191 protein-coding genes, 4 tRNA genes and 3 pseudogenes (1 of these 198 cut by a window edge) are annotated in these 230686 nt (G+C 73.2%); 110 read left to right on the top strand and 88 right to left on the bottom strand.

Annotation, left to right across the window (positions count from 1 at the left end):
* Together tig and IG94_RS0123225 are read right to left on the bottom strand one after the other, a co-directional pair.
* Positions 1–1427: the 5' portion of a trigger factor gene (gene tig / locus IG94_RS0123230; RefSeq protein WP_031040342.1), read on the bottom strand. The gene continues 1 nt to the left of window position 1, outside the view; 1427 of the gene's 1428 nt are visible here — the first part of the coding sequence; the start codon lies at positions 1425–1427; the stop codon is cut by the window's left edge — 2 of its three bases fall inside, at positions 1–2.
* Positions 1428–1654: 227 nt separating this feature from the next.
* Positions 1655–1731: transfer RNA gene (locus tag IG94_RS0123225), tRNA-Pro, on the bottom strand.
* A 163-nt stretch (positions 1732–1894) separates the two neighbouring features.
* Here IG94_RS0123225 and IG94_RS0123220 point away from each other — a divergent pair.
* Both IG94_RS0123220 and IG94_RS39975 read left to right on the top strand, forming a co-directional pair.
* A tRNA-Gly gene (locus tag IG94_RS0123220) sits at positions 1895–1968 on the top strand.
* Positions 1969–2122: 154 nt separating this feature from the next.
* The gene (locus tag IG94_RS39975) at positions 2123–2398 is read left to right on the top strand and encodes a hypothetical protein (RefSeq protein ID WP_037767078.1); all 276 of its coding nucleotides are present in this window, start codon (positions 2123–2125) and stop codon (positions 2396–2398) included.
* 68 nt (positions 2399–2466) lie between these two features.
* On the opposite strand, the gene IG94_RS0123210 is transcribed toward IG94_RS39975, so the two are convergent.
* Complete coding sequence (locus IG94_RS0123210; RefSeq protein ID WP_031040337.1) at positions 2467–2661, bottom strand: hypothetical protein; 195 nt, start codon at positions 2659–2661, stop codon at positions 2467–2469.
* 723 nt (positions 2662–3384) lie between these two features.
* Here IG94_RS0123210 and IG94_RS0123205 point away from each other — a divergent pair.
* On the top strand, positions 3385–4626 hold the full coding sequence (locus IG94_RS0123205; RefSeq protein ID WP_063763403.1) for an acyltransferase family protein: 1242 nt from the start codon (positions 3385–3387) through the stop codon (positions 4624–4626).
* 13 nt (positions 4627–4639) lie between these two features.
* Here IG94_RS0123205 and IG94_RS0123200 read toward each other — a convergent pair whose 3' ends face one another.
* Both IG94_RS0123200 and IG94_RS0123195 read right to left on the bottom strand, forming a co-directional pair.
* On the bottom strand, positions 4640–5131 hold the full coding sequence (locus tag IG94_RS0123200) for an HD domain-containing protein (RefSeq protein WP_031040330.1): 492 nt from the start codon (positions 5129–5131) through the stop codon (positions 4640–4642).
* A 36-nt stretch (positions 5132–5167) separates the two neighbouring features.
* The gene (locus IG94_RS0123195) at positions 5168–6355 is read right to left on the bottom strand and encodes a PP2C family protein-serine/threonine phosphatase (RefSeq protein WP_031040327.1); all 1188 of its coding nucleotides are present in this window, start codon (positions 6353–6355) and stop codon (positions 5168–5170) included.
* Between the two features lie 163 nt (positions 6356–6518).
* Here IG94_RS0123195 and IG94_RS0123190 point away from each other — a divergent pair, with 163 nt between their 5' ends.
* Complete coding sequence (locus tag IG94_RS0123190) at positions 6519–7781, top strand: GNAT family N-acetyltransferase (protein ID WP_031040325.1); 1263 nt, start codon at positions 6519–6521, stop codon at positions 7779–7781.
* Between the two features lie 29 nt (positions 7782–7810).
* Here IG94_RS0123190 and IG94_RS0123185 read toward each other — a convergent pair whose 3' ends face one another.
* Both IG94_RS0123185 and IG94_RS0123180 read right to left on the bottom strand, forming a co-directional pair.
* Entirely contained in the window at positions 7811–8635 is an 825-nt protein-coding gene (locus IG94_RS0123185; RefSeq protein ID WP_031040322.1) for an Fpg/Nei family DNA glycosylase, read from the bottom strand.
* A gap of 638 nt (positions 8636–9273) precedes the next feature.
* A complete protein-coding gene (locus IG94_RS0123180; RefSeq protein WP_031040318.1) occupies positions 9274–9759 on the bottom strand; it encodes a ribose-5-phosphate isomerase in 486 nt (161 codons plus the stop codon).
* A gap of 204 nt (positions 9760–9963) precedes the next feature.
* Here IG94_RS0123180 and IG94_RS0123175 point away from each other — a divergent pair, with 204 nt between their 5' ends.
* Positions 9964–11406, top strand: coding sequence for an amino acid permease (locus tag IG94_RS0123175; RefSeq protein ID WP_031040316.1), 1443 nt, complete (start codon positions 9964–9966; stop codon positions 11404–11406).
* An 87-nt stretch (positions 11407–11493) separates the two neighbouring features.
* Here the strand turns inward: IG94_RS0123175 and IG94_RS0123170 are convergent, their stop codons facing one another.
* Positions 11494–12078, bottom strand: a complete 585-nt coding sequence (locus IG94_RS0123170; protein ID WP_031040313.1) for a biotin transporter BioY — start codon at positions 12076–12078, stop codon at positions 11494–11496.
* A 413-nt stretch (positions 12079–12491) separates the two neighbouring features.
* Between IG94_RS0123170 and IG94_RS0123165 the strand changes: the two genes are divergently transcribed.
* On the top strand, positions 12492–13892 hold the full coding sequence (locus tag IG94_RS0123165) for an amino acid permease (RefSeq protein ID WP_031040310.1): 1401 nt from the start codon (positions 12492–12494) through the stop codon (positions 13890–13892).
* Between the two features lie 399 nt (positions 13893–14291).
* On the opposite strand, the gene IG94_RS0123160 is transcribed toward IG94_RS0123165, so the two are convergent.
* Complete coding sequence (locus IG94_RS0123160) at positions 14292–15077, bottom strand: SAM-dependent methyltransferase (RefSeq protein ID WP_031040307.1); 786 nt, start codon at positions 15075–15077, stop codon at positions 14292–14294.
* Positions 15078–15207: 130 nt separating this feature from the next.
* On the opposite strand from IG94_RS0123160, the gene IG94_RS0123155 reads away from it, so the two are divergent.
* A complete protein-coding gene (locus IG94_RS0123155; protein ID WP_031040304.1) occupies positions 15208–15429 on the top strand; it encodes a hypothetical protein in 222 nt (73 codons plus the stop codon).
* 24 nt (positions 15430–15453) lie between these two features.
* Here the strand turns inward: IG94_RS0123155 and IG94_RS0123150 are convergent, their stop codons facing one another.
* Entirely contained in the window at positions 15454–16092 is a 639-nt protein-coding gene (locus tag IG94_RS0123150) for a mycothiol-dependent nitroreductase Rv2466c family protein (protein ID WP_031040301.1), read from the bottom strand.
* Positions 16093–16261: 169 nt separating this feature from the next.
* Here IG94_RS0123150 and pepN (IG94_RS0123145) point away from each other — a divergent pair, with 169 nt between their 5' ends.
* The 4 genes from pepN (IG94_RS0123145) to IG94_RS0123130 all read left to right on the top strand — a co-directional run bounded on the left by pepN (IG94_RS0123145) (position 16262) and on the right by IG94_RS0123130 (position 25419).
* Positions 16262–18868: an aminopeptidase N gene (gene pepN, locus IG94_RS0123145; RefSeq protein WP_031040299.1), complete on the top strand. Its 2607-nt coding sequence runs from the start codon at positions 16262–16264 to the stop codon at positions 18866–18868.
* A gap of 293 nt (positions 18869–19161) precedes the next feature.
* Positions 19162–20235 carry a hypothetical protein gene (locus IG94_RS0123140; RefSeq protein WP_031040296.1) on the top strand — a complete coding sequence of 358 codons (1074 nt, stop codon included), beginning with the start codon at positions 19162–19164 and terminating at the stop codon, positions 20233–20235.
* A gap of 501 nt (positions 20236–20736) precedes the next feature.
* On the top strand, positions 20737–24036 hold the full coding sequence (locus IG94_RS0123135; RefSeq protein WP_031040293.1) for a S8 family serine peptidase: 3300 nt from the start codon (positions 20737–20739) through the stop codon (positions 24034–24036).
* Positions 24037–24402: 366 nt separating this feature from the next.
* On the top strand, positions 24403–25419 hold the full coding sequence (locus tag IG94_RS0123130; protein WP_031040291.1) for an aspartate-semialdehyde dehydrogenase: 1017 nt from the start codon (positions 24403–24405) through the stop codon (positions 25417–25419).
* 7 nt (positions 25420–25426) lie between these two features.
* Here IG94_RS0123130 and IG94_RS0123125 read toward each other — a convergent pair whose 3' ends face one another.
* On the bottom strand, positions 25427–25903 hold the full coding sequence (locus tag IG94_RS0123125; RefSeq protein ID WP_031040289.1) for a DUF1203 domain-containing protein: 477 nt from the start codon (positions 25901–25903) through the stop codon (positions 25427–25429).
* A gap of 112 nt (positions 25904–26015) precedes the next feature.
* Here IG94_RS0123125 and pepN (IG94_RS0123120) point away from each other — a divergent pair, with 112 nt between their 5' ends.
* The gene (gene pepN / locus IG94_RS0123120; protein ID WP_031040287.1) at positions 26016–28589 is read left to right on the top strand and encodes an aminopeptidase N; all 2574 of its coding nucleotides are present in this window, start codon (positions 26016–26018) and stop codon (positions 28587–28589) included.
* 116 nt (positions 28590–28705) lie between these two features.
* The gene (locus tag IG94_RS0123115; protein ID WP_031040285.1) at positions 28706–29239 is read left to right on the top strand and encodes a MarR family winged helix-turn-helix transcriptional regulator; all 534 of its coding nucleotides are present in this window, start codon (positions 28706–28708) and stop codon (positions 29237–29239) included.
* 114 nt (positions 29240–29353) lie between these two features.
* Here the strand turns inward: IG94_RS0123115 and IG94_RS0123110 are convergent, their stop codons facing one another.
* The 4 genes from IG94_RS0123110 to IG94_RS0123095 all read right to left on the bottom strand — a co-directional run bounded on the left by IG94_RS0123110 (position 29354) and on the right by IG94_RS0123095 (position 34985).
* Positions 29354–29644, bottom strand: a complete 291-nt coding sequence (locus IG94_RS0123110) for a hypothetical protein (protein ID WP_031040283.1) — start codon at positions 29642–29644, stop codon at positions 29354–29356.
* Positions 29645–29717: 73 nt separating this feature from the next.
* Positions 29718–31856 carry a 4-alpha-glucanotransferase gene (gene malQ / locus IG94_RS0123105; protein WP_031040279.1) on the bottom strand — a complete coding sequence of 713 codons (2139 nt, stop codon included), beginning with the start codon at positions 31854–31856 and terminating at the stop codon, positions 29718–29720.
* A 9-nt stretch (positions 31857–31865) separates the two neighbouring features.
* Positions 31866–32171 carry a hypothetical protein gene (locus tag IG94_RS0123100; RefSeq protein ID WP_031040278.1) on the bottom strand — a complete coding sequence of 102 codons (306 nt, stop codon included), beginning with the start codon at positions 32169–32171 and terminating at the stop codon, positions 31866–31868.
* A 252-nt stretch (positions 32172–32423) separates the two neighbouring features.
* The gene (locus IG94_RS0123095; RefSeq protein ID WP_157852300.1) at positions 32424–34985 is read right to left on the bottom strand and encodes a carbohydrate-binding protein; all 2562 of its coding nucleotides are present in this window, start codon (positions 34983–34985) and stop codon (positions 32424–32426) included.
* Between the two features lie 363 nt (positions 34986–35348).
* Here IG94_RS0123095 and IG94_RS0123090 point away from each other — a divergent pair, with 363 nt between their 5' ends.
* Complete coding sequence (locus IG94_RS0123090; protein WP_078892394.1) at positions 35349–36068, top strand: class I SAM-dependent methyltransferase; 720 nt, start codon at positions 35349–35351, stop codon at positions 36066–36068.
* Entirely contained in the window at positions 36052–36636 is a 585-nt protein-coding gene (locus IG94_RS0123085; protein ID WP_031040270.1) for a Uma2 family endonuclease, read from the top strand. The genes IG94_RS0123090 and IG94_RS0123085 overlap by 17 nt, the downstream gene beginning before the upstream one ends.
* Before the next feature lie 27 nt (positions 36637–36663).
* Here IG94_RS0123085 and IG94_RS0123080 read toward each other — a convergent pair whose 3' ends face one another.
* Positions 36664–37200, bottom strand: coding sequence for an HNH endonuclease (locus IG94_RS0123080; RefSeq protein WP_031040267.1), 537 nt, complete (start codon positions 37198–37200; stop codon positions 36664–36666).
* Positions 37201–37524: 324 nt separating this feature from the next.
* Between IG94_RS0123080 and IG94_RS0123075 the strand changes: the two genes are divergently transcribed.
* From IG94_RS0123075 to IG94_RS39970, 14 genes are all read left to right on the top strand, one after another.
* Entirely contained in the window at positions 37525–38616 is a 1092-nt protein-coding gene (locus IG94_RS0123075; protein WP_031040264.1) for a mechanosensitive ion channel family protein, read from the top strand.
* Positions 38617–38788: 172 nt separating this feature from the next.
* Positions 38789–40000, top strand: coding sequence for an ROK family transcriptional regulator (locus IG94_RS0123070; protein ID WP_031040261.1), 1212 nt, complete (start codon positions 38789–38791; stop codon positions 39998–40000).
* A 189-nt stretch (positions 40001–40189) separates the two neighbouring features.
* Positions 40190–41527: an ABC transporter substrate-binding protein gene (locus tag IG94_RS0123065; RefSeq protein WP_031040256.1), complete on the top strand. Its 1338-nt coding sequence runs from the start codon at positions 40190–40192 to the stop codon at positions 41525–41527.
* Between the two features lie 6 nt (positions 41528–41533).
* Positions 41534–42478 carry a carbohydrate ABC transporter permease gene (locus tag IG94_RS0123060; RefSeq protein ID WP_031040253.1) on the top strand — a complete coding sequence of 315 codons (945 nt, stop codon included), beginning with the start codon at positions 41534–41536 and terminating at the stop codon, positions 42476–42478.
* Complete coding sequence (locus IG94_RS0123055; protein ID WP_052410806.1) at positions 42475–43404, top strand: carbohydrate ABC transporter permease; 930 nt, start codon at positions 42475–42477, stop codon at positions 43402–43404. Before IG94_RS0123060 ends, IG94_RS0123055 begins: the two co-directional genes overlap by 4 nt.
* A gap of 7 nt (positions 43405–43411) precedes the next feature.
* Entirely contained in the window at positions 43412–44677 is a 1266-nt protein-coding gene (locus IG94_RS0123050) for a 6-phospho-beta-glucosidase (RefSeq protein ID WP_031040249.1), read from the top strand.
* Positions 44668–45642 carry an N-acetylglucosamine kinase gene (locus IG94_RS0123045; protein ID WP_031040246.1) on the top strand — a complete coding sequence of 325 codons (975 nt, stop codon included), beginning with the start codon at positions 44668–44670 and terminating at the stop codon, positions 45640–45642. Before IG94_RS0123050 ends, IG94_RS0123045 begins: the two co-directional genes overlap by 10 nt.
* Before the next feature lie 309 nt (positions 45643–45951).
* Positions 45952–47436 carry a hypothetical protein gene (locus IG94_RS0123040; RefSeq protein WP_031040244.1) on the top strand — a complete coding sequence of 495 codons (1485 nt, stop codon included), beginning with the start codon at positions 45952–45954 and terminating at the stop codon, positions 47434–47436.
* Between the two features lie 17 nt (positions 47437–47453).
* Positions 47454–48533, top strand: a complete 1080-nt coding sequence (locus tag IG94_RS0123035; RefSeq protein ID WP_031040241.1) for a glutamate ABC transporter substrate-binding protein — start codon at positions 47454–47456, stop codon at positions 48531–48533.
* Between the two features lie 59 nt (positions 48534–48592).
* Complete coding sequence (locus tag IG94_RS0123030; protein WP_031040239.1) at positions 48593–49927, top strand: coiled-coil domain-containing protein; 1335 nt, start codon at positions 48593–48595, stop codon at positions 49925–49927.
* Positions 49928–49955: 28 nt separating this feature from the next.
* Entirely contained in the window at positions 49956–52718 is a 2763-nt protein-coding gene (locus IG94_RS0123025) for a serine/threonine-protein kinase (protein ID WP_031040236.1), read from the top strand.
* Between the two features lie 3 nt (positions 52719–52721).
* Positions 52722–54107 carry a PP2C family protein-serine/threonine phosphatase gene (locus IG94_RS0123020; RefSeq protein ID WP_031040234.1) on the top strand — a complete coding sequence of 462 codons (1386 nt, stop codon included), beginning with the start codon at positions 52722–52724 and terminating at the stop codon, positions 54105–54107.
* Positions 54108–54219: 112 nt separating this feature from the next.
* A complete protein-coding gene (locus tag IG94_RS0123015; RefSeq protein ID WP_031040232.1) occupies positions 54220–55566 on the top strand; it encodes a vWA domain-containing protein in 1347 nt (448 codons plus the stop codon).
* Positions 55567–55629: 63 nt separating this feature from the next.
* Positions 55630–57366 carry an FHA domain-containing protein gene (locus tag IG94_RS39970; RefSeq protein ID WP_063763401.1) on the top strand — a complete coding sequence of 579 codons (1737 nt, stop codon included), beginning with the start codon at positions 55630–55632 and terminating at the stop codon, positions 57364–57366.
* Between the two features lie 11 nt (positions 57367–57377).
* Here the strand turns inward: IG94_RS39970 and IG94_RS0123000 are convergent, their stop codons facing one another.
* Complete coding sequence (locus tag IG94_RS0123000; protein WP_031040224.1) at positions 57378–58352, bottom strand: methyltransferase domain-containing protein; 975 nt, start codon at positions 58350–58352, stop codon at positions 57378–57380.
* Positions 58353–58446: 94 nt separating this feature from the next.
* Here IG94_RS0123000 and IG94_RS0122995 point away from each other — a divergent pair, with 94 nt between their 5' ends.
* The 4 genes from IG94_RS0122995 to IG94_RS0122980 all read left to right on the top strand — a co-directional run bounded on the left by IG94_RS0122995 (position 58447) and on the right by IG94_RS0122980 (position 66306).
* Positions 58447–58860 carry a globin gene (locus IG94_RS0122995; RefSeq protein ID WP_031040222.1) on the top strand — a complete coding sequence of 138 codons (414 nt, stop codon included), beginning with the start codon at positions 58447–58449 and terminating at the stop codon, positions 58858–58860.
* 183 nt (positions 58861–59043) lie between these two features.
* The gene (locus IG94_RS0122990) at positions 59044–62418 is read left to right on the top strand and encodes an FtsX-like permease family protein (RefSeq protein WP_043484289.1); all 3375 of its coding nucleotides are present in this window, start codon (positions 59044–59046) and stop codon (positions 62416–62418) included.
* Positions 62415–65177 carry an FtsX-like permease family protein gene (locus IG94_RS0122985; protein ID WP_031040215.1) on the top strand — a complete coding sequence of 921 codons (2763 nt, stop codon included), beginning with the start codon at positions 62415–62417 and terminating at the stop codon, positions 65175–65177. Before IG94_RS0122990 ends, IG94_RS0122985 begins: the two co-directional genes overlap by 4 nt.
* Positions 65178–65250: 73 nt before the next feature.
* Complete coding sequence (locus tag IG94_RS0122980; protein ID WP_224326375.1) at positions 65251–66306, top strand: ABC transporter ATP-binding protein; 1056 nt, start codon at positions 65251–65253, stop codon at positions 66304–66306.
* Between the two features lie 30 nt (positions 66307–66336).
* Here IG94_RS0122980 and IG94_RS0122975 read toward each other — a convergent pair whose 3' ends face one another.
* The 5 genes from IG94_RS0122975 to IG94_RS0122955 all read right to left on the bottom strand — a co-directional run bounded on the left by IG94_RS0122975 (position 66337) and on the right by IG94_RS0122955 (position 71387).
* Positions 66337–67038: a DUF8185 domain-containing protein gene (locus tag IG94_RS0122975; RefSeq protein ID WP_031040209.1), complete on the bottom strand. Its 702-nt coding sequence runs from the start codon at positions 67036–67038 to the stop codon at positions 66337–66339.
* Positions 67035–67445 carry an acyl-CoA thioesterase gene (locus IG94_RS0122970; RefSeq protein WP_031040206.1) on the bottom strand — a complete coding sequence of 137 codons (411 nt, stop codon included), beginning with the start codon at positions 67443–67445 and terminating at the stop codon, positions 67035–67037. The genes IG94_RS0122975 and IG94_RS0122970 overlap by 4 nt, the downstream gene beginning before the upstream one ends.
* A 2-nt stretch (positions 67446–67447) precedes the next feature.
* The gene (gene ettA, locus IG94_RS0122965) at positions 67448–69112 is read right to left on the bottom strand and encodes an energy-dependent translational throttle protein EttA (RefSeq protein ID WP_031040203.1); all 1665 of its coding nucleotides are present in this window, start codon (positions 69110–69112) and stop codon (positions 67448–67450) included.
* Positions 69113–69375: 263 nt separating this feature from the next.
* Positions 69376–70101 (bottom strand): response regulator, encoded by a 726-nt coding sequence (locus IG94_RS0122960; RefSeq protein WP_052410805.1) that lies wholly within the window; start codon positions 70099–70101, stop codon positions 69376–69378.
* Positions 70098–71387, bottom strand: coding sequence for a sensor histidine kinase (locus IG94_RS0122955; protein WP_052410804.1), 1290 nt, complete (start codon positions 71385–71387; stop codon positions 70098–70100). Before IG94_RS0122955 ends, IG94_RS0122960 begins: the two co-directional genes overlap by 4 nt.
* 196 nt (positions 71388–71583) lie before the next feature.
* On the opposite strand from IG94_RS0122955, the gene IG94_RS0122950 reads away from it, so the two are divergent.
* From IG94_RS0122950 to IG94_RS0122915, 8 genes are all read left to right on the top strand, one after another.
* Positions 71584–73311, top strand: a complete 1728-nt coding sequence (locus tag IG94_RS0122950) for a hypothetical protein (protein WP_043484286.1) — start codon at positions 71584–71586, stop codon at positions 73309–73311.
* Positions 73308–73754, top strand: coding sequence for a hypothetical protein (locus IG94_RS0122945; protein WP_031040191.1), 447 nt, complete (start codon positions 73308–73310; stop codon positions 73752–73754). Before IG94_RS0122950 ends, IG94_RS0122945 begins: the two co-directional genes overlap by 4 nt.
* A gap of 151 nt (positions 73755–73905) precedes the next feature.
* The gene (locus tag IG94_RS0122940) at positions 73906–75060 is read left to right on the top strand and encodes a hypothetical protein (protein WP_078892393.1); all 1155 of its coding nucleotides are present in this window, start codon (positions 73906–73908) and stop codon (positions 75058–75060) included.
* A gap of 6 nt (positions 75061–75066) precedes the next feature.
* Positions 75067–75696, top strand: coding sequence for a hypothetical protein (locus IG94_RS0122935; protein ID WP_206269793.1), 630 nt, complete (start codon positions 75067–75069; stop codon positions 75694–75696).
* Positions 75697–75805: 109 nt separating this feature from the next.
* Positions 75806–76543: an alpha/beta fold hydrolase gene (locus IG94_RS0122930; RefSeq protein ID WP_031040183.1), complete on the top strand. Its 738-nt coding sequence runs from the start codon at positions 75806–75808 to the stop codon at positions 76541–76543.
* A 292-nt stretch (positions 76544–76835) separates the two neighbouring features.
* Positions 76836–78377 carry an amidase gene (locus tag IG94_RS0122925; RefSeq protein ID WP_224326376.1) on the top strand — a complete coding sequence of 514 codons (1542 nt, stop codon included), beginning with the start codon at positions 76836–76838 and terminating at the stop codon, positions 78375–78377.
* Between the two features lie 23 nt (positions 78378–78400).
* The gene (locus IG94_RS0122920) at positions 78401–78838 is read left to right on the top strand and encodes an HIT family protein (protein ID WP_031040178.1); all 438 of its coding nucleotides are present in this window, start codon (positions 78401–78403) and stop codon (positions 78836–78838) included.
* A gap of 169 nt (positions 78839–79007) precedes the next feature.
* A complete protein-coding gene (locus tag IG94_RS0122915) occupies positions 79008–79769 on the top strand; it encodes a MerR family transcriptional regulator (protein ID WP_052410803.1) in 762 nt (253 codons plus the stop codon).
* A gap of 37 nt (positions 79770–79806) precedes the next feature.
* Here IG94_RS0122915 and IG94_RS0122910 read toward each other — a convergent pair whose 3' ends face one another.
* Entirely contained in the window at positions 79807–80448 is a 642-nt protein-coding gene (locus IG94_RS0122910; RefSeq protein ID WP_031040173.1) for an NAD(P)H-dependent oxidoreductase, read from the bottom strand.
* Positions 80449–80529: 81 nt separating this feature from the next.
* Between IG94_RS0122910 and IG94_RS0122905 the strand changes: the two genes are divergently transcribed.
* Both IG94_RS0122905 and IG94_RS0122900 read left to right on the top strand, forming a co-directional pair.
* Entirely contained in the window at positions 80530–81471 is a 942-nt protein-coding gene (locus IG94_RS0122905; protein WP_031040168.1) for an AraC family transcriptional regulator, read from the top strand.
* A gap of 157 nt (positions 81472–81628) precedes the next feature.
* Positions 81629–83272, top strand: a complete 1644-nt coding sequence (locus IG94_RS0122900) for a CocE/NonD family hydrolase (protein WP_031040166.1) — start codon at positions 81629–81631, stop codon at positions 83270–83272.
* A 113-nt stretch (positions 83273–83385) separates the two neighbouring features.
* Here IG94_RS0122900 and IG94_RS0122895 read toward each other — a convergent pair whose 3' ends face one another.
* The 7 genes and pseudogenes from IG94_RS0122895 to IG94_RS0122870 form a co-directional block, all read right to left on the bottom strand.
* On the bottom strand, positions 83386–83772 hold the full coding sequence (locus IG94_RS0122895; protein WP_248783084.1) for an SbtR family transcriptional regulator: 387 nt from the start codon (positions 83770–83772) through the stop codon (positions 83386–83388).
* Between the two features lie 3 nt (positions 83773–83775).
* Positions 83776–83928 (bottom strand): annotated as a pseudogene (locus IG94_RS44105) (TetR family transcriptional regulator); the annotation flags it as partial.
* Between the two features lie 86 nt (positions 83929–84014).
* Positions 84015–84770: a type 1 glutamine amidotransferase domain-containing protein gene (locus tag IG94_RS0122890; protein ID WP_031040163.1), complete on the bottom strand. Its 756-nt coding sequence runs from the start codon at positions 84768–84770 to the stop codon at positions 84015–84017.
* Between the two features lie 81 nt (positions 84771–84851).
* Entirely contained in the window at positions 84852–86258 is a 1407-nt protein-coding gene (locus IG94_RS0122885) for a Cys-Gln thioester bond-forming surface protein (RefSeq protein ID WP_031040160.1), read from the bottom strand.
* 262 nt (positions 86259–86520) lie between these two features.
* Positions 86521–87012 (bottom strand): single-stranded DNA-binding protein, encoded by a 492-nt coding sequence (locus IG94_RS0122880; RefSeq protein ID WP_031040159.1) that lies wholly within the window; start codon positions 87010–87012, stop codon positions 86521–86523.
* Positions 87013–87278: 266 nt separating this feature from the next.
* Positions 87279–89558: a YfjP family GTPase gene (locus IG94_RS0122875; protein ID WP_031040157.1), complete on the bottom strand. Its 2280-nt coding sequence runs from the start codon at positions 89556–89558 to the stop codon at positions 87279–87281.
* Positions 89559–89561: 3 nt separating this feature from the next.
* Positions 89562–91169 (bottom strand): dynamin family protein, encoded by a 1608-nt coding sequence (locus IG94_RS0122870; protein ID WP_031040155.1) that lies wholly within the window; start codon positions 91167–91169, stop codon positions 89562–89564.
* Positions 91170–91491: 322 nt separating this feature from the next.
* On the opposite strand from IG94_RS0122870, the gene IG94_RS0122865 reads away from it, so the two are divergent.
* Positions 91492–91567 (top strand) — tRNA-Arg (locus tag IG94_RS0122865).
* Between the two features lie 109 nt (positions 91568–91676).
* Here IG94_RS0122865 and IG94_RS0122860 read toward each other — a convergent pair.
* Positions 91677–92375 (bottom strand): alpha/beta hydrolase, encoded by a 699-nt coding sequence (locus tag IG94_RS0122860; RefSeq protein WP_031040153.1) that lies wholly within the window; start codon positions 92373–92375, stop codon positions 91677–91679.
* Positions 92376–92588: 213 nt separating this feature from the next.
* Between IG94_RS0122860 and IG94_RS0122855 the strand changes: the two genes are divergently transcribed.
* The 3 genes from IG94_RS0122855 (at position 92589) to IG94_RS0122845 (ending at position 95857) form a co-directional block, all read left to right on the top strand.
* Positions 92589–93386: an ABC transporter ATP-binding protein gene (locus IG94_RS0122855; RefSeq protein ID WP_031040151.1), complete on the top strand. Its 798-nt coding sequence runs from the start codon at positions 92589–92591 to the stop codon at positions 93384–93386.
* Positions 93387–93389: 3 nt separating this feature from the next.
* Positions 93390–94730: an FtsX-like permease family protein gene (locus IG94_RS0122850; RefSeq protein WP_031040149.1), complete on the top strand. Its 1341-nt coding sequence runs from the start codon at positions 93390–93392 to the stop codon at positions 94728–94730.
* A 161-nt stretch (positions 94731–94891) separates the two neighbouring features.
* A complete protein-coding gene (locus IG94_RS0122845) occupies positions 94892–95857 on the top strand; it encodes a D-2-hydroxyacid dehydrogenase family protein (protein ID WP_031040148.1) in 966 nt (321 codons plus the stop codon).
* A 79-nt stretch (positions 95858–95936) separates the two neighbouring features.
* On the opposite strand, the gene IG94_RS0122840 is transcribed toward IG94_RS0122845, so the two are convergent.
* A complete protein-coding gene (locus IG94_RS0122840; protein WP_211269687.1) occupies positions 95937–96569 on the bottom strand; it encodes a DUF2087 domain-containing protein in 633 nt (210 codons plus the stop codon).
* A gap of 186 nt (positions 96570–96755) precedes the next feature.
* Here IG94_RS0122840 and chpF point away from each other — a divergent pair, with 186 nt between their 5' ends.
* Positions 96756–97034, top strand: a complete 279-nt coding sequence (gene chpF / locus IG94_RS0122835) for a chaplin ChpF (RefSeq protein WP_031040144.1) — start codon at positions 96756–96758, stop codon at positions 97032–97034.
* A 136-nt stretch (positions 97035–97170) separates the two neighbouring features.
* Here chpF and IG94_RS0122830 read toward each other — a convergent pair whose 3' ends face one another.
* The 6 genes from IG94_RS0122830 to chpG form a co-directional block, all read right to left on the bottom strand.
* On the bottom strand, positions 97171–98037 hold the full coding sequence (locus tag IG94_RS0122830) for a tyrosinase family protein (RefSeq protein WP_031040142.1): 867 nt from the start codon (positions 98035–98037) through the stop codon (positions 97171–97173).
* Positions 98021–98647: a tyrosinase family oxidase copper chaperone gene (locus tag IG94_RS0122825; RefSeq protein ID WP_078892392.1), complete on the bottom strand. Its 627-nt coding sequence runs from the start codon at positions 98645–98647 to the stop codon at positions 98021–98023. Before IG94_RS0122825 ends, IG94_RS0122830 begins: the two co-directional genes overlap by 17 nt.
* Positions 98648–98770: 123 nt before the next feature.
* The gene (locus IG94_RS0122820; RefSeq protein WP_031040138.1) at positions 98771–99286 is read right to left on the bottom strand and encodes a hypothetical protein; all 516 of its coding nucleotides are present in this window, start codon (positions 99284–99286) and stop codon (positions 98771–98773) included.
* A 76-nt stretch (positions 99287–99362) separates the two neighbouring features.
* A complete protein-coding gene (locus tag IG94_RS0122815) occupies positions 99363–99653 on the bottom strand; it encodes a hypothetical protein (RefSeq protein ID WP_031040135.1) in 291 nt (96 codons plus the stop codon).
* A gap of 171 nt (positions 99654–99824) precedes the next feature.
* Complete coding sequence (locus IG94_RS0122810; RefSeq protein WP_031040133.1) at positions 99825–100613, bottom strand: hypothetical protein; 789 nt, start codon at positions 100611–100613, stop codon at positions 99825–99827.
* Positions 100614–100889: 276 nt separating this feature from the next.
* Positions 100890–101129 carry a chaplin ChpG gene (chpG, locus tag IG94_RS0122805; protein ID WP_007449696.1) on the bottom strand — a complete coding sequence of 80 codons (240 nt, stop codon included), beginning with the start codon at positions 101127–101129 and terminating at the stop codon, positions 100890–100892.
* A 262-nt stretch (positions 101130–101391) separates the two neighbouring features.
* Here chpG and IG94_RS0122800 point away from each other — a divergent pair, with 262 nt between their 5' ends.
* The 8 genes from IG94_RS0122800 (at position 101392) to IG94_RS0122765 (ending at position 111532) form a co-directional block, all read left to right on the top strand.
* On the top strand, positions 101392–102846 hold the full coding sequence (locus IG94_RS0122800; protein WP_224326378.1) for a glycosyltransferase family 4 protein: 1455 nt from the start codon (positions 101392–101394) through the stop codon (positions 102844–102846).
* The gene (locus IG94_RS0122795) at positions 102843–104336 is read left to right on the top strand and encodes an exopolysaccharide biosynthesis polyprenyl glycosylphosphotransferase (protein ID WP_031040127.1); all 1494 of its coding nucleotides are present in this window, start codon (positions 102843–102845) and stop codon (positions 104334–104336) included. The genes IG94_RS0122800 and IG94_RS0122795 overlap by 4 nt, the downstream gene beginning before the upstream one ends.
* Before the next feature lie 38 nt (positions 104337–104374).
* On the top strand, positions 104375–105838 hold the full coding sequence (locus IG94_RS0122790; protein WP_372459466.1) for an O-antigen ligase family protein: 1464 nt from the start codon (positions 104375–104377) through the stop codon (positions 105836–105838).
* Positions 105835–107586: a murein biosynthesis integral membrane protein MurJ gene (gene murJ, locus IG94_RS0122785; RefSeq protein ID WP_052410802.1), complete on the top strand. Its 1752-nt coding sequence runs from the start codon at positions 105835–105837 to the stop codon at positions 107584–107586. Before IG94_RS0122790 ends, murJ begins: the two co-directional genes overlap by 4 nt.
* Positions 107587–107732: 146 nt before the next feature.
* Positions 107733–108422, top strand: coding sequence for a polysaccharide deacetylase family protein (locus IG94_RS0122780; protein WP_031040116.1), 690 nt, complete (start codon positions 107733–107735; stop codon positions 108420–108422).
* Between the two features lie 10 nt (positions 108423–108432).
* Positions 108433–109650 (top strand): glycosyltransferase, encoded by a 1218-nt coding sequence (locus IG94_RS0122775; protein WP_052410801.1) that lies wholly within the window; start codon positions 108433–108435, stop codon positions 109648–109650.
* A complete protein-coding gene (locus IG94_RS0122770; RefSeq protein WP_107060644.1) occupies positions 109647–110378 on the top strand; it encodes a YveK family protein in 732 nt (243 codons plus the stop codon). The genes IG94_RS0122775 and IG94_RS0122770 overlap by 4 nt, the downstream gene beginning before the upstream one ends.
* On the top strand, positions 110375–111532 hold the full coding sequence (locus IG94_RS0122765; protein WP_052410800.1) for a GNAT family N-acetyltransferase: 1158 nt from the start codon (positions 110375–110377) through the stop codon (positions 111530–111532). Before IG94_RS0122770 ends, IG94_RS0122765 begins: the two co-directional genes overlap by 4 nt.
* A 19-nt stretch (positions 111533–111551) precedes the next feature.
* On the opposite strand, the gene IG94_RS0122760 is transcribed toward IG94_RS0122765, so the two are convergent.
* Positions 111552–112865, bottom strand: a complete 1314-nt coding sequence (locus IG94_RS0122760) for a glycoside hydrolase family 26 protein (protein ID WP_031040103.1) — start codon at positions 112863–112865, stop codon at positions 111552–111554.
* A 149-nt stretch (positions 112866–113014) separates the two neighbouring features.
* Here IG94_RS0122760 and IG94_RS0122755 point away from each other — a divergent pair, with 149 nt between their 5' ends.
* Positions 113015–114388, top strand: a complete 1374-nt coding sequence (locus tag IG94_RS0122755) for a carboxylate--amine ligase (protein WP_224326379.1) — start codon at positions 113015–113017, stop codon at positions 114386–114388.
* Positions 114389–114450: 62 nt separating this feature from the next.
* On the opposite strand, the gene IG94_RS0122750 is transcribed toward IG94_RS0122755, so the two are convergent.
* From IG94_RS0122750 to rdlA, 3 genes are all read right to left on the bottom strand, one after another.
* Positions 114451–115215, bottom strand: coding sequence for a chaplin (locus IG94_RS0122750; RefSeq protein ID WP_052410799.1), 765 nt, complete (start codon positions 115213–115215; stop codon positions 114451–114453).
* A gap of 157 nt (positions 115216–115372) precedes the next feature.
* Positions 115373–115600 carry a chaplin ChpD gene (gene chpD, locus IG94_RS0122745; RefSeq protein WP_031040095.1) on the bottom strand — a complete coding sequence of 76 codons (228 nt, stop codon included), beginning with the start codon at positions 115598–115600 and terminating at the stop codon, positions 115373–115375.
* Positions 115601–115919: 319 nt separating this feature from the next.
* Positions 115920–116315 carry a rodlin RdlA gene (gene rdlA, locus IG94_RS0122740; RefSeq protein WP_031040092.1) on the bottom strand — a complete coding sequence of 132 codons (396 nt, stop codon included), beginning with the start codon at positions 116313–116315 and terminating at the stop codon, positions 115920–115922.
* Between the two features lie 295 nt (positions 116316–116610).
* Here rdlA and rdlB point away from each other — a divergent pair, with 295 nt between their 5' ends.
* Entirely contained in the window at positions 116611–117015 is a 405-nt protein-coding gene (rdlB, locus tag IG94_RS0122735) for a rodlin RdlB (RefSeq protein ID WP_031040090.1), read from the top strand.
* A 140-nt stretch (positions 117016–117155) separates the two neighbouring features.
* On the opposite strand, the gene IG94_RS0122730 is transcribed toward rdlB, so the two are convergent.
* From IG94_RS0122730 to mmsA, 4 genes are all read right to left on the bottom strand, one after another.
* A complete protein-coding gene (locus IG94_RS0122730) occupies positions 117156–119084 on the bottom strand; it encodes an AMP-dependent synthetase/ligase (RefSeq protein ID WP_031040088.1) in 1929 nt (642 codons plus the stop codon).
* Between the two features lie 183 nt (positions 119085–119267).
* Positions 119268–120197, bottom strand: a complete 930-nt coding sequence (locus IG94_RS0122725; protein WP_031040085.1) for an ABC transporter permease — start codon at positions 120195–120197, stop codon at positions 119268–119270.
* Positions 120194–122869 carry an alpha/beta fold hydrolase gene (locus tag IG94_RS0122720; RefSeq protein ID WP_031040083.1) on the bottom strand — a complete coding sequence of 892 codons (2676 nt, stop codon included), beginning with the start codon at positions 122867–122869 and terminating at the stop codon, positions 120194–120196. The genes IG94_RS0122725 and IG94_RS0122720 overlap by 4 nt, the downstream gene beginning before the upstream one ends.
* A gap of 240 nt (positions 122870–123109) precedes the next feature.
* On the bottom strand, positions 123110–124612 hold the full coding sequence (mmsA, locus tag IG94_RS0122715; protein WP_031040080.1) for a CoA-acylating methylmalonate-semialdehyde dehydrogenase: 1503 nt from the start codon (positions 124610–124612) through the stop codon (positions 123110–123112).
* 821 nt (positions 124613–125433) lie between these two features.
* On the opposite strand from mmsA, the gene IG94_RS0122710 reads away from it, so the two are divergent.
* From IG94_RS0122710 to IG94_RS0122700, 3 genes are all read left to right on the top strand, one after another.
* Entirely contained in the window at positions 125434–125625 is a 192-nt protein-coding gene (locus IG94_RS0122710; RefSeq protein WP_031040077.1) for a helix-turn-helix transcriptional regulator, read from the top strand.
* 159 nt (positions 125626–125784) lie between these two features.
* On the top strand, positions 125785–126024 hold the full coding sequence (locus IG94_RS0122705; RefSeq protein WP_031040074.1) for a heavy-metal-associated domain-containing protein: 240 nt from the start codon (positions 125785–125787) through the stop codon (positions 126022–126024).
* Between the two features lie 98 nt (positions 126025–126122).
* The gene (locus IG94_RS0122700) at positions 126123–128411 is read left to right on the top strand and encodes a heavy metal translocating P-type ATPase (RefSeq protein ID WP_031040071.1); all 2289 of its coding nucleotides are present in this window, start codon (positions 126123–126125) and stop codon (positions 128409–128411) included.
* Between the two features lie 685 nt (positions 128412–129096).
* On the opposite strand, the gene IG94_RS0122695 is transcribed toward IG94_RS0122700, so the two are convergent.
* Together IG94_RS0122695 and recD2 are read right to left on the bottom strand one after the other, a co-directional pair.
* The gene (locus tag IG94_RS0122695; protein WP_031040068.1) at positions 129097–130395 is read right to left on the bottom strand and encodes a citrate synthase; all 1299 of its coding nucleotides are present in this window, start codon (positions 130393–130395) and stop codon (positions 129097–129099) included.
* Between the two features lie 244 nt (positions 130396–130639).
* Positions 130640–132898: an SF1B family DNA helicase RecD2 gene (recD2, locus tag IG94_RS0122690; protein ID WP_031040066.1), complete on the bottom strand. Its 2259-nt coding sequence runs from the start codon at positions 132896–132898 to the stop codon at positions 130640–130642.
* A gap of 65 nt (positions 132899–132963) precedes the next feature.
* Between recD2 and IG94_RS0122685 the strand changes: the two genes are divergently transcribed.
* The gene (locus IG94_RS0122685; RefSeq protein WP_031040062.1) at positions 132964–133536 is read left to right on the top strand and encodes a Uma2 family endonuclease; all 573 of its coding nucleotides are present in this window, start codon (positions 132964–132966) and stop codon (positions 133534–133536) included.
* Here IG94_RS0122685 and IG94_RS0122680 read toward each other — a convergent pair.
* Genes IG94_RS0122680 through IG94_RS0122670 form a run of 3 tightly spaced genes read right to left on the bottom strand, consistent with a single transcriptional unit; the run spans position 133533 to position 134763 of the window.
* The gene (locus tag IG94_RS0122680) at positions 133533–133718 is read right to left on the bottom strand and encodes a DUF397 domain-containing protein (RefSeq protein WP_031040060.1); all 186 of its coding nucleotides are present in this window, start codon (positions 133716–133718) and stop codon (positions 133533–133535) included. The two genes, IG94_RS0122685 and IG94_RS0122680, sit on opposite strands and share 4 nt — an antisense overlap.
* A gap of 8 nt (positions 133719–133726) precedes the next feature.
* Positions 133727–133921, bottom strand: a complete 195-nt coding sequence (locus tag IG94_RS0122675; RefSeq protein WP_031040057.1) for a DUF397 domain-containing protein — start codon at positions 133919–133921, stop codon at positions 133727–133729.
* 5 nt (positions 133922–133926) lie between these two features.
* Positions 133927–134763, bottom strand: a complete 837-nt coding sequence (locus tag IG94_RS0122670; protein ID WP_031040055.1) for a helix-turn-helix domain-containing protein — start codon at positions 134761–134763, stop codon at positions 133927–133929.
* Positions 134764–134979: 216 nt separating this feature from the next.
* On the opposite strand from IG94_RS0122670, the gene IG94_RS0122665 reads away from it, so the two are divergent.
* Positions 134980–135390 (top strand): ATP-binding protein, encoded by a 411-nt coding sequence (locus IG94_RS0122665; protein WP_031040053.1) that lies wholly within the window; start codon positions 134980–134982, stop codon positions 135388–135390.
* 29 nt (positions 135391–135419) lie between these two features.
* Here the strand turns inward: IG94_RS0122665 and IG94_RS0122660 are convergent, their stop codons facing one another.
* The 5 genes from IG94_RS0122660 to IG94_RS0122640 form a co-directional block, all read right to left on the bottom strand.
* Positions 135420–135989 carry a hypothetical protein gene (locus IG94_RS0122660; protein ID WP_031040051.1) on the bottom strand — a complete coding sequence of 190 codons (570 nt, stop codon included), beginning with the start codon at positions 135987–135989 and terminating at the stop codon, positions 135420–135422.
* Complete coding sequence (locus IG94_RS0122655) at positions 135986–137380, bottom strand: hypothetical protein (protein WP_031040048.1); 1395 nt, start codon at positions 137378–137380, stop codon at positions 135986–135988. Before IG94_RS0122655 ends, IG94_RS0122660 begins: the two co-directional genes overlap by 4 nt.
* Positions 137377–138186 (bottom strand): ABC transporter ATP-binding protein, encoded by an 810-nt coding sequence (locus tag IG94_RS0122650; protein ID WP_031040046.1) that lies wholly within the window; start codon positions 138184–138186, stop codon positions 137377–137379. The genes IG94_RS0122655 and IG94_RS0122650 overlap by 4 nt, the downstream gene beginning before the upstream one ends.
* 20 nt (positions 138187–138206) lie before the next feature.
* Positions 138207–139022 (bottom strand): anti-sigma factor family protein, encoded by an 816-nt coding sequence (locus IG94_RS0122645; protein WP_031040044.1) that lies wholly within the window; start codon positions 139020–139022, stop codon positions 138207–138209.
* A 149-nt stretch (positions 139023–139171) separates the two neighbouring features.
* Positions 139172–139723: an RNA polymerase sigma factor gene (locus tag IG94_RS0122640; RefSeq protein WP_372459467.1), complete on the bottom strand. Its 552-nt coding sequence runs from the start codon at positions 139721–139723 to the stop codon at positions 139172–139174.
* Positions 139724–140000: 277 nt separating this feature from the next.
* On the opposite strand from IG94_RS0122640, the gene IG94_RS0122630 reads away from it, so the two are divergent.
* The 7 genes from IG94_RS0122630 to IG94_RS0122600 all read left to right on the top strand — a co-directional run bounded on the left by IG94_RS0122630 (position 140001) and on the right by IG94_RS0122600 (position 146806).
* Positions 140001–141689 carry a flavin-containing monooxygenase gene (locus tag IG94_RS0122630; protein WP_031040038.1) on the top strand — a complete coding sequence of 563 codons (1689 nt, stop codon included), beginning with the start codon at positions 140001–140003 and terminating at the stop codon, positions 141687–141689.
* 116 nt (positions 141690–141805) lie between these two features.
* The gene (locus tag IG94_RS42925) at positions 141806–141964 is read left to right on the top strand and encodes a hypothetical protein (RefSeq protein ID WP_164711389.1); all 159 of its coding nucleotides are present in this window, start codon (positions 141806–141808) and stop codon (positions 141962–141964) included.
* A gap of 141 nt (positions 141965–142105) precedes the next feature.
* Complete coding sequence (locus IG94_RS0122620) at positions 142106–143374, top strand: phenylacetate--CoA ligase family protein (protein ID WP_031040034.1); 1269 nt, start codon at positions 142106–142108, stop codon at positions 143372–143374.
* A gap of 57 nt (positions 143375–143431) precedes the next feature.
* Positions 143432–143995 carry a glycine-rich domain-containing protein gene (locus tag IG94_RS0122615; protein WP_224326380.1) on the top strand — a complete coding sequence of 188 codons (564 nt, stop codon included), beginning with the start codon at positions 143432–143434 and terminating at the stop codon, positions 143993–143995.
* Positions 143992–145383: an MFS transporter gene (locus tag IG94_RS0122610; protein ID WP_043484280.1), complete on the top strand. Its 1392-nt coding sequence runs from the start codon at positions 143992–143994 to the stop codon at positions 145381–145383. The genes IG94_RS0122615 and IG94_RS0122610 overlap by 4 nt, the downstream gene beginning before the upstream one ends.
* A gap of 308 nt (positions 145384–145691) precedes the next feature.
* The gene (locus tag IG94_RS0122605) at positions 145692–146102 is read left to right on the top strand and encodes a Dabb family protein (RefSeq protein ID WP_031040028.1); all 411 of its coding nucleotides are present in this window, start codon (positions 145692–145694) and stop codon (positions 146100–146102) included.
* Between the two features lie 86 nt (positions 146103–146188).
* A complete protein-coding gene (locus tag IG94_RS0122600) occupies positions 146189–146806 on the top strand; it encodes an SRPBCC family protein (RefSeq protein WP_078892391.1) in 618 nt (205 codons plus the stop codon).
* A gap of 199 nt (positions 146807–147005) precedes the next feature.
* Here the strand turns inward: IG94_RS0122600 and IG94_RS0122595 are convergent, their stop codons facing one another.
* The gene (locus IG94_RS0122595; RefSeq protein ID WP_031040023.1) at positions 147006–147638 is read right to left on the bottom strand and encodes a TOPRIM nucleotidyl transferase/hydrolase domain-containing protein; all 633 of its coding nucleotides are present in this window, start codon (positions 147636–147638) and stop codon (positions 147006–147008) included.
* 110 nt (positions 147639–147748) lie between these two features.
* Between IG94_RS0122595 and IG94_RS0122590 the strand changes: the two genes are divergently transcribed.
* Positions 147749–148624, top strand: coding sequence for an ArsR/SmtB family transcription factor (locus IG94_RS0122590; RefSeq protein WP_078892390.1), 876 nt, complete (start codon positions 147749–147751; stop codon positions 148622–148624).
* A gap of 10 nt (positions 148625–148634) precedes the next feature.
* Here the strand turns inward: IG94_RS0122590 and IG94_RS0122585 are convergent, their stop codons facing one another.
* Positions 148635–149513, bottom strand: coding sequence for an RNA polymerase sigma-70 factor (locus IG94_RS0122585; protein WP_052410797.1), 879 nt, complete (start codon positions 149511–149513; stop codon positions 148635–148637).
* A 301-nt stretch (positions 149514–149814) separates the two neighbouring features.
* Between IG94_RS0122585 and IG94_RS0122580 the strand changes: the two genes are divergently transcribed.
* The 6 genes from IG94_RS0122580 (at position 149815) to rbsD (ending at position 156398) form a co-directional block, all read left to right on the top strand.
* A complete protein-coding gene (locus IG94_RS0122580) occupies positions 149815–150300 on the top strand; it encodes a carboxymuconolactone decarboxylase family protein (protein ID WP_031040017.1) in 486 nt (161 codons plus the stop codon).
* A gap of 169 nt (positions 150301–150469) precedes the next feature.
* On the top strand, positions 150470–151540 hold the full coding sequence (locus IG94_RS0122575) for a LacI family DNA-binding transcriptional regulator (RefSeq protein ID WP_031040014.1): 1071 nt from the start codon (positions 150470–150472) through the stop codon (positions 151538–151540).
* Positions 151537–153072 carry a sugar ABC transporter ATP-binding protein gene (locus tag IG94_RS0122570; protein ID WP_031040012.1) on the top strand — a complete coding sequence of 512 codons (1536 nt, stop codon included), beginning with the start codon at positions 151537–151539 and terminating at the stop codon, positions 153070–153072. Before IG94_RS0122575 ends, IG94_RS0122570 begins: the two co-directional genes overlap by 4 nt.
* A complete protein-coding gene (locus IG94_RS0122565; RefSeq protein ID WP_031040009.1) occupies positions 153062–155020 on the top strand; it encodes an ABC transporter permease/substrate-binding protein in 1959 nt (652 codons plus the stop codon). Before IG94_RS0122570 ends, IG94_RS0122565 begins: the two co-directional genes overlap by 11 nt.
* Positions 155021–155073: 53 nt before the next feature.
* Entirely contained in the window at positions 155074–156012 is a 939-nt protein-coding gene (locus tag IG94_RS0122560) for a ribokinase (protein ID WP_031040006.1), read from the top strand.
* The gene (gene rbsD, locus IG94_RS0122555) at positions 156009–156398 is read left to right on the top strand and encodes a D-ribose pyranase (protein WP_031040004.1); all 390 of its coding nucleotides are present in this window, start codon (positions 156009–156011) and stop codon (positions 156396–156398) included. Before IG94_RS0122560 ends, rbsD begins: the two co-directional genes overlap by 4 nt.
* A gap of 249 nt (positions 156399–156647) precedes the next feature.
* Here the strand turns inward: rbsD and IG94_RS0122550 are convergent, their stop codons facing one another.
* From IG94_RS0122550 to IG94_RS0122540, 3 genes are read right to left on the bottom strand one after another with little or no spacing between them, the layout of a single operon-like run.
* A complete protein-coding gene (locus tag IG94_RS0122550) occupies positions 156648–157448 on the bottom strand; it encodes a sugar phosphate isomerase/epimerase family protein (RefSeq protein WP_052410809.1) in 801 nt (266 codons plus the stop codon).
* A gap of 59 nt (positions 157449–157507) precedes the next feature.
* Positions 157508–158662 (bottom strand): dihydrodipicolinate synthase family protein, encoded by a 1155-nt coding sequence (locus tag IG94_RS0122545; protein WP_031039997.1) that lies wholly within the window; start codon positions 158660–158662, stop codon positions 157508–157510.
* Entirely contained in the window at positions 158659–159810 is a 1152-nt protein-coding gene (locus IG94_RS0122540; RefSeq protein WP_031039994.1) for a Gfo/Idh/MocA family protein, read from the bottom strand. Before IG94_RS0122540 ends, IG94_RS0122545 begins: the two co-directional genes overlap by 4 nt.
* Positions 159811–160067: 257 nt before the next feature.
* On the opposite strand from IG94_RS0122540, the gene IG94_RS0122535 reads away from it, so the two are divergent.
* A complete protein-coding gene (locus IG94_RS0122535) occupies positions 160068–161117 on the top strand; it encodes a LacI family DNA-binding transcriptional regulator (protein WP_031039990.1) in 1050 nt (349 codons plus the stop codon).
* Positions 161118–161423: 306 nt separating this feature from the next.
* Positions 161424–162224 (top strand): sugar phosphate isomerase/epimerase family protein, encoded by an 801-nt coding sequence (locus IG94_RS0122530; protein ID WP_031039987.1) that lies wholly within the window; start codon positions 161424–161426, stop codon positions 162222–162224.
* On the opposite strand, the gene IG94_RS0122525 is transcribed toward IG94_RS0122530, so the two are convergent.
* Positions 162208–163242, bottom strand: a complete 1035-nt coding sequence (locus IG94_RS0122525) for an EamA family transporter (RefSeq protein ID WP_224286676.1) — start codon at positions 163240–163242, stop codon at positions 162208–162210. The genes IG94_RS0122530 and IG94_RS0122525 overlap by 17 nt on opposite strands.
* A 166-nt stretch (positions 163243–163408) precedes the next feature.
* On the opposite strand from IG94_RS0122525, the gene IG94_RS0122520 reads away from it, so the two are divergent.
* The 3 genes from IG94_RS0122520 to IG94_RS0122510 all read left to right on the top strand — a co-directional run bounded on the left by IG94_RS0122520 (position 163409) and on the right by IG94_RS0122510 (position 167258).
* Entirely contained in the window at positions 163409–164383 is a 975-nt protein-coding gene (locus tag IG94_RS0122520) for a LysR family transcriptional regulator (protein WP_052410796.1), read from the top strand.
* A gap of 164 nt (positions 164384–164547) precedes the next feature.
* Positions 164548–166407, top strand: coding sequence for a glycoside hydrolase family 3 protein (locus tag IG94_RS0122515; protein WP_031039976.1), 1860 nt, complete (start codon positions 164548–164550; stop codon positions 166405–166407).
* A gap of 203 nt (positions 166408–166610) precedes the next feature.
* Positions 166611–167258, top strand: a complete 648-nt coding sequence (locus IG94_RS0122510) for a hypothetical protein (RefSeq protein ID WP_031039973.1) — start codon at positions 166611–166613, stop codon at positions 167256–167258.
* Between the two features lie 43 nt (positions 167259–167301).
* Here IG94_RS0122510 and IG94_RS0122505 read toward each other — a convergent pair whose 3' ends face one another.
* Entirely contained in the window at positions 167302–168726 is a 1425-nt protein-coding gene (locus tag IG94_RS0122505; RefSeq protein ID WP_031039970.1) for a S28 family serine protease, read from the bottom strand.
* 388 nt (positions 168727–169114) lie between these two features.
* Between IG94_RS0122505 and IG94_RS0122500 the strand changes: the two genes are divergently transcribed.
* From IG94_RS0122500 to IG94_RS0122490, 3 genes are read left to right on the top strand one after another with little or no spacing between them, the layout of a single operon-like run.
* Positions 169115–170272, top strand: a complete 1158-nt coding sequence (locus IG94_RS0122500) for a sensor histidine kinase (protein WP_157852299.1) — start codon at positions 169115–169117, stop codon at positions 170270–170272.
* Positions 170269–171435 (top strand): hypothetical protein, encoded by a 1167-nt coding sequence (locus tag IG94_RS39715; RefSeq protein ID WP_157852297.1) that lies wholly within the window; start codon positions 170269–170271, stop codon positions 171433–171435. The genes IG94_RS0122500 and IG94_RS39715 overlap by 4 nt, the downstream gene beginning before the upstream one ends.
* A complete protein-coding gene (locus IG94_RS0122490; RefSeq protein WP_031039963.1) occupies positions 171378–172055 on the top strand; it encodes a response regulator transcription factor in 678 nt (225 codons plus the stop codon). Before IG94_RS39715 ends, IG94_RS0122490 begins: the two co-directional genes overlap by 58 nt.
* Positions 172056–172082: 27 nt before the next feature.
* Here the strand turns inward: IG94_RS0122490 and IG94_RS0122485 are convergent, their stop codons facing one another.
* The 9 genes from IG94_RS0122485 to IG94_RS0122445 all read right to left on the bottom strand — a co-directional run bounded on the left by IG94_RS0122485 (position 172083) and on the right by IG94_RS0122445 (position 182824).
* Entirely contained in the window at positions 172083–172937 is an 855-nt protein-coding gene (locus tag IG94_RS0122485) for an ABC transporter permease (RefSeq protein ID WP_031039960.1), read from the bottom strand.
* Positions 172938–172970: 33 nt separating this feature from the next.
* A complete protein-coding gene (locus IG94_RS0122480; RefSeq protein WP_031039957.1) occupies positions 172971–173906 on the bottom strand; it encodes a daunorubicin resistance protein DrrA family ABC transporter ATP-binding protein in 936 nt (311 codons plus the stop codon).
* Entirely contained in the window at positions 173903–174328 is a 426-nt protein-coding gene (locus tag IG94_RS0122475; protein ID WP_372457686.1) for a lasso peptide biosynthesis B2 protein, read from the bottom strand. Before IG94_RS0122475 ends, IG94_RS0122480 begins: the two co-directional genes overlap by 4 nt.
* Positions 174325–174582 (bottom strand): lasso peptide biosynthesis PqqD family chaperone, encoded by a 258-nt coding sequence (locus IG94_RS0122470; protein WP_031039950.1) that lies wholly within the window; start codon positions 174580–174582, stop codon positions 174325–174327. The genes IG94_RS0122475 and IG94_RS0122470 overlap by 4 nt, the downstream gene beginning before the upstream one ends.
* A 9-nt stretch (positions 174583–174591) precedes the next feature.
* Positions 174592–176424, bottom strand: coding sequence for an asparagine synthase-related protein (locus tag IG94_RS0122465; RefSeq protein ID WP_052410794.1), 1833 nt, complete (start codon positions 176422–176424; stop codon positions 174592–174594).
* A gap of 166 nt (positions 176425–176590) precedes the next feature.
* Positions 176591–176713, bottom strand: a complete 123-nt coding sequence (locus IG94_RS41845; RefSeq protein ID WP_107060642.1) for a lasso RiPP family leader peptide-containing protein — start codon at positions 176711–176713, stop codon at positions 176591–176593.
* Positions 176714–177093: 380 nt separating this feature from the next.
* Positions 177094–180825 carry an ABC transporter ATP-binding protein gene (locus tag IG94_RS0122455; protein ID WP_031039944.1) on the bottom strand — a complete coding sequence of 1244 codons (3732 nt, stop codon included), beginning with the start codon at positions 180823–180825 and terminating at the stop codon, positions 177094–177096.
* Between the two features lie 118 nt (positions 180826–180943).
* Complete coding sequence (locus tag IG94_RS0122450) at positions 180944–181963, bottom strand: esterase-like activity of phytase family protein (protein ID WP_031039940.1); 1020 nt, start codon at positions 181961–181963, stop codon at positions 180944–180946.
* Positions 181964–182161: 198 nt separating this feature from the next.
* Positions 182162–182824, bottom strand: a complete 663-nt coding sequence (locus IG94_RS0122445; protein WP_031039937.1) for a TetR/AcrR family transcriptional regulator — start codon at positions 182822–182824, stop codon at positions 182162–182164.
* 142 nt (positions 182825–182966) lie between these two features.
* Between IG94_RS0122445 and IG94_RS0122440 the strand changes: the two genes are divergently transcribed.
* The 3 genes from IG94_RS0122440 (at position 182967) to IG94_RS0122430 (ending at position 187443) form a co-directional block, all read left to right on the top strand.
* On the top strand, positions 182967–184004 hold the full coding sequence (locus IG94_RS0122440; RefSeq protein ID WP_052410793.1) for a hypothetical protein: 1038 nt from the start codon (positions 182967–182969) through the stop codon (positions 184002–184004).
* 107 nt (positions 184005–184111) lie between these two features.
* Positions 184112–186394, top strand: a complete 2283-nt coding sequence (locus tag IG94_RS0122435; RefSeq protein ID WP_031039931.1) for an ArnT family glycosyltransferase — start codon at positions 184112–184114, stop codon at positions 186392–186394.
* A 203-nt stretch (positions 186395–186597) separates the two neighbouring features.
* Complete coding sequence (locus tag IG94_RS0122430; protein WP_031039923.1) at positions 186598–187443, top strand: endonuclease I family protein; 846 nt, start codon at positions 186598–186600, stop codon at positions 187441–187443.
* Between the two features lie 18 nt (positions 187444–187461).
* Here IG94_RS0122430 and IG94_RS0122425 read toward each other — a convergent pair whose 3' ends face one another.
* The gene (locus IG94_RS0122425) at positions 187462–188058 is read right to left on the bottom strand and encodes an NADPH-dependent FMN reductase (RefSeq protein ID WP_031039921.1); all 597 of its coding nucleotides are present in this window, start codon (positions 188056–188058) and stop codon (positions 187462–187464) included.
* Positions 188059–188173: 115 nt separating this feature from the next.
* On the opposite strand from IG94_RS0122425, the gene IG94_RS0122420 reads away from it, so the two are divergent.
* Positions 188174–189010: a helix-turn-helix domain-containing protein gene (locus IG94_RS0122420; RefSeq protein ID WP_031039918.1), complete on the top strand. Its 837-nt coding sequence runs from the start codon at positions 188174–188176 to the stop codon at positions 189008–189010.
* A gap of 62 nt (positions 189011–189072) precedes the next feature.
* Here the strand turns inward: IG94_RS0122420 and speB are convergent, their stop codons facing one another.
* A complete protein-coding gene (gene speB, locus IG94_RS0122415) occupies positions 189073–190041 on the bottom strand; it encodes an agmatinase (RefSeq protein ID WP_031039914.1) in 969 nt (322 codons plus the stop codon).
* Between the two features lie 259 nt (positions 190042–190300).
* Here speB and IG94_RS0122410 point away from each other — a divergent pair, with 259 nt between their 5' ends.
* A complete protein-coding gene (locus IG94_RS0122410) occupies positions 190301–191089 on the top strand; it encodes a phosphatase (RefSeq protein WP_031039911.1) in 789 nt (262 codons plus the stop codon).
* A gap of 36 nt (positions 191090–191125) precedes the next feature.
* Here IG94_RS0122410 and IG94_RS0122405 read toward each other — a convergent pair whose 3' ends face one another.
* The 3 genes from IG94_RS0122405 to IG94_RS0122395 form a co-directional block, all read right to left on the bottom strand.
* Entirely contained in the window at positions 191126–191998 is an 873-nt protein-coding gene (locus IG94_RS0122405; RefSeq protein ID WP_031039907.1) for an acyl-CoA thioesterase, read from the bottom strand.
* Between the two features lie 77 nt (positions 191999–192075).
* The gene (locus tag IG94_RS0122400; RefSeq protein ID WP_031039904.1) at positions 192076–193233 is read right to left on the bottom strand and encodes an acyl-CoA dehydrogenase family protein; all 1158 of its coding nucleotides are present in this window, start codon (positions 193231–193233) and stop codon (positions 192076–192078) included.
* Positions 193234–193399: 166 nt separating this feature from the next.
* A complete protein-coding gene (locus IG94_RS0122395; protein WP_031039901.1) occupies positions 193400–194023 on the bottom strand; it encodes an SACE_7040 family transcriptional regulator in 624 nt (207 codons plus the stop codon).
* 97 nt (positions 194024–194120) lie between these two features.
* Here IG94_RS0122395 and IG94_RS0122390 point away from each other — a divergent pair, with 97 nt between their 5' ends.
* The 12 genes from IG94_RS0122390 to glmS all read left to right on the top strand — a co-directional run bounded on the left by IG94_RS0122390 (position 194121) and on the right by glmS (position 209569).
* Positions 194121–195737, top strand: coding sequence for a carboxyl transferase domain-containing protein (locus IG94_RS0122390; RefSeq protein ID WP_031039896.1), 1617 nt, complete (start codon positions 194121–194123; stop codon positions 195735–195737).
* 38 nt (positions 195738–195775) lie between these two features.
* Positions 195776–197812, top strand: a complete 2037-nt coding sequence (locus tag IG94_RS0122385; protein ID WP_031039894.1) for an acetyl/propionyl/methylcrotonyl-CoA carboxylase subunit alpha — start codon at positions 195776–195778, stop codon at positions 197810–197812.
* Positions 197809–198759 carry a hydroxymethylglutaryl-CoA lyase gene (locus IG94_RS0122380; RefSeq protein WP_031039892.1) on the top strand — a complete coding sequence of 317 codons (951 nt, stop codon included), beginning with the start codon at positions 197809–197811 and terminating at the stop codon, positions 198757–198759. Before IG94_RS0122385 ends, IG94_RS0122380 begins: the two co-directional genes overlap by 4 nt.
* Before the next feature lie 5 nt (positions 198760–198764).
* The gene (locus tag IG94_RS0122375) at positions 198765–199925 is read left to right on the top strand and encodes an acyl-CoA dehydrogenase family protein (RefSeq protein WP_031039890.1); all 1161 of its coding nucleotides are present in this window, start codon (positions 198765–198767) and stop codon (positions 199923–199925) included.
* Positions 199926–200063: 138 nt separating this feature from the next.
* Entirely contained in the window at positions 200064–201110 is a 1047-nt protein-coding gene (locus tag IG94_RS0122370) for an ABC transporter substrate-binding protein (RefSeq protein WP_031039887.1), read from the top strand.
* Between the two features lie 303 nt (positions 201111–201413).
* Positions 201414–202856: a lysine decarboxylase DesA gene (gene desA / locus IG94_RS0122365; RefSeq protein WP_031039884.1), complete on the top strand. Its 1443-nt coding sequence runs from the start codon at positions 201414–201416 to the stop codon at positions 202854–202856.
* Positions 202840–204132 carry a lysine N(6)-hydroxylase/L-ornithine N(5)-oxygenase family protein gene (locus IG94_RS0122360; protein WP_031039881.1) on the top strand — a complete coding sequence of 431 codons (1293 nt, stop codon included), beginning with the start codon at positions 202840–202842 and terminating at the stop codon, positions 204130–204132. The genes desA and IG94_RS0122360 overlap by 17 nt, the downstream gene beginning before the upstream one ends.
* On the top strand, positions 204129–204686 hold the full coding sequence (locus IG94_RS0122355) for a GNAT family N-acetyltransferase (protein ID WP_031039878.1): 558 nt from the start codon (positions 204129–204131) through the stop codon (positions 204684–204686). Before IG94_RS0122360 ends, IG94_RS0122355 begins: the two co-directional genes overlap by 4 nt.
* Complete coding sequence (locus IG94_RS0122350) at positions 204683–206476, top strand: IucA/IucC family protein (RefSeq protein WP_031039873.1); 1794 nt, start codon at positions 204683–204685, stop codon at positions 206474–206476. The genes IG94_RS0122355 and IG94_RS0122350 overlap by 4 nt, the downstream gene beginning before the upstream one ends.
* A gap of 12 nt (positions 206477–206488) precedes the next feature.
* Positions 206489–207373, top strand: a complete 885-nt coding sequence (locus IG94_RS0122345; RefSeq protein ID WP_031039870.1) for a DUF4429 domain-containing protein — start codon at positions 206489–206491, stop codon at positions 207371–207373.
* An 87-nt stretch (positions 207374–207460) separates the two neighbouring features.
* Positions 207461–207718 (top strand): hypothetical protein, encoded by a 258-nt coding sequence (locus IG94_RS0122340; RefSeq protein ID WP_031039868.1) that lies wholly within the window; start codon positions 207461–207463, stop codon positions 207716–207718.
* Between the two features lie 33 nt (positions 207719–207751).
* Positions 207752–209569, top strand: a complete 1818-nt coding sequence (glmS, locus tag IG94_RS0122335; protein WP_031039865.1) for a glutamine--fructose-6-phosphate transaminase (isomerizing) — start codon at positions 207752–207754, stop codon at positions 209567–209569.
* Positions 209570–209719: 150 nt separating this feature from the next.
* Here the strand turns inward: glmS and IG94_RS0122330 are convergent, their stop codons facing one another.
* Positions 209720–210247 carry a universal stress protein gene (locus IG94_RS0122330; protein WP_031039862.1) on the bottom strand — a complete coding sequence of 176 codons (528 nt, stop codon included), beginning with the start codon at positions 210245–210247 and terminating at the stop codon, positions 209720–209722.
* A gap of 293 nt (positions 210248–210540) precedes the next feature.
* On the opposite strand from IG94_RS0122330, the gene IG94_RS38800 reads away from it, so the two are divergent.
* The 4 genes from IG94_RS38800 to IG94_RS0122310 all read left to right on the top strand — a co-directional run bounded on the left by IG94_RS38800 (position 210541) and on the right by IG94_RS0122310 (position 213508).
* The gene (locus IG94_RS38800) at positions 210541–210900 is read left to right on the top strand and encodes a hypothetical protein (RefSeq protein ID WP_372459464.1); all 360 of its coding nucleotides are present in this window, start codon (positions 210541–210543) and stop codon (positions 210898–210900) included.
* Positions 210901–211291: 391 nt separating this feature from the next.
* Positions 211292–212503, top strand: coding sequence for a helix-turn-helix domain-containing protein (locus IG94_RS0122320; RefSeq protein WP_031039859.1), 1212 nt, complete (start codon positions 211292–211294; stop codon positions 212501–212503).
* Between the two features lie 220 nt (positions 212504–212723).
* Entirely contained in the window at positions 212724–213326 is a 603-nt protein-coding gene (gene orn / locus IG94_RS0122315) for an oligoribonuclease (protein ID WP_031039857.1), read from the top strand.
* A gap of 109 nt (positions 213327–213435) precedes the next feature.
* A tRNA-His gene (locus tag IG94_RS0122310) sits at positions 213436–213508 on the top strand.
* A gap of 74 nt (positions 213509–213582) precedes the next feature.
* Here IG94_RS0122310 and IG94_RS0122305 read toward each other — a convergent pair.
* From IG94_RS0122305 to IG94_RS0122285, 5 genes and pseudogenes are all read right to left on the bottom strand, one after another.
* A complete protein-coding gene (locus tag IG94_RS0122305) occupies positions 213583–214635 on the bottom strand; it encodes a LacI family DNA-binding transcriptional regulator (RefSeq protein ID WP_031039852.1) in 1053 nt (350 codons plus the stop codon).
* A 191-nt stretch (positions 214636–214826) separates the two neighbouring features.
* Positions 214827–216106 (bottom strand): annotated as a pseudogene (locus IG94_RS38795) (glycoside hydrolase family 1 protein).
* A 141-nt stretch (positions 216107–216247) separates the two neighbouring features.
* Complete coding sequence (locus IG94_RS0122295) at positions 216248–217171, bottom strand: carbohydrate ABC transporter permease (protein ID WP_031039850.1); 924 nt, start codon at positions 217169–217171, stop codon at positions 216248–216250.
* A gap of 14 nt (positions 217172–217185) precedes the next feature.
* Positions 217186–218181 (bottom strand): carbohydrate ABC transporter permease, encoded by a 996-nt coding sequence (locus tag IG94_RS0122290; RefSeq protein ID WP_031039847.1) that lies wholly within the window; start codon positions 218179–218181, stop codon positions 217186–217188.
* 391 nt (positions 218182–218572) lie between these two features.
* Positions 218573–219892 (bottom strand): ABC transporter substrate-binding protein, encoded by a 1320-nt coding sequence (locus IG94_RS0122285; protein ID WP_031039845.1) that lies wholly within the window; start codon positions 219890–219892, stop codon positions 218573–218575.
* Between the two features lie 502 nt (positions 219893–220394).
* On the opposite strand from IG94_RS0122285, the gene IG94_RS0122280 reads away from it, so the two are divergent.
* The gene (locus tag IG94_RS0122280) at positions 220395–221438 is read left to right on the top strand and encodes a LacI family DNA-binding transcriptional regulator (RefSeq protein ID WP_031039843.1); all 1044 of its coding nucleotides are present in this window, start codon (positions 220395–220397) and stop codon (positions 221436–221438) included.
* An 82-nt stretch (positions 221439–221520) separates the two neighbouring features.
* A pseudogene (locus tag IG94_RS0122275) lies at positions 221521–222759 on the top strand (GH1 family beta-glucosidase); the annotation flags it as partial.
* 204 nt (positions 222760–222963) lie between these two features.
* On the opposite strand, the gene IG94_RS0122270 reads toward IG94_RS0122275, so the two are convergent.
* The 3 genes from IG94_RS0122270 to IG94_RS0122260 form a co-directional block, all read right to left on the bottom strand.
* Entirely contained in the window at positions 222964–224421 is a 1458-nt protein-coding gene (locus tag IG94_RS0122270) for a glycoside hydrolase family 18 protein (RefSeq protein ID WP_031039836.1), read from the bottom strand.
* Between the two features lie 130 nt (positions 224422–224551).
* Positions 224552–226036 carry a sensor histidine kinase gene (locus IG94_RS0122265; RefSeq protein WP_031039834.1) on the bottom strand — a complete coding sequence of 495 codons (1485 nt, stop codon included), beginning with the start codon at positions 226034–226036 and terminating at the stop codon, positions 224552–224554.
* Positions 226033–226752 (bottom strand): response regulator transcription factor, encoded by a 720-nt coding sequence (locus tag IG94_RS0122260; RefSeq protein WP_031039832.1) that lies wholly within the window; start codon positions 226750–226752, stop codon positions 226033–226035. The genes IG94_RS0122265 and IG94_RS0122260 overlap by 4 nt, the downstream gene beginning before the upstream one ends.
* Positions 226753–226871: 119 nt before the next feature.
* On the opposite strand from IG94_RS0122260, the gene IG94_RS0122255 reads away from it, so the two are divergent.
* A complete protein-coding gene (locus IG94_RS0122255; RefSeq protein ID WP_031039828.1) occupies positions 226872–227432 on the top strand; it encodes a hypothetical protein in 561 nt (186 codons plus the stop codon).
* A 13-nt stretch (positions 227433–227445) separates the two neighbouring features.
* Here the strand turns inward: IG94_RS0122255 and IG94_RS0122250 are convergent, their stop codons facing one another.
* Together IG94_RS0122250 and IG94_RS0122245 are read right to left on the bottom strand one after the other, a co-directional pair.
* A complete protein-coding gene (locus IG94_RS0122250; RefSeq protein WP_031039826.1) occupies positions 227446–228318 on the bottom strand; it encodes a spermidine synthase in 873 nt (290 codons plus the stop codon).
* A gap of 95 nt (positions 228319–228413) precedes the next feature.
* Complete coding sequence (locus IG94_RS0122245) at positions 228414–228806, bottom strand: hypothetical protein (protein WP_052410807.1); 393 nt, start codon at positions 228804–228806, stop codon at positions 228414–228416.
* Between the two features lie 267 nt (positions 228807–229073).
* Between IG94_RS0122245 and IG94_RS0122240 the strand changes: the two genes are divergently transcribed.
* On the top strand, positions 229074–230459 hold the full coding sequence (locus IG94_RS0122240; protein ID WP_031039820.1) for an NsdA family TPR-like regulatory protein: 1386 nt from the start codon (positions 229074–229076) through the stop codon (positions 230457–230459).
* Positions 230460–230686 lie beyond the last annotated feature (227 nt).

Below are 230686 nucleotides of genomic sequence, written 5' to 3'. Positions count from 1 at the left end.
CAGCCCTCGGTCTTCTCCTCGGCCTTGCCGGCCTTGTCGTCGGCCTTCTCCTCGGCCTGCTCGGCGTCGGCGGACTCGGTGGCGGCGGCCTCGGCGGTCTCCGGCTCCTCGTCCTCCTCGTCGTCCAGGTCGACGATCTCGCCGTTGGTGTCCTTGACCGTGGCCTTCTCGACCACGGCGGCCAGGGCCTTGCCGCGGGCGACCTCGCCGACGAGGAGCGGGACCTGGCCCTGCTCGACGACGGCCTGGGCGAACTGGTCGGGGGACATGCCGGAGGAGGAGGCGCGGCGCATGAGGTGCTCGGTCAGCTCTTCCTGGCTGACGTTGAGGTTCTCCTGCTTGACCAGCTCGTCGAGGACGAACTGGGTCTTGATGCCCTTGACCGCGGCCTCGCGGGTCTCGGTCTCGAACTCTTCGGCGGTCTTGCCCTGGAGCTCCAGGTACTTCTCCAGGTCGAGGCCCATCTGGCCGAGCTGGTGGTGCTCCAGGTTGTGCTTGCGGGTGTTGATCTCGTCCTCGAGGAGCTTCTCGGGGACCGGGATCTCGACCAGCTCGAGCAGCTTGTCCAGGACGCGCTCCTGAGCCTGCGTGGCCTGGTCGTACTGCTTCATGTTGGCGAGGCGCTTGCGGCTGTCGGCCTGCAGCTCCTCCAGGGTGTCGAACTCGGAGGCGAGCTGGGCGAAGTCGTCGTCCAGCTCGGGCAGCTCGCGCGCGGCGACCTGGCTGACCTTGACGGTGACCTCGGCCTCCTTGCCGGCCGCCGAGCCGCCCTTCAGCTCGGAGGCGAAGGTGGCCTCGCCACCGGCCTCCAGGCCCTTCACGGCCTCGTCGATGCCGTCGAGCAGCTCGCCGGAGCCGATGGTGTAGGAGACGCCGTCGGCGACGCCGTCCTCCAGGACCTCGCCGTCGACCTTGGCCTGCAGGTCGAGGGTGAGCACGTCGCCGTCCTGGGCGGCGCGCTCGACCGGCGAGGTGGAGGCGAAGCGCTCGCGCAGCTGCTCCACCGACTTCTCGACGTCCTCGTCGCTGACCTCGACGGCGTCGACCTCGACCTCGATGCCGGAGTAGTCCGGGATCTCGACGGTCGGACGGATGTCGACCTCGGCGGTGAAGTTCAGCGTCTCGCCGTCCTTCAGCTCCGTGATGTCGACCTCGGGCTGGCCGAGCGGGTTCAGCTCGGCCTCGTTGACCGCGTCGGTGTAGAACTTGGGAAGCGCGTCGTTGACCGCCTCCTCCAGAACCGCACCGCGGCCGAACCGCTGGTCGATGACCCGGGCCGGGATCTTGCCCTTGCGGAAGCCCTTCACCGTGACCTGCTGGTTGATCTTCTTGTACGCCGCGTCGAGGCTGTCCTTGAGCTCCTCGAAGGGCACCTCGACAGTGAGCCGAACCCGGGTCGGGTTCAGGGTCTCCACGGCGCTCTTCACGGTTCGGTCTCCTTGGTGGCTGACTTCTTGGGTTCTGCCGGAAACAGAGGGCGTCCGGCAAATTTCGCCGCCCGGAGACTTCAGACGCTGAGACACACGGGCGTGCAGCTTGCATAGTAACGGCAGCGACTACACGACCCAAAAGGCGATCACGAGGCGATCGTGCGGGCTCGTCCGAGGGGGGCCGGGCGCTCGCCGGAGCGGGGATCGGCCGACAACGGCCGAGGTGGTCGGGGTGGCGGGATTTGAACCCACGGCCTTCCGCTCCCAAAGCGGACGCGCTACCAAGCTGCGCCACACCCCGTCTGGTGCGAGACGTAGGGTACATGCAGCAGGGCACCGGGGACCGCAGGGTTTCCCGGGCACCCGGGAAGGTCCGTCGCGGACCGGAAGGGGTGTGCGGTGAAGGGGGGCGACCCGCTACGATGCCTGCAGTGCCGCGGTCACCGACCTGCGGCGCGTGTTGTGCGGGCGTAGCTCAATGGTAGAGCCCCAGTCTTCCAAACTGGCTACGCGGGTTCGATTCCCGTCGCCCGCTCCAGACGACTCGGGGCCGGGTCGGAGGCTCATTCCTCCGCCCCGGCCCCGATCGCTTTTCCCGGGTCCCGGGCCGGGCGGCCGTGCCCCGGCCGGCCTTCGAGAAGTCCCGTGGCTTGCGGGACCGGTCCCGCGAGCGCCTGATTACGGTGCCCTCCATGACCACCGTGGAGCCGGGCACGACGCGCAGGCAGGTGAAGCGGCTGCTCGGAAGTCCCGACCAGTCGATCAGCGACAGGGACTACATGGCCCTGTACAGGACCGCCTCGCGGCCCGGCTTCCGGCCGTGGCGACGGCGGAGCCGTTCCGAGGCCTGGGTGTACGGGGACACTCCGCGCGTGGGGTGGGCGACGTGGATCTACTTCAGCCGGGGGCGGGTGGAGAAGGTGACGAGCGGCCCGCTGACCGGGGGCCGCCCCGAGGGGTCGCCGTAGGACCCTGGGGCCCGGCGGGGGCCGAGGCGTCTGCGGCGGGGCGGGGGCCCTCGGCGGGCCCCCGGTGCCTAGAAGCGGATCGAGTTGACCATGTCCGCTATCGAGTCCAGGAAGCGCTGGATGTCGTCGGCCATGCCGGTGGAGGCCAGGAAGAAGCCGAAGAGGACCGCGACGACGGCCGGCCCCGCCTTGATGGAGCCTCCCCTGAGCAGCACCACCAGGATGATCGCCAACAGCAGCACCACTGACAGTGAAATGGCCACAACTGATCACACCCTAGGTCGGTCCGCTCTCCCGGCCCGGAGGTGCGGCTGCGCGCACCCCCCGCCAGGACCATCGTGCCACCAACCGGGCCCGGCTATGCGGCAGGTGACACATCGTCCGGCCGGATCCTCCCCCGGCATGCTCCCGCGCACACGCGGGCGTACTCAACCATCGCACCCCGCACAGGGGTGCGACAGGGCGTCCGTACGGATAATTCCGGTCAGTTCGTTTCCATGTCCACACAACGCGTTCGCAGGCATTTCGAATTGTCGCGGGGGACACATCAACGCATGCGTCGGTGAGTACGCCGACGGACACTCCGTTGTACTGCCGCCGGCATGCCGTCCGGGCCTCACAGGGAGTTCACAGGATCTCCCGCACGGCCCGCGGACGCATTGAGGCCGGACATTCCAGTGGAGTCGCCCGTCGGCCTTATGCACCGTTTAGTCGCGACGAGTCGTGACAAGTGCGGCACTCCGTCCGGCGCTTCGAGGCGGTGCCTACCCCGTGCTGTGCCTGCCGTCACGCGATCGGCGGCGTCGAGTTCGTCGAAATACGGGGCACCCGGTAGGTAGTCGGGATCCGAATACAGGAATGACGTCGAGGGTTTTACGTAAACAGAGGGAGAACGCTAGGGTGCCTCAGATGTTCTACGCTGCCTCGTCCCCCACCAGAGCAGCGAGGTCCTGTGCCGACTCGCCGAGTTTTCGGCGGGGGGTTGCATGACTAGCTCGCTGCGATCGCACGGCGACCGGAAATCGCCGTCCTCACCGGATCAGCAGACACAGCAGACACAGCCGAGCCGGCATCGCGACGCGTTCTTCGACAACGCCAAGTTCCTGGCGATCGCGCTGGTCGGCATCGGGCACTCCTGGGGCCAGATCCTCAACGGGAACCCCACCGTTGAGGCCCTCTACCGGGTGCTGTACACGTTCCACATGCCGGCGTTCATCATCATCTCCGGCTACTTCTCGCGCAGCTTCGACGCGAGCCCGAGGCGCGTCAAACGGCTGATCACCGGTGTCGTCGTCCCGTACGTCGTCTTCGAGACCGCCTACGCGCTGCACCGCCGCTTCAGCGAGGACCCGGGCAACGACATCAGCCTGCTGGATCCCACCTATCTGCTGTGGTTCCTGTGCGCGCTGTTCGTCTGGCGGCTGACCACCCCCATCTGGCAGACGCTGCGCTGGCCGCTCCCCGTCTCCCTGGTCATCGCCGCCCTCGCGTCCGTGACGCCCACCATCGGCAACGACCTGAACATGCAGCGCGTCCTGCAGTTCCTGCCGTGCTTCGTGCTGGGTCTGCTGCTCCGCCCCGAGCACTTCCAGCTGGTGCGCCGCCGCTCGGTGCGCATCCTGTCGGTCCCGGTGGTCGCCGCGGCGCTGGCGATCGCCTGGTGGTCGATGCCGCGCATGCAGACCGACTGGTTCTACCGCAACGCCTCCGTGGAGGACATGGGCGCTCCCTGGTGGTCCGGTCCCATCGTGACGCTCGCGCTCTTCGGGTGCTCGGTCGTGCTGACGGCGTGCTTCTTCTCCTGGGTGCCCGGACGGCGTATGTGGTTCACGACGCTCGGCGCGGGCACGATCTACGGCTATCTGCTGCACGGCTTCCTGTCGAAGGAGGCGACGTTCTCCGGCTGGTTCCACAACGCCTGGTGGGACACGCCGCTCGGCGGGATCGTGCTGACGGCCCTCGCCGCCACCGTCATCACCCTGCTGTGCACGAAACCGGTCCAGCGGGTCATGCGGTACGTGGTGGAGCCGAAGATGGACTGGGCCTTCAAACGGGACGCGGGGGACAGCGCCCGCAGCCGTGAGAAGCGGGCGCGCGAGGCGAACGGCACGGCGGCCTCCGGATCGAAGGCTCCGGACGCGGCCGGTCCGAAGGACGCTCCGGACGCCTCCGGCACGCCCGCCACACCCACCACGCCCAACGGCAGCGGCGACAAGGTCTCCGTCTAGCCGCTCGCCGCGATCACTCCTGGCCGAGACACGACTGGCCGAGAAGTACGCACATCCGCGCGTACTTCTCGGCCAGTCGTGTGCGGGTGGCCTCGTCGAGGACCGCGAGCCGCGCCGGGTCGGCGTTGTGCGCCAGGTCCGCCTCCTTGACCAGCAGGGCGCCGGGCGTGGCCAGGATCCGCGCGGCGTACTCCTCGGGCTGCTCCCCGGGCCGTCGGGTGAGGGCCCGGACGATGTCCTTGGTACGGCGGGACAGCGCGGCCCCCTCGAGCCACCGCTCCGTGAGGGCGTCGTCCTCGACCGCGTCGTGCAGCCAGGCCGCCGCGATCTGCTCGTCGTCGCCGCCACGGCGCCGTACGCCCTCGGCGACGGCCCGCAGGTGTTCGGCGTAGGGCCGGCCCGCCTTGTCGGTCTGTCCCTCGTGGGCGGCCCGGGCGACCGCCTCGACCTCCCCCGGCGAGAGGCGGGGCGGGGGCGGCGCGGGTGGCGGGGTGGTGTCGGGCACGTCGTCCAGTGTGTCAGCCGGCCGACGCCGCGGATGTCAGCCGGCCGACGCCGCGGACTGGGCCGTCGGGCCCTCCCGGCAGATCAGCAGCAGCGCCCGGTCGTCGTTGACGTCCTTGGCCACCGCCTCGATCAGGTGCCAGGCGGCGCCGTGGAAGCCGCCCGCGACATAGCGGTCGGCCTCGCCTGTGAGGCGGTCGATGCCCTCGGAGATGTCCCGGTCGTTGGTCTCCACCAGGCCGTCCGTGAAGAGCATCAGGACGTCTCCGGGGCGCAGCGAGCCCTTCACGGAGTCGAACTGCGCACCGTCGTACACCCCGAGGAGCGGCCCCTCGGCCGACTTCTCCTCCCAGCGGCCGGTGCCCGCGCTGAGCTGGAGGCCCGGCGGGTGTCCGGCGGAGTACAGCTCGTAGTCGCCGGAGTCGAGGTCCAGGACGAGGTGGATGGAGGTGGCGAAGCCCTCGTCCCAGTCCTGGCGCAGCAGGTAGCCGTTGGCGGCCGGCAGGAAGGCGTGCGGGGGCAGGCTGCCGAGGAGTCCGCCGAAGGCGCCGGACAGCAGCAGGGCGCGCGAGCCCGCGTCCATGCCCTTGCCGGAGACGTCGGTGAGGACGACCTCCAGGGTGCGGCCGCCGCCCGTGCGGGCCGCGACGACGAAGTCGCCGGAGAAGGACTGGCCGCCGGCCGGGCGCAGCGCCATCTCCCGGTGCCAGCCCTTCGGCAGCTGGGGCAGCTTGCTCTGGACCCTGATGCGTTCGCGCAGGTCGAAGAGCATGGTGCCGCCGCGCCGCCAGGGCACTCCGACCCGGCTGCGGAACTGGGCGACGAGCAGCCCGAAGAAACCGCAGGCCGCGACGACCAGCACCACGCCGGGCGTGACCCGGGAGGGGCCCTCGGTGTAGGGGCCGAGCTGGATCGACTCGACGATCAGCGCGGTGGCCGCCGCCGCGTACAGGCCGAGCAGGCTCGCGGGGCGCAGCAGCAGGCCGCCCGCGACGATGGGGATGACCAGCGCGGACGGTGAGCACCACACGGAGTTGGCCATCGTCGTGGCCGCGATGACGGGGATCGTCAGGAGGAGCCCGGCGAGCGCGATCCAGTCCGAGCCGTCGCCGCGGAAGTAGTCGACGGCGGCTCTGCGCATGCCGACGCGGACCCGGTGCCACTGCTTCTTGCACCGGGCCGTGAACGTCTCGGCCGCCGCACGCCGCTGTCGTCCTGCTGTCATTAGTTCGGGACCCTATCCATCCGACCGGCCGCTTGGCACGGGAGGTCCCACTTGTCCCCCGTCCGAGGCCGGACTTCACAGTGAACTTCACGAACGGACGTCGCGCCGCAACCCCGCGGAAATTCCCTCGCCCGACTTCGTACGGTCCTGGTACGCATGGGACATGGGACGGTCTACGGGAAATGACGGCGGCACGAGGACGAACGAGCCGCGGGTTCTGCGGCGCGACGAGTGGGACACCTGGTACGGGTCGCTGACGCGTGCCTTCGGCGGTGCCGTGGAGGCGCCCGAGCGGCTGGCGCTGTACCGCGAACTGACGCGGGTGGACCGCTCGATAGGCGTCTGGGACGGCGCGGAGTGCGTCGGCTCCGCGGGCGCGTTCGACTTCCGGATGACGGTGCCGGGCGGTGCGGCGGTGCCCGCGGCGGGCGTGACGATGGTGGGCGTCGCCGCCACGCACCGGCGCCGGGGTGTACTGACGTCGATGATGCGGCGGCAGTTGGACGACGTACGGTCCTGGGGCGAGTCGCTGGCCGTGCTGACGGCCTCCGAACCGGCGATCTACGGCCGCTTCGGGTACGCCGCCGCGACCTTCCACCTCAACGCGGACATCGACACGGTACGGGCCCGGCCGGCGGTACCGGAGGGCACGGATGACGTACGGCTGCGCTACGCGGCGCCCGCGGAGTCGCTCGACGCGTGCGAGGCGGTGTACGCGCGGCTGGTGCCAGGGCGGCCCGGCATGCTGGCCCGGCGGCCGGGGTGGGAGCGGACGGGGGTGCTGGACCCGGCCGGCGAGCGGGGGGACGCCTCGCCGTTGCAGTGCGTGCTGGCCCGGCGGGGCGACGAGGTGACCGGATACGCACGGTTCCGGGTGCGGCCCGGCTGGAGCGCCGAAGGGCCCGACGGCACGGTGGAGTTGAAGGCGCTCGCCGGGCTGGACCCCGCGACCGAGGCGGCGCTGTGGCGCTTCCTCTTCGACATCGACCTGACCTCGACGCTGGCGGTGCGGGGGCGGCCGGTCGACGAGGCCTGGCAGTACCAGGTGTCGGACATCCGGCGGTGCCGGCCGTCGCTGGGGGACGCGCTGTACGTACGGCTGGTCGACGTGGGGGCGGCGCTCGCGGCGCGGACCTACCAGACGCCGGTGGACGTGGTGTTCGAGGTCGAGGACGCCTTCTGCCCCTGGAACGCGGGGCGTTGGCGGCTGAGCGGGGACCCGAAGGGGGCGTCGTGCGAGCGTACGACCGACGCCGCCGATCTCACGCTGTCCGTACGGGAGTTGGGGGCGGCGTATCTCGGGGGTGTGAGCCTGGCGTCGCTGGCCGCGGCCGGGCGGGTGCGTGAGGTGCGGCCGGGGTCGCTGGCGGAGGCGTCGGTGGGGTTCGGGTCCGACGTCGCACCGTGGCTGCCGCACGGGTTCTGAGACCGGCCGACTTCGCCGGGCGCCGGGCGCTAGCGCTGCTGGCAGGCGGGGCACCAGAAGAGGTTGCGGGCGGCGAGGTCGGCGGTGCGGATCGGGCCGCCGCAGAGGTGGCAGGGCTGGTTCGCCCGGCGGTAGACGTAGACCTCGCCGCCGTGGTCGTCGACGCGGGGCGGGCGGCCCATGGCCTCGGGGGTGTGTTCGGGGCGGACGGTGTCGATGCGGTTGTTGCGCACGCCCTCGCGCATCAGGCCGACGAGGTCCTGCCAGATCGCGTCCCACTCGGCGCGGGTGAGGTCCTTGCCGGGGCGGTAGGGGTCGATGCCGTGGCGGAAGAGGACTTCGGCGCGGTAGACGTTGCCGACGCCGGCGACGGCCTTCTGGTCCATGAGCAGGGCGGCGACGGTCGTGCGGCTGCGGGAGATCCTGCGGTACGCGGCCTCCGGGTCGGCGTCCGGGCGCAGCGGGTCGGGGCCGAGGCGGTCGTGTATCGCCTGCTTCTCCGGCTCCGTGATCAGGGCGCAGGTGGTGGGGCCGCGGAGGTCGACGTACGCGGTGTCGCCCGCGAGGCGGAGGCGGACGGTGTCGGTGGGCGGGGGCGCGGGGGCCGGGCCGAAGGTGACCTTGCCGAAGAGGCCGAGGTGGATGTGGACCCAGGCCGGGTGCGGGGTTCCGGCGGGGCCGAAGCCCAGGAAGAGGTGCTTGCCGTGGGCGTCGGCGGTGTTCAGGACGGTGCCGTCGAGGAGGGCGGCGGAGCCGGCGAACTTGCCCTGGGGGCTGGTGACGTGGACTGCCGTCCGGGCGAAGGCGGCGGTGTAGTCCTGGGCCAGGCGGTGGATCGTGTGCCCCTCTGGCACGGGGGGTCCTTTCGGGTTGGTGGTCGTTGCGCTTCGTGGGAGGCGTGGCGTTCAAGCCTTTCCCACCCGCCCACCCGACTCGGTCGGTCGAGAGGCTGGACCCGTCCCGGGGCTCCGCCCCGGACCCCGGCGGGGACTCCGTCCCCCGCACTCCTGCGGCCGTCTCCCGCACCCGGGGCGACCCCTACGGGTCGTTACCCCGCCTGCGCCCCTTGCGGGCCGCTCGCCCACCCGTACGGGATGTTGGGTCGATTCCCGCATCGGCGCACCCTGCGGGTCGCTTCGCCGGTCCGTACGGGTCGGCGGGTTGCTTCCGCGTCGGGGCAGCGTGCGGGGTGCTTTCCCGGTCCGTCGGGTCGGCGGGTCGCTTCCCGCATCGGTGCACCCTGCAGGCCGCTTCCCCGGTCCGTGCGGGTCGGCGGGCTGCTTCCGCGTCGGGGCAGCGTGCGGGTTGCTTCCCCGTCCGAGAGAGTCTGCGAGTCGCTTCTTCGTCCGGGCGGTCCTGCGGGTCGGCTCCGTCCGCGTTGCCCGCGGGTCGGTTGCCCGGCTCGGGCAGGTCTGGGGCCTTCCGCGGGCTCACGGGGCTGTTGCCGGAGCCCGCGGGTCCGGTGCCTGGGCGCCGGGGGTGGGTGGTGGGGTTACTGCTGGGGGTGGTGGGGCGGGATGGGCGGGAGGTCGGCCGTCGTCTCGTAGGACGTGAGCATGTCGATGCGGCGGATGTGGCGCTCGTCTTCGGAGAACGGCGTGGCGAGGAAGGTCTCGACGAACTTCGTCGCCTCCTCCTGCGTGTGCATACGCGCGCCGACCGCGACGACGTTGGCGTTGTTGTGCTGGCGGCCCAGCGACGCCGTCTCCTCGCTCCAGGCCAGCGCCGCGCGCACCCCCTTCACCTTGTTCGCCGCGATCTGCTCGCCGTTGCCGGAGCCGCCGATCACGATGCCGAGGGCGCCGGGGTCCGCGGCGGTCCGCTCGGCGGCGCGGAGGCAGAAGGGCGGGTAGTCGTCCTGGGCGTCGTAGAGGTGCGGGCCGCAGTCGACGGGCTCGTGGCCTGCCGTCTTGAGCCATTCGACGAGGTGGTTCTTGAGTTCGTAGCCCGCATGGTCGGAGCCGAGATACACGCGCATGGGTCGAGTGTTGCACGCGGGCCGGGGCGCGGACGCTGCGGGTGGCAGTCGTGAAAAGAACACGTGAAGCTATAAAAGCTCAGGAAAAGCTCAAGTAACAATTCGGATTCGAAGGTTCCCGAATTCGTTCGCCTCCGTTTCACTGGTCCGGCTCGTACGCCGCCCGTACGGGAAAGTGCTCGACCGGCGCAAAGGAAACCCCCCATGACTTCGCAGCCGACCCTGACCGAAGCCGAGGAGGGCCCCGAAGGCCCGCCGCAGGCCGGGTCCGGGCTCCAGGCCGGGCTCAAGAACCGCCACCTCTCGATGATCGCCATCGGCGGCGTCATCGGAGCCGGGCTGTTCGTGGGATCCAGCACCGGGATCGCGACGGCGGGTCCCGGCATCCTCCTCTCGTACGCCCTCGTCGGCACGCTCGTGGTGCTGGTGATGCGGATGCTCGGGGAGATGTCGGCCGCCAACCCGACCTCGGGTTCCTTCTCCGCCCACGCCGACCGGGCGCTCGGCCCCTGGGCCGGGTTCTCCATCGGCTGGCTGTACTGGTTCTTCTGGGTCGTGGTGCTGGCCGTGGAGGCGACGGCCGGGGCCAAGATCCTGGAGGGCTGGATACCGGCCGTGCCCCAGTGGGGGTGGGCGCTGATCGTGATGGTCGTGCTGACCGCCACCAACCTGGCCTCCGTCGGTTCCTACGGCGAGTTCGAGTTCTGGTTCGCCGGGATCAAGGTCGTCGCGATCGGCGCGTTCATCGTGGTCGGCGGGCTCGCCGTCTTCGGGGTGCTGCCCGGCGTGGACAGCGGGCAGGCGGGGCTGGGGAACCTGACGGAACACGGAGGGTTCCTGCCGAACGGGGCCGGGGCCATCCTCACCGGTGTGCTGCTCGTCGTGTTCTCGTTCATGGGCAGCGAGATCCCCACGCTCGCCGCCGGGGAGTCCGAGGACCCGCAGCGGGCCGTCACCAAGGCGACCAACAGCATCATCTGGCGCATCGCCGTCTTCTACCTGGGGTCCATCTTCGTCGTCGTCGCGCTGCTGCCCTGGGACGCTCAGTCGATCGCCGACAAGGGGTCGTACGTGGCCGCGCTGGACTCGCTCGGCATCGCGAACGCCGGTCAGATCATGAACTTCATCGTGCTGACGTCCGTGCTGTCCTGTCTGAACTCCGGGCTCTACACGGCCTCCCGCATGGCCTTCTCGCTCGGTGAGCGCGGTGACGCGCCCCGCGCCTTCGCCCGGACCACCCGGCGCGGGGTGCCGCGGACGGCGATCCTGGTCTCCGTGGTGTTCGGGTTCGTCGCCGTCTTCTTCAACTACGAGTTCCCCGACTCCGTCTTCCTCTTCCTCGTCAACTCCTCCGGCGCCGTGGCCCTCTTCGTGTGGCTGGTGATCTGCTTCTCGCAGCTGCGGATGCGGCGCATCGTCGAGGCGGAGGCGCCGGAGAGGCTGGTGGTGCGGATGTGGCTGTTCCCGTATCTGACCTGGGCGGCCGCCGCGGTGATCGTCTTCGTGCTCGGCTACATGCTCACCGACACCGAGCACGACGGGCGCACCACCGTGCTGCTGTCCCTGCTCGTCGCCGCCCTCGTCCTCGCCGTCGCGGTCGTCAGGCAGCGGGTGGGGACGGCGAGGGCCGCCGCCGGGAAGGACTGACGTCCGGCTGAGCCCCGAGCCGAGAACGAAGGGGCCCGCCGGTCGCTGCTGCGATCCGGCGGGCCCCTTCGGCGGTCCTGCGCCGCGCTACCGCTTGTCGACCAGCTTCCAGGCGGCGGGCACCGCGCCCATCGCCAGCGCGGCCTTCAGCAGGTCGCCGATGAGGAACGGCGTGAGACCGGCCGCGATCGCGGCGCTGAGGGACATGTCCGCGGCGAGGGCCAGGTACGGGACGCCGACGGCGTAGATGAGCGCCTCGCCCAGCAGCATCGCGCCGGCCATGCGCACCATCGAGCGGTCGGCGCCTCGGCGGGCCAGGGCGCCCACCACCGTGACGGCGAGCAGCATGCCGAAGACGTAGCCGAGCGACGGCGCGGCGGTGCCGGAGCCGGCCTCCGCGAACCACGGCATGCCCGCCATGCCGACCAGCGCGTAGAGCGCGAGCGAGAGCAGGCCGCGCCGGGCGCCGAGCGCGGTGCCGACCAGCAGCGCCGCGAAGGTCTGGCCGGTCACCGGCACCGGGGACCCCGGTACGGGCACCGCGATCTGGGCCGCGACGCCTGTGAGCACGGCACCGCCGGCCACGAGCGCGACGTCCCGGACTCGGGAGGAGGGGATGAGGTCGGCGAGGACCAGCCCGGAACGGCGGGCGGGAACGGCAGCGGTGCTCATGGGGGACTCCGCGGTGGTGTGGACATGTCGGGACACCGCGACGCTATCCCAGCGGGACGGCCCGTTCACCAGCAGCGCTCGACAAAGCGGCGAACGGCGCCTTGGTGGGCTCCCGACAAAGGCGCGACTTACACACGATCCCGGGTGACACCGGTCACCGTGGGGGTGAGGCGGGCGTCACGACGGGGGTGAGGCGGGCGTCACGGGGTGTGCGGAACCCGGTATTCGGACGATAACGTTCCGCATCCGGGGTGTCCGCATCGTGGGCGGCCGGTGTCGCCGACCGGCGCGACCCCGGAGACTGTGGGCGTTTTTGCCCCGCCCCGACCACTCCCCCTCCAACTACCAACCCCGACCCTCACGTTCCCCGCTCCCCTCCCCTCCCCTCACGCACGTATTGGACGAGCCGCTCCATGTCCAACAGCAGCACCACCACCGAGACGCCGCCGTCCCGGCCGGACGACGCCGCCCTCTCCCACGGCCTCAAACAGCGCCACCTGTCGATGATCGCCCTCGGCGGCGTGATCGGGGCCGGGCTGTTCGTCGGTTCGGGAGCGGGCATCGCCGCCGCCGGACCCTCGATCGTCGTCGCCTACACGCTCTCCGGCCTCCTCGTGATGCTGGTGATGCGGATGCTGGGCGAGATGTCCGCCGCCCACCCCTCGTCGGGCTCCTTCTCCGCGCATGCCGAGCGGGCCATCGGCCCGTGGGCCGGGTTCACCGCGGGCTGGGCGTTCTGGGTGCTGCTGTGCACGGCCGTCGGACTGGAGGGCATCGGGGCCGCGCAGATCGTGCACGGCTGGCTGCCGGGGACGCCGGAGTGGGCGTGGGTGGCGCTGTTCATGGTGGTGTTCTGCGGGACGAACCTGGCCGCCGTGAAGAACTTCGGCGAGTTCGAGTTCTGGTTCGCCGCCCTCAAGGTCGGCGCGATCTCGCTCTTCCTGGTGCTGGGCGTGCTGGCGATCACCGGCGTGCTGCCGGGCACCGACTCCCCCGGCGCCTCGCACCTGAGCGACTTCCTGCCGAACGGCGGCAACGGTCTGATCATCGGCCTGCTCGCCTCGGTCTTCGCCTACGGCGGCCTGGAGACGGTGACCATCGCGGCGGCCGAGTCGGAGAACCCGGTCAAGGGCGTCGCGAGCGCCGTACGGACGGCGATGTGGCGGATCGCGCTGTTCTACATCGGCTCGATGGCGGTCATCGTCACCCTGGTCCCCTGGGACTCCCCCGGGGTCGTGGAGAAGGGCCCGTACGTCGCCGCCCTCGACGAACTGGGCATCCCGGGCGCCGGTCAGCTCATGAACGTCGTCGTGCTGGTCGCGCTGCTCAGCGCGATGAACGCCAACATCTACGGCGCTTCCCGCATCGGCTACTCGCTGGTGGAACGCGGCCAGGGCCCGAAGGCTCTGGGCCGGGTGTCGGGCGGGGTGCCGCGGGTCGCGGTGCTGGTCTCGTCCCTGTTCGGCTTCGGCTGCGTGCTGCTGAGCTACTGGCGGCCCGACGACGTCTTCTCCTGGCTGCTGAACATGATCGGCGCGGTCATCCTGGTCGTCTGGATCTTCGTCGCCGCCTCCCAGCTGCGGCTGCGCCGGCGGCTGGAGCGGGAGGCGCCCGAGAAGCTGGTCGTACGCATGTGGGGCTTCCCGTGGCTGACGTGGGTGGCGCTGGCGGGCATGGCCGCGGTCTTCGTGCTGATGGCCCGGGAGCCGGACACGCGGGTGCAGTTGTACTCGACGGGCGCGATGACGCTGGCCCTGGCGGCCGTCGGCTACGCCCGGCAGCGCCGGCGGAGCGCGACCGGCGGCCGCGGGTAGCGGCGGGGGCGACGGGCGACGAGAGGCGGCGGGAGGCTTGCGGCGGGCGGCGGCGGCCATCACCTCAGCCGTCACCGCCGCCTCAGCCGGCGGCCGCCCCAGCCATCCCCAAGGGCCCTCGCACCGTGCGTGCCGGGGGCCCTTTCCCGTGCCCGTCGGTCCTCCCTCCTTGCCTCCCGCCTTGCCTCCTTCCCTCCCTTCCCTCCTTTCCGGCCATATTGCTGCTAGCGTGCACTTGCGACCTATTCGCAATAAGCTTCGGCGGAAGGCAGCGCAGGCGTCCTGCTCGTGATCGTCTTCTCAACCTTCACCGGCAGGCGGTATGAGGAAGGCCCCCGCGAGGACGTGACTCGCGGGGGCCTTCTGCGGGTGCGGCCCGGTCGTGGCGGCGCCGGGGCGTCAAGGCTTGCGGGCGAGCCCGCCGTGCTGGCCGATCGGCCGCGGGGCCGCACCGTCCGGGGCCGGGTCCGGGCGCCACAGGGGCACGGAGACCACGCCCGGGGCGACCGGTTCGAGACCGTCGAAGTAGGCCTCGATCTGCTCGACGGGCCGCAGGAAGTACGGGACGGCACCGGTCTCGTTGTAGCCGTCCTGGGCCGCCTCGTAGTCCGGGTCGGTGCCGCGCGATCCGTCGTTGACGCACAGGTAACTGCCCGGGGGCAGACCGGCGAGCAGGGATTGGACCAGGGCGCGGGCCCGGTCGTGGCCGTCGATGTGGCCGAGGATGCCGCTGAGGATGAGGGCGGTGGGACGGGTCAGGTCCAGGGTGCGGCCGGCCGCCGCGAGGATGCGGTCCGGCTCGAAGAGGCTGATGTCCTCGTAGGCGGTGGCGCCCTCGGGCGTGGAGGTGAGCAGGGCGCGGGCGTGCGCGAGAACCAGCGGGTCGTTGTCGACGTACACGATCCGCGCCTCGGAGGCGTGCCGCTGGGCGACCTCATGGGTGTTGTCGACGGTCGGCAGCCCGGTGCCGACGTCCAGGAACTGGCGGATCCCCGCCTCCAGGACGAGGTGCCGGATGGTGCGGCCGAGGAAGGCGCGGCTGCTGCGGGCGATGGTGACGATGCCCGGGAAGACGGCGGTGTAGGCGTCGCCGGCCTCCTCGTCCACCGGGTAGTTGTCCTTGCCTCCGAGCCAGTAGTTCCAGATCCGGGCCGAGTGCGGCACCGAGGTGTCGATCTCCGTCATGGGGTGGGACTCGCCTCCAGAGGGATGAGTGAGGCCCATGGTGCTACAGGGGGCGGGCGGACGGAACGGATCGCCGGTTTCGCCCGCCCGGGGGATTCCGGTGGGAAGCCTTCCGGGTGACAGTGCCCGGATGGGTCTCCCGAACAGGCGCTGCCCCAACTGCGGGGACACGCATCAGGACTTCCGGCCGCTCGACGACGCGGAGAGGGCGTATGCCCGGGGGCAGGTGCCCAGGGCCGACCTGGGCACCTACCGGCGCTGCGCCCGTGCGGGGTGCGTGCGCGTGCAGTCGTACTTCGACTGGCGGTCCGGCTTCGACCTGCCGGACTCCTTCCGGCCTCCGGGCGGCTGAGGCCGGGGCCGGGGCCGGGGCCGCCTACAGGTTGCTGAAGTCCGGGCCCTTGGTCCGGGTGCGCTTGATCTCGTAGAAGCCCGGGACGGAGGCGACCGCGAGGGTGCCGTCCCAGAGCCTGGCGGCCTCCTCGCCCTGGGGCGCGGGGGTGACGACCGGGCCGAAGAAGGCGAGCTGCTCGCCATCGGCGCCGGGGACGGCGATGACCGGGGTGCCGACCTCCTGGCCGACCTTGTCGATGCCCTCCTTGTGGGAGGCGCGCAGCTGGGGCTCGTAGGGGGTGCCGTCCCAGTGCTCCATGAGGGAGTCGGGCAGGCCGGCATCCTTCAGGGCGGCGGCGACCGTCTCCCGGCCGGGCCCCTCGCCCTGGTTGTGGATGCGGGTGCCGAGCGCCGTGTAGAAGTCGCCGAGCACCTCGCTGCCGTGCTCCTCCTGGGCGGCGATGACCACGCGGACCGGGCCCCAGGCCTTGATCTCCAGCATCTCGCGGTACTCGGCGGGCAGCTCGTCGAGCTTGTCCTCGTTGAGGACGGCCAGGCTCATCACGTGCCAGCGGACCTCGATGTCCCGGACCTTCTCCACCTCCAGGACCCACCGGGAGGTCATCCACGCCCAGGGGCACAGGGGGTCGAACCAGAAGTCGACGGGGGTCTTGTCCGACATGTCTCTCCTCATGAGGGGCACGAGCAGGTCTTTCACGGGAGAACACGGCCACCCGTGCCGTCCATTCCCGCCGTCACCCGCTGTCCGTTCCCGGCCTGCCGCGCGTCAGGGGCACATGGCAGGATCGGTGCTGTCCGCATACTGAACACCATCCGAGGGAGTGCCGCCCGTGCCCGGTGAGAATCTGTCCCGCGACGAGGCCCGGGAGCGGGCCGCCCTGCTGTCCATCGACGGGTACGAGGTGTCCCTCGACGTGCGCTCGGCCCTCGACGAGGCGCGGGGTGAGGCGCCGGACGAGGCGCAGGGCGGGGGCCCGCGCACCTTCCGCTCCGTCACCACGATCCGCTTCCGGTGCAACGAGCCCGGCGCGAGCAGCTTCGCCGACCTGATCGCGCCGAGCGTCACCGCCGTCAGCCTCAACGGCCGCGACCTCGACCCGAGCGAGGTCTTCGACGGCTCCCGGATCGCCCTGGAGGACCTGGCCGCCGAGAACGAGCTGATCGTCGACGCCCAGTGCGCGTACTCCCGCACCGGCGAGGGCCTGCACCGCTTCGTCGACCCCGAGGACGGCGAGGTGTACCTGTACACCCAGTACGAGCCGGCCGACTCCCGCCGGGTCTTCGCCAACTTCGAGCAGCCGGACCTCAAGGCGCCCTTCCGCTTCGAGGTGCGGGCGCCCGAGGAGTGGACGGTGTGGTCCAACGGCGCCGGTGAACGCGCCGACGGGGTGTGGCGGTTCGCGGAGACCAAGCCGATCTCGACGTACATCACCTGCGTCGTGGCCGGTCCGTACCACTACGTGACGGACACCTACGAGCGGACCTTCGAGGACGGCACCCGGCTGGAGATCCCGCTCGGCGCGCTGTGCCGCAAGGGCCTGGCGCCGCACTTCGACGCCGACGACGTCTTCCTGATCACCAAGCAGGGCCTGGACTTCTTCCACGACCGCTTCGACTACCCGTACCCCTTCGGGAAGTACGACCAGGCGTTCGTGCCCGAGTACAACCTCGGCGCGATGGAGAACCCGGGCCTGGTGACCTTCCGCGAGGAGTACATCTTCCGCGGGAAGGTGACGCGGGCGTCCTACGAGGGCCGCGCCAACACGATCCTGCACGAGATGGCGCACATGTGGTTCGGCGACCTGGTCACCATGGAGTGGTGGGACGACCTGTGGCTGAAGGAGTCCTTCGCCGACTTCATGGGCGCCTTCGCCAACGTCGGCGCGACCCGCTTCAAGGACGCCTGGATCACCTTCGCCAACCGCCGCAAGGCCTGGGCCTACCGCGCCGACCAGCTCCCCTCCACGCACCCGATCACGGCCGACATCCGCGACCTGGAGGACGCCAAGCTCAACTTCGACGGCATCACCTACGCCAAGGGCGCCTCGGTGCTGAAGCAACTGGTGGCGTACGCCGGGCAGGACGCGTTCCTGGAGGGCGCGCGGCGCTACTTCAAGCGGCACGCGTACGGCAACACCCGGCTGGGCGACCTGCTGTCGGTCCTGGAGGAGACCAGCGGCCGGGACATGACGGCCTGGGCCCGCTCCTGGCTCCAGACGGCGGGCGTCAACTCCCTGACCCCGCAGGTGCTGTTGAGCGCGGCGGGCACGGTCGACGAGCTGGCGGTCGTGCAGGAGGCGGTCGAGTCGCACCCCGAACTGCGCCCGCACCGGGTCGCGGTGGGCCTGTACCGGCGTACGGCCGAGGGCGCCCTGGAGCGGTACGCGCGGGCCGAGGTGGACGTCGAGGGGCCGCGGACGGTCGTGGCGGAGCTGGCCGGTGCCGAGGCGCCGGAGCTGGTCCTGGTCAACGACGACGACCTGACGTACTGCAAGACCCGTTTCGACGCCACCTCGCTGGCGACGCTGCGCGAGCACCTGGGTGCGCTGACCGACCCGCTGGCCCGTGCCCTGTGCTGGTCGGCGCTGTGGAACATGACGCGGGACGCGCTGCTGCCGGCCCGGGACTTCGCCGCGCTGGTACTGCGGTTCGCGGGGCGGGAGTCGGACATCGGCGTCCTGCAGATGCTGCACGCCTGGGCCGGTTCGGCGCTGGTGCACTACGCCGCCCCCGACTGGCGGGAGACCGGCGGCCGGCTGCTCGGCGAGGGCGCGGTGCGCGAGCTGCGGGACGCGGCGCCGGGCGGCGAGCAGCAGTTGGCGTGGGCGCGGTTCCTCGCCTCGGTGGCCTCCGGCGAGGAGGAACTGAGCCTGCTGCGCGGCCTCCTCGACGGCACCGAGAAGATCGACGGCCTTGCCGTGGACCAGGAGCTGCGTTGGGCGTTCCTCGCCCCGCTCGCGGCCCACGGCGCCGCCGACGAGGGCGTCCTCGCCGCCGAGCTGGCCCGCGACGACACCGCTTCCGGCAAGCGCCACCAGGTGCGCTGCCTGGCCTCGCGCCCGTCGGCGGAGGTGAAGGCCCGGGCGTGGGCGCAGGTCGTGGAGTCGGACGCGCTGTCCAACGCCCTGGTGGAGGCGACCATCGCGGGCTTCGCGCAGGCCTCGCAGCGGGAGCTGCTCGCGCCGTACGCCGAGAAGTACTTCGCGGTGATCGAGCGGGTGTGGGCCGAGCGGTCCATCCAGATCGGGATGGACGTGGTGCGGGGCCTGTTCCCGTCGCTGCGGGACTCCCGGGAGACGCTGGACGCGACCGACGCGTGGCTGTCCGCGCACGAGGACGCGGCGCCCGCACTGCGCCGGCTCGTCCTCGAAGCGCGGGACGACCTGGCCCGGGCGCTGCGCGGCCAGGCCTGCGACGCGGCGGCCGCCGCCCGCTAGGGGGGGGCGAGGCCAGCGCACGCCAAGCGGTCGAGGCCACCGCATGCCAGGCGGTCGAGGCCGTAGCGCGCCAGGCGGTCGAGCCCGCCGAGGGCCTCGGCCGCTGGCCGACGACGGGGTGCCGCGTCGCCGTTACACGATGCGTGCACTGCGGCCGTAACCCCTGGTCCCACCCGTTCGGACCAGGGGCTTCGGCATCCGAACACCCGTCCTTGAGGACAGGCTTGTCCGGATTGGGCGACGTGCTGGTAACAGCGGTTAAGGGGCGGATCGGACGCGGAAGGGTCTCGGCCATGACGCACGACACCCCGCTCTCCCCCCGCCCGCTCCACCACCTGGCCGACGGCCGGCGACGGCTGATGACGGCCGCCCAGCTCCGGGCGCACGGGGTCTCCGCCGCCGAGACCGGCCGGCAGTGCCGGCCCGGCGGTCCCTGGCAGCAGCTCCTCCCGAACGTCGTCCTGCTGCACGCGGGTCCGCCGACCAGCGAGGAGCGGCTGCACGCGGTACTGCTCTACGCGGCACGCGAGCGCACTCCCGCAGCGGTCTCCGGCGGGCCGGCACCGGCGTCCGTGCCCCGCCAGCCGGGCGGGGAGCAGCAGTCCTTCGCCGCCGACCCCGAGGCGATGATCACCGGCCTGGCCGCGCTGACGCTGCACGGCTTCTCCGCCGCTCCCCCGCTGCCGTCCCTGGACGCCCTCGACGTCCTGGTCCCGCGGCTGCGCCGGCTGCGCTCGACCGGCTGCGCCCGCGTCGTCCGCACGGCCGCGCTGCCGACCGCCGTGCGGGTCACCGGCCTGCCGGTGGCGCCCGTGGCACGGGCCCTGGCCGACGCGGTGGCGGGGCTGACCGACCCCGGTGTCGTCCACCGGCTGCTGACGGAGGCGGTGCGCGGCGGCCACTGCGAACCGGCGGCGGTGGTGCGGGAGCTGAACCGGGCCCGGCTGCTCGGCCGCCCGCACGTCGTGGACGCGGTGGATTCCCTGGTCGCCGAGGGGCGGGCGCTCGCCGAGGAGCACCTGTACCGGATGGTGCGCGAGCACGCGCTGCCGGAACCGGTCTGGAACGTCGACCTGCGCCTGCCCGGCGGCCCCGGCCTCGGCGGCGTGGACGCCTTCTGGCCGGAGCAGGCGGTGGCGCTGGAGCTGGACACCCGGGGCGCCCACCGCCGCCAGGAGGACGACGCGGCGCGGGCGGAGCAGGCCCGCAGACGCGAGCACCTGGAGCGGCTGGGCATCACGGTGGTGCGCCTGGCCCCGCGCAAGCTGCGCGCGTCGCTGGAGCATCAGGCGGCCGTGGTACGAACGGCGTTGATGGCGGCCGAGGACCGGGAACCCGCCGCGTATGTCGTGGTGCTGCCCCGGTAGCCGACGGCGCCGGCGGAGGACGACGGAAGCCGGCGGAAGCTGGAGGTCCGGGGCGGGCGCCAGGAGGGGAGAGGAGGGGCTGCGGGGCACGACCGCCCGGCGGCCCCTCCTCGTACGCCGCCGGCACCGGACCGGTCCGGCCGAGGCGGCCCGGCATCAGGGGGCCGGCCTCAGAGGTCCGGCCGTGGACGCGTTCGGTCCGGCCGTGGACGCGTTCGGCGTAGGCCGCCGCCCTCGGTTTCCGGAGCACCCGGAGGGGGCCGGCCCGCCGGGCGGAGACGACGGCGCGGTGCACGGGATTGTCCCGGCTCACCCCTTGCGTCCCCGATGGCGTATGGCGGAAGTACGCCACACCCCCATCCCGTCTCGGACAACTCTCCCCAAACAGTGAACCCTTACGTAAAGCTGAGCGGTCGTCCGGGATCGGATTCCGGACTGGCGCGACCGGAACCGATCGGCTTCGGTCGTACCCATACGTTCCTTTACCTACAAGGGATGCCGATGACCCACAGCCCCCAGCGGGAACCGATACCCGGCGCGAGACGCGCGGCCCGCATCGCCCTGACCGCCGGCCTCGTCGCCGCGCTCGCCGCGGTCGGGCCCGTCCCCGTGGCCCTCGCCGCCGACGGCCCGGCCACCACACCCCCGGTCCCCGCGGACGCCTCCGTGAAGTCCGCGCACGACAAGCTCGGTTCCCACGACGCCGACCTGCTCGCCGCGGCGAAGGCCGACGGCGAGCAGAACGTCACGATGATGGTCGCCACCGCGCCGGGCCGGACGGCGCAGGTGGCCGAGGAACTGGACGCGGTCCCCGGCGGCGCCGTCGGCCGGACCTACGACGAGCTGGGCTACGTCCGCGCCACCGTCCCCACCGCCAAGGCCGACGCGGCCATCGCCGCCGCCGCGAAGCTCTCCTCCGTGCACGGCATCGACCTGCGCGACGAGATCGAGCTGGACGACCCGACGCCGAGCGCGGACATGGCGAAGGGCGCCTCGCACAAGGGCCGTTCCTACCCTGCGCCGGACCGCCGGACCCCCGCCGAGAACCCGTACAACCCGTCCTTCGAGACGGGCGCCGTCGACTTCGTGAAGAAGTACCCGAAGTCGGACGGCCGCGGCGTCACCATCGGCATCCTCGACTCGGGCGTCGACCTCGCCCACCCGGCACTGCAGAAGACCACCACCGGCGAGCGCAAGATCGTCGACTGGGTCACCGCGACCGACCCGGTCGTCGACGGCGACCGGACCTGGCGCCCGATGACCACCTCCGTCTCGGGCCCCACCTTCACCTACGGCGGACAGACGTGGACCGCGCCCGCGGGCTCCTACCGGGTCAGCACCTTCCTGGAGTCGTACACCACCGGCGGTGACGCGGCGGGCGACGCCAACCGGGACGGCGACACCACCGACTCCTGGGGCGTCCTGTACGACGCGGATGCCGGGACGGTCCGCGTCGACCTGAACAACAACCACGACTTCTCCGACGACAAGCCGATGAAGCCCTACAAGGACGGCTTCCAGGTCGGGTACTTCGGCACCGACGACCCGAAGACGGACGTGGCCGAGCGCCAGCCCTTCGTGGTCGAGATCCGCAAGGACGTCGTCCACAACTCGGCCGGCGACAAGGCCGACTTCGTCAACATCGGCGTCATCGAGTCCGAGCACGGCACGCACGTCGCCGGACTCGCCGCGGCCCACGGCCTGTTCGGCGGCCGGATGGACGGCGCCGCGCCCGGCGCGAAGCTCGTCTCCTCCCGCGCGTGCACCTGGAGCGGCGGCTGCACCAACGTCGCGCTCACCGAGGGCATGATCGACCTCGTCGTCGACCGGGGAGTCGACATCGTCAACATGTCGATCGGCGGCCTGCCCTCCCTCAACGACGGCAACAACGCCCGTGCCGAGCTGTACACGCGGCTCATCGACACCTACGGCGTGCAGCTCGTCATCTCCGCGGGCAACTCGGGCCCCGGCGCCAACACCATCGGCGACCCGGGCCTCGCCGACAAGGTGATCTCCGTCGGCGCCTCCATCTCCCGCGAGACCTGGGCCGCCAACTACGGCTCCGCGGTGAAGACCAAGTACCAGATGATGCCGTTCTCCTCGCGCGGCCCGCGTGAGGACGGCGGCTTCACGCCGACGCTGACCGCGCCCGGCGCGGCGGTCAACTCCATCCAGACCTGGATGCCCGGCGCCCCGGTCCCCGAGGCCGGCTACGACCTGCCCGCCGGCTACGGCATGCTCCAGGGCACCTCGATGGCGTCCCCGCAGGCCGCCGGCGCCTCGGCGCTGCTCCTGTCGGCGGCGAAGCAGGCCCGCGTCGACCTCACCCCGGCCACGCTGCGCACGGCGCTGACCTCCACCGCCGACCACATCAAGGGCGTGCAGGCGTACGAGGAGGGCGCGGGCCTGATCAACATCCCGGACGCCTGGAAGTCGATCCGGCGCGGCGCCACCGCCCACGAGTACACGGTCGAGGCGCCGGTCGACACGGCGATCGACGAGTTCCTGGAGACGCCGGGCCGCGGCACCGGCCTCTACGACCGCGAGGGCGGCCTGAAGGCCGGGCAGAAGAAGACGTACGAGATCACGCTGACGCGCACCTCCGGTGCCGACAAGGCGCTCCGGCACGAGCTGCACTTCGAGAACAACGCGGGCCGCACCTTCCGGATCGTCGGCCGCGACGAGGTGAAGCTGCCGCTGAACGAGCCGGTGACCGTCGAGGTCGAGGCGCGGCCCGGCTCCGCCGGCGTCAAGAGCGCGATCCTGGAGGTCGACGACCCGCGCACCGAGGGCGTCGACCAGCAGGTCCTGACCACGGTGGTCGTCTCCGCCCCGCTGAAGTACGACTTCTCCGCGAAGGGCTCGGTGCTGCGCAACGCCACCACGTCGTACTTCGTGACCGTCCCCGAGGGCGCGAAGTCGCTGGAGGTGGCGATCGGCGGCCTCAAGGGGGAGAGCCAGACCCGGTTCGTCTCCCTCCACCCGTACGGCGTCCCGGTCGACAACACCTCCACGCCGTACTGCTACAACAACTACCTCGACGGCAACGGCTGCCGCCCCGACGTGCGCTCCTACGCCGACCCGCAGCCCGGCGTCTGGGAGATCGAGGTCGAGGCACGGCGCACCTCGCCGCTGCTCGACAACCCCTACGAGCTGGACGTCACCGTGCTCGGCGCGGCCTTCGACCCGGAGGTCGTCACCGTGCCCGAGGCGCAGGCGGGCACCCCGGCCGACGCCTCCTGGACGGTGACCAACCGGTACGCCCCGATCGAGGGCAAGCTGGTCGGCGGCCCGCTCGGCTCGTCCGAGTCGTCCCGCCCGTCCCTCGCCCAGGGTGAGACGGCGACCTCCACGGTCGAGGTGCCCGAGGGCGCCGAGTCGCTGGACGTCTCCATCGGGGGCGTCTCCGACGCGGCCGCCGACCTGGACCTGACGGTCTACGACCAGGACGGCGCGGTCGTCGGGCAGTCCGCCGACGGCGACTCGGAGGAGTCGGTCTCCCTCGCGAAGCCGGCCGCCGGCACGTACACCGTCGAGGTCGCGGGCTACTCGGTGCCCGCGGGCAGCACGGAGTACGACTACCGGGACGTGTACTTCTCCGCCGGCCTCGGTTCGGTGACCGTGGACGGCTCGGCGACGGTGAAGCTCGGCACGGGCGCTTCGGCGGAGGTGACGGGCAGCGTCACGGCGCTCGCCGCCGCTCCCGAGGGCCGCGAGTTCTTCGGCCGGGTCCAGCTGGTCAACGCCCACGGCACGGTCGCGGGCCTGGGCAGCGTACGGATCGGCAAGGTCGTGCCGTAGTCCGGTGCGGTACGGGAAGGGGCGGGCGCGCCGTACCGGGCGCCCGCCCTTTCACCTGTTCGGGGGCCTGACCGTTCGGGTGGCGGGCCGCGAGGCGTACGTCACACCGCCGTGTGGGCCGGGAAGGGGTGGGCAGGGGCGCCACAGCACAGCTTGCGGCGTGCGGCCCGGCCGGAGTGAATATCTGCGGCACGGCCCGCCTCACCGCCGCAGGACCGCGCCACCCGTCCGCGCCACCGCGTCCCGGCGTGCGGGAACACCGCGCAAAGGATTGGACAGGCGGGCCGGACTTCGCCCCATGATGGAAAAGTCTCGGCCGAGCAGAGCGCGCGTGAAGACACGCGCACGAACGGAGAAGGAGTCACCGTGAGGGTCGGAATCGTCGGAGCCACCGGTCAGGTGGGCACGGTCATGCGCAGGATCCTCACGGAGCGCGACTTTCCGGTCACCGAGCTGCGCCTGTTCGCCTCCGCGCGCAGCGCCGGCAAGGAGCTGGACGGTGTGACGGTGGAGGACGCGACCACCGCCGACTACTCCGGCCTGGACATCGTGCTGTTCTCCGCGGGCGGCGCCACCTCCAAGGCGCTGGCCGAAAAGGTCGCCTCGCAGGGCCCGGTCGTGATCGACAACTCCTCGGCCTGGCGCCGCGACCCCGAGGTCCCGCTCGTGGTGTCCGAGGTGAACCCGCACGCGATCGCCGACCGCCCCAAGGGCATCATCGCCAACCCGAACTGCACCACGATGGCCGCGATGCCGGTCCTGCGTCCGCTGCACGCGGAGGCGGGCCTCGAAGCCCTCGTCGTCGCCACCTACCAGGCGGTGTCCGGCTCCGGCCTGGCCGGCGTGGACGAGCTGTTCGAGCAGGTGCAGAAGGTCGGCGCGGACGCGCCCAAGCTCACCCACGACGGCTCGGCCGCCGAGTTCCCGAAGCCGGAGAAGTACGTGGCGCCGATCGCGTACAACGTGCTGCCGCTGGCCGGCTCGATCGTGGACGACGGTCTGCACGAGACGGACGAGGAGCAGAAGCTCCGCAACGAGTCGCGCAAGATCCTGGAGATCCCGGAGCTGAAGGTCTCCGGCACCTGCGTGCGCGTGCCCGTGTTCAGCGGCCACTCCCTGCAGATCAACGCCCGGTTCGCCCGCCCCCTGAGTGTGGAGCGCGCCAAGGAGCTGCTGGCCGGCGCCCCCGGCGTCGCGCTCACGGAGGTGCCGACCCCGCTGCAGGCGGCCGGTCAGGACCCGTCGTACGTGGGCCGCATCCGCCAGGACGAGACGGTGGAGAACGGCCTCGCCCTGTTCGTCTCCAACGACAACCTGCGCAAGGGCGCGGCCCTGAACGCGGTGCAGATCGCGGAGCTGGTGGCGGCGGAGCTGAAGGGCTGACCGCCCGTCACCCCCTCGTGACCTCGTAGAGGAAGCAGCCGTACTCGACGGCCCGGACGTGGACGAACTCCACGGCCGGGTCGTCGAACGCTTCCCGGAGGGCGGGCCCGAACCCGCCGGGTTCGACCAGGCGCCCGCCCAGGATGCGCCCTTCGGCGGAGTACCGGCGCAGGGTGCGGTGCGCGTGAGTGAAGGCGAGCCCGTCCTCCGGGTCCGGCCCCGCGCACCGCTCGGCGTGGATGAAGACGGGCCCCTGCTCGTCGTACGCGCCCGGATCGGCGCCCGCGCGGGCCGCCCAGCGGCGCAGCGGGGCATAGGAGACCAGGGCGGTGCGCTCGCCCGCGCGGCTGCGGCGCAGGCAGCAGCGCAGGGGCGCGCCGCCCTCGGTGTCGGTGCGGGGGACGGGGGCGCGGCCCGCGTCGTCGGATACGCGGAGTTCGTCGAGGGCGGCCGGGGGGACGGGGCGTGCGGTGCAACCGTTCATGGGTCCATGCTCACGCGCGCGCGGCCCGCGCACCGGCGGGTAATGGACATCGCGTTCGGTGCGGGCCACGTGGAAGGATGGCGCAACCCACACATAACGAGGAGATGACCGCGTGCCTGGCACAAACCTGACTCGCGAAGAGGCGCGGCAGCGGGCGACGCTGCTGACCGTTGACTCGTACGAGATCGATCTCGACCTCACCGGCGCGCAGGAGGGCGGCACCTACCGGTCCGTGACCACGGTGCGCTTCGAGGTCGCCGAGACCGGCGGCGAGTCCTTCATCGACCTGGTCGCGCCGGCGGTCCACGAGGTGACGCTGAACGGCGACGCCCTGGACCCCGGTGAGGTGTTCCAGGACTCCCGCATCGCCCTCGCGGAGCTGCTGCCGGGCCGCAACATCCTGCGGGTGGTCGCCGACTGCGCGTACACCAACACCGGAGAGGGCCTGCACCGCTTCGTCGACCCGGTCGACGACCAGGCGTACCTCTACACGCAGTTCGAGGTGCCCGACGCGCGCCGCGTCTTCGCGAGCTTCGAGCAGCCGGACCTCAAGGCGACGTTCCAGTTCACCGTCAAGGCACCCGAGGGCTGGACGGTCATCTCCAACTCGCCCACCCCGGAGCCCCGGGAGAACGTCTGGGTCTTCGAGCCGACCCCGCGCATCTCGTCGTACGTCACGGCCCTGATCGTCGGCCCGTACCACTCCGTGCACAGCGTGTACGAGAAGAACGGCCAGTCCGTCCCGCTCGGCATCTACTGCCGCCCCTCGCTCGCCGAGCACCTCGACTCGGACGCGATCTTCGCGGTGACCCGGCAGGGCTTCGACTGGTTCCAGGAGAAGTTCGACTACGCGTACCCGTTCAAGAAGTACGACCAGCTCTTCGTGCCGGAGTTCAACGCGGGCGCGATGGAGAACGCGGGTGCGGTGACCATCCGCGACCAGTACGTGTTCCGTTCGAAGGTGACGGACGCCGCGTACGAGGTGCGGGCGGCGACGATCCTGCACGAGCTGGCGCACATGTGGTTCGGCGACCTGGTCACCATGGAGTGGTGGAACGACCTGTGGCTCAACGAGTCGTTCGCCACCTACGCCGAGGCCGCCTGCCAGGCCGCCGCGCCCGGTTCGAAGTGGCCGCACTCGTGGACGACGTTCGCCAACCAGATGAAGACCTGGGCGTACCGGCAGGACCAGCTGCCGTCCACGCACCCGATCATGGCGGACATCAGCGACCTGGACGACGTGCTCGTCAACTTCGACGGCATCACGTACGCCAAGGGCGCGAGCGTGCTCAAGCAGCTCGTGGCGTACGTCGGTGAGGACGCGTTCTTCCAGGGCGTGCAGGCGTACTTCAAGCGGCACGCGTTCGGCAACACGCGCCTGTCCGACCTGCTGGGCGCGCTGGAGGAGACCTCGGGGCGCGACCTGAAGACCTGGTCGAAGGCGTGGCTGGAGACGGCCGGCATCAACGTCCTGCGCCCGGAGATCGAGACCGACGCCGACGGTGTCATCACCTCCTTCGCCATCCGCCAGGAGGCCCCGGCCCTGCCCGCCGGTGCGAAGGGCGAGCCGACGCTGCGCCCCCACCGCATCGCGATCGGCGGCTACGACCTCGACGCGGACGGCAAGCTGGTGCGCGGCGACCGCGTCGAACTGGACGTCGACGGCGAACTGACCGCCGTACCGCAGCTGGTGGGCAAGGTCCGCCCGGCGGTGCTGCTCCTGAACGACGACGACCTGTCGTACGCGAAGGTCCGCCTGGACGAGCAGTCGCTCGCGGTCGTCACCGAGCACCTCGGCGACTTCGCCGAGTCGCTGCCGCGCGCCCTGTGCTGGGCGTCGGCGTGGGACATGACCCGGGACGCGGAGCTGGCGACCCGCGACTACCTGTCGCTGGTGCTGTCCGGCATCGGCAAGGAGTCCGACATCGGTGTCGTGCAGTCCCTGCACCGCCAGGTGAAGCTGGCCGTCGACCAGTACGCCGCCCCGACCTCCCGCGAGGCCCTGCTCACCCGCTGGACCGAGGCCACGCTCGCGCACCTGCGCGCGGCCGAGGCGGGCAGCGACCACCAGCTGGCGTGGGCGCGGGCGTTCGCGGCGACGGCCAGGACGCCGGAGCAGCTGGACCTGCTCGACGCGCTGCTCGACGGCACGCAGACGATCGAGGGCCTGGCCGTCGACACCGAGCTGCGCTGGACGTTCGTGCAGCGCCTGGCGGCCGTGGGCCGGTTCGGCGGCTCGGAGATCGCCGCCGAGTACGAGCGGGACAGGACGGCCGCCGGCGAGCGCCACGCGGCCACCGCGCGCGCCGCCCGCCCGACCGAGGCCGCCAAGGCGGAGGCCTGGGAGTCGGTCGTCGACTCCGACAAGCTGCCGAACGCCGTGCAGGAGGCGGTCATCGCCGGCTTCGTCCAGACCGACCAGCGCGAGCTGCTGGCGGGGTACACGGAGCGGTACTTCGAGGCGCTGAAGGGTGTCTGGGAGTCCCGTTCGCACGAGATGGCCCAGCAGATCGCGGTCGGCCTGTACCCGGCGCTGCAGGTCTCCCGGGAGACCCTGGACCGCACGGACGCCTGGCTTGCCTCCGCCGGGCCGACCGCGGCCCTGCGCCGCCTGGTCTCGGAGTCCCGCGCGGGCATCGAGCGCGCCCTTCAGGCCCAGGCGGCGGACGAGGCGGCGGGGGCGTAGCCCGTACGACCGGCCCTACGTGTCAGGGGCGCCCGGCGTGGTCCGGGCGCCCCTGCCGTGTGCGGGGCGCCGTCCGGTGTGCCGGGGCGCCAGGGCGCGTGGCCGATACTCGTGCCATGACCGACAGCCCCGGCCAGTCTCCGGAACAGCGCCCCGAGCGGCACGAGGACCCCGTCGACGCGATCGTCGGCCAGTGGGCGCGGGTGCGGCCCGATCTGGACACGGCCGCCATGGAGGTGTTCGGCCGTGTCTTCCGGCTGGCGCGCGCGATGGGCGACCGGATGGAGACGGCGTACGCGCGCTTCGGGATCTCCCGCGGGGAGTTCGACGCGCTGGCGACGCTGCGGCGGGCCGGGGAGCCCTACACGCTCTCGCCGCGGCAGCTGTCGGCCACGCTGATGCTCACCACCGGCGGCATGACCGGGCGGCTGGACAGGCTGGAGGGGGCCGGGCTGCTGCGCCGCTCCCCCGACCCGCACGACCGCCGGGCACTGCAGGTCACGCTCACCGACCGGGGCCTCGCACTGATCGACGAGGCGGTCGGCGCGGGGCTCGCCGTCCAGGCGGCGGCCCTCTCCGCGCTCGACGCACGGCAGGCCGCCCAGGTGGCCGACCTGCTGCGGGACCTGCTCGCCGGGACGGAGCACTGAGCCGGCGCGGGCGCACGGGTGGGCGCGTCCCCGGACACGCCGAAGGCGCCGCCCGTCACCGGTGTCCGGTGGGGGCGGCGCCCTCGGGGGAGCCGAGGCGGCCGGTCCCGAAGGTCAGGCCTTCGCGCCGGCCTTCTGCCTGGCCGCCTTGGCCTTGGTGTTGGGGCTGGTCACCCTGTGGTCCGGGTGCGAGCGGTCCAGGACCATGATCAGACCCGCGATGACCACGAACAGCGCGATCGGGGCCAGGACGTAGAGACCCAGCGTCTCGACGACGCTCAGGCCGGTGCCGGGGTCGTCGCCGTCGTCGCGGGTCAGCGCGAGCGCGGGGGACGACATGAGCAGCATCATCAGCGTCGTACCGGCTGCCAGGGCGCCGGCGCGCAGGGCGTTCTTCTTGTCCACGGTGCAAAGTTAGCGAACGCCCCGCGGGCCCGCGCGTCCGGGGTGCCCGTACGGGGGCCGGGCGCGCCCCCTCTCAGCCGTCGCCGCGTTCCCGTACGGCGTCCATCAGGGCGTGCAGTCGGGGCGAGGCGGCCAGGTCCTCCAGGGTCACGGGGCGGCCCTCGGCGTCGGCGACGGGCAGCCGCCAGTTCGGGTACTGGTCCCAGGTGCCGGGGAGGTTCTGCGGGCGGCGGTCGCCGACGGCGTCCGGGAGCCAGACGCCGACCATGCGGGCGGGCGTGCGCAGCAGGAAGCGGTGCACGGCCTGGATCTCCGCCTCCTCGGCGGGGGTTCCGGTGCCGCCGCCGGTGCCGTGCAGCAGGCCGAGCCGGGCCAGGACGTCCAGCCACTCGGCGATGTCCGCCGACGCCGCGGCGCGTTCCTCCTCCAGCGGGCGGGCCAGCAGGCCGAGGCGGTCGCGGAGTTCGACGTGCTCGCCGGTGAGGCGGGCGGCGGTGGGGGGCAGGTCGTGGGTGGTGGCGGTGGCCAGGCAGTCGGCGCGCCAGCGTTCGGGCGGCAGCGGACGGCCGTCGCCGGTCCAGTCCCGCTCGAACCAGAGCACGGACGTGCCGAGCACCCCGCGCTCGCGCAGCGCCTCGCGCACGCCGGGCTCCACGGTGCCCAGGTCCTCGCCGACGACCACGGCACCGGCCCGGGCGGCCTCCAGGACGAGGACGGCGAGCATGGCCTCGGCGTCGTAGTGGACGTAGGTGCCCTCGGTGGGCGGGTGGCCCTCGGGGACCCACCAGAGCCGGAACAGCCCCATGACGTGGTCGACGCGCAACGCGCCGGCGTAGCGGAACAGACCGCGCAGCAGCCCCCTGAAGGGCGCGTACCCGCCCTCCGCCAGCCGGTCGGGGCGCCAGGGCGGCAGGCCCCAGTCCTGGCCGCGGGCGTTGAAGGCGTCCGGCGGCGCGCCCACCGACGTGCCCGCGGCGAAGTACTCCCGCTGGGCCCAGGAGTCGGCGCCGCGCGGGTGCACGCCGACGGCGAGGTCGTGGACGATCCCGACCGGCATGCCGGCCTCGCGGGCGGTGCGCTGGGCGGCGGTGAGCTGGGTGTCGGTGAGCCAGGTGAGGCGGGAGTGGAAGTCGACGCGGTCCATCAGCTCGCTGCGGGCGCGCTCGGTGGCGGCCGAACGGGGGTCGCGCAGCCCTTCGGGCCACCGGTGCCAATCGGGGCCGTGGACCTCGGCCAGCGCGCACCAGGTGGCGTGGTCCTCCAGGGCGGTGCCCTGTTCGGCGAGGTAGTCGCAGTAGGCGGCGCGGCGACCGGGCCCGAGGGGGACCTCGTGGAGCAGTTCGAGGGCGTCCCGTTTCAGCTCCCACACGGCGTCCCGGTCGATGAGGGCGCCCTTGTCCAGTACCCCCTCCCGCAGCCGCGCCGCCCGCTCCCGCAGCGCGCGGGCCCGCTCGGGGTCGGTGACGTGGGCGGACTCGGGCACGTCCTCGATGCGCAGGTGCACGGGGTCGGGGAAGCGGCGGGAGGAGGGCCGGTAGGGGGACGGATCGGTGGGGGCGCCTGGCACGGCCGCGTGCAACGGGTTGACCTGCACGAATCCGGCGCCGAGGGCGCGTCCGGCCCAGCCGGCCAGTTCGCCGAGGTCGCCGAGGTCGCCCATGCCCCAGGAGCGGTGGGAGAGGAGGGAGTAGAGCTGGACGAGGAGTCCGTGGGAGCGGGCGGCGGGGGCGGGCAGCCGCGCCGGGGCGACGACGAGGTGCGCCTCGGCGGTGCGCCCGTCGGGCGCGGTGGCGGTCACCCGGTGGACGCCGTCCGGCAGCGGCCCCGTCCCGTCGTCCGGCAGCCGCCCGGTCCCCTCACGTCGCTCGCCCTGCTCGGTGTCGACGCGCAGCCGGGTGCCGGCGGGCAGCGCCGCCAGGGCGGCGGGGGTGCCGCCGTCGCCCCAGAGAACGACGGTGGGCGGCAGCAGGCGCTCGCGCAGCTCGGTCTCACGGGCGGCGAGCGCGGCCCGTACGGCTCCGGGGGTGCGCGTGTCCACGCCAAGGGCGGCCAGCGCGTGGGTGACGGCGGTGGCCGAGGCCGGGACGGTGCGGTCCGGGTCGGGGCAGTAGGAGGTGGCGACGCCGTGCAGCGCGGCGAGCCGGGTCAGATCCTCGGGAAGGTCTTCGGGAAGGCCCTCGGTGGGGTGGTCGTCCGGCCGGGCTGCGGGCATCTGCCACCTCTACGACATCGTGGGTTCCGGGACGGCGAAGGAGGGGCCGCCCTGCTCCGGCACGTCGGCCGTGAGTCCGGGCGAGGACTCGCTGGTCAGCGGTACGGCGTCGGCGAACGGCGACTCGCTGGTGAGGGGCTCGGCGTCGGGCAGCGGGGGCTCGCTGGTCAGCGGCGTCTCCGCGCTGCTGCCGGTGGCGCCGAAGACGCAGTAGTGCGGGGTGTCGGAGGCGACGGAGGGCTCCGCCCAGGGGGTGGACGGCTCCGCCACGGGTTTGGAGGGGGCCGGCAGCAGAAGGGGTGCCAGTGCAGCCATGGGAGTCTCCTCGGGGTCGTTCGTCGTGCCGAGTGTGTTTTCGGCGGGTTACGGCAGCCCCTACCCAGAAGGTGCCGAGGCAGGCCCCCTGAGATCGGCAACGTGTCCCTGGTCACATTCCATGGGTCCAAAATACCCGCGAAACGGGCCAGAGAGTCACACGTCTCCTCCCAGTGGGGCATCGGCCGCACGACCTCTCCCGGTGGGGCACCGGCCGGGTACCCCACCGGGAGAGGTGGACCGGGTGGGGACTCAGGGGGCGAGGGTGACGACGGCCTCCCGACCGGTGCCGCTGACGGAGACGGAGACGGTGAAGAGGCCGGACGCGGTGTCGTGGGTGACGGCGCCGACGCGTCCCCCGGTGGCGGTGACGGCCGGTTTGCGCGGCGCGTGGCCGTGCAGGGTGACCGGGCCCTCGCCGGCGGCGAAGGCGATCGTGGCGTGCACGGCCCCGTCGTCGCCGAGGTGCACGACGCGCTTCCGGCCGTGCCCGACGAACTTCCCGGCGTCGCCGAGGAAGGCGATCCCGGACGGCCCCGCCGGGGCCACGACCCAGTACGTCCCGTCGCCGACGGTGGCCTCGACGCTGCCGCCCGCCGCGACCCGGGTACCGCTCCCGGCGTAGTAGTCGTAGACGTACGCCGGTCCGCCCACGCCAAGGGAGGCCAGGGAGAAGGAGACGCTCTGGGACATGCCGGTCGGCACGGCGCCCTGCGTGACGCCGAGCCAGTCGATGTTGCCGCCGCTCGCCCCGGTGGCGGTCGCGCGGACGGTGTTCGCGCCTTCGGCGAGGGTCGCGGTCAGCCCCACGACGCTCCACGCGTTCCACCAGCCGGTCGACGGGAACGACAGGGTGCGGGCGGCGGCGCCGTTCACCGACACGGCGAGCGGGCGGTCGGTGAAGGAGGCGTTGGCGTAGCGGAACTGGAGGGTGTACGTGCCGGCCGCGGGCGCCTGCACCGTCCACTCCACGTAGTCGCCGTCGGGATTCTGGAAGTCGGCGAAGCCGCTGCCGGTGTAGCCGGACTGGTCGGTGCCGACGACCGCTCCGGACAGGGTCGCGTCCTCGGCCTGGTAGAGCCGCTGCGGCTCCCGGGACTGCCGGGCGTAGGCGAAGACGTAGCGGTAGGTGAGTCCCGTGGCGTGGGCGACGTGGGTGGAGGCGACCATGGCGGGCAGCTTTCCGGCCGCCTCTCCGACGTAGGTCGCGTCGGTGGGGACGATCGGCACGTCGGGTTTGACGAGCACCCCGTCGGGCCGTGCCACCTTCGCCAGATTGACCGCGCTCACCTTGCCGAGCGCGTCCCCGACGCCGACCGGCCCCGCCGACAGGTTCGCCAGCAGCAGGTTGTTCGTCTCGCCGCTCAGGAACACGTCCACCCAGGGCCACACGCTGAGCGCGCCCGCGAGCTGCGAGTCGTAGAGGAACATGTCCCACTTGGGCCGGTCGAAGCGGTCGTCGCTGACCCGGATCGTCGTCAGGTGGGGGTAGCGGGTGGTCTGGAGGTAGTCGCGCGGCAGGGCCATGCAGTACTGGAGGTCGATGCCCTCGGCCGCCGAGTACCGGGCCATGTGGTCGAAGAACGCGTCGGCGTCGGTGAGGTTGGTGTCGGCGGGCTTGGCCTTGGTGCAGAGCCAGTCCTGCTCGAAGACGGTGACGCCGCCCTCGCGCAGGTACTTCATGACGCCCTGCCAGAACTCCGGGTCGATGACAACGTTGTTCGAGAAGTCGTACTGCCCGTGGTACGGACTCGTCTCGTCCATCCACCGGGCATGGGTGACGAGCGGCTTGCCCAACTCCTTCCGGAACGCGGCCAGTCCGTTCGGGAACAGCGTCTTCTCCGCCTCGTACACCGAGGTGCCGTGGTCGAGGGCGTCCCACTTGCCGTCGGGACCCTTGGGGTACCACCAGCTGTCGAGCTGCATGTACCCCATGGGGATCTTCTGGGCGGCCCACTCGTCACGGACGGCGAGCAGGGTGCCCGCGTAGCCCTTCGACTCGTCGAACTTGTAGTAGTAGTCGGCGCCGTTGTCGGTCCAGTAGCCGAGTGTGTCGAGGATGACGCCCGTGTCGTTGGCCGGCGTGGTCTTGCCCGCGAGCCGGGTCAGCGCGGTGCCCCATGCGCGGTGGACGGCGCCGATGCCGGCCTTGACCGACAGGATGGTCTTGCGTGTGTACCCGGCGGGCAGCGTGCCGACGGTGTCGATCACACCGACCGCGAGGGAACCGTCTGCCGCCTGCGTGGTCCGCGTGTCCTGGAACTGGTCGGCCGCCGAGAGCAGAAAGGCGTTGCCCGAGTCGTCGAAGTACACCCAGGGACTGTCCGCCGCACTCCCGAAGGAGTTGAACTGGAACTTCCCGAAGCACTCCCGGTGGCTCAGCTGATGGCCGAGTCTCGGGTACCGCGTGAACGTGGGGAACGGCCCGGAGTTGGCACCGGCGCGGACGCGGGTATCGGTGAACACGACGCAGGACGCGGCGTCGTAGACGCGGACGCCGCCCTTCCGCGCACCCGACGCGAAGGTGAACGTGGTCTCCCTGTACGCGCCCACCGCGTCCGACCCCGTCCGGGTGGCGATGCCGGTCGCGGCCGAGCCGAGCGAACCGCCGAAGCTCCAGCCCAGGACGGTCGCGGTCACCTCCCAGTCCCCCGACGCGTGCACGGCCCCCCGCAACGCCGTCGGCCCGGCCTCCTCCGCCCCCGTCCCCGCGCCTGCCCTGGCCACGCCCGCCGCGCCGGCCAACGGCAGGGCCAGCGCGGCGGACCCGACCCCGGCGGCCCGGATGAAACCACGACGACTGAATCCGGTCATGAGTGCTCCTCGTCTCGGTGCAGACTCGATGCAGGGCAGCGGAACGCGCGCGGCGGAGGCAGAGCGGCGGTGCGTACGTCGCCGAGGTGCGGGAAGAACGCGTGGAGGCCGCGCACGGTGCAGATGTGGCGCCAGTGCGGTGACCGCACCCGTGGGGTGCGTGGAGGCCGTTCACCCACCGAGAGGCGGGCGTAGCTCAGTGTGCTGCGAGGCGTCTCGCAGGGTCAACACTCATAACAGGGGAAGATGTCCACGTATATGAATGACAGTCGGTCACCCCACTGCGGTGGTGGACAGCAGGGCGGCGGCGATCACGCCACTGCAGGGCAGTCGGAAGTCGGAAGTACTCACGGAGGAAGTCGCATGAGGCCGTCACCGCGCCGGGCACTCCAGGCACTCGATCGCTTCAACGCCGCCCACCCCTGGGACCACAACGCCCACTACCACCGCTGGATCCTGCGGCAACTCCCCCGCCGCTTCGGCAGCGCGCTGGACGTCGGATCGGGCACCGGCGACCTGGCCCGCCTCCTGGCCACCCGCGCCGATCACGTCCTGGGCGTCGACTCCGATCCCGCGATCACCGCACGGGCACGCGCGCTGACCCCCGAGCCGACGCGCACCTCGTTCACGGTCATGGACGCCGCGACCGAGCTACCCGCAGGCCCCTTCGACGTCATCACCTGCGTAGCGACCCTCCACCACCTGCCGTTCACCGAGACCTTGCACGCCTTCCGCAGCCGCCTGGCTCCCGGCGGCACCTTGGTCGTCGTCGGCCTCTACCGCCCCGCGACCCTCACGGACCACGCACTCGGCGCGATCGCCGCGCCCCTGAACGCCGCCGCAGGGTGGCTCAAGAACAGACCCCGGAGGGCACCCCGCCCCGCCTCCATGACCGCCCGGACCCGACCGGCCGACATGCCCTTCACCGACATCACCGAAGCGGCCCGCGCCACCCTGCCCGGCGCCCGCCTCCACCGCCGCCTCTTCTGGCGCTACACGCTCACATGGACAAACCGCGTCTCATCTAGGCTGGGCGTGTGGACCCCCGCAGACCCGGAGGAGCCTTGTGACCGTGACCGCTGACAGGCCGCAGATGCTCGTCACAGAGTTCGAAGAACTCGCACGCCATGCCGAGCGGAGCATAGAAGGCGCACGGCTCGAGTTCATCAGCGGACATCTCGGGGGGAAGGCCGTGCCTGACGGCGACCACGGACGTGTCATCCAGTGGCTGACGCGTATCTGTATGCAGCACCGGCCCGACCTGTGGCTGGATCCGACGCAGGGACTGATGGTCGAGGCATACCGGGGCGGGCGCGCCCGGCCGGACGGCTCACTGGCCCCGGCAGAAGCCTTTGTGGGCCAGGGCGAATGGGCCGACGCTGCACCAGTCCTCATGGTCGTCGAGGTGACCTCGTACGACTCCGACACCGACCGGCGTGACCGGGTCGACAAGCCCCGGGCCTATGCCGAGACGGGCATCCCGGTGTACCTGCTGATCGACCGGGACACCTGCGAGATCAAGGTGCACAGCCGTCCGGACGGGGGACAGTACGAGACGGTACAGACGCTGCCCTTCGGCAAGGAGGTCGCGCTGCCCGAACCGGTCGGGATCGCGCTGGACACCGAGCCGCTGAAGAACTGGGTGCGCTGACCCGGAGCAGGTGGAGGCCCCGGAGCGTCAGGCGGGAATGCCGTCGATCCGGGCCATGGCGTCCTCCGCGCCGTACGGCTGCAAGTACGGCAACCAGCGTGGGTCCCGGTGGCCCGTGCCGATGATGCGCCAGGCCAGGCCCGTCGGCGGGGCCGGTTTGTGGCGCAGGCGCCAGCCCAGTTCGACCAGGTGGCGGTCGGCCTTGACGTGGTTGCAGCGGCGGCAGGACGCCACCACGTTCTCCCACGCGTGCAGGCCCCCGCGGCTGCGCGGGATGACGTGGTCGACGCTGGTGGCGACGGCGCCGCAGTACATGCAGCGGCCCCCGTCGCGGGCGAAGAGGGCACGGCGGGTGAGCGGGACGGGACCCCGGTAGGGCACCCGTACGAACCGCTTGAGCCGGACCACGCTGGGTGCGGGCACGGTGACGGTAGCGCTGTGCAGGAAGGCGCCGGACTCCTCCAGGGAGACTGCCTTGTTCTCCAGGACGAGGACGAGCGCGCGGCGGAGCGGTACGACGCCGAGCGGCTCGTACGACGCGTTGAGGACCAGGACATGCGGCACGGGTGCCTCCTTGGGCGTCGGCGGCGCGTGGCTCGCGCCGGGACGATCTGGTTCAGTCTCCCCTCATGGCTGGTCGTAGCGCCACCATGTCCCGGTAACGGGCTGGGAGTGTTTTCGAACACACGGGCCGCGGCCTCGGGGGCGTGACCAGTCCGAGTGCGGTGAGGACCGTCTCCTCCGCCCGTTTCGGGCCGAAGGGCGCCCGGTGCCCCGTTAGTGTGGTGCTCCTGCCCGTCCGGTGACCTTTCCGTGACCTTGGACCGGACCTCGCACCGGGCCGCGCAGGACGGGCTGCCGCATTTGGAGGTATCCGCCGTGTCCGCCGTGTCCCTGTCCGCCGCCGACCCCTCGGCCGCCGTTCCGTCGCCCACGCCGTCGCCGTCGGCCCCCGAGGTGCCCACGCTCCAGGACGCCCAGGACCATGCGAACAACGCCGCGGGCTGGGTCGAGGAGAACTGGTCGACCTGGCTCGCGATCGGGCTGCGGGTGCTGCTGATCGTGGTGATCGCGGTGGTGCTGCGGGCCGTGGTGCGGCGGGCCATCACCAAGCTGATAGAGCGGATGAACCGCAGGGCCACGACCGGTGGCGGCACCGCGCTGAGCGGACTGCTCGTCAACGCGGAGCGGCGCCGGCAGCGGTCGGAGGCCATAGGGTCCGTGCTGCGCTCGGTGGCCAGCTTCCTCATCCTCGGCACCGCCGCCCTGATGGTCCTCGGCACCTTCCAGATCAACCTCGCCCCGCTGCTGGCCTCCGCCGGTGTCGCCGGTGTGGCGATCGGCTTCGGCGCCCGCAACCTGGTCACCGACTTCCTGTCCGGCGTCTTCATGATCCTGGAGGACCAGTACGGCGTCGGCGACAGCATCGACGCGGGGGTGGCCTCCGGCGAGGTCATCGAGGTCGGGCTGCGGGTGACCAAGCTGCGCGGCGCCGACGGCGAGATCTGGTACGTCCGCAACGGCGAGATCAAGCGGATCGGCAATCTCTCCCAGGGCTGGTCCACGGCGGGCGTGGACGTGACCGTCCGCTCGGACGAGGACCTGGACAGGGTGCAGGAGACCCTCGCCGGGGTCGGCGAGCGGATGAGCAAGGAGGAGCCCTGGAACGAGATGCTCTGGGGGCCCATCGAGACGCTCGGTCTGGACTCCGTACTGCTCGACTCCATGGTGGTGCGGGTCTCCGCGAAGACCATGCCCGGCAAGGCCCTCACCGTCGAGCGCGAGCTGCGCTGGCGGATCAAGCGGGCCTTCGACGCGGCCGGCATCGCGATCGTCGGCGGCGCGACGGTCCCGCTGGAGGGCGCCCCGGCCGCCGCCGACCCCGCGGCGGGGGTCGCGGCGCCGTCGGCGTACGCCAGCTCCGTGTCGCCCCAGTCGGTCGCGGCGTCCCCGATCCCGCCGCCCAGCACCGCCAAGTAGGCCGGGACTCCGAAAAGGCCCTCGGGTAACGAGTGCGTTGCCTCGGGGGCCCACTCTTGACGGCCCCCCACTGGCGGCCTACGTTTCTCAGCCAACAGGAAACTTTCCTAACAGTCGCCGGAGCGGACACTCCGTGAAAAGCTGAGCGGCCGAGAGGCAGGTGGGGACACGCATGGCAGCAACCGCCGGTACGCCGGGCACCCCGCGCGTCCTGCGCGCCATGAACGACCGGGCGGCGCTCGACCTGCTCCTGGAGCACGGGCCGCTCTCCCGGACCCGGATCGGCAAGCTGACCGGGCTGTCCAAGCCGACCGCCTCGCAGCTGCTGGCCCGGCTTGAGGCGGCCGGGCTGGTGCTGGCCGGGGGCACGACCGAGGGGCGCCCCGGGCCCGGCGCCCAGCTCTACGAGGTCAACCCCGCCGCCGCGTACGCCGCCGGACTCGACGTCACCCCGGCCCGCGTCCTCGCCGCGGTCGCCGACGTCACCGGGCGCACGGTCGGCCGGTACGAGCTGCCCACCCCGGGCAGGCGCCCCGCCGTCCCCGTCGTCCAGCAGGTCACCGACGCCCTCGACGGCGCGGTGAAGGCGGCCGGACTCGCCCGGTCCGACGTGCACCGCCTCGTCGTCGGCACCCCGGGCGCCTTCGACCCGGGCACCGGACGGCTGCGCTACGCCTCACACCTGCCCGGCTGGCACTCCCCCGCCCTCCTCGACGAACTCGCCGCCGCCCTGCCGATGCCGGTCGGGTACGAGAACGACGTGAACCTCGCCGCCGTGGCCGAACAGCGTCTCGGCGCGGCCCGGGGCCACGAGGACTTCGTGCTGCTGTGGAACCAGGAGGGCCTGGGCGCCGCCCTGGTCCTCGGCGGCCGGCTGCACCGCGGCTGGACCGGCGGCGCGGGCGAGGTCGGCTTTCTGCCGGTCCCGGGCGCCCCGCTGGTCCGCAAGGTCAGCCGCACCGGCAGCGGCGGCTTCCAGGAGCTGGCCGGTTCCCAGGCCCTGGCGGGACTGGCCCGGGAGGTGGGCGTCACCGACGTGCCCTCGGGGCCGTACCCGGAGGTCGCCGCCGCCCTGGTCGCCCGCGCCGCCCGGACGGGGGACGACCCGCACCGCCGGCTGCTCCAGACCTACGCCACCCGCCTGGCCACCGGCCTCGCCTCCCTCGTCTCCGTGCTCGACCCCGAGCTGGTGGTCCTCAGCGGCACCTCGCTCGTCGCCGGCGGCGAGGCGCTGCGCGACCTGGTCCGGGACGAGCTGGAGGAACTGGCCGCCTCCCGGCCCCGGCTCGTCGTCGGTGACGTGACCGAGCACCCCGTCCTGCGCGGCGCACTGGAGAGCGCGCTCGCGACCACCCGCGACGAGGTCTTCGACACCTCGCGCTGACCCCCGCGCCACCCCGATCACCCTGCGCCATCCCGATCGATCACCCCAACCACTCGACGCGCCCCACCCACTCCAGGCGCCCCACCCACTGCACGCGCCCACCCACTCCAGGCGCCGCACTCGCTCCACGCGCCTCACCGCCCCGAGCCCCACCCACCCGGTTCTCACCCTGCCCCTGGGAGCTTCGCCATGCCCGGAACATCCCGAAAAACGGCGTTCGCGATCGCCGCCTCCGCCTCCCTCGCCCTCCTCGCCACCGCCTGTACCGGGTCGTCCGGGACCGGCGCCTCCGACGACCCGGACGCCGAGACCACCCTCACCTTCTGGCACGGCTGGAGCGCACCCGCCGAGGTGGAGGCCGTCCAGGCCAACGTGGACCGCTTCGAGGAGGCGCATCCCAACATCAAGGTGAAGGTCGTCGGCAACATCAACGACGACAAGCTCAACCAGGCGCTGCGCGCGGGCGGTTCGAGCGGACCCGATGTGGTGTCCTCGTTCACCACCTCCAACATCGGCAAGTTCTGCTCCTCGGGCGCCTTCCTCGACCTGAAGCCCTTCGTCGAGAAGTCAGAGCTCGACCTGGACGCGCTCATCCCGAAGCCGATGCTGGAGTACACCCAGTTCGAGGGGACCCGCTGCGCCCTGCCCCTGCTCGGCGACGCCTACGGCCTCTACTACGACAAGGACGCCTTCGAGGCGGCCGGGATCGAGCAACCGCCGAAGACCTGGAGCGAGTTCGCCGAGGTGGCGAAGAAGCTGACGAAGACCAGGGGCGACTCGTACGAGCAGCTCGGTTTCATGCCGAACTACCACGGCTACGAGACCGTCGTCGACCACTACATGTCCCAGTGGGACCACGCCTACTTCGACGCGGACGGCAGGTCCGCCGTCGCCCAGGACCCGGCGTTCGCCGAGATGTTCACGTACCAGAAGAAGCTCGTCGACGACCTCGGCGGCTTCGAGAAGCTGGAGAAGTACCGGAACACCTTCGGCGACGAGTGGGGCGCCAAGCACCCCTTCCACACCGGCCAGGTGGCGATGCAGCTGGACGGCGAGTGGCGGCTCGGCATGGCGAAGGACGCGGGCGTGGACTTCGAGATCGGCACCGCGCCGATGCCCGTCGCCGACGACGAGGCGGACGAGTACGGCAAGGGCTTCCTCTCCGGCACCGTCATGGGCATCGCCCCGCACAGCGAGAAGCAGAACGCCGCGTGGGAGCTGGTGAAGTACATGACGACCGACACCGAGGCCGTCGTCGCCTTCGCCAACGCCATCCGCAACGTGCCCTCCACCTTCCCGGCCCTCAAGTCCCCCGCTCTGAAGGCCGATCCGCAGTTCAAGACCTTCCTGGACATCGCCCAGCACCCGGAGTCCAACTCGCCGCCGGCCTCCGTCAACGGCGCCACGTACCAGCTGACGCTCCAGGACTTCGGCTACCAGTACGAGTCGGGCAAGGTGACGGACCTCAAGGCGGGACTGGAGAAGACCGCCGCGCAGATCGACCGCGACATCGAGCAGACGAAGTAGCGGTCCATGGCCACCAACACGCTCCGCGCGAAACGCCGTTCCTCGGCGCTTCGGACGGCGGCCTTCATGTCGCCCTGGCTCGTCGGGTTCGGCGTCTTCTTCGCCTACCCCCTGGTGTCCACCGTGTACTTCTCGCTGATGAAGTACGACGGCTTCGGCGTCCCGGAGTTCCGGGGCCTGGAGAACTGGACGTACGTCTTCCAGGACTACCCGCTCTTCTGGCCCGCCCTGCGCAACACCCTCTGGCTGGTCCTGGTGATGGTGACCTGCCGGGTGGTGTTCGGACTCGGGGTCGGGCTGCTCATCACGAAGATCAAGACCGGGGCCGGGGTCTTCCGCACCCTCTTCTACCTGCCCTACCTCGCCCCGCCCGTCGCCGCGACGCTCGCCTTCGTCTTCCTCCTCAACCCCGGTACGGGGCCGGTCAACTCCGTCCTGGAGGGCCTCGGCGTGCCGGCGCCCGGCTGGTTCACGGACTCGGCCTGGTCCAAGCCGGCGCTGACCGCGCTCGCCGTGTGGGGCGTGGGCGACCTGATGGTGATCTTCATGGCCGCGCTGCTCGACGTGCCCAGGGAGCAGTACGAGGCGGCCGAGCTGGACGGGGCGTCGGCCTGGCAGCGGTTCCGGTTCGTGACGCTGCCGAACATCTCGCCCATCGTCCTGTTCGCCGTGGTCACGGGCGTGATCCAGACCATGCAGTACTACACGCAGCCGCTGGTCGCCGGGAAGGTCGCCTCCGGGGTCATCGGCGGCTCCGGGCAGTCCTTCGAGCCCGGCTATCCCGACAAGTCGACCCTCACCCTCCCCCAGCTCGTCTACAACCTCGGCTTCCAGCGCTTCGACTACGGCGCCGCCTGTGTGGTCGCGCTCGTGCTGTTCGCGCTGGCCATGGCGTTCACGGCGCTGCTGATGCGCCGCCGGGGCGGTCTGATCCAGGCAGGTGACCGATGAACCAGGCATCGACGCGGGTATCGACCCGGGTACCGACGGACCGGGTGCCGGACCGGCCCGCCGCGGCCGGTACGCCGCCCACCGGGGAGCGGGTCGCGCGCCGGCGCGTCCTGCTGGAGTGGATCGCCGTCCACTCCCTCGGCGTGGCCGCCGCCCTCTTCTTCACGCTGCCCTTCGTGTTCGTGGTGCTCACCTCGCTGATGAGCGGCCAGCAGGCCCTCACCCGCGACCTGTGGCCGCACACCTGGGAGTGGGGCAACTACCGCACCGTCCTGGACACTCCGGGCTTCCTCACCTGGTGGAAGAACACGCTGGTCTACGCGGGGCTCGGCACCGTCCTGACCGTCGCCTCGTCGATCCCGGTGGCGTACGCGCTCGCCAAGTTCCGCTTCCGGGGCCGGCACCTGTCCCTGATGCTGGTGATCTCGATGATGATGCTGCCCCCGCAGGTGGTCGTCATCCCGATGTACCTGTTCTGGGCGAAGCAGCTGGACCTGTCCGGCACGCTGTGGCCGCTGATCATCCCGATGGCCTTCGGCGACGCCTTCTCCATCTTCCTGCTGCGCCAGTTCCTGCTGACCGTCCCGGACGAGTACCTGGACGCGGCGAAGGTCGACGGCTGCGGGGAGCTGCGCACCCTGCTGCGGGTCGTCCTGCCGATGGCGAAGCCGGGCATCGCGGCGGTGGCCCTCTTCCAGTTCTTCTACGCCTGGAACGACTACTTCGGACCCCAGATCTACGCCTCCGAGAACCCCGGTGCCTGGACGCTCTCCTACGGCCTGGAGTCCTTCAAGGGCGCCCACCACACCGACTGGAACCTCACCATGGCCGCGACCGTACTGGTCATGGCCCCCGTGATCCTCGTGTTCTTCTTCGCGCAGAAGGCGTTCGTCGAGGGCGTCACACTGACCGGAGTAAAGGGTTGATGACTGCATGAAACTCACCGTGGTCGGCGGCGGTTCGACCTACACGCCCGAACTGATCGACGGCTTCGCCCGGTTGCGGGACACCCTGCCGGTGCGGGAGCTGGTCCTCGTCGATCCGGCGGCGGACCGGCTCGAACTGGTCGGCGGGCTCGCCCGCCGCATCTTCGCCAGGCAGGGGCACGACGGCCGGATCGTCACCACCTCCGACCTGGACGCCGCCGTCGACGGCGCCGACGCCGTACTGCTCCAGCTGCGCGTCGGCGGCCAGGCCGCCAGGCAGCAGGACGAGACCTGGCCGCTGGAGTGCGGCTGCGTCGGCCAGGAGACGACCGGCGCGGGCGGCCTCGCCAAGGCGCTGCGCACGGTGCCGGTGGTGCTGGACATCGCCGAACGGGTGCGCCGCGCCAACCCGGACGCCTGGATCATCGACTTCACCAACCCGGTCGGCATCGTCACCCGCGCCCTGCTCCGGGCGGGGCACCGGGCGGTCGGGCTGTGCAACGTGGCGATCGGACTGCAGCGCAAGTTCGCCGGGCTGCTCGGGGTGGCACCGGCCGACGTCCACCTGGACCACGTGGGCCTCAACCACCTCACCTGGGAGACCGCCGTACGGCTCGGCGGCCCCGAGGGCGCGGACGTGCTGCCCCGGCTGCTCGCGGAGCACGGGGACGCGATCGCCGCCGATCTGCGCCTGCCCCGGCCGCTGTTGGACCGCCTCGGCACCGTCCCGTCCTACTACCTGCGCTACTACTACGCCCACGACGAGGTCGTCGGCGAACTGCGCACCAAGCCGTCCCGGGCCGCCGAGGTCGCGGAGATGGAGCGGCAACTGCTCCGGATGTACGGCGACCCCGCCCTGGACGAGAAGCCCGCCCTGCTCGCCGAGCGCGGCGGCGCCTACTACTCCGAGGCCGCCGTCGACCTCGCCGCCGCCCTGCTCGGCGGCGCGGGCTCCCCGTACCAGGTGGTGAACACCTACAACCGCGGCACGCTGCCCTTCCTCCCCGACGACGCGGTGATCGAGGTGCCCGCGGCCGTGGGCGGCAAGGTGCCCGCGCCGCTGCCGGTGGCGGACGTGGACCCGCTGTACGCGGGGCTGATGGCCAACGTGACCGCGTACGAGGACCTCGCGCTGGACGCGGCCCTGCGCGGCGGCCGGGAGCGGGTCTTCCGGGCGCTGCTCGCCCACCCGCTCGTCGGCCAGTACGGGTACGCCGAGCAGCTCACCGACCGGCTGGTCGCGCACAACCGGGAGCACCTGGCGTGGGCCTGACCGGGGGCGTCCTCGCCGTCGACGCGGGCAACAGCAAGACCGACGTGGCCGTGGTGACGGCGGAGGGCGAGGTGCTCGCCACCGCGCGCGGAGGGCCGTTCCGTCCGCACGCCGTGGGTGTCGAGCAGGCCGTCGACGCCCTCGCGGAGGCGGTGGCGCGTGCCTTCGCGGCGGCGGGCGTCACCTCCGTCGCGCACGTGTCGGCGTGCCTGGCCAACGCCGACCTGCCCGTGGAGGAGGAGCAGCTGGCCGCCGCGCTGGACGCGCGCGCGTGGGGCGCGCGGGTCGACGTGCGCAACGACACCTTCGCGATCCTGCGGGCCGGTGTCGCCGAGCCGCTGGGCGTCGCCGTCGTGTGCGGGGCCGGCGTCAACTGCGTCGGCATGCGCCCCGACGGCCGCACCGCCCGCTTCCCTGCCATCGGCCGCATCTCCGGCGACTGGGGCGGCGGCTGGGGACTGGCCGAGGAGGCGCTGTGGCACGCCGCGCGCGCGGAGGACGGGCGCGGGGAGCCGACGGAGCTGGCCCGCACGCTGCCGGCCCACTTCGGGCTCGGCTCGATGTACGCCCTGATCGAGGCCCTGCACCTGCGGCACGTGGAGCCCGCCCGGCGGCACGAGCTGACGCCGGTGCTGTTCGCCACGGCGGCCGACGGCGATCCGCTCGCGCGGTCGGTCGTGGACCGGCAGGCCGACGAGGTGGTGGCCATGGCCGCGGTCGCGCTGACCCGTCTCGACCTGCTCGCCGAACCGGTGCCGGTCCTGCTGGGCGGCAGTGTGCTGGCGGCCCGGCATCCGCAACTCGACGAGCGCATACGGGAGCTGCTCGCGGCCCGCGCTCCCAAGGCGGTGCCCAGGGTGGTGACGGAACGGCCCGTACTGGGCGCGGTGCTGCTGGGCCTGGACGCGGTGGGCGCGGACCCCGGGTCCCACGCGGGCGTGCGGGAGCACTTCGCCGGCGCCTGAGCACGGCGGTCGTCCCCCGGTCCCGGCCCCTGGTCCCGGGAACGGTCCCGGTCCTGGTCCCGGGACCAAAGGCACGACCGGGCGGGGGGGGGCGACAGGGCGGGGGACGACCGGGCGGGGGCGACCCGGCCGGGGGACGAGAGGGGACAAGAGGGGAACCGAACCGGTTCCGGTGGCGTGTTCATGGGCAGGGGTGGCAGGGGTGGTGCGTCGCACCGGTGCACATATCAAGATCGGGTGAAGGCCGATGCGGATGTCGGTGCGGGCAGCGATACTTGCGGCGACGGATGACCACGGGGGAGGTCGGTGGTGACTCAATCGCCGAAGGGCGGCGGCAGCGCGACACCGCCCGGCGCGGCCGTGCCCACCCTGTCCGCCGTACCCGCCGTGCCTCCGCAGTCCGGACCGGCCGAGCGGCAGCACGCGGGCCCCGGCGCACCCTCCGCGGCCACGCCACCGTCCCCCGCCCCGGCTCAGCCGCGCCGTACCGCCTTCGCCGAGGGCGTGGACCGGCTGCGCGCGGCGGCCGTCACCGAGCCGGGGCGGCTGCGCATCATCGGCGCACTGCTCGCCGCGCTCGTCGTCGCCTTCGGCACCGTCACCGCCTGGCAGATGTACGAGCGGTCCCTGGCCGCCGACGACGTGCTCACCCGCAGCCAGCCGCTCACCTCGGAGGCGGCCGGCATCTACAGCTCCCTGGCCGACGCCAACACGGCTGCCTCCAGCGGCTTCCTGGCCGGCGGGCAGGAGACCGAGGCGTCCCGGGAGCGGTACGAGAAGGGCGTCCGCGACGCGGCCGAGGGACTCGTGACGGCCGCCGCCAACTCCGACGCGGACTCGCCCTCCGCCGCGACCATCACCGAGCTGAACCGGCTCCTGCCCGAGTACAAGGGCCTGGTCGAGCGCGCCCGCACCTACAACCGGCAGGGCTTCCCGGTCGGCGGCGCCTATCTGCGCTACGCCAACGAGAAGATGCAGCAGGACATGCTCCCGGCGGCCGAGGACCTGTACCAGACGGAGAACAAGCGGCTCGGCGCCGACTACGCCGACGCGAAGCCCTACCCCTGGGCCGCGCTGGCGCTCGGCGTCCTCGCGCTCGCCGGACTGGGCTGGGCGCAGTACCGCACCTACCGCCGCACCAACCGGGTGCTCAACCACGGCCTGGTCGCCGCCACGGCCGCCGCGACGGTCGTCCTGCTCTGGCTGGTCGTCGGCCACAGCGTCGCGCGGTCCGGCCTGAGCGACTCCTACGACCACGGCGTACGTTCGCTGAACGTGCTGCACGACGCCCGCATCGCCGCTCTGAAGGCCCGGGGCAACGAGAACCTCACGCTGGTGGCGCGCGGCGCGGAGACGACGAAGTCGGGCGGCGAGACGGTCGACGCCTACGACTTCGAGTTCGGGAAGAACATGGACGCGCTCGGCGAGGGCCTGAAACAGGCCGCCGAGTACGCCGACGACGACAAGGGCGGGCAGCCGGTCGCCGCGGCGCGGGGCAACATGGAGGAGTGGCGCAAGCGCCACGCCTCCGCCCGTGCCCAGGACGAGAGCGGCAACTACCAGCAGGCCCTCGACCTGGTCATCGGCGGCAAGGGGGCGACGGGCGAGTGCTTCGACGGCGTCGAGGACTCGCTGGCCGCCGCCCTCGACCACGAGGAGCGGGAGTTCGAGCAGGCGGCGGGCGACGGCCTGGACGCGATGGGCCACCTGCCGCAGGGCGCCGGCGTGCTCTCCGGGCTCGGCGCCGCCGGTGCGCTGCTGGGCATCGGCCGCAGGCTCTCGGAGTACCGGTGAGGGAGGGAGGCGCGCGGATGCGCGCACGACGACTGCGGTCCGGCCTGAAGGGCTGGGGCGGGGTGGGGGCCATGGCCGTCGCCTGCGCCCTCGCCGTGGTCCTCGCCCTGCTCCTGCCGACGGTCCGCTCGCACGGCGAGCCCGGCGGCCCGGGCGGCGCTCGTGGCGGCGGCTCCGGCTCCGGTTCCGGTTCCGGCGGGCACGGCACCGCCCACGGCAGCCAGGCGCGGGCCGCCGAGGAGTGCACGGACCCGGAGAAGCAGACCCTGGCCCCGTCCGACTCCGACGGACCCGCCATCGACGCCATCCGGGACCGCGAGGGCGAGAAGCGCAAGCTGGTCGTCGGCGTCGACCAGAACAGCTTCCGCTGGGGGTACCGCGACCCGAACAGCCGCGGCGCCGCCGAACTGGAGGGCTTCGACATCGACCTGGTGCACCGCATCGCCGAGGACGTCCTCGGAGACGGGAACGCGGTGCAGTTCAAGGCGATCCCCACCGACCAGCGCATACCGGCGATCCAGGACGGCCGGGTCGACATGGTGGTCCGCACGATGACCATCAACTGCGACCGCCTGAAGGACGTCGCCTTCTCCGCCCCCTACTTCCGCACCGGCCAGCAGGTGCTCGCGCCCAAGTCCTCGGACGTCACCGGGTACGACGGCACGCTGGCCGGCAAGAGGATCTGCACGGCGGCCGGTTCGACCGCGCTGAGCACGCTGGAGCGGGACCGGAAGGACGGCAGGCTCGCCGCCGACGCGGACCTGGGCACCACCGTGCCCAACCAACTGGACTGCCTGGTACGGCTCCAGCTCGGCGAGGTCGACGCGGTCGTCACCGACGGCGCGCTCGCCGCGAGCCAGGCCGCGCAGGACCCCACGGTGGAGCTGAAGGGCGACTCCTTCACCACCGAGTACTACGGCGTGGCGATGAAGAAGGACGCCGACGATCTGGTACGCCGGGTCAACCGGATCCTCGCCGACTGGCGCGCGGACCCGACCGACGGGTGGCAGCACTCGTACGAGGCGTGGTTGTCGGAGACCATGGACGACGCGGCGAAGTCGGAGCCGCCGGCACCGCAGTACCTGCGCGAGAGCTGAACGGCCGCCGCACCGCAGGCGAAGAGCACGGGCAAGTCCGCGACAGCGAGGGGTGATCGATGGGCGACACGGGACCCACCGGGCCGGTGATGGACCGGGACGAGGTGGACCGTGCGCTGGCGCGGCTCGGCGCGGAGCACGAGGCGGTCGAGACCTCGCTCCTCGCCCTCCAGGACCACGCGGGCCGCAGACTCCTCGAAGGCGCCGAACTCACCGGCGTCACCGCCGTGCGGTGGTCCGCCGCGGAGGCGTCGATCACCCTGCTGTGGGCGTACTTCGACGCGTACACCGGCGCGCTGCGCACCGCCCGGGAGATCCGCTCGCGGCGCCGCTGGTCCAGCCGCGAGGACCTGGCGGAGCTGACGGAGCTGCTGCGCGGCGAGGCCGTCACGGTGGCCGGGAGCACCGCCGCCGCGGCCAACGCGGCCACGCCGGACGGCGGTCCGGGCCGGCTCAGCGAGCGGTACTCGCTGGCGGCACTGGTGGACCGGATGAACCAGCTCTACGCGACCTCCCTGGACATGGTGGTCGCCGCCGACGCGGTGTGGTCGGCGCTGCCCGCCCGCATCGATTTACTCGCCGCCGAACTGCAGCGCACCCGCAAGCTCGCGCACTCCGTGGGCGTACGCCCGGGCGAGCATCCGTCCGGCGACGACCTGGAGCGGATCACTCGCACCCTGACCAGGCTGCGCGAGCAGGTCGTCTCCGACCCGCTGGCCTTCTGGCGGCCCGCGGAGGGCAGTTCGGCGCCCGGCGGCGGCCGTCCCGACACGACGGTGTACGACCGCGAGGCGCGCGCCCTCGAAGAGGTGCGCCGGGAGATCGACGCCGTGCTGGCCGTGCGCCAGGACGCGGAGCAGCGGATCGTCCGGCTGCGCGACGTGCTCTCGCGCGCGGACCGCACCCTCGCCGAGGCCCGCACCGCGCGCGGCGAGGTGCTCGCGAAGATCGCCGCGACGGAGGTGCCGGTGGTCGGCGGACCGCCGATCGTGCTGCAGGAGCAGTTGGCCGCGGCGGCCGAGTACCGCAGGCACGCCCAGTGGCACCGCCTGTCGCCGCTCCTCGAATCCTTGGAGGAGAAGGCCGAGGACGAACTGCTGCGGGCCCGCGAGTCGTTGACGGCGGTCACCGCGCCGCTCGCGGTCCGCGCCGAGCTGCGCGGCCGGCTCGACGCGTACAAGGCGAAGATGGCCCGGCTCGGCCACGCCGGGGACCCCGAGCTGAACGAGAAGTACGAGAAGGCGCGCCGCATGCTGTGGAGCGCGCCCTGCGACCTGCGCGTGGCCGAGCAGGCCGTGCTGCGCTACCAGCACGCGGCGGCCGACGTGCTCGGCTCCGCACGGCGCGTGCCGGGGCAGGGCGGGCCGGTGGACCGGACGGAGCCCGGCGCGTGAGCGGCGAGGACCAGGGGGAGGCGGCGTCATGAGCGAGGCAGGGCGGACGTGCCAGCGTCCCGGCTGCGGCGGGTCCTACGAGGACATGGGCGGCGGCGGGCTGTACTGCGACACGTGCGGCCTCGCGCCGGTCGTCGCGGCGGGCGGGCGGATCGGCGCGACGCCCACCGGCGTCGCGGGCGGCGCGGAGGGGGGCTCGCGCGGGTCCCGCCGCTCGTCGGGCAGCGGGAGTTCCCGCTCCGGCGGCGCCGGCTCGCGTACGTCGTCGCGGTCGTCGCGGTCGTCGAAGTCCCGGCGCTCGGTGTCGGGACGCCTCTCGCGGGCGGTCTCGGGCCGGTCCACGGGGCGTTCGGTGTCGGTGCGCAGCTCGGGTTCCGGCGCGGGGTCCACCTCGCGCGGGCGGCTGGGCGCGGGCCTGGTCGAGGTTCCGGCGGTGCCGCGACCCGATCCGCGCGAGATGGTCATGGAGCGCCCCGAGGTCCCGGAGCGCAAGCGTTTCTGCTCCCGTGCGGACTGCGGCGGGCCGGTCGGGCGGTCCCGCGGGGAGCGGGTCGGCCGCACGGAGGGCTTCTGCACCAAGTGCGGCCACCCGTACTCGTTCGTGCCGAAGCTGAAGGCCGGTGACGTGGTGCACGGCCAGTACGAGGTGGCGGGCTGCCTCGCGCACGGCGGGCTCGGCTGGATCTACCTCGCCGTCGACAAGGCGGTCTCCGACCGCTGGGTGGTCCTCAAGGGCCTGCTGGACACGGGCGACCAGGACGCGATGGCGGCGGCCATCTCCGAGCGGCGGTTCCTCGCCGAGATCGAGCACGCCAACATCGTGCGGATCTACAACTTCGTCGAGCACCTCGACCAGCGCACCGGCTCCCTCGACGGCTACATAGTGATGGAGTACGTCGGCGGCAAGTCGCTCAAGGAGCTGGCCAACGCGCGCCGCGCACCGGACGGCCGCCGCGACCCGCTGCCGGTCGAACAGGCCTGCGCGTACGGCATCGAGGCGCTTGAGGCGCTCGCCCACCTGCACAACCGCAAGCTGCTGTACTGCGACTTCAAGGTCGACAACGCCCTCCAGACCGAGGACCAGCTGAAGCTCATCGACATGGGCGCGGTCCGCCGCATGGACGACGACGAGTCGGCCATCTACGGCACGGTCGGCTACCAGGCCCCCGAGGTCGCCGACGCCGGCCCCTCGGTCGCCTCCGACCTGTACACGGTCGGCCGCACCCTCGCCGTGCTGACGCTCGACTTCCAGGGCTACACCACCGTCTACGCCGACTCGCTGCCCGACCCCGACACGGTCGAGGTGTTCCGGCGGTACGAGTCGTTCTACCGGCTCCTGGTGCGGGCCACCGATCCCGACCCGGCCCGCAGGTTCGCCTCGGCGCAGGAGATGGCGGAGCAGCTCACCGGTGTGCTGCGCGAGGTGATCTCGCTGCAGACGGGCCGCGCCCGGCCCGCCGTGTCCACGCTGTTCGGGCCCGAGGTGCGGGTGACGGACACGGAGCTGTTCCCGCGGTCGGCCGGCGAGGTGTCGCGGCTGGGGGCACGGGAGACGCGCCCGAGAGGGCGCCGCCGGAGCGGCTCCGGCGCGAACGCCCTGCCGGGCGGTGCCGGGTCCGCGCCCGCGCTGTCGGGCCCCGCCGGGCTCACGCCCGCGCCCGGGCCTGCCGTCGGCGCGCCGGGCGGCACCGTCGCGCACGCCCCGCAGGGAGTCGCCGGTGCGTCGGGGGCGCCCGGGGGCGCGAGCACGATGCTGCCGGGCGCCGTGAGCGCCGTCGGGGGCGGAGACGGGGGCAGTTCCAGCGGCAGCGGCAGCGGTGAGGGTCCCGGCGGCGGGGCGTCCGGCCTCGTCGAACCGGCCGACGCGCCCACCGCGTCCCTCGCCCTGCCGGTCCCCCGGGTCGACGCGGGCGACCCCAACGCGGGCTTCCTCGCGGGCCTCGTGGCCTCCGCGCCGGGCGAGTTGCTGACCGCGCTGGCGGCCGCGCCCGCGCCGTCGACCGAGACGCGGCTGCGGCAGATCAGGGCCCGGCTGGAGAACGGTGACGCGCCCGGCGCGCTGGAGGTCCTGGAGACGCTGGAGGGCGAACGCCCCGACGACTGGCGGGTGGTCTGGTACCGCGGGCTGGCCGCCCTGGTGACCGGCGCCCACGAGGACGCCGCGCTCGCCTTCGACGCCGTCTACGACGCCTTCCCCGGCGAGATCGCGCCCAAGCTGGCGCTCGGCCTGTGCGCGGAGGTCCTGGGTCAGCTCGACAACGCCGCCGAGTACTACCGCCTGGTGTGGGCCTCCGACCCGAGTCACGTGAGCGCAGCGTTCGGCCTGGCACGGGTCCAGCTCGCGGGCGGCGACCGGGCCGGTGCCGTACGGACGCTGGAGTCGGTGCCGGAGTCGTCGGTGCACTGCACGGCCGCGCGCGTCGCGGCGGTGCGGGCCCGGCTGCGGCAGCGGGTCGCGGACCCCGGGGACGCGGTGTTCCTGGAGGATCTGACGGCCGCCGCGCGGCAGGTCGAGGCGCTGGACGTGTACGGTCTGGATCCGGCGCGGCGCGAGCAGCTGTCCGCCGAGGTCCTCGGATGCGCGCTGGACTGGGTACTCTCCGGAGGCCGGGGTTCCGTCCCCGCCGCCGCCGGGGGACGGACGCTGCTCGGCAGCGGCCTGGACGAACGCGGCCTGCGCTTCGGCCTGGAGCGTTCGTACCGCACGCTGGCCCGGCTGGCGCGGGGCGGCGAGGAGAGGATCGACCTGGTGGAACGTGCAAACCGTTACCGCCCCCGGACGTGGGTGTAGTTGATGTCCCAGATGCCCCAGCAGGCCCCTGTGTCCAAGTGCCCGAGCTGCGAGGAGCCCCTCGAGCCGGGTGACCGTTTCTGCGGTGCGTGCGGCTACGACCTGTCGGTCGTGCCGGCGCCGCCCGAGGACAGTCCCACCGTCGTCATGAACGGCGCGGCGCCCGGTCCGGGTCCCGCGCGGGACGAGGTGGACTGGCCGACCGCCCGGGACTCGGACGGCCAGGGCCGTCCCGCCCCGGTGCACGCGGCAGCCGAACTGCCCGGCACCGACTCGGGCGGCTCCCCGCTGCCGTCGCAGGAGCCGTCGGCACCCGAAGAACCCGCCCGGGAGCCCGGCCGGGAGAGTGCCCAGGAGCACTCGTCCGGAGTGCGGTTGGACCGCCCGGCCGAGCCCGACGAGTACCCGCTGCAGGCGCCGGCCCCGAGGTCCTCCCCCGAGCCCGCCGCGGCGGCACCGGCGGCGGGAGCGGGCGGCAAGGTGTGCGTGGCCTGCCGCGCGGGCCGCGTCGACCGCGACGGCTACTGCGAGAACTGCGGGCACGCCCAGCCCCGCGAACGCGACCACATGGAGCAGGAGTCGGGGCCGGTCGCCGCCGTCAGCGACCGCGGACTGCGCCACCACCGCAACGAGGACGCGTTCTCGGTGGGCTGCACCGCGCTGCCCGACGGCGCCCCCGCCACCGTGGCGATCGTGTGCGACGGCGTCTCCTCCGCGACCCGCCCCGACGACGCCTCGCTCGCCGCGTCCCGGGCGGCCGGCGAGTCGCTGCTCGGCGCCCTGCCGCGCGGCACGCACCCGCAGCAGGCCATGCACGACGCGATCCTCGCCGCCTCGCACGCCGTGAACGCGCTGGCCGCCGAGCCCGCCACCGCCCGCGAGCAGGCGCCGCACCAGAACGCGCCGGCCTGCACCCTGGTCGGCGCCGTGGTCACCGCCGGGCTGCTGGTCGTCGGCTGGGTCGGCGACAGCCGCGTCTACTGGGTGCCGGCCGACCGCGCCACCCCGCCCGCCCGGCTCACCGAGGACGACTCATGGGCCGCGCAGATGGTCGCCGCCGGTCTGATGAGCGAGGCCGAGGCCTACGCCGACGAGCGCGCCCACGCCATCACGGGCTGGCTCGGCGCCGACGCCTACGAACTGGAGCCGCACACCGCGTCCTTCAAGCCGGACCGCCCCGGAGTGGTCGTGGTCTGCACGGACGGCCTGTGGAACTACGCGGAGTCCGCTCAGGAGATGGCCGAGGCCACGCCCCTGGACGCCGCCGTGCGGCCGCTGCACAGCGCCCGCGTTCTGGTCGGCCACGCCCTGGACGGCGGGGGCCACGACAACGTAACAGTGGCCCTCCTGCCGTTCCCGGCACCGCCGCAGGGGGCAGGATCGGCCTGAGGCTCCCCGGCAGGGGCGCGGCAGGGGGCGGCCTCGCGGACCGCAGGGGGCGGCCCGCGCCAGCAGCCGACGCCCCACCGCGGTGGGGTGGAAAAGGGGGATGCGATCCGGCATGGCCAATTTCTCGAAGTCGAACGTGCCGCAGTTCGCGGTGGACGTCTACCAGAACGAGTACCTGCCCGAGGGCGGCCGTGAGGTCAACGCCATCGTGACGGTCACCGCGACCGGCGGCGGCACGGTCGGGAGCGCGGTCGCCGCGCCCCACCTGTACTCTCCGGGCCAGGGCCCGTCCGCGGCCGTGGCGCTGCTGGTCGACTGCTCGGGCTCGATGGACTACCCGCCGACCAAGATGCGCAACGCCCGCGACGCGACGGCCGCCGCGATCGACACCCTGCGCGACGGCGTGCACTTCACGGTCGTGGCCGGCACGCACGTGGCCAAGGAGGTCTACCCGGGCGACGGGCAGCTCGCCGTGGCCGATCAGACCACCCGGGAGCGGGCCAAGCAGGCGCTGCGCCGCCTGAGCGCGGGCGGCGGCACCGCCATCGGCACCTGGCTGCGGCTGGCCGACCGGCTGCTGTCCACCGCGGACGTCGCCATCCGGCACGCCATCCTGCTCACGGACGGCCGCAACGAGCACGAGTCGCCGGAAGGCCTCGGGGCGGCGCTCGACTCCTGCGCGGGGCGTTTCACCTGCGACGCCCGTGGCGTGGGCACCGACTGGGAAGTGAAAGAAGTCACAGGCATCGCCTCCGCCCTGCTCGGCACCGCCGACATCGTCGCCGATCCGGCGGGCCTGGCCGGCGACTTCACGCGGATGATGGAGACGGCCATGGGCAAGGAGGTCGCGGACGTCGCGCTGCGCCTGTGGACCCCGGTCGGCACCACGGTGCGGTTCGTCAAGCAGGTCGCCCCGACGGTCGAGGAGCTGACCGGCCGCCGCACCGAGGCGGGCCCGCGGGCCGGGGACTACCCCCTCGGCTCCTGGGGCGACGAGTCCCGCGACTACCACGTCTGCGTGGAGGTACCGGCCGCGGGCCTCGGCCAGGAGATGCTGGCCGCCCGCGCCTCGCTGGTCATTCCGGAGCCCGACGGCAGCGTCCAGAACCTCGGCGCGCAGGGTCTCGTACGGGCGGTGTGGACGGACGACATGGCGGCGTCCACGTCGATCGACCCGCAAGTCGCCCACTACACCGGGCAGGCTGAACTGGCACAAGCCATCCAACAGGGTCTGGATCTGCGCAAAGCGGGTGACATCGACGGAGCAACCGCCAAACTGGGCCGTGCGGTTCAGCTCGCGGGGTCCTCCGGAAACGCCGATACTGCGAAACTGCTTTCGAAGGTGGTGGACGTGGTGGACGCGGCGGCAGGTACTGTGCGACTGAAAGCGAAGGTCGAGGAGGCCGACGAGATGACGCTCGAGACCCGGTCGACGAAGACCGTTCGCGTGAAGAAGTGACGCAGCAGAGAAGTGACGCCGGACCACAGGCGCGACACGCCCGCTAGAGAGGGAACCTCCGACATGCCGACCTGCCCGAACGGACACCAGTCGGGTTCCGACGACTGGTGCGAGGTCTGCGGTCACCGCATGGCCGGTGCCGTGCCGCCGCCCCCTCCGCCCCCGCCGCCCGCCGGACCCGGTGGTCACGGCGGGCCCGGTGGTCCCGGCGGCGGTCCCGGTGGTCCGGGCGCCGAGCCGCAGCTGTGCCCGCAGTGCCGCACGCCGCGCGAGGGCGGGGCGCCGTTCTGCGAGGAGTGCCGGTGGAACTTCCTCACCAACACCGCCACGTCGTACACCCCGGCCGCGCCGCGTCCGCCGGCGCCGCAGTTCCAGCAGCCGCCGTCGGGGCCGTCGTACGGCGGCGGCGGTGACGCGTACGACTACCAGGGCTCGCGCCCGTCCCAGGTGAACCGCCCCGCCGAACCGATCCCCCCGGGCCCGCCGCCCTTCGGCGCCGACCCGTCGGGACGCGGCGGTCCGGCCGGCCCGGGCGGCGGCCCCGGCGGCCCGAACGGTCCGTACGGATCCGGTGGGCCTGGTGGGCCCAACGGCCCCGGGGGACCCGGCGGTTTCGGTGGTCCCGGCGGCCACAACAGCCCAGGAGGCCCGGGAGGCCCGGGAGGCCCCAACGGTCCCGGTGGCCCGGGTGGTCCCGGCAGCCCCGGTGGTCCGAGGGACTTCGGCGGCCCCGGCGGCCCCAACGGCCCTGGTGGTCCCGGCGGTCCAGGTGGTTTCGGCGGCTCCAACAACCCCGGTGGTCCCGGCGGCCCGGGTGACTTCGGCGGCCCCAACAACCGGGGTGGCCCCGGCGGCCCCGGTGGTTTCGGCGGGCCCAACGGCCCTGGTGGTTTCGGCGGGCCCAACGGCCCCGGTGGCCCCGGTGGTCCCGGTGGTTTCGGCGGCCCCAACAACCCCGGTGGCCCCGGTGGTGGCGGCCCGAACGGCCCCTCCGGTCCCCCGGCTCCTCCCGGCTTCGGCAGCGACCCGTCGCGTCCGGTCCCGCCGCCGCCCGGCCCCCCGCAGTCGGGCCCGGGTGGTCCCGGCGGTGGTCCGGCCGGCCCCGGTGGTCCCGGCGGTGCCCCGCAGGGGTACCAGTCCGGTCCGCCTGCCCCGCCCGCCTTCCCGCAGGAGGCGGGCCGCCCCCAGCAGGGCGGCCCTTCCTTCGGCGGCGGTGACGACGACTGGGTGCTCTCCCCGCCGACGTCCGGCGCTCCGGGCGGCCCCGGCGGCCCCGGTGGCCCGGGTCCGGTCCAGGGCGGTGGCTACGGCTACCCGCAGCCCGGCGCCACGCAGGCCCCGCCGCCCCCGCCCGGCCAGGGCTTCCCGCAGCAGCCGCAGCGGCCCCAGCAGCCGGCGACCTGGTCGGCGACGATCGGTCCCGACCGCGACTACTTCATGGCGATGATGCACCGCTCCGGGCCCGAGGCCGCGGGTCTGAACCTGCCCGCTTACTCGCCGGAGCAGCAGCGCACGCTGACCGGCAACCAGATCACCATCGGGCGCCGCCGGCACTCGACCGGCGACACCCCCGACATCGATCTGGCGGTGCCGCCGGAGGACCCGGGCGTCTCGCACCAGCACGCGGTACTGGTGCACCAGCCGGACGGCGGCTGGGCGGTCGTCGACCAGAACTCGACGAACGGCACGACGGTCAACGGCGGCGAGGAGCCGATCCAGCCCTTCGTGCCGGTACCGCTCCAGGACGGCGACCGGGTGCACGTGGGCGCCTGGACGACGATCACGATCCGGCGCGGCTAGCGCGACCGGCGTCAGGCGAACGGCCAGGCGTACGGCCCCTCGGGGTCGTCCAGCCATGCCCAGGACCGTTCGCCGCCGACGGTGATGCCGTAGCGCTCGCGGCGCGGGGCGTCCTCGCGCTCCCACAGGGCGTACGCCTCCTGCGGGTCGAGGCCGCCCCGGCTGAGCGCCAGCAGGAAGCGGAACAGGTCGTTCTCCCGGGCCCGGCGCGGCACTCCGCCCAGGCCCGGTGTCTCCGGTCGAGCGCGGTCGGCCCCGCGCAGCGGCACGAAGTAGGCGGGCGTGGGCAGGAAGCGGCCCTCGGCGTGCCCCGCGTCGCGGACGGTGAGCACGGCGAGGCCGGTCGCGAGCGGGGTCAGGATGCGGCCGCCGGGGCGGCACTGGGCGGGCCAGGCGGCCGGTACCGAGGGCAGCGCGCAGGTGGCGAGGATCCGGTCGTAGGGGGCGCGTTCGGGCACGCCGCGGGCGCCGTCGCCGGTGACGACGGCCGGGTGGTACCCGGCGGTGCGCAGGTGGACGCGGGCCGACTCGGTGATCTCGGCGTCCAGGTCGACGGTGGTGACGAGGTCGTCGTCGCGGAGCCGGTGGGCGAGCAGGGCCGCGTTGTAGCCGGTGCCGGCGCCGATCTCCAGGACCCGGTCGCCGTCCCGTACGCCCAGCTCCACCAGCATCATCGCCATCAGCGAGGGCTGGCTGCTGGAGGAGAGCAGTTCGCCGTCGCGCATCCGGGTCGCGAGCGGGGCGTCGGCGTACGCGCCGCGCACCCAGCGCTCGCGGGCCGCCGGGTCGGGGTGCTCGCCCCAGCGGCGTTCGTAGCCGCCCCGGACGCCGACGTAGTAGTACGGCACGAAGAGGTGGCGCGGGACCGCCGAGAACGCCTCCCGCCACACCGGGTCGGCCGTCCAGGCGCCGCTCAGTTCGATCTCCCGCACCAGCTCCGCCCGCGCGGACGCGGCGAGCCGGTCGAGGTCCTCGTACCCGCCCATGTCTCCACAGTAAGGGCAGTACGCGCGACGGCGGCGGGTACGGGCGAGGGGGCCGGTCCTAGGTCTTGAGTCCTATGTCCCCGTGTCTGAGACCATGGACGGCGTGAATGAGATCCGGCGCGGCACGCTTCAGGAGCAGACCTTCTACGAGCAGGTCGGCGGGGAGGAGACCTTCCGCCGGCTCGTCCACCGTTTCTACGAGGGGGTCGCCGAGGACCCGCTGCTGCGGCCGATGTACCCGGAGGAGGACCTGGGTCCGGCCGAGGAGCGCTTCACGCTCTTCCTCATGCAGTACTGGGGCGGTCCGACGACGTACAGCGACAACCGCGGCCACCCGCGGCTGCGGATGCGGCACGCGCCCTTCGCGGTGGACCGGGCGGCGCACGACGCCTGGCTGAAGCACATGCGGGTGGCGCTCGACGAGCTGGGCCTGTCCGAGGAGCACGAGCAGACGCTGTGGAAGTACCTGACGTACGCGGCGGCCTCGATGGTCAACACCCCCGGCTGACGGCTGTCCGGGGCGGCCCCTGACGCGCGGATTCCGGTCACCGGGCGCCGCATTCCGGTCACGATCCGGTCAAGTCCACGTCCCGCCCGGTTACTTCCGTACCTCCCCCTCTGACAGCATCACGCGGAGGTCTGGACAGCGGCGGACAGCGGCGCGCGGCGGGCAACGGCGGCGGGGGGCCGGGTGGCGGGGTACGGGGGGTTCACGGGGTTCGTGCTGCTGCGCGCACGGGCGCACCGCCTGCTGCTCGCCGCGGCCCTGCTCACCGTGGTGCTGACCACGGCGGTACTGGCCACCCTGACCGCGTACTCGGGCGCGGTCGGCGACGCCGCCCTGCGGCACGCCCTGGCCGATCCCCGCAACGCCGCGGACACCTCGCTGGTCGTCGAGGCGGACGTGCCCGAGGAGGAGCGCGGAAAGGCGGACGCCACCGTGCGCGAGGGCGCCCGGGACACCTTCGGCGGGCTCCCGGTCACCGTGCGGACGCTGACGCAGTCGGGGCCGTACGCGCTGCCGGGCACCCCGCGCCCGCGCGGCGGGGGCGGCGGCGACCCGGACCTGACGTACTTCGCGGCGCTGGACCCGGCGCAGGTGCGCGTCACCGAGGGGCGGATGCCCGCAGAGGGCGGCGGGGAGGTGTCCGGGCAGGGCGCCGGACGGATCGAGGTCGCGCTGCCCACGGCCGCCGCCGAACGCCTGGGCCTCGGGACGGGCGCCCGCCTCACCCTCACCGACCGCCTCGGCGGCCCGAAGACGGACGTCGAGGTCACCGGCCTCTACCGCCCCACCGACACCGCGGCCCCCTACTGGCGGCTGGACGACCTGGCCGGGCGCGGCGTGAAGCGGGGCGGCTTCACGACGTACGGGCCGCTGCTCGCCGCTCCCGGCGTGCTGACCGGGGGCGGGGTGAGCGCCGGTTCCTCGGGGTGGCTGGCGGCGGCCGACTTCTCGGGGGTGACGGCGGAGGAGACGGACGCCCTGCGCGAGGCGGCCCGCGGCGGCGTGGCGTGGCTGCGCGAGCGCCCGGAGCTGAGCGGCAGCACCGCGGCCACCACCGCCCTGCCGGACGTGCTGGACCGGCTCGACCGCTCCCTGCTGGTCTCGCGTTCCACGCTGCTGGTGGTCGCCCTCCAGCTGGCGCTCCTCGCGGGCTGCGCGCTGCTGCTGGTGGCCCGGCTGCTGAACGCCGAACGCGCGGGCGAGCAGCGGCTGCTGCTGGCGCGCGGCGCCTCCCGGGCCCGGGTGGCGGGGCTGGCCGCGCTGGAGTCGCTGCTGCTGGCCGGGCCGGCGCTGGTCTGCGCCCCACTGCTGGCCGGGCCGCTGACGCGGTTGCTCGCCGGGCAGGGGTCGCTGGAGCGGATCGGGCTGCGCCTCGACGTGCCGGCCTGGGGCGGCGGCGGGGTGTGGCTGGCGGCGCTGCTGGCGGCCCTCGGGTGCGCGCTGGCCGTGACGGTGCCGGCGCTGGCCTCGTCCCTGTCCGCGGGCGGCCGGGCCCGCGCGCTGCCGGCCCCGCTGCGGGCCGGTGCGGATCTCGGGCTCCTGGTGGTCGCGGGTGTCGCCTACTGGCAGCTGTCCCGGCAGACCTCGGGCGCGGTGAGCGGCGACACCACGGGCGCCCTCGGTATCGACCCGCTGCTGGTCGCGGCGCCCGCGCTGGCGCTGCTGGCCGGGACGGTGCTGACGCTGCGGCTGCTGCCGCCGGTGGCGCGGCTGGCCGAACGCCGGGCGGCCGGCGGGCGCGGGCTGACCTCGGCGCTGGCGGGCTGGCAGCTCAGCCGCCGCCCGACGCGCGGGGCCGCTCCGGTGCTGCTGCTGGTGCTCGCGGTGGCCCTGGGCATGCTCGCGGTCGGCCAGGGCGCCTCCTGGCAGCGTTCGCAGGACGACCAGGCGGACTTCCGGGCCGGGGCGCCGGTACGGGTGCTGGCCTCGGGGACGGCGGGCCCGGGGCGCACGGAGAGCTACGCGGCCGTCGGGGGCGTACGGGAGGTGGCTCCCGCGTCGCGCTCGGCGCTGCCGCTGTCCGGCGACCGTACGGCGACGGTGCTGGCGCTGGACACGGAGCACGCGGCCCGGACGCTGCTGCTGCGCCCGGACCTGTCCGCCGAACCCGCCGGCGACCTGCTCGCCCCGCTGGCCGCCGGGGGCCGGGCGGCGGGCGCGACGGTGCCCGCGGGCACGGCGGCACTCGGCGTGACGGCCACCCTGACCCGTACGGACCCGGGGACCGTGCCCGATACGGGAACCGGCGCGGGGACGGAGGCCGGGGCGGAGTCGGGAACGGCCGCCGCCGACGTGACGGTCACGGTGCGGGACGCCTACGGCACCCCCTTCCGGCTGCGGGCCGGGGAGCTGCCCGCCGACGGCCGCCGCCACACGCTGGACCTCGACGTCACCGGCGGCCCGCTCACCCTGACCGGCCTGGAACTGGTCACGGCCCAGCCGAGGGGGCACGCGCACCGGCTCCGCCTGGGCCTGGCGGAGCTGACCGCCACCGCGCCCGACGGGACCGTACGGCGGCTGCCCACGCCCCGCTCCTGGACCGCCTCCGTGCGCGGCGCCGCGGCGGTGGCCTCGCCGGACGCGAGCACCGGCCCGACCAAGCCCGAGCTGAGCACCTCCGGTCCCCCGGCGGTCGGGTACGGCACCGGGTACATCCCCGACGACCTGCCCTGGGTGTCGGGCGCGGTGACCCTGCGGCTGGACGTCACGCAGCCCGCGCCCCCGCAGCTCACGGCGGTCGCCACCGACCGCTACCTGGACTCCGCGGACGCCCGCGTCGGACAGCGGGTGGACGTCGCGCTGGGCGGCCACAGCCTCCCGGTGCGGATCGTGCGCGCGGTCCGCGCCCTGCCGGGCACCGGGGCGCCCGACGGGACGGACGCGGCGGACGGGTCCGGCGCCACGGACCAGGACGGCGGCGCCCTCCTCCTCGACCTGCGCTCCGTGAACCGGGTGCTCCAGGCCGAGTACGGCGAGGCGCTCGCCCCCACCGAGTGGTGGCTGCGGACGTCGACCGGCGGCGCGTCCGGCGCCGCCGAGGCGCTGCGCGGCTTCCCGGACCTGGAGGCCTCGCAGGTCGTCGTGCGGGACGAACTGGCCGAGGAGTTGCGCGACGACCCGTTCGGCGCGGGCCCCGAGGCGGCGTTCGCCGCGGCGGCCGGGGTGGCGGCGGCACTCGCGGCCGTCGGCTTCGCGGTGAGCGCGACGGGGTCGCTGCGGGAGCGGCGGGCCGAGTTCGCGGTGCTGCGCGCCCTCGGTGCCCCGCGCCGCCGGCTGGCCCGCACGGTCGCCGTCGAACAGGGCGTCCTGCTGGCCCTGGCCCTGCTGGTGGGCGCGGCCCTGGGCACCGTACTCGCCAGGGCAGTGATCCCCCTGATCGTGCTGACCCCGCAGGCCGCCCACCCGGTCCCGGACGTGCTCGTGGCCCTGCCCGCCGCCCGCGTCGCGTTCCTGCTGGCCGCCGTCGCCCTGCCCCCGCTCCTGGTCACCGCCGCGCTGGCCCTGGGCCGCGGCGATCCGGCGGCGGCCCTGCGGGAACAGGGAGGCGAGGCGCGATGAAGCGGGTGAGGCGGGGTGCGGTGAAGCCGGTGTCCGCCCCGTGGGTGCGCACCCGCCTGCAGACCGCGCCCGGTGCCGCGTGGGCGCTGGCGCTGCTCGTGGCGCTGACGGCGTGCCTGGCCGCAGCGTTCCCGAGGGCGCTGGACCGGTACGCGGACGCGGGCCTGGACCGGGCGCTGACGCAGGCCCGCCCGGACCGTACCGGCGTGCTGGTCACCGCCCCGCAGCCCGACCCCTCCCTCTCGGCGCGGGAGCGGGAGGAGTCGATGCGTCCGGAGCGGCTTGGCGGGCGGTACGGCAAGGTCCTCGCGGCCGTCGAGGGCGCGCCGCTGCCCGTGGACCGGGCGCAGTCGGCGTACGGGGTGCGCACCACCGAGGGCCTTCCGGTGCCGGAGCCCTGGCTGCCGCAGCCGAGCGGGCTGCCGGCCCAGTTCCATCTCGCCGCGCAGGCCGGTCTGGGCGACCACGCCGAGATCGGCTCCGGCCGGCTGCCGCGCGCGACCGGCGGCCCGGTGACGGCCGCGACCGGCGCACTGGAGGCGGCGGTCACCGCGGAGACGGCCCGCACCCTGCGGATCAAGGTGGGCTCGGTCCTGCACGTGCCCGGCGTCGAACGGGCCCCGTTCACCGTCCGCGTGACCGGCGTCCTCGCCCCGCGCGACCCCGACGGCGCCTACTGGTCGACCCAGCCCGTGCTGCGGAAGCCGGCGCTGATGAGAGTGCCGGGGCCGCCCGGCGCGGACCGTCAGCAGTACTGGCTGGGCGCCCTGCTGCTCGCCCCCGAGGCGGGCCCCGCGCTCCTCGGCACGGCGGGGACGCCCGTCCGCTACTGGCAGGCGGCGCCCCGCGCCGGCGCCCTGCACGCCCACGACCTCTCCGCGCTGACCTCGGCCGTCGCCGGTCTGGAGTCCGGGCCGGGGCTGCGGGAGGTGCGCGCGGGCGTCGACCCGGCCGCGGACGTCTCCACCGACCTGGACGAGGTGTTCGCCGCCTTCGGCGAGCTGCGCTCGGGCATCGGCCCGCTGGTGTCGGTGGCCGCGGTCGGCGCCGGCACGGTCGCGGGCGTCGTCCTGCTGATGGCGGGCGGTCTCGCGGCCGACCGGCGGCGCGCCGAACTCACCCTGCTGCGGGCCCGCGGCGCGTCCCTGCGCGGTGTCGTGGGGCGCCTGCTGGCCGAGACGTCCGTGGTGGCGCTGCCCGCCGGCGCGCTCGGCCTGGCCGCCGCGCTCCTCGCGCTCCCCGGCGCCCGCCTCGCGCCCGCGGTCGGGGCGGCCGTCGCGGTCACCGCCGCGGCCTGCGCCGCGCTGCCCCTGCGCGCCGCCGTCGCGCACCGTGCCGTACGCGTGCACGGCGGCCGGCGGGACGTGGCGTCGGCCCGCCCCTCCCGGCGTCGCACGGTCGCCGAACTGACCGCCGTCGCCCTGGCGCTGGGCGCGGTCGAGACGCTGCGACGCAGCGGGGCGTCGGGCGGCGCCGGTGACCTGGTGTCCGCGGCCCCGGTCCTGGTCGGAGTGATCGCCGCGCTGGTCCTTGTCCGCCTCTACCCGCTGCCCCTGCGCCGGCTCGCCCGCCCCGCCGGACGGCTGCGCGGCGCCGTGGGCCACCTGGCCCTGGCCCGCGCGGGCCGTACCCCGGTCTCCGCGGTGCTGCCGCTGCTCGCCCTGCTGACCGCGCTCACCACGGCGGCCTTCGGCGGTTCCGTCCTGGCCGGTGTGACGGACGCCCGCGACCAGGCGGCGGTGCGCGTGGTCGGCGCCGACGCCCGCGTCCAGGGCACGGACGGACCGCTGCCGGACGGGGTGAGCGACCGCGTGAGCCGCGCGTCCGGCGTACGGGAGGTGGCCGAGGTAGGCCTCACCGACCAGGCCAACGCCGGGGACGGCAAGCAGAAGGTGCCGCTGGCCGGCGTGGACCCCGGCGCCTACGCGGGACTGGCGGCGCGCACGGGCCTCGGCGCGTTCGACGGGGACGCGCTGGAAGGGCACGGCGGCGGGGCCGGGCAGCCGCTGCCCGCGCTGGCCTCGCCCGCGGTCGCCGAGCGGTTCGGCACCGGGCCGTTCTCGGTGCGCACGGGGGACGGCACGTCCGTCACCGTCCGCGTCGCGCTCGTCCGCGCGTTCACCCCGGCCGTCTCCGGCGACGACTTCCTGGTCGTGGACCGGGCCGGGCTGTCCGCCGAGGCCGCCCGTCCCAGCCTGCTGCTGCTCACCGGCGCCCCCCTGGACGCGGGCGCGCTGCGCAGGGCCGCGGGCGACGCCGGCTCGGTCCTGCTGCGCTCCGCCGAGCGGGGCCGGTACGTCGACTCGCCCCTGCAGTCCGGCGCGGAGCGCGTCTACGCCGTGGCCGTCGCCGCGGGCGCCGGGTACGCCGTCCTCGCCCTGCTCCTCTCCCTGCTGCGCGCCGCGCCGGAACGCACCGCGCTCCTCGCCCGGCTGCGCACGATGGGCCTGACCCGCGCCCAGGGGCGGCGCCTGCTGGTCCTGGAGTCGCTCCCCCAGGCCGTCCTCGCCGCGGCGGGCGGCGCCCTGACCGGCTGGGCGACCGTCCGCCTGCTCGCCCCCGGCGTCGACCTGACCACGATCGCCCTGGCGACCGCCTCGTCCCCGGTGGGCCGGGCCGGACTGCGCACCGACCCGTGGTCGCTGGCGCTGCCGGCGGTGGCGGTGCTGGTGGTGGCGGTGGGCGTCGCGGGCGTCCAGGCGTGGTGGTCGGGCCGCCGCGGGTCGGTCACCGAACTGCGGGCGGGGGACGCGCGGTGAGCCCGGCGGGCGCCGCGCCGCACGCGCCGCACCCGGACCACTCGCCGAACCCCGGACAGGAGGCACGACCACGATGACGACATCGGCATCGGCATCGGCATCGGACCCGGCATCGTCACGACCGGAACCGGCACCCCCGTCGACACCGGCACCGGCGGTCCCCACCGCGACGCTCGCCGAGCTGGCCGACCGCGCCACCGCCTCCCGCGACCGGCCCGCCTACGGCCACGACGCCCTGATCACCTGCGACCGCCTGGTCCGGATCTTCAGCGCCGACGGCGTCGAGGTGCAGGCCCTCCAGGGCCTCGACCTGCTGGTCCGCGAGGGCGAGCTGATGGCGCTGGTGGGTGCGTCGGGCAGCGGCAAGTCCACGCTGATGAACATCCTGGCGGGCCTGGACTCCCCCACCGCCGGTGCGGCCCGCGTGGCCGGGCGCGACCTGCTCTCGATGACCGCGAAGGACCGCCTCGCCTACCGCCGCGAGGTGGTCGGCTTCGTCTGGCAGCAGACCGCCCGCAACCTCCTGCCCTACCTGACGGCGGCCCAGAACGTCGCCCTGCCCCTGCGGCTGGCCGGCTCCCGCGGCGCGAAGGGCCGCCGGGCCCGCACCGAACGCGCCCTGGAGCTCCTGGAGTTGCTGGACATCGCCGACTGCCGCGACCGCCGTCCGCGGCAGCTGTCGGGCGGTCAGCAGCAGCGTGTGGCCATCGCCGTGGCCCTCGCGAACAATCCGGCGGTGCTGCTCGCCGACGAGCCGACGGGCGAGCTGGACTCCCACACGGCGGAGCAGATATTCGCGGCCTTCCGCACGGCGAACGAGCGGCTCGGCACCACCGTCGTCATCGTCACCCACGACCAGGCGGTGGCCGGCGAGGTCCGCCGCACGGTCGCCATCCGCGACGGCCGCACCTCCACGGAGGTACTGCGCCGCAGCGAGGTGGACGCCGCGACCGGCCACGAGACGGTGGTGGCCCGCGAGTACGCGATGCTCGACCGCGCCGGACGGCTCCAGCTGCCCGCCGACTACACCGCGGCCCTCGGCATGCGCGACCGGGTCGCGCTGGAACTGGAGTCGGACCACGTCGCCGTACGCCCCGACGACAGCGAGAGCGGCGGGAAACACGGCTGAACCGGCACCGCGCGCCCCGCGGCCGGGGCCTCAGCGCACGCTGAGGTTCAGTCCCCCTACGCCCGCCCCGGCCCCCGCTCGCCGCAGGGCGACGGACCCGAAGGGCGTACGCAGCCGCAGCCACGCACCGGACGAGAACAGCTTCGGCGCGTCCTCGCGGGAGCCCGGCGCCCCGGGGGGCCGCAGGAACCCGAGCGACTGGGCCGCGTGCACGACCCGCACCGGCAGCCCGGTCTCTCCGACCGTCCGGGACCAGATCTCCCGCCCGATCCGGTCCAGTTCGGCCCGCGTACGCGCCTCGGCGGCCAACTCCGCCGTACGGGCGCGAAATTCGGCGACCGCGGCGGCGACCAGCGCGCGCAGGGCGTCCGGGGCGGGCAGCCCCGCCTCGGCCCGCCACCCGCCGCGCGGCGGCAGCACCCCGGCCCACGGCGGGCCGGTCACCGCGGCGGGGACACGGGCGGTGACCGCCTGCTCGTCCACGCTCTCCAGCAGCTCACCGGCGGACACGGTCACGTCCAGCGTGACGTCGATCCCGTCCTCGTACGGCTTGGCGAGGCGCACCGCCCGCACGGCCAGCACCTCGAAGGAGGGCGGCCGTCCGAAGACGGCGAGGGCCGTGCCGGTCCCCTGCAGCCGCACCGCCGCCGAACGGTCGTAGTGCAGCAGCCGGGAGAGGAAGGCCGCGAGGTCCGCGGCCTCCCCCTCGTCGGCGAGGTGCAGCACCGTCATGCGGCGACGGCCTCCTCCTCGGCGTCCGTGTACTCCTGGAGGAACTCCCGCTCCTCGGCGGTGATCCGCCGGGGACGCTGCGCCTCGAAGTCGAACGGCACGATCACCGTCGAGGCGCGGACGTAGACGACGTCGCCGTCCTTGACCTCGTAGGTGAGCGTGAAGGAGGCCGCCCTGATCTGCGTGACCCACAGCTCGATGTCGACCGGGTGGTGCCGGTGGACGAGCTGCCGCTTGTAGTCGATCTCATGGCGTGCCACCACGGACCCCTGCTTGAAGTCCTTCTCCGGGCGGTGCAGGAAGTCGATACGGGCCTCCTCCAGGTAGCGGAGGAAGACCACGTTGTTGACGTGGCCGTACGCGTCCATGTCCGCCCAGCGCAGTGGGCAGCGGTAGATGTACCGCAAGATCAGCCCCGGGTCAGCTTCTTGTAGGTGGCACGGTGCGGGCGGGCGGCGTCCGCGCCGAGCCGCTCGACCTTGTTCTTCTCGTACGACTCGAAGTTGCCCTCGAACCAGAACCACTTGGACTCGCCCTCGTAGGCGAGGATGTGCGTGGCGACCCGGTCCAGGAACCACCGGTCGTGGGACACGACCACGGCGCAGCCCGGGAACTCCAGCAGCGCGTTCTCCAGGCTGCTGAGCGTCTCGACGTCGAGGTCGTTGGTCGGCTCGTCGAGGAGCAGCAGGTTGCCGCCCTGCTTGAGGGTGAGGGCGAGGTTCAGCCGGTTGCGCTCACCGCCGGAGAGGACACCGGCGGGCTTCTGCTGGTCCGGCCCCTTGAACCCGAAGGCCGACACGTAGGCGCGGGAGGGCATTTCGACCTGCCCGACGTTGATGTAGTCCATCTCGTCGGAGACGACGGCCCACAGCGTCTTCTTCGGGTCGATGTTCTCGCGGCTCTGGTCGACGTAGGAGATCTTGACGGTGTCGCCGACCTTGATGGTGCCGGAGTCCGGCTCCTCGAAGCCCTGGATCATCTTGAACAGGGTGGTCTTGCCGGCGCCGTTGGGGCCGATGACACCGACGATGCCGTTGCGCGGCAGGGTGAAGCTGAGGTCGTCGATGAGGACCTTGTCGCCGAAGCCCTTGCTGAGGTTGCTGACCTCGACGACGACGCTGCCCAGGCGCGGGCCCGGCGGGATCTGGATCTCCTCGAAGTCCAGCTTCCGCATCTTGTCGGCCTCGGCGGCCATCTCCTCGTACCGCGCCAGACGGGCCTTGGACTTGGCCTGCCGCCCCTTGGCGTTGGAGCGCACCCACTCCAGCTCGTCCTTGAGCCGCTTCTGCCGCTTGGCGTCCTTCTGGCCCTCGACCCTGAGGCGGGTGGCCTTGGTCTCCAGGTACTTGGAGTAGTTGCCCTCGTAGCCGTGCAGGCGGCCGCGGTCGACCTCGCAGATCCAGCCGGCGACGTTGTCCAGGAAGTACCGGTCGTGGGTCACGGCCACGACGGTGCCCTCGTACTTGGCGAGGTGCTGCTCCAGCCAGTTGACGGACTCGGCGTCGAGGTGGTTGGTGGGCTCGTCGAGGAGCAGCAGGTCGGGCGCCTCGAGCAGCAGCTTGCACAGCGCGACCCGCCGCTTCTCACCACCGGAGAGGTTGACCACGGGCCAGTCGCCGGGCGGGCAGCCCAGCGCGTCCATGGCCTGCTCCAGCTGGGCGTCGAGGTCCCAGGCGTTGGCGTGGTCGAGCTCCTCCTGGAGCTTGCCCATCTCCTCGAGGAGCGCGTCCGAATAGTCGGTCGCCATCTGCTCGGCGATCTCGTTGAACCGGTCCAGCTTGCCCTTGACCTCGGAGACACCCTCCTGGACGTTCTCCAGGACGGTCTTCTCCTCGTTGAGCGGGGGCTCCTGCAGCAGGATGCCCACGGTGTAACCGGGAGAGAGGTAGGCGTCTCCGTTCGACGGCTGCTCGAGGCCCGCCATGATCTTCAGAACGGTCGACTTACCGGCACCGTTCGGACCGACCACGCCGATCTTGGCGCCGGGCAGGAAGCTCAGGGTGACGTCGTCAAGGATCACCTTGTCGCCGTGCGCCTTGCGCGCCTTGCGCATGGTGTAAATGTACTCAGCCAAGAGAAACCGTCCGGCAGCTTGATCAGGCAGGTGGGCAGATACACCCCATCTTGCCGCACCGCCACCGCTGTGCGGAAACGCGTTCCGGTCGGGGCCTCTGACCTGGGGTTTCACGGATCGTGATCGCGCTTTGCCGGTCACTGCCGATCGGCGTCGGGGCCGCTTCCGGCGCTTCCGGGGTCAGTTCGCCGCAGGGCGGACCGCGCTCGGCCACGGGGCGGATGTCCTCCGCCTCACCGGGAGGGCCGAAGGTTCCTCCCGCCTCACCGGAAGGGCCGGGGGTTCCTTCCGCCGTGCGGGTCCGGCGTCTCCGTCCTCGGTGGGCGGGCGGTGGCGGACGGGGAGACGAGTCGGTGGGAGACCGCGTACACGACGGCCTGGGTGCGGTCGCGGAGATGGAGCTTGGCCAGGATCCGGGAGACGTGGGTCTTGACCGTCTCGTCGCCGATGCCCAGGTGCCGCGCGATCTCCGTGTTGCTGTGTGCCTGCGCCAGGAGGAGCAGTACGTCGTTCTCGCGGGCCGTCAGCCGCTCCAGTTCGGTGGGTGGGGCGGGCGGGGCGATGCTGCCGGCGAAGCGGGCGATCAGGCGGCGCGTGACCGAGGGGTCGATCAGGGCGTCGCCCCGGGCGGCGATGTGGACGGCGGCGATGGTGTCCTCCGGCGGGGCGCTCTTGAGGAGGAACCCGCTGGCCCCCATGTGCAGGGCGCGGTAGACGTAGCTGTCCTCGTCGTAGGTGGTGAGCACGATGATCTTCGTGGTGTTGTCCGGCGCCGCCAGGATGCGTTCCGCCGCGCTGAGTCCGTCCAGGCGCGGCATGCGGATGTCCAGGATGGCGACATCGGGCCTCAGCCTGGCGGTCTCCTCGACGGCCGCCTGACCGTCGGCCACCTCGGCGACGCAGGACAGGTCGTCCTGGGTGCCGAGCACGGCCCGGAGTCCCGAGCGGAACATGGCGTGGTCGTCGGCCAGGAGGATACGCAGACTCATGAGCCGTCCAGGGGGAAGGTGACCGTGGTCTTCCAGTCGGTTCCGCCTCGTACGGGTCCGTACGAGGCGACGCCGTTGAACATGCGGGCCCGGCTGCTGATGCCTTCCAGGCCCCGGTGCGGGGTGTCGTCCGCGCGGTGCCGCACGCCGCTCATCGGGTTGACGGCCGTGACGGTGATGGCCGCGGCCTCGTAGCGCAGGGCGAGGTCCACCGTCCCGCCGCTGTGCCGCAGGGCATTGGTCAGCACCTCCTGGACCACTCGGTAGACCGCGATGTCCAGCGAGTCCGGCAGCTTGCGGGCGACGCCCTCGACGGTCACGTGCGCCCGCAGACCGGCGGCCGACACGGCGTGCACCAACTCGTCGAGATCGTCGAGGCCGGGCTGCCGCGCGTCCTCGGCGGGGCTGTTGTGGAGGAAGTCCAGCAGCCGGCGCAGGTCCAGGAGGGCCGCCCGGCTGGAGGTCTCCACCGCCGCCAGCGCCGCCGGTACCGGCGACTTCTCCTGGGCGGAGAGCCCCAGACGGGCCGCCCCCGCGTGCACGCCGATCGCGCTCACGTGGTGGGAGATGACGTCGTGCAGGTCGCGCGCGATCGCGCTGCGCTCCTCGGCGATGGCGTCCGCCAGGGCCTGCTGGGCCCGCTCGCGCTCGCGCTCGGCCCGCTGCTCCAGTTCCGCGATGTGCGCTCCCCGCGCGGTGGTGTAGCGGCCGACCAGCCAGGCGAGCAGCGCGTCCTTCACCGCGCCGAAGATCAGCGAACGCCAGTCGCTGAGATCGGTGCCGCCCACCATCCGCACGACGATCGAACCGGCGGCCAGGCTGCACAGGGCCAGCACGGCCGATCTGCCGCTCAGCCAGGCGCCGGCCCGGTAGGCGGCGATGAGCATCCCGGTGTCGTTCAGGTCGGGGGGCGGCACGCCGTGCGGCGCGGCCAGCGTGCCGGCCACCGCCAGAGCGGTCTGGGCGAAGGCGACCACGCCCGAGAGCCGGGCCGCGCTCGCCAGCGCCATGTCCACCAGGACGATCGCCACCAGGAACGTCCAGAAGTACACGGCGGGGTACACGTCCGCGCCCTCGTAGGAGAGGGTGAACACGTCCGTCAGGAGGCAGAACCCCGCCACCATGAGGGACTGCCACGCCAGGGACCCGCTCGCGTCCCGGACCCGGTCGGACACGCCGCGCCGCCATGCGGCCGGGGAGCGGCGCCGTGGCGTTGGGGCGGCGTCCTCGGGCGGCGGAGCGGTGGCGTGGTGGTGGTCGTCGGTCCGGACGGGTGCGCCGTGCATGCACGTATCGTGCACGACCCGCACGGTGGGGGAAGTCCTGCCCGCGGAGGAGGAGGGGTCCCCCGCGCGGGGGACGGTACGTGCCCTGGCCGCGTGACGACAACGCGGGGGCGGCGTTCCTACTGTCTGCCGGGTGAACAGCACCGCACCTCCGACTCCCGTCCGTGGCAGGGCTCGTGGCCGGGCCTCACCCGCGATGCGCGGAGCCGCGCGCACGGTGGCGGCCGTGCTCTGCGCCCTGGCCCTGTCCCTGTTCCTCCCGGCCACCGCGCGGGCCGATTCCGCGGGCGGAGGCGACCTCCACGTCGCCCAGACCCTCGGCGACCGGGAGCTGACCTTCGTACTGCGGCGTGTCACCGGGCTGCCCGGACCGCTGCACGTGGACGTCCTCACTCACCGGGGCACCCCCGCGGGAGCCCTGCGGCTGGGCGCCGTCCCGGCCGGCGTCGCGGCGGACCGGGCGGCCGGGGCCACGGTGGGGACCGTCACCAGCAAGGCGTCGGTCCGCCTCGGCGACGAGCCCGGGACCTACGGAACGGTGCTGGACATCGACCGGGCCGGACCCTGGGAACTGGTCGTCGAGGACGGCTCCCGCACGGCGCGGATCCCGTTCGTGGTGCCGGGTCAGGTCACGTCGCCGCCGGAACGCACCGTGTTCGCGGGGTTCGTCGCGGCCGGCGTCCTGATGCTGGTGACCCTGTTCGTCGCCGTCCGGGCCCGGCGCGGCTCCTGGGTGCTGCTGCCGGCCTCCGGAGTGGTGGCCGCGCTCGCCACGGCCGTCACCGCCGCGCTGCTGTCCGCGTCCCTGCCCCCACCGCCCGAACCGGGCCGGGACGTGGACGCCACCCAGGACAACGTCACCGACCCGTACGCCGTCGTCCGGCCGGTGTCCGCCGAGCACTCCCGGCCGCCCGCCTCCCTGGAGACGGCCGCGTACACGGCCCGGCCGGGAGAGCGCGGCACCCTGCGGCTCGACGTCAACGACGGCTCGACCGGCCTGCCCGCGGACGACCTGGTCGTCCACGACGGTGCCCTGATGCACCTCGTGGTGATCGGGCCGGCCGGCCGGCTCTGGCACCTGCACCCCGTCCGCACCGCCCCCGGCACCTACGAAGTGCAACTGCGGCTGCCGGCCAGCGGCCACTACGCGGTGTCCGCGGAGTTCGCCCGCCGCGGCGGCGGACTGCAGCACGTACGGTCGGCCACCGGCATCACAGTCACCGGCCGGCCGGCTCCTCAGGAGGGCTCGGGGAAGGCGCCGGACCAGGACGCCGCCGGCGCGGACACCGCGCCGGAGTCCGAACTCGCCGCGCGCGGGACGGGAACCCGGACGATCGACGGGGTGCCCGTGCGCCTGACGGCCTCCACGCTCACGGCGGGTTCCGCGGCCACCCTCACCGCGCGGGTCGGCGACACCGCCACGCTCCAGCCCTGGCTCGGCATGGTCGGCCACATGATCGTGGTGGGACCGCTGTCCGAGGACGACGCCACCGGCACGACGCGCCTGGGGCAGGCCGCCGAGCAGGCGCCCGTCTGGGCCCACGCCCACTCCATGGGCGGCGACATGAGCGGTGACATGAGCGCCCACACGGGCGGCGACACGGGCACCGGGCACGGGCACGGCTCCGGGGCGGCCCACGGCGAGGAGGACCACGCCGGACACGGCACGGCGGACCCGCCGGACACGGAGCCCGGCGGACACGGGGAGGGGCCCGACTCGATGAGCGGGCTGATGCCGCTCAACGGGGACAGCCCGGCCGACGAGACCGTGGCCGCCTACGGCCCCGACGTCTCCTTCGTCTACACCTTCTCCCGCCCCGGCCACTACCGCGTATGGATCCAGGCGATGCGCGACAGCACCGTCCTCACCATCCCCTACGTCCTGCACGTGTCGTCCGGCGGATCCGGCGGAGGAGAGGAATGAGCGCCCCCACCACCTCGCGCACCCCCGCGGTCCGGTTCCTGTACGCGGGGGCCGCGGCCCTGCTGGCCATCTGCCTGGCCCTGCTGGCCGTCGCGCTGCGCCCCTCCTGGTCGGACGAGTCCGTGTCACTGACCGGAGGCAGCGCGACCGACGAGGTGACCCTCACCGTGACCCGGCCGCGCACGGGCGCCACCGGCGTCGACGTCCGGGTCACGCCCCGCGGGGGCGGACGCGACGACGCTCCGGCCGCCGTCACCGTGCAGGCCGTCATGGTCACCCACGGGCACGCGACTCCTCAGGCACCCGCCCGGCCCCGGGGGACGTCGGGCACCTACTCCACGTCCGTGCACCTGATGATGCCGGGCCGCTGGACCTTCCGCGTCAGCCTCGACCACGGCAGCCGCAGCGAGCACGTCGACTTCCCGGTCGCGATCTCCGGCTGATCCACCGGCCACGGCACCCGTCCCGCACCCGCCGTCCACGACACCCCTCCCACACCGCCGTCCACGGCACCCGTCCCGCACCACCGTCCGCAGCACCCTCCCCGCCCGCCGGCCATCGGTCCGGCACCGTCATGAGAAAGGCACCCCACACGTGACCACAGCCCTACCGGACGGCATCGCCGACCGGGCACCGCAGCCGTCACCGGCCGTCAGCGCCGCCCAGAACCGGCGCACCGCGCCCCTCGCAGCCCACCTCGTCCTCGCCGGAACCCTCACCTCGCTGCTCGGCATCAGCTGGGACATCCAGTGGCACACCGACGTCGGCCCCGACACGTTCTTCACGCTCTCGCACCTCATGCTGTACTCCGGCAGCGCGGTCGCAGGCGTCACCAGCCTGGCCATGGTCCTGCTCGCGACCGCCGCCCAGCGCGCCGGCCACCCCGTCGGGGACATCGCCGGCGGCACTCCCGTACGCGTCTTCGGCGGCACGTTCCGCGCGCCCCTCGGCCACCTGATCGCCGGCACCGGAGCAGCCCTGTTCCTCCTCTTCGGCCTCCTGGACCTGTGGTGGCACTCCCTGTACGGCTTCGACGCCGTACTGGACTCGCCGCCGCACATCGGCCTGTTCGTGTCGATCTCCATCACCATGGCCGGCAGCATCATCGTCTTCGCCGCGGCGCGCGACACCGGGTGGGGCCGGGTCGGTCTGATCCTGAGCATCCCGGTGCTCATCACCTTCAGCCCCATCACGGCGAACGCCTTCTCCGCGCTCCCGCTGCCCGTCGAACCCGACGTGATCGGTACGGTCTTCTTCGCCACGCTCCTGCTCGTCATGGGGACCCTGATCGTCGGGCGGTCGCGCACGGCCCTCGCCATCGCCGCCGCCCTCGGCGCCGTGCAGGCCTTCCTGTGGTGGTTCTCGCCGTGGGCGGCCCGCGTCTACGCCGACTCCGTCGGGCTGCCCCTGCGCGACAACCTCGGTGACGACGCGCCCGAGATGCCCGCCGAGATCCCGATGTTCGCCCTGCTCGGAGCGGGCGTCATCGCCGCGCTTCTGGTCCTCGGCCGCAGGCGCGGGTGGTCCGCACGCATCGTCCCGCAGCTCATGGGTGCGGCGGGCGGCACGGTGACGGCGCTGTCCATGCCCGTCCAGCTGGCCCTGCTCGAAGGCTCCGGTCCGAGCGCGGCCGACCTGCTGACCATGGCGGTGGTCGGCCTGGCCGCGGGCGCGCTCGCGGGGTACCTCGCCGCCCGTTTCGCCGTCCTGCTCCGCGAGCCCTCCACCGCACCCGCCACGAAGGACTGACCTCCGATGAACTCCGCACGCACGACACACCGTTTCACCGCACGCACGACACGCCGTTCAGCCGCGGGCGCGGCACCGCGTGGCCCGCGCGGCCGGCTGCACCGACTGCTCCTCGCCGCCGCGGCGGCCCTCGCCCTGGCCCTGGCCGCCGGCGCCCCGGCCGCCGCCTACGCTCCCGTCGGCATCGTCCACACCGAGAAGGTCGAGGCGGGTCCCTACACGGTCACCGTCGGCTTCTCCGAATGGCCGCTGCGTGCCCTGCAGTCACTCGACTTCACCTTCGCCCCCGAGGGCGGCATCGCACACAAGTCCGGGACGCTCACCATCGACGGCCCGGGACTCGACGACGAGGACCGCACCAGCAGCCTGGCACGGCACCCCCGCAAGCTCGACGTATGGGGGCTGGACGTGCAGGCGCTGCCGGAAGCCGGCAAGTGGGACTTCACCTTCGCCCTCGACGGCCACGCCGGCCCCGCCCGGGGCACGTTGCGGGACGTGGCCGTACTCGACCAGCCGGGCCCGCCCCTGGCGGTGTCCTGGACGCTCTGCGCCATCCCGCCCGTCGGCATGCTCGCCTACCTCGCCGCAGGCTGGCGGCGCAACAACCCCGCCGCGAAACTCAGCACCCTCGTCTGAGCAGCGACCACGCCCGGTCCACGACCTCTCCCGCAGCTAAGTGGATAGCTTATCAGTCAGCTGCTACGGTGAAGTTGATAGCTAATCCACTTCGCTTTCGGGAGCAGTCGTGACCGTTGTGTTCATCCATGGAGTACCGGAGACGCCCTCCGTCTGGAACGGTCTGGTGGAGCGGATCGACCGCCCCACCAGGACCCTGCGGCTTCCCGGGTTCGGCAGCCCCCGCCCGGCCCGCCTGGACGGCAAGGATGCCTACGCCGACTGGCTGGCGGACGAACTGCGCGCGCTCGGCGGGCCCGTCGACCTCGTGGGCCACGACTGGGGTGCGCACCTGGTGATGCGGATCGTCTCCGCCTACGACGTCCCGGTACGCAGCTGGGTGTCCGACGTCGCGCACGGCTGGCACCCCGACTACCAGTGGCACGAGGCGGCCACCCTCTTCCAGAGGAGCCCGGAGGGCGAGGAACTGCTCGCGTCGCTGCGCGCCCGGACCCCCGGCAGCCCCGGCTTCGGCGACTACCTCCGCCCCCGGGGAATGAGCGCCGAACTGGCGGCGGAAGTCGACACCGTCCACGACGAGGAGATGAGCGCGGCCATCCTGACGCTCTACCGCTCGGCCTGGCCCAACTTCCACGCCGACTGGGGCAAGGAGTTCGACGGCCCCGCCTCCGCGCCGGGGCTCGTCCTGATCCCGACCGGCGACCCCATGGCGCAGCCCGCGATGGACGTGGAGGTGGCCGCGCGTACCGGGGCGCAGGCAGTGCAGCTGGACGGCCTCACCCACTACTGGATGCTCCAGGATCCCGACCGGGGCGCCGAGGTACTCAACAAATTCTGGGCCTCCTAGTACCCCCGGCCCGGTGTCCCTGAGCTTGAGTGTGCCGCAGCGGCACAGTGTTGACTCGGATCAGGGCTGCTCGACATCGCTGAGCGGTGTCCGACGCGGTCGTGACCGGCCGACCGGGACCCGCGCGATACCGCGGCCGGAGCGCCGACGGCCGTGGCGTCGGGACGTCGGGGCATCGGGCGTCGTGGCGTCGGACGCGCCTAAGACCGGGCGATCCAGGCAATCCGGGCCGCCGGGCGGACCGGGCGGCGCCGGGCGGACCGAACCTTTGTCGCCTGATGGGAGCACTCGTATGGGGATCACTTGGGATGAGTACCGGGAGCACGATGCCGTCGGGCTGGCCGAGCTGGTGAAGTCCGGGGCGGTGAGCCCGGTCGAGCTGTTGGAGGCGGCGCTGGCCCGTGCCGACGCGGTCGAGCCGACGCTCAACGCGATCCGCCACCGACTCGACGACGATGCCCGTACCCGCGCTCGCGGCCCGCTGTCCGGGCCGTTCGCCGGCGTCCCGTTCCTGATCAAGGACTTGGGTCAGCACCTCGCCGGGGTTCCGACCGGCAGTGGGAATCGATCGCTGGCACGCTTCCCGCGCCCGGAGACGTCCACGGTGGTACGGCGTTGGCTCGACGCCGGCCTGGTGGTGTTCGGCCGGACCGCGACCCCCGAGTTCGGCGCCCGCGCTATCACCGAACCGGTCGCGGGGGGTCCGACCCGCAACCCCTGGGACCCGTCGCGGACGCCCGGTGGCAGCTCCGGCGGGTCGGCGGCAGCCGTCGCGGCCGGAGTCGTCCCGGTCGCGGGCGGGAACGACGGCGGGGGCTCCATCCGGATCCCGGCTGCGGCCTGCGGGCTGTTCGGGCTCAAACCCGGGCGCGGCGTCGTCCCGTCCGGGCCGGACGTCGACGAGGTCTTCCACGGCGCCGCGGTGCAGGGCGTGCTGTCGCGCACGGTCCGGGACTCCGCCGCGATGCTCGACGTCCTGGCCGGCTCCGCACCGGAGGACCCGTACCGGGTGGCTCCGGCGGAACGTCCGTACGCCGACGCCGTCGTCGACGACCCGCGCCCGCTGCGGATCGGGCTGACCACGGTGTCCTCGCTCGGCGGACCGGTCGACCCGGAGGCCGCCGCCGCGGTCCGGGACGCCGGGGAGTTGCTCACCGGACTCGGACATGTCGTGGAGGAGTCGGCCCCGGCCATCGACGGGCAGCGCCTGGCCACCGACTTCCTCACGACCTGGTTCGCGATGGTCGCCGCCGAGGTCGCGGCCGCACGGGAGTTCACCGGCTGCGCCGAGGGCGACTTCGAGATCGAGACCCGGATCATGGCCGCGATCGGCCGGAGCCTTGCGGCGCCGGGATATCTGGCCACGCAGTCCCGCTGGCACCAGCACACCCGGGCGCTGTCCGCGTTCCACGAGCGCTACGACATGCTGCTCACCCCGACCACCGCCCGCCCGGCGTGGCCGATCGGCGAGTTCGATCTCGCCCGGCCGGTCCGGCTCGCCGCACGCGGGCTGCTGGCCGCCCGGATCGGCGGCGTGCTGGGGCGGATGCGTCTCGTCGGGAAACTGGCCGTCGCGAACCTTGAGCCCGCGCCCTTCACCCAGCTGGCGAACGTGACCGGGCGCCCGGCGTCGTCGGTACCGCTCGCCCGGACGTCGAGTGGGCTGCCGCTCGGCATACAGTTCGTCGGGCGTCCGGGTTCGGAGCCCGAGCTGCTGGCACTGGCCGCTCAGTTGGAGCGGGCGCGTCCGTGGGCGCATCTCCGGCCGTCCCCGCCCGATTCGCCACCCCTGCCCGATTCACCGCTCCTGCCCGATTCGCCGTCCGCGGCCTGACCCGTCCAAGGACAATCGCACCTATGACTACTCTGTTCTCCCGCATCATCGCCGGCGAGCTGCCCGGACACTTCGTCTGGCAGGATCCGGAAGTCGTCGCTTTCCTGTCCATCGCCCCGTTGCGGCCCGGGCACACCCTTGTTGTGCCGCGCCGAGAGATCGACCGGTGGACGGACGCCGACGGCGCCCTCCTGACGCGCTGCTTCGCGGTGGCCCAGGCCGTGGGGCAGGGGGTGCAGCAGGCGTGGAACGCTCCGCGCGCCGGCCTCGTCGTCGCGGGCTTCGAGGTACCGCATCTGCACATACACGTCGCGCCGGTCTGGGACATGTCCGACTTCGATTTCAGCAAGGCCGAGCAGGAGGACGACCAGTCGGCCTTGGCCGAAGCGGCGGCGAAGCTCCGTGCCGCCCTGCTGGAACTCGGCCATGAACAGGCACGGGACCTCGCCCCCGGCGCGTGAACCGGAACGCGCGCGAGCGCGCACCGACCCGGCCGCCGCGAGCCGCGAACCGCGAGCCAGGACCCGACCAGCACCGGCCCGTCCCGACCGCGACGCCGGCCGTGCGAGCGACGGACAGAACCCGACCGGACGTGACCGTGCCGCAGCGGCACCGAATTGGCTGAGAACCATGAGCTGGAGTACCCGGGAGATCGCCGAGCTCGCCGGCACCAGCCTGCGGGCGGTACGGCACTACCACGAGGTCGGGCTGTTGGAGGAGCCCGAGCGCCGGGCCAACGGCTACAAGCAGTACGGCGTGCCGCACCTGGTCCGCCTGCTGCGGGTCAAGCGGCTGGTCGATCTCGGGTTCTCGCTGAACCGGATCGCGGAGACGGTGGACGAGGACCAGCACCCCGGGCGGGCACTGCGCACACTCGACGCGGAACTGGCCGCGACCATCGAGCGGCTGCAACGGGCCCGGCTCGAACTCGCGACACTGATCGAGCAGCGCGCCCCGGCCGACCTGCCCGCGGAACTCACGCCCGGCGAAGCCACGGTGCTGTCCGAGACCGACCGCTCGCTCCTGCTGGTCATGACCCGGTTGATGGACGGGGAGCAGCTGCGGACCTACGGTGCGCTGGTGCGCGGTCTGCCTGCTCACCCGGTCAACCGGGAGTTCGAAGCACTCTCCGGTGACGCGGGCGAGCACGTCCGCCAAGACCTCGTGCAGCGGATGGTGTCCTACCTGCTTCGCCTCTGGCAGGCCCACCCGGAGCTGCCCGGCCTGTACACGGCCGTCGCGGAGGGGAAGGAGTCCGTTCGGGAGACCATGGGGACGGTGCTGCGCGAGCTGTACAACCCGGCGCAGCTGGATGTCCTGCACCGGACCTACGTGGTCCTGGACGAGTCCACCCGGCTCCGCGCGGGGCGGAACACCGCCGAACGCCGCTGACCGCGCCGGCCCACGGCTCGTGCGCGAGGCGGAGCGTTCAGTGCGCCGTCTCCGCCTGCGAGGCGGCTGGTCGGGACCGTACGGCCTCGCCGACGGCGCGCACGGCGCGGGTGACGCTCGCCGCCGTGGCCGCGGAGGAGGGCTGCTCGGATGCGTGGATGAACGCGGTGGCACCGCGGCGGCTTCCGACGTAGTCGACGAAGCCGTGCTCGATCTGCGTCCGCAGCGCCTGTTCGTATCCGTGGCGCTCGTACGTGCCGGAGTCGGCACCGGCGACGGGCAGCAGATGCGTCGTGAGCCGTTGGAGCCTCGGGCGCACTCCCGACTCGGCCGAGACGTCGAAGGCCCAGCCGTTGACGAACACGCGGTCGATCCACCCCTTCAGCAGCGCCGGCATGGACCACCAGTACACGGGAAAGACCAGGACGAGGTCGGTGGCGCGGTCGAGACGGCGGTGTTCGCGGACCACGTCGGGTGGGTGGCCGCCGTCTTCGCGATAGGCCCGGCGGTCCGCCGGCGTGAACCTGGGGTCGAACCGTTCGCGGTGCAGATCCGCCACCTCGACCGCCCCGGGACGGAGGGCCGGGACGAGCCGTTCCGCCACGTGGTGGGTCAGGGAGCCGGGGTCCGGGTGTGCGGTGACCACCAGGGTCAGCGAGTTGTCGTCATCGGTGCTCATGTCCGTTACTGAACACGCACCGGCCACACGTTCACATGGGCAAGAAGCCGCAATGCCTTTGCGAGCGTCTACTCTGGGCCTGTGGACGTCACCAGTGACCTGTTCCGCGGGGTGCGGGCCCGCGGCTCCCTGTTCGGCAGTTCGGTACTGTCCCCGCCCTGGTCACTGCAGTTCGTGGACGGTGCGCCGCTGACCCTGTGCACCGTCCTCGCCGGGGGCGGCTGGATCGTGCCGGAGGGGTGTCCGCCCGAGCGCCTCGACGCCCACGACACGATCGTGGTGCGCGGTCCCACGACCTTCACCTTCGTCGACGAACCCGGCAGCACGGCCGAGCCGATCGTCTGCGGGGTGGACTGCGCGACGCCCGAGCAGGGCGGCACCCGGCACCGGCTGGGCTGGCACGATCCAGGCGAAGGGGGCGGCGGCGACAGTACCGCGACGACCCTGGTGGTCGGCGCCTATCCGGTCCGCGGCGAGATGAGCCGGCAGCTGATGGACGCACTGCCCGTCGTGCTGCGCGTGGACGCCGGCGACACCGGCGACCCGGTCCTCGACCACCTCGCCGCCGAGGTCGCCCGCGACGAACCCGGCCAGCAGGTCGTGCTCGACCGGCTCCTCGACTGGATGCTGGTCTGCACGCTGCGCACCTGGCTGGACCGGCCGGGCGGCCACCCCCCGGCGTGGTGGACCGCTCAGAAGGACCCGGTGGTCGGCCAGGCGCTGAGCCTCTTGCACACCGAGCCGGCAGCGCCGTGGACGGTGGGCGAACTGGCCCGGCGCACCGGTGTCTCCCGCTCGACACTGGCAAAACGGTTCGCCGGTCTGCTCGGCGAGCCGCCGCTGACCTATCTGACGCGCTGGCGCATGACGCTGGCGGCGGATCTCCTCGTCCAGCAGGAGTCGTCGACCGTCGCCCAGGTCGCCCGTGCCGTCGGGTACACCGATCCGTTCGCGTTCAGCGTGGCGTTCAAGAGGCTCCGGGGCACCAATCCGAGCGAGTTCCGGCGCACGGCCGCAGCCTGAGCGGCGGGGAGAAGAGATCACCCGGGCCCACTTGCGCCATCTGTCACTTAGTGACATTGTCACTAAGTGACGCGATGCCGCCGGTTCTGCGCAAGGCCGATCCGGGCAGGCGCGTGTCCCTTCCGAGCCCACCCCTACCCGAGCTCTGGAGCACCGCATGAGGAAACGACCAGTCGCCGGCGCCGCAGCCCTGCTCACCGTCTGCGCTGTGACCTGCGGCCTCATATCGGCCGCCGTCGCCGCGCCGGACCAGGCAGCCGACGGCGGCCGAACAGAGGGAGCGGCCGTCGCCACGGCCACCGATCCGATCACGCACGAGGAGAACGACCGGGTGCCGGAGGGCGCGCGCTGGACCCAGCACTACTTCCCCTCCTCGGACGGCTCCAAGACCGAGCTGCACGCCGATGTCCTGCTTCCCGAGAAGCTCCCCGCCGACGGGAAGGTGCCGGTCGTCCTGTCGGCCGGTGCGTACTTCGGCCACTCGGGGGAGCTGGAGATCGAGGAGGAGCACGCCGGCCCCTCGGAGCGCTTCCAGGACTTCATGGAGGGGACCGACCTGTTCGACAAGGGGTACGCCTTCGTCATGGTCGACACCCGCGGCTTCGGCGGCTCCACCGGCTGCCTCGACCTCGGCGGGCCCGGAGACCAGGCCGACGTCAAGGCGGCGATCGACTGGAGCGCGAAGCAGCCCTGGTCCACCGGAGCGGTGGGCATGTACGGGAAGTCCTTCGATGCCTACACCGGTCTCCTCGGCAACAACGCAAAGCACGACGCGCTGAAGGCCGTCGTCGCCCAGGAGCCCATCTGGGACCTGTACCAGCAGCTCCACTCCGACGGCGTGCCGCGTCCGAACAGCGTCCAGGTGCCCACCACCTACAACCGCACAGCGACCCTGGCCCAGTTGCCGGACGAGGACGAGCGGTACCGGACCAACGCCGCGTACGAGGAGAAGCACCCCGAGTGCCTGGCGCTCAACTCCTACGGCCCCTCCATCGGCGACCCGGACGATTCCTACTGGAAGGAACGCAGCCCGGCCGGGAACGCGAAGGGCACCGACACCCCGCTTCTGTTCACCCAGGGCACCACCGAGACCAACACCCTCCCCGTGGGCATGGAGGAGTTCCTCGGCCACCACAACGGCCCGCAGCGGGCGTGGATCGGCCCCTGGGACCACGTACGCGGCAATGACCGTACGCAGGACGGGAAGTTCGCGATGGGCCGCGCGACCTGGTTCGAGGAGACGCTGTCCTTCTTCGACGAACACCTCAAGGGCGTCGACCCGAAGACCCGGTACCCGGACTACGCCGTCCAGGACAGCCTCGGCAAGTGGCGCGCGGAGAAGACCTGGCCCGCGGCGAACCGCTCCGCGAACCTCCGCCTCGGCAACGGCTCGTACGTGGACAGCGGAGCGGGTTCGCAGCCGGCACCCCCGCAAGAGGGAACCGGTCCTGACGCCGGGAGCTTCTTCGTCTGGTCCGAGCCCCTTGCGGCGGACACCCGGGTGGACCGGGACCGGCTGGACATCGGCCTGAAGTCGACCGACTGGACCCTGCGGGCCGGCCACCGCCTCGCCGTGGAGATCGGCTCGGTGCGGACCGGCGACTGGCTCGACACGCCCTCCAAGCAGCAGGTCCGGATCAGTGGCGCCCGGCTCCACCTGCCTCTGGACAACCCGGCCGAGGACACCGCCACCAGTGGCGACCGGGCGCCGTTCCTCGACACCTTCACGCAGATCAACGCGGCGAAGCTGAAGCCCGGCCCGGCCACGTTCTCGGTGCCCCCGGCCGGTGCGCGCGACTGAGGACGCCACACCGCCGGACGCCCTCGTCGCGTTGACCGACAGGGCGGAGCACAGTTCCCCGCGGCGCGGCCGACGACGGCGCCGCGGGGCTCCGGCCGGTCCGGCACCGGTTCTCAGGGGGCTGGCGCGAGGCCGGCCCGGAGGATGCCGAGGTAGTTGTCGATCGCGGCCCCTTGCCGCTCCGCCGGGTGCTCGCTGACGGCGTGGATCAGGCCGCACAGGAGCTTGAGCAGGTTCTCGCCGGTCAGGGCCGGGGCGGGGCGGACGCGGGCGAGCAGACCGGAAGTGGCCTCGACCAACTCCCCCTTGGCCCGGTGCAGAGACTCGGTCTCGTCGGACCCGGTAATCAGCACGTCGGTGAGACCCGGTCGCGCCAGAGCGGTCAGCAACGCCGTGCGGAGGAAGTCGACGAGCGCGTTGCCGGGATCGGGATGCCCGCCCGCCACAGCCGCCGCGTCGATGAGCTCTCGGACCGACTCCTCCAGAACGGACTCCCGCATGGCCCGCTGCGTGGGGAAGACCCGGTAAACCGTCCCGACCCCCACACCCGCCCGGCGCGCGAGCTCGTTGAGGGTGAGCGCGGTCTCCCCACCGATGACGGCACCACGAGCCTCATCGAAGATCCGCTGCCGATTCCGAGCGGCATCCGACCTCACGATCCGAATCCCTTCTCTGCCCCCTATACGGATAACCTATCAGCCGAGCACGACGCTAATCGGACAGCCAATCCGCGTCGCCCCGTTCAGGTGCGGGTGGTTTTCTCCAGCAGGGTGAGGAAGCGTTCCGTGAAGAGGTAGGCGTCGCCGGGCCAGCGGGACGAGAGGTAGTTGGCGTCCTCGACGGTGAAGGCCGGGCGGTGGTCGGTGGCTGTGCCCCGAGCCGCCAGTGTGCGGGGGCCGCGCTCGAAGTCGGACGGCGACGCGAGGGCCGCCTGGATCTCGTCCTGCACGTAAGCGGGGTAGGTGCGGTAGTAGCGGCCCAGGCGCCAGGCCGTGAGCAGGTAGGCGGACCGCTCCAGGTACTTGGGCAGGCAGGTGGTGCGGCGGCCGTGGAGGACGCTGCGGCCGGTGACCGGGTCCTGCGTGCGGGCCAGCACCAGCGGTCCGTGGCAGATGGCCGCCACCGGCCGGTCCAGTCGCCAGAACTCGGCGACCTTCGACCGCAGCACCGCCGATCCCAGGTACTGCCGCATTCCGCGGGCGTGTCCCCCGGCCAGCAGCAGTCCGTCGTAGTCCGCGGGCTGGAGATCCTGCCAGGCCACGGCGGACCGGAAGCGTGGGTCGGCCACCATGTCGCGGTAGAACCGCCGCGGCTCCGGCTCGGCGCCGAGGGCGCCGAAGAGGACCCCGGTCAGGAGTTTCGGGTCGGCCTCGGGGACGGTCCTCCGGTGCTCCGTCGCGACGACCACCTCGTGGCCCGCCTCGGTGAGCTTCTGCCAGGGGACGGCCACCTCGGTGACGTCGAAGTCGTGGTCGGGCAACGGGAGCAGTATCCGCATGGGGACATCGTTGGCGACCGGGCCGGGCGGATCAACCCGGCCGCCGTCACCGGTGGCGGTGCCCCTGGACGGGGCGCGCCCTCACTGCTCGTTCCTCCTGCGCAGGAAGAGGAGCACCGCGCCGCCGATCACGACCAGGCCGATCGCCGCGCCGCCTATCAGGGGGGTGGCTCCGGAGCTGCCGGTGTCGGCGAGGTTGGTGTCTTCCGGGGCCGGGGAGGCGACGGAAGCCGTGGGGGCCGGTTCGGTGAGGGTGTGGGTGGCGTCGGCCAGGGTGTCGGCCTTGGTGCGGCAGTCGAGGACGCCGGTGAAGCGCTGCTCGAAGCCGGCCGGGCCGCGGATGGTGAAGTCGTAGGAGCGGTCCTCCGGCAGGGGGACCGTCACCGTGCGGGTCTCGCCCGGCGCGATGGTGTACTCGGTGTCCAGCAGCTCGAAGGCGAACGGCTCGTCGCCCTTGTTGGCCGTGGTGATGTCCAGGCCGCCCTCGGCGCAGTTCTTTTGGGCGGACAGGGCGGGTACCGGGCCTTCGGCGGCCCAGGTGGCGGTCGCCTTCGCGGCGACCGTGGACTCGCTGGAACCGGCCAGGATCTGGGTCTGGCTGCGGCTCTCGGAGGCGAGGGCGCGGCCCACCGGCACGGTGGTCGACGCCTGGACGGTCAGCTCGGTGCTGCCGGCCGCCGCGTCCTCGGGCACGTCGAAGAAGATCTGGGTGCCGTCGGTGACCTCGGTGACCGGCTCGCCCTTCTCGTCGACGATCCGCACCCCGTTGGTGGCGGCGTCCACCGGGGGTGCCGCCGTCGCGCCGTCGGCGTTGGTGCGGACCGTGACCGGGCCCAGCCGTTCACCGGGGTGGCCCGAGACCGCCGGCGGGTCGAGGGTGAGGGAGGCCGCGGGCTCCGTGCTGTCGCGGGCGCTCTTCTCCAGGTAGTCCGCGAGCTGCTCGGCCTCGGGGTCGACGGCCTCCACGTCTGCGTGGTCGGAGTAGCGCCAGATGGCGACCTGCGTCCCGGCCGCCGCGTCCTGTTCGGTGAGCCCGCTTCGGACGCCGGCCTTCTTCGCCAGCTCGGCCAGGTCGTTGACCTGCGGGTAACCGTGCTGAAGGATCCAGCGGACGCGTCCGGCGTCCTTGTTGGCGCCCAGCGAGGTGCCGCTCCACGGCGTCTCGAAGTACTTGGCGTCCTTCTGCGTCGGGTTCTGGATGTCGACGCAGTACGTCTGGAGCATGCCGCCGCCCTCGACGGACATCTCGAACAGCCCGGCCGACACCTCCTGTCTGCCGTTCTCGCCGTCGACGATCGCCGTGCCGTAGGTCTTGAGGCCGCCTATGGTCGCCGTCGCCCCGCCCTGGCCCTCCGCCTCGTCCTGGGCGGCAGCGGACACCGCGCCGGTCAGCACGCCGGTGGCGGCCAGTGCGGACACCAGGAACGCGACGGCGACACGTGCCACCCCTCGACCGGGCAGAGACGGCACAACGTGCGAAGAAAACACCAAATCACCCTTCGAGCAGGACCCGTTGGAACGGGGGGACGGTCCCACCGGCAGAAGCAGCAGCCCCACGAGGCTCGTTCGGCATCCTAAGGACCTGGCGGGCGGCGACTGCCGGTGACGCCGGTTCGCACAGTGATCCGAATCGGAATCGTTATCGCCGAACGGGCAGGTGAGCCGGGCTTATCGACAAATCCACCCGCATACTTCCGGGCGCATTCGCCGATAAGCCGTCATTCGGTCGGTCCCGGCGATCCGCCCCAGGTCAGACCGCTGCTGCCGGCTCCGGCCGCTGCGCGGACACCGGGGCGGCCGGCTCTCCCGCCGCTTCCCCTGCCGACTCCCCGTCCGGTGTCTCCCAGTTGGGCTCCGGCTGCGGTGGCGAGGCCGAGTTCTCCGCCCGGCCGGTGCGCCGGAACGCCGCCGTGCCGCGCGAGAGATCGTGGCCGATCGCCACCGCGTCGATGTCCGCCGAGGTCCAGCTCTGCCCCTCGCGCACGTCAGTACGCACCTTCAGCCGGCCCTGGACGACGACGGGGTCACCGACCGCCAGCGACCCCGACACGTTGGTGGCGAGCTGCCGGTTGGCCCACACCGTGAAGAAGTTGGTGTGGCCGTCGGTCCAGTTGCTCTTCTCCCGGTCCCAGTAACGCGCCGTGACGGCGAGCCGGAAGCGCGCCGACGCCCCGTTGGCCAGGTGCCGGAACACCGGTTGCGTGGCCACGTTGCCCACGGCGCAGACCATCGTCTCGTTCATCGTGAGTCCTCCCTCCCGTACGGACGCTTCCCGTACGGCTGCCGTGGCGACCGCGTCCGTCGCGGTCGCCGTGAGGTCAGACTCCTCCGTTCCGGCCGGGCCCGCCGAAGGCTGTGGACCGGCCCCGGGGTTGTGGACAACTCCGTCACCCCTGCGGGTCGGTGCGCCTGCCCCGCAGCGGTCCCCGCCCGCCACCGTGCATGCCCCGCAGCGGTGCCTGGCGGCCACCGCGCCCGCCCCGCAGCGGTCCCCACCCACCACCGCACTCACCTGGTCGCGGTCCCCGCCCCCACCCCGGTGACGCGCCCGTACTGCTCCCGCACCTCGCGGTAGCGCAGCAGTTCCGCCGCCAGCGGATCCAGCACCCTGGCCCGGCCGCACCCGGCGGCCGCCTCCCGCAACAGGCGTTCCGCCTCGTGGCCGTAGCGGCGGGCCGGACCGCGGGCCGCCATGCGGCAGCTCCACTCGATGAGGGGGCCGCCGACGATACCGGCCAGCATCATCAGCACCGGCACGCCCAGGTTCGGCGACATGAACCCCACGATCTGACCCAGCAGCCACAGGCCGCCCAGCACCTGGAGCAGCGTCATCGACGCCTGGGCCAGCACGGCCACCGGCCACCAGCCCGGACGCGGCGGGCGGCCCGGCGGCAGCCCCGTACGCGCCGCCAGCTCGTCGAGCGCCTCGGGCAGCCCGTGGGCGCCCCGCACGGCGGCCTCGCGCATCGCCAGGGCCCAGGGCGCCGGCAGCCCGGCGGACGCGTGGTCGGACACCGTACGCACCGCCTGCTCGACACGCTGCCGCGCGGTGGCCTCCTCGTCCGCCTGGGCGCGCAGCGAGAGCCGCCCCGTGGCCGGTTCGCGGCGGTCGTGGTACCAGCGCCACAGCCGCAGCCACGGGGTGCCGCAGGCCCGGTTGGCATTGCGCAGCCAGGCGCGTTCGGCCGCCTCGCCCGCCGCGGTGGCGCCCACCGCGTCCGCGAGCCGGTCCGCGAACTCCTCCCGTGCCTCCTCGCTCAGCCCGGTCCGCCGCCCGGTGACGTACACGGGCCGCAGGCGCCGGGCGGCGGCGTCCACGTCGGCCGCGATACGGCGGGCCGGGCCCTGCCGTTCGGCGACGAACTGGCCGAGGCTCTCGCGCAGTTCGCCGATGCCGTCCCCGGTGAGCGCGGACAGGGCGAGTACGGTCGCGCCGGGTTCGCCGTACTCCCCCAGCGCGATGCCGTCCTCGTCGAGCAGGCGCCGCAGGTCGTCGAGGACCTGTTCGGCGGCTTCCCCGGGCAGCCGGTCGACCTGGTTGAGGACGACGAAGGTGATCTCCGCGTGGCCCGCCATCGGCCGCAGGTAGCGCTCGTGGATCACGGCGTCGGCGTACTTCTCGGGGTCGACGACCCAGATGACGGCGTCGACGAGCCCCAGGATGCGGTCCACCTGCTCGCGGTGCTGCACGGCCGCCGAGTCGTGGTCGGGCAGGTCGATCAGGACGAGGCCGCGCAGCGGCGACTCGGAGTCGGGGTGCTGGAGCGGACGGCGCCGCAGCCGGCCGGGGATGCCGAGCCGGTCCAGGAGGCTGGCCGCGCCGTCGCTCCAACTGCACGCGATGGGCGCGGCGGTGGTCGGCCGGCGCACGCCGGTCTCGGAGATCGTCACCCCGGCGAGCGTGTTGAACAGCTGCGACTTGCCACTGCCGGTCGCGCCCGCGATGGCGACGACGGTGTGCTGTCCGGAGAGCCTGCGCCGCGCGGCGGCCTCGTCGAGGACCCGGCCCGCCTCCGCCAGGGTCCCGCTGTCGAGCCGGGCCCTGGAGAGCCCGACCAGCTCGCGCAGCGCGTCCAGCCGCGACCTGAGGTTTCCGTCGTACGCCAGCGGCATCAGGGCGGCCGAGGAGGACGGCGGGCGGCTCGGCAGTACGGCGTACTGCTCCGCCGTGCCGTTCTCGTCCACCCGCCGCGCGATCAGGCCGTCGCCCCAGGCCCCCTCGTCGCCGCCCGACGCACCACCGTGCCCCGCGTCCGCGGCAGCCGTGGCCGCAACGTCGGTCACGTCGGCCACGCGGTCCCGGTCCCGGCCCCGGTCCCGGCCCCGGTCCCGGTCACCACGGCGGCGAAGCCGCTCGCCGTCGCGCCGTCGGAGACGCGCACCCTGCCCGGCGTCGGCGCCCGTGTCCCAGGCGGTGTCCCCGGTGCCGTCCTCGGGGGCGGCGGCCTCCCGCTCGACGGCCGGGGCGGGCTTCCGGCCGTTCACGGGGTCCCGACCGGTGGACCGCGCCGGGCCTTCCCGGCCCGCACGGCCCTCCCGGACCTCCGGGGCCTCCCGGTCCGTCTGGTCCGCGCGGTCTGCGCTGTTCGCACGGGGCGCGTCCGCCTGCTCCCCCTCGTCCTCGTCCTCGTCCTCGTACTCGTCCGCGGGAGACGTGTGCTCGTCCGCAGGAGACGTGTGATGGCCCGCACTGGAGGCGCGGAGCGCGCGGTCCCCCGGGGTCGTCCGGCCCTCCCCCGTCGTGTGGTCGGTGTGCTCGGTGGGGTCCTGGTCAGTGACGGCGGTCACCGGTCACCTCTCCTTCTGCAGTACGGACAGCGCGGCGATGAGCTCTGCCTGTGGCTCGGGATGCACCTCGAGACCGTCGAGCGGCGCCAGCCTGCGCTCGCGCTCGACGTGCACGACCCGGTCGACGTGTTCGTCGAGGAGCCGCCCGCCCCGGTCGCGCAGCCGCAGCGCACCGTGGGCACCGATCCGCTCGGCGAGCCGCTCCCCGGCGACGCGCCCGCGCCGCCCGCCCAGGAGCACGGTGGCGACGAGGCCGGCCACCACGCCGGGATCGGGTGCCAGGTTGCGGTCCAGCTCGCGCACCTCGTCCTCGGCGTACTCCTCCAGCTCGCGGCGCCAGCGCCGTACGGCCATCCCGATGCGGTGCTCGGCGCTGTCCGGCGCGGGGTCGCGGGGGGCGAGCCCGGGGGCGCCGGCCGCGGGTTCGTTCCGCCACGCCTCCTCGACGCGTTCGTCGGCGGCGGTGACGGCGCACACCAGCAGCGAGGTCAGGCTCTCCACCAGCGAGTCGAGGAGCTCCTCCGGGGTGCAGTCGAGGGGGAAGGACCGCCAGCGCTTGAGGGCGCCCCCGGCGAGCACGGCGCCCGCCTGCAACCGGCCCCGCACGCGCGCGTGCTCGCCGTCGTACGCGCCGTCGACCGCCGCGGTCAGCCGCAGCGCGGCGGCGTACTGGGCGGCGGTGGCGCCCGCGAGTTCGGGCATCCGGGACCGGAGCGAGTCGAGGATGCCGTGCGCCGTACGGGCCATGGTGTGGTGCCGGGCGTCGAGGTCCTGGGCCCGGTGCACCAGCCAGGCCCGCAGCGGCGCCACGGCACTGGCCGGCAGCAGCCCGCCGCCCCAGGCCGACTCGGGCAGTTCGGGCACGGTGAAGCGGGGTACGTCGCCGAGGCCGGCCTTGGTGAGCAGGGCGCCGTACTGCCGCGACACCTCGGACACCACCTGGTGGGGCACCCGGTCGAGCACGGTGACCAGGGTGGCGTCGTACTCCTTCGCGGTGCGCAGCAGATGCCAGGGCACCGCGTCGGCGTACCGGGCGGCCGTGGTGACCATCACCCAGATGTCGGCGGCGCAGATCAGCTCGGACGCCAGGACGCGGTTGTCGGCGACGAGGGAGTCGATGTCGGGCGCGTCCAGGAGGGCGATGCCGGGCGGCAGGGTGTCGGCGGTCTCCACGCGGAGCACGCGCGCGGGGTTCTCGCCGGGCAGCAGCAGGTCGTCGTCGGGGTCGCGGTGGGGCACCCACACGCGCGTGAGGTCGGGCAGCACCCGCATGCCGCTGAACCAGTGGTGGTCCTCCGGATGACACACCAGCACCGGCGTCCGGGTCGTGGGCCGCAGCACGCCCGCCTCGCTGATCCGGCGTCCCACGAGGGAGTTCACCAGGGTGGACTTCCCGGCGCCGGTGGAGCCGCCCACGACGGCCAGCAGGGGAGCCTCCGGCTCCTTCAGGCGCGGCACGAGGTAGTCGTCGAGCTGGGCGAGCAGTTCGTCGCGGTTGGCACGCGCGCGTGGAGCCCCGGCCAGGGGCAACGGGAAGCGTGCGGCCGCGACACGGTCGCGCAGGGCGGAGAGTGCGTCGAGCAGCTGAGGCCGTACGTCCAAGGTCACCACATGGGAAGAATGCCCAATTTTAGGGGAATTCTGAAGCATATGAGCATGTCTGCGCGCCGACCGGACACTCCCGGACGGAAGGGACTACTGGGACGCGCGGACAGTCCAGGCATAACGAGTGCACAACACCCGATGCGCGAGCGGCCAAAAGCGATGCACGATTCGTACCTGCCTGCGATTATCGAGATCGCTTCACCGAACCTCCACATCGAGGCGCGGGGGCGCAGCAGCAGGGACACGGAGTCGGGAGCCTTATCCTTGTCCCCGGCAACGTCACGGATCGGCCCGCACCCGGGCACCAGGACAGAGGCCACCACACCAGGCCCCCGTAGCTCAGTGGATAGAGCAGGCGCCTTCTAAGCGCTTGGCCGCAGGTTCGAGTCCTGCCGGGGGCGCCACACGGATGCATGAACCTTCCGGTCGCCCACCGACACCCTCCGGTCCGGCAGAACCACCTGACGTGCCGTTCCAGACGGTGCCGGCCGGCGTGACGGGACGGATGAGGGCTCAGCGCAGACCCGCGACGACGTCGGCGACGGTCTGCGGCTGCGAGAGGAACGGGTGGTGACCCGCCTTCACCTCGATCACCTCGTCCGCGCGACGGGAGAACTCGCGTTGCGCCGCCGCCGGGGTGCCCCGGTCCTCCGTGCACACCACGTACGTCGTGGGCAGCTCGTGCCACGCCGCCGCCCGGACGGGCTGGTGGGTGACGGCCAGCGTCTGCCGGGCAAGAAGGGTCGCCGCGTGGCGGGCGACGTCCGGCGGGCAGTCCTGGACGAACGTCTCGGTGAACTGCTCGGGCCGGGCGCCGAACGTGCCGCCGTCGGGGTCGAAGTGCAGGAACGGGGGCGGCGTGTCGGCGCCGAACGTCGACAGCGACTCGCCGGGCTCGGGCAGGTAGCTCGACACCAGCACCAGGTGACGCACCGGTTCGGCGCCCACCGCGGCCTCGGCGGCGACGATACCGCCGTAACTGTGCGCCACGATCGCGATCGGCTCGTCCCCCTCGCTCACCGCGGCGCGCACCGCGGCGACGTCCTCGGGCAGCCCGGGACCCCGCGGTCCGGCCGGCCGGTCGCCCTCACCGCAGCTCGGCAGCGCCGGGGCGACGCTGCCGATACCGCGCTCCCGCAGGGCCGCGGCGGCCCGGTGCCACCACCACGATCCGTCCCGAACGCACGCCCCGTGCACGAACACCACGCGCATGTCTTCCTCCTTGACCCGAGGGTTCCGACTTCTTGGGTGAACTGCTCCCTCCGCGGCCCGGTCGTAGAACCCGGCCCCGGCGCGGCCCCTCCGGTGGTGTCGCTACCACCACCCCGTACTCGGGCCCCACCCCCAGTGTGCCGACCGGCCGCCGTCCATAGCGTCGTAGGTGCGGCGCAGTGGGCGCCGGGGACGGATGGAGGGGGACCGACGATGTCTCGACGTACGAGCAGGCCCGAGGCGGCCCGGAGTGGCGAGGCGCTGCGCCTGGTCGGGGTGCGCAAGGTGTACGGCACCGCGGAGGCGGCGGTGACCGCCCTCGACCGGGTGAGCCTGAGCCTGCCCGCGGGCAGTTTCACCGCCGTCATGGGGCCGTCCGGCTCCGGCAAGTCCACCCTCCTGCAGTGCGCCGCCGGGCTCGACCGGCCGGACAGCGGGACGGTCGTGGTGGACGGCGAGGAGATGACGGGCAGCGGCGAGGCGGCGCTGACGAAGTTCCGGCGCCGGCGCATCGGCTTCGTCTTCCAGCAGTACAACCTGCTGCCCACGCTCACCGTGGCCCAGAACACGGTGCTGCCGCTCAGGCTGGCCCGGCGGCGCGTGGACGGGGTCCGCGCCCGGGAGATCCTCACCCAGGTCGGTCTCGGCGACCGTCTCGACGCCCTGCCCGACCAGCTCTCCGGCGGCCAGCGCCAGCGCGTCGCCATCGCCCGCGCGCTGGTCACCGAGCCCAGCGTGGTCTTCGCCGACGAACCGACGGGAGCACTCGACACGCGCAGCGCCCGGGACGTGCTGCGGCTGCTGCAGGAGGCGGTGCGGCTGCACGGCCGGACCGTCGTCATGGTGACGCACGACCCGGTGGCCGCCTCGTACGCCGACTCCGTCGTCTTCCTCGCGGACGGACGGCCCGCCGGACACCTGACCGCGCCGACCGTGGACGCCGTCGCCGAGCGGCTCGCGCACCTGGGCGACCCCGCTCCCGCGGGCGACACCGCCGGTCTGGAGGTGTGAGCCGTGTTCTCCCTGGCCATGCGTTCCGTCAGGCACCGCCCCGGGCGCTTCGGCGCCACGCTGCTCGCCTCGTTCCTGGGCGCCGCGATCATCATGGCGTTCAACTCGCTGCACGACACCGCCGGAGCGCCGGGCGTCGACGACGTCAGCTCCGAGACGCTCGGCCTCGCCGCGGGCGTGGTGGGCGGCTACGGCACCCTGCTGGTGTTCTTCGCCGTCGCGTCCACGCTGACCGTCAACGTCCGGCAGCGCGACGAGGAGATCGCCCTGCTGCGCAGCGCCGGCGCCACCCCGGCGCAGATCCGGTGGATGGTGGTGGGCGAGGCCGCCGCGGTCGCCGTGGTGGCGGCGCTGCTGGCCGTCGGCCCGGCCGTGCTCGGCGGACAGGCCCTGCTGACCGGGTTCCAGGACAGCGGCCAGGTCGCGAAGGACGTGGACCACGTGTTCGGGCCGGTCGCGGTGGCGGCCGGGTTCGGGGTCACCGTACCGGCCTCCATGGGGGCCGCCTTCCTCGCGGTGCGTCGCGCGACGCGGGCCGCGGCGGGCACGGCGCGGGCCTCCGGACGGTGGCGGCGGCGGCTGGGCGGCTGGGCGGCGCTCGCCCTCGGCACGGCGGCGGTGTGCGCCACGTTCACGTTCGACGCGACGGATCCCGCCCTGATGGCGGCCCCCGCGTACGGCGCGATCCTGCTCTCCGTCGGTCTCGCCGTCTTCTCCCCGGCGCTGCTGCGCCTCCTCCTCGACCGGCTGGAGCGGCCGCTGGGCACGCTGTTCGGGGCGAGCGGCCTGCTGGCCGTGCAGAACATGCGGCGGCGGGCCACGCAGTTGTCCGGCGTACTGATGCCGCTGGTCCTGTTCACCGGCATGGCGACCGGGACGCTGTACATGCAGTCCATCGAGAACGACGCGATCGACGCCTCGGGCCTCACCCGCTCCGTCGAGGACAAGAACCTGGAGACCCTCAACCTCACGGTGGTCGGCATCATCGTGGTCTTCTCCTGCATCATGCTGATCAACAGCCTGTACGCCGCGACCTCGTACCGCCGCCGGGAGTTCGGCCAGCAGCGACTGGCCGGGGCGACGCCGGGTCAGGTCCTCGGCATGGTCGGTGTGGAGGCCCTGGTGCTCACGGTGTCCGGCGTCGTCCTCGGCAGTGCGGCCGCCGTGGCGGGCATCCTGCCGTTCAGCTCGGTGCGCGCCTCCGCGCTCGTGCCGGACCAGGGCCTGGGGACATGGCTGGGCATCGTGGCGGTAGCCGCCGCGGCGACGCTGGCCACCAGCGTGGCGACGGCCCGGCGCACGCTGCGCACACCGGCGGTACGTGCGGTGGCGGTCACCGCCTGACCCTGCAGGCCCGCCGTACGTACGTCGGGCGGACGGCAGGTCCGCCGTACCGGCGTTGGGCGCCGCACCCCGTCGTACACGGGGCGCGGCGCCCGCTGTACGTTGGGCCGGGCGCCCCGCCGGGGGTGTCACTGCCCGCTCGGCGGAAGGGACCGGACGACGTGCGACTGCGCTGCGCGGTACTCGACGACTTCCAGCAGGTGGCGAAGGAGGCCGCGGACTGGTCCTCGGTCACCGGCGAGGTCGACGTCGTGTCCTTCGACGCCCACCTCCCCGACGAGGACGCCCTCGCCGCCGCGCTCGCCGACTTCGACATCGTGGTCACCCTGCGCGAACGCGTGGCCTTCCCCGGCTCGCTGCTGGCCCGGCTGCCCCGCCTGCGCCTGATCGTCGCCTCCGGCATGCGCAACAGCGTGATCGACTACGCCGCCGCCGAGGCGCACGGCGTCACCGTGTGCGGCACGGCCTCCTCCTCGGCCCCGCCCGTCGAACTGACCTGGGCCCTGCTGCTCGGCCTGGCCCGCGGGCTCGTCCGGGAGAGCAACGGGCTGCGCGAGGGCGGCCCCTGGCAGCAGACAGTGGGCGCCGACCTGCACGACCGCCGGCTCGGGCTGCTGGGCCTGGGGAAGATCGGCAGCCGGGTGGCGCAGGTCGGCCTCGCCTTCGGCATGCGGGTGAGCGCGTGGAGCCAGAACCTCACCCGGGAGCGCGCCGACGAGGTCGGCGTCGAACTGGCGCCCTCCAGGGAAGAGCTCCTGCGGACCGCCGACTTCGTCTCCGTCCACCTGGCCCTCGGCGAGCGCACCCGCGGTCTGCTGGGCCCCGCGGAACTGGCCCTGCTCAAGCCGACCGCCTACCTGGTCAACACCTCGCGTGCGGCCATCGTCGACCAGGACGCCCTGCTGGCCGCACTGCACGAGGGCCGCATCGCCGGCGCCGGCGTGGACGTCTTCGACACCGAGCCGCTGCCCCCCGGCCACCCGATGCGCACCGCCCCGCGCCTGCTCGCCACCCCGCACCTCGGCTACGTCTCGCAGGCCAACTACGCCACGTACTACGGCCAGGCGGTCGAGGCGATCCGGTCCTACCTGGCCGGATCCCCCGTACGCCGCCTGCCCGCACCGTAGGCTCGCGCGGTCAGGCGCTTCGGACAGTCAGGCGGTTCGGACAGTCAGGCAGGTCAGGCAGTTTGGTCTGGCAGGTCGGTCACGCGGTTCCCGCACGGGCGGGCTCCGCGGGGCGCCAGTAGGTTCCGGCGCTGCGGCGCAGGTGGCCGAAGTCCACGAGATGGCGCCGGAGCGTCACATGGTCGACCTCCCCGTCCTCGCACCAGGCCCGCAGCTTTCCGTCGACGGTGCGCTCGGGGTACTCCACGCCGGGGGCGAAGGTCTGCTCGGCGATGTGCCGCAGCACCACCTTCTTGCGTGTCCAGCGCGCCGGAAGCCGGACCAGCCGCCCGTCCTTGACGAAGGTCCGCAGGATCATGCCCTCCCGGCCGCCGCCGGCCGCCCCGGGGGTGCCGGCCGCCTCCGCCGCGGGACGTGCGGCGCGCGCCAGTTCCCGGAAACGGCCCTGGGCGACGACGAGTCCACCGTCGTCCCCGGAGGCCACCACTCCGTGTTCCCGCAGCCGGCGCAGCGCACCCGCCGTCTCCTTCGCGGAGAGGCCGGCCGCGCGGGCCACCTGCACGGCGTCGCCCGCGCCCAGCGCCACGGCCGCGAAGGCGCGCACCCGGCTCTCCTCGGCGAAGAGGGCGGGCAGCGCGGCCACGGCGGACGGCACACCGGCCCCGGTGGCCGGAGGGAACGCGTGGGACAGGTCGTTCGGGTCGTTCGACATGCCGGGAGGCTAGTGGACGCCCCGGCGCTCAGGGGAACGGTTTTCCGTCGCCCCTCCCTCTCACCCTCCCGTTCAAAAAGGGTGATCCTCACATTCTCCCCGTGACCCGCTGCGACCGGGTGCGTTGAACCTGCAGTGCGGCGGCGCGTCCTGCCGTCGCGCTCCCCGAGTCAGAAGGAGTACGTGATGTCTCGCATCGCGAAGGCCGCCGGTGTCGTCCTCGGCGCCGGTGCCGTGGCGCTCAGCGGCACCGGGATGGCCATGGCGGACGCGGGCGCGCAGGGCGCGGCCGTCGGTTCGCCCGGCGTCCTGTCCGGCAACGTCGTCCAGGTCCCGGTGCACGTGCCGGTCAACGTGTGCGGCAACACCATCGACGTGATCGGCCTGCTGAACCCGGCCTTCGGCAACAGCTGCGAAAACGAGAGCGGCCACCACTCCGACAAGAGCGGTGGCTACGGCGGCTGAGTGCCCCGCAGGCAACGAAGAGCCCCGGCCGCCCCGGCCGGGGCTCTTCCCCTGCCCGCCCCGTTCAGACCTTCAAGCCTCCAAACCCTCAAGCCTCCAGACCTTCAAACCTCCAGACCTCCAGACCTCCAGACCTTCAGGCGTACCGATAGATCCGGCCGACGTCCTCCAGCTCGTCCGGCGTCACGTCCCACGGCGGCAGCTTCTCGTGCCGTGCGACGATCCGTCCGCGCTGCGCGCTGCCCCGGCCTGGCGGCTCGGCGGGGAGGTAGCGGGCGCCGCGGTGGCGGGCCTGCCAGCGCGACCACTGCAGGTCGACGAAGGCGTGGTGCAGCCAGAACACCGGGTCGTTGACGGAGGCGCCGCCGACCATGGCGCCGCCGACCCAGCGGTGCACGCGGTTGTGGTTGCGCCAGGAGACACTGCCCCGGCCGGTGCCCCAGCCCTCCAGCTTGTTGCGGAACCCCTTGCGGACCGTCGAGTCGTACGGCGAGGTGTCGTACGTCGCGTCGTCCAGCGCCCACTCCAGGTCGCTCTTGGAGGGCAGGTCGATGGGGTCGGCCGCGCGCCCCAGGTCCCGGGTGAGGTACTCCGTGTCGGTGACGTTCTCCCTGAGGGTCCAGTTGCCCTCGGCGTGGGCGAAGGGGCCGGTGGTGACGCGCCGGTCGGAACGCCGCCCGGTGCCGCCCAGCAGGTCGGCCGTCCAGGGCGTCGACTTGGCGCCGCGGTCCTTCGTCCAGTCCCAGTACGGCACGGTGACCGACGAGTCGACCCGGCGCAGCGCCTCCTCCAGGTCCAGCACGAACCGGCGGTGCCACGGCAGGAAGGACGGCGCCATGTGCGCCGTACGCAGGCCGTCCTCGCCGTCGGAGACGTAGTACTCGATGTGGGTGCGCACGAACTCGTCGTACTCACCGCGCCGTTTGACCTCCAGCAGCGCGTTGACGAACCGACGCTTCTCGGTGCGGGTCAGCGTGCTGACGTCCTTACGCGTGTACGCCATGCCGCCCCCCGGTGTGGTGGTCGTGCCCGGCGTCGTCGCCCGGCGTGTCGCGCACCTGCTCGGCGGGGCCGAGTTCGTCGACGGCGCCCCGGGCCGCGGCCAGCGGGGTGGGGTACGAGCGGTAGTGGTCGATCATGCTCAGCCAGCTGCCGTCGGCCCGGCGCATCAGGTGCAGCGGGCGGCCGTCCACGGTGACGTGCCAGGTGCCGGCGCCGACGGCCCGCCCCGCGGCGGACCGGATGCCGCGGATGCGCCGGCCGCGGTACATCTCGTCGAAGGCGGTGCCCCCGGTCTCCTGCCCCGCCCGTTCGGCGGGGCGTGGCCCGGGAGGCGCGGCGTCCGCCCCCTGGGCGGTGGCCTCGGCCCGGAACGGCCGGGAGGCGGCGACCAGGGGGACCAGCGTCACGGCGAGGGCCGGGGCGAGCAGCCCCCGCATCATCTGCCGCCGCGTACCGGACGCCGCGCCGACGGATGTCACCCCGCCGGACGCCGGTCCCCCGTCCGCCGCACCGCCACCCGGCGAACCGTTGCCCGCCGGGCCCCCGCCCTTTGGCGGATGCTCTCTCTTCCGCTCCGCGCCGTTCGCCGGCGCACCCGCGTTGACGACCATGACTCGCTCCTCGTCCGGTTCCGGTGGTTTCCCACCGCTAACCGCACGGCGGGCCCAGCGGTCACTGTCCGCAGGGCCAGTCGGAGCACGGCCGCGCCACGGAGCGCGGAGTACGCGTGGAAGCTACAGCCCCGGGCCGACGCCCAGGTCGGCCACCGGCCCCGTCTGCAGCACGGGGGTGAGCACGCCGACCTCGGGCAGCTTGGCGGACGGCAGGCCGAGGGCCTCGGGGTTCGGCGCGGTGAGCGGGGCGTCCAGGGACAGGCCCGGCGCCAGGGTCCGCAGCTCGGCGGCGGGAGCGTCGAGGGCGGCGTGGTCGAAGTCGTCTCCGAGGACGCGCGGCAGCGGCTGGCGCACGTCGGCGCCGGGGAGGCCGGCCTGCACCGGCAGTTGCGGGAGAGTCCGCTCGGGCAGCAGCCGTCCCTCGACGTACCGGGGCCCCTCGGGGGCGCCCGCGGTCGGCACGGGCAGCGCGCCGGTCACCTCCGGCAGTTCCATGCCGAGGGCGGTCTCGGCGCCGTCCAGCGGCACCGGCACGGGGACCGCGCCGGCCGCGGCGGCCGGGGTCGCGGCCGCACCCAGGGCGGCGGCCACGCCGGTGACGACGGCGGCCAGGGTTCGTCTGGTGGTCGGCCTCATGTCAGGCACGGCCCCTTTCGAGAATGCGGGGAAACAGTGGGGGGAGAGCGGCGGAGGATGCCGAGGGAGAAGCGGCTCAGCGGCCCAGCGGGAGGCCGCCGAGGAGGCCGCCCGCGGAATTCAGGTCGGTGGTCGCGCCCTTCACGGTGTGCAGCAGGGAGTCCTTGTTCTCGGTGTCGAGCGCGTCCGACTGGTGCTTGATCGGCATGATGTCGATGGGCTCGGCGGTCAGTGCGTTCACGGCGCCGTTGAGGCTGGTGGGGGTGAGGGCGGCGGTGTCGGCGGCGTCGTACGCGAAAGCGGGCACGGCGGAACCGGCGGCGACCAGGGAACCGGCGACGACGGCGGCGGCCTTGAGAGACTTCATCGTGTTCCTTTCTTCGACTTTTCCTCCCTAACGATCTGCCGAGGGCCCGGAAACTCCGCCGTCCGGAAGACATATGAGATCTCCGGAGCCGAGACTGCCCGAAAAGCGGAAAGGCCGCCGCGCCGTCCGACAGGGAGGCGCGGCGGCCCGTGAGGCCGACGTCGGCGAAGGTCAGGAGGGGTCGGCGGGCAGCGGGTTCGCGGGCGCGGCGGCCTCGGGGGCGGCGGCTTCCGGAGTCGTGGCCTCCGGAGTGGTGGCCTCGGGCGTCGTGGCCTCCGGCGCGGTCGGTACGCCGGGCAGGCCGGCCAGGTCCGCGGCGGGCAGGCCGTTGCCGACCATGGTGGCGGCGACGACGTTGACGATGCCGGTCACCACCTCCTTGACCGCCGGGCTCACCTTCGCGGCGTCACCGGCGGTGGTGGCCTCGGTCAGGGCATCGACCTGCTTCTGCAGCTCGGCGTAGGCGGTGGCCGCCAGGCCGGGCGCCGCCGCGGCGGGGTCGTCGCTCCGCGCGGTGACGGGCGCCGGCAGCGTGACGGGGGTGTCGGCGTCCGGCGCGGCCGGGGGCTGGGCCGGGGTGCTGGTGCCGGGAGTGGTCGTACCGGGCGTGGTCGCCGCGTCGCCGGTGTCCGTGCCGGTGTCCGCGGCGTCGGCCTTCGCGAGGGCGTCCTTGACGGCGGCGGCGAGCTTGTCCGCGTCCGTGGCGGAGAGCCGCCCGCCGTCGGCCTTGAGGATCGCGTCGAGCATGTCGGTGACCGGAGCGAGCATGTCGCCCAGACCGGCCAGGCTGCCGACCTGGCCCTGCAGTTCCTCGGCGTCGGGGAGGGGGGCGAGGGAGGCCGCGCGGGTGCGTTCCCGGACCGGGTCGCCGTCGGCCGCCATCACCGCCGGACCCGAGAGACCGATCAGCAGGCCGGCGCAGAGAGCGGAGGTGGCGATTCGCCGTGCGGGCAGACGCATGAGGGGGGTTCCTTTCGGTGGCGCGTCGGATCTTGTGCCCACCGTGGAAGCGGCCCCGGCGCTCTGCAACCGAGCGGTGACCCGGTGTGCCGGGCCGCACGTGCCGCCGTTCGCGTCTTACCTGGTGAGACGCCCTGTCAAGGTCCGTGGTCCGTGTCGGCGCCCGGACCCCCCATTCGGGGCAGCACACCACCGTCCGCGCGGCAACGCGAACCGGCCGCCCGCTCGCGGAAGAACCGCGTTACGGACGGCCGGTGCGGGAGTCGCGAGCCGACGTCAGTCGTTCTCGCACTCGTTGCCGAACGCCGGGTTCAGCAGGCCGATGACGTCGATGGTGTTACCGCAGACGTTGACCGGGATGTGGACCGGAACCTGCACCACGTTGCCGGACAGGACGCCCGGGGAGTGGGCGGCGGCGGCCTGCGCGCCGCTGTCGGCGGCGGCGACACCGGCGGTGCCCGCCACCGCGGCGGCGGCGACGGAGGTCAGGGCCAGGCCCTTCGCGATACGCGACATGGAGAAGTGCTCCTTGGGGTTGCGACATACATCCGGGCGGGGGTGCCCGGCGCAGTGTCAACGCGTGGCAGGTACGGGAGTTGTGCCGCCAAAGGGGTGATGTCGCCGGGGACCGCCATTCACAAATCCAACACACTTCCCGGTTTCACCGTATTAGTACGGATAGCGGCTAGAGTCCCACACCGTTCGACGCACCTCTGTCACGCCCCTGTCGCACTCCGTTTGCGCCCCTGTCTCATCCATGCCGCGCAAGGACACGCGTATGCACCTGCCACCGATCGGCCTACGGCCACGGGTTCTGCATGTCACCCAGCCGGTGGACGGCGGGGTCGCCCGGGTGGTGACGGACCTGACACGTGCTCAGCTCGCCGCCGGGCTGCGGGTGTCCGTCGCCTGCCCCGAGGGAGGTCTCGCCGACCGGCTCCGCGCCCTGCGCGCGGACGTGCGGCCCTGGGCGGCGACGCGCTCGCCGGGCCGGGCTCTGCCGGTGGAGGTGGGTCGCCTCGCCCGCGTGATCGAGGAGGTGCGGCCCGACCTGGTCCACGCCCACAGCGCCAAGGCCGGTCTGGCCGCGCGGCTCGCCGTACGGGGGCGGGTCCCGACCGTGTTCCAGCCGCACGCCTGGTCGTTCGAGGCGGCCGGCGGACCCACCGGGGTCCTCGCGCTCGGCTGGGAGCGGTGGGCCGCGCGGTGGGCGGCGCGCACGGTGTGCGTGAGCGAGGCGGAACGGCTGCGCGGGGCGCGGGCCGGGATCCGCGGGCGCTGGGCGGTGGTCCCGAACGGCGTCGACACGGACCGCTTCCACGCCGGGCCCGGCCCCGGCCCGGACGACGCGCAGGACGTACGGCGACGGCACGGCATCGACCCGCACACCCCGTTGGTGGTCTGCGTGGGGCGGCTGTGCCGGCAGAAGGGCCAGGACGTGCTGCTCACCGCGTGGGAGTCGGTTCTCGCGCGCGTGCCGGACGCCCGGCTGGTCCTGGCCGGTGACGGACCGGACCGCGCCGCGCTCACCGCGCGGGCGTCGGCGTACGGCCTCCTCGGCGTCCCGGGCGCCCCCGCGCCACCCGGCCGGCACACCCCCGCGCCGCCACCCGGCCGGGGGGCCGCGGCGTCCGTGCTGTTCACGGGTGCCGTGGCCGACGCCTCCGGCTGGTACCGGGCCGCCGACCTGGTCGTCCTGCCGTCGCGCTGGGAGGGCATGGCGCTGGCCCCGCTGGAGGCGATGGCCTGCGGGCGCCCCGTGGTGGTGACCGACGTGGACGGTGCCCGCGAGGCCCTGCCGCCCGCGCTCGCGCCGCGCTGCCTGGTGCCGCCCGAGGACCCGGAAGCCCTGGCCGATTCGGTCGCCGGCCTTCTGCTCGACGCGCCCCTGCGCGCGTCGCTCGCCCGCGACGGCCACGCCCACGTCCGCTCCGCGCACGACGTACGGCACACGGCCACGGCGGTCGCACGGCTGTACGGCGCCGTGCTCGACGCCGCACGTCCGTCCGACCGGGCCACGGCCCCCGGTCCCCACCGGGCCCTGGCCTGCGACGACACCCGGACTGCCGCGCGGCGCCCGGCCCCCGCCACCGCCGGGCCCGGCGCGCGGCGCCCGGCCCCCGGCGACATGGGGCAGGCCGACGTGCCCCGCAAGCACGGCATGCCCCTCAAGCGCGTCGAGCCCCTCAAGCGCGTCGAGCCCTTCGAGTGCAGGGAGTCCACCCACCCGTGACCGCGGAAAGCACCGTCCCCACCCCCGCCGGCCGGCCTCGGGGCCTCGGCCCGTCCCCCGTCTCGGTGTTGCCGCAGCGGGCCGGTGCGGCGGGCGGCGGCCCGCGACTGCCCGCCCGGCGTACCGCCGCACGGCCCGACTCCCCGCTGCCGTTGCTCGTCGCGGACGGCACGGCGGCCCTGCCGGGCTCGCTGATGCTCACCGGCGCCCCGCACCAGCCACTGCTCACCGCCCTGCTGGTCGGCACCTCGCTCCTGCTGCGCCGGAAGCCGCACCCGGCCGCCGCCCGGCCGGTCTTCGGCGTGCTGGACGAACTGCCGGCGCTGTGCGCCCGCGTCGCGGTGGTCTGGCTGGCGCTGGCGGCGCTCGTCGCGGCGTACGCCCCGGCGCACGCGCTGTCCGCCCGCACGCTGCTCGCCGGTTTCCTGCTGCACGCGGCGACGGGCTGCGCCGGCCGGGGCGCCGTGCATCGTAGGCGCCACAGGGCGCTGTCGAACCGTCCCCGCGCGGCCCTCGTCGTCGGGCCCGCCGCGACCGCCCAGCGGGTGGCGTCGGCGCTGCTGCGCCACCCGGGCTGCGGGGTGCGTCCCGTCGGGGTCGTCACCGACGACCCCGACGGCACCACGGGCCTGCCCGTGCTGTCCACGGGTGAGGAGGCGCGGCGGGCGGTGGTGCAGAACGGCGTGCGCGACGTCCTCGCCGTGGCCCCCGCCGTACGGCCCCGGCAGGCGGCGCTGCTGCGGACGCTGGCCGAGTCGGGCTGCACGGTGTGGGAGGTCGACGCGGACGCCCACGCGCACGCGGGCGCCCCTCCGCCGCACGCCCCTGCGCAGCACACCCAGCACACCCCGCACGCCCCGCACCGGATCGCCGGGTTCTCCTGCCGGCCCCTGGAACCCGCCTCGCGGCGGCCGGGCGGCGCGGGCAAGCGAATGCTGGACGTGACGGTGTCCGGGGTGCTGTTGCTGCTGCTGAGCCCTCTGCTGCTGGCCTGCGCGGCGGTACTGAGAGGGGTGGGCGGTCCCGGTGTGCTGTTCCGGCAGGAGCGCGTCGGCCGGGACGGCGGAACGTTCACGCTGCTGAAGTTCCGCACCCACCGCCCGGCCGACGAGCGCGAGTCGGCGACCCGGTGGAGCGTGGCCGACGACCGCCGGATGCCGTGGTTCTGCCGGTTCCTGCGGCGCACGTCCCTCGACGAACTGCTCCAGCTGTGGAACGTCTTCCGGGGCGACATGAGCCTGGTCGGGCCGCGCCCCGAACGCCCCTACTTCGTCGCCCGGTTCAGCCAGACCTACCCGGGCTACGCGGCCCGCCACCGGGCGCCGGCCGGCATCACGGGGCTGGCCCAGATCAACGGGCTGCGCGGCGACACCTCCATCGAGGACCGGGCCCGCTTCGACAACGCCTACATCGACGACTGGTCGCTGTGGCAGGACGTCTGCATTCTGCTGCGCACCGCCGCCGCGCTCGTGCGTCCCACGGGGAGCTGAGCGGAGTGAGCGGCCACGCCCTGCCCCTGGACCACCCCCTGCCACCGGGCCGCCCCGCGCCCCCGCACGCGTCGTCCGCCGGGCGGGTACGGCGGCTGCCGCCGCCCGTGCTGGCCGTCGTCGCGGTCGTCGCGCTGCTCGCCCTGCCCGTCGCGCCGGACGGCGGAGGCGGCGCGCACCCGGCCGACGCGGTCTCGGCGCTGGTGGTCGTGTACTGCGCGCTGCGACTGGTGCGGAACCGGCGGCGCCCCCTGTCCCGTACGGCCGCCGTGGTCCTCGGCCTGCCCGTGCTCGGGCTGGCCGTCGCCGCGGCGGGCGCCGTGTCCCCGGGCGCCGGGCTGACCGGACTCGGACGGTACCTCCAGGTCTTCGTCCTGGTCCCCGCCGCCGTACTGCTGCTCGTCCGCGACCGGGCCGACGTACGGCTGCTCACCTGGTCGATGGTGGGTCTCGCGGTGTGGCAGGGGGCCGTCGGCGTGCACCAGTACGCGACCGGGACCGGCGCCTCCTACCAGGGCGAGCAGATCCGGGCCGTGGGCACCTTCGGGGCGCAGGACGTGATGGGGATGGCGACCGTCGTCTCCCTGGGGCTGGTCTGCGCGGTGGGGCTGGCGCTGGGCCCGGCGCCGGTGCGGCGGCGGCTGCTCGCCGCCGGGTGCGCGCTCGCCCTGCTGCTGCCGCTGGCCCTGTCGTTCAGCCGCGGGGCGTGGATCGCGACGGCGGTGACGTGCGCGGTGCAGCTGCTGCTCGCGGGGGCGCGCAGGGCGCTGGCGGTGGGCGCGGCCGTGGTCGCGGCGGCGGTGGTGCTGGTGGGCGGCTTCGGAGTCGGTACGGCGCTGCTCCAGGAGCGGGTCGGCAGCATCACGCAGGTCGCCGACGCCCCCGACCAGTCGGTGACCGACCGCTACACGATGTGGGCGGCGGCGGCCGGCATGTGGCGGGAGCGGCCGTTGACCGGCGTGGGGCTGAAGGGTTTTCCCGAACACCGTGACACGCACGCCTCGTTGGCGCTGTCCTCGGGCAGCGAGACGGACGGGGCCGGCGCGGGGTACCGCCGGCAGCCGCTGCTGTCCCCGCACAACATGTACGTACTGGTGCTGGCCGAGCAGGGGCTGACCGGGCTGGTCGCGCTCGCCGGGAGCTGGCTGGCCCTGCTCGTGCTGGGGCTCCGCAGGCTGCGCGGCGCCCGGCGGGAGCGGGGCTCGGCGCCCGAGTGCGCGTTCGTCGCCTGCGGGCTGCTGGTGTGGCAGCTGACCGATTTCGCGTACGCCGACATCGGCGGGCCCTCGACCGTGCTGACGGCGGTCTGCCTCGGGCTGGCGGCGTGGTGGGCGCTCGGGTCTCCCGCACAGGGGGCACCGGGGGCGCTCGCGTCCACCGCGCAGGGGGCGCCGGGGACGCTCGGACCCACCGCGCAAGGAGCACCGCGAGCACCTGAACCCACCGCGGAAGAAGCACCGCAGGCCTCCGGACCCACCCCGCAGAAGGCGTCGGCGCGGTGACGGCGACCGAGCCGCGTACGGCCGGCGGAGCGCCCCCCGCCCCCGCGCCGACCGCCGCCCCACCGCCCCCGGCCCCCGCGCTCGCCGCCGAGGTCGCCGAGACCGCCGGCGTGGCCGAGTCCGCCGAGTCCGCCGAGGGCCGGTCCTCCGGGCGTTTCCTGGCCCGGGCCGCTCTGCTCACCGCCGTGCTGTCGGTGGCCGGGTCGGTGCTCGGGCTGGTCCGGGACCAGGCGCTGGCCCGGCTGTTCGGGGCCGGCAGCGAGACGGACGCCTTCCTGGTGGCGTGGACGGTGCCGGAGTTCGCGGCGACGCTGCTGATCGAGGACGGGCTGGCCTTCGCCCTGGTGCCGATGTTCAGCCTGGCCCTGGCCCGCCGCGCGCAGGGCGCCCCCGGCGACCCGGTCCGCGCGCTGATCGCCTCGACCCTGCCCCGGCTGGCCCTCGCCTTCACCGCGGCCGGTGCGCTGGTCGCCGCCGCCGCTCCGGTGCTGGTCCGGGCCCTCGCCCCCGGGCTGCCCGACCACGAGCTGGCCGTGGACTGCACGCGGCTCACCGCCACCTGCGTGGTCAGCTCCGGGTTCGCCGGGTACTGCAGCGCCGTACTGCGCGCGCACCGGAGCTTCCTGGCGCCGGCGGCGATCTACGTCGCCTACAACACCGGCATCATCACCGGGATGTTCGTGCTGGGCGGGCGTTGGGGGGTGCGTTCGGCGGCGGCCGGGGTCGCGCTCGGCGGCCTGCTGATGGTGGCGGCGCAACTGCCGTCGCTGCTGCGGCAACTGCGCCGTCGGGAGGGCGGCGGCCGGGCGGCCGGCACGGGGGCCGAGGAACGGGCGCGCCCGCTCGCGATCGCCCTGTTCACCACCGTCCTGCTCTTCGCGCTGTGCCGGCAGTCCCAGGTCCTCATCGAACGCTTCCTCGCCGCCGGGCTGCCGGCCGGGGCCATCTCGCACCTGAACTACGCGCAGAAGGTGGCCCAGGTCCCGATGACGCTGTCGTTGATGCTGTGCACGGTCACCTTCCCGGTGGTCGCCCGCGCGCTCGCCGACGGCGACACCGAACGGGCCCGCGACCGGGTCGAGCGGGACGTGGCGCTGGCGTCCTGCGTGGTGCTGCTCGGCGCGGCCACCGTCGTGGCCTGCGCGCCGCGCATCATCGAACTGCTCTTCCAGAGCGGCGCGTTCACCGCGGCCGACACGGCGGCGACCGCGGGCGTCATGCGCGTGTACGCCCTCGGACTGCTCGGGCAGACCATGGTGGGTGCCCTGGCCCGCTCCTACTTCTCGGCGGGCCGCGCCTCCTGGTACCCGCTCGCCGCGATGGCCGCCGGCATCCTCACCACCGCCGTCGTCGGCGCCTGCGCGGTCGGCCCGTGGGGCGTGACCGGCATCGCCGCCGCGAACGCCGCCGGCATCACCGTCACCGCCGCCCTGCTGCTCGCCGGCATGGGCCCGCGCAGCGTCCCGGTCCGCGTCCGGCGGGTCCTGGGCGACCTGGGCCGGCTGGTCCCGGCGGCGGCGGTGGCGACCGGCGCGGGCGCGCTGGCCTCGGACCGGATCGCCGCACCCGCCCTCGCACTCGCCGTCGGCGCCGCGACCGTCGGCGGCGTCTTCGCCGCCCTCTGCCCGGCCCTGGGGTTCCGGGTCCTCGGCCGCCCCGTCCCCGAGGCCACCCGGCCCCCGGCGCCACCCCGCGCGGAGACCGGTCCGCCGCCCCCACCCTCCTCCCACCCGAAGGCATCCGCATGACCGCGTCCACCCCCGTTCCCGTCCCCGCCTCCCCCGCCCTCGCATCCGCCGACGCGGCTCCGGCGGCGACGACCGACACCCGGCCCGGCACCGGCCCCCGCACCCCCGGCACCGGCCCCCGCACCCGCACCGTCCCCTGGGTGGCGATGTACCACTCCGTCGGCGACCGCTCGGACGACCCGTACCGCATCACGGTCACGCCCGACCGGCTGGAGGCGCAGCTGCGCTGGCTGCGGCGGCGCGGGCTGCGCGGCGTGCCGGTGGCCGAGCTGCTGGCCGCCCGTGCCAGGGGCGCCGGCGGAGATCTGGTGGGGCTGACGTTCGACGACGGGTACGCGGACTTCGTCGAGCACGCGCTGCCGTGCCTGCGCCGCTGGGGCTGCGGCGCCACCCTGTTCGTCCTGCCGGGCCGCCTGGCCGGCGACAACGCCTGGGACCCGCTGGGCCCGCGCAAGCCGCTGCTGTCCGCCGACGGCATCCGGCACGCCGCCGCCGAGGGCGTCGAGATCGGCTCGCACGGTCTCACCCACGTCGACCTCACCGCCGCGGACGACACCGTGCTCACCGCCGAGACCGCCGGGAGCCGGGCGCTGCTCGCGGAGCTGACCGGCGCTCCGGTCACCGGCTTCTGCTACCCGTACGGCACGGTCGACGCCCGCGCCGCCGACGCCGTGCGCGCCGCCGGCTACACGTACGCCTGCGCCATCGACCCCGGCCCGCTGACCGGCCCGTACGCCCTGCCGCGCGTGCACGTCGGGCAGCGCGACACGTCCGTACGGCTGCTGCTCAAGACCCGGCTGCACCGCCTGCGCCGCCGGGCCGCGGCCGGGGTGTGAGGCGGCCGGCGTGAAGGCACTGCACATCATCACCGGACTCGGCGTCGGCGGGGCGGAACAGCAGCTGCGCCTGCTGCTGCGCCACCTCCCCGTCGACTGCGACGTCGTGACGCTCACCAACCCGGGCCCGGTCGCCGACGGCCTGCTCGCCGACGGCGTCAAGGTCGTCCACCTCGGCATGACCGGCAACCGCGACCTGGCCGCCCTGCCCCGCCTGGCCCGCCTCGTCCGCACCGGCGGCTACGACCTGGTCCACACCCACCTCTACCGGGCCTGCCTCTACGGCCGTCTCGCCGCCCGGCTGGCCGGCGTACGCGCGGTCGTCGCCACCGAACACTCCCTGGGCGACTCCCAGATGGAGGGCCGTCCGCTCACCCCGGGCGTCCGCGCCCTGTACCTGGCCGGGGAGCGGCTGGGCAGCGCCACGGTCGCCGTCTCGCCCACCGTCGCCGACCGGCTGAAGCGGTGGGGCGTGCCCGCGCCGCGCATCGAGGTGGTCCCCAACGGCATCGACCTGCCCCGCTTCCGCTTCGACCCGGTCCGGCGGCTGCGCACCCGCCGCCGCCTCGGCCTGCCCGAGGGCGCGTACGTCGTCGGCGGCATCGGCCGGCTGGCCCCGGGCAAGCGGTTCGACGTCCTGGTCCGCGCGCTGGCCCTGCTCCCGGCGGACTGCTGGCTGCTGCTGGTCGGCGGCGGGCCGGAGGAGCATCTGCTGCGCCGCACCGCCCGCGAGGCCGGGGTGGCCGACCGCGTCCTGCTCACCGGCGAGCGCCCCTGCGCCGCCGACGGCTCCCCCGGCCCCGACCTGCCCTCGCTCGCCGCCGCGATGGACGTCCTCGCGTCGCCGTCGCCGGAGGAGGCGTTCGGCCTCGCGGCGGTGGAGGGCCTCGCCTCCGGGCTGCCGGTGCTGTACTCCTCGTGCCCGGCGATCGAGGACCTGCCCCACGCCGAGGCGCCGACGGCCCGGCGCGTCACCGGCGGCGCCGTGGAGTTCGCCCGCGCCCTCGCCGAGGTCCGCGCGTCCGCCGGTCCGGGGCCCGGCGCGCGCACCGTGCCCGGGGCCGCCCGCCACTACTGCGTCACCCGCAGCGCCGCCCGGCTGTTGGACGTGTACGCGACCGCCCTCACCCACCCGAAGCCCCCGCCCCCGCCGTCTCCGTCCCCCTCCTCGCCCGAACCCCCGCCCGTATCCACGTCCCCGGCACCCCAGGGAGGCAGTTCCGCATGACCGAGTCCCTCACCCAGTCCCCGGCCGAGCCCGCGGCGGACCAGGAGCCCGAACCGCCCGCCCGTCCGCACCGCGTCCGGGCCGCCCTGCGCCGGTTCCGCCGCCGTGTGCCGCGCCGCCCGCGCGCCCTGCCGCCCTGGTCGCCGCTCGCGGCCGGCGTCCTCGTGGGCGGGCTGCTCGGCGCCGGCTACGGCCTGCTCACCGCCCCGCAGTACACCGCGACCGGTTACGTCGTCGCCGTCCCCACCGACAAGTCCGACCCGGCCGCCGCGCTGGGCTTCGCGCAGGCCTACGGCCGGGTCGCAACGCAGCTCGCGGTGCTCGGGGACGCGCAGATGTGGGCGCACGTGCCGGTGGCGACGCTGGAGGAGAGCGTGCGCACGGCGACCTCGCCGGACGCGCCGATGGTCTCCGTGACGGCCACCTCGGCCGACCCGGAGCAGGCCGCCGACATGGCGAACGCGGTCGCCCGTGCCCTGACCCGGCACGCGGACGCCGCCGCCGACGACACCCACGTGGAGCTGCGGCAGTTCGCGCGGGCCACAAAGCCCACCGCGGCGTCGTCGGCGTCCACCGCCGTGACGGGCCTGGTCGGCGCTTGCGCGGGCGGGCTCCTGGGCGGACTGGCCCTGCTGGTCCGGCCTCGCGGCGCCGCCCGGGAGCGGGACCGCACGCCGGCGGCCGTCCCCGGGCCCGCGCCGGCTGCCGACGTCCGCGCGCAGCTGTGACGTATCCGGGGCAGCCGCACACCGGCACGCCCGCGCTCCCGCCCGGGTACACGGCCGAACTGGTCACCGACGAGGGCGACTTCGCCGCGCTGGCCGCGCAGTGGGGGCGGTTGCACGCCCGGTGCGCCGCCGCGACGCCGTTCCAGAGCCACGCCTGGCTCCACTCGTGGTGGCGTTCGTACGGCCGGGCGGGCCGGCTGCGGCTGGTGCTGGCCCGCGAGGGCGGCGAACTGGCCGGCGCCGCCCCGCTGACCCTCGTACGGCGTCCGGTTCCGGCGCTGGTGCCGTTGGGCGGGGCGGTCTCGGACTACGGGGACGTACTGCTGGACGACGAGCGCGGGCCGGACGCGGCGGCGGCGCTCACCTCGGCTCTCGCGGCGGCGGCCCGCACCGCGCTGGTCGACCTGCGCGAGGTGCGCCCCGGCGCCGCCGCCGAACGCGTCTACGACCGGTGGCGCGGGCCCCGGCGTACGGTGGCCGACTCGCTCTGCCTGGAGTTGCCCGCGCTCTCCGTCGACGGACTGACCGCCCGGCTGCCCTCGGCCAAGGCCCGGCAGCGGGTCCGCGCCCAGTTGCGCCGGCTGGACTCGCTCGGCGTCAAGAGCCGGACCGTGCTGCCCGGCGAGGTGGACGCGGCGCTCGTCCGGCTCCTGGAACTGCACCGGCTGCAGTGGGAGGGGCGCAAGGTGACCGGCGAGCACCTGCGGCCCCGGTTCCGCGAGCACCTGGTGCGGGCGGTGGGGCCGATGGTGCGGGCCGGGGACGCGGTGGTGACCGAGTTCCGGATGGACGACGAGGTGGTGGCCGTGGACGTGACGCTGCTGTCGCACCGGCTGGCCGGCGGCTACCTGTACGGCGCGCACCCCCGGCTGCGGGAGCGCAGGGCGGACGTGGCGGTGATGCTGCTGGAGGCGTGCGCCTCTCACGCCCGGCGGCCGGGGCGCGAGGTGCTGAGCCTGCTGCGGGGCGACGAGCCGTACAAGCACCGCTGGCGCCCGGAGCCGGTGCCGAACCGGCGGCTGCTGCTGGCCCGCCGGCGTACGGCTCCGCTGCTGGCGGCGGCCCTCGGCGACGCCGCCGCCCGGCGGTACGGCAAGGAGTTGCTGCGGCGGCGGGCGGAGCGGAAGGAGCACGACGGTGGCGGCGGCACCTGAACGGCCCCGCCGGGCGCCGCTACTTGTCGGACGCGTTGTTGCGCGCGTACCAGTCGAGCCGCAGGCACAGCTTGCCGCCGAGCCAGTGCTCGACCCAGTCGCCCAGCTCCAGCGGCGAGCAGTCGGCCGGACGCGCGGGCGTGGTGGACGGCACCGGGGGCACGGGCGGCGCGGTGGGCGTGGCGGGTGGGGTGGTCGGGGTGGGCTCCGGGGTCTGCGGGTCGGCGGGTTCGGCGGCCGGGTCGTCGGTGCGGCCGAAGAGCACGGACCGGTAGACGGCGGTGGAGCGGGGGTTGTCGTCGCACTGGAAGACGCCGTGCGGGCAGTAGTCGGTGACGGTGTTGTAGACGGGCTTGTGCTCGTCCATCCAGGCGAGCATGCGCCGCATGTACGCGGCGTTGTCGCCGTTGCGGAAGAGCCCCCACTCCGGGTAGGAGACCGGCTTGCCGTGCGCCTTCGCGAAGTCCACGTGCGCCTGGAGTCCGTAGGGCTCCTTCACCTGCTCGTCGAACGGCATGCCGCGCGGCTGGTCGTAGGAGTCCATGCCGATGATGTCGACGGTCGCGTCCCCGGGGTAGCACTGCGTCCAGGGCACGGCGTCCCGGCCGCGGCTCGGCGCGAAGTCGAACCTGAACTTCTGGCCGGGCACCGACCGCATCGTGGTGACGATGCGGTTCCAGTACGTCTTCCAGGCCTCCGGGTCGGGACCGCAGCGGTGGGTGTACGTGGTGCCGTTCATCTCCCAGCCGAGCACCAGCACCGTGTCCGGCACCTTGAGGGCGACCAGGTGTTCGGCGAGGGCGCGGAAGTGCTGGTCGAAGCGTCCGGCGGCGCCCTGGCTCAGCAGTGCGCGCACCTCGTCGTCGCCGACGTGCTCCTCGTTGCGCTCCATCATGGGCACGTTGAGGACGAGCATCCGGTCGGCCTTGCGGGTGCGCCAGTCGGCCCATACGTCGAGGAAGCCGGGGGCGCCTTCGATGTTGCTCCAGCGGTCGCCGGGCAGGTAGGTGTGGCCGACGCGCAGTTCGGCGTCGCCGAGCCAGCGGCTCAGCTCGTCCATGCGGGCCACGCCGCGCGCCCCGTAGTCCAGGTACGCGCCGAACGCGGGAGGCACGGCGGGCTTCTCGGCGGGCGTACCGGCCGGCTTTCCCGCGGGCTCCCCGGCCGGCTTTTCGGCGGGCGGGGCCGACGCGGACGGGGCGGGGACCGGGGCGGGCGGGGCCGGTTCACCGGCGGCGACCGTGGGGACGGCGGCCACCAGCGCCGCCGCCGCGACCGCCGCCACGGCGCAGGCCGGCCGCCTGGACCGGATCCGTGACTCCCGTACGGCCATGGCGGCCCCTTCCTCACCGTTGATCACCGAATCATCTTTTCTACTGACACTCAGTCATATGAAATGCCATCACGCCACCGCCGTTACGGCTTCCGAGTGCGCCACTCGTCCGCACCGGTGAACCGAACCGAATACGAAGGACGTCTCACGTGTCGCTGTTCGACACCCGTGTCCCCGCCGTGCTGCTGCGGACCGACCGCAATCCCTTCCACCACGGAACGCTGGGCGCCGTGCGGTCGCTCGGCCGCGCGGGGGTGGACGTGCACGTGGTCGCCGACTGCGCCGGGAGCCCGGTCCGCGCCTCGCGCTACGCGAGCCGGCTGCACACTCCGCCGCCGCCGGGCGCGTCGCCCGCCGAGATCACGTCGGTCCTGCGCCGCGTCGCCGCGCGGATCGCGCGTCCCGCCGTCCTGGTCGCGATGGACGACGCGTGCGCGGTGGCGGTGAGCCGGGCGCGGAACGAGCTGGCGCCCCTGTACCTGCTGCCCGACCTGCCCGGTGGGCTGGCGGAGCGCGTGGCCGACAAGGCGGAGCTGGCCGGTGTGTGCGCCGCGCTGGACGTCCCGCACCCCGAGACGCTGGTCCCGGACGGGCCGGCCGAGGCGGCGCGGGCGGCGTGGCGGCTGGGGCTGCCGGTGGTGGCGAAGTGGAGCCGGCCCTGGCTGGTGCCTCCGGGCGGCGGGCTGCGCAGCACGGTCCTGGTGCGTTCGGCGCGGGAGGCCGGGGAGCTGTGCCGGCGGGCCGAGGAGGCGGGCAGCAGACTGCTGCTCCAGGCGTTCCTGCCGCCGGGTCCCGGCCAGGACTGGTTCTTCCACGGGTACGCCGACCGCTCGGGCACGGTCCGCGCGGGCGGGCCCGGCCGGAAGATCCGGGCCAGGCCGCGGGGCGCCGGTCTGACCGCGGTGGGCCGCTGGACGCCGAACCCGGCAGTGCAGGCGCTCGCCGAACGGGTCTGCGCGGAGCTGGGCTACCGGGGCGTCCTCGACCTGGACTTCCGCCGCTGCGGCACGACGGGGCGCTACCACCTGCTCGACTTCAATCCGCGGCCCGGGGCCCAGTTCCGGCTGTTCACCGACTCCGCCGGACTCGACGTCGTACGCGCGCTGCACCTGGACCTGACGCACCGCACCCTGCCCGAGGGGGCGCCGCGGCCGGGGCGGGAGTTCGTGGTGGAGAACTACGCGCCGCTGAGCGCCCTGCGTCCGGCGCCCGGCGGGCGGGAGCTGGCCTGGAACGCCCCGGACGACCGGGCGCCGGGCCGGGCGCTGTGGACCCTGTGGGGCCGCCACGTCGCCGTCCGGCTGCGGGACCGGCTGCGCCGGGGAACCGGCCGCACGGGCCGAGGGGACCGACAGACCACCGGCGTCCCGGCCCGCCCCCATGTCGTACGCCAGGCGCACGCCCCGGCCGACGACCACGCCGACCGGGACAGCGACAGCGACCGCGGCCACAACCACAGCCACAGCCACAGCCACAGCCACAGCACCGGCTTCCCCGGCGACGAGCGGGCGGGCAGCCACTGATCCGGCACGCGCGACGCCCCCGGCGGCCCGTGCGGGCGACCGGGGGCGTGGGCGGCCGGAGGTCAGAGACCGGCGGCGGAGCGGCCCCTGCGGTACAGGATCGCGCCGCCCGCGATCAGCACGGCGCCCGCGGCGCCGGCGCCCAGGGCACCGGCGCTGCCGGTCTCCGCGAGGACGGGCGGCTGCTCCGTCTGCGGGGCGGGCGGGTGGTGCTCCTCCGCCGGGGGCGGCGGGGGCTCCTCCTCGGCGGCGGGCGGAGGCGGCTCCTCCTCCTCGGCCGGAGGCGGCTCCTCCTCACCGGGCGGCTCTTCCTCGCCGTAGCCGGGGGGCTCCTCCTCGCCGTAGCCCGGGGGTTCCTCGGCGGTGTTCTCGCAGTCGTTGCCGAAGACGGGGTTCAGAGCGGCGATCACGTCGATCGTGTTGCCGCAGAGGTTGACCGGCACGTCGACCGGGATCTGCGCGTTGTTGCCGGAGCCGACGCCGGGCGAGCCTTCCGTGCCGCCCTCCGCGTGGGCGCCGCCACCGGAGGACGAGGAGCCGGAGGAGGACTGGGCGTCCTCGCCGTACCCGCCGCCGTACCCGCCGTCGTGTCCGCCGGTCTCCTCGTCCGAGCTGTTCTCGCACTCGTTGCCGAAGGCCGGGTTGAGCACACCGACGATGTCGATGCTGTTGCCGCACGCGTTCACCGGGATGTGGACCGGTGCCTGGACGGCGTTGCCGGACACGGCGCCCGGCGAGTTCGTGGCCGCCCCGTCCGCCTGTGAGTCGGCAAGGGCGGGGCTGCCGCACAGGGAAAGGATGCCCGTCGCGGCGGCTGCCGCGACCATCCCCCTGCTCAGAGTCTGTCGCACTCTCGTTGTCTTCCTGCTGGTAGAGGTGGGAGAAAGATCTGGAGGCCGGGCTGCAGAGAGGGGAAAAGCCGGCCCCGAACCAAACGAGTTGGCCAAGGCCGGCCGTGACGCAGCCGGTCGGTGCGGAACTACGTCAGTCGTTCACGCACGCGTTGCCGAACGCGGGGTTCAGCAGACCAACGACGTTGATGCTGTTGCCGCACACGTTCACCGGCACGTGCACCGGGACCTGGACGACGTTGCCGGACAGGACGCCCGGGGAACCCACGGCGGCGCCCTCGGCACCGGCGTCGGCGAAGGCCGGGGCGGCCATGCCAAGGGCCATGATTGCACCCGCGACCACAGCAGCGCTCTTCTTCATGAGATTTCCCTTCTCTGCGGTCATGCCTGAATGACGGCCGAAACCGCGCGAGCACAGCATTGACGGCTCGCACCATGACCTGCAGCCTGCAAACGAGGAATTGACGGCCGGAGAAACTCCCGAACGTGAGACACCCCGACATTCACTCGGATGCCTCACGACACGGTCCGGCCGTTCCCCCAGGAGAGCGACGACGTCCATCCGCCTCCCGGTGAAGCCCCGGCCGGTCGACAGCCTGTCGACAGCCGGTTCACGACCGGTTCACGGCCGGGCGGCCCGCGAGGAAGTCAGCGGGCCGCCCGTGCCCGACGGGACCGGCTCAGCGGCCCTCGCCGTTCGCCGACAGCACCGACAGGTCCTCCAGGACGTGCGACAGGGCGCCGTCCCGCTTGGCCTGCGTGGAGTTGTCCGCGCACTGCTGGTTCAGGTCGTCCGACAGGACGTTGATGTCCTGGACCGGGACGAGGTTGACCACGGCGGCGTTGACGTCCTCGATGCCGAGGCACGGCTTGTTCAGCGAGCCCTCGACCAGCGACAGCTGCGGGCTCATGTCGCCCTTGGTCGCCGAGTTGCCGAACGCCGAGTTGGCGCCGTTGCCGTTGGCCACGGCCGGCCCGTTGTCGTCCCCGATGGCCAGGGCCTGGGGAGCAGCGGCAGCCGACATGCCGATCACAGAAGCGGCAGCCGCCGCGGCGACCATTGCCTTCTTGAGCACTTCGCGTTCCTTTCGTCGTAGCGACGCACTGTCCTACGGCCTCATCAACCCGATGCGACATGATTGGTTGCGGGCGTTCACCCGGTTGGACCAGCGATCGGGAAAAGAGTGCGGAAAGCCGCCGGAATCACAGGCGCAGCCCGTGCGTAAAAGCTGATTTACCCCATGAGCGAAACCCGGACCCGCACACATTTCCCGTTGTCCGCCGACAGAGTGAACGGGAGAAACCCGAACGGACTCTCGGAGTTGACCAGAGCACTCCGGTGGACGGGGTTTCCTCAGAAAGGACTGGCAAGTGATCAAGAAGGTAGCCGCCTACGCGGCGATCGCCGCCTCCGTCATGGGCGCCTCCGCTGCCGCGGCCCCCCAGGCGATGGCCATCGGGGACGACAGCGGGCCCAACGCCTCCAACGGCAACGGTGCCTCGCAGTACTTCGGCAACTCGATGACCACGGGCAACATGAGCCCGCAGATGGCGCTCATCCAGGGCTCGTTCAACAAGCCGTGCATCGCGGTCAGCGACATCCCGGTCAGCGTGGTCGGGCTGGTCCCGATCCAGGACATCCCGATCCTGTCGGACGACCTGAACCAGCAGTGCGCCGAGAACTCCACGCAGACCAAGCGCGACGGTGCGCTGGCCCACCTGCTGGAGGACGTCTCGATCCTCTCCGCCAACGGGGAGAGCGGCGGCAAGGGCTGACACCGCCCGAGGGGCGGGCCGCCGGGGGGGTCCGGGGGCCGCCCCCCCCGCCGGGGGGGGCCCTTCCCCCCCCCCCCCCCCTCGCGCGGGGGGTGGGCCCAGGAGACAGGCGGGGGCCCCGCCCCTTCCGCATGTCCGGGTCAGCGTCCGGGGGGCGCGTACAGCGCCTCGATCTCGTCGGCGTACGCGGCCACCGCTGCCCCGCGCTTCACCTTCAGCGACGGGGTCAGCAGGCCGTTCGCCTCGGTGAACTCGCCCTCCACCAGCCGGAAGGCGCGGATCGACTCGGCCCGGGAGACGGCCGCGTTGGCGTGGTCCACGGCCTTCTGGACGTCGGCCCGCATCCTGTCGTCGTGCACCAGCTCGGACATCGGGGTGTCGGCGGGCAGCTTCCGCACCGCCAGCCAGTGCGCGACGGCGTCCGGGTCGAGGGTGATCAGGGCGGCTACGAAGGGCCGGTTGTCGCCGACGACGAGGCACTGGGCGACGGGTGGCCGGCTGCGCAGGCGGTCCTCCAGGACGGCCGGTGAGACGTTCTTGCCGCCGGAGGTGACCAGGAGGTCCTTCTTGCGGCCGGTGATGGTGAGGTAGCCGTCGGTGTCCAGGGAGCCGAGGTCGCCGGTGGCGAACCAGCCGTCGGTCAGCGCGGCGTCGGTGGCACCGGGATCGCCCCGGTAGGCGCCGAAGACGATGCCGCCCTTGACGAGTACCTCGCCGTCGTCCGCGATGCGCACGGCGGTGCCCGGGACCGGCGGGCCGACGGTGCCGGGGCGGGGGCCGAGCGGGGGGACGAGGGTGGCGGCGGCGGTGGTCTCGGTCAGGCCGTAGCCCTCGTAGACCATGATTCCGGCGGCGTAGAAGAAGAGGTTGAGGTCGCTCCCGAGCGGGGAGCCGCCGCTGATGGCGTACCGCATCCGGCCGCCCAGCTCCTGCCGGACCCGGCGGTAGACCAGCAGGTCGTACAGGGCCCAGCCGGCCCACTGGGCGGGGGTGGGGCCCTTGCCGCGGCCGAGGAAGCGTTCCAGGTGCGCCGCGCCGAAGCGGACGGCGAGGCGGTGGGCGCGTTCGAAGGAGGCGCCGCGGCCGATCTTCTCGGCGGTCGCACGGCCGGTGTCGTGGATCTTCTCGAAGAGGTACGGGACGCCGACCAGGAAGGTCGGGCGGAACTCCTTGAGCGCGGGCCGCAGTTCGTCGGGCCTGATGCTCGGGAAGTGCCCGATCTCGATGCGGGCCAGCAGGCAGGAGATCTGGATGGTGCGGCCCAGGATGTGGGCGAGGGGGAGGAAGAGGAGGGTCGAGGCGGTCTGGCCGGTGACCTCCTTGAAGATCGGGTGCAGCAGCTCGACCGTGTTGGCGGCCTCGGCGTGCAGGTTGGCGTGGGTGAGGACGCAGCCCTTGGGGCGGCCGGTGGTGCCGGAGGTGTAACAGACGGTGGCGACCGTGTCCGGGGTGAGGGCGGTGCGGCGCTTGGTGACCTCCTCGTCGCTCACGCCGAGGCCGAGGGCGGTGAGGTCGGCGAGGGCTCCGGCGTCGAGTTCCCACGCGCGGGGGCTGTGCGGATGGCCGGACGTGCCGGACCGGACGGTGGCGGTGTTGGCTGCGGTCTCGGTGACGACGTGCCGGGCGCCGGAGTCGCGGACGATCCATTCGACCTGGTCGGCGGAGGAAGTGGCGTAGACCGGGACGGTCTGGCCGCCGGCCGTCCAGATCGCGAAGTCCAGGACCGTCCACTCGTAGCGGGTCCTGGACATCACGGCGACCCGGCCGCCGGGTTCGAGGCCGGCGGCGATCAGGCCCTTGGCCACGGCGGTGACCTCGCGGGCGAACTCCGCGGCGGTGACGGGCCGCCAGGCCCCGCCGACCTGCCGGCGCAGGACCACCGCGTCGGGGGCCTCGGCCGCGTTGGTGAACGGGATGTCGGCGGTGCTGCCCGCGGTGGGACGGGACGCGAGGGGCTCGGTGCGGGCCTCGCGCACGGTCCCGTGCGCGTCCCGGACGGTCTCGGTCCTCGTGCGGGACACCAGGTCGCCGCGGTGTCTCGCCCGTTTCAGGTCCTTGCGTACGCCCATGACGGCTCCCGGTCGCGGTGGGGCTGCTGCGCTGTCGCGGGTACGTCCCGCTTACTTACTTCCGAGTAAACTTACCCGGAAGTAAGGAAACGTCAATGGGCGGATCACCGGCCGGCGGACCGGAGTCCGCCGGCGTCCGCGAGGGCTGGGGCGAGGCCGGGTCGCCGCGCCCTCAGGGGCGGCTCAGGACACGACGTCCTTGCGGGCGAAGTTGCGGAAGGCCAGGGCGAAGAGGACGAGGGCGTACGTCACCGACAGCGATGTGCCCTGGATCAGGCGGGTCCAGTCCAGGTCGGGGCGGACGGTGTCCAGCCAGGCGTACTGCCAGTGCGCGGGCAGGAAGTCGCGCCAGTCGCCGAGGGCGGTCACCTCGTCCAGGACGTTGCCGATGATGGTCAGACCGACGGCGCCGCCGACGGCGCCGAGCGGCGCGTCCGTCTTGGTGGAGAGCCAGAACGCCAGTGCGGCGGTGACCAGTTGCGAGACGAAGACGTACGCCACCGTGATCGCCAGGCGTTCGGCCGCGGTGCCGGTGGCCAGGCTGCCGCCGGTGGGCAGCTCCAGCGGTCCCCAGCCGTAGGCGACGCTGCCGACGGCGAGGGCGACCAGCGGCAGCAGCACGATGGCGGCGAGGCTCAGCAGGAGGGCGACGACCAGCTTGGACCAGAGCAGCCGGGCCCGCGGTACCGGCGCGGCGAGCAGGTAGCGCAGCGAGGACCAGCCGGCCTCGGAGGCGACCGTGTCCCCGAAGAACAGGGCGACGGGTACGACAAGCAGGAAGCCGGCGGACGCGAAGAGGTTGACGGCGGCGAAGTTGGCGCCCGACGCGGTGGCCGAGTCCATGAGGCTGACCTGGTTGTTGGCGCCGCCGGGCTCGCCGCCGATGCGGAAGGCGACGAGCAGCACGAACGGCAGGGCGAAGAGGATGCCGCCCATCATCATGGTCCGCCGCCGCTTCAGCTGCCGGATCAGCTCGACCCGCACGGGCAGCGTGCGCCCCGCGCGGTAACCGTCGGCGACCTCACGCGGACCGGCGGACCCGGCGGGCCCGGTGGACCCGGTGGCCTCGGTGGCCTCGGTGCGGTCGGCAGGCGGCGTGCTGGTGCTGCTCATGCCGAGTCTCCGATCAGGGTGAGGAAGGCGTCCTCCAGGCGCCGGTGGGGGCCCACCGACTCCACGGGCACGTCCAGGCGGACGAGTTCGGGGATCAGGTCCCGCGCGGTGCCGTCGCCGCCGAGGCGGACCAGCAGGCCGCCGTCGGTGGCGGTGGCCGAGGACACGCCGGGCAGCGCGGCGACCTTCTCGACGAGCGGGCCGTCCACGCGCGCGGAGGTGCCCACCAGCAGTGTGTCGCCGGAGCCGACGATCTCGCCGACCGGCCCCGCCTGCACGAGCTGCCCGTGGTCCATCACGACCAGGTGGGTGCAGCTCTGCTCGACCTCGGACAGCAGGTGGCTGGAGACGATCACCGTGCGCCCCGCCGCCGCGTAGCGGATCATCACCTCGCGCATCTCGCGGATCTGGGGCGGGTCGAGGCCGTTGGTCGGCTCGTCCAGGATCAGCAGATCGGGCAGGCCCAGCATGGCCTGGGCGATGGCGAGGCGCTGGCGCATGCCCTGCGAGTAGGTGCGCACCGCGCGGGCGAGCGCGTCGCCGAGACCGGCGATCTCCAGAGCCTCGTCCAGGTGGGCGTCCTCGGGCGGCCGGCCGGTGGCCCGCCAGTACAGCTCCAGGTTCTCCCGGCCGGACAGGTGCGGCAGGAAGCCCGCGCCCTCGACGAAGGCGCCGACGCGGGAGAGCACCGGGGCGCCGGGCGCGATGGCGTGGCCGAAGACGCGGATGTCGCCGCCGTCCGGGGCGATCAGGCCCATCAGCATGCGCAGGGTCGTCGTCTTGCCCGCGCCGTTCGGTCCGAGCAGGCCGAGGACCTGGCCCTGCTCCACGCGGAAGGACAGGTCCCGCACGGCGTACCGGTCGGCGGACTTGGCGTACCGCTTGGTCAGGCCGGTGATCTGGAGGGGCACTTCGGCCAGCGCCGGGTCGGGGGGCGGGGCCGAGGTGCGGCGTCGGGCGGTCAGCAGCAGCGCCGCCGCCACGGCCGCGCCCGCCAGGGGCGCCCACCAGACCCAGGCGGGCAGCCCGGCCGCCGCCCCGGTGTCGCCGAGCGCCGTCGGCACCGACAGGCCGCCGCCCTTGAGGGAGACGGTGTACGTGGCGGGCGCGGCCGGGGAGGCGTACCCGAGGTCGGTGGAGGCGAGGACCAGGCGCAGCCGGTGTCCGCGGTCCACCTCGTGGTCGACGGCGGGCAGGGTGACGCGTACGTCCCGGCCGGCCTTGGCGTCCGCCACCCGGATCGGGGTGACCAGCTGGGCGGGGAGGATCTGTTGGCTGCCGCCCGGACCGACGTCGTACACCTTGGCGAAGAGCACGGCGTCGTCGCTGCTGGACTTCACGTGGACGGTGGCGGTCGGCGAGCCGGTGATCCGCAGGTCCTCGCGCACGGGCGCCGACTCGAAGGCGGCGAACTGGCCGGGGAAGTCCAGGGAGATGCCGACGCCGAGCGAGGAGAGCCGGGAGAGCCCGCCGGCGCCGCCGATGCCCGGGAGCGCGGAGACGGCGGGCGGGCTCGCGCCGGCCGGGTTGTCGAAGCTCTGCTCGCGGCCGCGCAGGGCGACGGTGTGCGGGTCGCCGCGCAGGCCGGGGTAGGAGTCGCCGCTCACGCCCTCCAGCCGGGGCTCGCCGTCGCCGCTGCCGGTGCCGAGGGTGCGGCTGACGCGGAATCCGGGGCCGGTGCCGGCCGACTCGTCGCCCTTGAGGTACCGGTCGAACCAGGCCTCGGTGCGGTCGGCGACGCGGTCCGCCTCCAGGTCGCCGCCGTCGTGGCCGCCCGCGACCCAGTCGACGGCGACCGGCGCGCCGTTGCCCCGGATCGCCTCGGCGGCCAGGTCGGCCTGGCCGAGCGGGAAGAGGGAGTCGGTCTGGCCCTGCGTCAGCAGCGTGGGCACGTCGATGCGGTCCCCGACGGCCTGCGGGCTGCGCGCGTCGAGCAGCCCGGTGGCCTCGGCGTCGGGCTTGCCCGACTCGGCGACCCGCTGGTACATCCGGCACAGCTCGTCCTCGAAGCGGTCGCAGCCGCCGCCCATGGTGACGAAGATGCCGGCCCACAGCTTCTTGAAGACGCCGTTCGGGAAGAGGGCGTCCGACAGGTTCCAGTAGGTCAGGGCGGGGGCGATGGCGTCCACCCGACGGTCGTGCCCGGCGGCGAGGAGCGAGACCGCCCCGCCGTAGGAACCCCCGGCCACGCCCACGCGCGGGTCGCCCTTCCCGTCCAGCCGGACCTCGGGCCGCTCGGCCAGCCAGTCGATCAGCCGGGAGACGTCGGCGACCTCGCCGTCCGGGGCGTTCAGCCCGATCTTTCCCGTGGACTTGCCGAAGCCGCGTGCCGACCAGGTCAGGACGGCGTACCCGTCGCGCGCGAGGTCCTCGGCCTGCTCCCGCATGTCCGCCTTGCTGCCGCCGAAGCCGTGCGCGAGCAGCACGGCGGGGCGGCGGCCGTCGGAGCCGGCCGTGAAGTACGAGGTGTCCAGGCGGACTCCGTCGCCCACGGCCACGGTCCGGTCGGCCCGCTGCACCGCGGGCGGGTCGTCGCCGGCGACGGCCGTCCACGTCCCGGCCCCGGCGAGCACGACGACGGCGGCCGCGGCGGCGATCACCCGCCGGGGGCCCCGCAGCAGCGTCCGCGGCTCCCGCAGCAGCCCCCGCACGCGGGGCAGTCGAAGATCCATGCGTCAACGGTACGGGCAGCCACCGACAACGGAGGCAGACCCGGGGCTGAACCGCCGCCCCTCCCAGGGATGTACGGGACCGGTGCCGCGTACCGCTGGCGCGGTAGGAGCGGCGGGCCGCCCCGCGGTCGCCGGGACGGCTTTTCCGGTCTTCCGGCGCTGGGCGGGTCTTCCCGGCGCTCGGCTCGCGGCGTCCTCGGTGGGGAGGACGCCGCCGGGCGGCCGAAGGGTTGCGAGGGATCAGTGGTTGCGCGGGAAGCCGAGGTCCACACCCGCCGGGGCGTCGGCCGGGTCCGGCCAGCGGGTGGTGACGACCTTGCCGCGGGTGTAGAAGTGCGTGCCGTCGTTGCCGTAGATGTGGTGGTCGCCGAAGAGCGAGTCCTTCCAGCCGCCGAAGGAGTGGTAGCCGACGGGGACCGGGATCGGGACGTTCACGCCGACCATGCCGGCCTCGATCTCCAGCTGGAAGCGGCGGGCCGCGCCGCCGTCCCGGGTGAAGATCGCGGTGCCGTTGCCGAACGGCGAGGCGTTGATCAGGGCCACGCCCTCCTCGTACGTCTCCGCGCGGAGCACGCACAGCACCGGGCCGAAGATCTCGTCCCGGTACGCCTTCGCGGTGGTCGGCACCCGGTCGAGCAGCGAGATGCCGATCCAGTGGCCGTCCTCGTGGCCGTCGACCGTGTACCCGGTGCCGTCCAGGACCACCTCGCAGCCCTCGGCCGCCGCGCCCTCGACGTAGGAGGCGACCTTGTCGCGGTGCGCCGCGGTGATGAGCGGGCCCATCTCGGAGGACGGGTCGGTGCCGGGCCCGATCTTGATCTTCTCGGCGCGCTCGCGGATCTTCTCGACCAGCGTGTCGCCGACGGCGCCGACCGCGACGACTGCGGAGATCGCCATGCAGCGCTCGCCCGCGGAGCCGTAGGCCGCGCTCACCGCCGCGTCGGCCGCGGCGTCGAGGTCGGCGTCCGGGAGGACCAGCATGTGGTTCTTGGCACCGCCGAGGGCCTGCACGCGCTTGCCGTTCGCGGAGGCGGTGGTGTGGATGTAGCGGGCGATGGGGGTCGAGCCGACGAAGGAGACGGCCTTGACGTCCGGGTGTTCGAGCAGGCGGTCCACGGCCACCTTGTCGCCGTGCACGACGTTGAAGACGCCGTCCGGCAGGCCCGCCTCGGCGAGCAGTTCGCCGAGCCGCACGGCGGCCGACGGGTCCTTCTCGCTCGGCTTGAGCACGAAGGTGTTGCCGCAGGCGACGGCGATCGGGAACATCCACAGCGGCACCATCGCCGGGAAGTTGAACGGCGTGATGCCGGCGACCACGCCGAGCGGCTGCCGGATCGAGGACACGTCGACGCGGGTGGCGACCTGCGTCGACAGCTCGCCCTTGAGCTGCACGCTGATGCCGCAGGCGAGGTCGACGATCTCCAGGCCGCGGGCGACCTCGCCGAGCGCGTCGGAGTGCACCTTGCCGTGCTCGGCGGTGATCAGCTCGGCGATCTCGTCGCGGTGCGCGTCCAGCAGCGCCCGGAATGTGAACAGGACCGAGGTGCGCTGGGCCAGCGAGGACTGACCCCAGGTCAGGTACGCCTCCTTGGCGGCGGCGACCGCGGCGTCCACCTCGTCCACGGAGGCGAAGGCGACCTTGGTGGTGACCGCGCCGGTCGCCGGGTCCGTCACCGGCCCGTACGTGCCCGAGGCGCCTTCGGCGGTCTTGCCGCCGATCCAGTGGTTGACGATCTTCGTCATGACCGGGAACTCCTTCACAGATGGCGGCGACGGGTCGAGACGACGTGCCGTGGGTGCTGCGGTGGCTGTGCGAGCTGCGTACGAGCCGTGACCGGTGGCGGTCGTCTTCCGGTCCCGGCCGTGACTCCATCCCAGCAGCCGGGCGCCGCGGACGCGCCCGACACTGTGTCTGCGGTTCGGGGGCCGGCGTAGACACGTGGAGCAGTGTGCGCGCCCCGGCGCCTGCGCCCATCGGTGCGACCACGGGGAGACCTCCGGCGCGGGGCCGGTGCGAGCCGGGAGCCGGTGCTCGTGCCTCGCTCCTGCCAGGGCGGGGCGGCCGGCCCGCGCCGGAGGCGTTCGGTGGGGGAACGGTCGGCGGCGCGGGCGGACTCCGGTCCCCCGGCGATCAGGCCGTGCGCCATCGCGTTCCCTTCGTGCCCGCCGTACGTCACCCCGGTTTCTAGCCCCGCGCGTGCGGCCTGTCAATGTTTTGTCCGGACATTCGGACGACTTGCCCCGAGAGGGTGGCCCGAGGCACCGCGCAGGTGTACGCCCGGTGCACCACGGGCGTACGGGAGTGCACCGGGCGCACGACGCGAGTCCCGCGACGAAGACGCACCCGGCGTACGCCGTTTGTGCCGTCCGTGTCACAAAATCGACCTTCTGGTCACGCTTGTCACGGGCTCGCGGGTTTTCCGTCACACCCGGGAACGGCACCCGGCCGTCCACCCCCTCGCGTCGTTCACCCGGCACAGGCTGATGATCGCCAGCGCAGCGCCCGGCTCCCCCCGGCGGCCGTCCCCGGCCGCCGCCGCGGCATGCGCGGGGAGGTGCAACCAGTGACCGACCGAAGGCTCTGGTCCTACCAGGACATCGCCGCCCACATCCGGGTGCAGCCGGGCACCGTGCGCTCGTACCGCAAGCACGGACTGCTGCCGCCGCCCGACCACGTGGAACGCGGAAAGCCGTACTGGTACGCGGACACGATCCGCGCCTGGGTGGCCTCCCGCCCCCGCAACCGGAACAGATAGGGCGCCCGCCGACTCCCCGGTCCCGGACATCGGGCACGGGCGCGGCGCAGGGGACGGGTGGGGCTCGGTTCATACCCCCTAGGGGTACAGTGGATGGTGCGTGGTCCGGAGCGGGCCACGGGTACCCGACCATGCGCACCCCCGACGAGGAGTAACCACATGACCGCCCAGACCGACACCCAGGGTTCCGTCACCACCGTCTACAAGGTGAGCGGGATGAGCTGCGGACACTGCGAGGGCGCCGTCTCCGGCGAGATCTCCGAGATCGCGGGCGTCGGCTCGGTGCAGGCCGTGGCCGCCACCGGCGAGGTCACCGTCGTCTCCGAATCCCCCCTCGACGACGCGGCCGTACGGGCCGCCGTGGACGAGGCGGGCTTCGAGCTGGTCGGCAGGGCCTGAGCCCCGTCCGCTTCGCCTCGCCACGCCCACCCCTTCCACCCCGCCCCGTCCCTCCGGCCGGGCCCCGCGCGGTCCGGCCGGCCCGTCTGGAGTCCCGGATGACCACCACCGCGGAAACACCCACGGGCGCCACCGACGCCACCCGTCCCACGGCCACCGACCCGGATGCCGCCGAGGTCGAGCTGCTCATCGGCGGAATGACCTGCGCGTCCTGCGCCGCCCGCGTCGAGAAGAAGCTCAACCGCATGGACGGCGTCACCGCCACGGTGAACTACGCCACGGAGAAGGCCCGGGTCAGCTACCCGGCGACCACCGGGGTCGCCGACCTGATCGCCACCGTCGTGAAGACCGGGTACACCGCCGAGGAGCCGGCACCGGCCCCGCAGGCGTCCGCGGACGAAGCCGACGCGGCAGACACCGGGGACGCGGGTGCCGATGCCGAGTTGTCGGTCCTCCGGCAGCGTCTGGTCGTCTCCGTCCTCCTCGCCGCCCCCGTCGTCCTGCTCGCGATGGTTCCGGCGCTCCAGTTCGACAACTGGCAGTGGCTCTCGCTCACCCTGGCCGCCCCCGTCGTCGTCTGGGGCGGACTGCTCTTCCACCGCGCCGCCTGGACCAACCTCCGGCACGGCGCGGCGACCATGGACACGCTGGTCTCGCTCGGCACACTGGCGGCGTTCGGCTGGTCGCTGTGGGCGCTGTTCTTCGGGGACGCGGGCATGCCGGGCATGCGGCACGGCTTCGACCTCACCGTCTCCCGCACCGACGGCGCCTCCCTGATCTACCTGGAGGCCGCCGCCGGCGTCACCGTATTCCTCCTCCTCGGCCGCTGGCTGGAGGCCCGCTCCAAGCGCAGCGCCGGTGCCGCGCTGCGGGCGCTGATGGAGCTGGGCGCGAAGGACGTGGCCGTACTGCGGGAGGGCCGCGAGGTGCGGATACCGGTGGGCCGGCTGGCCGTGGGCGACCGGTTCGTCGTACGGCCCGGCGAGAAGATCGCCACCGACGGCACGGTGACCGAGGGCGCCTCGGCGGTGGACGCCTCCCTGCTGACCGGCGAGTCCGTGCCGGTGGACGTGGGCGTGGGCGACACCGTCACCGGCGCCACGGTGAACGCCGGGGGCCGGCTGGTGGTCGAGGCGACCCGCGTCGGCGCGGACACGCAGCTGGCGCGGATGGCCAAGCTGGTCGAGGACGCGCAGAGCGGCAAGGCCGAGGTGCAGCGCCTCGCCGACCGGATCTCCGGGGTCTTCGTGCCCGTCGTGCTCGTGATCGCGCTCGCCACCTTCGGCGGGTGGCTCGGCGCCACGGGCGACACCGCCGCCGCGTTCACCGCCGCCGTCGCCGTACTGATCATCGCGTGCCCGTGCGCGCTGGGCCTCGCCACGCCGACCGCGCTGCTGGTCGGTACGGGCCGCGGCGCCCAGCTCGGCATCCTCATCAAGGGGCCGGAGGTGCTGGAGTCCACGCGGCGCGTCGACACGGTCGTCCTGGACAAGACCGGCACCGTCACCACGGGCCGCATGACCCTGCACGAGGTGTACGCCGCCGAGGGCACCGACGAGGACGAGGTGCTGCGGCTCGCGGGCGCCGTCGAGCACGCCTCCGAGCACCCGGTGGCCCGCGCGGTCGCGGCGAGCGCCGAGGAGCGGCTCGGCACGCTGCCGGGCGTGGAGGACTTCGAGAACGTTCCCGGCAGGGGCGTACGCGGGCGCGTGGCGGGCCGTGAGGTGGCCGTGGGGCGCCTCCACGATGCCCTGCCGCCCGAGGTGGCCGCAGCCGCCGAGAAGGCCGAGAGAAACGGCCGTACGGCCGTCGTGGTCGGCTGGGACGGCACCGCGCGCGGAGTCGTCGCCGTGGCGGACGCGGTCAAGGAGACCAGCGCCGAGGCGGTGGCCCGGCTGCGCCGGCTGGGTCTGACCCCGGTCCTGCTGACCGGCGACAACCGCCGGGTGGCCGAGTCGGTCGCGGCGGCCGTCGGGATCGACGAGGTGATCGCCGAGGTGCTGCCCGAGGAGAAGGTCGCCGTGGTGGAGCGGCTGCGCAGCGAGGGCCGTACGGTCGCCATGGTCGGGGACGGGGTCAACGACGCCGCCGCCCTCGCCACCGCCGATCTCGGCCTGGCGATGGGCACGGGCACGGACGCGGCGATCGAGGCGGGCGACCTCACGCTGGTGCGCGGGGACCTGCGGGTGGCGGCGGACGCGATCCGGCTGTCCCGGCGCACCCTGTCCATCATCAAGGGCAACCTGGTGTGGGCCTTCGGCTACAACGTGGCCGCGCTGCCGCTGGCCGCCGCCGGAATGCTGAACCCGATGATCGCGGGGGCGGCGATGGCCTTCTCCTCGGTGTTCGTGGTCACCAACAGCCTGCGGCTGCGGGCCTTCCACTGAGATGCGCGCTCCACGCAGGTCGTGGGGCTGCGCCTCTGGAGTCCGACACTCCTCTCACATAAGCTCTTCACAAGAGTCGCGCATCTTCCTTACGCTGGGGTCGCACCTTGAACATCGGCCCTCTTGCATGCCTGACGGACATGTGCAAGAGACGCAGATCACATGGCTGCGAAGGTAACCATCGGAGGGGTTCGAAGGTCTAAGTTGGCGATGTCAGGGAGCGTCTTGGGGGGCGCAAACTGACATCTGGGGATGTCTTGGGGGACTTTCCCAGAGCTGCGTTGCCGGGACCACGTACACCGGGAAGCTTTGAGCGGCCCTCCCGGGTGCGTTGTCCCGGCAGACAGGCAGTACAAGCGATACGCAGTACAGGCAACACGCAGTACAGGCAGTACACGTACGACCGGCACGGCGAGTTCTGCTCGTTGTGCTCGCACAGCGAATTCAGGCGCTGTCCTCACAGACGCCCGGCCGGATCCCGTGGGGGGAATCCGCACCGGGGCATGGGAAGGCGCCCTGGATCGTCGGCCCGTGGGGGGACCGGCGCCAGGGCGCCTTCTGCTGTGCCGGGACCCTTCTGGCGCGCCGGCGCCCTCCGCCCCGCGTGCCCGCGGGCACGAAAAAGCCCCGTACCACTCGGGGCGATACGGGACTCTTCTCGGACGCTGCGGGGGTGCCTGGAGGCTCAGCGCCCCTCGACCGGTACGAAGTCGCGCTCGACGACGCCCGTGTAGATCTGGCGCGGACGGCCGATGCGCGAACCCGGCTCCTTGATCATCTCGTGCCACTGGGCGATCCAGCCCGGCAGGCGGCCGAGGGCGAACAGGACCGTGAACATCTCGGTCGGGAAGCCCATGGCCCGGTAGATCAGGCCGGTGTAGAAGTCGACGTTCGGGTAGAGGCTGCGCTCGACGAAGTAGTCGTCGGAGAGCGCGTGCTCCTCCAGCTTCAGGGCGATGTCCAGCAGCTCGTCGGACTTGCCGAGGGCGGAGAGCACGTCGTGCGCGGCGGCCTTGATGATCTTGGCGCGCGGGTCGAAGTTCTTGTAGACCCGGTGGCCGAAGCCCATCAGGCGGACGCCGTCCTCCTTGTTCTTCACCTTGCGGATGAAGGTGTCGACGTCGCCGCCGGAGTCGCGGATGCCCTCCAGCATCTCCAGCACCGACTGGTTGGCGCCGCCGTGCAGCGGGCCCCAGAGGGCGTTGATGCCGGCCGAGATCGAGGCGAACATGTTCGCCTGCGAGGAGCCGACGAGGCGGACCGTGGAGGTCGAACAGTTCTGCTCGTGGTCCGCGTGCAGGATGAGCAGCTTGTCCAGCGCCGAGACGACCGTCGGGTCCAGCTCGTACTCCTGCGCCGGGACCGAGAAGGTCATGCGCAGGAAGTTCTCGACGTAGCCGAGGTTGTTGGCCGGGTAGACGAACGGGTGGCCGATCGACTTCTTGTACGCGTACGCGGCGATCGTCGGGAGCTTGGCGAGCAGCCGGATCGTCGAGAGGTTGCGCTGACGCTCGTCGAACGGGTTGTGGCTGTCCTGGTAGAAGGTGGACAGCGCCGAGACGACCGACGACAGCATGGCCATCGGGTGGGCGTCGCGCGGGAAGCCCTTGTAGAAGTTCTTGACGTCCTCGTGCAGCAGGGTGTGCTGCGTGATCTCGTCCTTGAACGAGGCGAGCTGGTCGACGGTCGGCAGCTCACCGTTGATCAGCAGGTAGGCGACCTCCACGAAGGAGGAGCGCTCCGCCAGCTGCTCGATCGGATAGCCGCGGTACCGGAGGATGCCCGCCTCGCCGTCCAGATACGTAATGGCGGATTTGTAGGCGGCGGTGTTGCCGTAACCGCTGTCCAGCGTCACCAGACCGGTCTGGGCGCGGAGCTTCCCGATGTCGAAGCCCTTGTCGCCGACAGTGCTGTCGATCACCGGGTAGGTGTGCTCGTCATCGCCGAACCGCAGTACTACCGAGTTGTTGGTGTGCTCGCTCACGTCTTTCCCTCACCGACGTAGTGCCTCATCTTCGAGGTGCCCTGACTGTCTCTACCATCCCCCACTTGGCTCAGGAGAGTGCACTCGGGGTCGACCATCGGGCCTATTGGCGGCACTGAGTGCCGTCAACTTGCTCATCCTGCCCGCTCGCTCGCCCGCGCGGAAGTGCTGTGTGACCTTTCCGACTCGTTTGATCGATCATTTTTTTCACACGGGGCGGGAGGTTTACCGCAGGGTTTCCCTGTCAGGAGCCCGCCAACCGGAAGTCCAGCGCCGTACAGCGCCGCCCGGCCGACACCGTACGCACCGCCTGGCCGATCGCCCGGCGCGAGCCGACGAGGACGACGAGCCGCTTGGCGCGGGTGACCGCGGTGTAGAGCAGGTTCCGCTGGAGCATCATCCAGGCGCCGGTCGTCACGGGGATCACGACGGCCGGGTACTCACTGCCCTGGGACCGGTGGATGGTGACCGCGTAGGCGTGGGCCAGTTCGTCCAGTTCGTCGAACTCGTACGGCACCTCCTCGTCCTCGTCGGTCAGTACGGTGAGGCGCTGGTCGACGGGGTCGAGGGCGGTGACGACGCCCACGGTGCCGTTGAAGACGCCGTTCTCACCCTTCTCGTAGTTGTTGCGGATCTGGGTGACCTTGTCGCCGACCCGGAAGACCCGGCCGCCGAACCGCTTCTCCGGCACGTCCGGGCGGCCCGGGGTGACGGCCTGCTGGAGCAGCCCGTTCAGCGTGCCGGCGCCGGCGGGTCCGCGGTGCATCGGGGCGAGCACCTGCACGTCCCGGCGCGGGTCGAGGCCGAACTTCGCGGGAATGCGCCGCGCGGCGACGTCGACGGTGAGCCGGCCGGCCTCCTCGGTGTCGTCCTCGACGAAGAGGAAGAAGTCCTTCATGCCGTCGGTGACGGGGTGCTGCCCGGCGTTGATCCGGTGCGCGTTGGTGACGACGCCGGACTGCTGCGCCTGCCGGAAGACGCGGGTGAGCCGGACGGCGGGGACGGGGCTGCCGGGTGCGAGCAGGTCCCGCAGCACCTCCCCCGCCCCCACACTGGGCAACTGGTCCACGTCGCCGACGAGGAGCAGGTGGGCACCGGGCGGTACGGCCTTCACCAGCTTGTTGGCGAGGAGCAGGTCCAGCATCGACGCCTCGTCCACCACGACGAGGTCGGCGTCGAGCGGCCGTTCGCGGTCGTAGGCGGCGTCCCCGCCGGGCTTCAGCTCCAGCAGCCGGTGCACGGTGGACGCCTCGGCGCCGGTCAGCTCGGCGAGCCGCTTGGCGGCCCGGCCGGTCGGCGCGGCGAGCACGACCTTGGCCTTCTTGGCCCGCGCCAGCTCCACGATCGACCGCACGGTGAAGGACTTGCCGCACCCCGGCCCACCGGTCAGCACGGCGACCTTCTCGCTGAGCGCGAGCCGGACGGCGGCCTCCTGCTCGGGGGCCAGCTCGGTCTTCGTCCGCCGCCCGAGCCACCCGAGCGCCTTGTCCCAGTCCACGTCCTGGAAGCCGGGCATCCGGTCCTCCTCCGCCCGCAGGAGCCGGCGCAGCTGCCCGGCCAGCGACAACTCGGCCCGGTGGAAGGGCACGAGGTACACGGCGGTGACGGGCTCGCCCCCTTCGGGGCCGGGCACCTTCTCCCGCACCACGCCGGGGTCCTCGCCCTCTTCCTCGGGCTCCGCGGCCAGCTCGCCCAGGCATTCGATGACGAGCCCGGTGTCCACCTGGAGCAGCTTCACGGCGTCGGCGATCAGCTTCTCCTCGGGGAGGTAGCAGTGCCCCTGGTCGGTGGCCTGCGACAGCGCGTACTGCAGCCCGGCCTTCACCCGGTCGGGGCTGTCGTGCGGGATGCCCACGGACTGGGCGATCTTGTCGGCGGTGAGGAAGCCGATGCCCCAGACGTCGGCGGCGAGTCGGTAGGGCTGGTTCTTCACGACGGAGATGGAGGCGTCGCCGTACTTCTTGTAGATCCGCACGGCGATGGAGGTCGACACCTCGACGGTCTGGAGGAAGAGCATGACCTCCTTGATCGCCTTCTGCTCCTCCCAGGCCTCCGCGATCTTCTTGGTCCGCTTCGGCCCGAGCCCCGGCACCTCGATGAGCCGCTTGGGCTCCTCCTCGATGATCGTCAGGGTGTCCAGCCCGAAGTGCTGCGTGATCCGGTCGGCGAAGATCGGCCCGATGCCCTTGACCAGCCCGGACCCGAGGTAACGCCGGATACCCTGGACGGTGGCGGGCAGGAGGGTCGTGTAGTTCTCGACGTGGAACTGCTTGCCGTACTGGGGGTGCGACCCCCAGCGCCCCTCCATCCGCAGCGACTCCCCCACCTGCGCGCCGAGCAGCGCACCGACGACGGTCAGCAGGTCGCCGGCGCCTCTGCCGGTGTCGACGCGGGCGACCGTGTAGCCGTTCTCCTCGTTGGCGTACGTGACGCGTTCCAGGACGCCTTCGAGGGTGGCGAGCCGCCGCTCGCCGGGGGCGGCGGTCGCGGACTGGTTGGGCATGGTGTGACGGTACCGGTGTGGACTGACAGGCAGCCGGGGAGGCGCCTTCTCAGTACTCTGGAGACATGGACTACGCGAGGATGCGCGCCATCGCCGCAGAGCTCGGGACCTACTCGGAGCAGCTCGAGGGTTCGTGGAGCGTCGAGATCGGGCCGTCCGGTCCGATACTGGCGATGATGTGCCCGTCGAAGCGCCACGAGGGGACTGTCCGCCGCATCTGCAAGCAGTTGGACGCACAACTGCCCAACACCCACCCCGGTTACATCTGCGCGAACGGCCCTGAGATCGAACATCCCGCCCTCGGCCGCATGCGCCGCCCGGATGCCGTCGTCATCCCCGAAGCCACCCTCGACGAAGAAGGCCTCGCCGTCGATGCGACGCAGGTGCTGGCTGCCGTGGAGATCGTTTCGCCGTCCAACCCGAGCAACGACTACGACGAGAAGCTGGCCGACTATCCGGCCATGGGCATTCCGCACTACATGATCGTCGACCCGCGCACCGGCACCATCCAGGTGCACTCCGAGCCGTGCAAGGGCCGCTACAGCGGTAAGGAGCCGTACATCTTCGGCGACTCGGTGGCGTTCGGGCCGTGGACGGTCGAGACGTCGGAGTTCCGCCGGTACGGCAGGGACGTCTAACGGGGCGCGTCCGCCTTGAGACCTTCGAGGAAGGGAGCGAAGGCCTCCGGCGGGAAGGTGAGGGTGGCTCGGGCGGGGGTCTTGCTGTCCCGGACGGCCACGTGGGTGGGCGCGTTCGCGATCTCCACGCATTCGTTGCCGTCACCAGGACCCGAGTACGACGACTTCCGCCAGTTCTCCATGAGTGCCCTCACGGCCTCCTCACCCTCTTGATTGCACCCACGAAAGCCTCGAAGGCCTCCGGCGGGAAGGCGAGAGAGGCCCTCTCTGGAGTCTTGGAGTCGCGGAGGCCCACGCGGCTGGACGAGATGGCAACTTCCACGCAGCTATTGCCGTCGCCCTCTCCGGAGTAGGAGGACTTGCGCCAGTTGTCGAACGTAGTCATGAGTCTCACAGCTCTTTCGCAAGTTCGTGGATGAATGTGCGCGACCGTGCGGGTTCGAGCGATGCAGCCGCCACCATACGGAAGTTCGTTCGGTAAGTGTTCAATTGCGCTTCTGCGTCTACGAACACCACGCCATGGGGAGCATCACGGACCACAGTGTCCAACCTGGAGACGGGGCCACCCGCGTAGGTCATCGTGCTCGACGCCTTGCCGAAGCCGTCCAGATCGAACGGCACGACCCGCAGGGTGACATGGTCCGCCTCGGAGCGTTCGAGGAGTTGCTCAAGCTGGCCGCGAGCGACCTTGCGGTCGCCGACCCTGATGCGCAGTGCCGCTTCATGGATCACGACATCGTGCGGAACAGCAAGTTCCTGTCGAGCCATGCGGTGCTGGACGCGCAGATCAATCTCCTCATCGGCCAGCCTGGGCATACGCGAGGAGAAGACGGCACGCGCATAGTTCTCGGTTTGCAGGCGACCCGGGACGTAGAGGATCGCGACGTCGTACAAGAAGGTTGCGTGGTACTCCAGTTCCGAGAGGTCGAGGAAGGGCGTGGGCAGTAGCCCGCGATACTCCTCCCACCAACCACGCGTCCGGTCGGTCGCCATGGAAGTCAGCGCCGCGATGAGCTCCTCGTCCGTGCAGACGTAGTGCGACTTCAGGCGTCGTAGCCGCTGTTCGCTCACGCCCGTCAGCCCGGACTCGATGTGAGTGATCTGCACCCTGTTCGCGCCGAGCAACGCCGCCGCCTCTGTGGCGGTCAGGCCTGCCGCCTCGCGGAGTCGGCGGAGTTCGAGGCCAAGGCGCTTCTGACGCGCGGTCGGCTCACGCCTGAGAACCATGGCTCCTCTTTCAACATGCCCGTTCAGACCCCTCGTTCGAGGCCAGATTACGCGATCAGCTTGCCACGGATTACTAGTTAGCCCTACCGTCAGTGACGCACCGCACACCGTGCGACACCGGGCTACCGGAAGCGCACCGCTCCGTCCTGCCATGACGACGGCGGCAATGACACCGGCCCCGCCTTCACCCCCACCGCCCTCCGCGAGGAGCCCCGCATGCCTGAAAACGATCCGTGGGAGTACTCCCTCTACATCCCCAACGACCTGCGTGCCGTCACCGTCAGCCGGCGTACTCTGCGGCTGATCCTCACCATGCACGGGCTGATCCGGCTCGTCGACGTCGCCGAACTGCTCGCCACCGAGCTGGTGTCGAACGCCGTGCGGCACACCAAGGGGCCAGCCGCCCTGCGCGTCCGCTGGTCGCCGCCCGGCACGCTGCGGATCGGCGCGTGGGACGCGAACCCCGAACCGCCGGAGCCGCCCATGGTGTTCGGGCCGACGGAGGAGCTGGAGGAGGGGCGGGGACTGGAGCTGGTGCGGGCCTGCGCGGACGGGTGGGGGTGGCATCCGCTGGCCAGACACGGCAACCGGGGCAAGTACGTGTGGTGCGAGCTGGCGGCGGGCTGACCGCCGGCCCGGTCACCCGGGCGCGGAGGTCAGCGGCGCGTCCCCGTGAGGGCGTACGCCGTGGTGCCCGCGGCGGTGAGGGCGAGGGCCGTCCATGTGGCCGCCGGTGTGCCGGCCGGCAGCAGCATCCAGGTCGCCACCCGCATCGGCGCGCTCGTCGGGGGCGGGGCGAGGAAGGAGAACGACAGCCACGCGAAGGGCAGCGTCCACGCGTACCGGGCGCCCGAGAGCGCCGCGCCCAGGGCGGCCAGTCCGATCAGGCCCGCGCCGTCCCGGACGACGAACGCGGTGGAGGCCAGGGCCCCGCCCGCCGACTGCACCGCCAGCAGCACCCCGGCGACGACCGCGCCGGCGAGGAGTACATGGGCCGCCCTGCGGGGCGCCCAGCGGATCGCGGCCGTGCGGTCCAGCGCGTGGTCCTGCCCGCCGAACCCGGTCGAGGCCGCCATCGCCCCCGCGGCCAGGACCAGTACCGGCAGCCGCGGATCGCCCGGCCCCTCGCCCCCGGCCAGCGCCCCCACGGCCACCGCGCCGACGACCACCGCGGCCAGCGACGCGGGCACCCCGCGCGAACGCGCGTACAGCGTCAGCCACCTCACCGTCCCGTACCGCCCTTCAGCGCGTCGAGGGAGTCGCCGTCGCAGGAGAGTGCCACGCGGCGCATCGTGTTGATCCGCGCGAGCTGCTCGGACCGCGGCAGTGCCTTCAGCTCGTTCCACACGGGTCGTGCCTGCGCGTCGATCTCGGCGCTCAGGGTCTTCGAAGTGCCGGGCAGCGGCGTGAGGTCACCGACGACCCAGGCCACGGCGACGGCCCGCGCGTACTCGTCCGTCCCCAAGGTGCTCCACCCGGCGGGAACGCAGCCGGGCACCATCGCCCTGCCGATCAGGGCGGCGGTCAGGCCCTCGCCCCGCGCGTCGGCGACGGTCTCGTCGTCGAAGGTGAAGAGCACCCGTTCCCGGGACCAGCGCGGCACCACGCCGTCCGGCACCACGGTGGTGTTCTCGCCGACCGAGTCCGGCGCGTCCTCGCCCAGCGCGTCGTGCAGCCGGCTCAGCGCGTCCCGGCCGGGACCGGCCAGGCCCGCGAGCCGGTCCCGGTGCGCCTCGGCCACGCACACGCGCCCGTCGCAGACCGGCGCGGCGGCGGCCTCGTCGACGACGAGGATGCGGCGGGGGTCGGACGGCAGGACGAGCAGGGCGAGCGCCGCCGCCGCGGCCATGGGCGCCAGGGCGAGCAGCCGTCCGCGCCGGGTCGCCGCGACCAGCAGGGCGAAGCCGGTCACGGCCATGCCCAGCAGCCAGATCGCCTGCCCGGCGTTCACCGGGGCGGGGAACGTCAGGAGCGCGTGGCGCACTTCCTGCACCGCCGGGGACAGCAGCGACAGCCGGTTGGGCTCGCTGCTCGGCATGCCCGTCTGCGCCGTCGTGTCCGTCCGGCCCAGGGTCGAGTGCAGCAGTGCCGTGAACACGAAGGCGGTCATGGCCAGCACGGGCGGGGTGAGCGGCGACGGCAGCGCCCGCCCGGCGCCCATCCCGAGCACCGCCCCCGCGACCAGCGAGAGGGCCCCCACCAGCGCGATGGGCAGCCAACCGAGGTGCGCGTACTCGGTGTTGCCGAACACCTGGACCGCGCCCACGAGCAGGACGAGCGCGAAGGCCGAGACGAGCGCGGCCGTCGTCGCGCCCGCCGACGCGGCCGCACGGTGCCGGGGCGGCCTCGGGGTACTGGCGAGCAGTTCGGACATCGTGGAACGGTGGTCGCGCAGGCCCTGCAGCGCCCCGAGCCCCACGGCGACCGGCCACAGGTAGAAGAGCAGGCCGCGGGTCCACAGCGCCAGCGTCGTCCACTGGGCCGTCCACGCGGTGGTGCCCTGCCACCACTCGCCGTTCAGCAGGTACAGGAAGGCCAGCGCGCTCGCCAGGACGATGCCGCCCGCCCAGGGGGCGACGGAGCGCCGCAACTCGATGCCCAGGACACGGAGGTTCACCAGGTGCCCCCCGTCCGCCCGTCGCCCTGCAGCAGCGCCGAGTAGCCGCGTTCCAGCGGGCTGTCGCCCACGTCCTCGGGGCCGCCCGCGGCGGCCAGTTCGTCCGGGGTGCCCTGGAAGACCAGCCGTCCCTCGGCGAAGAGCACCACGTCGGTGCAGGCCGCGGCCACGTCCTCCACCAGGTGGGTCGAGACGAGCACGCAGGTGTCGGTGCCCAGCTCCTGGAGCAGTTCGCGGAACCGCAGCCGCTGCGCCGGGTCCAGTCCCACCGTGGGCTCGTCGAGGAGCAGGATCGCCGGGTCGTTGACGATGGCCTGCGCGATGCCCACCCGGCGCACCATGCCGCCGGAGAGGGTCTTCATCCGCTGGTCGGCGCGGTCGGCCAGCCCCACCCGTTCCACCGCGCGCTGCACCGCGGCGGGGACGTCCGTCTTGGGGACCTCCTTCAGCCACGCCATGTACTCCACGAACTCCCGTACCGTGAACCGCTTGTAGTAGCCGAACTCCTGCGGGAGGTAGCCGACCCGGCGCCGCAGCGCGCGCTGCCCGCCCGGTCCGCCCGCCGGCTCGCCGAGCAGTTCCAGGGAGCCCTCGGTGGGCCGCAGCACGGTGGCCAGCGTCCGGATGAGGGTGGTCTTCCCGGCGCCGTTGGGGCCGAGGAGTCCGTGCACGCCGGTGCCGAGCGACAGGTCGAGCCCGTCGACCGCCATCCGGTCCCTGCCGACCCTGACCTTCAGCCCGGTGGCCACGATCTCCCAGGCGTACGGCGTCGGCGCGACGTCGGCCGCGCTCACCACGGGCATCATGTGGTGGTTCCTTCCTGTCGTCAACGGGGGTTCCTCAGTACGGAGTAGGCGCCCGGCCGGGCGATCACGACGCCGGTGCCGAGGGCGAGGACCAGCGCCCACACGGGCAGACCGGCCGAGTGCAGGACGACGGCCGTACGGCCGAGGGCCACGGACGGCACCACGATCACGGCGGCCCACAGGACGGCCAGCGCCGCCGCCGCGCGGGGCACCCCGACGAGTCCGCCGAGCGCGAGGGTGGTGGAGGTGAAGGCGAGACAGGGCAGCAGCCACTGCGCGGCCGTCACCCCGGTCGCCCACCCTCCGAGCAGCAGCACGGGCACAACCACGGCGAGCACGGAGGTGGTGCGCCTCAGCACCAGTTCCAGGCCCGCTCTCGGCGCCGCCGCCGTCAGTTCGTACGCCGGGTCCAGGCCGCGCGACCACGCCGCCGCGACACCGCCGACCGGCAGCACCGGGGCGAACAGCAGCACCAGGGACACGTCGCCGAAGCCGCGTCCGGCCACGTCGAGGAGGAGCGCGGTCAGCGTCACGCCCACGGCCATGACCAGCCACGGCACCATCGCCGGGGTGAGCCATCCGGACAGGCCCGCCGACCAGCGCCGCCGGGGCGGCGTCGGGACGTCCCGGGCCAGCCGGGGTTCGAGGCCGGCCCACACGTCCTCGACCAGCGCCGCCACGGCCGGAGCCTCGGTCCCGACGGCGGCCGCGAGCCGCTCGCGGCACACCGGGCACGCCTCCAGGTGGGCCTCGACGGCCCACACCTCGTCGGCGGCCAGGTCGGTGCCGGTGCCGGTGCCGGTGCCGGTGCCGCCACGTGCGTATGCGCCGATCATCCGCGCCGACGCGTGGCGCGTGCCCGGGTCTGCGCCTTTCCTGCCCCTGCGCACGCCTCCCCTGGCCGCGTGCACGCCTTCCCCGCCCGCGTGCACGCCTTCCCCGCCCATGTCCATGCCTTCCCTGCTCATGTCAGCGCCCTCCGTACTCATGTCAGCGCCTTCCGCATCGCGGTCCGGGCCCGGCGGGCACGGGTCTTGACGGTGCCCTCGGGCAGTCCGAGCAGGGCCGCGGTCTCCCGGACGGACAGCCCGTCGAGCACCATGGCCTGCAGTACCTGTCTGAGTTCCGGGGCGAGGCACCTGAGCGCGTCGCCGACGTCGCCGCCGACGGTCGCCGCGAGGGCCTCCTCCTCGGCGGCGGGCGCCGTCGGGTGCGGAGCCGCCTCGGGCGGGGGCTCGGCGTGGTGGGCGCGGCGCCGGAACGCGTCGACCAGGCGCCGTGCCGCGATGGTCCACAGCCACCCGACGGCCGACCCGCCGACCGCCGCCCCGGCGAACGCGCCGGCCGCCCGCCACACCGCGAGGTACGTCTCCTGCATGACCTCGGCGACGATCTGCTCGTCCGCGCAACGGCGGCGCAGCCGCACCGCCATCCACGGGGACGTCCGCCGGTACAACTCCTCGAACGCCGCACGGTCGCCCTTGGCGACGAGCCGGACGAGGTGCTCCTCGTCCGCGTCCGGGCGGCGCCGCGCAATCCTGACTGATCTCACACCCGCTAGACGCCCGGGGCGGGCGACAGGTTTTCCTCGTGCGGTGATCCACGTCACATGACCCTCGTCGCCCACCGGTCGCCCACCGGCCAGCGCCTCACGCGCTCCTTCACGCGGGACGAACAGGCCGACGGGCGGCTGATACTTGACCATCCGTTGACTTTGCATGACCCGCCCTTTACCTTTTCGATGACGTGCAGTGATCGGTCGGCGACTGCCCGGAAGCACCGGTGAGGGCGGCGACCGGGCAACAGGGGGCGGTATGGGCGAGGTTCGCAGCGGCAGTGGAGAAGCGCCGGAGCTGGACGCGGTGGTGGTGGGGGCCGGGTTCGCCGGGCTCTATCAGCTGCATCTGCTGCGTCGGCTCGGCTTCGCCACGCGCCTGTTCGAGGCGTGTGAGGACGTCGGGGGGACGTGGTACCGGAATCGCTACCCCGGGGCCCGCTGCGACATCGAGAGCACCGCGTACTCGTACTCCTTCTCGCCGGAGCTGGACCAGGAGTGGGAGTGGAGCGAGCGCTACGCCGCGCAGCCGGAGATCCTGCGCTACCTGCGCCACGTCGCCGACCGCTTCGACCTGCGCCGGGACATCACGCTCAACACCCGCGTGGACCGGGCCGTCTACGACGAGGTCCGCCATGTGTGGACGCTGGCGTTGTCCGGCGGGGAGACGGTGACCGCGCGCTTCGTGGTGCTCGCCACCGGCTGTACGTCCGCCGTGAAGGAGGTGGACATACCGGGAGTCGGGAGGTTCGGCGGGCGGATCCTGCACACCGCCGACTGGCCCCGGGACGAGCCCGACCTCAGCGGGCAGCGGGTGGCGGTGCTCGGCACCGGGTGTTCCGGCGTGCAGGCGGTGCCGGAGCTCGCGGCGCGGGCCGGCTCGCTCACCGTGCTCCAGCGCACGCCGGTCTACGCGCTGCCCGCGCACAACCGGCCGCTGGGCGCCGCGGAGACCGCCGCGACGAAGGCGGACTACCCCCGTTACCGGCGTGCGCAGCGGGCGTCCCGCGGGGGCACGCTCTTCACGCCGCCGACCCGCTCGGCGCTGTCGGTGGAGGCGGCGGAGCGCACCGCGACCTACGAGGAGGGCTGGCGGTCGGGCGTGCTGAGCGGCCTGCTGCGCACGTACACGGACCTGCTCTCCGACGAGGCGGCGAACGAGACCGTCGCCTCCTTCGTCCGCGGAAAGATCCGGGACACGGTCGCCGACCCCGGGGCCGCCGAGGCGCTGTCCCCGCGCACCTTCCCGTTCGGCACCAAACGGCCCTGCCTGGAGTCCGGGTACTACGCGGCCTTCAACGAGCCGCACGTGGGCCTCGTCGACCTGCGGCGCACACCGCTGGTGGAGGTCACCGCGGGCGGGGTGCGGACGACGGAGCGGGAGTACCCGGTGGACACGCTGGTGCTGGCCACCGGGTTCGACGCGCTGACCGGTTCGCAGACGGCCATGGACATACGCGGGCGGGGCGGCGTCACGCTGCGGGAGAAGTGGTCCGACGGCGCGGCGAACCACCTGGGCCTGGTCGCGTCCGGTTTCCCGAACCTCTTCACCGTGCTCGGCCCGCTCAGCCCCTCGGTCCTCAGCAACGCGGTGACGGCCGCGGAGCAGCACGTCGAGTGGATCGCCGACTGCCTCGTCCACCTCCGGCGGCACGCGCTGACCGAGATCGATGCGACCCCGCAGGCGGAGCGGGAATGGTGCGCTCACGTCGCGGAGCTGGCGGGGCGGACGCTCTACCCGTCCGTCGAGTCCTGGTACACGGGCGCGAACGTGCCCGGGAAGGCACGGACGTTCCTCGCGTACACCGGAGGCATGGTCGAGTACCGGGCCCGCTGCGACGCCGCCGCCCGGGACGGATACACGGGCTTCGCCCTGGCCCGCGCCGCCGGCCACGCGGCGGAGCCCGCAGCCGGAGCGACGACTTCCGCCGGGGCGACGACTGCCTGACCAAGGTCGACTTCTTGGATTTTCCTTGACTTTCCTTTGACTCGCATTTTACCTTTACTGTCGGTAGTCACTACCGATCAGTGCGTACATCTCTTCCCGTCCTATGGAGGTCCGACATGGAGCAGCTCATCAAGCGGATGACCGAGGAGTCCGTCTGGCAGAAGTGGGTCGCCGCCAACTCGGCGCAGGGCGCCGGTGCGAAGGACGGCTGCATCAGCGCCGCGCCGAAGAGCGGCTGCATCAGCGCGGCGCCCAAGGCCGGCTGCATCAGCTGACCCGCCGCCCCCGCGCCGGTCGGCAGACCGGCGCGGGTGGTCCGGGCCGCGACCCGCGGGGCGCGATGCTCGCCCCGCGCCCTACGCACCCGCCTGCGGCGCACCGGCACCGGTCCCGTCCGCTCCCCCACCGGAGGTCCCGTGAACACCCAGCCGAGCCCCGACGTCCTCGACCGCGTGCGGGACGTCCCGCTCTACCGCGAGTCCGTGGCGAGCGGCGACTTCCCGGTACTGGAGAAGCCCCGGATCGCCCAGGGCTTCCCGGACAACTGGATGACGCCCGCCCTGGCGGCCGCCCTGGAGTCCGGAGAGGCCGAGTACGTGCTGTCGACCGGCACGAACCACGCGCGGATGCAGCTGATCCGGCCCCCGCTGTTCCTGCTGCGCTCCTACTACCGGTTGTGGAGCGAGCACCCCGATCTGGGACCGCTCTGGCACGCGGGTGCCCGCCGCGCCTCGCTGACCACGGTGCTCGCCACCGAGCACGTCGCCCGGGTGAACGCCTCCCGGCCCCCCGGAGCGACGCCCGGGAAGCGCTGGCTCGACGACCGCACCCTGTACCTCAACCGCCGCCTGGAGCCGGCCGACTGGGACCTCGCGGACGTCACGGACATGCTCGCCGACCTGAGGGAGGTGGCGTCCGCGCATCCGGACGGCGCCTACCTGCTGGACTGCTCCGCCTACCACCTCGCCCACCTGGTGCGAAAGGTCCGCGCCTGGGGACTGGAGGACTCCTTCCCGCGCCCCGCGGGCATCGTGCACGCCTACGAGTACGCCCCCGTGAACGTCAGGGCCTACTTGCGCGAGTACTTCGGCTGCCCGGTGATCGACCTCTTCGGCAGCACCGAGCTGGGCTACCTCTTCTACAGCGACGCAGACGGCCGCTACCACCCGTACCTGGAGGGCATGAGCCTGGAGCTGCATCCGGTGGCACCGGGCAGCGGCATCCACAGCCTCGTCGTCACCAGCATCCGCAACCCGTACATGCCGCTGGTGCGTTACCGCTCCGGTGACTGCGTACGCACCCGCGGCGGCGACGCCGACCCGACAGCCATCACGTCCTTCTGCGGTCGGGAGAAGGAGTTGCTGCCCACGCCCACCGGACCGGTGGCCCAGGCCGATCTTGACGCCCGGATCGCCGGGGTCTCCGCGGAGGTCTTCCTGCACCAGCTGGTGCAGGACGCCCCGGAGGGCGCAGCAGAGCGGCCGGTCTCCGGCGAGCTGCTCTACACGACCTTCGGGGACGCGGCGCTGAGCGCTCCCGAGGAAGCCGAACTGGTCACCGCCGTCAGCAGATTGACCGGTATGCGGTGCCGGGTGGCGCACCGGGAACGGATAGCGGTCGGGCGCTCTGGCAAGTACGCGTGGCTGGCCGCCCCGGCACCATCCGCCTCGTCAGCGGCTGCCTGACCCCGCCCCTGCGGCCGTACCCGTTCGTACCCGCACCACCCCGACGTCAGGACCGCCATGTCTGCTTCCTCGCCCGCCACCGCCGCCCCTGCCTCCGGTACGGCGACCACCGCGCCCATCGCACCCGCCGCCCCGGGCGCGCGGGAGCTGCTCGGAGACGTACTGCACGACGAGGTGGTGCAGTACGCCCTCGGCCGACCCGGCGCACCCGCCGAGGAGGTGGTGGTGCATCAGGTCCGTGAGTGTCTGCGCTACCTCTACCTCGTCTCCGCGCACCCGGACCGGCTCGCGGGCCTGTTCCTCCCGGTGGAACAGGACATCGACGAGATCTGGCACTACCTGATCCTCCAGACCCGCGAGTACCGCACGCTGTGCGAGGAACGGCTGCCCGGCGGCCACTTCATCCACCACCGCAGCATCGCCTACGGCGACTACCAGCAGGAGCCGGGCCGGGAGACCGCGGCGGAGGAGGCGCTGCGCTGGTTGCCGCTCTACGTCGAGGCGTTCGGCCCGTTCGACGAGGACGCGCTGCCGCACTGGACGATCGTCGGCTTCCTGCACGCCCAGCTCGGTCTCTCCCTGGCGGAGATCTCCGACCTCGGCGGCACCCCGGCGACGTGACCGCGGCAGACCCGGCGCCCGTCCGCACCCGCGACACCGTGCCCGCCGCGCCGGGTCGCCGTCCGATGTCCGTGCTGGTGGTCTCCCAGGCTCTGGGCGGCGCGGGGATGGCGGCCGGCATCACGGTCGGCGCGCTGCTCGCCGAGGACCTGCTGGGCTCGACGGGCCTGGCGGGACTGCCCGCCGCGCTCTACACCGGCGGCGCCGCGGTGGGGGCGATGACCGTCGGGCGGGTCTCGCAGCACCGGGGCCGCCGCCCGGGGCTCGCGCTGGGCCACGGAGCCGCCGCGCTCGGCAGCGTCGGGGTGGTGGCCGGGGCCGCCGCCGGGTGGACGGCCCTGCTGCTGACGGCGCTGTTCGTCTACGGAGCCGGCTCGGTCACGGGGCTGCTGGCCAGATACGCGGGGGCCGATCTGGCCCCGCCGGAGCGTCGCGGCCGGGCCACCGGCACGGTGCTGCTGGCCACCACGCTGGGTGCGGTCGCCGGGCCCAACCTGGTGGGGCCGACCGGCGCGGTGGCCGCCGCGTACGGGCTGCCCCGGCTGACCGGGCCGTTCCTGCTCGCCGCTGTCGCGTACACGGCGGCCTGCCTGGTGCTGCTGCTCTGGCTGCGGCCCGACCCGATGGCGGTGGCCCGCGCACGCGCCGCCGCTGCGGGCCCGGCGCCGCCGTCGGACGGGGGAGCCGCGGCGAAGAAGGCGGCCACCGTTCCGGGACCGGGGCAGGCTCGCGTGGCAACCGACCCGGAGGAGACGGACACCGAGACGAACACCGAGAAGGACACCGAAGCGTCGAGAACGCCGAGCGGGCGGCCGGGTCGCCGCCGGCCGTCCGGGGTGGTGACCGGTGCCACCGTGACGATCTCCGCGCAGCTGGTGATGATCGCCGTGATGACCATGACGCCGGTGCACATGGCCGCGCACGGTCACAGCACGCAGGCGGCGGGGACGGTGATCGCCCTGCATGTCGGGGCGATGTTCCTGCCCTCGCGGCTGAGCGGGTCGCTCGTCGACCGGCTGGGGGCACCTCCTGTCGCCGTGGCCTCCGGAGTGGTGCTGCTGGTGGCCGGTGTGCTGGCCGGCGTGTTGCCGCCGCAGGGCTTCGCCGGTCCGGCGTTCGCGCTGGTGCTGCTCGGGATCGGGTGGAACCTGGCCCTGGTGAGCGGTTCGGCGATGGTCACAGAGGCGGCGCCCCCTGCGACCGCGGCCGCCGTCCAGGGCCAGGTGGACGTGGGCATGTCCCTCGCGGGCGCCACCGGCGGCATGGTCTCCGGCCTGACGGTGGCGGGTGCGGGCTACCCTCTGCTCGCCGTCGCGGGCGGGGTACTCGCCGTGGCCGTCATACCGGCGGTGGCGCTGCGCGGCGTGACGGGGAGAGCGTCGGCTTGATCGCGGGGGCGGGGTCGGGTTCAAGTCCCCGCGATGGCATGACCCGCAGGTGCGGGCGAGGAGCGACGGCCCGACCCGGCCACGAGTTCCACCGAGGGGTCCACGTCGCAGCGGGTCGTGCGCGGGTGCGGCCAGGACGACCGCTCGGCTCCGGAGCCTCGTCTCAAAGGCTCTGCGCACGCACGCGGGCGAGCCGTCCCCGCATAGGCGATTCCCACCGACGCGGTGGGTGGTGCGCCGCCCCGAGGCTGGTCGGGGATGTGCCGCACGGGACGCGCCGCACGACTGAACCTGACGGGAGCAAACCGATGATCTACCACGGCAACCGGCTCACCTTGAAGAAGGACGTCACGTCGGAGCAGTTCGAGCAGGCGCTGGCCATGTGGCACGAGCAGGGCCGGATGCCCGCGGTGGAGTCGTACTTCATCGGGCGCGAGTACGGCGCCGGGTTCGAGTGGAACGCGTTCTTCGGGCTCAAGGACCTGGACGCCTACTGGGAGTACCTCACCCACCCGCTCCACACCAGGTCGGAACGGTTCGCGCTTCCCCTGATGGAGAAGTTCGAGGCGTACGACATCACGGACGACCCGGACCCGGACTTCCCCGCCAAGGTGGCGGAGCTGCAGAAGCGCCACTACGCGGAGGACCCGGAGCTCGTCCGGCTGGTCCAGGCCCTCCCCTCGCACACCGGCAGCAGCGCGGTCCCGGGCCTGGGCTGATCAGCAACCAGGTCGACGGCCGCCCCGCAGCCTCACCCGTAGTACGCAAGCAAGTCGAGTACGCAACCAAGTAGGGACCGACTGACATGATGAAGGCACGACGCACAGTGCTGTGGGGCGCGGCGGCCGTCGCCGCAGTGGCCACAGCGACGGCTGTCCCCGCCCCGGCGATGGCAGGCGAAGCCCGTCCCGCAGTCAGCCACACCACCGCTCTGGAGAAGTGCCAGGGCGTGACCGTCGACCGGACCGCTCCCGTGATAGCCCGCGCCAGCGTCCTGATCAAGGCCTCGGTGCACGAGATCTGGGACCTGCACACCAACATCGACGCCTGGGACACCTGGATTCCCGAGATCACGCCGGCCCAGAAGAAGACCCCCGGACCACTGCGGCCCGGAACCGTTTTCGACTGGTCACCCCAGGGGATGCAGGTCACCTCCACCGTCACCACCATCCAGCGCAACCGGTGCACCGCCTGGGCGGCGCCCGTCAACGGGATCGACGGCGTCCACCTGTTCACGTTCAAGAAGGTCAGGGGCGGCGTACTCGCCACCACCGAGGAGTCCTGGGCGGGCGCCCCCGTCGAGGCCGACGTCCCCGGCAACCAGGCCGCCCTCGAAACCGGCCTCGTCGACTGGGTCAACCGGCTCAAGACCACCGCGGAGGCCGACAGCGACTGCGCCGGGCACAACGGCCGGTACCGGTAGAGCCCGCGGCGGCGGCCGGTCGGGCAGGGGCACGGCCGAACGACGCGGCGAACGCGTCACAGCCACCGTCGTCGTGGAGGACGGACCGCCTCGCTTCGGAGGCACCGCCGCCTCCCGGTTGCCGTGACGCCTGTCGGCCGGTCAACAGCGTTCACGGCCTGCCGGAACGCGGAGCTTCCTGCCGGGCGCCGCTCACGGGTCACAGCGCCGCGAACAGTCCCTCCAGGGGTGCCGGGACGTGGTGCGGGGCGAGGGCGTCGACGAGGACACGGCCGTAGTGGATCTTGCGGCCGGACTTGGTGCCGAGGAAGCGGCGGAGTTGCTGCTGGGCGAGGCGGCCCTGCTGGGCGGGCTGCTGGAGGAAGGTCTGCAGTTGCCGTGACTCGCCCTCCGACTCGACGAGTTGGGTCACCACGGGCACGCCCAGGGCGCGGATCAGCTCGTCCTCCAGGTCGGCCGCGCAGACGAAGAGGTCGTGCGGTGCGGCATCGGCCCGCCGAAGGGCACGGACGTAGAAGTCCTGTTCGCGTTCGTCGCACAGGCCGATGAGGCGCAGGTCCAGGCCGGACGGGCCGAGGAGGGCGGCGAAGCGGCCGACGCTCATCGCGCCGCCCATCGGGAGGACGCAGATGCCCTCCGCCGCCAGGTCCCGACCGTGCCGCGCGGCCATCGCGTCGACCGCCGCCGCGTCGCTCGGTCCTTCGAGGAGGACGGCGGTGTGGACGGCGGAGTGGACGTGCTCCCGGTCGAGCAGGTCCTGCGCCGGGACGCGGGGGATGCCCGCGGCCGCCCACTCGGTGACCGCGTTCCGGAACGTCCCCATGTCCGCCATGGGGAAAGTGTCCGCCCGCGCCCGCCGTCGCGGTAGCGGGTTTTGACATGCAGCCTGATGGCTGCCTAACGTGAAAGGTAGCTGTTGGGCTGCATGTCGGAGGGGCGAAGATGGAAGAGGTCGGCAAGGCGGACGGGGTCTTCACGCCGGGCGAGGTCTTCACGGCGGGCGAGGTCTTCAGGCCGGACGAGGTCTTCAGGGCGCTGGCCGACGGGAGCCGGCGGCGGCTGCTGGACCGTCTGAACGCGCGCAACGGGCAGAGCCTGCGCGAGCTGTGCGCCGGTCTGGACATGGCCCGCCAGTCGGTCAGCAAGCACCTCGCGCTGCTGGAGGCCGCCAACCTGGTCACCACCGTCCGGCGGGGCCGGGAGAAGCTGCACTACCTCAACGCCGAGCCGATCAACGCCATCGCCGACCGCTGGATCAGCCGCTACGACCGCGAGCGGGTGCGCGCACTCGCCGATCTCAAGCTCGCACTGGAGGAGGACACCGCCATGGACGACGGCAACGCGTTCGTCTACACGACCTACATCAGGTCCACGCCCGAGAAGGTCTGGCAGGGGCTGACCGATCCGGCCTTCACCCGGCGCTACTGGGGGGTGGAGTTCGGCACCGACTGGGCCGTCGGGTCGCCCGTGGTCTGGAAGGAGCGGGGTGCGGAGACCGCCGATCCGGAGCAGGTCGTGCTGGAGGCCGATCCGTACCGGCGCCTGTCGTACACCTGGCACACCTTCACCCCCGAGTGGGCCCGCAGGAACGGCATCGACGACGGGACACTCGCCCGGCTCTCCGCGGAGCGGCGGTCCAGGGTCGCGTTCGAGATCGAAGACCTCGGCGGGAGCGGGACGGTGAAACTGACGGTCGTGCACGACGGGTTCGAGCCCGGCAGCACCGCCCGCGGGATGATCCAGCACGGCTGGCCCGCGCTCGTCTCCGGTCTCAAGACGCTGCTGGAGACCGGAGAGACGCTGCCGGAAGCCCGCTGACGCGCCGCACTCACCGGCGCAGGGCCGTCTCACGGTGCATGTGCGACAGCTTCTCCGGGTTGCGGACGGCGTAGAGGCCGGTGATGCGGCCCTCGTCGAAGCGGACCGCCAGTACGGTGTCCAGCTCGCCGTCGAGGCGGACGATCAGCGCCGGGTAGCCGTTGACCTGGGCTGCCCCCAGCGACAGCGCGGCGGCTTGCCTGGCCAGGCCGCCGAGCATGAACCGGGCCACCTTGCCTGCCCCCGTCACGGGCCGCAGGACGGCCTGCTTGATGCCGCCGCCGTCGCCGAGCAGGACGACGTCCGGGGAGAGGATGTCGAGCAGGCCCTGCAGATCGCCCGTCTCCACGGCCCGCCGGAACGCCGCGAGGGCCTCGCGGGACTCGGCGGCCGAGACCTCGCCTCGCGGGCGGCGGGCCGCGACGTGCGCGCGGGCGCGGTGCGCGATCTGGCGGACGGCGGCCGGACTCTTCTCCACCGCCTCGGCGATCTCGCCGTAGCCGAGGTCGAACACCTCGCGCAGGACGAACACCGCCCGTTCGACCGGCGCCAGGGTCTCCAGGACCAGCATCATCGCCATCGACACGCTGTCGGCCAGTTCGACGTCCTCGGCCACGTCGGGCGTCGTCAGCAGCGGCTCGGGCAGCCAGGGGCCGACGTAGGTCTCCTTGCGGCGCCCGAGCGTGCGCAGCCGGTTCAGGGCCTGGCGGGTGGTGATGCGGACCAGGTAGGCGCGCCGGTCGCGCACCGTGGCGAGGTCGACGCCCGCCCACTTCAGCCAGGTCTCCTGGAGGACGTCCTCGGCGTCGGCGGCCGAGCCGAGCATCTCGTAGGCGACGGTGAAGAGCAGGTTGCGGTGGGTGACGAAGTCCTCGGTGGCCGCGTCCACGGGTCCTCCCGTTCCGGCTCCCGCTCCGGCTCCGGCTCCCGCTCCCGCTCCGGCGGCAGCCGCCCGCCGCCCGGTCGCGTCGCGCTGTTCGCGTCCGTTCTTCTCGCTGGTCACCAGTTCTCCCGTTCGTTCGGTTCGCACCGTGTCACGCGCACAGGACACCGGCCGGCGCGATTCCGTGACACCCGCCGACGGCGGCCCGCGTCACATCGGCGGCCTGTCACAGGGGCCGGTGCACCGGCGTCTTGTGTTCGTCACCGAGACACCGAGACACCGAGACACCGACAGCGAGGACGAGATCATGGACACCCGATTCAACCTCTTCGAGAACGAGTTCGCAGGCCGGGGCATGAAGCGGTTCGCGGGCATGGGCACGCTGATGCACGAGTCGGCGCTGCCGAAGGCCACGCAGGAGCTGGTGTCGCTGCGGGCCAGCCAGATCAACGGCTGCGGGCACTGCATCGACATGCACACCAAGGAGGCCGCGGCCGCGGGCGAGAGTGCCGTACGGCTCCATCTGGTCGCCGCCTGGCGCGAGTCGACCGTGTTCACCGAGGCCGAGCAGGCGGCGCTGGCCCTCGCCGAGGAGGGCACCCGGCTCGCCGACGCCCACCAGGGCGTGTCCGACGAGACCTGGGCACAGGTGCGCAAGCACTACGACGACGACCAGGTCGCCGCGCTGATCCTCCTGGTCGCCCTGATCAACGCGGCCAACCGGCTCGCCGTGATCACGCATCAGCCGGGAGGCTCGTACGAGGCGGGGATGTTCGCGGCGGCGACGGGCTGACGGCGCGCATCCGCACCGAGAGGGGGCGTTGGTGGGACACCGCCAACGCCCCCCGGCACGTCTCGATTGGGTCTCGGCCCCGGCTCCCCTCTTGATTCCGCCTCGTGTAATCGTTTCCAATCCTCCGTGTAATCGATTCCATCGGTTCCACAAGGAGGTGGAAACGGCGATGGCGAGCATCAAGGACGTCGCCGCCGAGGCGGGGTTGTCCGTCGCGACGGTCTCGCGTGCGCTCAACGGCCACCCGTCCGTCAGTCCTGCCGCCCGGCACCGCGTGCGGGCCGCCGTCGAGGCGCTGGGCTACCGCCCGAACGCCGTCGCCCGGTCGCTGCGCACCGACCAGACCCGCACCCTCGGCCTGGTCATCAGCGACGTCATGAACCCGTACTTCACCGAGCTGGCCCGTTCCGTCGAGGAGGAGGCCCGCGCGCTCGGCTACAGCGTCGTCATCGGCAACGCCGACGAGCGGCCCGACCTCCAGGACCACCACGTGACGACGCTGCTCGACCGGCGGATCGACGGGCTGCTCGTCTCCCCCACCGACGGCGGCTCCCCCGGCATGCTGGACGCCGCGCGGGCCGGGACGCCGATGGTCTTCGTCGACCGGTGGATCCCCGGCGTGGACGTGCCCGTCGTACGGTCGGACGGGCGGGCCGCCGTGCGGGACCTCGTCGCCCACCTGCACGGGCTCGGGCACCGGCGGCTCGCGATCATCGCCGGGCCCGCCGCCACGACCACCGGACGCGAGCGCGTCGACGCCTTCCGCGAGGCACTCGGCGCCTACGGGCTCTCCCTGCCCGGCGCGTACATCGGCCAGGGCGACTTCCAGGCGGAGAGCGGGCGCCGGGCCACCGAGCGCTTCCTCGACCTGCCCGAGCCGCCCGACGTGGTCTTCGCCGCCGACAACCTGATGGCGCTGGGCGCGCTGGACGCCGTACGCGCGCGGGGTCTGCGGGTGCCCGAGGACATCGCGCTGGCCGCGTTCGACGACATCCCCTGGTTCGTGCACACCGATCCACCCGTCACCGCGATCGCCCAGCCCACCCGCGACCTCGGGCAGGCCGCCGTACGCGCCCTCGTCGAGCGGATCGCGGGGCGGGCCGGCGAGTCCGTCACCCTTCCGGCGCGGCTCGTCGTGCGCCGCTCCTGCGGCGAGCCCGGCGGGTCCGGCGGGTCCCCCTCCTCCGTACGCAACCGCCCCACCGAGTCCCCCTCCCCCGTACAAAGGAGTACGCCGTGAGCAGCCGCAGTCCGGACGAACTGCTGCGCATCGAGGGCATCCGCAAGACCTTCCCCGGCGTGGTCGCGCTCGACAGCGTCGACTTCGACCTGCGCCGGGGCGAGGTGCACGTGCTCCTCGGCGAGAACGGCGCGGGCAAGAGCACGCTGATCAAGATGCTCTCCGGCGCCTACACGCCCGACGCCGGGCGGATCCTGGCCGGCGGTGAGGAGGTGCGCATCCACGGTGCGCAGGACTCCGAGCGGCTCGGGATCGCCACCATCTACCAGGAGTTCAACCTCGTCCCCGATCTGACGGTCGCCGAGAACATCTTCCTGGGGCGCCAGCCGCGCCGGTTCGGGATGATCGACCGGAAGCGGATGGACGCCGACGCCGAGGTGCTGCTGCGGCGGGTGGGAGTCAGCGTGTCTCCCCGTGCCCGGGTGCGCGACCTCGGGATCGCCCGGCTCCAGATGGTCGAGATCGCCAAGGCGCTCAGCCTCGACGCGCGCGTGCTGATCATGGACGAGCCGACCGCCGTGCTGACCTCCGAGGAGGTCGAGAAGCTGTTCGCGATCGTGCGGCGGCTGCGCGAGGACGGCGTCGGGATCGTGTTCATCACCCACCACCTGGAGGAGATCGCCGCCCTCGGGGACCGGGTCACCGTGATCCGGGACGGACGCAGCGTCGGGCACGTACCGGCCACCACGCCCGAGGACGAGCTGGTACGCCTCATGGTCGGGCGGTCGATCGAGCAGCAGTACCCGCGTGAACGCACCGACGCGGGCGAGGCGTTGCTCAAGGTCGAGGGGCTGACGCGGGACGGGGTCTTCCACGACGTCGGGTTCGAGGTGCGGGCCGGCGAGGTCGTCGGCATCGCCGGACTCGTCGGCGCCGGGCGGACGGAGGTCGTGCGGGCGGTGTTCGGCGCCGATCCGTACGACTCCGGGAGCGTGCGCGTCGCGGGCACTCCGCTGCGGCGGCACGACGTGAACGCCGCCCTGGCCGCCGGGATCGGGCTCGTGCCCGAGGACCGCAAGGGGCAGGGGCTCGTCCTCGACGCCTCCGTCGAGGAGAACCTCGGGCTCGTCACCCTGCGCTCCACCGCCCGCGCCGGACTCGTCGACCTCAAGGCGCAGCACGAGGCCGCCGAGCGGATCGCCGGGCAGCTCGGCGTGCGGATGGCCGGGCTCGGGCAGCACGTGCGGACGTTGTCCGGCGGCAACCAGCAGAAGGTCGTCATCGGCAAGTGGCTGCTGGCGGACACCAAGGTGCTGATCCTCGACGAGCCGACGCGCGGCATCGACGTCGGCGCCAAGGTCGAGATCTACCAGCTCGTCAACGAACTGACCGCGGCCGGTGCCGCCGTGCTCATGATCTCCAGCGACCTTCCCGAGGTGCTCGGCATGAGCGACCGCGTGGTGGTCATGGCGCAGGGGCGCGTCGCGGGCGAACTCCCCGCCGAACGGGCCACCCAGGACGCCGTGATGGCCCTCGCCGTCAGCACGTACACCCATGGAACGGACGGAACGGAGGCCTCCCGTGGCCACTGACACGCTCAAGGGCAAGCCGGGCGCGCAGGGCGGCGCCACGGGCGGGCTGCGCCGCCTGCTCCTCGACAACGGCGCGCTGACCGCGCTGATCGTCCTGGTCGTCGCCATGTCGGCGCTGTCCGGCGACTTCCTGACCACCGACAACCTCCTCAACGTCGGTGTCCAGGCCGCCGTCACCGCGATCCTCGCCTTCGGCGTCACCTTCGTCATCGTCTCGGCGGGCATCGACCTGTCGGTCGGCTCGGTCGCCGCGCTGTCGGCCACCGTGCTGGCCTGGAGCGCCACCGAGGCCGGGATACCGGTCGTACTCGCGGTGCTGCTGGCCGTCGCGACCGGCATCGCCTGCGGCCTGGTCAACGGCTTCCTCGTGTCGTACGGGAAGCTGCCGCCGTTCATCGCGACGCTCGCCATGCTGTCGGTCGGACGCGGTCTTTCGCTGGTCATCTCGCAGGGTTCGCCGATCGCCTTCCCGGACTCGGTCTCCCACCTCGGCGACACGCTCGGCGGGTGGCTGCCGGTGCCGGTGCTCGTGATGATCGTGATGGGGCTGATCACCGCGTTCGTCCTCGGGCGGACCTACATCGGCCGGTCCATGTACGCCATCGGCGGCAACGAGGAGGCCGCGCGGCTGTCCGGGCTGCGGGTGAAGCGCCAGAAGCTCGCCATCTACGCCTTCTCCGGCCTGTTCGCCGCCGCGGCCGGCATCGTGCTCGCCTCCCGGCTCTCCTCCGCGCAGCCGCAGGCCGCGCAGGGTTACGAGCTGGACGCCATCGCCGCCGTCGTGATCGGCGGCGCCTCGCTGGCGGGCGGCACCGGCAAGGCCTCGGGCACGCTGATCGGCGCGCTGATCCTCGCGGTGCTGCGCAACGGCCTCAACCTGCTGTCCGTCTCCGCGTTCTGGCAGCAGGTCGTCATCGGTGCCGTCATCGCGCTGGCCGTGCTCTTCGACACGCTGCGGCGCAAGGCGGGGGCCGGCACGCCGGCGGCCGGGGCGTCCGGCGGCGGCAACCGGGGCAGGCAGGCACTGACGTACGTGATCGCGGCCGTCGTCGCCGTCGCCGTGGTCGGCGCGACCTCGCTGCTGCACAACGGCTCCTCGGACGGGCGGAGTCAGAAGATCGGGCTGTCGCTCTCCACGCTCAACAACCCGTTCTTCGTGCAGATCAGGAACGGCGCGGAGGCGGAGGCGAAGAAGCTGGGCGTGGACCTGACCGTCACGGACGCCCAGAACGACGCCTCCCAGCAGGCCAACCAGCTGCAGAACTTCACCAGCGAGGGCCTGTCCTCGATCATCGTCAACCCGGTCGACTCCGACGCCGCGGGCCCCTCGGTGCGCTCGGCGAACAAGGACGACATCCCCGTCATCGCCGTGGACCGGGGCGTCAACAAGGCGGAGGCCTCCGCCCTGGTCGCCTCCGACAACGTAGAGGGCGGGCAGTTGGGCGCCAGGGCGCTCGCCGAGAAGCTCGGCGGCAAGGGCACCATCGTGATCCTCCAGGGCCAGGCCGGCACCTCCGCCAGCCGGGAGCGCGGGGCGGGCTTCGCGGCCGGGCTCAAGGAGTACCCGGGCATCCGGGTCGTCGCCAAGCAGCCCGCGGACTTCGACCGCACCAAGGGCCTGGACGTGATGACCAACCTGCTCCAGGCGCACCCCGACGTCGACGGCGTCTTCGCGGAGAACGACGAGATGGCGCTCGGCGCGATCAAGGCGCTGGGTTCCAAGGCCGGCAAGTCGGTCCAGGTCGTCGGGTTCGACGGCACTCCGGACGGGCTGAAGGCCGTCCAGGAGGGCACGCTGTTCGCGTCCGTGGCGCAGCAGCCGAGGGAACTGGGCAGGATCGCCGTACAGAACGCCCTGCGGGCGGCCGAGGAGAAGAAGGTGGACAAGACGGTGAAGGTACCGGTGAAGGTGGTCACCGCGGAGAACGTGGCCGGCTTCGAGGGCTGAGACCACCTCGCTCGGGTTCACTCGCTCGGATTCTCTCGATCGGAGAACGACTGATGTACGACTACGACCTCCTGGTCGTGGGATCGGCCAACGCCGACCTCGTGATCGGCGTCGAACGGCGGCCGGGGGCGGGCGAGACGGTGCTCGGCTCCGACCTGGCCGTCCACCCGGGCGGCAAGGGCGCCAACCAGGCGGTGGCCGCCGCCCGGCTCGGCGCCCGTACGGCCCTGCTGGCCCGGGTCGGCGACGACGGCCACGGACGGCTGCTGCTCGACTCGCAGCAGGCGGCCGGTGTCGACACGGTCGGCGTCCTGGTGGGCGGCGCGCCGACCGGCGTGGCACTGATCACGGTCGACCCGTCCGGGGACAACAGCATCGTGGTCTCGCCGGGCGCCAACGGCCGGCTGGCGCCCGGCGACATCCGCGCCGCGGCCAGCCTCTTCCACGCCTCCCGCGTGGTCTCCACGCAGCTGGAGATCCCGCTGGAGACGGTCGTGGAGGTGGTCCGGAGTCTGGCACCGGACAGCCGTTTCGTGCTCAACCCCTCGCCGCCGCGCCCCCTTCCGCCGGAGGTGCTGGCGGCCTGCGACCCGCTGATCGTCAACGAGCACGAGGCGAAGGTCGTCCTCGGTGACGCCCGCGTCGGCGAGCGCCCCGAGGACTGGGCCCGCGTCCTGCTGGCCAAGGGGCCGCGTTCGGTGGTCGTGACCCTGGGCGCGGAGGGCGCGCTGGTCGCGTCGGCGGCCGGGGGCGTGGCCCGGGTGCCGTCCGTGAAGGTGGACGCCGTGGACACGACGGGCGCGGGCGACGCGTTCACCGCGGCGCTGGCCTGGCGGCTCGGCACCGGCGAGTCGCTGACCGAGGCGGCGGCGTACGCGGCCCGGGTGGGCGCGGCGTCGGTCACGAGGGCGGGAGCGCAGGCGTCGTATCCGACGGCGGCGGAGGCCGGGGCGCTGGCGGAGGCCGGGGCGCTGGAGGGGGAGGGCCGGTGAAGAAGGCCGGGATACTCAACCGCCACCTCTCCGGTGCCCTGGCCGAACTCGGCCACGGGGACGGTGTCCTGGTGTGCGACGCGGGGATGCCCGTACCGGACGGCCCGCGCGTCGTCGACCTGGCCTTCCGGGCCGGGGTGCCGTCGTTCGCCGAGGTGCTGGACGGGCTCCTCGCCGAGCTGGTCGTCGAGGGCGCGACGGCGGCGACGGAGGTCCGGGACGCCAACGCGGCGGCCGCGGCGCTGCTCGACGGATACTTCCCGGCGCTCGGCCTCGTCCCGCACGAGCGGCTGAAGGAGCTGTCGGCGGGGGCGCGGCTGATCGTGCGCACCGGCGAGGCGCGGCCGTACGCCAACGTGCTGCTGCGGTGCGGGGTCTTCTTCTGACACCGCCTTCACCCCGAAGACGGTCTCGCCCCGAGGACAGCGGGAGGACCGCGGTGCGGAAAACCCCGAGGGGGCCCGGTCACCGACCGGGCCCCCTCGTGTTTCCCTCCCCTTCAGAACCCCGTGAATTCCCCCCCGGGTACCCCCACGGATGTCCTGATGCCAAGTACGACCCGCGGACCCCGGGCAGGGTTGTACCGGTCGCCGATACTTTTTTCGGGCCGGTGTCCCCTCCCCGTCCCCCGCGGCCTAGTCCCCCGCGTACGCCGCGAACCGGGCCGCCGTCTCGGCCAGCACCTCGCGCCCGTCGCGCGCCCACAGCCCCTCGTTGAACAGCTCCACCTCGATGGCGCCGGTGTACCCGGCCGCCTCGACGTATCCCTTCCACTCCCGCATGTCGACCGCGCCGTCGCCGATCTGGCCGCGGCCGTTGAGGACGCCCTCGGGCAGCGGGGTGGTCCAGTCGGCGAGCTGGAAGGTGTGGATGCGGCCGCCCGCGCCGGCCCGGGCGATCTGCTCGGGCGCCCGGTCGTCCCACCAGATGTGGTACGTGTCGACGGTGACGCCGACCTGCTGGGCGGGGAAGCGTTCGGCGAGGTCCAGGGCCTGGGTGAGGGTGGAGACCACGCAGCGGTCCGAGGCGAACATCGGGTGGAGCGGCTCGATGGCGAGGCGCACGCCGTGCTCTTCGGCGTAGGGGCCCAGTTCGGCCAGCGCGTCCGCGATGCGTTCGCGGGCGGCGCGCAGGTCCTTGTCGCCGGGCGGGAGGCCGCCGGAGACCAGGACGAGGGTGTCGGTGCCGAGGGCGGCGGCCTCGTCGACGGCGCGTCGGTTGTCGGCCAGGGCCTCGGCGCGCGCGTCGGCGCCGACGGCGGTGAGGAAGCCGCCGCGGCACAGGGTGGTGACGCGCAGGCCCGCGTCGCGGACCAGTTCGGCGGCGGCCTCGACGCCGTACGCCTGGACGGGCTCGCGCCACAGGCCGACGTTGCCGACGCCCAGTTCGCGGCAGGCGGCGGTCAGTTCGGGCAGGGAGAGCTGCTTGACCGTCATCTGGTTGATGCTGAAGCGGCTCAGGTCGGGCGCGGCGGCGGTGTCGGGTGCGGTGTCGCTCACTGGTTCACTCCGTACAGGTTCAGCAGGTTCCGCATGCGCTCCTCCGCGAGCTTGGGGTCGGGGAACAGGCCCAGCCCGTCGGCGAGTTCGTAGGCGCGGGCGAAGTGCGGCAGGGAGCGGGCCGACTGGAGGCCGCCGACCATCGTGAAGTGGCTCTGGTGGCCGGCCAGCCAGGCGAGGAGGACCACGCCGGTCTTGTAGTAGCGGGTGGGGGTCTGGAAGAGGTGGCGGGAGAGTTCGACGGTGGGGTCGAGGAGGGCGCGGAAGCCGTCCGTGTTCCCGGTGTCGAGGACGCGGACCGCCTCGGCGGCCAGCGGGCCGAGCGGGTCGAAGATGCCCAGCAGGGCGTGGCTGAAGCCCTGGTCGTCGCCCGCGATCAGCTCCGGGTAGTTGAAGTCGTCGCCGGTGTAGCAGCGCACGCCCTGCGGGAGGCGGCGGCGCAGCTCGATCTCGCGCTGCGCGTCGAGGAGGGAGACCTTGATGCCGTCGACCTTGTCGGGGTGGGCGGCGATGACCTCCAGGAAGGTGTCCGTCGCCGCGTCCAGGTCGGACGAGCCCCAGTAGCCCTCCAGGGCCGGGTCGAACATGGGGCCCAGCCAGTGCAGGATCACCGGCTCGGCGGGCTGGCGCAGGAGGTGGCCGTAGACCTCCAGGTAGTCGTCCGGGCCCTGCGCGGTGGCGGCGAGGGCGCGGGAGGCCATCAGGATGGCCTGGGCGCCGGACTCCTCGACGACGGCGAGCTGTTCCTCGTACGCCGCCCGGACCTCGGCGAGGGTGCCGGCGGCGGTGAGCTGGTCCGTGCCGACGCCGCAGGCGATGCGGCCGCCGGCCGACTTCGCCTCGGCGGCGGAGCGGCGGATCAGCTCGGCCGCACCCGCCCAGTCCAGGCCCATGCCGCGCTGAGCGGTGTCCATCGCCTCGGCGACACCGAGTCCGTGGGACCACAGGTGGCGGCGGAAGGCGAGGGTGGCGTCCCAGTCGACGGCGGCGGGCGAGTCGGGGGTGGTGTCCGCGTACGGGTCGGCGACGACGTGCGCCGCCGAGAAGACCGTACGGGAGGTGAAAGCGCTTCCCCCGGCGAGGGACAGGGGCTCGGCGCGCGGTTCGTAGGCGCGCAGGGCGCCGTGGGCGTCGGGGAGGTGCAGGGTCACAGCGCGATCTCCGGTACGTCGAGGCGGCGGCCCTCGGCGGAGGACCTCAGGCCCAGTTCGGCGAGCTGGACGCCGCGGGCGCCGGCCAGCAGGTCCCAGTGGTAGGGGGCGTCGGCGTAGACGTGCCTGAGGAACAGCTCCCACTGGGCCTTGAAGCCGTTGTCGAACTCGCCGTTGTCCGGGACCTCCTGCCACTGCTCGCGGAAGGAGTAGGTGGCCGGGATGTCCGGGTTCCAGACCGGCTTGGGGGTGGCGGAGCGGTGCTGCACACGGCAGTTGCGCAGCCCGGCGACGGCCGAGCCCTCGGTGCCGTCGACCTGGAACTCGACCAGCTCGTCGCGGTTGACGCGCACCGCCCAGGAGGAGTTGATCTGCGCGATCGCGCCGCCGTCGAGTTCGAAGACGCCGTAGGCGGCGTCGTCGGCGGTGGCGTCGTAGGGCTTGCCCTTCTCGTCCCAGCGCTCGGGGACGTGGGTGGCGGCCAGGGCCTGGACCGACTTCACCCGGCCGAACAGCTCGTGCAGCACGTACTCCCAGTGCGGGAACATGTCGACGACGATGCCGCCGCCGTCCTCCGCGCGGTAGTTCCAGGACGGGCGCTGGGCCTCCTGCCAGTCGCCCTCGAAGACCCAGTAGCCGAACTCGCCGCGCACGGACAGGATGCGGCCGAAGAAGCCGCCGTCGATGAGGCGCTTGAGCTTGAGCAGGCCGGGGAGGAAGAGCTTGTCCTGGACGACGCCGTGCTTGATGCCCTTCGCCTGAGCGAGGCGGGCGAGTTCGAGGGCGCCGTCGAGGCCGGTGGCGGTCGGCTTCTCGGTGTAGACGTGCTTGCCCGCGGCGACGGCCTTCCTGATCGCTTCCTCGCGGGCCGAGGTCACCTGGGCGTCGAAGTAGATCTCGATGCTGTCGTCGGCCAGCACCGCGTCCAGGTCCGTGGAGACGTCGTCGAGACCGTGCCGCTCGGCCAGCGCCCGCAGCGCGTGCTCGCGGCGGCCGACCAGGACCGGCTCCGGCCACAGCACGGTGCCGTCGCCGAGGTCGAGGCCGCCCTGTTCGCGCAGCGCCAGGATGGAGCGGACGAGGTGCTGGCGGTAGCCCATGCGCCCGGTCACACCGTTCATGGCGATACGCACCGTCTTGCGTGTCACGTCATTCCCTTCGTACGAGCGATGCCGCGAGCTGTAAACGAGCCGTGGAGCGGAACGAACGGAACGAGCCGTACAGCAAGCGCTTTCTATGTATAACGAAGCTAGCCTGTGGACGGCGGTCCGGACAAGACCGCGGGTCGGGCGAGTTGTTCGAGGGGGCGAACAACCGTGGGCGGCGGCCGTCGCGGTGGCCGTAAAGTCACCCCCGGACGGCGTACGGCACAGGCGCGCGACGCGCGAGGCGGAGGACGAGGACGATGACGGTGACACTGGCGGACGTGGCGGCCCGCGCCCAGGTCTCCCCCGCGACGGTGTCGCGCGTACTGAACGGCAACTACCCCGTGGCCGCCGCCACCCGGGAGCGGGTGCTCAAGGCCGTCGACGAGCTGGACTACGTACTCAACGGCCCCGCGAGCGCGCTGGCGGCGGCCACCTCCGACCTGGTCGGCATCCTGGTCAACGACATCGCCGACCCGTTCTTCGGCATCATGGCCGGCGCCGTCCAGTCCGAGATCGGCGGGCCGGGCGGGCGCGCGGGCGGCGAGAGACTCGCCGTGGTCTGCAACACCGGCGGCGCCCCGGAGCGCGAACTGACCTACCTCACCCTGCTGCAGCGCCAGCGCGCGGCGGCGGTCGTGCTGACCGGCGGGGCGATCGAGGACGCGGCGCACCAGGCGGCGATGGCGGCGAAGCTGCGCAGGCTGGCGGAGGCCGGGACCCGGGTGGTGCTGTGCGGGCGGCCGCCCGCGCCGGAGACCGGGGCGGTCGCGCTGACCTTCGACAACCGCGGGGGCGGCCGGGAGCTGACCGACCACCTGATCGGCCTCGGCCACCGGCGGCTCGGCTACATCGCGGGACCGCAGGAGCGGACCACGACCCGGCACCGACTGGAGGGCCACCGGGCGGCGCTCGCCGCGCACGGCATCGAGGAGGACGCCCGCTGGACCGTCCACGGCCGCTACGACCGGCAGTCCGGGTACGAGGCGACGCTGGAGCTGTTGCGCAGGGACCCGTCCCTGACCGCGGTCGTCGCCGCGAACGACTCCGTCGCGCTGGGCGCGTGCGCGGCGCTGCGCGACTCCGGGCGGCGGATCCCGGACGACGTGTCCGTGGCCGGCTTCGACGACCTGCCGTTCAGCATCGACGCGGTGCCCGCGCTGACGACGGTGCGGCTGCCGCTCGCGGAGGCGGGGGCGCGGGCGGGGCGGATCGCGATGGGGCGGGAGGAGGCGCCGATCGGGGGGATCGCGACGGTGCGGGGGGAGTTGATGGTGCGGGGGTCCTGCGGACAGCCGCGGGGGGTTTGAGCGGGAGGGTGTACGGGGGCGAGGTGTACGTGGGTGACGCGGCGCCCCGCGTCGGTGCGCGCGTCTCCGGGGGCTGCCGCCCCCGGGCCCCCGCTTCGGCCTGAACGGCCTCGTCCTCAAACGCCGGACGGGCTGGGGGGCCTGCGCCACGGAGCGCCGGACGGGGTGAGGGGCGGCCTGCGCCACGGAGCAACGTACGGGCTGAGGGGGGCGGCCTGCGCCGTGAGGGCGGTCTGCGGCGTCGAGGGCGCGCGGGGTGGGTTGCGTCAGGAGTGGCCGTCGTGTCGGCGGGTACGCTGCGTGGGCATGAAGCTGGCGTTCTCCACCCTCGGTGTTCCCGGACTGCCCCTGAACGACGTGCTCGGGCTCGCTGCCGCGCACGGCTATCACGGCGTCGAACTGCGTGCCCACCCGGAGGAGCCGGTGCATCCGGGCCTCACCCCGGAGGAACGGGCGGCCGTCGCCGAGCAGTTCAGGGTGGCGGGCATCGAGGTACTGGGTCTCGCGGGGTACGCGCGGGTCGCCGCCCCCGGGGATGACGAGCCGGTCCTCGCCGAGATCCGCGGCCTCCTCGACCTGGCCGGCGACCTGGGCGCCCCGTACATCCGGGTCTTCCCGGGCGGCGGCACCGAGCAGGACGCCGACGAGGCCGACGCCACGGCCGCCCGGCGGCTGGGCACCGCCGCCGAGTACGCGGCCGAGCGCGGCGTGACCATCCTGCTGGAGACCCACGACTCGCACCGCACCGGCGCCGACGCGATGCGCGTCCTCGGGCCGGTCGGGCACCTGCGGGCCGGCGTCCTGTGGGACGTGATGCACACCTGGCTGGGCGGCGAGCAGCCCTCCGACTCCTACGCCGCGCTCTCCCCGCACCTCGGCTACGTGCAGGTCAAGGACATCGCCTCGGCCGACGACACCACCCCGCTGCCGCTGGGCGCCGGGGTACTGCCGCTGACCGAGGTGGTGGACGTGCTGTCCCGGCACGGCTGGGACGGCTGGCTGTGCTGGGAGTACGAGAAGCGGTGGTACGAGTCCGCCGCGCCGCTGCCGGAGCTGCTGGGCGCGGGGCGCGAACACCTCACCCGGCTGCTCACCGACGCGGCGTGAGCGTGGGCTCCGGACGCCGGGCGGGCGGGGTCTGCGTGTCGGACGCGTCCGGGGCACCCGACGCACCCCGCGCGTCCGGCGCGTCGGACCCATCCGGCCTGCGGTTCGCGGCCGTCGCCGCCATCCCCGCCGTCCCCGGCGTCCCCGCCTCCCCCGCCGCGCGCCGGGACGGTGCGAGGGTCGTCAGGGCCACGCCGCCGACCAGGAGCGCCGCCGCGCACCAGCGCGGTACGGTCACCGACTCGCCGAGGAACAGCGCCGCCGACGACATCCCGAAGACCGGGACGAGCAGGGAGAAGGGCGCGACCGTCGAGGCCGGGTGACGGCGCAGCAGCCACCCCCAGGCGCCGAAGCCGAAGACCGTCGAGACCCAGGCGACGAAGAGGATCGTGCCCGCCCCCTGCCAGTCCAGGCCGCGCAGGGCCGCGAGGTCGTCGGCCGGGCCCTCCGTGAGCAGGGAGAGGGCCAGCAGCGGGAGCACCGGGACGGTCGAAACCCACACCATGAAGTTCAGCGCGTCCGGCGGGGCCGCCTTGCGGGTCAGGACGTTGGAGACACCCCACGCCGCCGCGGCCCCGACGACCATGACGAACGCGCCCAGCGGTCCGGAGGCGCCCTCGTCGACCGCCGCCGCGCCGATGCCGGCCACTGCGACCAGCATGCCCAGCGCCTGGACGCGGGAGGGGCGTTCGCCGAGGACCGCGGCGGCGATCACGGCGGTGAACACCGCCTGGATCTGCAGGACGAGGGAGGACAGGCCGGCCGGCATGCCCGCGTCCATGCCCACGAAGACCAGCCCGAACTTGGCCACGCCCAGCACCAGCCCCACCCCCGCGATCCACTTCCAGGCGACCTTCGGGCGGCCCACCAGGAAGACGGCGGGCAGCGCGGCGGCCAGGAAGCGCAGGGCGGAGAAGAGCAGCGGCGGGAAATGGCCGAGGCCGATCTCGACGACCGTGAAGTTGACGCCCCAGACGGCGGCGACGAGCACGGCGAGGAGGAGGTGGGAAGGTCGCATGGGTCGAGGATCGGGCCGGACGACCATGTAGCACCAGCGATGATTACTGCATGGTTGGATGAAGCTCCACTAATCGATCCGTTGGTTGATGCGTACTGATGCGTTGATTGATCCGTTGATTGATCCGTTGATTGATCCACTCGTCGATCGTTCCGGGGAGCCCTTCATGCTCGATCTGCAGCGTCTGCGCGCCCTGCACGCCGTGTCCGTGCACGGCACGGTCGGTGCGGCGGCCGCCGCGCTCGGTTTCACGCCGTCCGCCGTGTCGCAGCAGATCGCCAAGCTGGAGCGGGAGACCCGCACGGTGCTGCTCGAACGAGAGGGGCGCGGAGTGCGGCTCACCGCCGAGGCGTGGCAACTTGCGGCAACCGCACGTGAGTTGCTGGACATCGTGGAGCGGGCCGAGACCCGCCTCGAGGAGCGGCGCGGGGTGCCGTCGGGACGGCTGGCGGTGGCCGCGTTCGCGTCGGCGGCGCGGGGTCTGCTGCCGTCCGTACTGGCCGACCTGGCGGTACGGCACCCCGCGCTCGACGCCCGGCTCACCGAGGTCGACCCGCATCTGTCCGTGGACCTGGTGGCCAACGGCGCCGTCGACCTGGTCGTGGCGCACGACTGGGACATCGCGCCGCTGCCCGCACCGGCCGGCGTGGAGCAGGCGTCGATCGGGGACGACCTGTGCGACCTGCTGGTCCCGAAGGGGCACCGTTTCGCGGGGCGGGCGGCCGTGCGGCGGGCGGAGCTGGGCGGCGAGCGGTGGATCTGCCAGCCGCCCGGCCGGGTCTGCCACGACTGGCTGATGCGGACCCTGCGCGGCGCCGGGCACGAGCCGGACATCGTCCACCAGGCGGACGAGAACCCGACGCTCGTGGCGCTGGTGGCGGCCGGGCTGGGCATCGCCCTCATCCCCCGGCTGGGGCGCGGGCCGCTGCCGGACGGCGTGGTGGAGGTGGCGCTCGAACCGATGCCGGTACGGCGGCTGTACGCGCTGTGGCGCACGGGCGCGGCACGCCGCCCGGCGATCGCGGAAACGGTCCGCACCCTGCGCGCCCACTGGCCGGCCGCCTCGACCCACGCCGCCCCGGCGACGACAGGTGCCGACCGCTCCGACCGCTCCGGCCGTCCCGCCGCGCACCCGGCCTGACCCGCCGATCGCCGCCCGGCGACGGCGCCCGGCCGCACGCCGTCGCCGGGCGTCGCGACACCACGGCCGGGCCACTCGTGTGCGGTCCCTTGACTGGCAGAAACCTTCCGGATATTGCTGATTCCTTGGAAGTTTCCTTCACCAGCCCTCCGGAAGGAGCGCACGTGCACCACAGCAGCACGGCCGGCACGGGAAGCACCGCACAGCCCTCCAGACGCACCGTCCTCATCGCCACCGCCACCGCCACCGCGGTCGCCGGCACGGCCCTCGCGGCCGGGAGCGGCACCGCGTACGCCGACGCCCGCGGGCCCGGCGACGACAAGCTGCGTGCCCTGATCTCCCGCATGACGCTGGAGGAGAAGGTCGGGCAGCTCTTCGTCACCCGGGTCTACGGCCACTCCGCCACCGACCCCGACCAGGCCGACATCGACGCCAACCTGGAGGAGATCGGCGTCCGCACCGCGGCCGAGCTGATCGCCGAGTACCGGGTCGGCGGCGTCATCTACTTCGCCTGGGCGCACAACACCCGCGACCCGCACCAGATCGCCGACCTCTCCAACGGCATCCAGAAGGCGTCCCTGGAACAGCCGCGCGGCCTCCCCGTGCTGATCTCGACCGACCAGGAGCACGGCGCGGTGGCCCGCGTGGGCGAGCCCGCCACCCTCTTCCCGGGGGCGATGGCCGTCGGCGCCGGCGGCTCGCGCTCCGACGCCCGCACCCTCGGCCGGATCGCGGGCGCCGAGCTGCGCGCGATGGGCATCCGGCAGGACTACGCCCCCGACGCCGACGTGAACGTCAACCCGGCCAATCCGGTGATCGGCGTACGGTCCTTCGGCGCCGACCCCGATGCCGTGGCCGGGCTGGTGGCGGCCGAGGTGACGGGGTTCCAGCGGTCCGGGGTCGCCGCGTGCGCCAAGCACTTCCCCGGGCACGGCGACACCGCCACCGACAGCCACACCGGCTTCCCGGTGATCACGCACAGCCGCGAGCAGTGGGAGGAGCTGGACGCACCGCCCTTCCGCGCGGCGATCGAGGCCGGCATCGACGCGATCATGACCGCGCACCTGATGGTCCCCGCGCTCGACGACTCCGGCGACCCGGCCACCCTCTCCCGTCCCATCCTCACCGGCATCCTCCGCGAGGAGCTGGGCTACGACGGGGTCGTGGTCACCGACTCCCTCGGCATGGAGGGCGTACGGACCAAGTACGGCGACGAGCGCGTGCCCGTCCTGGCGCTGAAGGCGGGCGTCGACCAGCTGCTCAACCCGCCGGACCTGCCGCTCGCCTGGAACGCGGTCCTGACCGCCGTACGGGAGGGCGAACTCACCGAGGCGCGGCTCGATGAATCGATCCTGCGCGTGCTGCGGCTGAAGGCGAAGCTGGGTCTCTTCCAGGACGCGTACACCGGTCGCCGGGACGTCGAGCGGACCGTCGGCACCCGGGCCCACCGGGCCGCGGCCGACCGGATCGCCGAGCGGAGCACCACGCTGCTGGTCAACGAGGGTCGCCTGCTGCCGCTCTCGCGCCGGGCGCACCGCAGGCTGCTGGTGGTGGGCGCCGACCCGGCCTCGCCCTCGGGCACGACCGGGCCGCCCACCGGCGTCCTCGCGGACGCCCTGACGGAGCTGGGCTTCACGGCCACCGCCCTGTCCACCGGCACCGCGCCCTCCGCCGAGGTCGTCGACCGGGCCGTCGCGGCGGCCGGGGACGCCGACGCGGTGGTCGTCGCCACGTACAACGTCACCGCGGGCAGCAGTCAGCGCACCCTGGTCGCTCGGCTGCTGGAGACCGGGAAGCCCGTCGTCGCGGTCGCCGTCCGCAACCCGTACGACGTCGCCCAGCTCCCCGGTGTGCCCGCCTTCCTCGCCGCCTACTCCTGGACGGACGTCGAGGTGCGGGCGGCGGCCCGGGTGATCGCCGGACGGGTGCGGCCCCGCGGGAGGCTGCCGGTGCCGGTGGTCTCCGCGGACGACCCGGACACGGTGCTCTACCCGCTGGGACACGGCCTGGCCTACCGGTCGTAGCCGGCGCGGCGGGTACGCACAGCCGCCGCGGCCGGTACTCGTCGCGGTCGCGGCCGGTCCTCGCAGCCGTCGCGGCCGGTCGGAGCGCGGGCTGCGACGCGCGCCGGGGGGTACCCCGGCGCTCCTGCCCCAAGCATCCCGCGCGTCTGGCGTGCGCCCGCTCCGGCGGGCCACGCTGGACGGGGAATCCGGTGGGGGGCGCAATGCGTGAGCGAGGGGCCGCGGGAGTGCGGCGGGCACTGCCGGCGCTGGGGGCGCTGGGGGCGGTGCTGCTGACGGGCTGCCAGGGGGCGCCCGGCGAGGACGGCGGTGACGGGGAACGGCCGGTGTCGGCGGCGACGTCCGCCGGGGCGCGGCCGTCCGGGTACGGGGCGGTGTTCCTGGCGGTCGGCGAGTGCGCTTCGTCGGGGACGGTCGGCTTCACCGAGGTGCCGTGCGACAGCGAGCGGGCGGCGGCGCGGGTCGTCGCCCGGGAGGACGGCCGTGCGAGGGACGGGCCGCCGTGCCCCGCCACCACCGACTTCGTCCTGCACATCAGTGAGCGGCGCCCGTCCGCGGACGAGGACGGCGACGGGAACGTGCCCCGCGGATACGCCTGCATGCGCGGGCTCCGGCCGCCGCACCCCGGCGACCCGGGCGGCGGGGGCGGCCCGCGCACCGTCGTCGGCGACTGCGTGCGCGAGACCGGGGACGGCAAGGTGCGCGAGACCGCCTGCGACGCGGAAGGCGGGGAGGAGCCGCGGTACCAGGTCGTCCGGGCGGTCGCCGAGCGCGCCGACTGCCCGGCCGCCACCGTCCTGTACGTCCGCCTGGGCGGCGAGCTGCCGGTGGGCTGTGCCCGGCCGCTGTGAGCGGCGGCCGGGCACAGCCCACGGGTGTGACGCGGTGGCGGTGCTACGGGCGCAGCGCCGTCTCCCGCTCGACGTCCCTCTTGTCCAGCTTGGCGTCGAAGGCCGCCAGCGGCCTGGCCGCCGTCGGGTCGTCCTGGACCTCGGCGGGTGCGACGCCCGCCCAGTCGAGGATGCGGGCCGTGGCCTCGGCCTTCTGGTCGGCCACCAGACCGGCGACGTTGGCGCCGTGGTTCATGCCGGGCGCGGTGAACACGTAGGAGTCGCGCGCGCCGTGGCCGAGCCGGAACGGCTCGGCGCCCCACGGGTCGTTCTGGCCGTACACGAACAGCATCTGGTGGGCGTTGTGCCGCACCCACGTGTCGACGTCCCGCATCGCCGACGGCTCGAACTTCATCGGGATCGAGCGGGGCACGAAGTTGCGCGGCGGCTGGTAGCCGTAGCGGACGTACTTCTTCTCGATGTGCGGGAAGTGGATCGTCGGCGCGCCCAGCTGGGTGCCCGCCTGGTAGTAGTACGGCGTGTACGTCTCCAGGCCCTGGTCGGTGTAGGCGGAGAAGCCGGAGATCGTGTCGACGGAGTCCCAGATCGCCTCGTCGGTGGCGTTCTCGGCGTCGGCCGGGATGTCCGCGCAGTCGGCGAGGGTGCTGTACTGCCAGAAGCCCCACACGTAGTCGAGGACGACGGCCTCGTAGGCGCGGTCGAGGCTGCCGATGGTGTCGAAGGTGTAGCCGTTGTCGGCCGCGTACGCCGCGTACTTCTTCTCCAGCGGCGCCCGGCGCACCAGCGCCTCGCGCTGCACGCCGTTGAGCTTGTCGCGGCACTCCTCCGTACCGACGCGGGCGAAGAAGCGGTCGTAGGCCGAGTCCTCCTTGTTCACCACGTCGTTGGGGGCGACGTAGGCGACGACGCCGTCCATGTCACGCGGGTAGAAGCGCTCGTAGTAGGTGGCGGTCATGCCGCCCTTGGAGCCGCCGGTGGAGATCCAGTTCTCCGAGTAGACGGGCTTCAGCGCCTGGAAGATGCGGTGCTGGTCGCTGGCGGCCTGCCAGATGTCCAGCTTGGACCAGTCGGCCGGCGCGGGCCGCGACGGGGTGAAGTAGCGGTACTCCATGGAGATCTGGTTGCCGTCCACGATCTGCGTCGGCTCGCGCCGGCTGGGGGTCGTGGAGACGTTGTAGCCGCCGGTGTAGAAGACCGTCGGGCGGTCGGTGTCCTTGTGCAGCACGGTGATCCGCTGCTGGAACGTGCTCTTGGACGGGTGCCGGTGGTCGACCGGCTGGGTGTAGTTGAGGACGAAGAAGCGGTAGCCGGTGTACGGCTTCTCCTCGATCAGGCTCATGCCCGGTATGGACAGCAGCCGGTCCTTGATGTCGACGGCCTTCGGCTCGGCGGCTGTTGCCGCGCCCGCCGTGCTGACGGTGCCTATCAGCACCACGAGCGCCAGCAGCCATCTGAGCGCCTTGCGCATGCACCCTCCCTGTGAAACAGATGTCCGCCGGAAGCTATCGGAGCAAGTCGCGCGGACACCAGGGGTGACGGGAAGATACCGCCGGCCGTCGTGGGTCCGCGGCGGTGCAGGACTGACCAAGTCCCGTGCACCCGTGACACATTCCGGGGCCCGCGGTGCCCTTAGGGTCCACGGGCGGGACTCTCACTGACACGGGACCACGGACCTGAAGGATCACGTCGTGCGATCAGCGGACCACAGACACTCCGGCGCGGTCGCGGCAGCAGCCCGGCGGCGTCTCGACCGAGCCGGCTGAGCCGCGTCCGACGGCATGGGACGCACCCCGGACTCCGCCACGGCCGCCCCTCCCCTCCTGCCTCTCCCGCTCCTCCCGCCGTCAGGGGCGGCGGTGTCCGCCCAGGGGCCCGCCGTACGCAGCCTGGAGCGTCAGGCGCTGCTGGTCACCGTGGTCCTGCGGACGTCGAGTGCGGCGGTGGCCGCGGTGGTGGCGCTCCTGGGGCTGGGATCGGCGGCGAGTCCGTGGTGGGTGCTGTCGGGCGTCGCCGCGGTGCTGGTGTGGGCGGGCCTGTTCGGCGTCCGCACCCTGCGCGGGGGCCCGGCCGGCCGGTTCGGTGCCGGTGACGTCGTGGTCTGCGTCCTGCTCTGCCTGCTCCATTCCCGGCTGGTGCCTCCCTCGGTGCTGACGGCGTCGGCCGGCACCGGGTGGATCGACCTCGTGGCCAGCGTCACCGTGCTCAACGCGCAGTGCTTCCTGCGCCAGCCCCACGGACTGCTCGCGACCGTCGTGATCGCCTCGGCCTACACGGCCGGCGCCCCCGGAGTGCGGGAGGCGCCCGTCGTGCTGCTGCTCCAGGGCCTGCTGAGCGCCGGGATGTTCGTCCTGCTGCGCCGCGCCGCGCACTCGACGGACGCCGTACTGGTGGCCAGGGCGCAGGCGCGCGCGAACGAGGCGGCCGGGGCGGCGGCCCGGGCGGACGAGCGCGACCAGCAGCGGCGCCTGCACGACACGGTGCTCGCCACCCTCACCATGGTGAGCACCGGTGCGATCACCGAGTACTCCGACGTGCTGCGGGACCGTGCCGCGGCCGACCTCCGGGTCATCCGGGCGCTCGGTGCCGGTGCGGACGACGCGGCGGACTCCGGGCACTCGGCCGCGCCGCCGGCCCGGCTGGACGCGGCGCTGCGCACCGCGGTCTTCGCCGCGCGGCCCGGACTGCCCCCGCTGACCGTGGAGTTCAGGGCCGCGCCGGTGCTGCTGCCCGGTCCGGTCGCGACCGCGCTGGCGGACGCCGTCGCGGAGGCCCTGACGAACGTCGCCCGGCACGCCGGCACCACCACGGCCCGGGTGGGTGCGCGAGAGGTCGGGGCCGGTGCGGTCGTGGAGGTCCTGGACGGGGGAAGCGGCTTCGACCCCGCGACCGTGCCCGCGCACCGCAGGGGCCTGCGGGAGTCGGTCACCGGCCGGATGGCGGCCGTGGGCGGGAACGCGTCCGTGGAGTCCCGGCCGGGCGCCGGGACCCGCGTCACGCTGCGGTGGCCCGGGTGAACAGGGGTGCGGGCCCCTCCGCGGGCGAGTCGGTCGCGGTCCGGTACACGCGGGTGATCAGCGTCGTGGTCGTGCTCATCGTCGCCGTCTGGCACTTCGGCTACGACTCGCTGATCCTGGTGCGCGGCTGGTCGCGGTACGAGCCGGCCTGGGCGGCCCTGGCCTCCTGGCTGGTGCTCTCCGCCGTCCAGCTGGTCGGCTCCGTCCTCCTGCTGCGGGGCGCGTTGCGCGGCCCGCCGGCCCCGCTCCTGACGTGCGTCGCGCTGCTGGCCGGCGTCGTGGCCGTCGCGGCGTATCCGCGGGGCGGGGCGATCAGCGACCTCAGCTGGGCCGCGAACACGGTGGGCTGGTTCGGCGTACTGCTTCTGGCGCAGCGCCCGATGCGTGAGCTGGTCGCCCTGCTGGCCTGCACCGTCGCGCTGACGACCGTGGCGCTCGGGGCGCACGGCGAACTGGGCACCGGTGAGGCCTGGGCCCGCCTGATCGCCCAGTCCTACACCACGGCCGGTATCCAACTCGCCTTCGTCCTGCTCAGCCGGGAGTTGCACCACGCCGCCCGGCTCACCGCCGACGCGGCTCGGGCACAGGCCGACCGCATGGCGCGGCGGGCGGCCGGGGAGGCCCTGCACGCCGAGCGGCGGCGCCGGTACCGCTACCTGCGCGACCGGATCGCACCGCTGCTGCACGAGCTGGCCGAGGGCCGGGCGCACCCGGGGGACGAGGGCGTGCGGCGGGCGAGCGCGATCGAGGCGGCGCGGCTGCGCAGGCTGTTCGCCGAGACGGAGGACGCGGACCATCCGCTGCTGCACGAGCTGCGGGCCTGCGCCGACGTCGCCGAACGCCGCGACGTGGACGTCACGTTCGTCTGCTACGGGGAGCTGCCCGACCTCCCCGTGGCGGTGCGCCGGCGGCTGACGGACGGCCCGATCCTGGCCCTCGCGTCGGCGCGGAACACCGCCCGGGTCACGGTCGTCGTGACGGCCGGCGAGGTGACGGTGGGCGTGGTGGCCGACGCGTCGGCCGGCGCGGTGCCGCGTGCCGTCCGGTCCGCCGGCACATCGGTGCTGTTCGACGAGAAGGAGAACCTGTTGTGGCTGGAATCCCGATGGCGCCTACCGGTACCGCGCTCGACGTCGGCATCGTCGACGACCACCCGGTGGTGATCGACGGCGTCCGGGCCTGGCTGGCCGAGGAGCCGGGCATCCGTGTCGGACACACCGGCGAGACCACGGCGGACCTGCGCGCCGGCACCGTGGACGTGCTGATCGCGGACCTCAGCCTCGACGGCCGGCTGGTGCTGTCGGACATCGCCGAACTCGCCGCGGAGGGCCGGCGGCTGGTCGTCTTCTCCCAGTTCACCGACGAGTCGCTGGTGCTGGACGTACTGAACACGGGCGTCAACGGGTTCGTCACCAAGAACGAGGGCCAGGCCCATCTGCTGCACGCCGTACGGGCCGCCGCGGCGGACCGCCCCTACGTGCCGCCGACCACGGCGGGCGTTCTGGTCTCGGACCGCAGCCCGGTGGCGCCCCGGCTGTCCCAGCAGGAGCGGACGTCGCTGCTGTGGTGGTTCCAGTCCATGTCCAAGGCGTCGGTGGCCCGCCGCATGGGCGTGTCCGTGCACACCGTGGACATGTACATCAAGCGGGCCCGGGTCAAGTACGCCCAGGTCGGCAGGCCCGCACCGACGAAGTCCGACATGCTGGCCCGCGCGATCGAGGACGGCCTGGTCACCCCCGCCGAACTGGCGGGCTCCGCGCAGTGGAGACCGCCGGCGCCGTGACGCCCGCCCCTGTCCCTCCCCCTCCCCCTAACCGGCACGGGAGAAGCGGCGGGCCGCCAGCACCAGGGCGGCGACGCCCAGAGCGCACATCACCAGCAGCTCGACGGCCAGCGGCGGTGTCCAGCCGCCCCAGTCGGGCCCGGTCGGGAGCGCACCGCCCGGCACGGCCCCGGCCACGGTCTGCCGCAGCGCGTCCACGGCGTAGGTCAGCGGGTTGACGAGCGTCGTCGCGGCCAGCCACACCGGCAGGCCGTCCGTCGAGAACATGGCACCCGACAGGAAGAACAGCGGCAGCATGGTCACCCCGAGCGCCGACTGGAACGTCTCGATCCGGGTGATGCGGACGGCCGCCAGGGTCACGAGCGCGGTCAGGGTGAACGCCACCAGCGCCAGTTCGCCGAGCAGGGCGAGGAGCAGCAGCGGGTCGTAGGGCAGGCCGGCGAGGCCGGCGAACGCGAGCAGCAGGCCGCCCTGGGCGGTCGCCGTCACGGTGCTGCCGAGGCACTTGCCGACCAGGAAGGTGTCGCGCCGGACCGGTGCGACCAGCACGGCGCGCAGCAGCCCCGTCTCGCGGTCGCGGACGATGGACATCCCCGCGTTCAGCGCGGGCATCTGCACGGCCATCATCAGGATCCCCGGGTAGACGTAGGCCATGTAGTCCCCGCCGCCGGATTCGGAGCCGACCATGCCGCTCAGTCCGGTCCCGAGGACCACGAAGTAGAGCAGCGGGTTCAGCAGCGTCAGGCCCGCCTGGGCGGGGCTCGCGACCAACCGGACCGTCTCCCGCCGGATCAGTGCCCGCAGTGCGGCGAACTCTGCGGCGCGCCGGCCGGGCGACCGCGCCGCGAGCCGGCCGGGTCGCTCCGTGGTGGACTCCAGCACGTCGGTTCCTTCCCTCGTCCTCGTGTCCGGCCGCTACGGGTTGCGCAGGGAGCGGCCGGTGTGGTGCAGGAAAACGTCGTCCAGGCTGGGTCTCGTCACGGTCACCGACGTGACGCCCGTGGTCAGGTGGGCGCAGAGCCGCGGAACCCAGCCCGCCCCGTCCGCCGCGCCGACCCGCACGCCCTCCGGTGTCGCCTCGGCGTCCAGACCGAACCGCTCGCGGATCGACCGGGCGGTGCTGCGGTCGTCGTCCGTCCGCAGGTGCACGACGTCGGCGCCGATCGCCGACTTGAGTGCGTGGGGCGTCCCCTGCGCCACCAGGCGGCCGTGGTCCATCACCGCGATCCGGTCGCAGTTCTCGGCCTCCTCCAGGTAGTGCGTGGTCAGGAAGACGGTCACGCCGTCCCGCCGGCCCAGCTCGTGCAGTTTCTGCCAGACCTGGGACCGGCTCTGCGGGTCGAGTCCGGTCGTCGGCTCGTCGAGGAACAGCACCCGCGGCCGGTGCATCAGGGCGCGGGCCACCTCCAGCCGGCGCCGCATACCGCCGGAGTAGGAGCCGACGGGCGCGTCGCCCCGGTCGGCGAGGCCCACCAGGTCGAGCAGCGAACGGGCCCGGGCGCGCACCTCGCGCCGCGGCATGCCGTGCAGGCGCCCGTGGAAGTACAGGTTCTGCCACCCGGTCAGTTCACGGTCGGTGGAGGGGTCCTGGAAGACGACGCCGATCCTGCGCCTGACCTCGTCGGGGCGGTGCGCGACGTCCGCTCCCGCCACGACCGCCCGCCCGCCGCTGGGACGCAGGAGAGTGGAGAGCATGCCGATGGTGGTGGACTTGCCCGCGCCGTTGGGGCCGAGGAAGCCGAACTTCTCCCCCGCGGCCACCGTCAGGTCGAGTCCGTGCACGGCCACGGTGCCGCCGTAGACGCGCCGCAGGCCGCGGGTGCGGATCGCCGTGGAGCCGGGGGCGCTCACCGGCGGGGCGGTACGGACATGATGACGTGGAAGGCGCGCGCGTGTGCGTCGGCCTCGCCCACGGGCTCGCCGTCCACGGCCACCCAGGCGTGTGCCCCGAAGGGCTCCGTGACCACACCGGTGCACCACTGGGGCCAGGTGCCGCCCAGCCGGCACAGCAGCGCGGCGGCGACGGACCGTTGCAGACAGCGCGGACCGGCGCAGGCCAGGCTCACGTGCACCACGGCGTTGCGCGCCCGCAGCGCCTGCGCCGCGCTCGCGGGGCCCGCGCCCCGGCTCGCGAACGTCAGTACGCGGCGCAGCCGGGCCGGAGGCAGCCGGGTCAGCACGCGTGCCACCGCGGCGGCGAGTACGGCGGGCGGGCGCAGCGGCCAGGGCGGGGGGTCCGCGGACTCCAGGCGCAGGGTGGTTCCCCCGCTCACGGGACGATCACCTTGGCCGTGCGCAGGGCGTCGAGCAGGCTCTCCACGTGGCCGCCGGCCCCGTCGGCCGCGTCGGGGTAGCGCCGCAGCAGCGTCCGCGCCGCCTCCTGCGGCGACTCCCCGTCCAGCAGAGAGCGCAGGACGACGGCACCGGTGCGGTTCAGCATCCAGTAGCGCCCGCTGCGTTCGTCGAGCAGGACGGTGCCGTGCTCGGTGTCGGCGACGGACACCCCGGGCTTCAGGGCGAAGGACATCGGGCCTCCTTATGGCGTTCGGGACGAGGGGGCGGCGGTGGTCGCGCCCGCCGCGGGCAGGGCCCGCAGCCACAACTCGCAGGCGAGGGTCGGGTCGAAGGGCATCAGCGGCCGGGTGTCGGCGTGCGTGGCGAGCAGCAGCCGGCGCAGCTCCGCCGTGTCGATCAGACCCATGCGGGCCAGGCGCGTGTCCTCGGCGAGGTCGAGCAGTTCGCCGCGGCGCCGGCGCAGGCCCGCGTAGAGGGTGGGGCTGGCGTCGTCCTTGCCGGTGCGGTGCAGGATCCCGGCCGGTACGACGCCGTCCAGGGCCCGTGCGAGCACCGGCTTGAGCCGGTTCGTGGCGACCCGGTCGGCCAGCCGCACGGACAGGACCGCCTCCAGTACCCGGTCGTCGGTGTAGGGGGCGTGGAAGGTGACGCCCGCGTGGGCGCCGATGCTCGAATTGCGGCGCATCACCGTGCCGTTGACCCGGTTGATCCAGATCATCTCGTGCTGCACCGGCAGCGCGGCCAGCGGTTCGGGGTCCGCCGCGACCGCCTCGCGCATCAGGCGGCGTACGGTCGACGCGGCGTCCCGGGTGATCCAGGGCGGCAGCCTGGCCGGGATTTCCCAGGAGGCGCCCGAGCCCCAGGACCGGTCCGCGTCGAGCTGGTCCGCCTCGTCGGCCAGCCAGCGGCGGTAGGACGGCGAGGCCGCCATCGTGCGCGCCGTCGTGGCGAGCGACCAGCGGCGCTTGGCGCGCAGCGCGCGGATGTGCGGCAGCGCGGCCGCCGGGTCGCGGCGGAGCAGTCCGTGCAGGCACATCGCTCCCGGCAGGAACAGTTCGTCGCCGCCGACGCCCTGGAGGTGGCGGCGCGCGCCCAGGGAGGCGACGAGGCCGGCCTGGTGCTCGACGGTGGCCCTGGCCCGGACGAACATCAACGGGCCCTCCCGGTCGTGCGGGGTGTGCTCGAACGGCGCGTACCAGTCCGGCGTGTCCGTCGGCGGCACCACGAGGTGCCGGGCCTGCGGCAGCGCTTCCGCGGCCCGGCGGGCGTGGGCCAGGTCCTCGCCCCGGCCGCCGTGTCCCTCGTAGTGCAGGGTGGCCAGGTCCGTGCCGGGCGTGCGGGCGGCGACGAAGCAGAGGCTCGTCGAGTCCAGGCCGCCGGAGAGGTCGGCGCTCACCGTCGGCTGGCCCGCGGTCCGTGCCGCGACGGCGTCGAACAGTGCTTCGCGCACGAAGTCGCCGTCGCCGAGCCGGCGTTCGGGCTCGGGCGGGGTCCACCAGCGCCGGGTACGGGCGGTGCCGTCGCGGCGGATCTCCAGGCAGTGCCCGATGCGGGGGCTGCGCACGCCGCGCCACACCGACCCCTCGCTGAGCGGCGCGGGCGGGCCGAACGGGGACAGCAGTTCGAGGGCGACGCGTTCCTCGTCGATGCCCGCGCCGGCGCGGGCGGCGAGGCTCTCGGCCCGGGAGGCCGCCACCGTGACACCGGCGGCCCGGGTGTAGAAGACCTGGCACGCGGTGGACAGGGTGCCCTGGACCCGCACCTCGCCGTCGAGCGAGGCGACCAGGTGGAAGCTGCCGGCGGGCAGGCGGGCGAGGTCGTCCAGGTCCGCCGGGGACCGGGCCCGGTCCAGCCGGGCCGCCAGGGCCCCGGGGTCGACTCCCGCGCAACCGAGCAGCACCAGGCGGCGCGGACCAGTGCCGACGCACACGATCTCGTCGTCCGGCCAGTCGCCCACGAGCCAGGGGCGCCCGGAGTGGTGCTCCAGCACCTTGGGGCGCGGCAGCCCGGGAGACGGCACCGATGCGAGGACCTCGGCACCGGCCGGATGGTCGGGAAGTACCACGAACTCCATGCGTATCCTCCACCGGAGTGCCGAGGGGGGCGGCCCGGCCGGCGTGTGGAGTCGGCCGGACCTCTCCCCCGATGTGGAGTGACCGGGCAGCGGACGGCCGGTGCGTGGGACTGCTGCTCCGGCGCCGCTTCCCGCGTCACCCGGCCCCGTGGGGCCTACGGGTGGCTCAGAGCCACCAGGCGCCCCACGGGCTGTCGATCCAGTAGCCCTGGGACGTCAGCTGGGTGAGCTCGGCGAAGTCGCCGACCTCGATCAGGGCGGGAACCTCGTACACGTCTTCCTTGGCCATGAAAGCCACCTCCGTCTGTCGAGTGGCGCCGGTCGGTCCCGGACGCCGGGTGTCGGTCCGACGGGACGATCCGTTGCGCTCACTCGGCCCGTCCGCCTGGCACAACGCTATGGACCGGGCCACTCGGGCGCACGACACCTGTTCGAGTGACAAGCGCCTGTGCGAGGAGGTCTGCGCGAGGTGGTCTGTGTGCCCAACAGTCCGCCCACCACCGCGGACGGCGTCGTGGCGACCGTCCGCGCCTCCGGCGGGAGTACCGGGAGTACCGGGAGACGCGGTCGAGCGGCGCGGCGGCACCTGCGCACAGGTCGGTACAGCCCCCGCGCACAGGCGTACGGCGCGCCGTGGACGTCGCACGGCCGCCGGCGCGGCCGGGCGGGTCAGTGCGCCGCGCCGACCGGCTCCTCCGGTTCGGCCGCGCCGACGAAGGTCCGCCACAGCCGGGCGTACCGGCCGTCGAGCGCGAGGAGTTCGTCGTGCGTGCCGTCCTCGGCGACCCGTCCGTCGGCCATGACGACGACGCGGTCCGCGCGGGCGGCGGTGGTCAGCCGGTGGGCGACGACGAGCGTCGTACGGCGTCCCGCTATGCGGTCGGTGGCGTGGTTGACCTGCGCCTCGGTGGCCAGGTCCAGGGCGGCCGTGGCCTCGTCGAGGAGCAGTACGTCCGGGTCGACGAGTTCCGCGCGGGCCAGCGCGATGAGCTGGCGCTGGCCGGCGGAGAGGTTGCGGCCGCGTTCGGCGACCTCGTGGAGGTAGCCGCCGGTGAGGGTGGCGATCATCTCGTGGGCGCCCACCGCCCGTGCCGCCGCCTCCACCTGGGCGTCGGTGGCGTCGGGGCGGCCGTAGGCGATGGCGTCCCGGACGGTGCCGGGGAAGAGGTACGCCTCCTGCGGGACGACGCCCAGCCGGTGCCGGTAGGCGGTCAGGTCGAGGGCGCGCAGGTCCTGCCCGTCGGCGGTGACCCGGCCGCCGGTCGGGTCGTAGAACCGGGCCACCAGCTTGACCAGCGTCGACTTGCCCGCGCCGGTCTCGCCGACGAAGGCGACGGTCTGCCCGGCGGGGATGCGCAGGTCGATGCCGGTGAGGGCCTCCTCCTCGTCGCCGTACCGGAAGTGCACGTCCTCGAAGGCGATCTCGCCCCGCAGGGACGTCACCCCGCGGGGCCGGTCGGCGGTCCGGGTGGAGGCGGGCTCGCGCAGGAGTTCCTGGATGCGGCCGAGGGAGACGGACGCCTGCTGGTAGCCGTCGAAGACCTGGGAGAGCTGCTGGACCGGCGCGAAGAACAGGTCGATGTAGAGCAGGTACGCGACCAGCGCACCGGTCGTCAGGGTCGCGTTGTCGATCCGCGTGCCGCCGACGATCAGTACGGCCGCCGCGGCGGCCGACGACAGCAGCTGCACGAACGGGAAGTAGACCGAGATCAGCCACTGGCCGCGGATGCGGGCCTGCCGGTAGCCGTCGCTGCGCTCGGCGAACCGGCGCCCGCCGTCGTGCTCGCGCCGGAAGGCCTGCACGATCCGCAGCCCGGCCACCGACTCCTGGAGGTCGGCGTTGACCGTGGAGACCCGCTCGCGGGCCAGCTCGTACGCCTTCACGCTGGCCCGGCGGAAGAAGTACGTGGCGATGATCAGCGGCGGCAGCGTCGCGAAGACGACGAACGCCAGCTGCACGTCGATCACCAGCAGCGCGACGAGGATGCCGAAGAACGTGACGACCGAGACGAAGGCGGTGACCAGGCCGGTCTGCAGGAACGTGGACAGCGCGTCCACGTCCGTCGTCATCCGGGTCATGATCCGGCCGGTCAGCTCGCGCTCGTAGTAGTCGAGTCCGAGCCGCTGGAGCTGGGAGAAGATCTTCAGCCGGAGCGAGTACAGGATCCGTTCGCCCGTGCGGCCGGTCATCCGGATCTCGCCGGTCTGCGCCGTCCACTGGGCGAGCACGGCGAGCAGCCCGAGCAGCGAGGCAGCCCAGACCGCGCCGAGGGCGAGCTGTGTGACGCCCTCGTCGATGCCGTGCCGGATCAGTACGGGCAGCAGCAGGCCCGTGCCCGCGTCCACTGCGACGAGGGCGAGGCTGATCAGCAGGGGGGTGCGGAAGCCGGCCAGCAGGCGGCGCAGGCCGTAGGACTCCTCCGGCCGGACCGCCCTGGCCTCGTCGACGTCCGGAGTGCCGTCCGCCGGGGGCAGCGCGTCCACCCGGGCGAGGAGTTCCGGGGTGGCCGGGGTGCCCGCGAGGGCGGCGTCCTTCGGGGTCCGGTCGCCGGTCCACAGCCGGGGCGTGACCCCGCGCTCGGCGTCGAACTCGGCGTCCAGCTCGTCGCGTACGGAGGTGTCCTCCAGCTTTTCGGCGGGGCGGGTGTGCCCGGGCGAGACGCCGCCGAGTTCGTCGGGGTCGGTGAGCAGGCGCCGGTAGAGGGCGGAGCGTTCCTGCAGCTCCTCGTGGGTGCCGAGGTCGGCGAGGCGGCCGCGGTCGAGGACGGCGATGCGGTCGGCGAGGCCGAGGGTGGAGCGGCGGTGCGCGATGAGGAGCGTGGTGCGGTCCCGCATGACCTGCTTCAGCGCCTCGTGGATCTCGTGCTCGACGCGGGCGTCCACGGCGGAGGTGGCGTCGTCGAGGACCAGCAGGCGGGGGTCGGTGAGGATCGCCCGGGCGAGCGCGACGCGCTGGCGCTGGCCGCCGGAGAGGGTCAGTCCGTGTTCGCCGACGGTCGTGTCGTACCCGTCGGGCAGGTCGCCGATGAACCCGTGGGCCTGCGCCGCCCGTGCCGCGGCCTCGACCTCCTCGTCGGTGGCGTCGGGGCGGCCGTACGCGATGTTGGCGCGCACGGTGTCGGAGAAGAGGAAGGAGTCCTCGGGCACCAGCCCGACGGCGGCCCGCAGCGAGTCCAGGGTCAGCTCGCGCACGTCGTGCCCGCCGACGAGGACGGCGCCGCGCCGCACGTCGTAGAAGCGCGGCAGGAGCAGCGAGACCGTGGACTTGCCGGAACCGGAGGAGCCGACGACGGCGAGCGTCTCGCCGGCGCGGATCTCGAAGGAGAGCCCGTCGAGGACCGGGCGGCCGTCCTCGCCGTCCGTGTCGTAGCCGAAGGCGACGTCGTCGAACTCGACGGTCGCGGGGGCGTCGGCCGGCAGCACCTTCGTGCCGTCCTTGATCGCGGGCTCGGTGTCGATCAGCTCCAGGACCCGCTCGGTGCCGGCACGGGCCTGCTGGCCGACGGTGAGGACCATGGCGAGCATGCGGACCGGGCCGACGAGCTGGGCGAGGTAGGTGGAGAAGGCGACGAAGGTGCCGAGCGTGATGTGCCCGCGCACCGCCAGCCAGCCGCCGAGGGCCAGCATGGCGACCTGCCCGAGCGCGGGGACGGCCTGGAGGGCCGGGGTGTAGGTGGCGTTCAGCCTGATCGTCCGCAGCCGTCCGGCGAAGAGCCTGCGCCCGACCTCCCGCAGCTTCCCGGTCTCCTGCTCCTCCTGCCCGAAGCCCTTCACGACGCGTACGCCGCCGACCGAGCCGTCGACCACCCCGGCGACGGCCGCGGCCTGCGCCTGCGCGTACCAGGTGGCGGGGTGCAGGCGGGTCCGGCTGCGGCGGGCGATGAACCACAGCGCCGGGGCGACGGCCAGCGCGATCAGGGTGAGCGGCGGGGACAGCCAGGCCATGATGCCCAGGGAGATCAGGAAGAGCAGCACGTTCCCGATGGTCATCGGGAGCATGAAGAGCAGGCTCTGGATCAGCTGGAGGTCGCTGGTCGCCCGCCCGACGACCTGTCCCGTGGACAGCTCGTCCTGCCGTCGCCCGTCCAGCCGCATGATCGTCGCGTACATGTCGGTGCGCAGGTCGTGCTGGACGTCGAGGGCGAGGCGGCCGCCGTAGTAGCGGCGGATGTACGCCAGGACGTAGACGACGGCCGCGGCGCCGACGAGGAGCCCGGCCCAGACGGCCATGGACCGGGCCTTCGCACCGATCACGTCGTCGATGATCACCTTGGTGATCAGGGGGACGAGGGCCATGACCGCCATGCCGCCCAGCGAGGCGCCGAGAGCCAGTACGACGTCCTTGGGATGGCGCCGGGCGTAGGCCGCCAGTCGTCGTGCCCATCCCCGTTGCGCGTCCACGCGGTGCCCTCCGGTCGGTCGTCCTGCTCACCTGATCTACCGGAAGGCTCCAACACGGGCGAGGTGGGATTTCATCCCGCTGTAACAATTCGGGGCACCGCTCACGGGCGGCAGTCGCTCACGTGCGCACGCGGAGCCTGAGGAAGCGGGTCGTCTGTACGTCGTTCTGGTTGTCGTCGCTGACGATCAGGACGTCCGTACGGTCCCGGGAGCGGCCGGTGACGGCCATGCCCTCGAAGTTGTCGAGGAGCGGGTTGGGCTGGGGCTGCCCGGCGGTGGCGCCGAGCGAGGGGCAGTCGGCGAGGTCGGCGAGGAGCCGCTTGGGGAGCGGGGTGCCGCGCGGGGTGCCGCGGCCGGGGCGGTCGGCCAGGTGGAGGCGGATCGTGTTGCCGACGCCGGAGGTGAAGCCCCGCTCCAGGACGAGCAGGCGCCCGTCGGGCAGGGCGGTGACCTCGGAGACGCCGAGCCCGGCGTCCGTCCGGTACGTGTACCGGTCCCCGAGCCGGAAGCCGCCGTCCCGCGTCCGCTGCCAGGTCTGGAGGCGGACCAGGTCGGCGGGGTCGCCGTCGAGCGGGTACTCCATCGAGGCGAGCAGCGTGCGACCGCCGGGGAGGAGGGTCAGCCCCTCGAAGCTCCCGTTCTCCTGCGCGCGTCCCTCGGGAGCGGTGCGGAGGTCGTCCGGCACGGGGAGGCGGCCGAGGATCTCGCCGGTGCGGGAGTAGCGGCGGACGGACGGCTCGGTCTCGGAGGAGACGAGGTAGGTGCCGTCCCGGTCGACGACCAGCCCCTCGGAGTCGAGCGCGGCGCCCTCCTCGTCGGCGAGCGGGACCACGCCCCACGGCTGCAGGGTCCGCGCGTCCAGCCGGAAGAGGGACGAGCGGTCGGCGAGCGCGGCCACGGTGCCGCGCCGGTCGGGGGCGAGGGCGGAGAGGTTGCCGACGTAGGTGCCGTCGTACGTCGTCTTGTCGAGGACGTCGGAGAAGCCGGCGAGGGAGACGGAGCGCGAGCAGGCGTTCCGCTGGGAGTTCCCCGGAGAGCTTCCCTGGGCGGCGGCAGGTCCGGCGGCGGTGAGGCAGCCGGCCGCGGCGAGGCCTGCGGTGAGGGCTGCGAGGGCGGTACGGAGGATTCTCGGGCGCATGGCCGTCACCCTAGGGCGCGGGGGTGGCCGGGAGTTGGCCGCTTCTCGAAGGACGGGGTTCCGCGCGCCCGGGCGTTTCCGGCGCCCCGGAGTCTCCGGCACCCCTGGGATTTCCGGCACCCCGCGAGTCCGCGCCCCGGGCCCGGCCGGCCGCCGGACGGGCCGCCCGGGAGTTGGGGCTTGCCGCCGGACGGCGCCTCAGCCCTCCACGATCGCCTGGAGAGCGGGGCCGTAGTAGCGGACCACGGTGTCGGTGTCGGCAGCGGCCAGGGGTTCGAGGACCGCGATGTACCGCATCATCGCGAGTCCGATGAGCTGGGTGGCGATCAGGTTCGACCGCAGGACCGCGTCCTCGCCCGTGACCACGTTGCCGAGCGCGTCCGCCAGGATCGTGGTCGCGGTCTCGCGCAGCCGGGCGGCGGCCACGCGGTGCACGGACGCCGAACGCACCATGGTCATGAGCGCGGGCCGCGTCGAGAGGTCGTCCCACAGCGCGAGGTGCGCGCGCACCATGCGCTCCCCGACCCCCTCGCGTCCGCCTTCCGCGGCGGCGGCGAGGGCCTGCGGCATCTTCAGCGGCACCTCCAGCGCCTGCAGGAAGAGGTTCTCCTTCGTGCCGTAGAAGTGGTGGACCAGCGACTGGTCCACCTCCGCGGCCTCCGCGATGCGGCGCATGCTCGTCGCGTCGAACCCGCGCTCGGCGAAACACGCCCGGGCCGCGTCCAGGATCGCCTCCCGGGTGCGGGTCTCCCCGGGCCGCCGGCCACCGGCGTGCTTGCCCGCCGGAACCGCCCCGGCCACCGCCCCGGCCCGCTCGCGGTCGGCACCGCCCGCCTCACGCACATCGTCGACGCTCTTCATGCCCCCATGATGCCCGCCGCCCGTCGGTCCGCATTAAGTCATCACATGATGAACTCAGCGCATGATGAGTTTATAGTGAGACAGATCCTCCCCGCCTCCTTCTCCCTCTCTCCCTCTCTCCCTCTCTCCCGGGACGGTTGCCATGTCCACGAACCTCACCACCTCCGCCGCATCGGAGCCGGACGGCGGCGCCTCCTCCGCCGCCCCGCCGCCGGGCGGCCGGAAGCCCGTCATACGGCTCGCCGCCATCGTGGTCGGCCTGACCGCGGCGATCACCGTGATGCTGTGCGCCTTCGCCCTGCCGTCCGTCAACGGCGGCCCCCACCACGCCCCGCTGGGCGTCACCGGCCCCGCCGCGCAGAGCGTGCAGGCGAAGCTGGACGGCGACGCGTGGGACGTCACGGTGTACGACGATGCCGAGGCCCTCACCGACGCCATCGAGGACCGTGACGCCGTGGGCGGCATCGTCCTGGGCTCCGACGGCGTCACCGTCCTCACCGCGACCGCGGGCGGTCAGCTGATCTCCACCGCGATCGGCGGGCTCGGCGAGACGCTCGCCGAGCAGCAGCACGTCTCCGCCACCGTTGAGGACCTCGTGCCGTTCCCGGAGGACGACCCGCGGGGCACCGGACTGACCGGCGCCGCGCTCCCGATGGTCTTCGGCGGCATGCTCCCCGCGATCGTCCTGCTCCAGGTCTTCCCCGGCCACGCCAGGCTGCGGACCCGGCTCGCCGGAGTGGTGGCCTTCGCGCTCGCGGCGGGAGCCGCCGTCAGCGCCGTTCTCACGTACGGGACCGGCACGCTCGACGGCAACTTCTGGATCACCTCGCTCGGGCTCGCCCTGGGCATGGCCGCACTCGCCGTTCCCTTCCTGGGGCTCGAGTCTCTGTTCGGCTTCGCCGGATTCGGCGCCGGGGCCGCGGTAACGATGTTCCTCGGCAACCCGCTCTCCGGCCTCCCCACCGGCCCGTACTGGCTGCCCGACGGCTGGTCCGGCTTCGGGCAGCTCCTGCCGCCCGGCGCCTCGGGCAGCCTGCTGCGCGCCAACGCCTACTTCGACGGCACCGGCGCGGGAGGCCCGGCGCTCGTCCTGACCGCCTGGGCCGCCGTCGGCCTGGTCCTCATGCTCGCCGCCGACCGCCGCAACCGCAGGAAGGGCGCTGCCCGGCCGACGGTGTGACCGCACGGCCCGACCTGACGCGGGGCGGGCGCTCCCGCCCGGAGATTCACAGCCTGTCCCCAGGCGGACCACAGCCCGCGCCCAACGGCCGTGGAGACGGTGGCCCGGTGACATCTTCTGCCACCGCTTCACCGCACGCGGCCACCGAGCCGCCCGCCCCCTCCCCCGCCGACGCCCCGCCCCGGTGGTCGCGGCCCGCGCTGCTCGCGATCCTCGCGCTGGCGGCCGGGCTGTACGCCTGGAACCTCTCCGGGTCCGGACTGAACAGCTTCTACAGTGCCGCCGTGCTCAGCGGCACCGAGAGCTGGAAGGCGTGGTTCTTCGGCTCGTTGGACGCGGGGAACTTCCTCACCGTCGACAAGCCGCCCCTCGCCCTGATGGTCATGGGCCTGTCCTGCCGCCTCTTCGGCTACGGAACCTGGCAGATGATGCTGCCGCTGATCGGGGCCGCGCTGGCGACGATCTGGATCCTGCACGCGTCCGTGCGGCGGGTGTGGGGCCACGGCGCGGCGGCGGTCGCCGCGCTGGCGCTGGCGCTGACCCCGATCACGGTCGCCATCAACCGGGACAACAACCCGGACACCCTCCTGGTGTTCCTGATGGTGGCCGGGGCGGCGCTCGGCCTGCGGGCGACCCGCGACGGGCGGCTGCTGCCGCTGCTGGGCTCGGCGGTCTGCTTCGGGCTGGCCTTCAACACGAAGATGCTCCAGGGCTGGATCGCGCTGCCGGCGGTCTTCCTCGTGTACGTGTACGCGAGCGACCTCGGCTGGGCGAAGCGCGTCCGGAACCTGGCGCTCGCCGCGGTCGCCCTGGCCGTCGCCAGCTTCTGGTGGGCGGCTGCCGTGTCCCTGGTACCGGCCTCCGAGCGGCCGTACATCGGCGGTTCGACGGACGGCACGGCGTGGGACCTGATCCTGGGCTACAACGGGCTCGGCCGGATCCTCGGCGGCGACGGCAACATGGGCGGAGGCGGCGGAGCAGGTGGCGGCGGCGGTGGCTTCTCGGGCACCGCGGGCATCGGGCGGATGTTCAACGACGTCCTCGGCGGCCAGATCTCCTGGCTGCTCCCCTTCGCGGGCATCGCGCTCGCCGGCGGCCTGGTGCTGTGCGGCCGGGCGCCCCGTACCGACCTCACCCGGGCCGCGCTCGTGCTGTGGGGCGGCTGGACGGTCCTGCACTACCTGACGTTCAGCATGGCCGAGGGCACCATGCACCCGTACTACACGACCGCGCTCGCACCGGGCATCGCCGCGCTCTGCGGGGGCGGCGGCGTGATGCTGCTGCGCGCCTTCCGGGCCGACCGGCGCTGGGTGTGGGTCCTGCCGCTCGCCCTCGGGGTCACCGGCCTCTGGGCGGTCGTGCTGCTGCGCCGCGCCTCCGGCTGGAACACCTGGCTGTGGCCGTCGGTCGCGGTGGTCATGGCGCTGGCGGTCGCCGGACTGCTGGTCTTCCGCTCGGGGCGCCGGGTGCGGCTGCTGGCGGTGTCCGTGGCGGCGGCCGTCGTCGCGGGCATCGCGGGTCCGGCGGCGTACGCCTGGTCGGTGCCGTCCGGTTCCGGGGGCGGCATGGGCGGGACCAACCCGACCGCGGGGCCTTCGACGGGCGGCGGCATGGGCGGTCCGGGCGGCGGAGGCGGCGGCCGGGGCGGGGCCCCGGGCGGCGGCGAGGGCGCGCCCGGCGGCGGGGGCCCGGGCGGACAGCCGCAGGGCGGCGGCCGGGGCGGTCCGGGAGGAGGGAGCTTCCCCGGCGGTGGATCGGCCCCGGACGGCGGGTCCACCCCGGGCGGCGGCGACGGCCGGGCCTCCGAGGGTGCGAGCGACTCGACCGGCACGGCCCCGGAGGGCAGCGGCGCGGGCACGGACGGGCAGCAGGGCGACACCGGAGGCTCCGGCGGAAACGGCGGCGGCGGGGGCATGGGCGGTCCGGGCGGCGGAGGCGGCGGCATGGGCGGTGCGAGCACCGAACTGGTCGCCTACCTGAAGAAGCACCAGGACGGTGCCAAGTGGCTGCTCGCCGTGTCGAGTTCGCAGAGCGCCGCGCAGCTCATCCTCAGCAGCGGCGAACCGGTCATCTCCATGTGGGGCTGGTCCGGCAGTGACAACGCGATGACCCTCGCCAGGCTCAAGGAGCTGGTGCAGAAGGGCGAGTTGCACTACGTCCAGGTCGGCGGGGGCATGGGCGGCGGCCCCGGCGGCGGCGACGGACTCAGCTCCCAGGTGACCGAGTGGATCCAGGAGCACGGCACGGCCGTGGACGAGAGCGAGTACGGCGGCACCTCCACCGACGCGTCCGACTCCGAGTCGCAGTCCGATTCGCAGTCCGGCTCACAGGGCTCGCAGTCGGACAGCGCGTCCGGCCTCTACCGGCTGGACCCCGCGGACGTGGACTGACCACCGCACCACCCACCGGAAGGATCATCAGACTAACCACTCCCCACGGCGATCACCCGCCCCAACCGCCACGGCGGCCCCCCGCCTTTTCCGGCCGGGGGCCGCCGTCACGTAATCAACACGCTCTGTACACCCCACCTCCCACATGCACATGTCACGCTCGTTCCACCGTTCAATCCACACGCGTAGATCGGACACCCCACATGCTCGCGATACGCACCCGGCGCCGTAAGGCGGCGGCGCTCGCCGCGGCCGCGGTCCTCGCCGGACTCGCCGCCCCCTCACTGACGGCGAGCCCGGCGACGGCGGCCACGGCACCGGTCACGGCGCCGTCCGGCCCCTCGACGACGGCGAACTCGGACTACGACGACACGTACTACAAGGACGCGGTCGGCAAGACGGGCGACAGCCTCAAGTCCTCGCTCCACACGATCATCAGCGACCAGACCAAGCTGTCGTACTCGGCGGTCTGGGACGCGCTGAAGGTCACCGACGAGGACCCCGACAACAGCAGCAACGTGATCCTGCTCTACTCGGGCGACTCCCGGAGCAAGTCGCTCAACGGCGGCGACAACGGCGACTGGAACCGCGAGCACACGTGGGCCAAGTCCCACGGCGACTTCGGCACCGCCACCGGCCCCGGCACCGACATCCACCACCTGCGTCCCTCGGACGTCCAGGTCAACAGCGCCCGCGGCAACAAGGACTTCGACAACGGCGGCAGCGAGGTCGCCAACGGCGGCGGCAGCCTCACCGACTCGGACTCCTTCGAACCACGCGACGCCGTCAAGGGCGACGTGGCCCGCATGATCTTCTACATGGCGGTCCGCTACGAGGGCGACGACGGCTTCGCCGACCTGGAGGTCAACGGGAACGTCGACAACGGCAGCGCCCCGTACATGGGCAAGCTCGACGTGCTGAAGCAGTGGAGCGACGAGGACCCGCCGGACGCCTTCGAGGAGAACCGCAACCAGGTCATCTACGACGACTTCCAGCACAACCGCAACCCGTTCGTCGACCACCCGGAGTGGGTCGGCTCGATCTGGTAGCCGTTCCGGCAGCGGTTCTCAGCCCGGGTAGGGGGCGGCCGCGCGAGCCTTGCGCAGCGCCGCCGCCCACCAGGCCAACTGGTCCAGCAGGGTCTTGGCGTACCCGGGCGCGTCGGCGTCGAGCGAGCGGCCGTCCTGCCAGGCGGTGTAGTACTTCGGGAAGGCGAGGCCGTCGCGGACGGTCACGGCGTGGAGTTCGGTCAGGACGTTCTCCAGGTGCAGCACCGCGTGCCGGCCGCCCGCCGCGCCGCCGTAGCTGACGAAGCCGACCGGCTTGGCGGTCCACTGGGTGAAGTGCCAGTCGATGGCGGCCTTCAGGGACGCCGGATAGCTGTGGTTGTACTCGGGCGTGACCACGACGAACGCGTCAGCGCCGTCCAGTGCGGCGGTGAGCGGGGCCATGGTGTCGGGGCGCGGGTAGGCGTCGCCCGCGTACTTGGGCGAGGCGGCGGGCAGGGCGAGCGGGACGTCGTGGTCGGCGAGGTCGACGACCTCCACGTCGAACCCCCCGTGGAGGCGGGCCCGTTCAGCCACCCAGGAGGCCACCACGGGCCCGAACCGCCCCTCACGGACGCTGCCGACGAGGATCACGAGCTTGTGCGTGTCGTTGGTCATGCACCTCACGGTCGCGGGCCACCGGGCGGCGGGCCAGGCCGTGTTCGGGCTGGCCCCGGCAGGGCCAGGCTGAGCCCTGCCCGGGCCGGCGGGAGGCGTCCTATGCTCGGGCGGCATGGGGACACCTCTGGGGGACTTCATCCGGGCCAGGCGGGACACCACCCAGCCGGAGTCACTGGGGCTGCCGGACCACGGCAGGCGCCGGTCGCCGGGACTGCGGCGCTCGGACGTCGCGGCGCGGGCCGGGATCAGCGTCGAGTACCTGACCCGCATCGAACAGGGCCGGGACCGCCGCCCCTCCCCCGCCGTACTGCGGGCAATCGGCGACGCGTTGAGCCTCGCCCCCTCGGAGCGCGACCACCTGCGCTACCTCGCGAAGATCACGGGTGGAGAGTGCACCCACCACGCCGGGACCGCACCGCCCGGCCGCGAGGTGCGCCCGTCCGTCCTGGAGACCCTGCGGCTGCTGGAACCGGGCATCGCACTGGTCACCAACCGACTGGGGGACGTCCTCGCCCGCACCCGCGCCTACGAGGCGGTGACGAGGGGGACGGGACTGCTCGACGGCGACGCCCCGAACCTCACGCGGTACGTCTTCACCGACCCCCGGGCCCGGGAGTTCTTCGCCGACTGGGACGACGTCGCGGACGAGCAGGCCTTCGACCTGTGGCTCGGGCCCGCAGTGGAGAACGCCGAGCGGTTCACGGCGGGCCTCGCGCCGCTCGCTGGACCGGAGTTCACCCGGCGGCTGAACCGGCACGTCGTCCCGGCGCGGGGAGTGCTGCGGCTGCGGCATCCCTCCGGGCCGGAGCTACGGCTGCGGCGCGAGACCCTCGACATCGCCCCGGACGCCCAGCATCTGCTGGTGATGCTGCCCGCCGACGAGGAGACGGCGCGGGCCGTCGAGCGCCTCGGGCGCGGGGGACACGGCGGTCTGCGGGCCATCTCCTGAACCGCGGGCCCGCGCCCGTTCACCGACAGACGGCAGCCGTCGGCCGACAGACAGCACGTGGGTCACTTCGAACGGTCCTCGGCGATCCGGCGGGACATGAGCGTGGTCAGTTCGTACGCGGTGTGGGAGGCGGCGACCGAGGTGATCTCGGCATGGTCGTACGCGGGGGCGACCTCGACGACGTCGGCGGAGACCAGGTCGCAGGAGGCCAGGCCGCGCAGGATCTCCAGGAGTTCGCGGGAGGTCATGCCGCCGGCCTCGGGTGTGCCGGTGCCCGGGGCGTGGGCGGGGTCGAGGCAGTCGATGTCGATGGAGATGTACAGCGGGCGGTCGCCGATGCGCTGGCGGAGCTGGTCGGCGACCTCGTCGGCGCCGCGCCGGTAGACGTCCGCGGACGTGACGATGCCGAAGCCCATCTTCTCGTCGTCGGTGAGGTCCTTCTTGCCGTACAGCGGGCCCCGGGTGCCGACGTGGGAGAGGGCGGAGGTGTCGAGGACGCCTTCCTCGACCGCGCGGCGGAAGGGGGTGCCGTGGGTGTACTCGGCGCCGAAGTAGGTGTCCCAGGTGTCCAGGTGGGCGTCGAAGTGGAGCAGGGCGACCGGGCCGTGCTTCTTCGCCACCGAGCGCAGCAGCGGCAGGGCGATGGTGTGGTCGCCGCCCAGGGTCATCAGGCGGGCGCCGGTGCCGAGCAGCTCGTCGGCGGCGGCCTCGACCGTCTCGACGGCCTCGTGGATGTTGAAGGGGTTGACGGCGATGTCGCCGCCGTCGGCGACCTGGGCGAGGGCGAAGGGCGAGGCGTCCTGGGCCGGGTTGTACGGGCGCAGCAGGCGGGAGGCCTCGCGGATGGCGTTGCCGCCGAAGCGGGCGCCGGGGCGGTAGGAGACGCCCGAGTCGAACGGGACGCCCACGACGGCGACGTCGGCGCTGCCGACCTCGTCCAGGCGGGGCAGCCGGGCGAAGGTGGCGGGTCCGGCGTAGCGCGGGATCCTGGAGGAGTCGACGGGACCGCGGGGCGGCTCGTTGCTGCTCATGCACTGCCTTCCTTCTTACGCTTCGTCGCGTATGTGCTGCTGCTGTCCGACTGTACTGGTGGGGTCGGACAGCCGGTCGGGGCCGGCGGCCGGGACCGGTGGGCCGGTGGGCCGGGTCCGGCCGTCGGCCTGCTCGAAGACTAGGAGCCCGGAACGCGGCCGTGAAATGTACATCCGGTCCAGATCCGTCTCCGGGACTGGAGGAAACGGCGTGGGGCGCGCCGAAGACGCCCACAGGCGGCTGCCTCACAATGGAGGCATGCCGATACCCGGGACACCCAGCCGCGCCGAACTCGCCGAGCACCTCGTCCGTACCCGTATCGCGGGCGACGTCGCCACTCCCCGCGAGAACAACCTCTCCCACTACCGGAAGCTGGCGAACGGCGACCGCCACTACTGGCTCGGTCTGGAGCTGGGCGACCGCTGGGGCGACGAGCAGGACGTGCTCGCGGTGATGGCGGAGCGGGTCGGCGTCATCGACGACCCCGAGCACCGGTACGGCCAGGACACCATCGACCCGGAGCTGACGGTCTCCGCGCTGGAGCGGATGGCGGGGCGGCTGCGCAAGGCGGCCGACGGCGGGCAGCGGGTGCTGTTCGCGACCGGTCACCCCGGCGGGCTGCTGGACGTGCACCGCGCGACGGCCGCCGCGCTGCGGGCCGCGGGCTGCGAGATCGTCGTGATCCCGGAGGGCCTGACGACGGAGGAGGGGTACGTGCAGCAGTTCGCGGACGTCTCGGTCCTGGAGCACGGGGCCTCGCTGTGGCACACCCATTCGGGCGAGCCGATGAAGGCGATCCTGACCGGTCTGGAGCGCGAGGGCCGCCCGCTGCCCGACCTGGTGGTCGCCGACCACGGCTGGGCGGGGTACGCGGCGCAGCACGGCGTCGACTCCGTGGGCTACGCGGACTGCAACGACCCGGCCCTCTTCCTCGCCGAGTCCGAGGGCACGCTGCAGGTCGCGGTGCCGCTGGACGACCACGTGGTCAGCCCGCGCCACTACGACCCGATGACGGCGTACCTGCTGACGGAGGCCGGGCTGAAGTAACCCGGCCGGCCCCCGGCACCCCGGTCCGGCCCGCCCTCAGCGCTCCCGTGGGACGCGGACCACGCCCTCCTGGACCACCGAGACGGCGAGGCGGCCGTCCCGGGTGTGGATGCGGGCCTGGCCGAGGCCCCGGCCGCCGGACGCGGACGGCGACTGCTGGTCGTACAGCAGCCACTCGTCGGCGCGGAAGGGCCGGTGGAACCACATGGCGTGGTCCAGCGAGGCCCCGACGACGTCGCCGACGGCCCAGCCGCCGCGGCCGTGCGCGAGCAGCACCGAGTCGAGCAGGGTCATGTCGGAGACGTAGGTGGCGAGGACGACGTGCAGCAGCGGGTCGTCCGCGAGCTTGCCGTTGGTGCGGAACCACACCTGGGAGTGCGGGTCGCGCGGGGTGCCGAAGTCGCCGAAGGGCGGGTCGTCGACGTAGCGCAGGTCGACCGCCGCCCGCGCCTCCAGGAACCGCTCCACCGTCCCGGCGGGCAGGTGCGGGTAGCTCCGCAGGCGGTCCTCGCCGGTGGGGAGGGTCGCCGGGTCCGGTGCGGGCGGCATCGGGGCCTGGTGGTCGAGCCCCTCCTCGTACGTCTGGAAGGACGCCGACAGGGTGAAGATCGGCTTGCCGTGCTGGACGGCGACGACGCGGCGGGTGGTGAAGGAGCGGCCGTCGCGCAGGCGGTCGACGCTGTAGACGATGGGCGCGCCGGGGTCGCCGGGCCGCAGGAAGTACGCGTGCAGGGAGTGCGCGTGCCGGTCCTCGGGGACCGTGCGCCCGGCGGCGACCATGGCCTGGGCCGCGACCTGGCCGCCGAAGACGCGGGGGACGACGGCGGACCGGGAGTGGCCGCGGTAGATGTCCTCCTCGATCCGCTCGAGGTCGAGCAGGTCGAGGAGGGACTGGAGTGCTTCGCTCATGGCTGGTGGGTCTTCGCCTGTGAGTCTTCTGAGTCTTCTGGGTCTTCGCCCGTGATGTTCCGTCCGTGGTGCTCGGTCTACAGGCCCATGTTCTTGGCGATGATCATCTTCATGACCTCGCTGGTGCCGCCGTAGATGCGGTTGACGCGATTGTCCGCGTACAGGCGGGCGATCGGGTACTCGTTCATGTAGCCGTAGCCGCCGTGCAGCTGGAGGCAGCGGTCGATGACGCGGTGGGCGACCTCGGTGCAGAACAGCTTGGCGCTGGCGGCCTCGGCGGGCGTCAGCTCACCGGCGTCCAGGGCCTCGGTGGCGCGGTCGGCGACGGCCTCGGCGGCGTCGACCTCGGCCTGGCAGGCGGCCAGCTCGAACTTGGTGTTCTGGAAGTGGGCGACCGGCTTGCCGAAGACGGTGCGCTCGCGCACGTACTGCGTGGCGAAGGCGACGGCGGCCTTGGCCTGGGCGTAGGCGCCGTAGGCGATGCCCCAGCGCTCGGAGGCGAGGTTGTGGCCGAGGTAGGAGAAGCCCTTGTTCTCCTCGCCGAGCAGGTCCTCGACGGGGACCTTGACGTCGACGAAGGCCAGCTCGGCGGTGTCGGAGGTGCGCAGGCCCAGCTTGTCGAGCTTGCGGCCGACGGAGTAGCCCTCGGACTTCGTGTCCACCGCGAACAGGGAGATGCCGTGGCGGCGGTCCTCGGCGGTGGGCGCGTCGGTGCGGGCGCAGACGATGACGCGGTCGGCGTGCACGCCGCCGGTGATGAAGGTCTTGGCGCCGTTGAGGACGTAGTGGGTGCCGTCCTCGGAGAGCTTGGCGGTGGACTTCATGCCGGCGAGGTCGGAGCCGGTGCCGGGCTCCGTCATCGCGATGGCCCACATCTCGTCGCCGGTGACGAACTTCGGCAGGTAGCGCTTCTTCTGCTCGTCGGTGGCCAGCATGTTGATGTAGGGCAGGGCGAGCAGCACGTGCACGCCGGAACCGCCGAACTGGACGCCGGCGCGGGCGGTCTCCTCGTAGAGGACGGCCTCGAACTTGTGGCTGTCCATGCCGGCGCCGCCGAACTCCTCGGGCACGTTGATGCCGAAGATGCCCAGCTCGCCGAGCTTGTAGTAGAAGTCGCGCGGCGCCTGGCCCGCGGCGAACCACTCGTCGTAGACGGGGACGACCTCGGCCTCGATGAAGGCGCGCAGGGTCTCCCGGAACGCCTCGTGGTCCTCGTTGAACACCGTACGGCGCACCGCGCCACCTCCAGGGTACGAATATCTAAGCGCTTGCTCAGATACCACGGTACCGGCGGGTAGCCAGGGGCGTCCAGAGCGGGCGGCGGGTAACGCGCGTCACTCCGCGGCAGCGGGCGGGGGCGCTCGGCCCACCCGGCCGGAGACCGGAGAGGGGGATACCGCCCTACCGCCCCTGCCCCTCCTCCCCCACCGCCGCGAACGCCCCCCGCGCCATCCGGTGCAGCAGCGACGCCGTCACCGCGCGGCCCGGCAGGGAACCGGCGCGGCCCAGGTGCGGGGTGGAGTTCAGGAGGCCGAAGACCGAGTGGACCGCGGAGCGGGCGGCGGGCTCGGCGAGCGCCGGGTAGACCTCGCGCAGCACCCCGACCCACAGCTCCACGTACTGCCGCTGCAACTGGCGCACCATCTTGCGGTCGGCGTCCCGGAGGCGGTCCAGCTCGCGGTCGTGCAGGGTGATGAGCGGGCGGTCGTCGAGCGCGAAGTCGATGTGCCCCTCGATGAACGAGTCGAGGACCGCTTCGGGACCCGCCGCCCCCGCCCGGTCGGAGCCGGCCTCCGCCAGCCGCCGCTTCGCCCCGGTCAGCAGCGAGTCGCTGATCCCGACGAGCAGCTCGGCGAGCATCGCGTCCTTGCCGGCGAAGTGCCGGTACAGGCCGGGCCCGCTGATGCCGACCGCGGCGCCTATCTCGTCGACGCCCACCCCGTGGAAACCGCGCTCGGCGAAGAGCCGGGCGGCCTCCTTGAGGATCTGCTCGCGGCGGGTGGGGGCGTCGGTTCTGGTGGCCATGGAGTCGATTCTAGACAGGGAGGTTAGCGCTCGTTAACCTGAAGGGAGCGCGTTAACGCTCATTAACTGGTCGATCACTGGGTGAGGGGACCGCACGATGCAGGAGGCACCGGAGCTGACGACGGCGGCAGACCCCGCCTCGCAGGCCTTTCGGGCCAACGAGGAGGCGCACGGCGTCCTCGTTCGGGAGCTGCGGGCCAAGCTCGCGGCGGCCCGGCTCGGCGGCGGCGAGCGGGCGCGGGCCCGGCACACCGCGCGCGGCAAGCTGCTGCCGCGCGACCGCGTGGACACGCTGCTCGACCCGGGCTCGCCGTTCCTGGAGCTGGCGCCGCTCGCGGCCGACGGGCTCTACGACGGGGCGGCCCCGGCGGCCGGCGTGATCGCCGGGATCGGGCGGGTCGGCGGCCGGGAGTGCGTGGTCGTCGCCAACGACGCCACCGTCAAGGGCGGCACGTACTACCCGATGACCGTGAAGAAGCACCTGCGCGCCCAGGAGGTGGCGCTGGAGAACCGGCTGCCGTGCCTGTACCTGGTCGACTCGGGGGGCGCCTTCCTGCCGATGCAGGACGAGGTCTTCCCGGACCGCGAGCACTTCGGGCGGATCTTCTACAACCAGGCCCGGATGTCCGCCGCCGGCATCCCGCAGATCGCCGCCGTCCTCGGCTCCTGCACGGCGGGCGGGGCGTACGTCCCGGCGATGAGCGACGAGGCGGTCATCGTCCGCGGCCAGGGCACGATCTTCCTGGGCGGCCCGCCGCTGGTGAAGGCGGCCACCGGTGAGGTGGTCACCGCGGAGGAGCTGGGCGGCGGCGAGGTCCACTCGCGCGTGTCCGGGGTGACCGACCACCTGGCCGAGGACGACCCGCACGCCCTGCGCATCGTGCGGCAGATCGTCTCCACCCTGCCGGAGCGCGGCCCGCTCCCCTGGGGCGTGCGGGCGGCCGTCGAGCCGAAGGCCGACCCGCAGGGCCTGTACGGCGCGGTCCCCGTGGACTCCCGCACGCCCTACGACGTGCGCGAGGTGATCGCCCGCGTGGTGGACGGCTCCCGCTTCGCCGAGTTCAAGTCGGAGTACGGCCAGACCCTGGTCACCGGCTTCGCCCGGATCCACGGCCACCCCGTCGGCATCGTCGCCAACAACGGCATCCTGTTCTCCGAGTCGGCCCAGAAGGGCGCCCACTTCATCGAGCTGTGCGACCAGCGCGGCATCCCGCTGGTCTTCCTGCAGAACATCTCCGGCTTCATGGTGGGCCGGGACTACGAGGCCGGCGGCATCGCCAAGCACGGCGCCAAGATGGTCACGGCGGTGGCGTGCACGCGGGTGCCGAAGCTGACGGTCGTCGTCGGCGGGTCGTACGGCGCAGGGAACTACTCGATGTGCGGGCGGGCGTATTCGCCGCGCTTCCTGTGGATGTGGCCCAACGCCAAGATCTCCGTGATGGGCGGCGAGCAGGCCGCGTCCGTGCTGGCCACGGTCAAGCGGGACCAGCTGGAGGCCCGGGGCGAGCAGTGGGCGGCCGAGGAGGAGGAGTCCTTCAAGGCGCCGGTCCGCGCCCAGTACGAGCACCAGGGCAACGCCTACTACGCGACCGCCCGCCTGTGGGACGACGGGGTCATCGAGCCCGCCGACACCCGGCAGGTGCTGGGCCTGGCGCTGACCGCGTGTGCCAACGCGCCGCTGGGCGAGCCCCGGTTCGGCGTCTTCCGGATGTGAGGAGGGGACCCATGGACAACACGAACGGCACACCACGCATGTTCGACACCGTGCTCGTCGCCAACCGCGGCGAGATCGCCGTCCGCGTCGTGCGGACACTGCGCGCGATGGGCGTGCGCTCGGTGGCGGTCTTCTCCGACGCCGACGCCGACGCGCGGCACGTGCGGGAGGCCGACGAGGCGGTGCGGATCGGCCCGGCACCGGCGGCGGAGAGCTACCTCAGCGCCGAGCGGCTCCTTGAGGCGGCGGCGCGGACGGGCGCGCAGGCCGTGCACCCGGGGTACGGCTTCCTCGCCGAGAACGCCGGGTTCGCGCGGGCCTGCGAGGAGGCGGGGCTGGTCTTCATCGGGCCGGGCGCCGACGCGATCGCGCTGATGGGCGACAAGATCCGGGCCAAGGAGGCGGTGCGGGCGGCCGGGGTGCCGGTCGTCCCCGGCTCCAGCGGCAGCGGCCTCACGGACGGGCAGCTCGCCGACGCCGCCCGCGAGATCGGCACACCGGTGCTGCTGAAGCCGTCGGCGGGCGGCGGCGGCAAGGGCATGCGGCTGGTGCGGGACGAGGCCGCGCTGGCCGACGAGATCGCCGCGGCGCGGCGCGAGGCCCGCGCCTCCTTCGGCGACGACACGCTGCTGGTGGAGCGCTGGATCGACCGGCCCCGGCACATCGAGATCCAGGTCCTGGCCGACGGCCACGGCAATGTGGTGCACCTCGGCGAGCGCGAGTGCTCGCTCCAGCGCCGGCACCAGAAGGTGATCGAGGAGGCGCCCAGCGTGCTCCTGGACGAGGCGACCCGCGCGGCGATGGGCGAGGCGGCCGTGCAGGCGGCCCGCTCGTGCGGGTACCGGGGCGCGGGCACGGTCGAGTTCATCGTGCCGGGCGGCGATCCCTCCCGGTACTACTTCATGGAGATGAACACCCGCCTCCAGGTGGAGCACCCGGTGACCGAGCTGGTGACCGGCCTGGACCTGGTGGAGTGGCAGCTGCGGGTGGCGGCCGGGGAGCGGCTCGGGTTCGCGCAGGAGGACGTACGGCTGACCGGGCACGCGATCGAGGCCCGCATCTGCGCCGAGACCGTGTCCGTGACAGAGGGCGCGCGGAGCTTCCTGCCCTCCGGCGGCACGGTGCTGCGGCTGCACGAGCCCGAGGGCGACGGCGTGCGCACCGACTCGGGGCTCGGCGAGGGCACCGAGGTCGGCAGCCTGTACGACCCGATGCTGTCCAAGGTGATCGCGTACGGCCCCGACCGGGCCACCGCCCTGCGCAGGCTGCGCGCGGCCCTCGCCGGGACGGTGACGCTCGGCGTGCAGACCAACGCCGGGTTCCTGCGCCGGCTGCTCGCCCATCCGGCGGTGGTCGCGGGCGACCTGGACACCGGGCTGGTGGAGCGCGAGGTGGACGGGCTCGTACCGGACGGCGTACCGGCGGAGACGTACGCGGCGGCCGCGCTGCTGCGGCAGGCCGCCCTCGCCCCCGTCGGCGGCACTGGCCGGGCCGGCCCGTTCGACGCGGCGGACGGCTGGCGCATGGGCGGCGAGCGGGCATGGACGGTGCACCACCTGCGGGTGGGGGGCCACGACCCGGTGACCGTGCGCGTGCGCAGCGCACCGGGCGGAGGGACCGAACTGCTGCTGCCCGGATCCGGCACCCCGGTCCGGGGACCCGGGGGCGGACTCCCGCGGCCGGGCGACGACCACCGGTTCACGTTCCTGCTGGACGGCACCGCGCACACCTTCGCCACCGTGCCGGACGGCACCTGGCTGGGCCGCGACGGCGACGCCTGGCACGTGCGCGACCACGACCCGGTCGCCGCCTCCCTCAGCCGGGCGGCGCACGCGGGCGCCGACTCGCTGACCGCGCCGATGCCGGGCACGGTGACGGTGGTGAAGGTCGCCGTCGGCGACGAGGTGGCCGCCGGGCAGAGCCTGCTGGTGGTGGAGGCGATGAAGATGGAGCACGTCGTCTCCGCCCCGCACGCCGGCACCGTCGCCGAGCTGGACGTGGCGCCCGGCACCACCGTCGCCATGGACCAGGTGCTCGCGGTCGTCACGCCCGCCGACGAGGAGGAGACGGCATGAACGCCATGGAAGTGGGCCTGCCGGCGACCGTGCCGGCCGAGGGCCTGCCCGCCCGCGTCCGCGTCCACGAGGTCGGCGCCCGCGATGGCCTGCAGAACGAGAAGGCCGTCGTACCGGCGCAGGTGAAGGCCGAGTTCATCCGCCGCCTGGCCGGCACCGGCCTGACCACGATCGAGGCGACGAGCTTCGTGCACCCCAAGTGGGTGCCCCAGCTCGCGGACGCGGAGGAGCTGTTCCCGGCGGTCGCGGACCTGCCGGTCGATCTGCCCGTCCTGGTGCCGAACGAGCGCGGACTGGAGCGCGCGCTGGCGCTCGGCGCACGCCGCGTCGCGGTCTTCGCCAGCGCCACGGAGTCGTTCGCCAAGGCCAACCTCAACCGCACGGTGGACGAGTCGCTGGCCATGTTCGAGCCGGTGGTGGCGCGGGCGAAGGACGCGGGCGGCCTGCACGTGCGGGGCTATCTGTCGATGTGCTTCGGCGACCCCTGGGAGGGCGACGTGCCCGTCGGGCAGGTGGTGCGGGTCTGCCGGGCCCTGCTCGACATGGGCTGCGACGAGCTGAGCCTCGGCGACACCATCGGCGTCGCGACCCCGGGGCACGTGAGCGCGCTGCTCACCGCGCTGGACGGGGCCGGTGTCCCGGTGGAGCGGCTCGGCGTCCACTTCCACGACACCTACGGCCAGGCCCTGTCCAACACCCTCACCGCCCTGCGGCACGGCGTGCGCACCGTCGACGCCTCCGCGGGCGGCCTCGGCGGCTGCCCGTTCGCGAAGTCCGCCACCGGCAACCTCGCCACCGAAGACCTCGTGTGGATGCTGCGCGGCCTCGGCATCGACACCGGGATCGACCTCGGCCGTCTCGTCGCCACCAGCGTCTGGATGGCCGCCCACCTGGGCCGACCCAGCCCCTCCCGCACCGTACGAGCCCTCTCCCACCAGGAGTCGTGACCACGATGGACCACAAGCTCTCCCCCGAACTGGAAGAACTCCGCCGCACGGTGGAGGAGTTCGCGCACGACGTGGTGGCACCCAAGATCGGCGACTTCTACGAGCGGCACGAGTTCCCCTACGAGATCGTCCGCGAGATGGGCCGGATGGGGCTGTTCGGGCTGCCGTTCCCGGAGGAGTACGGCGGCATGGGCGGCGACTACTTCGCGCTGGGGATCGCCCTGGAGGAGCTGGCCCGGGTCGACTCGTCGGTGGCGATCACGCTGGAGGCGGGCGTCTCCCTGGGCGCGATGCCGGTGCACCTGTTCGGCACCGAGGAGCAGAAGCGCACGTGGCTGCCCCGGCTCTGCTCGGGCGAGATCCTCGGCGCCTTCGGCCTGACCGAGCCGGACGGCGGCTCGGACGCGGGCGCGACCCGGACGACGGCCCGGCTGGACGAGGCCACCGGCGAATGGGTGATCAACGGCACCAAGTGCTTCATCACCAACTCCGGCACCGACATCACGGGCCTGGTGACGGTCACCGCGGTCACGGGGCGCAAGCCGGACGGCCGGCCGCTGATCTCCGCGATCATCGTGCCGTCGGGCACCCCGGGCTTCACGGTGGCCGCCCCGTACTCGAAGGTCGGCTGGAACGCGTCGGACACCCGTGAGCTGGCCTTCTCCGACGTGCGGGTCCCGGCGGCCAACCTGCTGGGCGAACAGGGCCGGGGCTACGCCCAGTTCCTGCGCATCCTCGACGAGGGCCGGATCGCGATCGCCGCGCTCGGCACGGGGCTCGCGCAGGGCTGTGTGGACGAGTCGGTCTCCTACGCGAAGGAACGTCACGCCTTCGGCCGGCCCATCGGGGCCAACCAGGCCATCCAGTTCAAGATCGCCGACATGGAGATGAAGGCCCACACGGCCCGCCTCGCCTGGCGCGACGCGGCCTCCCGGCTGGTGGCGGGCGAGCCGTTCAAGAAGGAGGCGGCGCTGGCGAAGCTGTACTCGTCGACGGTCGCCGTGGACAACGCCCGGGACGCCACCCAGGTGCACGGCGGCTACGGCTTCATGAACGAGTACCCGGTGGCCAGGATGTGGCGGGACGCGAAGATCCTGGAGATCGGCGAGGGCACCAGCGAGGTCCAGCGGATGCTGATCGCGCGGGAGCTGGGGCTGGTGAGCTGACCCGGCTCGTGCGAGGGGGGTGGTCCGCTCCGGGCCACCCCTGGACATAACGTGAGGTTAGGCTAACCTACCCTCGAATTGTCCCGTGGGCGCCCCGCACACCGGAACCGCCGCACCCGTCCGAAAGCAGCCACCACCATGTCCCACACCAGTGTCACCCGCCCCACCCGCCGCGGCATACTCGCCGCCGGCGGCGCCCTCGGCCTCGGTGCCGTGCTCGCGGCCTGCGGGGACGACGACGGCGGAAGCGGCGGCTCGGGCGGCGGCACCGGTGCCGCCAAGTCCGGCCCCTGGTCCTTCAAGGACGACCGCGGCACGAACGTGAAGCTCGACCGGGTACCGACGGGCATCGTCGCCTTCACCGGCGTCGCCGCCGCCCTCTTCGACTACGGCGTCCAGGTCGAGGGCGTCTTCGGCCCGACCACGACGAAGGACGGCAAGCCCGACGTCCAGGCCGGCGACCTCGACGTCGACAAGGTCACCGTCCTGGGCAACGAGTGGGGCAAGCTCAACGTCGAGAAGTACGCGAGCCTCTCCCCCGAGCTGCTGGTCACCACGACGTTCGACGACGCGGGCACCCTGTGGTCCGTACCGGAGGAGTCGAAGGACAAGGTCGCCAAGCTCGCGCCCAGCGTGGCCGTCTCGGTCTTCGACCGCCAGCTCACTCAGCCGCTGCAGCGCATGTGGGAGCTGGCCGAGTCGCTGGGCGCCGACATGAAGGCCAAGAAGGTCACCGACGCCAAGGCCGCCTTCGACAAGGCCGCCGCCCGGCTGCGTGCCGCCGCCAAGGCCCGTCCCGAGATCCGGGTGCTGGCCGGCTCCGCGAGCGCCGACCTGTTCTACGTCTCCGGCACCAACCTCTCCGTGGACCTGGAGTACTTCAAGGCCCTCGGCGTGAACTTCGTCGAGCCCTCCGAGGACGCCAAGAAGGCGACCGGCGGCTGGTTCGAGAACCTGAGCTGGGAGAACGTCGACAAGTACCCGGCCGACGTCATCATCATGGACGACCGCGCCTCGACCATCCAGCCCGCGGACATCACCGAGGGCACCTGGAAGAAGCTGCCCGCGGTCAAGGCCGGGCAGGTCATCGCCCGCTCCCCCGAGCCGATCCTGTCCTACGACAAGTGCACGCCGCTGCTCGACAACCTGGCCGAGGCGATCGAGAACGCCAAGAAGGTCGGCTGACCCGCCTGGAGGTACCGCACGCCGGGGACGTCGCGGCGGGGGCGAGCGCGGCGTCGGCCGGCGCCGCGCCACCTTCGCCGGCCACCGGCGCCAGGGCCTGACGGAGGAACAACTCCGCGGGCAGGGCCGGGCGAACCGCCCCGCCGCTCACCGTCCGTAGCGCACGAGTGGGGCCTGAGTGACAACAGTCACGCACAGGCATGCGCGTGAGTGGGAGTAGTTAGGTTAGGCTCCCCTAAGTTGAAGCGAGGGTTCCGCCCTCCCCCGCCCCTCTCGGACCGTCCCCACCGGAGGCCCCCCCACATGCGCTCGCACCTGCTCAACGACGCCACCGCGGAGCAGTACCGCCGCTCCGTGACCGAAGGAGTCGAGCGGGTGGCCGCCAGAATCGGCACCACCGACCGCCCGTTCACCGGTGTCACGGTCGACGCCCTCTCGCCCCGGGTCGACGGGATCGACCTCGACCGGCCGCTGCACGACACCGCCGCGGTCCTCGACGAGCTGGACGACGTCTACCTCCGCGACGCCGTCTACTTCCACCACCCCCGCTACCTCGCCCACCTCAACTGCCCGGTCGTCATACCGGCGCTGCTCGGCGAGGCGGTGCTCTCCGCCGTCAACTCCTCACTGGACACCTGGGACCAGTCGGCCGGCGGCACGCTCATCGAGCGGAAACTGATCGACTGGACCACCGCCCGCATCGGCCTCGGCCCGGCGGCCGACGGGGTGTTCACCTCCGGCGGCACCCAGTCCAACCTCCAGGCGCTGCTCCTCGCCCGCGAGGAGGCGAAGGCCGAGCGCCTCGCCGACCTGCGGATCCTCACCTCCGAGGTGAGCCACTTCAGCGTGCAGAAGTCGGCGAAGCTGCTCGGCCTCGGGCCCGACGCCGTCGTACCGGTCCCGGTCGACCACGACAAGCGCCTGCAGACCGTCGCCCTCGCCCGGGAACTGGAGCGCTGCGCGCGCGACGGCCTGGTCCCCATGGCCGTCGTCGCTACCGCCGGCACCACCGACTTCGGCTCCATCGACCCGCTGCCCGAGATAGCGGGGCTCTGCGAGCAGTACGGCGTGTGGCTGCACGTCGACGCGGCCTACGGCTGCGGCCTGCTCGCCTCCCTGAAGTACCGGCACCGCATCGACGGCATCGAGCGGGCCGACTCGGTCACCGTGGACTATCACAAGTCCTTCTTCCAGCCGGTGAGTTCGTCCGCCGTGCTGGTCCGCGACGCCGCCACGCTGCGCCACGCCACCTACCACGCGGAGTACCTCAACCCGCGCCGCATGGTGCAGGAACGTATCCCCAACCAGGTGGACAAGTCGCTCCAGACGACCCGCCGCTTCGACGCGCTCAAGCTGTGGATGACGCTGCGGACGATGGGCGCCGACGGCGTCGGACAGCTCTTCGACGAGGTCTGCGACCTGGCCGCCGAGGGCTGGAAGCTGCTCGCCGCCGACCCCCGCTTCGACGTCGTGGTCGAGCCGTCGCTCTCCACCCTGGTCTTCCGCTTCATCCCGGCGGCCGTCACCGCCCCCGCCGAGATCGACCGCGTCAACCTCTACGCCCGCAAGGCCCTGTTCGCCTCCGGCGACGCCGTCGTCGCGGGCACCAAGGTCGCCGGGCGCCACTACCTGAAGTTCACCCTGCTCAACCCCGGGACGACCCCGGCCGACATCGCCGCCGTCCTCGACCTGATCGCCGGCCACGCCGAGCAGTACCTGGGAGACTCCCTTGACCGCGCTTCCTGAAGCCTCCGCCGAAGCCTCCGCGCCGTACGATTTCGTCGGCATCGGCCTCGGCCCCTTCAATCTCGGCCTCGCCTGCCTCACCGAGCCGATCGACGGGCTGAACGGCGTCTTCCTGGAATCCAAGCCGGACTTCGAGTGGCACACCGGCATGTTCCTGGAGGGCGCCCACCTCCAGACCCCGTTCCTGTCGGACCTGGTCACGCTCGCCGACCCGACCTCCCCGTACTCCTTCCTCAACTACCTGAAGGAGCAGGGCAGGCTCTACTCGTTCTACATCCGGGAGAACTTCTACCCCCTGCGCGTCGAGTACGACGCCTACTGCCGCTGGGCCGCGCACCGGCTGAGCAGCGTCCGTTTCTCCACCACAGTCACCGAGGTGACGTACGACGAGGGCGAGGAGCTGTACGCCGTCGCGACCACGTCCGGCGACACCTACCGCGCCCGCCGCCTCGTCCTCGGCACCGGCACCCCGCCGCACCTGCCCGGCGCCTGCCGGGGACTGGCCGGCGACTTCGTCCACAACTCCCGCTACGTGCAGCACCGGGCGGAGCTGGTGCGGAAGAAGTCGATCACGCTGGTCGGCAGCGGCCAGTCCGCCGCCGAGATCTACCAGGACCTGCTGAGCGAGATCGACGTCCACGGGTACCGGCTCAACTGGGTCACCCGCTCCCCGCGCTTCTTCCCGCTCGAATACACCAAGCTGACGCTGGAGATGACCTCCCCGGAGTACGTGGACTACTACCACGCGCTCCCGGAGGAGACCCGCTACCGCCTCGCGGCCGAGCAGAAGAACCTGTACAAGGGCATCGACGGCGACCTGATCGACGACATCTTCGACCTGCTCTACCGGAAGAGACTCGGCGGTCCGGTCCCCACCCGTCTGCTCACCAACTCGGCGCTGACCGGCGCCCGGTACGAGGACGGCACCTACACGCTCGGCTTCCGCCAGGAGGAGCAGGGCGAGGACTTCGAGATCGAGACCGAGGGCCTCGTCCTCGCCACCGGCTACCGGTACACCGAGCCGGAGTTCCTCAAGCCCGTCCGGGACCGGCTGCGCTACGACTCCCGGGGCAACTTCGACATCGGCCGCAACTACGCCGTCGACGTCACCGGGGCCGGCGTCTTCCTGCAGAACGCCGGGGTCCACGCGCACAGCGTCACCAGCCCCGACCTGGGTATGGGCGCCTACCGCAACAGCTGCATCGTCCGGGAGCTGCTCGGCCGCGAGTACTACCCGGTCGAGCAGACCATCGCGTTCCAGGAGTTCGCCGCATGAGGCCCCGTACCGGCACCGCCCCGGCGGTCGGCGCACTGACGCTGCGCCCCGTCGACCCGCTGACCGACGCCGGGCTGCTGCACGGCTGGCTCACCCACCCGAAGTCCGCGTTCTGGCTGATGCAGGACGCCGGACTGGTGGACGTCGAGCGGGCGTTCATGGAACTGGCCGCCGACGAGCACCAGCAGGCCCACCTCGGCCTGCACGACGGTGTCCCGGCCTTCCTCGTGGAACGCTACGACCCCGCCCACCGCGAGCTGGTCGGGCTGTACGAGCCGGAGCCGGGCGACGTCGGCATGCACTTCCTGGTCGCCCCGACCGACCGGCCCGTGCACGGCTTCACCCGCGCCGTGATCACCACCGTCATGACCGACCTCTTCGCCGACCCCGCCACCCGGCGGGTCGTCGTCGAACCGGACGTCGCCAACACCGCCGTCCACGCCCTGAACGCAACCGTCGGATTCGTGCCCGAGCGCGAGATCCAGAAGCCGGAGAAGAAGGCGTTGCTGAGCTTCTGCACCCGCGAGCAGTTCGAGAGGGCGGTGTCCGCATGACCCTCGCCGACGCCGTCGCCCACCTGACCCCCGAGCACTGGGAGGAGGCCGGCCGCCTCCTGATCCGCAAGGCGCTGGCCGAGTTCGCGCACGAACGCCTGCTGACCCCCGAGCCCGAAGGCGCGCAGGGATACGCGGTCCGCAGCGACGACGGCGGGACCACGTACCGCTTCACCGCCACCGTCCGCGCCCTGGACCACTGGCAGGTGGACGCCGCCTCGATCACCCGCCACCGCGACGGCGGCGAACTCCCGCTCTCGGCACTGGACTTCTTCATCGAGTTGCAGCAGACCCTGGGCCTGAGCGACGAGGTCCTCCCCGTGTACCTGGAGGAGATCTCCTCCACCCTCTCCAGCACCTGCTACAAGCTGGCCAAGCCGCCGGTCACCTCCGCCGAGCTGGCCCGCGGCGGCGACTTCCAGGCCGTCGAGACCGGCATGACGGAGGGCCACCCCTGCTTCGTCGCCAACAACGGGCGGCTCGGCTTCGGCGTCCACGAGTACCTGTCGTACGCGCCCGAGACCGCGAGCCCGGTCCGCCTGGTGTGGCTGGCCGCGCACCGCTCGCGGGCGGCGTTCACGGCGGGCGTGGGCATCGAGTACGAGTCCTTCGTCAGGGACGAGCTGGGTGCCGCGACCGTCGACCGCTTCCACGGCGTCCTGCGCGACCGCGGCCTGGACCCGGCCGACTACCTCCTCATCCCGGTCCACCCCTGGCAGTGGTGGAACAAGCTCACCGTCACCTTCGCCGCCGAGGTCGCCCGCGGACACCTGGTCTGCCTGGGCGAGGGCGACGACGAGTACGTGGCCCAGCAGTCCATCCGCACCTTCTTCAACGCCTCGCACCCGGAGAAGCACTACGTGAAGACGGCCCTGTCCGTCCTCAACATGGGCTTCATGCGCGGTCTGTCGGCGGCGTACATGGAGGCGACCCCGGCCATCAACGACTGGCTCGCCCGGCTCATCGGGAACGACCCGGTGCTGAAGGCGACGGGCCTGTCGATCATCCGGGAGCGGGCGGCCGTCGGCTACCGGCACCTGGAGTACGAGCGGGCGACCGACCGCTACTCGCCGTACCGCAAGATGCTGGCGGCACTGTGGCGGGAGAGCCCGGTCCCGTCCCTCGGGGAGGGCGAGACCCTGGCCACCATGGCCTCCCTCGTCCACGTCGACCACGAGGGCGCCTCCTTCGCGGGCGCGCTGATCGAGCGGTCCGGGCTCGCGCCCGCCCAGTGGCTGCGGCACTACCTGCGGGCCTACTACGTCCCGCTGCTGCACAGCTTCTACGCCTACGACCTGGTCTACATGCCGCACGGCGAGAACGTGATCCTGGTCCTGGAGGACGGGGTGGTGCGGCGCGCGGTCTACAAGGACATCGCCGAGGAGATCGCGGTGCTGGACCCGGACGCGGTGCTGCCGCCGGAGGTCTCCCGCATCGCGGTGGACGTGCCGGACGACAAGAAGCTCCTGTCGGTGTTCACGGACGTCTTCGACTGCTTCTTCCGCTTCCTCGCCTCGAACCTCGCCGACGAGGGGATCATCGAGGAGGACGCCTTCTGGCGGACGGTCGCCGAGGTCACCCGCGAGTACCAGGAGTCGGTGCCGGAACTGGCCGACAAGTTCGCCCGGTACGACATGTTCGCGCCGGAGTTCGCCCTGTCCTGCCTCAACCGGCTGCAACTGCGCGACAACCACCAGATGGTGGACCTCGCCGACCCCTCCGGCGCCCTCCAGCTGGCCGGCACCCTGAAGAACCCCCTCGCGGGCCACCGCCGTCCGCGGGAGCGGTGAAACAATCGCCGCATGGCGGAAATCATCCAGAAGGACGGAACGTGGGTCTTCGACGGCGACGCCCTGCGGTTGACACCGGGGCGGGACAAGAACGTCAGTCTGCTCCGCAAGGAGCTGGGTGAACTGCTCGTGCCGCTCGCGGCGCTGGCGGGCATATCGTTCGAGCAGGGGAAGAAGTCGGGGCGGCTCAGGCTGCGGCTGCGGGACGGCTCGGATCCGCTGCTGCACGCGACGGGCGGCCGGCTGGCCGAGCCGCACGATCCCTACCAGCTCCTCGTGGAGTCCGACCGGTACGGCGTCGCGGAGTACTTCGTGGACGAGGTGCGCAACGCGCTGCTGCTCGACCAGGTCCCGTCCGACCCGGTCGACGCCTATCTGCTGCCCGGCCCCGCCGTGCCGCTGTCGGTGTCGGCCGGGGACGGCGTCGCGAGCTTCGACGGCGAGCGGGTGCGCCTGGAGTGGAAGTGGCAGGCGGAGGACTCCAAGTCGGCCGCCGGACCGCGCACCCTTCCCCTCGGTGACATCGTCGGGGTGGAGTGGCAGCCGACGGTCGGGCTGGAGAACGGGCACCTGCGTTTCACCGTGCGGGCGGCGCCGAGCAAGGTGCCGCCGAAGTACGACCCGAACGCCGTGGAGCTGTGGGGGTTCAAGAAGGACCCGCTGATGGCCCTGGTGGCCGCGGCCGTGCAGGCCCGGCTCCCCCACCCGTCCGCACCGGTCGCCGTGGAGGAGGAGGCGGCTCCCGCCGGGGACGCGCCCGCACCGGCGCCGGTCGCCGAGGACGACCACGACGCGCTGCTGCGCCGACTGCGGGAGCTGGGCGAGCTGCACCGCTCCGGGGTGCTGACCGACGAGGAGTTCACCCTGGCCAAGCAGGCGGTCCTGAAGCGGATGTAGGCGCGGCGACACACAGATGGAGCCACTCCTGCCCGATATCGGGCAGAAATCTTGCACAAGTATGCCCCTTGCCCCAGGATCTACCGGGTGCACGACGAACTCGTTGACCATCTGACGCGGTCCACCCCCCTGAGCCGGGGCGAGGCGCTGCGCGTGGTCCAGGACGTGCTCGCCTACTTCGACGAGACGACCGAGGAGTACGTCCGTCGCCGCCACCGCGAGCTCCAGGCCCAGGGCCTGGTGAACGCGACGATCTTCGAGCGGATCGAGGCGGAACTGAAATACCGGGCGGTCGCGCCGCCGGAGCTGTCGCTCCGCCAGCTGCGCCGCGTCGTCTACGGCTGACCGGGCCGAGAAGGACACGAGGTTTACAGATACATGTGCGGAATCGTCGGATACGTCGGCAAGCGTGACGTCGCGCCCCTGCTGCTCGAAGGTCTCCAGCGGCTGGAGTACCGCGGCTACGACTCGGCGGGCGTCGTCGTCACCTCCCCGAAGGCGGCCGGGCTGAAGATGGTCAAGGCCAAGGGCCGGGTGCGTGACCTGGAGGCGAAGGTCCCCGCGCGCTTCAAGGGCACCACCGGCATCGCCCACACGCGGTGGGCCACGCACGGCGCCCCCTCCGACGTGAACGCCCACCCGCACATGTCGGCCGACAACAAGGTCGCCGTCGTCCACAACGGCATCATCGACAACGCCGCCGACCTGCGCCGCAAGCTGGAGGCGGACGGCGTCGAGTTCCTCTCCGAGACCGACACCGAGGTCCTCGTCCACCTCGTCGCCCGTTCCTCGGCCGAGAAGCTGGAGGACAAGGTCCGCGAGACCCTCCGGGTCATCGAGGGGACGTACGGCATCGCGGTGATGCACGCCGACTTCCCCGAGCGCGTCGTGGTGGCCCGCAACGGCTCGCCGGTCGTCCTCGGCATCGGCGAGAAGGAGATGTTCGTCGCTTCCGACATCGCCGCGCTGGTCGCCCACACCCGCCAGATAGTCACCCTCGACGACGGCGAGATGGCCACCCTCAAGGCGGACGACTTCCGCACGTACACCACCGAGGGCACCCGCACCACCTCCGAGCCCACCACCGTCGAGTGGGAGGCCGCCTCCTACGACATGGGCGGCCACGACACCTACATGCACAAGGAGATCCACGAGCAGGCCGAGGCCGTGGACCGCGTGCTGCGCGGCCGCATCGACGACCGCTTCTCCACCGTGCACCTCGGCGGCCTCAACCTGGACGCCCGCGACGCGCGGGCCGTGCGGCGCGTGAAGATCCTGGGCTGCGGCACCTCGTACCACGCGGGCCAGATCGGCGCCCAGATGATCGAGGAGCTGGCCCGGATCCCCGCCGACGCCGAGCCCGCCTCCGAGTTCCGCTACCGCAACGCGGTCGTCGACCCCGACACCCTGTACATCGCCGTCTCCCAGTCCGGCGAGACGTACGACGTGCTGGCCGCCGTGCAGGAGCTGAAGCGCAAGGGCGCCCGCGTCCTCGGCATCGTCAACGTGGTCGGCTCGGCGATCGCCCGCGAGGCCGACGGCGGCATGTACGTGCACGCCGGGCCGGAGGTCTGCGTCGTCTCCACCAAGTGCTTCACCAACACCTGCGTGGCCTTCGCGCTGCTCGCGCTGCACCTGGGCCGCACCCGGGACCTGTCGGTGCGCGACGGCAAGCGGATCATCGAGGGGCTGCGCAGGCTGCCCGCGCAGATCTCCGAGATGCTGGAGCAGGAGGAGGAGATCAGGAAGCTGGCCGCGCAGTACGCCGAGGCCCGCTCGATGCTCTTCATCGGCCGCGTCCGCGGCTACCCGGTCGCCCGCGAGGCCTCCCTGAAGCTGAAGGAGGTCTCCTACATCCACGCCGAGGCCTACCCGGCCTCCGAGCTGAAGCACGGCCCGCTCGCCCTGATCGAGCCCGCGCTGCCGACGGTCGCGATCGTGCCGGACGACGACCTGCTGGAGAAGAACCGCGCGGCCATGGAGGAGATCAAGGCCCGCAGCGGGCAGATCCTCGCGGTCGCCCACCGGGAGCAGGAGAAGGCCGACCACACCGTCGTCGTCCCGAAGAACGAGGACGAGCTGGACCCCATCCTGATGGGCATCCCCCTCCAACTCCTCGCCTACCACACGGCCCTGGCGCTGGGCCGGGACATCGACAAGCCCAGGAACCTCGCCAAGTCGGTGACGGTGGAGTAGAAGGTCTGCCGGCCGGCGGCACAGAAGGTCTGCCGGTCCGTGCGGCGAACGGCCCTCCGGGTGAGCCATCGGCACGCGGAGGGCCGCCGCCCTGCCGGGGGGGGGGGCGCCCTTCACGCACCGGTAGCTTCACCCGGCACGAGCGGGCCGCTACGGGATGACCACCACGGGCCGCTTCGCCCGCTTGGCGAGCCGGCCGGCGACGGAGCCGAAGAGGCGGCCCACGAGGCCGTGGCTGGAGCCGACGACGATGGCGTCCGCCTCGTACTCCCGTCCCACCTCCTCGAGTTCGTGGCAGATGTCGCCGCCGCGCTCGACCAGGATCCAGGGGACCTCGGCGAGATAGTCCGCGCACGCCAGCTCCAGGCCCAGCACCTCGGTGCGGTGGTCCGGCACGTCGACGAAGACGGGAGGTTCGCAGCCGGCCCACACCGTGGTGGGCAGCCGGTTGGCGACATGCACGATGACCAGGCCGGAGCCCAGCCTGGAGGCCATGCCGATGGCGTACGCGAGGGCACGCTCGCTGGAGGTGGAGCCGTCGAAGCCGACGACGACGCCGTGCTTGAAGGCTGGATCGCAGGACTGGCGGGGGTCTTCCGCCGCCAGGGGCTCGGCCGCCGTGGGTTCGGCGACGGGCCGCTTGCGGTCCGCGGGTTCGAAGAATTCGTGACCGGCCATGGCTGTCTCGGCGTTTTTATCCTCTATGGGGGACAACAGAGTGCGGCGGAGCTGTGTCCGGGAATGGTCTTCCCAACCCCATACCCCCAAGGGTACGGCGGCACGCCTCCTTCGCCAGATCCCGCGCGGCGCCCGCCACGGGGTTCACCGGAGCATGCCCGAGGGGGCGCCCGTAACGCAATGGTTGCTGCGCTGTACAGGCGGTTCGCACAGGATTCAACTGTGTGTAACCGGTCGTGACCGACGCGCCGCGCGGACGTTGATCTCCGTGCCCGCCACCCCAGGGAGCACCCGTGTCCGGTCCCTACCGCCCCGCCGAGCCGACGCCCCGCATCTCCCGTGCGCCCGTGCGCCCGGGTCCGGCCGCACCGGCCCGGGACGGCGTGACGGACCTCGTCCGGTGGGCGGCGTTCAGTTGCTTCCTCGTACCGGTCGCCCTGCTTTGGTACGGCGCCTCGTTCGCCGGCACCGCCGGTACGGCCGCCGGGCTGACCGCCGTCACCGCCGTCTGCCGTCTGCTGCTGCGGCGTTCGGAGCACCTCGCGGCCCGGCCGTCCGGCGGCGGGCGGCCGGTGCGGGGCGGCCGTCGGCGCCGGCCCCGGGGACCCGACGCACAGGGGCAGACGGCACACTGGAGAAAACACACCGGTTGACTGACCGGTTTCCGCGCACAGTTCCGCATCTTTTCAGCCAACTTCCCAGGTTGGCTCATCCTGGTCTTCCACCACCCCCCAACCCCCGTTCCACCTGCACGGAAAGGGTCTCGGAGACCCTGCGCACCCTACGGGGATTGGCCACTGACACAAGGCGCACTTCCCTGGGGCGCCCCAGAGTGCAACGCTTCGTGATCGACTGCTTCACGCCAAGTTGCCATGTCGACAATGTCCCGAGTGCCGAACCGGCCACCTCGGCGCTACGGGACACAGTAGATTCGATCTTGACTGTCTACGGCGGGGGACTCGTGCAGGACCGAGGGGAAACGTGTTGGAGCGACAGACCCGAAAGGATCAGGGCGCCGCGACCACCGAGGGGGGCTTAGCACTCATGAGCCACGACTCCACTGCCGCGCCGGAAGCCGCGACCCGGAAGCTGTCCGGGCGACGCCGCAAGGAGATCGTCGCGGTGCTGCTGTTCAGCGGCGGCCCCATCTTCGAGAGTTCCATACCGCTTTCGGTGTTCGGTATCGACCGCCAGGACGCGGGCGTGCCGCGCTACCGCCTCCTGGTGTGCGCGGGCGAGGAAGGCCCGCTGCGGACCACCGGCGGCCTGGAACTCACCGCGCCCCAGGGGCTGGAGGCGATCTCCCGAGCCGGCACGGTCGTCGTGCCGGCCTGGCGGTCGATCACCTCGCCGCCACCGCAGGAGGCGCTCGACGCGCTGCGCCGGGCGCACGAGGAGGGAGCCCGCATCGTCGGGCTGTGCACCGGCGCCTTCGTACTGGCGGCCGCGGGCCTGCTGGACGGCCGGCCCGCCACCACGCACTGGATGTACGCGCCGACGCTGGCCAAGCGCTACCCGTCGGTGCACGTGGACCCGCGCGAACTGTTCGTGGACGACGGCGACGTGCTGACGTCCGCGGGCACCGCGGCCGGGATCGACCTGTGCCTGCACATCGTGCGCACGGACCACGGCAACGAGGCGGCCGGTGCGCTGGCCCGCCGCCTGGTCGTGCCGCCGCGCCGGACCGGCGGCCAGGAGCGCTACCTGGACAGGTCTTTACCGGAGGAGATCGGCGCCGACCCGCTCGCCGAGGTCGTCGCCTGGGCGCTGGAGCACCTCCACGAGCAGTTCGACGTGGAGACTCTGGCCGCGCGCGCCTACATGAGCCGCCGCACCTTCGACCGCCGGTTCCGCTCGCTGACGGGCAGCGCCCCGCTCCAGTGGCTGATCACCCAGCGGGTGCTGCAGGCGCAGCGGCTCCTCGAGACGTCGGACTACTCGGTGGACGAGGTGGCGGGCCGCTGCGGTTTCCGCTCGCCGGTGGCGCTGCGCGGGCACTTCCGCCGCCAGCTGGGTTCGTCCCCGGCCGCCTACCGGGCGGCCTACCGGGCGCGCCGCCCCCAGGGCGACCGCCCGGCGGACCCGGACGCCGGCGCCGCGGGGGCGACCCCCCGGCATCTGCCCCCGCCCGACCCCGGCCAGCAGCCGGCGGCCCTGCACCCGGAGAACGCGGTCCCCTTCCAGACCCGCCGCACGGCGAGCCCGCTGCCCGCGGCGGCCACGACGGTCCCGGGGCAGCGCAGCCCGGCACCGTAGGCGCGACAGGAACGCCGGCCGGGCCCGTCGGCCCGCCCGGCGTTCCGCCCCGTACGCCCGGTGCAGCCCTCGACGCCGGGCAGACCGATGCTCTCAGCCCGTCCGGCGTTTGAGGACGAGGCCGTTCAGGCCGAAGCGGGGGTCCGGGGGCGGCAGCCCCGGAGACGCCCACACGGACGCCGGGGGCCCGCGGAACGGGCGCCCACCGTAAGGTGTCCGCATGAACGATCGCATGGTGTGGATCGACTGCGAGATGACCGGCCTCTCGCTGTCCGACGACGCGCTCATCGAGGTTGCCGCCCTCGTCACCGACTCCGAGCTGAACATCCTCGGCGACGGCGTCGACATCGTCGTACGCCCGCCGGAGGCGGCCCTGGAGACGATGCCCGACGTGGTGCGGGAGATGCACACCGCGTCCGGGCTGCTCGCGGAGCTCGACGGCGGCACGACGCTGGCGGACGCCGAGGCCCGGGTCCTCCAGTACGTGCGGGAGCACGTGAAGGAGCCCGGCAAGGCGCCCCTGTGCGGCAACTCCGTCGGCACCGACCGCGGCTTCCTGTCCCGGGACATGCCGGCCCTGGAGGGCTACCTCCACTACCGGATCGTCGACGTCTCCTCCGTCAAGGAGCTGGCCCGGCGCTGGTTCCCGCGGGCGTACTTCAACAGCCCCGAGAAGAACGGCAACCACCGCGCGCTCGCCGACATCCGCGAGTCCATCGCCGAGCTGCGCTACTACCGGGAGGCGGTCTTCGTGCCGCAGCCGGGCCCCGACTCCGACACCGCGAAGGCGATCGCCGCGAAGCACGTCGTGTCCGCCGGATAGGGACGCGGGCACCCCCGGAAAGCCGGGCGCGAGCACCCCTTCGGACCCTGTACACTTTTTCTCAGCCGGTCGGGAAGTCCCGCCATGCGGGGTTCGAGCACCGGCCTTGGTGGGTGTAGCTCAGTTGGTAGAGCACCTGGTTGTGGTCCAGGTGGCCGCGGGTTCAAGTCCCGTCACTCACCCTGTGTCATCAGCCGGTGACCTTCGAAAGAAGGTCACCGGCTGATTGCGTTGCGGCACTACGCGCCCCCCGGCCTCACGACGAGCGCCGCTCCACCAGTTCCGTGGCCAGCACCATCTGCCGCCGCGGCGCACGCCGGGTCGCCGGGCGGCGGTCCGCGATCTCGGTCAGCAGCAGGTCGGTCATCGCGCGGCCCATCTCCTCGATGGGCTGGCGCACGCTGGTCAGCGGCGGCTCCATGTGCCGGGCGATGGCCGAGTCGTCGTAGCCGACCAGCGCCACGTCGTCCGGGATGCGCCGGCCCGCCTCGCGCAGGGCCTGCCGGGCACCCGCCGCGGTGACGTCGGAGGCGGCGAAGACGGCGTCGACGTCCGGGCGGCTCTCCAGCAGCCGGGCCATCGCGCGGCGCCCGCCCTCCTCGGTGAAGTCGCCCGCCTCGATCAGTGCCCCGTCCGCCCCGTGGCCGGCGTCGCCCAGGGCGTCGCGGTAGCCGTCGACGCGCCGCTGGGCGCCGTAGACGTCGAGGTGGCCGGTGATGTGGGCGATGCGGCGCCGGCCCCGGGACAGCAGGTGCTCGACGGCCGAGCGGGCGCCGCCGTAGTTGTCGGAGTCCACCGAGGCCAGGGTCTCCGCGGCCGAACGCGGTCCGCTGATCACCGCGGGGATCTCCAGCTCGGCCAGCAGGTCGGGCAGCGGGTCGTCGGCGTGCACCGAGACCAGCAGGACGCCGTCCACCCGGTGCGCGGCCAGGTACTGGGCGAGCCGCTCCCGCTCCCGGTCGTTGCCCGCGAAGATCAGCAGCAGCTGCATCTCGGTGTCGGTGATCTCCGCGCCGACGCCGCGCAGCATGTCCGAGAAGTAGGGCTCGGCGAAGAACCGCGTCTCCGGCTCGGGGACGACGAGCGCTATGGCATCCGTGCGGTTGGCGGCGAGGGCGCGGGCGGCGGTGTTGGGCACATAACCGAGTTCCGCGACCGCCGCCTCGACGGCCGCGCGGGTCGCGTCGCTGACCCGGGGCGAGCCGTTGATCACCCGGGAGACCGTGCCGCGGCCGACACCGGCGTGGACGGCCACTTCCTCCAGGGTGGGGCGTCTGGCGCCCCGGCTCCGCCCCTCGTTGACCGCCATGGTCGCCGCCTTCCCTTCGCAGCTGTCAGCCAGGAATGTAACAGCCCCGACCTGTGCGTCCCCGGCCTCGTCGTCCCCGGCGGGCGGCGGCAGCCCCTCCCCGGTGCCGGGGGCGGAACGCGCGAGGACCGCGGCCGGGGAGTCCGGCCGCGGTCCTCCCGGTGCGCGGGTGACGCGAAGTGCGCCGCGGGTCAGCCGGTCTGGCCGTCCGCGGGCAGCGCGTTGTGCCGGATGACGTCGGCGTACCAGTGGGCGCTGTCCTTGGGGATACGGCGCTGGGTGGCGTAGTCGACGTAGACGGCGCCGAAGCGCTTCGAGTAGCCGTAGGACCACTCGAAGTTGTCCAGCAGGGACCACAGGAAGTAGCCGCGCACGTCCGCGCCGTCGGCGACGGCCCGGCGGACCGCGTCCAGGTGGGAGCGGAGGTAGGCGATGCGCTGCGGGTCGTTGACCCGGCCCTCGGGCGAGACGTAGTCGTCGAAGGCGGCGCCGTTCTCGGTGACCATCAGCGGCAGGTCCGGGTGGGACTTCGCCAGGCCGGTCAGCAGGGCGTGCAGGCCGTTCGCGTCGATGGCCCAGTTCATCGCGGTCAGGTCGTCGTTGGCGAGGTGGAAGGCCACGTCGTCGGAACCGGTCCAGGGCGAGTGGTCGCTCGCGCCGTGCCCGTCGTTGCTGGTGGTGCCGGCGCCCGCGGCGGGCTGGGAGACCACGGTCGGCGAGTAGTAGTTGACGCCGAGCACGTCGATCGGCCGGGAGATCTCCGCCAGGTCGCCGTCCTTCACCAGCTCGCCCCAGTCGACGAGGTGGGAGGTGTCGGCGATCAGGTCCTCCGGGTAGGCGCCGTCGAGGACCGGGCCGGTGAAGACCCGGTTGCCGACCGCGTCGATCCGGCGGGCCGCCTCGACGTCCTCGGGGGCGTCGGTGAGCGGGCGCACCTGGTGCAGGTTGAGGGTGAGGGAGACCTGGGCGCTCGGCGGCAGGGCGTCGCGCAGGACGCCGACGGCCTTGCCGTGGGCGAGGTTGAGGTGGTGGGCGGCGCGCAGGGTGGCCGCCGGGTCGGTACGGCCGGGGGCGTGCACGCCGGAGCCGTAGCCCAGGAACGCGCTGCACCAGGGCTCGTTGAGGGTGGTCCACACGCCGACCCGGTCGCCGAGGGCGCGGGCCGTGATGTCGGCGTACTCGGCGAAGCGGCCGGCGGTGAGAAGCGGTACGCCTTGAGGCCGAGGTCCTTCATCAGGGCCACGTCGTCGCGGTAGCGGTGGTAGTGGTCGGCGGCGGTGTCGCCGGTGTCGCCGTTGCGGACCTTGCCGGGGGTGTGGCTGAAGGTGTCCCAGATGGACGGCGTACGGCCGTCCTCGGCGGCGGCGCCCTCGACCTGGTAGGAGGCGGTGGCGGCGCCCCAGACGAAGCCCGTCGGGAAGGAGGTGCCGGAGGCCGACTGGGCGGGGGTCTCGGGTCGTACGGCGGTCATGGTGAGAACGCTCCAGGTGGCGTGAGGAGGGGCCGGACGGGGGTCCGGCGCTGGGGGAAAGCGGGGCGGGCGCCCTCCGCGGTGGGCGGCAGGGCCCGCACGCGGGCGGGTCCCTGCCGGAGCGGCGCGGGGCGCGTCGGGTCAGCCCTTGACGGCGCCCGCCATGATGCCGCCGACTATCTGCTTGCCGAAGACGACGAAGACCACCAGCAGGGGCAGCGTGCTGATCAGCGCTCCGGCCATCACGATGGACTGGTCGGGGGTGTAGGAGGCACTGAGCTGGCCGAGCGCGACCTGGATGGTGGGGTTCTCCTGGGTCAGGGCGAGGAACGGCCAGAAGAAGTCGTTCCACGCCTGGACGAAGGTGAGCATGCCCAGCACCATCATCGCGGGCCGGGCCGCGGGCAGGACGATGCTCCACACGATGCGGAGGTTGTTCGCACCGTCCACCTTGGCCGCCTCGATCAGTTCGTACGGCAGCGCCTCGATGAGGTACTGGCGCATGAAGAACACACCGAAGGCGCCGACGAGGGTCGGGAAGATCACCGACTCCAGCTGTCCGTTCCAGCCGATGTCCGACATCAGCATGAACAGCGGCACGACGCTGAGCTGCGGCGGGATGGTGAGGGTGGCGATGACCGCGGTCATCAGGATGTTGCGGCCGCGGAACCGCATCTTGGCGAAGGCGTAGCCGGCCAGCGTGCAGAAGAACAGCGTGGCGATCGTGATGGAGCCGGACACGATGACGCTGTTGACGATGGCCTTGCCGAGGTTGGCCTGCTCCCAGGCCGCTTCCAGGTTGGTGAACAGTCTGCCGCCGGGGATGAACGGCGGCGGGTTGTCGAGGACGCGCTGCTGGTCGTGCGAGGCCGCCACCAGGGTCCAGTACAGCGGGAAGAGGGACCCGATCCCGACGACGATCAGCGCGAGATAGGTGAAGGGACCGCCCTTGAGCTGCTGGCCGGCGCCGATCCTGAGGCGGCGGCCCTTGCCGGGGCCGCCGGGGAGCTGCGCGGCCGGGGCCACGCCCGGGGCGATCTGCTGGGGAGTACTTGTCGTGGTCATCGTTGTCGCTCCCGTCAGGCCGCGCTCTTGCGCACGAACCGGCTGACGATCCAGTTGATCAGGGCGATGAGCAGCAGCAGGACGAGCATGGCCCAGGCCACGGCGGCGGACAGGCCGAGGTGCTGGAGCTTCCAGCCGTAGTTGTAGAGGTAGATGCTGAGCGTCTCGTACTGGTGCTCGCTGCCGCCGATGGAGCCGAGTGTGCCGCCCTGCAGCAGCAGCGGTTCACCGAACAGCTGCATCGAGCCGATGGTCGAGATGACGATGGTGAACAGGATCGTCGGCCGCAGCGAGGGGATGGTCACCTTGCGGAACTGCTGCCAGCGCGAGGCGCCGTCGATCGAGGCCGCCTCGTAGAGATCGCTCGGCACGGCCTGCATGGCGGCCAGGTAGATCAGGGCGTTGTAGCCGGTCCAGCGCCAGATCACGATGATCGAGATGGCGATCTTCGAGGTCCAGTGGCCGTTGCCCCAGTCGATGTCCCCGCCGCCGAAGGGTTCGAGCACCCAGTTGAGGAGGCCGCCGTCGGCCCGGAACACCAGGGCGAAGACGAGGGCCGCGGTCGCGACCGAGGTGGCGTACGGGGTGAGGATGATCGTGCGCCAGAAGGTGCTGGCCCGCAGCTTGTAGTTGAGCAGGTGGGCCAGGCCCAGCGCGACCATCAGCTGCGGGACGGTCGAGATGACGCCGATGAGGAAGGTGTTGGAGACGGCCGTCCAGAACTCGGAGTCCTGGAGGATGGTGGCGAAGTTGTCGAGGCCGACCCACTCGGACTGGTCGAGGCTCGTCATCTCCACCCGGTGCAGGGCGATCCATCCGGTGTAGATGAGCGGATAGAGCCCGAAGGCGCCGAAGATGAGGAAGAAGGGGGCGATGTAGGCGTACGGCGACGCCTTGTCGTCGAAGCGCCACAGCCGCGAACGCCACGCGCTGCGTTCCTTGTACGCGGTGCGCGGGCCGCCGGAGGGCGGCGGTGTGCTGGCACCCCGGGTGGGGGTTGTCGTTGCCACGGAGGGAGTCCTTCCCTGGGAGGTCGGGCCTGGTGGGGCGGGAGGCGGCCTGCGGCGCTCGGGACGGCCGGTGGTGTGCGGGCGGCCGGTGGTGCGTGGACGGCGTGCGGTCCTCGGGACGGTCGGTGGTGCCGGTGCCGGTGACCCCGGCGACCGGTCCCGGTCGGAGTGATCGGAGTGGGTCCGGGCAGGGCGCCGGGCCGGGGCGGCGGCGCTGCCTCCCACGGACCGGACGCGGACCTGACGCCGCGCAGCAGACCCGCCGGGTTCGGCCGGGCCTGCTGCGGACGCCCCCGCGTCTGCGGGCGGGGGCCGTCGTTCCTTCACGGCCCCCGGTGCGCCGGTGCGGGCGGTGCGGGGCGGGCTGGTGTACCGCCCGCAGCGGCGCGGGTCAGCCGATGGCCTTGTCGATGGCCTCGGTCGCCGCGCCCCAGGCCTTGTCGGGCTCGGTGCCGCGCTGCTCCATGTTGTTGATCTCGTTGGAGAACGTTTCCTTGATCGCGCCGTCCTTCGGGCCCAGCACCGCCACCGGGATGGACTTGGACTCCTCGGCGTAGATCTGGCCGACGGGGGCGTTGTTGAAGTACTCGAGCTTGCCGTTCTTCACGTCGGCCAGCTCATAGGCCTTCTGGTTGGACGGGAAGAGGCCGGCGGCCTTGAACACGGCGGCCTGCTGCTCGGGCGCGGTCAGCCACTTGACCAGCTCGGTGGCCTCCTTGGCGTGCTTGCTGCTCTTGGGCACGGTCAGGAAGGAACCGCCCCAGTTGGCCGCGGTGTCGCCGGGCGAGTTGGTGATGTCCCACTTGCCGGCGTAGTCCTCACCGGAGTAGTCCTGGATCTGCAGCGACATCCAGGCGGGGCACACGACGGAGGCCACGCTGCCCTTGCGCAGCGCCGCCTTCCACGGGTCCTGGAACTGCGGCAGGCCCTGGCTCAGCTTCTTCTCCGCGGCCTCGGCGGCGAGGTCCCAGCCCTTCTTCACACCGGGGCTGTCCTTGTAGATCGCCTTGCCGTCGGCGTCGTAGTACTGGGTCTCGGAGGAGCTGACGACTCCGTTGAACATGGCGCTGGCGGAGTCCATGAAGTAGGTGCCCTCGGGCGCCTTCTCCTTGTACTGCTCACCGAGCTTCAGGTAGTCCTCCCAGCCGCCCGCGACCGCCTCGGCGACCTCCTCGCGCTCGGTCGGCAGGCCCGCCTTCTCGAAGAGGTCCCGGCGGTAGCAGAGGGACATCGGGCCGATGTCGGTGCCGGCGCCGATGACCGCGCCGTCCTTGGTGGTGGCCTGCTTCGCCTTCCAGTCCACCCACTGGCTGACGTCGATGCTGTCCTTGAGGTCGGTGAACTTGTCCGCCTGGGTGTCCACGACCTCCTTGATGCGGGCCACCTCGACGCCGACGACGTCTCCCAGACCGCTGTTGGAGTTCAGCTGCTGCAGGAGCTTCGGGTAGTAGTCCGGCTCGGTCGAGGTCGTCTCCTCCTCCACCTTGATGTTCGGGTGGAGCTCCTCGTACTTCTTCAGCAGGCCGGCTTCCTTGTAGCCGAACTGCCCGTAGTCGGTGAGCTTGAGGGTGATCTTCCCGTCGGAGTCCGAGGAGTCCGAGTCGCTGTCGCTGCTGCAGCCGGTCAGCAGCAGGGCCGAGGCCGTCAGGACCGACGTGGTCAGGACCGCTGCTCTGCGGCCACGACCGCCGCCGGTTCGGGTGATGCGCATTCCACTACTCCTTGTTCCAGTGGGAACGGGGACCTCAGGAAACCTCAGGAATCAGACCGCCGGGTTCGACGGTCCGGACTGCCCTCTCGGTTCGAGCAGCGGCCAGCCCCGCGCATCGCGGCAAGCGGTGCGAAGATGCTGGTCAACGGTGTGCCATGCGAGGTGGAGGGAGGGCCGATGGTGCTTCGTTCCACACGGAAGCCAGTCCCGGAACTCCGTGGGACCGCTCCCACGCGGCTTGTCCCGAAGACTGGTTGCTAGCGGACCCAGGTGTCAAGAGTTGAAAACGGCGTTGTTGCGCAAGCGTGTTCCGCACGTCACGTGAATGTGTCACGCCACCAGCCGTGATCCCCCCGTCATTTGGCCGTTGCCTCAGCAATTCCCGCAGGTCACCGACGAGTTAACCAGGAGGGCGTGCTCCGGAGGGATCCGCGCGGGCACCACCCGGACACTCTGGGTCAGAATGAAGCCGGTCCCCCACCGAAACGCCGGAAGGTGAACGATGAGCCCTGCCGAACACCCGCCCGGCGCCCCGGACGCCCGGCGTCCGACCCTGAACGCGGTGGCCGCCCTGGCCGGCGTGGGCCGCGGCACGGTCTCCCGGGTCATCAACGGTTCACCCAAGGTCAGCGACCGTTCCCGCGCGGCCGTGGAGCGGGCCATCGCCGAACTCGGCTACGTCCCCAACCCGGCCGCCCGCTCCCTGGTCACCCGGCGCACCGACTCGGTGGCCCTGGTGGTCCCGGACGCGCAGACCCGGCTGTTCTCCGAGCCGTACTTCTCGGGGATCATCCGGGGCGTGTCCGCGGGCCTCGCGGACGCCGGGATGCGGCTGCTGCTGGTCATGGTCCACGACGCGAAGGAGTACACGCGGCTCGCCCCGTACCTCTCCGGCCAGCGGGTGGACGGCGTGCTGATGGTCGCGGTGCACAGCGACGACACGCTCCCCGACCAGCTGGACGCCCTCGCCATCCCGACGGTGCTGGCGGGCCGGCGCGGGGACCGCGAGCCGCTGGGGCACGTCCGGGCCGACAACCGCGGCGGTGCCGAGATCGCCGTCCGGCATCTGCTGGCGGGCGGCCGGCGCACCGTCGGCACCATCACCGGGCCGCTCGACATGGAGGCGGCCCGGGAACGGCTCGACGGGTACCGCCAGGCGCTGCGCGACGCCGGCGCCCCGGTCGCCGACGAGCTGGTCGCGAACGGCGACTTCACCGAGGAGGGCGGGCGCGAGGCGATGCGGGAGTTGCTGTGCGGCCGGCCCGACCTGGACGCGGTCTTCGCCGCCTCGGACGTGATGGCCTCCGGTGCCGTGCTGGAACTGCGCGCCGCGGGCCGCCGGGTGCCCGAGGACGTGGCGGTCGTCGGCTTCGACGACTCCATCGTGGCCCGGCACATCGATCCGCCGCTGACCAGCGTCCGGCAGCCGCTGGACGAGATGGGCCGCACCATGGCGAGGCTGCTGCTCGACGAGATCGCCGACCGGGGCGCCGGACGCCACGCGGTGGTGCTGCCGACGCGCCTCGTGGTGCGGGAGTCGTCCTGAGCGGGGGTGGGCGGGCGCGCTCTTCCGCCGGGCGCGGATGCCTTTCTTCGCGGTGGAAGCCTTGGTTGTGGGTGGGAGCGCTCACCGCGACGACGTGGCCCTGATGAAGGACCTCGGCCTCAAGGCGTACCGCTTCTCCGTCTCCTGGTCCCGGGTCCAGCCCACCGGCCGCGGCCCCGCCGCCCAGCGCGGCCTGGACTTCTACCGCCGCCTGGTCGACGAGCTCCTGGCCGCGGGCATCGAACCGGCCCTCACCGTCTACCACTGGGACCTGCCGCAGGAGCTGGAGGACGCGGGCGGCTGGCCCGAGCGGGACACGGCATACCGGTTCGCGGAGTACGCGCGGCTCCTCGGCGAGGCGCTCGGCGACCGGGTGAAGCAGTGGATCACGCTCAACGAGCCCTGGTGCAGCGCGTTCCTGGGGTACGCCTCCGGTGTGCACGCCCCCGGCCGCACCGAGCCCGCGGCCGCGCTGCGCGCGGCGCACCACCTGAACCTGGCGCACGGCCTGGGCACGGCGGCACTGCGCTCGGTGATGCCGGCCGGCAACTCGGTCGCGATCAGCCTCAACACCGCCCCGGTCCGGCCGCTGACGCAGAGCCCGGCGGACCTGGCGGCGGCGCGGAAGATCGACGACCTGTCGGGCGGGATCTTCCACGGCCCGGTCCTGCACGGCGCCTACCCGCAGTCCCTGCTGGAGGCGACGGCGCCGCTGACCGACTGGTCGTTCGTCCAGGACGGCGACCTGGAGCAGATCCGGCAGCCCATCGACGCGATCTGCCTCAACTACTACACGCCCACCGTCGTGTCGGCGGCGGACCCGGGCGCACGCGTCCCGGGCGCCGACGGTCACGGCGCGAGCGAGTACTCGCCGTGGCCGGCAGCGGACGACGTGGCCTTCCACCAGCCGCCGGGCGAGCGTACGGAGATGGGCTGGAGCGTCGACCCGACCGGCCTGCACGAGCTGATCATGCGCTACCACCGGGAGGCGCCCGGCACGCCGCTGTACATCAGCGAGAACGGCGCCGCCTACGACGACAAGCCCGACGCCGACGGCACGGTGGACGATCCCGGGCGCGTCGCCTATCTGAACGGCCACCTCGCGGCGGTCCGGCAGGCCATCACCGACGGTGCCGACGTCCGCGGCTACTACCTGTGGTCGCTGCTGGACAACTTCGAGTGGGCGTACGGCTACGAGAAGCGGTTCGGCGCCGTGTACGTCGACTTCGCTTCCCAGCGGCGCACGCCCAAGTCGAGCGCCCTGTGGTACGGGCGGGCGGCCCGCACGGGAACGCTGCCGCCGGTGGACGCGGCCGAGTGACTCTCCGGCCCCGGGGTACTTCCTCGGGGCCGGAGCGGCGGATGCGGGGCGCGGTACCCGTGGGGGGTTACCGCGCCCCGCTCGTGGGGCCGGTGTGGGGGGAAGCCCGGCCCTGGTCGGGAGGGCCCGGTCCGGGCGGGGCGCGCCGGCCCCGGCCGGAAGGACCCTGGGGAGTGCCCCAGTTGCTCAGTTCGCTCAGTTCGCTCAGTTGAAGGCGGCGAAGGCCTTGGCGAAGGCGTTGTCCTCCTGGTCGATGGAGCTGCAGGTGGCGTCGGCCGACGGCTTGGGACCGCCGGGGCAGGCCTTGTCGCGGGTCGCGGACCACATGGACAGTCCGCCGAGCCCCTTGGACGTGGCGAACTCGACGAGCTGGGTGGCGTCCTCGACCTGGAACACCTCGCTGGCCACGTCGTTGACGCCGATCATCGGGGTGACGGCGACCGCCTTCCAGGCGTCCGCGTCGGAGAGGCCGAGGACGCCCTTGATCTGGGCCTGGGTGGCGGTGGCGGCCTGCTCGGCGTAGGTGCCCATGTCGTCGCTGTAGGCGGGGCCGTAGTCCATCGCCATGATGTTGACGCTGCCGATGTCCACGCCGTTCTCCTTCGCGTCGGCGAGGAGGTCGACGCCCGCCTGGGTGAGGCCCTCGGGCATCACCGGGAGGGTGTAGGAGACGTCCAGGTCGGGGTGGTCCTTCTGGAGTGCGGCGATGGCCTGGGCGCGGCGGGTGTTGGCGGCCGTGTCGGGCAGCGCGCCGCCCTCGACGTCGAAGTCGACCTTGGTGAGGTTGTAGGTGTCGACGACCTCGGCGTACGCGGCCTTCAGCGCGTCGGCCGAGGTGCAGGTCGTGCCGAGTTCGGAGCCGGAGGCGCCACCGAAGGAGACGCGCACGTCGCCGCCCGCCTCCCGCAGGGCGCCGATCTGGTCGGCGACGGCGTCGCCGCCGAGGTCGGTGACGCCGCCCCACTTCGGGGTGCAGCCGCCGCCGTCGGTGACGAAGGCGAGGGTGTAGTTCTTCACGCCGGTCGCCTCGGCGTTCGCCAGCAGGTCGTAGGCCGGGGTGAGGGAGGTGTCGACGTACGGGGCGAAGCCCGCGCCGGCCTTGGTGCCGTTGCCGGGGGCGCCGGTGGGCGCCGGGGCGGTCTCCGTGCCGGTGTCCGTCGGGGCGGGCTCGGCGGTGTCGCCGGGCTCGGGGGCCGGCGGCTCGGTGGGGCGGCCGCTGGGTTCGGGGGTGGCGCCGTCGTCCGTCGAGCACGCGGCGTCGTCGACGAGGCAGCCGGTGGGGTCGGCGGTGCCGTTGACGACGAACCCGACGGTGACGGACTCGCCGGCCTTCAGGCCGTCCGTGTCCCACTTGGGCGGGGTCACGGTGACGTGCTGTCCGTCGGTCGTCGACTCGGCGTTCCACAGCGAGCCGAGCTTCGCGCCCTCGGGCAGGTCGAACTCGAGGGACCAGTCGGTCTTCGCCCCGCCGCTGGTGTTGGTGACGACGTACTGGCCGGTGTAGCCCGTGGACCACTCGCTGGTCTTCGTGTACGCGGCACCCACCGGGGCCGCCTGGGCGGTGCTGGTGAACAGCAGCGCCCCGCCACCGGCCACGGCCGCCGCGACGACGGCGCCGATCGCCTTGTTCCTGCCACTGACCTTGCGTCGGTGCGTGCGCATCACGTGCCTGCCTTCGCTGTTCACGGTTCCCCGCGGGGACGAGCGGGGGTGGGGGTGCGACAGCACGCTAGCGACCCGCAAACGGGCAAAGGCCCTGTTACGGAAGGCGGTTGGCGATCTTAGGGTGGGCTTAAGGAAGGGATCGGGAGCGATTAATGGTCGCGCCCTGCCGGGGCTGCCGCAGCTGCCGCCGGCGCCGTACGGACCCGCGGTGGCCGCGCCGCGCCGGTGCCGCCTGTCCGTCGAGCTGGATCCAGATCCGCACCTCGGTGCCGCCGAGGACGGAGGAGCCGATCCGTACGTCGCCGCCGGTGGACTCGGCCATCCGGCGCACGATGTCCAGGCCGAGGCCGGTCGAGCCGTCGGTGCCGGAGCCGCGGCCGCGGGCCATCGCCGCATCGGGGTCGGTTATGCCGGCGCCCGCGTCGGAGACGAGCACGATCACCGCGTCCTCGCCGTTGTGCAGGTCGACGGCGAAGGCGGTGCCCTCGGCGGTGTGCCGGAAGACGTTGCCGAGCAGGGCGTCGAGGGAGGCGGCCAGGTCGGTGCGGGCCACGGGTATGCGCACCGGGCGGTCGGCGCCGGCCACCCGCCACTTGCGGCCCTCGTCCTCGGCGAGTGCGGACCAGAACCCCATCCGCTCGCGGACCACCTCGGCGGCGTCGCACCCGGCTCCGGGCCCGGCCGCGGCCGTCTGCGGCTTGGCGTCCCGGGCGGTACGGATGATGGTGTCGACCTCGCGCTCCAGCTGCTCGACGGCGGTCCGGGTCTGCTCGGCGGCCGGACCGTCGCCCAGCGAGGCCGCGTTGAGCCGCAGCACGGTCAGCGGGGTGCGCAGGCGGTGGGACAGGTCGGCGGCCAGTTCGCGCTCGTTGGCGAGGAGTTGTACGACCTGGTCGGCCATGGAGTTGAACGCGACCGCCGCGAGCCGCAGTTCGTTGGGCCCCTCCACGGGCACCCGCGCGCCCAGCTTCCCCTCCCCCAGCTCGTGCGCGCCCTCGACCAGGCGCTGCGCGGGCTGCACCATCCGCACGCCCAGCCGGTCGGCGACCGCCACCGAGCCGACGATCAGCGCGGCGCCGACCGCCGCGAGCACCGCCCAGGCGGTGTTCACGCCGTTGGTGACCGCGGACTCGGGCACGTAGACCTCGACGACGGCGATCTCGCCGGAGCTGAGTGCGACCGGCTGGAGGAGCGTGGAGCCGCCGTCCACCTCGGTGGTGGAGGCACGGCCCATCTCGCGCACGGCGGCGATGTCCTCGTCGGTGGCACGCTGCCGGCCGATGTCGGTGGCACCGTCCGCCTCTCCGCCCCCGCTTCCGGCTGGGGCTCCGCTTCCGGATTCGCTTCCGGCTCCGTTCCTGCTCCCCGCTCCGGTCGCCGGTATGTGCACGGCCATTCCGGCGTCCGAGCCCGCGGAGGCGACGACGCGCTCCAACTGCTCGCGGTCGGTGGTGATGGACAGCGCCGGGGCGACCGCCGCGGCCTCCCGCTCCGCGTTGGAGAAGGCTCGGTCCCGGGCCATCTCGCGGATGACGAGTCCGAGCGGCACGGCGAAGGCGACCACGACCATCGCCGTGACCGCCAGCGACACCTTGACCAGGGCCCATCTCATCGTGGCGGCTCCGCTCCGGGAGACTGGGCGGCCGGCGGCTCCAGCTTCACGCCGACGCCGCGCAGGGTGTGCAGGTAGCGGGGGCGGGCCGCGGTCTCGCCGAGCTTGCGGCGCAGCCAGGACAGATGGACGTCGATGGTCTGGTCGTCGCCGTACGACTGCTGCCACACCTCGGCGAGCAGCTCCTTGCGGGGGACGACGACGCCCGGCCGCCCGGCCAGGAAGGCGAGCAGGTCGAACTCGCGCCGGGTCAGGTCGAGTTGTGCGCCGTCGAGTTCGGCCTGGCGGCGCAGCGGGTCGACGGTGAGGCCGCCGACGCGGATGACGCTGGAGGGCGCCGCTTCCGCGGGTCCGCTGCGGGCACGGCGCAGGACGGCGGCCATCCGGGCCGACAGGTGCTCGACGGAGAACGGCTTGGTGAGGTAGTCGTCCGCGCCCGCGTTCAACAGCCGTACGACCTCGGTCTCGTCGTCGCGGGCGGTGGCGACGATGACGGGAACGTCGGTGATGCCGCGCAGCATCTTCAGCGCCTCGGAGCCGTCCAGGTCGGGCAGTCCGAGGTCGAGGATCACGACGTCGAACCGGAAATGGGCGACCTCGCGCAGCGCCTCCAGCGCCGTACCGACGCTGCGCACGGTGTGCGCGGCGTCGGTCAGGTGCCGGATCAGCGCCGAGCGTACGAACTGGTCGTCCTCGACCACGAGCACACTTGCCATGGGCGGCACCGTACGCCATGTGGACCAACGCGGTCCGAGCCTGTGGACAACTCCGCACGGGCCACCGTCACACCGCGTTCGGGCGACACGGGTGGGGCGGGTGGTGCAGTATGGCCGCGATGCGCAGAGGACTCGTCCACCTGATCGCCTGGCTGCTCGCCACCGGCGCGGCGGTCACGCTGTCGTGGTGGGGCGTGCACACGGTGATGGCGGGCACGGCCTACGACGCGCCCCGCGCGCTCCCCATCACGGCGGCCGACGCGAGCGTGCGGGACGGGGACGGGGCCGAGGAGGAGTCCCTGGCGTCCTCCACCAGCCGGCCGTCGCCCTCCGCCTCGCCCTCGGCCAGTCCGTCGCCGGAACCGAGCAAGACCTCCGAGAAGCCGGACCCCGCCCCGTCGGACCCGGCGCCGCCTTCCGCCCCCAAGACCCCGTCGGACCCCGCGCCCGCGGCGTCCGGCGAGGTCAAGAGCTACGACACCGACGGCGGCCGGGCGGTCTTCGACCTCGGCACCGCGTCCGCGTCGCTGGTGTCGGCGACGCCGGGCGCGGGCTGGTCGATGCAGGTGTGGAAGACGGAGTCGTGGATCCGGGTGGAGTTCACGTCGGGCGCGGACCGGGTGTCGGTCTTCTGCACCTGGCACGACGGCCCGCCGCGGGTGGAGATCGGCACGTACTGAGCGGCCCGCGGGCTCACTTGGTGAACACCGAGTCCGGCGGCGCCGGCGAGTCGACCGCCGCGGCGTCCGTCACGGGTACGGCGCCGCCGGTGAAGTCGGTGAGCGCGCGGCCGTGTTCCACGCGCGCGGGGTGGGGGTCGGAGGCCGCGCGGCGGGTCAGTTCGGCGATCGGCAGCGGGTGGTCGCGGGCGACGAGGACCGCGTTGCCGAACCGCCTGCCGCGCAGTACGGCGGGGTCGGCGACGAGGGCGAGTTCCGCGAACCGGCAGGCGGCGGTGGCGATCTGGCCGCGCAGGTGGGCCAGGGGCGGCCCGTCGGCGAGGTTGGCGGCGTAGACCCCGCCGGGCGCGAGCGCGCGCCGTACGTCGTCGAGGAACTCGGTGGACGTCAGGTGGGCGGGCGTACGGGCCCCGCCGAAGACGTCGGCGACGACCAGGTCCGCCCAGCCGTCGGGCACCTTGGCCAGCCCCGCGCGGGCGTCGGTGGAACGCACCCGTATCCGTGCGCCGGGGTCCGGGGGGAGTTCCCGGCGGACCAGCCGGACGAGGGCGGCGTCCCGCTCGACCACCTGCTGGGTGGAGCGGGGGCGGGTGGCGGCGACGTAGCGGGCGAGGGTGAGGGCGCCGCCGCCGAGGTGCACGGCCCGGACGGGTTTCCCCGGCGGGGCGGCCAGGTCGATGACGTGCCCGATGCGGCGCTGGTACTCGAAGGACAGGTACGCCGGGTCGTCGAGGTCGACGTGGGACTGCGGGGCGCCGTCGATCAGCAGCGTCCAGGCCCTGGGCCGGTCGCGGTCGGGCACCAGCTCGGCCCGCCCGCCGTCGACGTCCTCGACGACGGACTCGGCCGCAGCACGCCCGCGGCGACTGTTCCTGGACTTTCCCATCGGCCCATGACCGGACTTTCCCATCGGCCCATTATCGGCGGTCGCCGGGCCGGGAAGTTCCACGGAGCACGACCGGGCGGACGCGGCCCGGGCGCTCAGCGGCAGCTGTCCGCCGCCCTGATCAGCCGGGCGGCCTCGCCGAGCGCGGCCCGCAGTACGGCGGGGTCGGTCGCCAGGTCGGCCTCGCCGGGCGGCAGCAGCCAGTCGGAGCCCTCCACGGGCGGCTCGGCCTCCACGTCGACGCTCAGGCCGCGGCCGTCCGTCTCCAGACAGGTGCTGCCCGGCACGTCCCAGGCGGCGGCGGTGCCCGGCGGCACCAGGAAACCGAGGGTGTCGCAGCCGTCGTCGTGGATCACCGACCCCACCCCCTCGCGGGCCGCGCGCCTGAGGATGTCGACCGCCTCCAGACCCTGCCGGGTCGGCACGGTCACGACGTCGCAGGCGTCGCAGGTCGGATCGCTGACGCCGGTGTCCATCCTGATGTCCATCCGGACCTCCACCACGGAACTCCTCCTCGGACGAGTCACACGAGTCGGGACCTCCCGGTCCACCCGGTTCAACGCGGCGGACCGTCAACGGCTACGCGCAAAGCCGCCGCAAAGGATGGCACTTCATGGCAGATCACGGGGGAGATATCCGATTTGTAGCCAAACAGCCTGTGTCCACTCCGTCACAGCCGGTACGTTCTTGCTCGCCGGAAACAGGCCCGCGCCCTTCCCGGCATGGTTCGACGGTTCGCACGAGAGGACCCGGCCATGGCGTCGTCAACGGTGACCTCCGCCCAGCCCGAACGGCCACCGCGGCCGAACCTCGCCTTCCGGCGGCTGCGCGGCAAGCGCTCGCCGGCCGAGTTCGCGGCGGCGGTCCGCCGGGCCGCGCGCGAGATCGGCGAGCGGGTCAGCTGCGACGCGCGCTACGTCGGCCGGGTCGAGGCGGGCGAGATCCGTTGCCCCAACTACGCCTATGAACGCGTGTTCCTGCACATGTTCCCGGGCCGCACCCTCACCGACCTGGGTTTCGCACCCCGCGCGTCGGTACGCGGCCGCCAGGCGCGCGCCGCGGGTGAGACGCGGAGCACGGATGAGCCGTATGACACGCATGAGACGTACGACGACAACGAGGAGAGCGACGTGCTGCGTCGCGCATTCATGACGAGCGGTGCCACGGTGGCCGCCGCCTCGCTGGGCCCCCTGGGGCTCGCCCTCGACGCGGCGGCGGCCGGACGCCCCGTGCGCCGCGCCGGACCGGACGAGGCCGACGCGCTCGAAGAGGCCGTCCGCCGGATCCGGTTGCTGGACGACCGGCACGGCGCGGACGGCCTGTACCGGCGCGCGGGGGCTCCGTTGCGCACCGCTTACGCGCTGCTGGACGCCGGCGCCTCCCGGCAGGCGACCACGGACCGGCTCTGCACGGGCGCCGGTGAACTGGCCATCTCGGTGGGGTGGCTGGCGCACGACTCCGGCCGCTTCGACGACGCGCGCTCGCACTACGCCGAGGCCCTCGCCACCTCGCGGATGACCGGCGACCCGGGCCTGGAGGCGCACGCCTTCTGCAACATGGCGTTCCTGGCCCGCGACGCGGCGCGCCCGCGCGAGGCGGTACGGGCGGCCCAGGCCGCGCAGCGCGCCGCCGGACCGCTGGGCTCGGCCCGGCTGATGTCCCTGCTGGCGCTGCGCGAGGCGGGCGGCTGGGCCGGACTCGCCGACCGCGTCGGCTGCGAGCAGGCGCTGGGCCGCGCGCAGTCCTTCTTCGAGCGGGGCCCCTCGGACACCGACCCCGAGTGGATGAGCTTCTACGGCGCGGCCGAACTGGCGGGCCTGGAGGCGCAGTGCTGGTCCGCCCTGGGCGACTGGCCCCGCGCCGCACGACACGCGCGGCGGGCGGCGGACCTGCAGGACCCGCACTTCACCCGGAACCTCGCGCTGTACTCGGCGGAGCTGGCCGACGATCTGGCCCGCGGCGGCCGGCCCGACGAGGCCGCGGCGGCGGGCATGCGGGTCCTGGACCTGCTGGGCGAGGTCCAGTCGTCCCGCGTCCGCACGATGCTGGCCGGCACGTCCCGCGTCCTGCTCCCCCACCGCCGCACCGGCACGGTCGCGGCCTTCCTGAACCACCACGCAGCCCTACCCCGCCCCGCCTGACTACCACCCCAGCTGCGGGCAGCCGCACGCCCCCGCCACTGCGGGCAGTCGTGCCGCCCCAGCTGCGGGCAGTCGTGCCGCTGGGGCGGCACGGGTGGGCGCAGCGGCACCCCGCAAGCGCCGGGCAGCGCGACCCACCCCCGCCCCGCACCCACGCCCAGCACCCGACCGACGCCGGGCCGCGCACACCCACCCCCGCCCCGCCCCGCACCCGCACAACCCCCGGG

The sequence above is a fragment of the Streptomyces olivaceus genome (assembly GCF_000721235.1).
Taxonomy (GTDB): domain Bacteria; phylum Actinomycetota; class Actinomycetes; order Streptomycetales; family Streptomycetaceae; genus Streptomyces; species Streptomyces olivaceus.
Note: the sequence above shows the minus strand (reverse complement) of the source record. Positions and strands in the feature narration are given on the sequence as shown.

Bases quoted from the DNA above. Each gene is read 5' to 3' on its own strand.
- IG94_RS0122860 (WP_031040153.1), bottom strand. From the start codon at position 92,375: ATGCGCGTGGTGTTCGTGCACGGGGCGTGCGTTCGGGACGGATCGTGG.
- IG94_RS0122465 (WP_052410794.1), bottom strand. From the start codon at position 176,424: ATGGAGTTCGTGGTACTTCCCGACCATCCGGCCGGTGCCGAGGTCCTC.
- IG94_RS0123165 (WP_031040310.1), top strand. From the start codon at position 12,492: ATGTCCAACAGCAGCACCACCACCGAGACGCCGCCGTCCCGGCCGGAC.
- IG94_RS0123155 (WP_031040304.1), top strand. From the start codon at position 15,208: ATGGGTCTCCCGAACAGGCGCTGCCCCAACTGCGGGGACACGCATCAG.
- glmS (WP_031039865.1), top strand. From the start codon at position 207,752: ATGTGCGGAATCGTCGGATACGTCGGCAAGCGTGACGTCGCGCCCCTG.
- IG94_RS0122405 (WP_031039907.1), bottom strand. From the start codon at position 191,998: ATGAGCGAAGCACTCCAGTCCCTCCTCGACCTGCTCGACCTCGAGCGG.
- IG94_RS0122815 (WP_031040135.1), bottom strand. From the start codon at position 99,653: ATGAAGTCTCTCAAGGCCGCCGCCGTCGTCGCCGGTTCCCTGGTCGCC.
- IG94_RS0122675 (WP_031040057.1), bottom strand. From the start codon at position 133,921: ATGACTACGTTCGACAACTGGCGCAAGTCCTCCTACTCCGGAGAGGGC.
- IG94_RS0122505 (WP_031039970.1), bottom strand. From the start codon at position 168,726: ATGCGCAAGGCGCTCAGATGGCTGCTGGCGCTCGTGGTGCTGATAGGC.
- IG94_RS0122420 (WP_031039918.1), top strand. From the start codon at position 188,174: ATGGGGACACCTCTGGGGGACTTCATCCGGGCCAGGCGGGACACCACC.
- mmsA (WP_031040080.1), bottom strand. From the start codon at position 124,612: ATGACGAAGATCGTCAACCACTGGATCGGCGGCAAGACCGCCGAAGGC.
- recD2 (WP_031040066.1), bottom strand. From the start codon at position 132,898: ATGCCCAACCAGTCCGCGACCGCCGCCCCCGGCGAGCGGCGGCTCGCC.
- IG94_RS0123100 (WP_031040278.1), bottom strand. From the start codon at position 32,171: ATGGCTGCACTGGCACCCCTTCTGCTGCCGGCCCCCTCCAAACCCGTG.
- IG94_RS0122800 (WP_224326378.1), top strand. From the start codon at position 101,392: ATGCACCTGCCACCGATCGGCCTACGGCCACGGGTTCTGCATGTCACC.
- IG94_RS0122750 (WP_052410799.1), bottom strand. From the start codon at position 115,215: ATGGTCGCGGCAGCCGCCGCGACGGGCATCCTTTCCCTGTGCGGCAGC.
- IG94_RS0123190 (WP_031040325.1), top strand. From the start codon at position 6,519: ATGGGACGGTCTACGGGAAATGACGGCGGCACGAGGACGAACGAGCCG.
- IG94_RS0122825 (WP_078892392.1), bottom strand. From the start codon at position 98,647: ATGGTCGTCAACGCGGGTGCGCCGGCGAACGGCGCGGAGCGGAAGAGA.
- orn (WP_031039857.1), top strand. From the start codon at position 212,724: ATGAACGATCGCATGGTGTGGATCGACTGCGAGATGACCGGCCTCTCG.
- IG94_RS0122890 (WP_031040163.1), bottom strand. From the start codon at position 84,770: ATGCGGATACTGCTCCCGTTGCCCGACCACGACTTCGACGTCACCGAG.
- speB (WP_031039914.1), bottom strand. From the start codon at position 190,041: ATGAGCAGCAACGAGCCGCCCCGCGGTCCCGTCGACTCCTCCAGGATC.
- IG94_RS0122510 (WP_031039973.1), top strand. From the start codon at position 166,611: ATGCGTGAGCGAGGGGCCGCGGGAGTGCGGCGGGCACTGCCGGCGCTG.
- IG94_RS0122390 (WP_031039896.1), top strand. From the start codon at position 194,121: ATGCAGGAGGCACCGGAGCTGACGACGGCGGCAGACCCCGCCTCGCAG.
- IG94_RS0122525 (WP_224286676.1), bottom strand. From the start codon at position 163,242: ATGCGACCTTCCCACCTCCTCCTCGCCGTGCTCGTCGCCGCCGTCTGG.
- IG94_RS0122915 (WP_052410803.1), top strand. From the start codon at position 79,008: ATGAGCTGGAGTACCCGGGAGATCGCCGAGCTCGCCGGCACCAGCCTG.
- IG94_RS0122920 (WP_031040178.1), top strand. From the start codon at position 78,401: ATGACTACTCTGTTCTCCCGCATCATCGCCGGCGAGCTGCCCGGACAC.
- malQ (WP_031040279.1), bottom strand. From the start codon at position 31,856: ATGCCCGCAGCCCGGCCGGACGACCACCCCACCGAGGGCCTTCCCGAA.
- IG94_RS0122580 (WP_031040017.1), top strand. From the start codon at position 149,815: ATGGACACCCGATTCAACCTCTTCGAGAACGAGTTCGCAGGCCGGGGC.
- IG94_RS0122535 (WP_031039990.1), top strand. From the start codon at position 160,068: ATGACGGTGACACTGGCGGACGTGGCGGCCCGCGCCCAGGTCTCCCCC.
- IG94_RS0122270 (WP_031039836.1), bottom strand. From the start codon at position 224,421: ATGCGCACGCACCGACGCAAGGTCAGTGGCAGGAACAAGGCGATCGGC.
- IG94_RS0122960 (WP_052410805.1), bottom strand. From the start codon at position 70,101: ATGAGTCTGCGTATCCTCCTGGCCGACGACCACGCCATGTTCCGCTCG.
- IG94_RS0122370 (WP_031039887.1), top strand. From the start codon at position 200,064: ATGTCCCACACCAGTGTCACCCGCCCCACCCGCCGCGGCATACTCGCC.
- IG94_RS0122985 (WP_031040215.1), top strand. From the start codon at position 62,415: ATGAAGCGGGTGAGGCGGGGTGCGGTGAAGCCGGTGTCCGCCCCGTGG.
- IG94_RS0123135 (WP_031040293.1), top strand. From the start codon at position 20,737: ATGACCCACAGCCCCCAGCGGGAACCGATACCCGGCGCGAGACGCGCG.
- IG94_RS0122530 (WP_031039987.1), top strand. From the start codon at position 161,424: ATGAAGCTGGCGTTCTCCACCCTCGGTGTTCCCGGACTGCCCCTGAAC.
- IG94_RS0123205 (WP_063763403.1), top strand. From the start codon at position 3,385: ATGACTAGCTCGCTGCGATCGCACGGCGACCGGAAATCGCCGTCCTCA.
- IG94_RS0122330 (WP_031039862.1), bottom strand. From the start codon at position 210,247: ATGGCCGGTCACGAATTCTTCGAACCCGCGGACCGCAAGCGGCCCGTC.
- IG94_RS0122705 (WP_031040074.1), top strand. From the start codon at position 125,785: ATGACCGCCCAGACCGACACCCAGGGTTCCGTCACCACCGTCTACAAG.
- chpD (WP_031040095.1), bottom strand. From the start codon at position 115,600: ATGAAGAAGAGCGCTGCTGTGGTCGCGGGTGCAATCATGGCCCTTGGC.
- IG94_RS0122600 (WP_078892391.1), top strand. From the start codon at position 146,189: ATGATGAAGGCACGACGCACAGTGCTGTGGGGCGCGGCGGCCGTCGCC.
- IG94_RS39975 (WP_037767078.1), top strand. From the start codon at position 2,123: ATGACCACCGTGGAGCCGGGCACGACGCGCAGGCAGGTGAAGCGGCTG.
- IG94_RS0123070 (WP_031040261.1), top strand. From the start codon at position 38,789: ATGGCAGCAACCGCCGGTACGCCGGGCACCCCGCGCGTCCTGCGCGCC.
- IG94_RS0122935 (WP_206269793.1), top strand. From the start codon at position 75,067: ATGAACTCCGCACGCACGACACACCGTTTCACCGCACGCACGACACGC.
- IG94_RS0122950 (WP_043484286.1), top strand. From the start codon at position 71,584: ATGCGCGGAGCCGCGCGCACGGTGGCGGCCGTGCTCTGCGCCCTGGCC.
- IG94_RS0122725 (WP_031040085.1), bottom strand. From the start codon at position 120,197: ATGAGCAGCACCAGCACGCCGCCTGCCGACCGCACCGAGGCCACCGAG.
- IG94_RS0122345 (WP_031039870.1), top strand. From the start codon at position 206,489: ATGGCGGAAATCATCCAGAAGGACGGAACGTGGGTCTTCGACGGCGAC.
- IG94_RS0123170 (WP_031040313.1), bottom strand. From the start codon at position 12,078: ATGAGCACCGCTGCCGTTCCCGCCCGCCGTTCCGGGCTGGTCCTCGCC.
- IG94_RS0122450 (WP_031039940.1), bottom strand. From the start codon at position 181,963: ATGCGCCCGAGAATCCTCCGTACCGCCCTCGCAGCCCTCACCGCAGGC.
- IG94_RS0122440 (WP_052410793.1), top strand. From the start codon at position 182,967: ATGTCCACGAACCTCACCACCTCCGCCGCATCGGAGCCGGACGGCGGC.
- IG94_RS42925 (WP_164711389.1), top strand. From the start codon at position 141,806: ATGGAGCAGCTCATCAAGCGGATGACCGAGGAGTCCGTCTGGCAGAAG.
- IG94_RS41845 (WP_107060642.1), bottom strand. From the start codon at position 176,713: ATGGCCAAGGAAGACGTGTACGAGGTTCCCGCCCTGATCGAGGTCGGC.
- IG94_RS0122605 (WP_031040028.1), top strand. From the start codon at position 145,692: ATGATCTACCACGGCAACCGGCTCACCTTGAAGAAGGACGTCACGTCG.
- IG94_RS0122245 (WP_052410807.1), bottom strand. From the start codon at position 228,806: ATGGACATCAGGATGGACACCGGCGTCAGCGATCCGACCTGCGACGCC.
- IG94_RS0122840 (WP_211269687.1), bottom strand. From the start codon at position 96,569: ATGTCGAACGACCCGAACGACCTGTCCCACGCGTTCCCTCCGGCCACC.
- IG94_RS0123125 (WP_031040289.1), bottom strand. From the start codon at position 25,903: ATGAACGGTTGCACCGCACGCCCCGTCCCCCCGGCCGCCCTCGACGAA.
- IG94_RS0123160 (WP_031040307.1), bottom strand. From the start codon at position 15,077: ATGACGGAGATCGACACCTCGGTGCCGCACTCGGCCCGGATCTGGAAC.
- IG94_RS0123055 (WP_052410806.1), top strand. From the start codon at position 42,475: ATGAACCAGGCATCGACGCGGGTATCGACCCGGGTACCGACGGACCGG.
- IG94_RS0122590 (WP_078892390.1), top strand. From the start codon at position 147,749: ATGGAAGAGGTCGGCAAGGCGGACGGGGTCTTCACGCCGGGCGAGGTC.
- IG94_RS0123180 (WP_031040318.1), bottom strand. From the start codon at position 9,759: ATGCGCGTGTATCTCGGCTCCGACCATGCGGGCTACGAACTCAAGAAC.
- IG94_RS0122855 (WP_031040151.1), top strand. From the start codon at position 92,589: ATGTCTCGACGTACGAGCAGGCCCGAGGCGGCCCGGAGTGGCGAGGCG.
- IG94_RS0122595 (WP_031040023.1), bottom strand. From the start codon at position 147,638: ATGGCGGACATGGGGACGTTCCGGAACGCGGTCACCGAGTGGGCGGCC.
- IG94_RS0123115 (WP_031040285.1), top strand. From the start codon at position 28,706: ATGACCGACAGCCCCGGCCAGTCTCCGGAACAGCGCCCCGAGCGGCAC.
- IG94_RS0123050 (WP_031040249.1), top strand. From the start codon at position 43,412: ATGAAACTCACCGTGGTCGGCGGCGGTTCGACCTACACGCCCGAACTG.
- IG94_RS0122995 (WP_031040222.1), top strand. From the start codon at position 58,447: ATGGACGGCGTGAATGAGATCCGGCGCGGCACGCTTCAGGAGCAGACC.
- IG94_RS0122880 (WP_031040159.1), bottom strand. From the start codon at position 87,012: ATGAACGAGACGATGGTCTGCGCCGTGGGCAACGTGGCCACGCAACCG.
- IG94_RS0122820 (WP_031040138.1), bottom strand. From the start codon at position 99,286: ATGAGGCCGACCACCAGACGAACCCTGGCCGCCGTCGTCACCGGCGTG.
- IG94_RS0122670 (WP_031040055.1), bottom strand. From the start codon at position 134,763: ATGGTTCTCAGGCGTGAGCCGACCGCGCGTCAGAAGCGCCTTGGCCTC.
- desA (WP_031039884.1), top strand. From the start codon at position 201,414: ATGCGCTCGCACCTGCTCAACGACGCCACCGCGGAGCAGTACCGCCGC.
- IG94_RS0123175 (WP_031040316.1), top strand. From the start codon at position 9,964: ATGACTTCGCAGCCGACCCTGACCGAAGCCGAGGAGGGCCCCGAAGGC.
- IG94_RS0123030 (WP_031040239.1), top strand. From the start codon at position 48,593: ATGGGCGACACGGGACCCACCGGGCCGGTGATGGACCGGGACGAGGTG.
- IG94_RS0122910 (WP_031040173.1), bottom strand. From the start codon at position 80,448: ATGAGCACCGATGACGACAACTCGCTGACCCTGGTGGTCACCGCACAC.
- IG94_RS0122760 (WP_031040103.1), bottom strand. From the start codon at position 112,865: ATGGCCGTACGGGAGTCACGGATCCGGTCCAGGCGGCCGGCCTGCGCC.
- IG94_RS0122575 (WP_031040014.1), top strand. From the start codon at position 150,470: ATGGCGAGCATCAAGGACGTCGCCGCCGAGGCGGGGTTGTCCGTCGCG.
- IG94_RS0123140 (WP_031040296.1), top strand. From the start codon at position 19,162: ATGACGCACGACACCCCGCTCTCCCCCCGCCCGCTCCACCACCTGGCC.
- IG94_RS0122945 (WP_031040191.1), top strand. From the start codon at position 73,308: ATGAGCGCCCCCACCACCTCGCGCACCCCCGCGGTCCGGTTCCTGTAC.
- IG94_RS0122895 (WP_248783084.1), bottom strand. From the start codon at position 83,772: ATGCGGGAGTCCGTTCTGGAGGAGTCGGTCCGAGAGCTCATCGACGCG.
- IG94_RS0122295 (WP_031039850.1), bottom strand. From the start codon at position 217,171: ATGACCACGACAAGTACTCCCCAGCAGATCGCCCCGGGCGTGGCCCCG.
- IG94_RS0122645 (WP_031040044.1), bottom strand. From the start codon at position 139,022: ATGATCGGCGCATACGCACGTGGCGGCACCGGCACCGGCACCGGCACC.
- IG94_RS0122975 (WP_031040209.1), bottom strand. From the start codon at position 67,038: ATGACGGTGCTGCACCTCGCCGACGAGGGGGAGGCCGCGGACCTCGCG.
- IG94_RS0122380 (WP_031039892.1), top strand. From the start codon at position 197,809: ATGAACGCCATGGAAGTGGGCCTGCCGGCGACCGTGCCGGCCGAGGGC.
- IG94_RS0122350 (WP_031039873.1), top strand. From the start codon at position 204,683: ATGACCCTCGCCGACGCCGTCGCCCACCTGACCCCCGAGCACTGGGAG.
- IG94_RS0122560 (WP_031040006.1), top strand. From the start codon at position 155,074: ATGTACGACTACGACCTCCTGGTCGTGGGATCGGCCAACGCCGACCTC.
- IG94_RS0122490 (WP_031039963.1), top strand. From the start codon at position 171,378: ATGGCGCCTACCGGTACCGCGCTCGACGTCGGCATCGTCGACGACCAC.
- IG94_RS0123095 (WP_157852300.1), bottom strand. From the start codon at position 34,985: ATGACCGGATTCAGTCGTCGTGGTTTCATCCGGGCCGCCGGGGTCGGG.
- IG94_RS0123090 (WP_078892394.1), top strand. From the start codon at position 35,349: ATGAGGCCGTCACCGCGCCGGGCACTCCAGGCACTCGATCGCTTCAAC.
- IG94_RS0122830 (WP_031040142.1), bottom strand. From the start codon at position 98,037: ATGGCGTACACGCGTAAGGACGTCAGCACGCTGACCCGCACCGAGAAG.
- IG94_RS0122280 (WP_031039843.1), top strand. From the start codon at position 220,395: ATGAGCCCTGCCGAACACCCGCCCGGCGCCCCGGACGCCCGGCGTCCG.
- IG94_RS0122285 (WP_031039845.1), bottom strand. From the start codon at position 219,892: ATGCGCATCACCCGAACCGGCGGCGGTCGTGGCCGCAGAGCAGCGGTC.
- IG94_RS0122780 (WP_031040116.1), top strand. From the start codon at position 107,733: ATGTACCACTCCGTCGGCGACCGCTCGGACGACCCGTACCGCATCACG.
- IG94_RS0122265 (WP_031039834.1), bottom strand. From the start codon at position 226,036: ATGAGATGGGCCCTGGTCAAGGTGTCGCTGGCGGTCACGGCGATGGTC.
- IG94_RS0122980 (WP_224326375.1), top strand. From the start codon at position 65,251: ATGACGACATCGGCATCGGCATCGGCATCGGACCCGGCATCGTCACGA.
- IG94_RS0122700 (WP_031040071.1), top strand. From the start codon at position 126,123: ATGACCACCACCGCGGAAACACCCACGGGCGCCACCGACGCCACCCGT.
- chpG (WP_007449696.1), bottom strand. From the start codon at position 101,129: ATGTCGCGTATCGCGAAGGGCCTGGCCCTGACCTCCGTCGCCGCCGCC.
- IG94_RS0122955 (WP_052410804.1), bottom strand. From the start codon at position 71,387: ATGCACGGCGCACCCGTCCGGACCGACGACCACCACCACGCCACCGCT.
- IG94_RS0122925 (WP_224326376.1), top strand. From the start codon at position 76,836: ATGGGGATCACTTGGGATGAGTACCGGGAGCACGATGCCGTCGGGCTG.
- IG94_RS0122520 (WP_052410796.1), top strand. From the start codon at position 163,409: ATGCTCGATCTGCAGCGTCTGCGCGCCCTGCACGCCGTGTCCGTGCAC.
- IG94_RS0122685 (WP_031040062.1), top strand. From the start codon at position 132,964: ATGGACTACGCGAGGATGCGCGCCATCGCCGCAGAGCTCGGGACCTAC.
- IG94_RS0122550 (WP_052410809.1), bottom strand. From the start codon at position 157,448: ATGACGGTCAAGCAGCTCTCCCTGCCCGAACTGACCGCCGCCTGCCGC.
- IG94_RS0122255 (WP_031039828.1), top strand. From the start codon at position 226,872: ATGCGCAGAGGACTCGTCCACCTGATCGCCTGGCTGCTCGCCACCGGC.
- IG94_RS0122730 (WP_031040088.1), bottom strand. From the start codon at position 119,084: ATGGGCGTACGCAAGGACCTGAAACGGGCGAGACACCGCGGCGACCTG.
- IG94_RS0123195 (WP_031040327.1), bottom strand. From the start codon at position 6,355: ATGACAGCAGGACGACAGCGGCGTGCGGCGGCCGAGACGTTCACGGCC.
- IG94_RS0123035 (WP_031040241.1), top strand. From the start codon at position 47,454: ATGCGCGCACGACGACTGCGGTCCGGCCTGAAGGGCTGGGGCGGGGTG.
- IG94_RS0122410 (WP_031039911.1), top strand. From the start codon at position 190,301: ATGCCGATACCCGGGACACCCAGCCGCGCCGAACTCGCCGAGCACCTC.
- IG94_RS0122650 (WP_031040046.1), bottom strand. From the start codon at position 138,186: ATGATGCCCGTGGTGAGCGCGGCCGACGTCGCGCCGACGCCGTACGCC.
- IG94_RS0122680 (WP_031040060.1), bottom strand. From the start codon at position 133,718: ATGGAGAACTGGCGGAAGTCGTCGTACTCGGGTCCTGGTGACGGCAAC.
- IG94_RS0122305 (WP_031039852.1), bottom strand. From the start codon at position 214,635: ATGGCGGTCAACGAGGGGCGGAGCCGGGGCGCCAGACGCCCCACCCTG.
- IG94_RS0122425 (WP_031039921.1), bottom strand. From the start codon at position 188,058: ATGACCAACGACACGCACAAGCTCGTGATCCTCGTCGGCAGCGTCCGT.
- chpF (WP_031040144.1), top strand. From the start codon at position 96,756: ATGTCTCGCATCGCGAAGGCCGCCGGTGTCGTCCTCGGCGCCGGTGCC.
- IG94_RS0122385 (WP_031039894.1), top strand. From the start codon at position 195,776: ATGTTCGACACCGTGCTCGTCGCCAACCGCGGCGAGATCGCCGTCCGC.
- IG94_RS0122395 (WP_031039901.1), bottom strand. From the start codon at position 194,023: ATGGCCACCAGAACCGACGCCCCCACCCGCCGCGAGCAGATCCTCAAG.
- IG94_RS0122445 (WP_031039937.1), bottom strand. From the start codon at position 182,824: ATGAAGAGCGTCGACGATGTGCGTGAGGCGGGCGGTGCCGACCGCGAG.
- IG94_RS0122770 (WP_107060644.1), top strand. From the start codon at position 109,647: ATGACCGAGTCCCTCACCCAGTCCCCGGCCGAGCCCGCGGCGGACCAG.
- IG94_RS0123150 (WP_031040301.1), bottom strand. From the start codon at position 16,092: ATGTCGGACAAGACCCCCGTCGACTTCTGGTTCGACCCCCTGTGCCCC.
- IG94_RS0123065 (WP_031040256.1), top strand. From the start codon at position 40,190: ATGCCCGGAACATCCCGAAAAACGGCGTTCGCGATCGCCGCCTCCGCC.
- IG94_RS0122260 (WP_031039832.1), bottom strand. From the start codon at position 226,752: ATGGCAAGTGTGCTCGTGGTCGAGGACGACCAGTTCGTACGCTCGGCG.
- IG94_RS0122615 (WP_224326380.1), top strand. From the start codon at position 143,432: ATGTCTGCTTCCTCGCCCGCCACCGCCGCCCCTGCCTCCGGTACGGCG.
- IG94_RS0122900 (WP_031040166.1), top strand. From the start codon at position 81,629: ATGAGGAAACGACCAGTCGCCGGCGCCGCAGCCCTGCTCACCGTCTGC.
- IG94_RS39970 (WP_063763401.1), top strand. From the start codon at position 55,630: ATGCCGACCTGCCCGAACGGACACCAGTCGGGTTCCGACGACTGGTGC.
- IG94_RS0122375 (WP_031039890.1), top strand. From the start codon at position 198,765: ATGGACCACAAGCTCTCCCCCGAACTGGAAGAACTCCGCCGCACGGTG.
- IG94_RS0123060 (WP_031040253.1), top strand. From the start codon at position 41,534: ATGGCCACCAACACGCTCCGCGCGAAACGCCGTTCCTCGGCGCTTCGG.
- IG94_RS0122720 (WP_031040083.1), bottom strand. From the start codon at position 122,869: ATGGATCTTCGACTGCCCCGCGTGCGGGGGCTGCTGCGGGAGCCGCGG.
- IG94_RS0123020 (WP_031040234.1), top strand. From the start codon at position 52,722: ATGTCCCAGATGCCCCAGCAGGCCCCTGTGTCCAAGTGCCCGAGCTGC.
- IG94_RS0123025 (WP_031040236.1), top strand. From the start codon at position 49,956: ATGAGCGAGGCAGGGCGGACGTGCCAGCGTCCCGGCTGCGGCGGGTCC.
- IG94_RS0123015 (WP_031040232.1), top strand. From the start codon at position 54,220: ATGGCCAATTTCTCGAAGTCGAACGTGCCGCAGTTCGCGGTGGACGTC.
- IG94_RS0122240 (WP_031039820.1), top strand. From the start codon at position 229,074: ATGGCGTCGTCAACGGTGACCTCCGCCCAGCCCGAACGGCCACCGCGG.
- IG94_RS0122470 (WP_031039950.1), bottom strand. From the start codon at position 174,582: ATGTCCTTCGCCCTGAAGCCCGGGGTGTCCGTCGCCGACACCGAGCAC.
- IG94_RS0122430 (WP_031039923.1), top strand. From the start codon at position 186,598: ATGCTCGCGATACGCACCCGGCGCCGTAAGGCGGCGGCGCTCGCCGCG.
- IG94_RS0122250 (WP_031039826.1), bottom strand. From the start codon at position 228,318: ATGGGAAAGTCCAGGAACAGTCGCCGCGGGCGTGCTGCGGCCGAGTCC.
- IG94_RS0122665 (WP_031040053.1), top strand. From the start codon at position 134,980: ATGCCTGAAAACGATCCGTGGGAGTACTCCCTCTACATCCCCAACGAC.
- IG94_RS0122810 (WP_031040133.1), bottom strand. From the start codon at position 100,613: ATGCGTCTGCCCGCACGGCGAATCGCCACCTCCGCTCTCTGCGCCGGC.
- IG94_RS0122320 (WP_031039859.1), top strand. From the start codon at position 211,292: ATGAGCCACGACTCCACTGCCGCGCCGGAAGCCGCGACCCGGAAGCTG.
- IG94_RS0123000 (WP_031040224.1), bottom strand. From the start codon at position 58,352: ATGGGCGGGTACGAGGACCTCGACCGGCTCGCCGCGTCCGCGCGGGCG.
- IG94_RS0122630 (WP_031040038.1), top strand. From the start codon at position 140,001: ATGGGCGAGGTTCGCAGCGGCAGTGGAGAAGCGCCGGAGCTGGACGCG.
- IG94_RS0122355 (WP_031039878.1), top strand. From the start codon at position 204,129: ATGAGGCCCCGTACCGGCACCGCCCCGGCGGTCGGCGCACTGACGCTG.